Consider the following 165,149-nt stretch of genomic DNA (forward strand, 5'->3'; position numbering starts at 1 on the left):
GCTGTCTCCGGGAGCATTCTCACCGAGGCGCTCGACAGCGGTCGCATCCTCGGCGTGCTCTGCCACGCCCCGGCTGCCCTGCTCGCGGCCAAGCGGGCCGACGACAGCTGGCCCTTCGCCGGCTATCGGATGACCGGCTTCACCGACGCCGAAGAGGTACTCGGTGGCCTGGCCCCGAAGGCTCCGTGGCTCGTGCAGAGCCGACTGGTGGAACTGGGCGCCGACTTCGTGGCCGGAGAATCGTTCGCGCCGCACATGGAGATTGACCGCAACCTGTACACCGGGCAGAACCCGGCCTCCTCGGCCGCTCTCGCCGGAGCGATCATCCAGGCTGTCGCCGACAAGGCATAGTCAGGGCTGATGGCAGGTCGGGCCTGGGCCGCGACGGACCAACGGTCAGTCGCGGCGCAGGGCCGCCAGGGCCAGTGCCACGTCATCCTCGTCATTGAAGAGGTGAAACGCCACCCTGGCCCGCCCGGCTCGGCCGGAAGCCGTGATTCCCGCTGCGGTGAGCCGCGCGAGGTCGCGGCCGCCGGCATCCGGCCAGCTGATGATGGCCTGGTCGTGACGGGGCAGGTCGAGACCGTCGCACAGTGCATCGCCCAGCCCCGCATTGTGGGCGCGCACCTCGGCCAGGTCGAGGCTGCGGAACAGGTCGATGGCTGGTTCGGCTCCGACCCAGGCCGGCCAGGCCGGCGACACGTCGAACCGGCGAGCATCAGCGGCGAGCATCATGGCCGGGCCGTAACAGGATGCCCATAGGTCATCTCCCGCGTACCAGCCGGCATTGATCGGGTTGAGTTGCCCGGCGAATGTGTCGGTGACCGTGAAGAAGGCGACGCCGCGAGGCGCGCCGAGCCACTTGTAGCTGTGGCAGATGGTCGCATCGAAGACCGACGCGTCGACCGGCATCCACCCGGTGGCCTGAGTCGTGTCGCACAGGGTGAAGGTGTGGGTGCTCGCGGCCGCGGCGCGAATAGCGGCGCTGTCGGCGAGACGTCCGGTAGCGGACTGAACGAGAGAGAAAGCCACCAGCCAGGTGTTCTCGGTCAAACTCGCGGCCAGATCGTCCAGCTCCACCTGCCGCACGGTCACCCCGCGGTACGCCTGCGCCAGAAACGGAAACACCATGGAGCTGAAATCGCCGATCGGCAACACGACTTCGGCACCGTCGGGGATGCTGGCGGCCACCATGCCGGCCATCACCGAGGTCTGCGAGCCGATCGCCACCCGATCGGGCGTTACCTGGACCAGGTCGGCGTAACCGGCGCGCACGCGTTCGACCACGGCACCGTAGCGGGAGGCGCAGGCCTCTCCGCGGGCCCAGACCTCGGTGTCGGCGCGCATCGCGGCGATCGTGTCGATCGTGGGCAGCCCGAGCGTGCACGAGGCCAGGTAGCCGCGGCCGGCGGTATAGCGGGTGCGGGCTTCCGCAAGGCTGACGGTGGTCGTGCGTGCCGGTGCGGTGGTCATCCCTCCAGTGTGACCACCGTTCATTCATGCAACAACGGCCAGTACTCGATGCAATACATAAGCCCGGGTTATGATTTCCCCATGATCCCACTGCCAGGACAGGGCCCCGACCTCGACGCGCACGCCCTCGCGGTCGTGCGAGCGGTGCACGAGCACGGCTCGATCACCGCTGCCGCGGCCGCCCTGGGCTATAGCCAGCCGGCCGTGAGCCAGCAGCTCAAGCGACTCGAGCAACGGCTCGGGCTCGCCGTGGTCGAGCGCGTGGGACGTGGCGTGCGTCTCACTGAAGCAGGCCTGGTGCTGGCCCGGCACGCCGTAACCATAGCAACGGCACTCGATGCCGCGGCGGGGGAGATCGCCGAGCTGCAGGGGCTGCGCTCCGGTCTGGTACGTCTCGTGGCGTTCCCGTCGGCATCCGCTACCCTCGTGCCGACTCTGCTCGCGCGCATGAAGGCGCGGCACGCCCAAATCAACATCACCTACCTGGAGGCCGAGCCGCCCGAAGCTGTCGCCGCCGTGCGGGAAAACCGCGCCGACCTGGCCGTCACCTTCAGCTACCCGGGTGACCGGATCGATCCGCACCGGGAGAGCGCCCAGGGGCTGCGGGTGACGACCCTGCGCCGGGAGGAGATGATGCTCGTGCTGCCGGCGGGGCATGGGTTGGCCGGCCGGGAGTCCGACGCGGTCGACCTGGGCGAGCTCGCCGAGGAGAGCTGGGTGGCCGGCTGCCCGCGCTGCCGCGGCCATCTGCTCGACCTCTGTGATCGCCGCGGATTCGCACCGCGCATCTCCTACGAGACCGACAACGTGGCCGCCGTGTTCGGTCTGGTCGAGGCGGGCATCGGGGTGGCGCTGTTGCCGGCGCTCGCGATCGAGTCGGTCGGTCTGCGCGCGGGAGTGGTGATTCGCGCCACCAGCGGCCGGGACCATCGCACTCTGCACGCGGTGACCGCGGCCGGTGCCGAGCGGGTACCGGCGCTCGCCGCCGCTCTGCGTGCTCTGGTTGCGCTCTCGGCGCCGGAATAGATGCGCTTCCGCCGCCCGGGCCCACCTTGTGCAAGCGGGCCAAATTTAGAAGGTGGGCCCGCTTTCCGGGCCCAGGCCCGGAACGCAAACAAGTACGTGGGCGCGCTCAACTAGAATCATGAGTAATGTCTGACACCACTGCACACCCGTTTTCTACCGCCACCGGAACCGACGTTCGCGTGCGGTTCTGCCCCTCGCCGACCGGAACGCCCCACGTGGGCCTCGTTCGCACCGCCATGTTCAACTGGGCCTACGCCCGGCACACCGGCGGCACGATGATCTTCCGCATCGAAGACACCGACGCCGCCCGCGACAGCGAAGAGAGCTTTCTGCAGCTGGTCGAGGCCATGCGGTGGCTGGGCCTGAACTGGGACGAAGGCGTCGACGTGGGCGGCCCGCAGGCGCCGTATCGCCAGTCGGAGCGCTACGACATCTACCGCGGTGTCATCGACAAGCTCAAGGCCAGCGGCCACATCTACGAGAGCTTCGTCACTGGCGAGGAGATCGAGACCCGTAACCGCGACCTGGGCCGCGACCCCAAGATGGGCTACGACAACTTCGAGCGGGATCTCACCGAAGAGCAGAAGGCCGCCTACCGTGCCGAGGGCCGGTCCCCGGCGCTGCGCCTGCGCGTGCCCGACACCGAGCTTTCCTTCGACGACCTCGTGCGTGGCGAGATCACCTTCCCGGCCGGCTCGTTCAGCGACTTCGTGGTGGTGCGCCCGAACGGGCATCCGCTCTACCCCTTCGTCAACCCGGTCGATGATGCGCTCATGGGCGTCACGCACGTGCTGCGCGGCGAAGACCTGCTCTCGTCGACCCCGCGCCAGATCGCGCTCTACCACGCGCTCATCGACATTGGTGTGACCACCTTCATTCCGCGCTTCGGCCACCTGCCCTACGTCATGGGCGACAAAAACAAGAAGCTCTCCAAGCGTGACGCCGAGGCCAACCTGTTTCTGCACCGCGACCGCGGATTCATCCCCGAGGGTTTGCTCAACTACCTCGCCCTGCTCGGATGGTCGCTCTCGCACGACCGCGACGTGTTCTCGATCGACGAGTTCACGGCCGCGTTCGACGTGGTCAACGTCAACCCGAACCCGGCCCGGTTCGACCTGAAGAAGGCCGAGTCGATCAACGGCGACCACATCCGCCAGCTTGAGGCCGCCGACTTCGCTGCACGCCTGGTTCCCTACCTGGTGACCGCCGGCGTGCTGGGCGAGACTCCGAGTGAGTCCGAACTCGCGCTGCTCGCCCAGGGCGCCCCGCTCATCCAGGAGCGCATCGCGGTGCTCGGTGAAGCCCCCGCCATGCTCGGTTTTCTGTTCACCACCGGCGCTGACCTGGTTCTCGAAGCGGATGCCGTTGCCTCGCTCCCGCAGAACGCCGCCGAAATTCTCGGCGCAAGTCGCACCGCGCTGGCGAGAATTCCGGCAGCGGAATGGACCACGGACCGGGTGCACACCCTGCTGGCTGAGACGCTCGTTGAGGGCCTCGGGCTCAAGCCGCGTGTCGCCTTCGGTCCGCTGCGCGTGGCGCTGTCGGGCCGCAAGATCTCGCCGCCGCTGTTTGAGTCCATGGAAATTCTCGGGCAGGCCGAGACGCTGGACCGTCTCGATCGAGCCCTGGCGGTAACGACAGCCGCTTGAGTCGTCAGCTCACTCGGGCGGCAACGCGCCGAGGAATACCTCGGTTTGGCCTCTGTGGCCCGAGTGGGCTAGGCTACTACTCGGCCCGATCTTCGGATTAGGCATTGGGGTATGGTGTAATTGGCAACACGGATGATTCTGGTTCATTTGTTCTTGGTTCGAGTCCAGGTACCCCAGCACTAAAAGGCGCAGGATTCCGCGGCGAAATCGACCATCGCCCACCCTGTGGAACAGGCCCAAAAGGGGCCAAATTACCACAAACCACACCACAAACCCCCTCGGGGATTGTTTGGTCGTTGTTGTGCCCGGCCCCGTACGGGACTGTCCCGACCTGATCGGGCTGCTCACGGCCTCCGTGGTGCACCTGTCGTGTATGGACGCGACGACGCAAATCACACCCACGTTTCTCACCCAGCGCGAACTGGCGGAACTGCTCAGAATGCCCGAGCGCACACTCGAGGACTGGCGCCTGATGCAGACTGGGCCGCCCTATATCAAGCTCGGCCGGCTCGTTCGGTATGACGTGCAGGACGTACTGACCTGGGTACACGAACACCGCCGTGGTTAGGCCGCAGATTGCGGCTGGGGAAGTGGGCTCTGTCGACGTGCAGCAATTGGCGAACGGCAGGTATCGTGCCCGCGGCACTAGCCGTGACGACAGCGGGGCCCGGCATCGCCACGCAGTGACGGCTGATTCCCGCGACGATGCCATCGCCGAAATCCATCGACAAGCGAGGGCGATGGGTACCGGCGGTGCCGGAAACCTCTCACCGTCGAGCACGGTCGCTGACGCGGTGGAGCTCTGGCTGTCACAGGTGCTCACCCGCGCCAAAGCTGGCAGCCTGTCGTACTCGACCTACGAATCGTATGAGACCACCGCCCGCGTCATCATTGTGCCGCGGTGCGGGGGAGTGCGGCTTGAACACCTGACCGTCGGTCGCTGCGATCGCATCCTGCAGCGAATTCTGGAGGAGGAGACGATCTCGAAAGCCAGTCGTGCGCGTGCGGTGCTGAGTCTCGTGTGTGGCTACGCCGTGCGCGACGACGCTCTTATGCAGAACCCCGTGCGCGACGTACAACGCCTGCCAATGTCCTTGCGCAAGGAATCCGCCCTCACGCCCGCGCAGATCACGGCCATTCGTGGGCGCATGCAAGTGTGGCGGCTTACCCGCGACGATGGCCCTCGGCCCAACTACCGTGCCCTCATCGACGGAATGGACATCATGATCGGCACCTCTCTGCGTGTCGGTGAATGCATCGGTTTGCGCCGCTGTGACGTTGACATGACGACCCTGCCGCCGACCCTCATCGTGAGCGGCACGATCGTGAGCACCAAAGCGCAGGGAACGCACCGCAAGAATTCGCCCAAGCGGTCTCGGCAACGGAGGAGTATCGCGCTGCCGTCGATGGCCGCCGCGGCCGTGCGGCGCCGGCTGGCGCTTGCCGAACCCGACCCAGAGGCGTTCCTTTTCCCCACACGAACTGGCCGCTCGCTAAGCGTCAGCAACTACGAGCACCTGCTCCGCGCATTCGTCGAAGATGAGCGCTCTCACCTTGTTGGCCTGGGCGTTGACGTCGATGAATACACGACGCACATGTACCGGCGCACCGCTGCCACGCTGATCGAGCGGGCGGGCGGAATAACGCTGGCCTCGCGACTTCTCGGCCACGCAAACGAGCAGACCACGCGCAACAGCTATGTGGTCACGGCCGACATGGTCGACCCGGTGACAGCGGAGATTCTTGATGAGGTGCTCGGCGGGTGAGCGATCTCAGTGTTCAGAGGATGGGCACGGATTAACCAAGAAGACTTTCTTCGGAAGACCGCACTCATGGAACCCAGGCGCACAGATTAGGACGCTCCGCAATGCCCGGCAGAGACCACGTCTCGAAACCTGTGGGCTGCGAGACATTTTGACGAGACAGAGCTATGATGCGCGGTTGTGCAGCGCGACAGGAGCTGCATCCCTTGCGTGGACTGGGATGAGGTCATAGTTACCTGAAGGCAGCAGACGAGGCAGCGTGTCTCGGTACTTTCGTGGCCCATATAACCCCTAGCTGGACGACGGCCAGAGACTCGAATTCGGGTCCGTAAGACGCATATGAGCGGGATTTCCCTACGGGCAGGGTAAATGCGACAAACTTGCTCAGGCGTGCGGTGGCGCCCAGCCTCGGCGGGGCTATTCCCGTTGACGGTCCGACTTGCGGGCGTTCGGATTGGCAACTCTGTTATAGAGATGTACTAGTAACGTGATACATTTAATGTACTTCGTGAGTAGTACAATTTTCACCGTCGAAAGGGCGCGATGTCTTTTTTGCTCGTCTGGTTCGTTTTCCGTTCGATGATCCTTGGCGTGCTGGCTGGGGCGGTGTGGTGGCTGGTTCAGGGCCGCACAAGCCGACTGCCCTCGGGGCCGGTCGCGTCTCTCACTGCAGTTGGGGTGGGCGTCGCCTTGCTTGCGGATATCCTGGTGCGTTTGATGGTTGGTGGGACGACGGCCTTCCAACTCCCGCGGCCAGACGAACTAGCTCGATGGTTGGTGGATGCGCGCTTCGTGTTGCCTCTCCTGTTGGGGATCGGTGCCGTGAGCATTCTCGCGTTTCCGCTACCCACTCACGCTTCGCGAGGGAGCGCTAGCTTGGCTCGCCGTACACCGTTCAGCTTCGGCCGGGGATGGTGGTTCATCGGCGTCATCATTATCATCGGTGCCGTTCTCGCTCTCACCGTCGCCGCGGGTATGGCTTCCGAGCCGGACGAGCAAGGTTTCTGGCGCATCCTCGTTGTCGACACCGGCGTCGGCGGGGGTTCCACCACCATTTATGGGTGGTACTACTCTCGGCCGGCCTTGGTACTGGTGGCTGCTCTGGCGGCGGTGACCGTCGTCGCGCTGTGGCTGATCGCTCGGCCACCGGTCGGAGTCGACGAGGCTAACGATGTTCAGCTGCGCCGCCTGCGCACCCTGAATATTCTTGCGGTCGCATCCGGTGCCCTCCTGGTGCATCTGGGCGGAATCCTTTCTTCCTTGGCTGGAACGGCGTTTTTCAACGGCGGTGTGCGGACGGGAAACGGCGGATGGATGGTTTTCGGTACCCCCTTCGCGGCTCTTGAGCCGGCACTCTCCCTCGCAGGCATCGCCGTCACGGCTCTCGGATACGCGCTCTGGGTCGGTGTTTTGCTCTCCGCGATACCTGCACGCCGCAGAGTCCGTGCCTTGGTTCGCGCATGATGATTTCCTTGGGGGGATCGGCACCCGCCGCGGAACAGATCCGCGATCAGATCCGCGGACTCATCGCTGCGGGCAGCCTTGGAGCGGACGAACGGCTTCCGTCCGTCCGGCAACTTGCCAAGGACCTCGGCGTCGCCCCCGGAACTGTAGCGAAGGCATACAAAACCCTCGAATCCGAGCGCTACCTCCACACCCGCACCGGAGGCGGAACCCGCGTCAGCGCAACGGCATCGGCCACTCCGCGCACCGTGGTGGATGCCGCCCGAAACCTCGCCGACGCCAGCATTCGCGCCCAGATCGACCTCGAAGAAGCAACCCGACTGCTCCGCGCAATCTGGCCACCCCTCCCAAGCGTGTAGTGATCATTGCCACCGATTCGATCTCGCTTCCCGTCAAGGTTCGGTCTGCGGGACTCTGGCCTTTTCAGGTCAACGGTTCGTGGGCTTCGTCGTGTCAGGCGATAGCCTCGAAGTGAAGTCGGAGTCCGAGGGCGTGGGACACCTTGATGATGGTAGCCAGGCTCGGGTTTCCCTCCGCGGACAGCGCCTTGTAGAGACCTTCTCGGCTCATCCCAGCTTGCCGCGCGATCTGGCTGAAGTTGCGTGACCGTGCGATGGACCCCAGAGCCCGGGCGATAACCGTCGGGTCATCGTCGCCCTCCTCAATGACTGCCTCCAGGTAGGCGGCAACGTCTTCAACGGTGTTGAGGTAATTCGCCGCATCGAAGGGGGAGAAGGTTTCGGCGTCAGTGCTCATTCGTGTGCTCCTTGCGTGCGGTGCCAAGTGTCGGCGATCGTGTGCGCGGCCCTTATGTCCGCATTCTGGGTTGATTTGTCTCAACCGGTCAGTAGTAAAACCAGACGGTCACCTTCGCGTAAGAAGTACACGCGGTATCCAGGGCCGTAGTTGATGCGCAATTCGGAGACGCCACGGGCGACTGGCTTGACGTCTCCGGGGTTGCCAGCGGCTAACCGGTCTATCCGGATGAGCACGCGTGCGACCGCACGACGGTCCTTCAGCTTCTGTAGCCAGGTGTCGAATGTAGCCGACGTGACGACCTCAACCATGTGTCAACTTTAGTTGACAACTAGGCATCGGGGCAAGCGTCCCACAGGGATTCCCGTTGCCGGACCAGCTAGTCCGGCAACGAGAGCCCAGGTGAGAGTTCTTCTTAGCGTCCTGAGTCAGACTGACGTTGGATTGTGCGATAGACGGTCGACCGCGCGACGTTGAAAAGCTCCGCCAATTCCGCGCTGGAATGAAGCCCGGCGTTGTGTACTTCTATCAAGTGTTTCTGCTGCGCCACCGAGAGTTTGGGCTGCTTGCCGCGCAGATGCCCTTTCGCTTTGGCCACCTGCATTTCCTCCCGCGTTCTGGCGCGAATCAGATCCGACTCGAACTCGGCGACCATGGCCAGGACGTTGAAGAGGAGGCGTCCGACGGGGTCGTTTGGATCGTGTACGGCGCCGCCGATGCTGAGCATGACGTCTTTGGCCGTGAGCTCGTCGATGATGTCTTTCGCGTCCCGGAGCGAGCGTGCGAGTCTGTCGAGTTTGGCGACGACGAGGGTGTCTCCGGCACGGCAGGCGGCCAGCGCTTCGCGAAGCCCGGGCCGGGCTCGGTTCGTTCCGGTCAGACCGTGATCGGTGTAGATCAGTGACGATCTAACGCCCAGTCGTTCCAGGGCGTTTTGTTGGGCGGTGAGGTCTTGTTCCTCTGTGGAAACGCGTGCGTATCCAATTAGTAATCCATCCATGCTGAAACCATCCCGCTCGGCTCAAAGTGAGTCAACAATCGTCGTACTCGGTGCCCCTGCCGGGCATCTCAGGTGAACCGTCGACGCGAGTAGTTTCGCTCGTTGCATTGCCCGCTGGGCGTCTTCGTTTAGGGTTCCTAAGCGCCACTTCCCCGAGGCGTCGGATCCTCGGCGGATCGGCAGCGAATCTTCGTCGGTGGACGCCCGTCATACATGCGCCCGACTCGCCCGCAGCCACGCTGGTCTCAGGGTGAAACAATGGCTCCATCCAACCCACCTACGACGCGTTCGAGGGGACGTGGGACGTGCAGCGCGCAGCGCCACCGGAGTCCGCCTGCTGGACCGAGTCCGAGGACTTGAGTGGTACCCCGCACTGGGAGAAAAAGTCAGACGGCTACGAAGTCGCTTTTTTCGCAAAGAACTCCCGGTTCGATATGGACGAGGACTGGGTGACTACCGTTGAACGCTACGCCCGAGTCTGGACGATAACCTTCCCTGCCACCAGCTTCGACCCGGATTACGACTTGTTCACCGATGGGGCCCAAGTCGCTGGACTGGGTGACAGCGACCAATTGCAGGTTGACCACAGCGGATGCTCGAACCGCCGCCCGCATCGCGAGCCTGCGCATCGCGGCCTCGCTCGAATCTCCTGACGTGGTAGACCAATCGGTTCATCGGGCGCTCTCGTAGTCGGTAGCGATGGAAGGACCGAGCAGACATGGCCCCTCCGAAGACCGGTGCTGGACGAGGCGGAAACCACGCCGGCCGACTGATTGAGCTCCTAAGGCGTCTATGCGCTCGGGGCTTGCGAGGACCGACCTCTAATGCGTTGCCCCCCGCGTTCACGGCGATCCCGGCCGTGAACAGATGCGCAATCATGGGTAGGCTCGACGAGGTGCGTTTGCAGAACTTGTCGACGTGCTGCTCGGCGGGCAATGTCTCGTCGCGCTCGGCCTGAACGTGAAGGAAACACCGTGTCTGATCACGCAAGAATCCAAGGGCACACCGTAACCCGCACCGTGCACATCGAAGCCTCCCGCGCGCGCGTTTGGAAGGCACTGACCGACCCCAAGGTCATGGTCACGTGGTTTGGCGACGGTGTGGAGTTCGCCGCGCTTGAGCCCGGTGCTACAGGCCGCATCGACTGGGATGACTACGGCAGCTTCCCGATTGAAATTACCGAGGTGGTGCCCGACGGCTCGTTCGGCTTCCGTTGGTCGGGAATCCCCGCCGAACAGCTCGACGAGTACTCGACGCGCGTGCGCTTCACCATCGCCGATGCCGGTTCCGGGACGGATGTCACGGTGATCGAATCGGGCTTCGACACACTCCCCGGCGGTACCCGCTACCGTCGCGAACGTCTTGAGCAGAACCGAGAGGGCTGGGACGTCGAACTCGACGAGCTCGCGGTCCTCTTCGAGGGTGTCACTGAGTAGTTCACGATTTCGGGGGAGTCGCTCGTCGAGTTGGCCACGTTGCTCGGCCGGTAGCCGATAAGGGCTGCCTTGCCGGTGTCGTGACGAGCCACCATCGGGCGATTCAATGTGACCATAAACGCACCATAAACCCCAAAATCTGACCAGATTCAGGCCGTATCTCGCCGTACGGCGCGTACAGTAAACCCCATGAGAACCGCGGAATTCCGCGGAAGTCTGCCCCATATGCAGGTGCGCACCACCACCCCGACGCCTATCATTTTGCTTTTGTTTCGAGTCAGGTACCCCAGCTGTAACCCCTGAGTTTCCGCGAACACTCAGGGGCTTTTTTGTCCAGACGGATAGTACAGATGATGGATAGCCCTGCCATCTCGCCACGAGCCAGAATCTAGATCTGCGCCTCGGCCTCGAGGTTTTTCAGTGCTGCGCGCAGGCGGGTATCGGCGTCGGTGGCGACCTCTTGAATGGCCGAGGAGTCGCTGAGCTGCACCATTGTCTGCGGATCAATTGTCTGGACCACGGTCGCGGTGGCATCGGGCCCACGCCGAATGACAACATTGCACGGCAGTAGTAGGCCCATGTCCGGTTCGGCGGTGAGGGCCTGTTGGGCGAGCGTGGGATTACAGACGCCGAGAATGACGTAGTCGCCGAGAGCCTGAGCACTTTCGATCCCCAGCTTGGCTTCAAACGTGGACCGAATGTTGATTTCGGAGAGGACGCCGAAGCCCTGTTCAGCCAATAATTCTCGAGTTCGCTGCACCGCTTCTTCGTAGGGCAGGGCGACTGTGACGGTATGTGCGTAAGTCATAGGGTCTCCAATGATTGTTTCGTTGATTGAGCGACAATAACAGCCTGTATGCGACCGGCATCAGTTCGCTTCGATGATGCCGATCACTTTTCGGTATTCATGGTTGACGATGGGGCGGCGATGCACCGTGGTGACGGTGATCCCCGAGGGATGGGTGCATTAGGTTCTTCCGCTGCGGGTGGGCCTGTGGTTCGATAGATCATGGTGACGAAAATGCCGCCCGATGTGGCGGAGAACCTGATCGTTTTCAAGACAGCGTTGGCCGAGGTCGTGCCGTCGAAGGATTCCTCCGATCTTTTGGTCGCGACCTGGAATCTTCGTGCATTCGGAGATCTCACGGCTAAGTGGCACGCGAAACCGGGGGACTCTCCAGTGAGAGACTGGTACTCCGTCGCGTGCATCGCACAGGTCGTCTCACGGTTTGATGTGATCGCAGTTCAGGAAGTGCGGCGCAACACAACGGCCCTGCAGTTTCTGCTCGAGCAACTCGGCGACAACTGGCGGGTGATCGTCTCTGACGTCACCGAAGGTGGTCCGGGCAACGGGGAACGGCTGACGTTTCTATACGACTCGACTCGCGTTCAGCCGTCGGGACTGGTGGGCGAGATCGTGCTGCCGGCAACGGTTGAGGGCCCCGCCGAACAATTTGCCCGAACGCCGTACGCCGCCAGTTTCGTGCGCGGATCCGCGGAGTTCACCTTGACCACGCTGCACGTGATCTGGGGCGCTGACCCGCGTGCGCGACTGCCGGAGATCACGGCGTTCGCTGAGTGGATGCGTGACTGGGCGGACCGGACCGACCGCTGGAACCAGAACCTCCTCGTGCTGGGTGATTTCAACCTCGACCGTATTGGGGATCCGTTGTTCGAGGCGTTCGTGTCGACTGGACTGTGGCCTCCCACCGAACTGAACGCCATACCGCGGACGGTGTTCGACAATGACACGGCGAAGCACTTTTATGATCAGATCGCCTGGTTCTCCGACCCCGACGGGGAATCCCTGTTGACCTCGCTGACCTACACTCGGCGCGCTGGTTCGTTCGATTTTCTGCCGCACCTGCTGGGCGGCCTAACCCGCGCGGAGACATCCTGGCGCATCTCCGACCACTATCCGTTGTGGGTCGAATTCCATCTGGCTCCGTGAAGCACCCAACTCAGCGCCGCCTTCCCCGCTCTGCACCGACCCGAACGCCTCCGGTGGCGACGGGCGGCGACGGGCGGCGACGGGCGGCGACGGGCGGCTCGGTATCTAATCGACTGCTGGTGATCGAACGATGATGTCGCCGGGAGTGCAGTCGAGGGCGGCGCAGATCGCGTTGAGGGTGGTGAAACGAATGGCCTTGGCGTGATTATTTTTCAACAGTGACAGGTTCACCGTTGAAATGCCGGTGCGTCGGGACAGTTCGGTCAGCGTCATCCCCTGGGCGGTGAGCTCGTGTTCGAGGGTGATTACGATCGTTCCGAAAGACATTAGACGATACCGTCGGCATCCGTGGCGAAGCGGCTCAGTCGGGCCAAGGCGAGAGCCGTGAGCAGCACCAGGAATCCGGCTACGACGGGCAGCGGATCCAGGCCAACGAGAAATCCTGGCTCAAGCCAGTACTGTTCGTCGGCATAGACTGCGGACCCCGCGAATACGGCCGCGTCGGCGGCGAGCGCAGCGGTAATTACGGATCCGATCATGATGACCAGGCCCGACGCCCCGACCATGCCGGCGAGGAATGACCAGCGCAGTCGTCCGGTGAGTACCAGGACGCAGGCGACGATGATGGGCAAAACGGTCAGAACGGCCATGATCAGAGCCGCCCATTCCGCTGTGACGAAACTGTTCACCACATCGGTGGGGAGCCCCGTGACGGTGGCGTCAATGAAACTTGTCGAAGCGGGGACTGCGTCTACGGCGGTCCAGCTGGCTACGGCATCCTCCATCGTGGAGGGCTGCATGGGAATTCTCGCCATTACCGTGCCGGTTGCGAGGTTCGCCAATGTGTCCGAATGCCAGAGCACGCCCACGGTTCCAAAGAGCATTCCGCCGAGCCCGACGAGGCTGGCGATGGCAATGGTCAGGGGCGATCGTCGCAGGTTGGGCGACTGATTTGTTTTACGATTATCGTTGTGCATGCCATAACGATAAGCGTAATGATTTGATCGTGCAACTCGTGCTCGCGGAACGGTGCGGGGCCGTGCAGGAGCGGCGAGCACGCAGCGGTCCGAGTGAATCTGGCTGGATTCACTGCCCTAGACTTCGAGCATGCCGCTCGATTCGACCCTCCTCGCCGGTAGTCCGGTACCCATCGGATGAACGATCAGCGCCAGTCCCCGGCCGAGCGCCGCAGAGCCCTCGTCGCCAGCCGGTCGCACACGGTCTCGCCGGCTCGTAGCGAGAGTCGGCCCACCCCCTTTCACTCCGGTCTTCTGAATCTGGTCGGCGGCATCCTCGTATTGTCGGCGATGCTGCTACTGGCCGTACTCATCGCGGTCACCGCGCGGGGCGGCGAACTCAGGGACCTTGTTGGCGGCGCGAGCTGGGCAGACAACTTGGTGGCGGGCCCGATCATGATTCTGATGCTCGCCGCGGCGCCGCTGTTTCTGGCCTACTTTCAGCGCAGCGGGCACTGGTCAAGCCGGGAGCGCGGCTTCTTTCAAGGCGGCTCGAACGTGGTTGAGCTGCGGCCAGCTGCACTGTGGACCCGGTTTCTCTTCATCGGGCTGAGTTTTCTGGTGTGGGCTGCGCTCATCGCCGGGCCGGTTTACCTCGACATCACAGCGGATGCCTTCGCTCAAGCGAACGACAGCCTCTGGGTGGTGCTCGTATTGTATGGGGTGCTCGCGTCCGGCCTGGGCGCGGTGCTCGTCTTCTCACTGCTGAAACGACTCACCTATGACGGGCTCGCAGCTCGGTTCGGCGACCAGATCGTACCCGGCTCGCTGAGCCAGATATTCTGGCGCGCCCTGTCGTATCGATTCAGGTTTGAACTCTGGTTTGCCTTCGGCTTCGGTGCCATCCTCGGCACGATTCCGCTCGTCTATCAATCTGCCGCTGACGCCTGCTACACGGCAACGTGTATCCCGGTTCCCGACCCGGCCTGGCAGGCCTGGATCCTCTGGATCGCCGTGTGCAGCGGGGCGCTCGCGCTGATCGGCAGCCTGAACGCGTGGCGAAGCGGCAAGTCCCTGTATAGCGGCGAGTCGGTCTCGTAGCATCCGACTTCGCCGGCAATCCGGCGTAATATCCGTCACCCCACGGGCGCGGCGTGGGCCGGCGTAGAATCGGTCGATGCATATCGACGCCGACGAGGTCACCGTCTGGTGGATCGATCAACTCGAGACCAGAGTGGACGAGGCTCGATTGGGTGCGCGGGAGAGGGTGCGGGCCGACTCGATGCCGTATTCGCCTGGCAGACGGGAATTCGTTGTTGGCGCGCTCCTGTTGCGGGCGGCCGTTGCTCGATTCAGCGGCCGTGATGCCGCGGACGTCGAGATCGATCGGAGTTGCCCGGACTGCACGCGCTGGCACGGTCGCCCGCGAGTGGTCGGGCGGGTCGACATTGAAGTTTCCGTGACCCACAGTGATGGCCTGATCGGCGTCGCCGTCGGCGGTGTCGGAACTCGCCTCGGACTCGATGTGGAACGCGTGGCGCGGGTGCCGGATCACCCCGATGCGGGCCTCGTCGGGCTCACCCTGGACGATGCTGAGTTGGCGACTTTGGGTGGCAGATCCGTTTCCTCGCGGCAGTTTGCCACCTACTGGGTGCGCAAAGAGGCCGTGCTCAAGGCGACCGGTGAGGGGCTGCGCCGACCGCTGACGTCTCTTCGAGTGACCGCGCCTGATTTGCCTCCCGTCCTGTTGCGGGCTCCCGGAGACCTGACCGCGCGCACCACGCTCGTTGACCTTCTCGGCCACGAGTCCTCGAGTGTGGCCGCTCTGGCGGCCGTGGTACCGGCCGGGGCGCGACCGTCACCGAAAATAGTGCAGGGAGACGGCCGCACACTGCTCGAATGAGCGGGATACCGTCACCGTATTCGAATTCTCGAAACACATTGGAGAAACAATCATGCGCGTACCCAGACTTATCGTGGCGGCAGCGTGCGTCGCTCTTGCGCTCGTCGCCTGTGCCGAGGCGCCCGGTGGAGACAGCGCTCCGACAGCGGTGGCATCCGCGCCGACGGATGTGGCGTTGTTGGCGGATCGGCTGGACTCAGTAGATGCCGCGGTCGCGCAGTGGCGAACGGCGTCGTCGCTGGCGGCCGCCCAAACCGCCGCCGAAACGGCCGCTAATCTGGTGGTCGGCCCCAACGGCCCCGGATATGGCGATCGTGACGGCGACGGCATGATCGGTGGTGAAAGTGCTGCGGGAATTCTGCCGGGGCTCGATGGCATTCCCGCCGGACTCGCCACGCCGCTGGCCAATAATCGGTGTGTCGTTTCCGACGTGTTGGGAGGGGATTGGACCGACCCGGCCAGTGAGTGGAACAAGATGCTGTCCGCCATTGACTCCTGGCGGCCGGCCAACAACACCATGCCATCACTGGCGAGCCATCCCATGCGGATTGTCGGATGGGCGACGTTCACCCTGGCGTCGGATTCTTTGGCCGAGGCGCAGGAGTATGCCGGCCACGCAAAGCTGCATGTCGATGTCGCGGTGCGTGCCCTGACCTGCTGAGAGCACCGACCACAACTGCCCCGGCGCGCGAGGCTCCAATGCCCGTCGGCGGTCCGGTCCGGCATGTCTTTTGTGTGCAATAAGCTGATTTTGCCACGGAGATCTTCGGGAACGCACGGGCCAGTTCACCTGTGCCCGCATACACATTACTTTTGGGGAGACCACGACATTTATGTCGATTGAAAATACGCCGCCGTCCACGCCACCGAATCCCTTTCAGCCCGGATCCATGCCGCCCGCGCCGCCAGTAGCCGCGCCGCCAGTAGCCGGGCCGCCAATGCCGACCCCGGGGCCGCCGTCGGGGCCGGCCGGGCCGAACGTTTTCGGCACGATTGCGTCGCGCGGGTGGTGGGGCGCCGTCGCATCCGCTGGAATCGGTTACGGAACCGCGTTCGTCGTTGCCCTCATCACGGTAGCGCTCACCGGGCTTGTGACGGGCTGGGAGCTGTTCTCGGCCGGTTGGCTCGTTTCTGGTCCGGTGCAGTTGACGGCCTTGTCGACCTTCGGCCAGCTCGGGGTGACGGCAGAAGTGGAGTTCTTCGTCTCCTTCGCCGGCAGCGTCACCGTCGGCGTTCTGCCAATTCTGGTACTCGCAGCCCTCGTGGCCGGCACCTACCTCTCGAGTCGCTTCGTGGGACGCGGGGCCTGGCAAGGCTCGTCGTCCCTCATCCTGTCGGCTGTGTCCGGGCTCACCCTTGCCATCGGTGCCACCATTTTGGCGGCCGTACTGCCGCTGAAATTTCCCGATACGCAACTTGATGGCGTTCTTGACTCCGCTTCCGCAGCATCAGTGGGCTCGTTCCTGGGCGCACTCGTTATCGGATTCGGTGTGTCGTACTTGGCCCGGCTGCAGGCCACAGACGCCTGGTCGCGTGTCGTTGCCCGAGCGACCTGGCTGCCGTGGGGAACCGTGCGTATTGCGGCCCTGCACCTCGGAACCCTAATCGCGGTGACCGCGGTTGCTCTCGCCATTGCGCTGCCGCTGTCTGCGGCTGACGGGATCGCCGGAGCACTGCCGACGTTCCTGCTCACCTTCGCCATCGATGCTGTCGTGATCGGCATGTTGGGGGCGTTCTCGATGGACCTAAGCGACGTGCAACGTGTGTTGCTCAGTCTGGGCGGTGGCTCCGAGCAGCCCGCTTCGCTGAACGTCACAGTTTTCACCGAAGACATCACCGGTTATATCTGGCTCATCGTGCTGCTCGCGGTGATTCTGGCCGTCGTTGCGTCGCTGCTGCTGGCCGTTCGACGCAATCGCGTGCGCCCGTCACCGCTGTCATGGATTGCCACCATCGCCACCTATCTGGCCTTCGGTGTGCTGCTGCAGGTACTCGGCAGCGCTATCGTCACGGCATCGATGACCTCGCCGGAGAACGTGTCGGCTTCGGGATCGTTCGGCCCCGCCGCCTGGACCTTTCTGATGTTCGCCGCTTGGGGCGCTGCCGTTGAGGCGCTTGCTCGCTTCGTTGCACCGTTCATTCTGGCTGCGGCGACGCCGGCAATCATCCGCTTTCTGGTCACGCTGTCTGGCAAGGAACGCGCGCTGCCCGTGGTGCCCACGGCACCGCTCGTTCCTGCTGGCGTCGCCGTCGCCGGCGCGACTTTTGCTCCCGCAGGGATGCCCGCCGCCACCGATGCTGCCTCCGCCGGTCCCGCCGCTACCGGCCAGCCCGGTGCTGCACCGCTCCCGTTCGCCACGGCCACCATGTCGCCGGCAACCGCGAAGCGGGTGAAAATCGGCGCTATCGCCGTCGGTGCTGCGCTGTTGCTGATCATCGCGGCCAGTGTCGCAGGCGGTATTGTGCGGTCCTCGGTATTCGGTCCGCAGAACGCTGCCACCGCCTACCTGAAGGCGCTCGAAGACGGTGACGCCACGACGGCACTGAAGATGCTCGGTTCCTCAGCAGATGCCGGCGACGGCCTGCTCGCCAACAATATCTTCGGGCTGGCGACCGATCGCATCAAGGATGCCGCCATTTCCGACGTCAGCATCACCGGTGACGTCGCCCAAATCGAGGTGCACTTCAAGCAGGGTGGGGTCTCCGATAGCGCTGTCCTGAAGCTGACCCGTACGAGTACCGATTGGCTGATCGCGGATCAGTGGTCCATTCTCAATGCTGAACCCGGCCAGATCGACGTCTACCTGCCGTCCCGGATGGGCAGCGTCGAACTGGAGGCCAACGGTACGCCGGTAGGGACAGCTGACCGCGACGGGCTCACCCTGGCTGCCTTCCCCGGAACCTACGAATTGAGTATTCCGGCCACGGACTATTTTGAAGAGTCGTCGGTGACCTACGTTGTCAGCGGGTTGCTCGGCGGATACGGCGAGACGGAGTCGATCGACGATACCTTCACGGCAACGCCGACGGCAGACTACGAAGCGGCCGCGCTGGAGGCGGTCAATGCGCGCATCGCAACCTGCCTCGCATCGCCCGGTGAGGAGTCAGAGGATTGCCCGTACCTGGGCTACATCTCGTCGTACTACTCAAACGTTGTCTACACCCTGGCCACTGCCCCCGAGCTGTCCGTCGATCTCTCCTACGAAGACGGCGGTTTGACGGTCTCGACCGACAAATATGGCGTAGTGAATGTCGACTACGACGTCGACTACGGCTTTTCGAGCGAGGTCACTCACCAGACCAGTGAGAACTACCTCTCGATCAGCGCCGAAGTGAACGTTGTCGACGGCGAGGTCGTGGTGACTTCGGTCTACTGACCGAGCGTCACCACCACCCGGGGTTCGGGTTCGGCTGCGGCCGAACCCGAACCCGTCTTCTGCCAGTCCCCAGGCAGTCAACGCAGTGATCACCCCCAAGAAGGGGGTGTAAACGTGATTTCGTGATATAGATTCAACTAGGGGGACGTTTCCCCGGTGGACTCGCCGACGTGGATCGAGGTGAGGGACCGGTCGTGTGTCTGCCCGGGTGTGAAGCGTCTCATTCGTTGAACACTCACCGCGCAGGGATAGATCACGGAGGGGGGGGGAAGACTATGACACCCGAGAACCAAAAGTCGAAAGACACGGTGGCCGGAAACCTGTTGGAGCAAACGGTCAGCCTGCAGGATGCCATCTTCAATAGCGCGAATTTTTCGAGCATTGCCACCGATGCGCGGGGCGTCATTCAGATCTTCAACGTGGGGTCGCAGAGAATGCTGGGCTACACCGCCGAGGAGGTCGTGAACAAGCTCACTCCGGTGGAGATGCACGACCCTCAGGAGATCATTGCTCATGCCGCCCAGCTCAGCCTGGAGTTCGGCACCACGATCCAGCCCGGCTTTGAAGCTCTCGTGTTCAAGGCAAGTCGCGGGATTGAAGACATCTACGAGCTCACCAAGGTGCGCAAAGATGGCAGCCGCTTTGCCGCCATCGTTTCGGTCACCGCGCTCCGCGACAGTGATGCGGCCATTATCGGCTACCTGCTGATCAGCACCGACAACACGTCGGGCAAGCAGGTGGAGTTGGCCAAATCGATGCTGGACCAGAAGCTGCGCGACCAGCAGTTCTATACGCGTTCGCTGATCGAATCCAATATCGATGCCCTCATGACGACCGACACCATGGGCATCATCTCTGATGTCAACCAACAGATGGTCGAGCTCACCGGCCGAACCCGGGATGAACTCATCGGAGCTCCCTGCCGTAATTTCTTCACCGACCCGGCTCGGGCAGACACCGCGATCAAACGGGCGCTCACCGAAACCAAGGTCAATGACTATGAGCTCACGGTACGGGCGCGCAACGGTGACGAAACGGACGTCTCGTACAACGCGGCCACTTTTTGCGACCGTGATCGGGTCGTGCAGGGTGTCTTTGCATCCGCCCGGGACGTGACCGAGCGGAAGCGGTTCGAGCGGGCACTCAAAGAAACGAACATCGAGCTGGAACACGCCAGCCGCATGAAGACCGAGTTCCTGGCCACGATGTCACACGAGTTGCGCACACCCTTGAACGCGATTATCGGGTTTTCTGAGGCCCTCAAGGATGGTCTCGTTGGTGACATGAGCGCGGACCAGCGCGAGTACATCGGCGACATCTTCACCAGCGGGCATCATCTGCTCGACCTCATAAATGACATCCTCGACCTGTCCAAGGTCGAGGCGGGAATGATGGATATCGAGCGGGAAGCCGTCGACGTGCGCTCCCTGCTGGAGCGTTGCCTGCTGATCGTGCGTGATAGCGCTGCTGCGGGCAAGATCCAACTTCGGTTCGAGGGTGCCGGAGACCTCGGCGCTCCACAGCTGGACCTGCGCAAGACCAAACAAATCGTCTACAACCTGCTGTCGAACGCCGTGAAATTCACCCCCGAGCACGGTCGGGTGACCCTGATCGCCAAACGTGTTGCGCGAAGTGCGGTCGGAAAGATTGCCGGTTCCCGCCCGGTCCACGATTTTCCGCTACCGCCGAGTGCGGTGCGGGACTTTCTCGAGATCCGTGTCGATGATTCGGGCATGGGAATTTCTTCGGAGAATATGTCGAAACTCTTTCTGGCTTTTAGTCAGATCGACAGCACCCTGGCGAGGCGGTTCGAAGGCACCGGCCTCGGTCTGGCAACGGTCAAGCAAATGGTGGGCATTCAAGGCGGCACAGTGGCCGTGGCCAGCGCCGAGGGGGCGGGGGCGAGTTTTGTCGTGTGGCTTCCCCTGGGACCGGCCGACCAGGTGGCCCCGGATTGGTCGGCACCGCACACGGCGGAGCTGGCCACGGCGGCGCTGGGCGCAGCTGACCGAGCCACGGCCACGCCGGGGCGGCTTGCCCACACCCCGCCGTCGATCGAAAGCCACCCGAAACCGCATCCGTTCCACCTCGCTGCGGCCGTACCGACATCGTCGTCGGCCGCGCAGGCACAGCCGCAGTCGGAGAAACACGTTGCCCTCGTCATTGAAGACGACGCCAAGGGAGCAGAGGTATTGCGGCTGTTGCTGGAAGCCGAAGGCTTTCGCGTGATCGTCGCGACCAGCGGGGAGGAAGGACTCGCCGCCGCCCCACTACAGCGCCTGAGCCTCATCACCCTGGACATTCGATTGCCCGGAATGGACGGCTGGGGCTTTCTGCTTCGGCTGCACGAATTCTCTGACCTGGCCGCGGTACCGATCGTCATCATTGCGGGGGACACCGATGTGAGCCTGGCGCTGACCCACGGTGCGGCCGCCGTGCTGGAAAAGCCGATCAGCCGGGCCGCACTGCAACGGTCGTTGGGCGTTCTCGGTCTCAGCCCCGATGCCCGGCGCACGCGGCGGGTTCTGGTGGCTGACGACGATCCCGAAACCGTCGACGTCATTGCCCGATTCTTGACCCGCCCCGAATACGCGGTGGAACGCGCCTTCACCAAGAATGACGCGATTGACATGGCGCAGCGACTGCGTCCCGACCTCGTGCTGCTCAATCTCATGATGGAAGGATTCAGCGGCTACCAAGTTGTGCTGGCGCTGCAGGGCAACGCCGGCACCGAGCACATTCCCGTGCTGATCGTAACGGGAATGAAGCTCACCCCGCAGGAACGGGCTGCGGTCAACAGCGATCCGGACCAACCCGTGCGGGTGCTCGGTACCCAGGATTTCAACCGAGCGGCCTTTATGGCCGAGGTGAAGCGCGCCCTCGCGTCGGGTGGACCGTCTGGCGATGCGATGGGCGGATGATGGCGTGGCCAGAATTCTAATCGTCGAAGACAATCCCATTAATATGAAGCTCGCCACCCTGCTCGTGCATCTGGCCGGGCATGCAACCTTGGGCGCTGTCGATGCCGAGAGCGGGCTGCTCCTCGCTCGGGTCGAACTGCCCGACCTGATTCTGATGGACGTGCAGCTGCCGGGGATGGACGGTTTCGTTGCCACGGCGGAGTTGAAGAACGACCCGGTCACCGCCGATATTCCCGTGATCGCCCTGACCGCGATGGCGCTCGCTCGTGATCAGGCCCGGGCGCAGGAGGCCGGCTGCGACGCCTATATCACCAAGCCGTTGCGCTATCAGGAGCTGCAGGATGCGATCGATTGGCTCATTGCCCCGGGACACCGCTGAAATCGCCTCGGACGAAGCCGGTGCGCCGCCGGGTGGCAGCGCCTCGGCCATTCGAACGGCCGGTGCGCCGCCGGTCCGTTCTACAATCCCGGAATGGTCAGCGTGTACCGCAGCAACTCGATGGCTCGAGCCCGTGACACGGCCGGGGTGAGCGACGTGGCACCGTCAATCATCCGCTCGGACCGGGGCGTTTCCTCCGGCCCGGAAATTCCTTGCAGGGCCAGAAAATGCACGACTCCGAGCATGGCGTGCGTGATCAGCTCGGCCTGGCCGTGCCGAAAAGCCCGGTCTGCCTCGCTCGCACCGGGCACGGTCGCGGTGGGCCCGGTGTCTGTGCCGGTCGCATCGGTGCGTGGTGTGGAGCTCCGCTCGAGTCGCAAGAAGACCAGCTCGATGATCTCGGCGGTGACTCGGGTCATCCGCTCCATTTGCTCCCGCATCAGCTGGGGATGCAACCCGCAAATGCGCATGCGGTCGGCGAAGAGCTGCTCATCGAGGCCGGCACGGGGGCCGATCGCGCTCATCAGGGCGAGCAGGTCGGGCAGTACATCGTTGCCGGGAGCAGCGATGAAGGCCCGGGCTCGGCCTTCATCGATCGTCGGCGGTTCGACACCGATGATGGCGGCTTGCTTCGTTTTGAAGTAGTTGAAAAAGGTGCGCTGGGAAATTCCGCTCTTGCTGCAGATCATATCCACGGTGACCTGGTCGAAACCGTGCTCCAAAACAAGGCTGACGGCACTTTGTTCAATGCGGAGGCTGGTCGAGTGATGCTTGTCTTCACGCGATTGTGGTCGCCCGGGCGCTCGTGCGGCGGTCGGTGGTGGGGCCGGCGCCGTCGTGCCCGGCAGCGGGGTCTCGGTCATGCCGCGTCCTGAATCATCGCTGGGCTACTCGTACCGCAGCGACTCGATCGGGTTCTGCTTGGCCGCGCGCTGGGCAGGCAGGGTGCCGGAGAGGAACGCGATCAGCATGACCAGACCGATGACGAAGGCCACCGACGCCGGCTCGAACAGGAGAATGTTCAAACCGGGCAGGCCGGAAAGCAGACCCTGCGCCAGCACGGCGCTCAGAGCGGAGCCGAGCCCGATGGCCACAGCGGCCCCGATGGCACTACCGAGGAAACCGATCACGATGGCTTCCAAACTGAACAATGTGTATACCTTGCCGCCGCTCATACCCATCGCCTTCATCAAACCGATCTCGCGGGTACGCTCCTGCACGCTCATCAGCAGCGTGTTAATGATGCCGAAGGCGGCTGCGATCAGGGCGATCACGGCGAAGGCGTTGAGTACGCCGACAATGCCGTTGATCACGGTCTGCACGGCGCCGAGCTGATCTTCGATGGTGCTCGCGGAGTAGCCCTGGGTCGCGAGATCCGCCTTGAGAGCGGTGATGGCATCCGCTGACAGCGCGGTGTCGAAGTGGGCGACGGCCACTCCGTAGCTGGTGACCGCGGTGGTGATCCCGCCGGACTGGGCGTCGGCCAGCTCAGCGATCAGAGCGTCGTTGGCTCCGGCACCGCTGGCCAGCAGGCTCTCCAGCGAGACACCCACGACGGTGGCGTCCACGGTGTGCGCCGCGCCGAGAATATCGGTGATGCCGATCGAAACGGATGCGCCCACAGCGTCGGCCGCCGACGAGAACCCGAGGGGGGTGACATAGGTGTCGGGCAACACGAGCTGCGCCTGCGTCGCGCTGCCATCGAGCTGCGCGCCAGCCGTGAGATCGGCCGTGGTGACCGCCGAGGTGGCATTGATGCTGAACTCGTATGCGGTGCCGGAATCGTATTCGATGTAGTCGGGCAGTACGGAACGGATCGGATCAACCGAGACGATGCCGGCGGTGTCGCCGATCGTCGTCAAATCGGCCTCCGTGAGGGCCTTGGTCGTGGTGCCGGGAGGTCCCTGTTGGCTCGAGACCGATGCTGAACCGTTCGGGTCGTACTTGACCGGACCGTCACCGGCTGCGGTCTCGTCGCTGGCCTGGGTGACGATGAACACGTCGGGGGAGCCGAGCGCGCCCACCTGGGCGTCGACATACTGGCTGACGCCCGCACCGACGGCGTTGGTGAGGGTCAGCGTGAACGCTCCAACGAAAATGGCCAGCACGGTCAGGGTCGTGCGGAGCTTGCTGCGGAACGTGTTGGAGATCGCGGTGGCGACGAGGTCTTTGGTTCTCATGCTGCGCCTCCGGCGGGGATCAGTGCGTGGGCGCCGGTGGCGTGCGTCTGGGTGGTGTTGGACACGACGAGTCCGTCGCGAATATAGATCTGGCGGTCACAGCGCGCGGCCAATTCCTCGTCGTGCGTGACGATGACGAGCGTGATGCCCTGGCTGCGATTGAGCTCGAACAGAATGTCTTCGACGACCGTTCCGGTGGCGGTATCGAGGTTTCCGGTCGGTTCGTCGGCGAAAATCACTCGCGGCGCGTTCACCAGGGCGCGACCGATTACGACGCGCTGCTTCTGGCCACCGGAGAGGGTCGTGGCCTTATTGCCGGCCTTGTCGGCCAGCTCGAGCTGTTCGAGAACTTCCATACCGCGGCGACGGCGCTCCTTGCCGCCCATGCCGGCGATTTTCAACGGCAGAATGACGTTGTCGAGCACACTCACGTTGGGCGTGAGAAAGAACTGCTGAAAGACGAAGCCGAACTCCTTGTTGCGCAATTCATTGACAGCGCGCTTGGACAGCGACTTGGCGTCGCGGCCGGCGACCTGCAGCGTTCCCTGATCGGGCTCGTCGAGCAGGGCGAGCAGATGCATGAGGGTGGATTTACCCGATCCGCTCTTGCCGATGATGGCCACGGTCTCACCCGGAGCAATCTGCACGGACACGCCCTTCAGCGCGTCGAAACGACTCGCACCCGACCCGTAGGATTTCTCCAGGCCTTGCGCATCAATTACCCACTCGGAGTCCATCGTTCTTCCCTCGGCTCTGTGTGACCCCGCGGGCCACAAATGCAGTAACTGCACTATAAGTTGCAGTGGCTGCAAAAGTGCTGAGGGTCGGTCGTTTCCGAGCGGATGCCGGGGCGCGAGTCGGTCTACAAATCGAGGCTCTCGCCGGGTTCGAGCGGGAAGAACTCCCCACCGCCATGTTGTGTCACATCGCGAATTCGGGCGTTGGACAGGTCTTTTCCGGCACGAGAGAGCAGCATCTCGTGGGTCGGAAAGCTTCGTTTCGGCTGCACGGCCAGAACAAAATCCATCGCCTCACTGATTTTCATCCACGGTGCCGCGGCAGGAACGGCGAGCGTGCCCACCTCCACGCCTTCCGGAACGGTGAAAGCGTCGCCCGCGTAGTACAACTCGTCGTTGACGAGCACCCCAACGTTATCGATGACCGGGATCGATTCGTGGATGATCGCGTGCGTGGCGCCGAAGAAGCGCAGGGTGAACGGTGCAACCTCAACGGTGTCCCCGGCCGCCACGGTGGTGACCGCAACGTCACCGAGGTCTGAAGCGGCGATGGCCCGCGCCACGCCGGCCGGGGCGAAAATACGCAGGTCCGGGTTCATCTCGACGATGCGGCCCAGCTGTTCCGGCGTCCAGTGGTCGGGGTGTTCGTGGGTGATGACAACGGCGACGGCACCGGCCGTGCCAGTGAGTGCCGTCGTGAATGATCCCGGGTCGATGTAGAGCTTCTTGCCCGAAATTTCAAGAATCACGGCGGCATGCTCCAGCTTGGTCAATTTCATGCCCTGAGCTAACCCCGAATCGGGTCGTGGCGCAACAGCATCCGCTTTCGAAAATTCGGATTCGGCACAGGCTGGGGCGCAGCACCGGCCGCTGCGACGCGCCGGGTGCGCTCAGTTTGGAAGAGCGCTCGTTGGTGTGGCATACTCGGTAAGTTGCGAAAACGGCCCCATCGTTTAGCGGCCTAGGACATCGCCCTCTCACGGCGGTAACGCGGGTTCGAATCCCGCTGGGGTCACAACTGCCCGGTTCTCTTCTCTTAGGAAGAGTGCCGGGCCTTCTTTGTTAAGCTCGTCGTGCGGTGGCGTGCCGCGTGTATAGGCTCATAGGCATGGCTACTGTCATTCTTGTGCGGCACGGTCGCACCACGGCCAATGCCAACGGCGTGTTGGCCGGACGCACCCTCGGAGTCAGCCTCGATCAGGTCGGGCGGGAGCAGGCTGCACGCACGGGGGAGAGGCTCGCCCCGGTGCCGCTGGTCGGAGTGGTATCGAGCCCCCTGGACCGGTGCCGGGAGACGTCGAGCCTGATTCTCGGGCAGCGACCGGGCGCACTGGTGACAACGGTAGACGAAGGCATCACGGAGTGCGATTACGGCCAGTGGCAGGGGCGATCTCTCAGCGAGCTCGCTCAGGAGGCGCTGTGGTCGGTGGTGCAGACGCAGCCGTCGGCCGCGGTCTTTCCCGACGGCGAGTCGCTGGCGACCATGCAGGCCCGCTCGGTCGCGGCCATTCGCCGCCGCGACGCGCACTTCGAGTCGGAATACGGGCCAGACGCCGTCTGGGTGGCGGTCAGCCACGGCGACATTATCAAGTCCATCCTGGCCGACGCGCTCGGCATGCACCTGGACCTGTTTCAGCGGATCACCGTGGGGCCCGCGTCGGTGTCGATTGTGCGCTATGGACCCAGCCGTCCGAGCGTCATTGCTACCAACACCGACTCCGGTGATCTCTCTTGGCTGCGGGCCGGGGCCGGCGGGGCAGATGCGCCGGTCGGAGGGGGCGCTGGTCCCCAGCCGCACCCACCGGCACAACCCTGGGCTTGAGCCGCGCCTAGTGCTCGAGCGCGGCGAGGCGCCAGAGCGAGGTGACTTCGGCGGCTCTGACGGAGTGCAGCGGATCGCCCGTGTCGTTGGCCCGCGCATGCACCGCGGGAGCCTCGAGGGAACCGATCACCCGCAAACCCGCGGCGTCGATCACGTTCAACAGGTCATCACGGGAGCGCAGGCCGACCAGCTCGGCGAAATCGGAGAGCACGAGCCAGACCTCACCATCGGGCTCGAGATGGTCGAGCACACCGGTCAGAAAGCCCTTGAGCATGCGCGAGCCGGGATCATAGACGGCCGTGTCGAGCAGGGAATGCGCTGTCGCCGGGATCCACGGCGGGTTGCACACGATGAGATCGGCGCGCCCAGCGGGAAACAGATCGGCCAGTTGCACCTCGACCCGATCAGTGAGGTTCAGGCGGGAAACCGTTTCTCGAGCGGATGCCACGGCGCGCGGTTCGATATCCGTCGCGACGACCCGGGGCACACCGCGGGTCGCCAGCACCGCTGCGAGCACCCCGGTGCCGGTGCCGATGTCAAACGCAACCCGGGGCCCAGCCAGCGGTGCGCTCGCTACGAGGTCGACGTATTCACTTCGCACCGGAAAGAACGTGCCGTAGTGCGGGTAGATCGAGGCGTGCAGCGCCGCAACGGGAATACCCTTCGTGCGCCACTGGTGGGCGCCGATCGTGCCGAGCACCTCGTGCAGCGACACAACGGATGCCTCGGTGATGCTGCCATAGGCATCGAACGTCGGGGCCTGCACGTCGGGTGCCCGGGGTAACCCGATGACGTTGCCGACCCGCAGCGGAACGAGGAGCAGACCAAGAATTCGTGCCCGGTGCGATCGGTTCTGCCGGTACCGGTAGAACAGCTCAGCGGTCGTGCGCTCGGTCCGATCCGGTCGCGGCCGCGTGCGGTGCTCCAGCGCGGTGAGAATCTGGCGGGCGTTCTGAAAGTCACCGTGCCAGAGCATCGCGACCCCCTGTGAGGCCAGCCGGTAGGCGGCATCCGCTGAGATGGTGTCATCAACGGTCACGACCCGTTGGGGAGCCGGTGCGCCGTTGGCCGATCGCCAGGTCGCGGAAGCGGGAACACCGTCTTCGGACCACACGATCTGTTCGGGGGAGATGTTGGGAGTAGTCATCGAACCCGGTGCATGGTCATAGCTTTCAACTATAGATTGCCGCGGATCGGGGCGCTCGTCGTCGCATTCTCGGTGCCGGGATCTCCGGCCGGGTGTGCGAGGGACGCAGGCACTGTTAGAATTTTTCAAGCGAAGGGGAGTATCCCTCTGGGCCCAATCGGGCTCTATGTCGCGATCGTCAATACGGGCCGCGCTGTCGGGGCCCCGGTCGCGGTGGCATCGACGGGCGCGGATTTGGCCATCACGGTGCGGGAGAGACTTTCGGGTTCTGTAACACCCGACTCCCGTTATTTGTGAAAGGCCCCCGTGGAACTCGCTCTCCCCCTTTGGTTCGAAGCCGGATCTTTGGTCGTTTTGACCCTCATTCTTGTCGCCGACCTGCTCATCGTTTATAAGCGCCCGCACGTTCCCAGCATGCGCGAAGCCAGCCTCTGGGTGGCCTTCTACGTGGGGCTTGCCCTGATCTTTGCCCTGCTCATGCTCGTGCTCGGCGACGCTGAACACGCCGGCCAGTTTCTCGCTGGTTGGCTCACCGAATACAGCCTGAGCATCGACAACCTGTTCGTCTTCGTGATCATCATGGCCCGGTTCTCCGTGCCCAGAAAATACCAGCAGGAAGTGCTGATGGTGGGAATCATCATCGCCCTCGTGCTGCGCGGAATTTTCATTCTGTTGGGCGCCCAGTTGATCGAAAGCTACAGCTGGATCTTCTACATCTTCGGGGCCTTCCTGTTCTACACCGCCGTCAAGCAGGCCTTCTCGTCGGAGGAAGAAACTGAAGACAAAGAAAACGGTGTTATCCGTTTGCTGCGGCGCCGCATTCGCATCTCGTCGGAATTCGACGGTTCCAAGGTGCGCACCCTGATCTCCGGCAAAAAGGTCTTCACCCCGATGCTGGTCGTGTTCATCGCGATCGGCACCACCGACCTGATCTTCGCCCTGGACTCGATTCCGGCGATCTTCGGAATCACCACGAGCCCGTTCATCGTTTTCACGGCCAACATCTTCGCCCTCATGGGGCTGCGGCAGTTGTACTTTCTGCTCGGTGGCCTGCTGGAACGCCTCGAGTACCTCAAGTACGGGATCGCGCTCATTCTCGCTTTCATCGGTGTGAAGCTCGTGCTGCACGCCCTGCACGAAAACGAAGTCTTCTTCATCAACGGCGGAAACGGTGTCGAGTGGGCGCCGGAGATCGGCACGTGGACCTCGCTCGCCGTGATCGTCGGTAGCATGTTCGTGGCCACCATCGCGAGTCTGATCAAGGCACGCCATGATGCCCGCAAGCGTGGGCACACCCTCGCCGAGGAGATTTCGGCTACCGCCGAGGAATGATTATTGCCGGCCGGACGTCGGCGAACGGGGGAACCTCATGACTCTGAACCAGGAGTGCACGATCGAGCTTTCGACCGCGACGACTCGCCTCCGAGTCAGCGCGCGCACCGATATCGGCAGCGTGCGCAAGATCAATGAGGACAGCATCCTGGCGCAGTCGCCGGTCTTTCTCGTTGCCGACGGCATGGGCGGCCACGCCCAGGGTGATGTCGCCAGCCAGACCGTATTGCGCGTGTTCGATGAGCACATTGCGCGCGACCTGCCGTCAACGCCGGAGCGCATCCTCGACGCCATCCACTCGTCCAACGACGCCGTGCGCGATCTCAGCGCCGAGGACGACTACGGCACCGCCGTGTCGGGCACGACCCTGGCCGGTATCGCCTTCGTCGACGCCGGCGACGATGTCGGCTACCACTGGATGGCCTTCAACGTTGGCGATTCGCGGGTGTACACGTGGACGGACGGCGTTCTGGAACAGCTGTCGGTCGACCATTCCGCCGTGCAGGAGATGGTCGACGCCGGCCTCATCTCGGCCGAAGACGCCGAGAAACACCCCGAGCGCAACGTCATCACCCGGGCGATCGGCGCCGATGAATTTGTCGATGCTGACGTCTGGCTGCTGCCGGCACTGGGCGAACAATCCTTTCTGATCTGCTCCGACGGGCTGACCAAAGAACTCGACGACGCCACGATCGCGCGCGTACTCGCCCGGGATATCAGCCTCGACCCCGCGCGGCGCAGTATCGCTGACATCCTCGTCGATGAAGCCATTGACCATGGCGGACGTGACAATGTGAGCGTTGTTTACGTTGAGTCGGCGTTCGACTGACTCTTCGCCAGTCGGGTGCGGGGCGAGGTGTTACCCTGAACCCATGGTGCCGAGCCGACTTCTTCTGTGCCGCGACGAGTCCCTGTCCTGAGGCCTCCCTCGTCGCGGAGTTCGGCGTGGCTGCCATCGATTCGTGAGGAAGACGCTCAAAATGACCAACGTAATACCCACTTCGCAAGTCAGCTCCGGAACCGGCCTGCGCACGCTCGCTGAGAAGGTCTGGGACAAGCATCTTGTCACCAAGGGTGAGGACGGCACGCCCGACCTCATCTACATCGACCTGCACCTGCTGCACGAGGTAACCAGCCCCCAGGCCTTTGACGGTCTGCGCCTGGCCAACCGACCGCTGCGTCGGCCGGATTTGACGATCGCGACCGAAGACCACAACACGCCGACGCTCGCCATTGACAAGCCCATTGTCGACCTGACCAGCCGCACCCAGATCGAGACCCTGCGTCGCAACTGCGCCGAATACGGTGTGCGGCTGCACTCGCTCGGTGACATCGAACAGGGCATCGTGCACGTCGTCGGCCCGCAGCTGGGCCTGACGCAGCCCGGCATCACCGTGGTGTGCGGCGATTCGCACACCTCCACCCACGGCGCCTTCGGTGCCATGGCGCTCGGTATCGGAACGAGCGAGGTGGAGCACGTCATGGCCACCCAGACGCTGCCGCTGAACCCGTTCAAGACGATGGCGATCACGGTCAACGGCGCGTTGCGAACCGGGGTCACCGCGAAAGACATCATCCTCGCCGTGATCGCCAAAATCGGCACCGGTGGGGGAGCGGGCTACGTACTCGAATACCGTGGTGAGGCCATTCGTGCCCTCTCCATGGAGGGTCGGATGACCATCTGCAACATGTCGATCGAAGCCGGCGCCCGTGCCGGTATGGTTGCCCCCGACCAAACCACGTACGACTACCTCGAAGGTCGTGCGCACGCTCCGCGCGGCGCCGACTGGGACGCTGCCGTCGCCTACTGGGAGACCCTGGCGACCGACGAGGGCGCCAGCTATGACGCCGAGGTGACTATCGACGCCAACGAGCTCGAACCGTTCGTCACCTGGGGCACCAACCCCGGCCAGGGCGTGTCCCTGAGCGGATCCGTTCCCAATCCCGCCGAAATCGTTGACGCCAACGAGCGCTCGGCGGCCGAGCGGGCACTGGAATACATGGACCTGGCAGCCGGCACCCCGATGAAGGAAATTCGGGTCGACACCGTCTTCCTCGGCTCCTGCACCAACAGTCGGGTCGAAGACCTGCGCGCGGCCGCCGAAGTTATCAAGGGAAAAACCAAGGCCGAAGGGCTGCGGATGATGGTGGTTCCGGGCTCGGCCCGGGTGCGGATCGAGGCCGAGGCCGAAGGCCTGGACAAGATTTTCCTCGATTTCGGAGCGGAGTGGCGTTTCGCCGGCTGTTCAATGTGCCTCGGCATGAACCCCGACCAGCTCGAACCGGGCGAACGCTGCGCCTCAACCAGCAACCGCAACTTTGAAGGCCGGCAGGGCAAGGGCGGGCGCACCCACCTCGTGTCGCCGCTCGTCGCGGCCGCCACGGCCATTCGCGGCACTCTCAGCAGCCCGTGGGACCTCGTTCAGGATGGAGACCAGTAGCATGCAGAAATTCACCACCGTCACCGGCATCGCGGTGCCGCTGCGCCGTTCCAACGTCGACACCGACCAGATCATCCCCGCCGTGCACCTCAAGCGCGTCACGCGCACCGGCTTTGAAGACGCCCTGTTCGCGGCCTGGCGCCTCGACCCCGACTTTGTCATCAATAAGAAGGAATACCAGGGCGGCCGCGTGCTCATCGCCGGCGCCGATTTCGGCATCGGCTCATCGCGTGAGCACGCAGTCTGGGCCCTGCGCGACTACGGCTTCGACGTGGTGCTCAGCCCGCGCTTTGGAGACATTTTTCGCGGCAACGCCGGCAAGCAGGGTCTGCTGGCCGGCCAGATCAGCGAAGCGGATGCCGAGACCCTGTGGAATCTGGTCGAGTCCGACCCGGGTCTCGAGCTAACTGTGGACCTGGTGAGTAAAACCGCGCGTGTCGGGGATCTGACCGTGAAATTCGCAATCGACGATTACACTAGATGGCGGCTGCTCGAAGGTCTCGATGACATTGGGCTGACGTTGCGTAATGAAGCGCGAATCAATGAATTCGAAGCGACTCGGGAGTCGTGGCTACCCCGCACCCTTCCCGCGCTGTCTCCGGAGTCACCCCCCACGCGTTAATTTGCACTAATTTGCACCAGGACAGGTATTTTGTGAGCACTCTCAGTGAAGCCCGCCGTGATCAAGAGGCGAAGAATTTGAACGACGCCCGGCAGCACGACGACGCGAACGAACGAGGGAGTGCCCAGAACCACGGGGCAGCTGTCGGCCTCACCGCCGACAAAATCACTATCCGTGGCGGTATCCCCCTGGTCGGCCGGATCGAGGTGAAGGGGGCGAAGAACCTCGTCACCAAGGCCATGGTCGCCGCATTGCTCGGTGAAACCCCCAGTGTGCTCAAGGACGTTCCGAACATCAGCGATGTTCGGATCGTTCGGGGCCTGCTCGAGGTGCACGGCGTCAAGGTGACCGAGGGCGATGAACCCGGCGACCTCATCCTTGACCCGGTCGATGTGGAGAGTGCGCACTTCGCCGCCATCGACGCCCACGCCGGTTCCTCGCGCATCCCGATCCTGTTCTGCGGGCCGTTGTTGCACCGACTGGGCGAGGCGTTCATCCCCGACCTGGGTGGCTGCCGCATCGGCGACCGGCCGATCGACTTTCACCTTGAGGTGCTGCGCAAGTTCGGCGCGGTCGTCGAGAAGCAGCCCAACGGCATCCGCATGTCGGCACCGAACGGCCTCAAGGGCGCCAAGCTGGAACTGCCCTACCCGAGCGTGGGAGCGACCGAGCAGGTGCTGCTGACCGCGGTGCGTGCCGACGGCATCACCGAGCTCAAGGGCGCGGCAATCGAGCCCGAGATCATGGATCTCATTAACATTCTGCAGAAAATGGGCGCCATCATCACGGTCGATACCGACCGGGTGATTCGCATTGAGGGTGTTGAACGCCTTCTGGGCTACAACCACCGCGCCCTGTTCGACCGCAACGAGGCCGCGAGCTGGGCCGCCGCCGCCCTGGCGACCGATGGCGATATTTTCGTCGGTGGGGCCCGTCAAGCCGAAATGATCACCTTTCTCAACGTCTTTCGTAAGGTCGGCGGCGCGTTTGATATCTGTGACGACGGCATCCGCTTCTATCACCCCGGTGGCGACCTCAAGCCTGTCATCATCGAAACGGATGTTCACCCCGGCTTCATGACGGACTGGCAGCAGCCGCTCGTGATCGCTCTGACCAAGGCGCACGGCACGTCCATCGTGCATGAAACCGTTTACGAACAGCGGTTCGGCTTCGTCGATGCGCTCGTCGAGATGGGTGCGACCATTCAGATTCACAAGGAATGCCTTGGCGGACACCCGTGCCGCTTCGGCCAGCGCAACTTCAACCACTCGGCCGTCATCACCGGGCCAACGCAATTGCGCGGGGCCGACATCGTTGTGCCCGACCTGCGCGGCGGCTTCAGCCACCTGATCGCAGCCCTGTCGGCCGACGGCACCTCCACGGTCAGCAACGTGGGAATCATCAGCCGAGGCTACGAGAACTTCATCGGTAAGCTGCGGCTTTTGGGGGCGGACTTCGATCTCGAAGGATAATAGGCGCGTGCCTGCAAATAACGACGTGCCCGTTGCTCCTGAACCATCCGCGCCACCGACCCGAATTCGCTCGGAGAAGAGCCGGCCGTCGATGTTCTGGATTCTCGCCGCGCTGGCCCTGCCGGTGATGAACCTCGCCGCTCGCTACGAGATCATCGACGCGCACAAGTTTCCGCGCAGCGGCGCCTTCGTCTTCGCACCGAACCACTACAGCGAAATCGATCCCGTGGTGATGGGCGTCGTGGCCTGGAAGCTGGGGCGGTTGCCTCGGTTCCTGGCGAAGGCATCCGTTTTCACAATTCCGGTCATCGGTGCAATCCTGCGTCGATCCGGCCAGATTCCGGTGCAGCGGGGCGGTTCGGTGCGCGGCAGCGAACCGGTTAAGGCCGCTCAACGCCTCGTCGAAAACGGTCAAATCGTGGTCGTCTACCCGGAGGGATCGCTCACCCGGGATCCCGAGCTGTGGCCGATGCGCGGCAAGACCGGAGCCGTACGCATCGCGCTGGAACAGGGCATCCCCATCGTTCCGGCCGCCCACTGGGGTACCCAGCATCTGATGGAACGTTATTCCAAGAAGATCCACATCTTTCCGCGCAAAACCATCACCGTGAAGATCGGCGACCCGATCGATCTGGCGCAGTTTCGGGGACGCAGCCTCGACACGGCCACGCTGAATGAGGCAACCGCCGTGGTCATGGTGGCCATCACGGCCTTGCTCGAAGACCTTCGCGGGGAGAAAGCCCCGGCCAAGCGGTGGAACCCGTCGGAGCACAACCAGGAAGAAACCGGTCGTTTTGAAGCCTAGAACCACCCACCAGCCCAAGGTGCAACCAGGCACCCGAGTCGCCGTTCTCGGGGCGGGCAGTTGGGGAACGACGTTCGCCAAGATTCTGGCGGATGGCGGTGCCGACGTTGTTCTGTGGGCCCGCCGCCCCGAACTGGCCCGGGAAATCTCCGAAGCGCGCCGCAACAGTGACTACCTGCCCGGCGTGAACCTGCCGGTCGGGCTGCGCGCCACGAGCCGGCTCGACCTGGCCCTGGCCGGCGCCGAAATGGTGTTCGTCTCGGTGCCCAGCCAGTCGCTGCGGGAAAACCTGAAACAGGTCGAACCGTATCTGGCCGAGAACGCGATCATTATCTCGCTTATGAAGGGCGTTGAACGCTCCACCGGTATGCGCATGAGCACGGTGATCGAAGAAGTGCTGCGCATCGACCCCGACCGCATCGCGGCTATCAGCGGGCCCAACCTCGCCCTCGAAATCGCCAAAGAGCAGCCCACCGGTGCCGTCGTGTCATCGGCGAGCCTGGAAACCGCACAGGCCGTGGCCAAACTGGCCACCAATCGCTATTTCCGTTCCTACATCAACACCGACGTGATCGGAACCGAGTTCGGCGGTGTGCTCAAGAACCTCATAGCGGTCGCCATTGGAATCGTCGACGGTGTTGGTTACGGCGAAAACACGAAGGCGTCCATCATCACCCGTGGTCTGGTCGAAATGACCGATTTCGCCGTCGCCTACGGCGCCCAGGCCGAGACGCTGGCCGGTCTGGCCGGCCTCGGCGACCTCATCGCCACGTGCCAGTCGCCGCTGTCGCGCAACAACACGGCCGGTCGGCTGCTCGGCCAGGGCTACAGCATCAATGATGTCGTCAAGCAGATGCAGCAGACCACCGAAGGCCTCGCTTCGGTGAAGCCCGTGCTCGAACTCGCCCGTGCCAAGGGGGTCGAAATGCCGATCGTTGAACAGGTGCGCCAGGTACTCGATGGCACCCTCGACCCCCGCGACATTGCGCCGCACCTCACAACTGACTCTGGCGAACCGCAGGGCGAAAGGACACTTGACGATGTTGGACAAGCTCACGGTGGTGCTTCTCTTTGGAGGGCGTTCCAGCGAACACTCGATCAGCTGCGCAACGGCGGGCGGGGTGCTGGCAGCACTCGACCCTGAGCGATACACGGTTATTCCGGTCGGGATCACCCGGGACGGCGCGTTCGTACTCGAAGACAATGACCCAGCCAAGTTTGCTCTCAACGCTTCGGCGTTGCCTGTCGTTGCTGATAACGGCACGCGGGTGCGCTGGCCGGAGAGTGCGTCGAGTCGGGAACTGACCGTTGTTGACACTGCGGGCGAACGTTCGCTCGGCCCCGTCGACCTTATATTCCCGATTTTGCATGGACCGTTCGGCGAGGACGGCACGGTGCAGGGAATGCTCGACTTGCTCGGCCTGCCCTACGTCGGGTCGGGAGTTCTCGCATCCGCTTTGGGCATGGACAAGCATTTCGCCAAGACGGTCTTTCAGCAGGCCGGCCTGCCGGTGGCGCCGTGGCGCTCCGTAACAGCGGATGACTGGGCACAGACGCCCGACGGCTCCTACGCGGCTCTCGAACAGCTTGGCCTGCCCGCCTTCGTGAAGCCGGCACGTGCCGGCTCAAGCGTTGGCGTCAGTCGGGTGTCGACGCCGGACCAGCTGGCCGAAGCGATGACGGTGGGGCTCGCCGAAGACACCAAGGTGCTGATCGAATCCGGGCTCATCGGCCGGGAACTTGAGATTGCCGTTCTGCAGGGTCGCCCGGGGGAGCCGACCCGAGCCTCCGTGGCCGGGGAGGTCATTGTGACCGGGCGTGAATTCTACGACTTCGCCGCCAAGTACCTCGATGCACCCGGTGTCGACCTGGTCTGCCCCGCCCCGCTGGCCGCCGACGAACTGGCCGAGGTGCAACGGCTTGCCATTGCCGCCTTCGAAGCGATCGGCGGTGCCGGACTGGCCCGCGTCGATTTCTTTTTCACCGCGGACGGTTGGGTCATCAACGAGATCAACACCATGCCGGGATTCACCAGCATCTCGATGTTTCCGAGCTGCTGGCTGGCGAGCGGTTACACCTACCCCGAGCTGATCGACGAGCTCATCGCGGTGGCCGTCGCGCACGCTCAGCACGGTTCCTGACGCGTCCGGGACGCCCCGGGCGAGCGCAACCTTACGGTGCGGTCGTGGCCCCGTCTGAGGGCAGCTGAACGTCTTCGGCGCCGAGGCAGGCACCGGTCGCCGGCACGTAGCCGACCGCGTTGGCGAGGTCGACGAGCGCGGTGGAACCGCTCACCGCTTCGGAGTCGATGACGACTTCAATCGCCGGGTCGCGGCCGTAGGTTGTGTAGCGGTAGGTCGGGGCCTCCGAGTCGTCCTCGATCCAGTCGATGCCGTTGATGCTCAGACACGGCAGCGTCGTCGGAGCCGGCACGGTAACACCGCAGAGCAGGAGCACCGCAGCCGGGTCGCCCCAGGCGCCGGTCGCCTGAGCATTCGTCTCCCGCGCGTCCTGGTCGGCGACGGTTGCCGGCAGGTGCACCGTGACGTCGGCGCAGGCCACGTTGGTGGCATCGGGAGCAGGGGTCAGCGGCACGGCCGAGGCGCAACCCGCCAGCAGCATCGACGTCGCGAGCACCGAAGCGACGGCGACAAAACGGAGCGGAGCGGAGCGCGTGAGCAGGAATGGGTGAGACATCGTATTCAGGCTACCGTTTCTTACATGACCACTGCTGCGGATGCCCCGCGTTCAGCCCCCCTGTCGCGTCCCGCCCCAGCGTCCGTGCCCGAAATCACCTGCGACGTCCCCCTCGCCGTTGAGACCCTCGCCGACCTCAGCGAGGGAGCCGTGCTCGGGCGAATCTTCCCCCGGCTGCCGGCCGCGGCGGCCGAACTCCTCGGCCCGGGCGACGATGCTGCGGTGATCCAAGCGCCCGACGGCCGATTCGTCGTGACGACCGACATGATGATTCAGGGGCCCGATTTTCGGCTCGCCTGGTCGACACCTCACGACCTCGGCTGGAAGGCCGCAGCGACCAATCTGTCAGACGTCGCCGCGATGGGCGCCCGACCCACCGCACTCGTCGTCGCGATCGCTGCTCCGCCGTCGACGCCGGTGTCGGTGCTGGAAGGTATCGCCGACGGACTGCGCGACTGCTGCGAGGCGCTCGCTCCCGGCTGCGGAGTGGTCGGGGGCGACCTGTCGGCCTCCGACGCGCTGACCCTCGCGGTGACGGCGTTTGGCGACCTGGAGGGACGAGCGCCCGTGCTGCGTTCGGGCGCTCGCCCCGGTGACACCGTGGCGCTGTCCGGGCGGCTGGGTGAGGCTGGAATCGGTCTGGAACTTCTCTTTCGGTTGGGGGTCGACGCCGACGGGGTGCCCGACGCTTCCCGCGCCGCCGCCCTCAAACTCACGCACCCAACCGAGATTGCCGCTCAGCTCACCCCCGTACCGCCGATCGCGAACGGGCCGATCGCCGCCCTGGCCGGCGCCACCGCGATGCTCGACGTGTCCGACGGGCTCGCCATTGACGCCGGACGCATCGCACGGGCCAGCGGCGTCGGAATCGACTTCGACTCCGGTTGCCTGGGCGAGCGCATTGAAGTTGCCCTCGGTGGTGGAGAAGACCACGGTCTGCTCGCCACCTTCCCCGCGGGCAGCGCTGTGCCGACCGGCTTCCGCCGCCTCGGCACGGTCGTGGCGGCATCCGCTTCGGTTCCGGCCGGAACGATCACCCTCGACGGTGCGCCGCATGATCAGGGCGGGTGGGACCCATACCGGGGTTGGGACGGCGCCGCCGGCTAGCTGTATCCGGCCATCAGGTTGGTGACACTCGCTGGAGCGGGGTGGTTCCAATGCCGGTGTGGATACGTTAGGTGTTGTAGGAGTTGAGCCACCGGACAAAGGCTTGGGTGCGTTCGGCGCTGCTGGTGAATACCTGCCGGTAGGCCCACTCGGCCTAGCGTGCGGTTGAAGCATTCGACCTTCCCGTTGGTCCACGGGCAGTGCGGTTTGATGAAGCGCTGCTGCGCACCGAGGGTCATCACGGCGTCTTTGACGGCTTGGGAGTTTCGGTAGGCAAAGGCGTTGTCGGAGAGGACGCGTTCAATCTTCGAGATGCCGCAGCTGGCGAAGAATGCGGCTGCGCGGAGGAGGACGCCGGCTGCGGTCGTCGATGATGGCGTGCACGTAGTCGTAGCCGACCCGAACGTGACCGGCGGTGTGGTTGGTGCGTGTCTGGCCGGGCCGGGCCCGCCAACCACCGCCTCGGGGATGCGACCAAGCTCCTGCACATCGAGGTGCACCATTTCGCAGGGGCGGGCGCGTTCATACCGCGTCGCCGTGGCGCGGGTGGCTCGAATCTTTTCGCCGGTCAGCGGGTCGCCTTCCCAGAGCGCCGGGACGTGATGCCGCGCCAGCACCCGGGAGACCGTGCGTGCGGGAACGCCGGTGTCTGCTGCGATAAGCGCTGGGACGGGAGTGGGCTACGGTGCCGGGTGCTCGGCGGGCGCGGCGTACCAGACAGTCGTGTCGCCGTAGTCTTTGCGGCGCTCGAGCGCGAGGCCGGCGCCCCACTGCGGCTCGGGCGAGCGCGAGCTGCGCTCCAACACCACAAGCGCGTCATCGGCCAGGAGCGGCGCGAGGGCGCTCAAATTGTGTCCGAGTTCAACCTCGCTCAGGTCATAGGGCGGGTCGATGAAGACAACGTCGAAGCCGTCTTTGGTCGCCGCCAGAAACGACTGCACCGCCTGCGACGACACGGCAATCTTCAACTCGGTACCCTTGGGCGCTGACCGCTGCACCGCCTCGCCGTTCTTACGGCACATGGCCGCAGCGCCGTAGCTGTTTTCGACCAGCGTCACCACCCGCGCGCCGCGACTGGCGGCCTCGAGGCCCAACGCACCCGATCCCGCGTAGAGGTCTAAAACGCGCATGCCGTGCAGCGCGTCCCGGGAATCGAGAGCCGAAAAAATAGCCTCCCGCACCCGGTCGCTGGTCGGCCGGGTGCCGGACTTCGGAACGGCCAGGGTCAAGGAGCCGGCAAACCCGGAAATAATTCGCGTCATAACCCTCCCGAGCCTAGCTGCCCTGTCGGAGGCTCCGTTTACGATGGAAACATGACCGGTTCGAGCGCTGCCCAGGGCCCGGAATTCGATGGTGTGGCGCTGCCAGCCCCGCAGCTGGCACCGCTGACGCTTGATACCCAGTTGCGAACGGCTCTGAGCGTGCCTCAGGCCAACGCGCTGCTCAAAGCCTTCGGCATGGTGACCGTGAGCGATCTGCTCAGCCACTACCCGCGGGACTACGCCGACCGCGAGGTGCTCCGACCGCTGAATCAACTCACCCCCGGTGCCAATATCACCGTCATTGCCGACATTATTTCGGTGCACGAAAAGCGCATGGCGTCCCGTCCCGGCACCATCGTCGAGGTGGTCATTTCCGACGGCGGCGGCCAGTTCACCCTCACCTTTTTCGGAAAGAACAGCCAGGAGTGGCGCCTCAAACAATTGCGGCCCGGCCTGCGCGGTAGTTTCTCCGGCAAGGTGCGCATGTACAAAGGGGAGAGTCAATTGGCCAACCCCGCCTACAAAACCTTTGAGAGTGAAGAAGAAGAGGCCCTCCAAGACCCATCGCTGCGGCTGCGGCACAAGCCGCTCATTCCCATTTACGCGGCGACGGCCGCCGAGACCAGCTGGAACCTGCAGACCCTGATCGACCACGTACTCCGACGGGTGGGGCACCTGCCCGACCCCGTTCCCGACGATCTGCGGATGCAGCACGGCCTGCTCAACCACACCCAGGCCATCCACTGGATCCACAGTCCCGACAACCAAACAGAGTGGATGGCGGCCCAGGAAACGCTGCGGTTCACCGAGGCCTGGGTGTTGCAGTGTGCGCTCATGCAGCGGCACAGCCTGGCGCGGGAGCGCCGAACGCGCGCACGGGTACCCACACCCGGCGGGTACCTCGAGCGCTTTGACGCGGCCCTGCCGTTCGTACTCACGGTCGACCAAGAGATCTGTGCGGCAGAAATTGCCAATGACATGGCCCAGTCGGGCCCCATGAACCGCCTGCTGCAGGGTGAGGTGGGGTCGGGTAAGACCGTTGTCGCGCTGCGGGCCATGCTCGCCGTGGCCGACAGTGGCGGCCAGACGGCGCTCCTGGCACCCACCGAGGTGTTGGCCGGCCAACACCTGCGGTCGATTACCACCCTGCTCGGCCCCGATCTCGCGGCCGAGCTCATGCCCACCCTGCTCACCGGCAAACTCCCCGTCGCCCAGAAACGCAAGGCGCTGCTGCGCACCGTATCGGGGCAGTCGCGCATCGTGATCGGCACCCACGCTCTGCTCAGTGACACCGTGACCTTTTTCGATCTCGGTCTGGTCGTCATCGACGAGCAGCACCGGTTCGGTGTCGACCAGCGCGAAACCCTCCGGCTCAAAGGTGCAGAGCCTCCGCACGTACTCGTCATGACGGCCACGCCGATACCGCGCACCATCGCTATGACGGTGTTCGGCGACCTCGACGTGAGTACCATTCGTATGCTGCCGGCCGGGCGGCAGGGAATCACCAGCATCGTCGTGCCGCTGGCCGATCACCCGGACTGGTTTCAACGCATCTGGACCAAACTCGCCGAGGAACTCGCGCTGGGACGTCAGGGTTTCGTGGTGTGCCCGGCCATTTCCCCCGTCGAAATCGAAGAAGGCTTAGAGGCCGAACCGGAGACCGGGCCGGAAGAAAAGAAGATTCCGCTGGCCAATGTAGATACCGTGCACGAGCGGCTGCGCGATTTCGCACCGTTGGCCGGATACCGCATCGAGGTCCTGCACGGCCGAATGGCGAGCGACGAGAAAGACCGCATCATGCGCTCGTTCGCCGCCGGGGAGATCGACGTTCTCGTGGCGACAACGGTCATCGAGGTCGGTGTCGACGTGCCCAACGCCTCCGCCATGGTCGTGCTCGACGCTGATCGTTTCGGCGTGTCCCAACTGCACCAGTTGCGCGGCCGGGTCGGCCGGGGCGGTGTGCCCGGGCTGTGCCTGCTCGTCACCAATGCGCGGCTGGGGTCGCCGGCGCGCCAACGCATCGCCGATGTCGCCGCGACCCTCGATGGGTTTGTGCTCGCCGAACTCGATCTCGCGCTGCGCCGGGAGGGCGACGTGCTCGGTGACCTGCAATCCGGCGACGGCTCGAAATTGCGATTTCTGCGGGTCGCGGTCGACGGCGACATGATCGCCGAAGTGCGCCAGGCCGCGTACCACCTCGTGACGGGCGATCCGGGGATCCGAACCAACCCGGCGCTGCGCGAGGCAATTGCTCGCCGGTTGAACGAAACCGAACGCACCTGGCTGAACAAAGGCTGACGATGACGACTCGAAGCGGATGCACTGGGCAGCGCCGTTCAGGCTGGGGCAGTAGGGTGTGAACATGCGCAGGATCGCCGTTGTCCCTGGATCATTTGACCCCGTTACCCTGGGCCACTTGGACGTGATCGATCGCGCGGCCGGCCTGTTCGACGAACTCCATGTTCTTGTCGTGCACAACCCCGGCAAAACCGCCTTGTTGCCGATCAGTCAGCGTGTATCGCTGCTGGAATTGGCTATAAAAGAGGCTGGGCTCCCGACCAATATTGTGGTGGCTAGCTGGAGTGTGGGCTTGCTCGTTGACTACTGCATGGACGTGGGTGCCAGCGTGCTGGTGAAGGGCATCCGCTCACAGGTTGATGTGGCCTATGAGACGCCGATGGCGATTGTCAATCGCAATCTCGCCGCGGTCGAGACGGTCTTTCTCCTGCCGGATCCGGCGAATGCGCACGTCTCGAGCTCGCTGGTGCGGCAGGTGGCCGGCCTTGGCGGCGACGTCTCGCCCTACGTGCCGCGGGCGGTCGCACAATATCTGGAGCGTTCGCGGGTATGAACCGCAAACCGACTCGCTCTTCTGCGGAACTGCCGTCGGTTTCGCAGGTCGACGGCGAGTCGGCCGGTAATCTCAGTGAATTGCAGGCCGCCGGGCGTGCTATTGTGCGCAATGTCGAAACGGTCATTGACGGCAAGCCTGAAGCCGTGCAGATCGCTCTGACGGTTCTCCTGGCCGAGGGACACCTCCTGATCGAGGATGTTCCCGGTGTGGGCAAGACCATGCTCGCCAAGGCGCTCGCCCGGTCGGTGGACTGCACGGTCGGACGGATCCAGTTCACCCCCGACCTGTTGCCGTCCGACGTGACCGGGGTGTCCGTGTTCAACCAGGCCGAGCGCCGGTTTGAGTTCAAACCGGGACCGGTGTTTGCCAACATCGTCATCGGCGACGAAATCAACCGGGCCAGCCCGAAAACCCAGTCGGCCCTGCTGGAATCGATGGAGGAACGTCAGGTCACCGTTGACGGCGTGACCTATCCGCTGGCGCTGCCCTTCACCGTCATCGCCACCCAGAACCCGATAGAGATGGAGGGCACCTATGCTCTTCCGGAGGCGCAGCGCGACCGATTCATGGCTCGCATCTCCATGGGCTATCCCGATTCGGCAGCCGAGCTCGCGATGCTCGACTCGCGTGATACCGGCAGCCCGCTCGCCCAGATCTCGTCTGTCGTATCGGGAGGTGTCCTGCGCGAGATGATGCTTACGGCGCGGGCCGTTTTCGCCTCCGCCGCGGTCAAGGAATACGCGGTCGCCCTCGTTCGGGCCACCCGCGACGACCGCGAACTGCGCCTCGGGGGCAGCCCCCGGGCGACGCTCCAGCTGATTCGTGCGGCGAAAGCGCAGGCCGCGCTGAACGGTCGGGACTATGTGCTGCCCGATGACATCGATGCGCTGGCGGTGGCCGTTCTCGGCCACCGGTTGGTTCCCACGAGCCGGGCGCTCGGACACCATCACCAAGACAGCGGGCCGGTGATCGATGACATTGTGCGCCGCATCGTGGCCGACACACCCGTTCCGATCGGGGTATCCGCTCTGTCAAAAACGGTGCCGCCCGCATCCGCGCCGCCCATGCGCGCCATGCCGCCCCGTTCCGTTGGTTCCGCCCGAGAGCCCTAGTCATGGCTGCGCGCGGGATGAGAAGCTCGCAGTCGGCCGAAGCCGACTGGTTCGCCAGCGTGGCCGCCCGATTCGCCACGCGACTCACCCTGCGTGGCGGCGTCTTTCTCATCGCCGGAATCGTGTTCTTCGCCAACGGCGTGCTGGTGAACAGTCGCGACGTTCTGTTCGTGGCCAGCCTCCTGATCATGGCGCCACTGGTAGCCGCCGGGTTCGTGTCGCTGCGCCCGGCACGGGTAGAGGTTCTGCGGGGCTTTCGACCACCGATCGTGCCGGCCGGTGGCGAAAGTGTGGTCTCGCTGCAGGTGCGCAACCTTGCGGTGACCCCGCTGGGCGGTGCCTGGTGGGGCGATACCCCCTCGGCCGGTATCGATGCTCCGCCGGCTGCCGTCTTGCCGCTCATCGGCCGCACGGGCACGCCGGGAGACACCGTTTCGTTGCAATACTCCGTCGTACCGCGTGAGCGTGGCGTCTACGCCCTTGGCCCGCTGCGCGTATCGCGGCAAGACCCGTTCGGCTTCGCGCACAGTGAGCGATTCGCCGGGGCACCGCACGACCTGATCGTGACACCGCGGGTGACGCCCCTGCCGGGCAGCGGCCTCGCCCAGGCCAGCAACGACGGCGCAATCCGGGAATTGGTGCGGCAGGCCACCCCGACCTCCGACGAACTCATCGCTCGCGAATATCGGCCGGGCGACGCCCTCCGCCGGGTGAACTGGCCAGCCACCGCCCGGCACGGTGAGATCATGGTGCGGCAGGAGGAACAGCGCAGCAATCCCGAAGCCCGCATCGTGCTCGACACCACGCTGGCGGGCGCCGCCGGGCTGGGCGCCGGTCACGTTCCACCGCACCTCGTGGCCGCATTCGAACTGGAGATCGAGCTGGCAGCCTCCGTCGGTGTGCACCTGCTTGACGCCGGCTACCGCCTCGAGGCCATTGAACTGGGCGCCAGTCAGCTTGTACCGGGTGACCAATCATCGGTGGGCGGCCTGCACGGCGATGTTCCAGCCACCTTTCGCACACCCGGTGGCGACCGCGCGCTGCTGGAGGCCCTCGCGAGCGTGGTTCCGGTGCCGTGGCCGAGTCGCAGCGCGCGGCTGGCCGCAGCTCGTCGGGTGCCGATGCGGGCCGCCCTGCGCGGTGCGCAGGCCTCGGTGCCGACGTTCGCGATGCTCGTGAGTGTGTCTGAACCGGATGTCGACGATCTGGTCGCCCTGGCCCGGCACTGCGAACCGGCCGTCGCGTTCGTGCAACGCACGGTCACCGCCGCCGCCCGCGAGCGGCTGCAGGAGGCCGGCTGGACCTGTTGGGAACTCGCCACGGTCGAGGACCTGGTCTCGGCATGGAACGACCTGGCCGGGGAGCGAGGCGTGAGCCGTGACTAGTCTGGCTACCGAACCGGCCCCTCCCGCCGAAACCGTTCCGGAGCAACGTCGGGCACGCCCTCCGCGCGCGCCGCGCCGTCGGCGTGGGGGACGAGACGCCGCGCTGTGGCCGCTTTTCGTTAGCCAGTTGCTCCTGCTGCTCATCTGCTGCGCCGCACTCGGCCCCCTGCTGCGGGGGAGCGCCTGGTGGTGGGCCTGCGCTGTAGTCGCCACGGCCGTGCTGCTGGGCGCGGCAGTGTTTCGTCGCCTGGGGCTGAGTCGCCCGATTGTTCCGGTCGCCAACATGGCGGTGCTGGTGGGAACGATGACGGTGTTGTTCGGCGGTGGCACCGGACTGTTCTGGGTAATTCCGACACCGCAAACCGTGGGCGCTTTTCGCGGGCTGATCACCGCCGGAGGAGCCTCCGTCGCCCAACAGAGCACGCCGGCCGAGGTGACCGGCGGCATCCTCTTTCTGCTGGCCGGCGGTACCGGACTGATCGCCCTTGTGCTGGACCTGTTCACGGTGACCCTCCGGTGGCCCGCGATTGGTGCGCTGGGCGCAGCGGTGCCGGTGCTGGTGCCCGGCTTCATCATCGATGACGGCGCCGATGTCGCCGCCCTCACGGTGGCGGCCATCGCGTTCCTCGTGTTGCTGCGGGTGGATGTCTACGTGCGGCGCATGCAGCTGGCCACGCGTGCTCCGGCCGGACCCCACGAGCCGCGCACCTACCGGGCGGAACGGCCACGCGGCCCCGGGCCGATCGGGGGCGCGCTCACCGTCGGATCCCTGACGATCGTGGGTGCCCTGATTCTGAGTACGCTCGCGCCGGCGTTCACGGCGGGGGGCCTCGTTGGCGCCCGGCCCAGCGGATTATTGTTCGGCAGCGGGGTGAGCCCCATGATCAATCTGGGCCAGGACCTGCGCCGGCCCAAGGCCGGACCGGCCTTCCACTACACCTCGACCGGCACGGAGCAGCCGTATTTCACTCTGCTGACCCTCGACGAGGTCATCGGCCTGAACTGGACGGCGCGTATCGACGGGGCAGACACGCGCAACTCGATCGACGATATTCAGCGGCCGTTCGGGCTGGACGCCACCGTGGAGACCCTGGAAGCGTCGACGTCGGTGGTCATTGACGGCGTGAACAGCCACTGGCTGCCCGCACCGGCGCGAGCCACGAGCATCGAGGGGCTGCGCGGCCGGTGGTATTGGGACAGCCGCACCCGGGCCATCGCGAGCATCAACGCGAGCACGCTCGGTCAGAAATACACCGTCTCGTCGTTGGAGATCAAGCCGACCGCCGACCAGCTACGCCGATCCAGCGTCGACTATCCGGCGAGTGTCCTGGGCAATCTGCAGCTGCCGGTCGACCCGCCGCTGATCATCGAGGAAACGGCCCGGCAGGTCACGAAAGACGCCGCGACGAGCTATGACGCCGCGGTGGCCATGCAGACCTATTTGCGCAGCAGCGCCTTCACCTACGACACGGATGCGCCCGTCGATGACGGTTATGACGGCGGCGGCGTTGACGTGATCGGAGTGTTCCTCGACGTTAAGCGCGGCTACTGCGTGCACTTCGCTGCGACTATGGCCGCGATGGCGCGCGCCATCGGCATTCCGTCACGGGTGTCGCTCGGGTACCTGCCCGGCGTGAAGTCTCAGGACCTCGCCCAGGGGCGAGGGCGCTACGACGTTGATTCGCACGACCTGCACGCCTGGCCGGAGTTGTACTTCGTCGGTATCGGCTGGGTGAAATTCGAACCGACACCCGGCCGCGGCACCGTGCCCAACTACGAGCAGACAGCGGATGCCGGCACGCCGACGACCCTGCCCGGTGGAGTCGCCGCGCCCGGCGCGCCCGGACTCAGCCCCGACCGGCTCGCCGACGATTCGGCCCTCGAACGCGGTGCGGCGGCGCAGAGCGCGACGAACAGTGGCCTGCTGGGCGTTATCGGCTACAGCGCGCTGGGCCTGCTCGTGCTGTTGCTGCCGGGAACAATCAGACGGATGCTGCGGCGTTCGCGCGTGCGCCGCATCCGCTCTGGAGAGGCCGGCGGTGCCCTGGCCTGGATCGAGCTGCAGCACACCAGCCGAGATCACGGCATAGCGGTGTTGGTCACCGAAACTCCGCGTGCGTTCGCGAAGCGCCTGCTGCACCTCGGCACGCTCGATCCGGTCACCGCGGCGGCGCTCGAACGGGTGCTGCTGGCAGTGGAGCGGTCCCGGTATGACCGCCCGCCCACTCGGCCGTCTGCTCAATCGGTTGCGCGGGAGGACGACCCGGCATGGGCCCTCGCCGACGATCTCATCCGGGTGCTGGGCGCGGTGCACGCGGGGGCACGCGTCGGCATCCGTCTGCGCGCCACGATCGTGCCCACCTCGCTGTTTGCCGGGCTCGGTGCGGTACTGCGCGGGGAACGACGAGCCAGGCCCAGCACCCCCTGAACTGCGCCAACAGGCAGAGCGCGTAGAATATACGACCGTGACTAAGTTCAAGAAGACGCCGTACACGGTCGACGTGCGTGACCTCATCAACCGTCCAGGCACCATGCACGAGATTCATCTCGATATCGTGGTTCCCGATGACCTCGGCGCCGGCCTCGTGGCAGTGAAAGCCGGATCGACCCTGTCGACTGAGCTGCGCCTTGAGGCGATGCACGAGGGAATTCTAGTGAGCATCGAGGTGTACGCACGGGCGTTGGGCGAGTGCGGCCGGTGCCTTAAAGACATCGACCTGCCGGTTCGAGTTCATTTTGCCGAGCTTTTCGGTTATCCTCAGGAGGAAGCCTTCGAGTTTGAGATTTTGGACGACCATGTCGATTTGGAATCTTTGATCCGGGACGCGGTAGTGTTATCACTTCCGTTCCAGCCGGTATGTCGGCGGGATTGCCCTGGTCTTGACAGTGAGACCGGACAGCCGCTTGCCGAACTACCTGAACTCGTTTCCGACGAGAGCTACGATCCCCGGTGGTCAGCGCTGGCTGGGTTTACGGCTTCCACAGACAAAGACATGGATGCGGACATCCATGTTTCAGACAGCAGAGAAGAGAAGTAGTCATGGCAGTTCCGAAGCGCAAGATGTCGCGTTCCAACACTCACTCGCGTCGCGCGCAGTGGAAGGCCACGCCTCCCACCCTCGTGAAGACCATGGAGGGTGGCAAGGTTGTCTACAGCCTGCCGCACCGCGCCAAGGTCGTCACCGACTCCACCGGTACCCCGATGTTCATGGAATACAAGGGCCGCAAAGTCGCCGACGTTTAAGACACTTCTTCTCACTAGGCCGCGCAATCGGTCGATGAAGATGTACAGATGAAAAACGCGAGTACCGAGCGGTCGCCCCTGTTGGCGACCCTCGGCGTGCAGATTGAACCGGTGATTCTGGAGCTTGCTCTGACGCACCGGTCTTTTGCGTACGAAAATGGCGGTATCCCCACCAACGAGCGTCTCGAATTTCTCGGCGACTCGATCCTGGGGCAGGCTGTCACGGTCATGCTGTACCGCACCTACCCGGATCTTGACGAGGGACACCTGGCCAAGCGTCGGGCCAGCCTCGTGTCGACGGCTGCTCTCGCGCAGATCGCCCGCGGCCTCGGGCTGGGGGAATTCATCCGTCTCGGACGCGGTGAAATTCTTACCGGCGGGCGCGATAAAGCGTCGATCCTGGCAGACACCGTCGAAGCGCTGATCGGCGCTACCTTTCTCGACGCCGGTGGCGAAGTCGCCACCGCGTTCGTGCTGCGTCTGATCGAGCCGCTGCTGGCCGAACCAGGCCATTTCGGGGTGTCGATGGACCCGAAAACGAGCCTGCAGGAACTCGCCGCGCGTGTGGGCGCCGGCGTTCCCGTTTACACGCTCGAAGCCAGCGGGCCAGACCACTCGAAGGAATTCGTCGCGACCGTCGTTGTCGGCTCGACCGTGACGGCGCAGGGTGTTGGTCCCAGCAAGAAATTCGCCGAGATGGCCGCTGCCCGCGACGCCATCGACCAACTCACCGCGCTGTAGTCGCGCCTGGCATGCCGGAACTTCCCGAAGTCGAGGTCGTGCGCGCCGGCCTGGAGCCGGCGGTGACCGGCGCTACCGTGGCCGGCATTGAGATCTTCGACGAGCGATCCTTGCGCCGCCATGCGCCGGCCGCCGGATCCTTCACCGACCTGCTGCGCGGGCGGCAAATTCTTGCCGCCGTACGCCGCGGCAAATTTCTGTGGCTACCCCTCGATAGCGGTCGCGCCGTGGTCATCCACCTCGGCATGAGCGGCCAGGTGCTGCTGCGCACACCGGGCGCCGCGGCGGATCGCATGTTGCGTATCCGCTTGGCGCTGGAACACCCGAGCCACGGCGAGCTGTGGGTCAACTTCGTCGATCAGCGCATCTTCGGGAGCATGGCCGTCGACGCCCTGGTACCGACCGCTGACCACAGGCCGGGCGGCTATTCGGGCGCGGTCGAAGCGGATGCCGCCTGGCGGAACCGCCTGCCGTCGCAGGTCGCGCACATTGCTCGCGACCCGATCGACCCGTCATTTTCGGCGCCCGCCTTTTTCGCCGCTCTGGCCCGCAAGAACACCGGCATCAAGCGAGCGTTGCTTGATCAGAACCTGATCAGCGGAATCGGAAATATCTACGCCGATGAAGCGCTGTTCGCCGCGCGCATCCACTATGAGCAGCCGGCTGCGTCGCTGTCGCCCGCGAAGGCCCGGGCGTTGCTCGCGGCCGTGCGCACCATCTTGCACCGCGCTCTCGCCGAGGGCGGTACCAGCTTCGACGCCCAATACGTGAACGTGAACGGGCAGTCCGGCTATTTCGCGCACAGCCTGGAGGCTTACGGCCGGCAGGGCACACCGTGCTCCCGGTGCGGCACGTTGTTGGTGCGCGAGCAGTTCATGAACCGCGGCTCGCACTTCTGCCCGCGCTGCCAGCGACTGCGCTAGGGCGCCGCCCACACCTGGGTTTGCCGGTAGGGCAGCCGCCCACGGCCCGAGGTGGTGCGAGCGCGCGGGAGCTGTGCCCGTGCGCGGGACTTCCGGCACCGAAGCTGTTGAAGCCCGTCACGCTGCGCGGGGGTTGCGCCAGTGCGCGGGAGTTCGAGTCTGGCCAGAGCTCCCGCGCCGCGCAGTGCGCGGGAGCTGCGCCAGTGCGCGGGGTTTGCGCCTCGCGCGCAGCGGCGCAGCTCCCGCGCAGCCTCGCCGGGGGCACCGCCGATCTCAGGGTGGGGCGTGCGCATGCGCACACTCTGAGGCGTGAGCGTGCGCACCTCATGATTCGGCGGGGGAGGGCACAACGCGCTTCCAGGCGCCCTCGTGGCCCATCGGCACGAAGCCGAGCGCCTCATTGACGTCGAGCATGTGCCGGTTCTCTTCGGCGTTGAAGGTTATGACCGACGGATGCCCCGGGCTCTCCTGCGTGAGGTATTCCAGGTTCGCCGTCTTCAGCAGCATGCCGAGGCGGTTGCCACGGTGCTCGCGCAGCACGAGGGTGTCTTCCTGGCCCACAGCACGATCCATTTCCGCCGGCACCGACAGCTGGGTGAACGCGACGAGGTGGCCGCTCGGCTCATGCACTGCGGCCGCGGTGAGAATGCGCCGCGGGCTGAAGCCGCGGGAATGTTCCTCGTCGACGAGGCGCTCGGCGGTCCACACGTCTTCGGGCTCCTCCAAGCCCGCCGTGGGGGCATCGGCGCTCATCCGGGTAAAGAGCACCGCGAGGTCGTCGCGCCAGCGCGGGGGGGTCGCCTCACTCCAGCAGCGCACGGTGTAATCGCGGCCGGCGCGCGCAGCGGCATCCGCTCGGAACCGGCGAATTACGTTCTGGTCAGCGGGCAGGGCGAGGCGGCTGCCGCGCTCCACCTGTTCGAGCCGGTAGCCGCGGGCGAGCAGAAACCGCACCTCGGGGTTGCCGCGCGGAACCGAACCGAAACCGGTCGGTGCGGTCAGGCGTTCGCCCGAAGCATCCGCGGACGCCGTGTAGACGATGAGCTCGTGCCGGTTTTCGGTGGCGGCCAGTTCTTCGATCCGGTCGGCCAGGGCACTGCCGATGCCCCGGCCACGCCACTGCGGCAGCACCTGCACGCCAACCCAGGCGTGGTCGTCGGTCTGGTCCAGCACGGTTTCGTAGGTCGCACGTCCTACGATCGTGCCACCGGCTCGGGCAACGAGCATGCGTTTCGGGTCGTATCGAGTGTTGAGCCAGACCGGAAGCAGCTCGGCAGCCGAAAAATTCAGCTCGTCGGTGCCGAATCCCGCCGTCTCGACGATATTGCGCAGTGCGGCCACTGCCTCAAAGTCGGCCCAGCCGGGCGCAGCCGGCCCTGCCGGAATGACGAGTTCATCGATGGTAAAGCCGCTCATGCTGCGCCAGAGTAGTCGTGCGGCACGGTCCTGTACACAACGGCTGGCCACTTTTAGGACCGACTGCGATCCCGGCCGACAACCGTCGGAATCGCACGGCGCAGTCCCCGGCCGTGCACGCCACACTGCGCGATAAGCGGATGTCCCGGCCAGTGTCGGTGGGGCACGGTACCGTTGAATCAGCCCGGAATACAACCGCGGCCGACCGAGCGAAAGGGTGCGCGTTGTATTTGAAGAGCCTCACCCTCAAGGGGTTCAAATCGTTCGCCCAACCGACGACGTTCGCGTTCGAACCCGGCGTCACCTGCGTGGTCGGCCCAAACGGGTCGGGCAAATCCAACGTCGTCGACGCGCTCGCCTGGGTGATGGGTGAGCAGGGTGTGAAGACCCTGCGTGGCGGCAAGATGGAAGACGTCATTTTCGCCGGCACGTCGACCCGTGGCCCGCTCGGTCGAGCCGAGGTCACCCTCACCATTGACAACGCCGACGGCGCCCTGCCGATCGACTACTCCGAAGTCACCATTTCACGCACGCTGTTTCGCAACGGCGCGAGTGAATACGCCATCAACGGGCGCACCTGCCGGCTGCTCGACGTGCAGGAACTGCTCAGCGACTCCGGCCTCGGCCGAGAGATGCACGTCATTGTCGGGCAGGGACAGCTCGACGCCGTGCTGGGCGCCACCCCCGAAGAACGTCGCGGCTTCATCGAAGAAGCGGCCGGTATCCTTAAACACCGACGCCGCAAAGAGAAAACCCTGCGCAAGCTCGATGCGATGCAGACCAACCTCACGCGGCTGAGTGACCTCGCCGGGGAGATTCGCCGCCAGCTCAAACCACTCGGCCACCAGGCCGAAATTGCCCGCGAGGCGCAGACCATTGCCGCCGTCGTACGCGACGCCAGGGCCCGCCTTTTGGCCGATGACGTGGTCACGCTGCGCACCGCGCTCGATGCTCACAATCGCACCGAGAGCGAACGGCACACCGAACGGGTCGTGCTGCAGGAACAGCTCTCGCAGAAGCAGGTGCGGGTGCAACGACTCGAACTCGCCCAGGTGGGCGATGCCGTCGATCTGGCCCGCCGCACCAGCTATGGGCTCGAATCGGCGCAGGAACGTTTGCGTAGCCTCTACACGCTCGCCAACCAACGACTGGCCTTGCTGGGTGCGCAGGCCGAATCCACCGGCCGGGTCTCGAGTGTCACACCCACCATGCTGACCGAGGCCGCGGCCGAGGTCGAGCAGTTGCGCGCCGGCATCGAGGTGGCCGACATCGCGTGGGGCGGCGCCCGCGAGCAGAGTACGCTCGCGCGTTCGCGGCTCGACGCGGTCGACGAAGACATTGCGGCGCAGGCCGCCCTCATTTCCCGACATGACCTCGAAATTTCACAGCTGACCGGGCAATCCCAGACCGCGGCATCGCGGCTCGCCGCGCTGCGCGGCGAACAGCTGCGCCAGCAGAATGCCCTCGACGCGGCGACGGACCGCAGCCGACAGGCGCAGCAGACGCTTGCGGAGCTGGAGTCGACGATGCCCTCCGATGAACTCGATTCGGCTGAACTCTCACAGGCTGACCTGGCCCGGTCATTTGAGTTGGCCTTCGAACAGGCGCAGGCCGCGGTGCAGAGCGCGGAGGGCGAGGTGGAGCGACTGCGCGACGAATTGCACCAGCTCGAACGGGACCGCGACGCCCAGGCTGCCCGCCACGGGGCGTTTTCGCTCGCACTCGACCAGAAAGACGGCTCGTCCGAGCTGTTGGAAGCGCGGCTGGCCGGTATTCGTGGCCTGGTGGCCGAGCATGTGCGCGTCCAATCCGGGTTCGAGGCGGCGATCGCGGCTGCTCTCGGGTCACTCGCTGACGCCGTACTGGCCGAGAATCGTGACGCCGCCCTCGACGCGATCGTGCGCGCTGAGCTAGACGGCTTCGGGCGGGTGGAACTCATCGTGGCCGATGGCGTGGCCGATGGCGTGGCCGATGGCGTGGCCGACGCCGTTGACCCGGCCGCCGGCACCGATCATCTCGACCTGCCGGCAGGTATCCGCTGGGCGAGCGACGTTGTTGACGCACCGGCCGGGGTGCGCGGCCTGCTCGCGCAGACCATTATCGCCGACGATCTGGCGCTGGCCCGTGACGGCCAACTGCCCGACGGTCTCACCGTCATCACCCGGGCGGGCGAGGTTGTCAGCCGGTGGGTCGTGCGCGGTGGTTCCGGGGCTCGGCAGAGCAAACTCGAACTCGTCGCCGAACGCGACACCGCTGCTGAGAAGCTCGCTACCGTGACCTCCCGGATCGAGCGGGTGAGGTTCGATTTCACCGAACAGCGCACACTGTTACACGCGTACAAGGGGCAGGCCGTGAGCGCGCGCGCGGCCCTGCGGGATTTCGAAACTCAGCTGGCCGCCCGCACCGAACGAAGAGGACGACTCGTCGTGCAGGCCGATGCCGCTGCCGCCGACCGTGACCGAGTCACCGCCGCGCTCGGGCTGGCGACGGGCGCCGTGGTCGAAGCCGAATCCCTCGCTGCAGACGCCGCCGCCGCGCTCGTGACGGCTCAGTCACAGCCGCGCCCCATCCTTGACGCCTCCGTGCGTGAGGCGCTGTACCTCGAACTTGAAGTTGCCCGCGAGACCGAGGTCGAGGCCCGATTGCAGGTTGAAACCGCCCGGGAACGCGTGCGTGCGGGCGAGTTGCAGCTGAAGACTCTCACCCACCAGCTCGAAACCGAGAAAACGGCAGCAGCCGCCGCGGCCCGCCGTGCCGTGATCCGCCGCCGTCAAGTGGATGCCGCCACCCGCGTCGCCGAAGCGCTTCCCGGTGTGCTCGCTGCGGTCGATCGTTCGGTGTCCGAGGCGCGGCTTCGTTTGGCCAGTGCTGAAGCCGAACGGGCCAGCCAAAACACCGAGCTGCAGCAGCTGCGACGGGACGAAAACACCCTGCGCGATCGCCTTGCCTCGATCACCGAGAATGTGCACGGCCTGGAACTCGAAATTTACGAAAAGAAACTGCACCTCTCGGCACTGCTCGAACGGGCCGGCAGCGAACTCGGTTTGACCGAAGACGTGCTGGTCGACGAATACGGTCCCGACCAGCTCAGTCCGTCCGACGGCTCCACGGGGGATGATGCGGGGGGCGGCATCCGCTTCGATCGGGCCGAGCAGCAGAAACGGTTCGCGTCGGCCGAACGCAAGCTCGCACGGCTCGGCCGGGTCAACCCGCTCGCGCTGGAAGAATTTGCCGCGTTGGAGCAGCGGCACCGGTTTCTCACCGAGCAGCTCACCGATCTCACCGAGACCCGGCGCGACCTGCTCACCATCATCGCCGACATCGACGAGAAGATGCAGACCATCTTCTCCGCCGCGTTCGACGATACCCAGACGGCCTTTGCCGAGGTGTTCCCCGTGCTTTTTCCCGGCGGCAGCGGCAGTATCTGGCTCACCGACCCCGACGACCTGCTCACTACCGGTATCGAGGTATCGGTCAAACCGGCCGGCAAAAAGATTGAACGCCTGTCGCTCCTCTCCGGCGGCGAACGGTCGCTGGCCGCCGTGGCACTCCTGATCGCGATCTTCAAGGCTCGTCCCAGCCCGTTCTACATCATGGACGAGGTCGAAGCGGCCCTCGACGATGCCAACCTCGGCCGTCTCCTCACCATTTTCGATGACCTGCGCGAGTCCAGCCAGCTCATCGTGATCACCCACCAGAAACGCACCATGGAAATAGCGGATGCCCTCTACGGCGTCAGCATGCGCCAGGACGGGGTGAGCGCCGTGGTCGGTCAGCGCGTCGGACCGCGCGTCGATCAGCACGCCGACCGGGCTGGCGCACCCCGGGTCGACCAGCGGGAGGCTGCGGCGGCGTCCTGACCGCGCTGTGACTTCAGCCCTGCGGCGGCAGTGCCGAGATGACGGGGTGGTCTTTGGCGAGCACGCCCACTTTGGCCGCGCCGCCCGGGGAGCCGATGTCGTCGAAAAATTCGACGTTGGCCTTGTAGTAGTCGGCCCACTGCTCGGGCAGGTCGTCTTCGTAGTAGATGGCCTCGACCGGGCAAACCGGTTCGCAGGCGCCACAGTCGACGCACTCATCGGGGTGAATGTAGAGCGAGCGTTCGCCCTCATAAATGCAGTCCACCGGGCATTCGTCGATGCAGGCACGATCTTTCACATCAACGCAGGGCAGAGCGATCACATAGGTCACAGTGTCAGCAACGCTTCCGTGCGGGAGATCTCGACCTGTTCGGCGCGGGAAATCACCTTGATGCGCTCCCGGCCGGGATGGGCCAGATCCTGCGAACCGAGCAACTGCTCGTGCGCGTCCAGGGCGCGCCAGCCGGCCCAGGTGGTGAATTCCACTCCGCGTTGCTCAAGCAGCGCCAGAATCGCATCCGGCGCTGAGTCGGGGCTTTCGATCGTGTCGCCGGCGACGAGCGCGGGCAGGTCGGCGACGAGGCGGGTCACGGTCTCTAGGGCATCGCCCTTGGTGTGGCCGATGAGGCCCACCGGGCCGCGCTTGATCCATCCGGTGGCATACAGGCCGGCGATCGGTTCACCGGATGCGTCGAGCACCCGCCCGCCGTCGTTGGGAATGACACCGCGTACCGTGTCGAACGGCACCTCCGTGAGGGCACTGCCGCGATAGCCGACCGCGCGATACACGGCCTGCACCGGGTAGTCGACGATCTGTCCGGTGGCGCGCACGTTGCCGTCTCCGGTGTGTTCGGTGCGTTCAAAGCGGATGCCTTCCACCCGTCCGTCGCCGTACACCTCGAGCGGCGCGTGCATGAAGTGCAGGTGCAGGCGGCGTGAGGCGCCGAGCGGGGCGCGGGTCAGCCATCCGTTGAGCGTACGAGTCATGATTTTGACCTGGTTGTTGCTGGCCACGAGCTGTTCGCTGAACGAATCGGGTGTGAAATCTTCGGCGTAGACGACGAGGTCGACGTCGGGAATATCGGCCAGTTCCCGCAGCTCGATCGGGGTGAATTTCACCTGCGACGGACCGCGCCGGCCGAAGACGTGCACGTCGGTCACGGGGGAGCCGGCCAGCCCGGCGTACACCGAAGCGGGAATGTCGGTGCTGAGCAGGTCGTCGGCGTGCTTGGCGAGAATGCGCGCCACGTCGAGGGCCACGTTGCCGTTGCCGATCACGGCCACGTCGGTGGCGTCGAGCGGCCATTCCAATGGCACGTCGGGATGGCCGTCGTACCACGACACGAAGTCGGCGGCGCCGAACGAGCCGGGCAGATCGATGCCGTCGATGACGAGAGGTGCGTCGTGAATGGCGCCGGTCGCGAAGATGACCGCGTGGTAGTGCTCGCGCAAATCGGCCAGGGTGAGGTCGGTGCCGTAGCTGACGTTGCCGATGAAACGCATGTTGCCTGCGTCGAGCATCTCCTGCAACGATTTGACGATTCCCTTGATGCGCGGGTGGTCGGGGGCTACGCCGTATCGAATCAATCCGTACGGGGCGGGCAGCGCGTCGAACAGGTCGATGGCCACCGTGTGGCCAGCCTCCAGCACGAGCCGGTTCAGAATGTTGCCGGCGTAGATGCCGGCCGGCCCGGCGCCGATGATGGCAACACGCAGGGCGGAGGGAGCGGGGGTCATAACAGGCCTTTCACGATGAAACAGAATCAGTAAGACAGAACAAGAGTGGATGCGAGCCGGCGCAGCCGGGTCAGCGCAGGCCGGCCGCCATCAGTCCGCGGCGGCGCAGCAGGCGACGTTCGACCGGAGCGAAGACGACGAGCTCGACCAGAATGCCCACGAACAGGATGACCAGAATCGTCGCGAGCACGCCGGAGAGGTCGGCGAGCTCCCGGCTCTGCTGCAGCATCGAGCCCAGGCCGAACCCCATCGTGCCGCCCATGGCAATGATCTCAGCTGCCATCAGCGAACGCCAGGCGAAGGCCCAGCCCTGCTTGAGGCCGGAGAAATAACCCGGAAGGGCCGCTGGCAGCACCACGAGGGTGGCCATTTCGAAGCGGGAGGCGCCGAGCACCGTGCCCACGCGCCGCAACTGCGGTGGAATCTGATCGACTCCCGAGACCAGCCCGTTGGCGATCGAGGGCACCGCGCCCATCAAAACGACGAAGTACACGGTGGCATCGGTGAGGCCGAACCAGATAATCGCGGCCGGCACCCAGGCGACCGAGGGGAGCACCTGAAGCCCGGAGAGCAGCGGGCCGAGAGCGCGTCGCACCGGACGGCATTCGGCCAGCAGCAGCCCGATCGGGGTGCCGATGGCCACGGCGATGAGAAATCCGAGGCCGCCGCGCTCGATGCTGGTCAGAACGGCGATCTGCAGGCGGTCGCTCGACCAGGCGCTGGCGAGGGCCTCGAACACGTCGAACGGGCCGGGGATGAGATCCGGGCGGGGCTTGGCCACCACAATGTAGGCCTGCCAGGCCGCGACCAGAATGATGAGCAACAGAACGGGCGGCAGGAGACCATCGAGAGTACGCCGAAAAGCCCCGCGGGGCGTTTCGGGTACGGCCTGCAGCGAGTCCAGGCCCGCTTCGAGGCGCCGTAGCTCGTCGTGGTCGGGATCGTGCCCCGGTGCGGTGTCGGTACGAGACTCAACTGGCATTGCGGCGGATCTCCTCTCGCAGCTGGTCGGTGATTTCGTCGCCCAGACGGGCCACTTCGGGGGACTCGATCCGACGTGAACCGGTATCGGTGATGGTCCACTCATTCACGATGCGGCCGGGGCGGGACGACATCAACAGGATGCGTTCGCCCAGCCGAGCGGCCTCCCGCACGTTGTGGGTGACGAACACGATGGTGCGACCGGTCTGACGCCAGACCCGCTCCAACTCTTCGTGCAGCAGGTCACGGGTGATGGCGTCAAGCGCGGCGAACGGTTCATCCATGAGCAGAACCTTGCGGTCCTGGGCCAGGGAACGGGCCAGCGCGACGCGCTGCCGCATGCCGCCGGAGAGTTCATGCGGGCGTTTATCGGCGGCATCGGCGAGGTTGACCAAGTCGAGCAGTTCCCGTGCGGCCGCACGGCGTTTCGGTCGGGCCAGGCCCGCCAATTTGAGGGCGAGCTCGATATTGCGGCCGGCGGTCAGCCACGGAAACAGGGCTGCGTCTTGAAACATGACGGCCGCCTTCCCGCTCGCCACGGTCACGGTGCCCTCGCTCGGTTTCTCCAAACCGGCAATGATGTTCAGCAACGTGGACTTGCCGCATCCGCTCGCCCCGAGCAGGCAGACGAACTGGCCGGCTTCGATCGACAAATTGATGTTGTCGAGTACGAGCCCTCCAGTGCCGTAGCGCTTGCCGAGGGCGTCGATCGTGATCGCGGCGGGCCCCGCGCTTCGCCCGATGATCGGTGCAGCGGCCGGCGTCGCCTCGACCGCGATGCCGCCCACGACCGTGCTGCCGGGCGAGGTCACGGTGACACTTCCGACCCGGCACCCGAGCCGTCGCCGGCGCGGGTGGGCTCGCCGGGGGCGGTGACGATGCCAGCCGCGAGCGTCGCGCCGTCCTGCGGGTGAATCACCAGAAACGCGCCGGAGCGGCGGTTCTGCGCATAGCGTTCCACCGGCAGATCGCGGGACAAACGGATGCTGGCCTGCCCGATGTCGTTCACGGCCAGTGTCGTGGCCGGTTCAACGCCGAGTGTCGTCAGATCCAGCCGCCCGGTAACGTCGCTGATCAGGGCCTGCATGAGGGTCGTTCCAAACTTCACGAGCACCCGCGCGCCCGGTGCGAGCGGGCGCGGGTCGAGCCAGAACAGGTCCGCCTCCAGGGTGCGGGTGACCGGCGGCAGAGTGTCGACGGCCGCGATCACAGCCCCACGGGCAATGTCGAGGTCGTCGGCCAGGCGCAGGGCGATCGATTGCGGCGCGAAGGCCTCGTCGAGGTCGACCCCGGCGAAGTCGATGCCGGTGACAGTGCTGGTGCCACCGCCGGGCTCAACGCTGACGGTGTCGCCGACCTTGATGCTGCCGCTGGCCACCTGCCCGGCGTAGGCCCGATAGTCACGGTACGAGTCAGCGAGTTCCGGGGCGACGGAGACCGCGCCCTGTGGGCGCAGCACGAGTTGCACGGGCAGGCGGAACGCTTCGGTGGCTCGCCCGGACGCATCCCGATCGTCGATTACGGTGAGCGTTTCGAGCAATTCCAGCAGGCTCGGCCCGTCATACCAGGGGGTACGCTCGGAGCGGTCCACGACGTTGTCGCCGACGAGGGCGGACACCGGGATCACGTGCACGTCGCCGAATCCGAGCGACCCGACACCGAGTTCAGCGGTGACGAGACGCACGGATGCCTCCACCTCCCGGTACGCGGCCTCGTCGTAGTCCAGCAGGTCGATCTTGTTGACCGCAACGATCACGTGCGGCACGCGCAGCAGGGCGACGACGCTGAGGTGCCGGCGGGTCTGCTCGAGCACGCCCTTGCGGGCGTCGATGAGCATGATGACGGCATCCGCTGTGGTGGCGCCGGTGACCATGTTGCGGGTGTACTGCACGTGGCCGGGGCAGTCGGCGAGGATGAAGGAGCGGGCCGGAGTGGCGAAGTAGCGGTAGGCGACGTCGATGGTGATGCCCTGCTCGCGTTCGGCGCGCAGGCCGTCGGTGAGCAGCGCGAAGTCAATGCCGCCACTGTCGCCGCCGAAGCCCCGCTCGTTGGACGTGCGGGTGACCGCTTCGAGCTGATCGGCCAGGATGGCCTTGGAATCGTGCAGCAGCCGGCCCACCAGGGTGGATTTGCCGTCGTCGACCGAGCCGGCCGTTGCGAAGCGAAACAGGGTACCTTCGCCGGTTGCGACGATGTCGTCGGCGGTGTTGGCCTGGGTGTCAATGGTGAGGGTCATCTGGTTATTCCGTTCCCAATCCGCCGGCCGAGACCGGTGCTTCTGTGCGCTTGGCCAGTACGGCGTTGAGCAGTGTCACGTTGAACAGTCCGAACAGGTCCCCGTCCTTGCCGGTGCCGGCCTTGACCGCCTCGGCGAGCGAGACGGGAAAAGTAGCGGCCAACGGGTCGACGTTGAACTGCACTTCGGTCAGCGCCCGGTCCAGAACATCATCGGCCAGCGCCTTGCCGGTGTCGGACGTGAGCTTCTCGTTGATGACCGCCCCGGCCTCGGCCGGATTCTGGGTGAGCCAGTCCACCGCGGTGACGTGCCCGTCGAGCAGGGCGCGAACGGTGTCTGGATGTTCCTCGAGGAAGGCTTTCCGCACGAGCAGCACGGTGGTCGGAAAGTCACCGTTGGGCCACAGCTCGGCTTCATTCACCAGAATGTGGCCGCCGGCCTCGAGCACGAGCCGGGACACCCACGGTTCGGGGAGCCAGGCGCCATCGATGGCGCCGCTCTGAAACAGGGTCAGGGTCTGCGCGTTGTCGGTCGGTGCCACGGTGACATCGCCGCCGCCGGTCGTGTTGGTCTCATACCCCTCGTTGCCGAGCCAGGACCGCAGCGCGATGTCCTGGGTATTGCCCAGTTGCGGCGAAGCGAGGATGCTGCCGGCCAGGTCAGCTGCGCTGTCGATCCCGTCGCGCACGACGAGGGCGGCACCGCCGCTGGCGGCGCCGGCCACGATCACAGCCGATTGGCCGCCGCTCTGCACGAACGTGTTCACCGCCGGGCTCGGGCCGATGTAGGCGGCGTCGATGGCCCCGGCGCTGAGCGCCTCCACGGCGGCCGGGCCGGCGTTGAAGATTTGCGTACTCAGCGTCGTATCACCCAGGGCAGCGGTGAAGAACCCGTTGGTCAGCCCGACGAGTGCCGCGGCGTGGGTGACGTTGTCAAAGTAGCCGAGGCGTAGTTCAGCGGCGGGACCCCGATCCGTGGCGGGCTCGGTGCTGACCGTGGCGGCGCATCCGCTGAGTAAAAAGGTGGTTGCGAGCGCCAGGGCGCCTAACCGCAGCGAACCGGTCATCAGAAATATCCTTCCTTCTTGCGGTCCTCCATGGCTGCTTCGGAGATGCGGTCGTCGGCGCGGGTCGCGCCACGCTCGGTGATGGTGCTCACGCCCACCTCGCGCACGACGTCGGTGACGGATGCCGCGAGCGAGTCGACCGCGCCGGTGCAGCTCATATCGCCCACCGTGCGGTACCGCACGGTGCGCGTTTCGACGGTTTCGTCGGCGCGGGGCGGGCTGACCGGGCTGACCGCGCGCCACATGTTGTCGCGGCGGTACACCTCGCGCTCGTGCGCGTAGTACAGCGGGGGCAGCTCAATCTGCTCGCGCTCGATGTAGCGCCAAACGTTGAGCTCGGTCCAGTTGCTGATCGGAAAGGCGCGCACGTGCTGTCCCACCGTGTGGCGGCCGTTGTAGAGGTTCCACAGTTCGGGGCGTTGGTTGCGCGGATCCCACTGGCCGAATTCGTCGCGGAGAGAGAGGATGCGCTCTTTGGCGCGGGCCTTGTCTTCGTCGCGGCGGGCGCCGCCGAAGACGGCATCGTGGCGCCCGGCGGCGATCGCGTCGAGCAGCGGCAGCGTCTGCAACGGGTTGCGAGTGCCGTCGGCACGTTCGGCGAGACGGCCGTCGCTGATGTAATCCTCGACCTTGGCGACCGTCAGGCGCACACCGTGCGCGGCAACGGTTTTGTCCCGAAACTCGAGCACCTCGGGAAAGTTGTGGCCGGTATCGACGTGCAGCAAATCGATGGGAATCTTGCCCGGCCAGAACGCTTTCGCGGCGAGGTGCAGTACCACGACGGAGTCTTTGCCGCCGCTGAACAGCAGTACCGGTCGTTCGAACTCGGCGACGACCTCACGGATGATGTGGATCGCTTCACTCTCGAGCACGTTGAGTTCGGAGAGGCGGTGTGCAGTCGTGGTGGTCATAGGTGGAGCCCGCATTCTGTTTTCTCGAGGGTGGCCCAACGGCCGGAACGGGGATCAGCGCCCGCCGCAACGGGCTGGGTGCAGGGGGCACAGCCGATGGAGGGATAGCCCTGGTTCAGCAGCACATTCACCGGCACATGATGGTCGATGGCGTACTGCATGAGCTCGTCGTAGCTCCAAGCGGCGACCGGGTTGACCTTGACCAGGCCGTTGCGTTCGTCCCAGGTCACGAGGGGCGTGTCAGCGCGGGTGGGCGCTTCATCGCGGCGTACGCCGGTGAACCACAGCTCGTAGCCGCCGAGCGAGCGCTGCAACGGTTCAACCTTGCGCATCGCGCAGCAGGAGTTGGGGTCGCGGGCGAACAGCTCGGTGCCGTGCAGGGCGTCCTGCTCGGGCACCGTCGACAGCGGCAGCACGTCGACAACCGTTACCGGCAGGGCGGAGGCGACCGCGTCGCGGGTCTCGTAGGTTTCGGCGAAGTGGTAGCCGGTGTCGAGGAACAGCACGTCGACGCCGGGCAGCTGCTGCGACACGATCTCGGGCAGCACCGCGTCGGCCATGGAGCACGCGACGGCAACGGAGCCGGCGCTGAAATTGCGGGCGACCCAGGCCACGACCTCCGCAGCGGTGGCCTCGCGGCCGGTGGCTGCTGCGGCGGCAGCGAGTTCGGCCGAGCCGGCTTCGACGAGGGCCTGCAGCTCGGCGGCCGGCCGGCGCGGCGGCAGCGGGCGGGCGGGGGCAGCGGATGCCGCGGCGTGTTTGTCGGCGTTCAGGTTGGTGGCGCTCATTTGAGGTCCTCCTCGTCGGCGCGGTGCGCCCACTGGGCAAATGTTTCGTCGTCGGTGCGGGCGGCCAGAAAACGCAGCACGAGGCTCTCGACGTAGTCGGCCAGGTTCTCGGCGGTCACCTTGAGACCTCGCACCGTCCGGCCGAGTCCGGCCTCGTCGCGATCCACCGAGGCGAGGCCGCCGCCGAGGTGCACCTGGAAACCGGGGGTGGAGCCGCCGTTGCCGTCCGGCAGCAGCTGGCCCTTCAGCCCGATGTCCGCGGTTTGAATGCGGGCGCAGGAGTTGGGGCATCCGTTCACGTGCAGGCTGATCGGGTGGGGGGCGTCAATCCCGGCGAGCCGTTTCTCGAGCTCGAGGATGGCATCCGTTGCGGTTTGCTTGGTCTCGACGATCGCGAGCTTGCAGAATTCGATGCCGGTGCAGGCGATGGTCGAGCGGCGGAACAGGCTCGGCCGGGCCGACAGGCCGATCTCGTCGAGGGCCGCGATGAGCGGTTCCACGTGTTCTTCGGCCACGTCGAGTACGACCAGCTTCTGGTGCGGGGTGGTGCGCAGCCGGCTGGAGCCGTGGGCTTCGAGCAGGTCGGCGAGCTCGGTGAGGGTCTGGCCGGAGATGCGACCGACGAACGGGGCGAGGCCGAGGTAGAAGCGGCCGTCCTTCTGCTTGTGCACGCCCACGTGGTCGCCCGGCGTTTTCGGGCGGGGTGCTGCCGGGCCATCCGGCAGGGTGAAGCCGAGATATTCGTCCTCAAGAATGCGACGGAATTTGTCGGTGCCCCATTCGGCGAGCAGAAACTTGAGGCGGGCCTTGCCGCGCAGGCGGCGGTAGCCGTAGTCCCGAAAGATGGAGACGACGCCGCGCCAGACCTCGGACACCTGGTCGGGGGCGACGAAGGCTCCGAGGCGTTCGGCCAGACGCGGGGTGGTGCTGAGTGCGCCACCGACCCAGAGGTCGTAGCCGATGCCGAGGTCCGGGTGATCGACGGCCACCAGGCCGATGTCGTTGATCTCGTGCACGACATCCTGGCTGGGGTGGCCGGTGACGGCGGTCTTGAATTTGCGCGGCAGATTGGCGAATTCGTCGGTGCCGAGAAATTTGCGGGCGAGCTCGTTGATGGCCTCGGTGGGGTCGATGAGTTCGTCGGCGGCGATGCCGGCCACGGGGGAGCCGAGGAACACGCGCGGCACGTCGCCGCAGGCCTGGGTGGTCTCGAGGCCGACGGCTTCGAGGCGGCGCCAGATTTCGGGCATGTCCTCGATTTGGATCCAGTGCAGCTGAATGTTCTGGCGGTCAGTGAGGTCGGCGGTGTCACGGCCGAAGTCGCGGGACACCCCTCCAATAACGCGGGCTTGCTCGGTCGTGAGCTGGCCGCCGTCGATGCGCACGCGCAGCATGAAGAAGCGATCTTCGAGCTCTTCCGGTTCCAGAGTGGCGGTCTTGCCGCCGTCGATGCCGGGCTTGCGCTGGGTGTACAGACCCCACCAGCGAAAACGGCCGTGCAGGTCGGTGCCGTCAATCGAGTCGAAACCCTGTTTGGAATAGATCTCTTCGATCCGGCCGCGCACGGCCAGACCGTTGTCGACCTGCTTCCAGACCTCATTGCCGTTGAGCGGTTCGGTACCGTCGATCTTCCACTGGCCGTTCGGGCGCGTCTGCGCCCGGGGGACACGGGTGGGTGTTGCGGCACTCTCGCTCAGCTTCGGCGACACGGTTAGCTCCTTCGATCTCGAACGGCACACGTGACGTGCGCCGGGCGTGGTAGAAACGTATCCACGCCGAGGCCTTCCGCGCTCAAACAGGGGTAACGCCCGGTCACGCGAGGTAGCACGGCGTCACAATGCGACGCGCCCCTTCGTCGGCGCTACTCTGGCGGGCATGCCGCCGGCTTGGCCGCGCCCCCGTAGGCTAGGGGCATGGCTGAACGCACCCCCTGGTCCCTCTCCGGCGCACTGCGCGGAATGTTCGCGAAGAAGACCATCGACGCGGACACGTGGGACGACCTCGAGGACGCCCTACTGCAGGCCGACTTCGGTCCCACCGTCACCGATGCGGTCATCGCCGACCTGCGCACCAAGGTCGCCAAATACAACACGACCGATCCGACCGACCTGCAACGGATGCTTCGCGAAGGCATCGAAGAGCGACTGTCGGTTCTCGATTCCACCCTGACGCTGTCTGAACGCCCCGCCGTCGTGCTGGTCGTCGGGGTCAACGGCGTCGGCAAAACCACGACGATCGGCAAATTCGCCAAGTTTTTACACACCTACGGGCGCAGCGTCGTGATCGGCGCGGCGGACACCTTCCGTGCCGGGGCCGTCGAACAGCTGGCGACCTGGGCTGAACGCGCCGAAGCGCAAATCGTGAAGCCACAGATGACCGGCCAGGATCCGGCATCCGTCGCTTTTCAAACCGTCGAAAAGGCGAAGAACGAGGGCATCGAAATCGTGCTCATCGACACCGCCGGACGGCTGCAAACCAAGGGGGGCCTCATGGACGAGCTCACCAAGATTCGCCGGGTCGTCGAGAAGCAGGGGCCGATCGCCGAGGTGCTGCTCGTGCTCGATGCCACCACCGGTCAGAACGGGCTCGCCCAGGCCGAGGCATTCATCCAACACGCCGGCGTGACCGGTCTCGTGCTGACCAAGCTCGACGGTTCAGCACGTGGCGGCTTCGTGCTGGCCGTGCAGGAGAGGACCGGAATACCGATCAAACTGGTCGGACAGGGTGAGGGCATCAACGACCTCACCGGCTTCACCCCGCACGTGTTCGCACAGAAACTCGTCGGCTGATCGACCATCGAAAAAGTTTAGGGACAGTGAGGGCAGCATGAGCATTGAGCACGATTTCTTCGGCATTCTTGGGGACGACGAGGAGGGTGAGGTCTACTGGTCCGAATCGGCAGAGCTCGGCGACCAGAGCGTCGAAATCGACCTCAGCTCGCCCGACGAGGAATCCGTTACCGTCGAAGCGCTCGACATCGCAGCGGCCATGATCGGTGCAATCGAAGACCTTGACTCTCAGGTGCGCGAATCCCTCGTTGCCGACCTGTCGGCGGAGGTCTCGGTGACGAGCCAGTACATTGCCGAGCAGCTCGAGGAGATGGACCAGGAAGCGATCGAAGATGCCATCATCTGGGATTCCGGCGACCAGCAGATCGACTTTCTGCGCTCACTGCGCCTGCAGCGCATCGGTTTTCACCCGCACCACCGGGGCAGCGAGGAACACTTCGCGGTGCTCGAGTACGCCATCAGCCCCGACGAGACCGACGGCCTGCTCGTCGTCACGATCGACGTGCACGGCGACACCATGCAAATAGCCCTAGACAGCTAGCCCAGCCCGACCCAACCGGGCCCGGGCCCGGAAACCGGGCCCATGATAGATCATGGGCCCGGTTGCATAAGCTGGGCCCGAGCGGCGAGACCGGCAGTTCAGACGGCTGCTACTGAATCGTGCCCTTGACCGGGTCGCCGAGCGGAACATTCACCGTGACGGTCACCTCTGGGGCCAGTGTGAGCGCGTCGCCCATGAGCCGGTTGAGTTCGGCCATTGCCTCGCCGGCGGCGTGGGCGGCGAGATCAGCTGAGGTGCTCCAGCGTTCCACCATGATCAGTTTGGACTGGTCAGTGTGCAGGGCATACAGTTCGCAGCCCGCCTCCTGATGCGCAAGAGGTGCGGCCCCGGCGATTGCTTCGAGGGCGTCCTGAAAGCGACCGGGCTTCGGGATGAGGGTGGCGATGACGACGACGGACATAAGAACTCCTGACTGGGTGCTGATCCCGATTACGGGCTCAATGCTCAGCATGCCACGCTGAATCGGGTGCACTCTCAACCTGCGTAAACTGGACGGACTATGGCTACTTTTGGAAACCTCTCAGATCGCTTGGCCGAGACGTTCAAAAACCTCCGCACCAAGGGCAAGCTCAGTGCAGCGGATGTCGACGGCACCGTTCGTGAGATCCGTCGCGCCCTCCTCGACGCCGACGTCGCCCTCGAGGTCGTTAAGGACTTCACCGGTAAGGTGCGCGAGCGCGCCCTAGGCGACGAAGTCAGTAAGGCGCTGAACCCGGCTCAGCAGGTCGTGCAGATCGTCAACGATGAACTCATCACGATTCTCGGCGGCCAGCAGCGCCGGTTGGAATTCGCCAAGAAGCCGCCGACGATCATCATGCTGGCCGGTTTACAAGGTGCCGGTAAGACCACACTCGCCGGCAAGCTCGCGAAGTGGCTCGCCAAAGACGGTCACACGCCGCTTCTGGTGGCCGCCGACCTGCAGCGCCCCAATGCCGTCACTCAGCTCGAGGTCGTCGCCAAGCAGGCCGGTGTCGCTGTCTACGCGCCCGAGCCCGGCAATGGTGTCGGCGACCCGGTCAAGGTCGCCCGCGACGGCGTGAAGTACGCACTGCAGAAGGTGCACGATGTCGTCATCGTCGACACCGCCGGTCGTCTCGGCGTTGACGCGGAGCTCATGAAGCAGGCTGCCAACATCCGTAAGGCGATCAACCCCGACGAGGTACTTTTCGTCATCGACGCGATGATCGGGCAGGACGCCGTCGCCACGGCCAAGGCCTTCCAGGACGGCGTCGACTTCACCGGTGTCGTGCTCACCAAGCTCGACGGCGATGCCCGTGGTGGCGCGGCACTGTCGGTTGCGAGCCTCACCGGCCGGCCGATCATGTTCGCCTCGACGGGGGAAGGACTCGACGACTTCGAGCCGTTCCACCCCGATCGTATGGCCGGCCGCATCCTCGACCTCGGTGACATCCTCACCCTGATCGAGCAGGCGCAGGGCGCCTTCGATGAGGACGAGGCCCGCAAGGTGGCCGAGAAATTCGCGACGGACACCTTCACCCTCGACGATTTCCTCGGCCAGATGCAGCAGCTGCGCAACATGGGCTCGATCAAGAAGATGATGAGCATGCTCCCCGGTGCGGGTGCCATGAAGCAGCAGCTCGAGAACTTCGATGAGCGTGAAATCATTCGCACCGAAGCGATTATTCAGTCGATGACCAAGCTCGAGCGCACCACCCCCAAGCTGCTCAACGGCTCCCGGCGTCTGCGCATCGCCAACGGTTCCGGATCGAGCGTCACCGAAGTCAACCAACTGGTGCAGCGCTTTGAGCAGGCCGCCAAAATGATGAAGACCGTCGCCAAGGGCGGCATGCCCAACATTCCCGGCATGGGCCCGATCCCCGGAGCTGGCTACGGCGGCAAGCCCAAGCAGGTGGCCAAGAAGAAGGGCTCCAAATCGGGCAACCCGGCCAAGCGCGCCGCGGAAAATGCCGCTATCGCCTCGGGCGTCAAACCCGCCAGCGAGACGGCGGCAGCGGATGCCGGCGGCTCCGGCTTCGGCCTCGGCTCCGGAGCGCAGCCGGGTAAGGGCAAGGCCGGCGGCCCGACCGAAGAAGAAATGGTCGCACTGCAGAAAATGCTCGGCCGGTAGCAGAGGAACAGGCTCGCGCTCCGGGCCCACCCTGCGGTGCGGACCCCGCGCCCGGGGCCCACCGTATGCAAGCGGGCCCCGCGCCCGGGGCCCACCGTATGCAAGCGGGCCCGCGATAGATCATGGGCCCGCTTTCCGGGCCCGGGCCCGGTCGGTTTGGGGGCGGTGGTCTTAGGCTGGATGCATGACCTCAACGACGAACCGTATGGTGCGCCTCGGCGTGCAGATCGCCCCGCAGCATGCCCAGTACACCAAGATTCGTGACACGGTCGCGGCCGTGGAAGGGCTCGGTGCCGACATCGCCTTCAACTGGGACCATTTCTTTCCGCTCAGCGGTGATCCCGACGGCCTGCACTTTGAATCATGGACCATCCTCGCCGCCTGGGCCGAGCAGACCACGACCATCGAGATCGGCGCCCTGGTCAACTGCAACAGCTATCGCAACGCCGACCTGCAGGCCGATATGGCCCGCACGATCGACCACATCAGCGGTGGACGCTTCATTTTCGGCACCGGAGCGGGCTGGTTCGAGCGCGACTACCAGGAGTACGGCTACGAATTCGGCACGCCCGGCACTCGGCTCAACGCCCTCGATGACAGCCTGAACCGCATCGAGGCCCGGTGGGCCAAGCTCAACCCGCCGCCCACGCGCGACATCCCGGTGCTCGTCGGCGGCGGTGGGGAGAAAAAGACCCTGCGCATCGTCGCCCAGCACGCCGATATCTGGCACTCATTCTCGAACCCCGACGTGCTCGAGCACAAGCTCGGTGTGCTGGGGGCGTGGTGCGACGAAGTCGGTCGCGACATGAGTGAGATCGAGATCTCTACCGAGCTGCGTGGGCGCACGGTCGCCGACGCGGACGCGCTCTACGACCTCGGCACCCGCTTGTTCACGGTGGGAATCTCCGGCCCCGATTACGACCTCGGCAAAGCCACCGACTGGCTCGCCTGGCGCGACAGCAAGAACGCCTGACCCCTCCGGCGGCGGCAACTCCGGGCTCGGGCGGCTACTGCCCCAGCCCCTGGGCCAGCTCGTGGCTGAGCGCAGCGACCACGGCCGTCAGGTTGCCGCCCTCGGCAGCGGCGACGGCCAGCTGGCGCTGATAGCTGCCACCTTCGTCGATGATGCGGTGCAGACCGAGCAATTCGGGTAGGCAGCCGAGCCGTTCGGCAACGGGGGAGAGGACCTCGATGAGGTGACGCACATCATCCGTCACGAGGCGCTCAGCGCCGGCGGCATCGAGGATGATCTCGGCATCGAGGCCATACCGGGCCGCCCGCCACTTGTTCTCGCGCACGAACCACGGCTGCATGCGCGGAACGTCTTCTCCCGCGTCGAGGCGGGTCGACATCCACTCGACCAGGCACTGGATGAACGCGGCGATCGCGGCGAGTTCCACGGCGGTCGAGACGCCGTCGCACACCCGCACCTCGATCGTGCCCCAGCGCGGCGACGGTCGAATGTCCCAGCGCACCTCCGTGACGTCGTCGATGATGCCGGTGGCCGTCATGTCATCGACGTAGCGTTCCCATGCCGCCCAGTCGGGCAGATCCCAGGGCAGACCGGCAGTGGGTAGCTGTTGGAACATGAGCGAACGGTTGCTCGCGTAGCCGGTGTCAACGCCGGCCCAGAATGGGCTCGATGCGCTGAGCGCCTGCAGATGGGGAACATAGCTGAGCAGGCCGTTCATGATCGGGATGACCTTGGCCTTGTCTTCGATGCCGACGTGCACGTGGATGCCCCAGATCATCATGTTGCGACCCCACCACTGGGTGCGGTCGATGAGCTTGTGATAGCGCTCCTTGTTGGTGACGGTCTGTTCAAACCACTGCGCGAACGGATGCGATCCGCTGCAGATCACATCCACCTCCCGGCCGTCCAGAACGCGACGCACCTCGCTCAACTGGCCGGCGACGTCCGCTACCGCATGGCCCACCGTGTCGTGCACCCCGGAGACCAACTCGACCGTATTCAGCAGCAGCTCACCGGTAATGGTGGGGTGCGCGGCGCCGTCCGCGCCGCGCAGAGCGTCGAGCACCTCCTCGGCGATCGAGACCAGATCGCCGGTGTGGCGGTCGACGAGGGCAACCTCCCACTCGATGCCCACGGTGGAGCGGGCGGATCGGGCGAATTCGAGTGACACAGGTGCTCCTTGGGCGAAATGGTGACAGTCGGTTTGGTCGATTATCACTATGTGCGCAATCTCTGACACAATGATTAGTCGCGATCCGTTGTGCCCGACCCTCTATCTCGGTGCAACGTGATCCTATAGAGCTTATGCCGAGTGTGCCCCCACGCTCACGGCCCAAGGTTCGCCAAACACCGAATCAACACTGGAGAATTGTGGCTGTCAAAATCCGTCTGAAGCGCATGGGCAAGATCCGTGCACCGTACTACCGCATTGTCGTTGCCGACGCGCGCACCAAGCGCGACGGTCGTGTCATCGAAGAAATCGGCATCTACCACCCCACGGAGGAGCCCTCGGTCATCGAGGTCAAGTCCGAGCGTGCGCAGTACTGGCTCAGCGTCGGCGCTCAGCCGACCGAGCAGGTTGCTGCACTCCTCAAGCTCACGGGCGACTGGGGCATCTTCAAGGGCGACAAGAACGCCAAGAGCACCGTCAAGGTGAAGGAACCGAAGGCTGCTTTCGTCGCTGACGAGAAGAAGAAGCCGGTTCTCAAGCCCAAGGTCGAGAAGCCGGTCGCCAAGGCCCCCGAGGTTGCTGCCGAAGCAACCGAAGAGGCGTAACTGTTGCTTGCTCCCGCGCTCGAACACCTCGTCAAGGGGATCGTTGATCACCCCGACGATGTGCACGTTGCAGAAAAGAACTCGCCGCGAGGCGAGGTGCTCGAGGTTCGGGTGAACCCCGAGGACCTCGGCCGGGTCATTGGTCGTGCGGGTCGCACCGCCAAGGCCCTGCGCACCCTCGTTGCAGCTCTGGCCGATGGTCGACGCGTTCGCGTCGACGTCGTCGACACTGATTTCTAGATCCGTGGACGACAGCGAGAAGGACCGCACCCAGCAATTACGGGTGGGGCGCCTGACCAAGGCTCATGGCCTCAAGGGAGCAATCAAGCTTGAACTGTTCACGGATGACCCGGGACGACGTTTCGTCCCGGGCGCCGTGTTCACCCTGCAGGTTCCGACCGGTTCGGCCTGGCACGGCAAGACGATTGAACTCGTCGAGCTGCGTTGGTACAACCAGCACGCGGTCGGTTTTTTCAAGGATGTTGTCGACCGCAGCGCGGCAGAAACGCTTGCCAAAGCGATCCTTTGGATCGACGCGGACGTCGCCGAGCAGTCAGATGAAGAAGACGCTTGGTATGACCACCAGCTGGTCGGCCTCGCCGTGGTGCGTGACGGTGTGCGTATCGGCACCATCGGTCGCCTCGAGCACATGCCGGCCCAAGACCTGTTGATCGTGAAAACGCCTACCGGCGATGTCATGATCCCCTTCGTGAAGGCCATCGTGCCTAGCGTTGACGTGAAGAACGGCGTGGTCACGATCACGCCGCCGCCCGGCCTGCTCGAAGAGCTGCCCGAGGACCCCGCCGACGTCGAAATGACGCACGCCGAGCCGGAAACGGACTCTGTGCTTGAAACGGATGCTGCCGCATCCGCTGTCGAGACCGACCGCCCCTGACGCTCCATTCACGGCGCGCGGGGCTTGTGCCGCTGCGCGGGAGTTGAAACTCCCGCGCAGCGGCACAGTTCCAGCGCGACGCGTGGCGCGGGAGTTCCGGCCACGCGCAAGCTCCCGCGTACCGGCGCAGCTCCCGCGCAGCGCGAGGTACCAGTCGGAAGCGGCGTCGGAACCTAGACGTTGAGGCGGTAGCCGCGTTTCACCACGGTCGCCACGAGCCCGGGAACGCCGAGCGTCTGCCGCAGCCGGCTCAGCGAAACCTCCATGGCGTGATCGTCGGAGTCGCCGGCCAGCGCCAGGGTGAGATCTTCGCGGGAAACGACTGCGCCGCGTGCCCGCACGAGAGCGCGCAGGATGGCGAGCGCGGTCGGCGGCAGTTGCACGCGTTCCTCGCCGATCTGCACCACCGAGCCGCGCAGCTGTACCAGCCCGTTTTGGGTCTCAACCCGCTCGATCATGTTCTGCTCCAGGTGCTCGCAGACCAGCCGGATCAGGGCCCCCATGCGAAACCGGGTCGGTTGAATCGGGGTGATTCCGGCCGCGATCAGCGGGGCGCTGGTCACCGGGCCGACGGCGGCTGCACACACCTGTGTGTGCAGCGCCGCAATCAGTGCGGGGTAGACCTCCATGCCTTCGGCCGCGGTGAACAGTGCGTGCACGGCCGGCGCGCTCGTGAACGTGACACAGTCCAACTGGCGGGCACAGATGGCCTCGACCAGTTTGTAGACACGCTCGTCGGTGTCGTCGACGGCGATCCACCGGTACGGCGCGACAACGAGAACACGTTGGTGCACGGCGCGCAGCCGGTCGAGCTGCATTTCATCGGTGGCTCCGTGAACCTGGATACCGACGGTGAGGCCGGGCGGGTACTCGGCCAAAACCTTGTCGACGAGCGAAGCGGTTGTTTCTGAATCGCTCATGCCGGCGTCGTTCAGCCCGGTAGCGCGAATGCCTCCGCGTGCTTTCGGTCCGCGAACCAGGATCGTGGTGTCGGCCAGCGCGTCGGTGAGATCGGAGCCGATGCCGTCAGCCTCGGCCACCTCGAACCAGCGCCGCACGCCGTAACCGGTGGTCGCGAGCAGAATATCGGGTCGCGCGGCGATGATGATGCGGGTGTCGTCGAGCAGGGGGCCGTCCTGTTGGGAGTGCGCGATGCGCAGGGTGGGTGCGTGCACCACTCGGGCACCGCGCCGCTCAAAAGCATCGATCAGGTCGCTGGAGCGCCGATCGCTGGTCACTCCGATGCGAAACCCTTCCAGTTGGTTGGGCTGCAGGAACGGGGCGGCGACCTCGATCGGCTCGGTGGCTCCAGGCCGGCGTACATGGGTGGCGCGCAGATCGGGGGTGTCGTTCTCTTCCGGCATCAGCCGCTCGCTGCTTCAGCGACCGCTCGGGCCAGCAGATCTTCGGCGGAGGCGTCACCGCTGAAAGCAAGGCGGACGACCTGACCGATAACGAGTACGGCGGGGCTGCGCACGCCGGCTGCCGTGGCATCGGCTAGGACCGTTGACAGGGTGCTCACCGTCGTGCGCTGGTCGGCGCTGAAACCGCGTTCAATGATGGCGACCGCCAGATCGGCCGGCATGCCGTGCCGCAACAGGCCCTGGGTGAGGGTTGGCAATGTGCCAACGCCCATCAGCACGACGATAGTGCTGCCGAGCAGGGTGAGTCCCGCCAGTTCCTTGTCGGTGAGCGGCGCGTGGCCGCTGATCACGGTGAAGGCGTGGCTGATGCCGCGGTGGGTCAGCGGAATGCCGGCGGCGGCCGGCACGGCGATCGCGCTCGTGACGCCGGAAATGACGGTCACCGCAATGCCGTTGCGATGGCAGGCGAGTACTTCCTCGCTGCCCCGGCCGAACACGTAGGGATCGCCGCCCTTCAGCCGCACCACGCGTTTGCCGGCGAGGGCATGTTCGATCATGAGTTCTTCGATGCCGGTTTGTGAGACCGGGTGGCTGCCAGCGCGTTTGCCAACGTCGATGAGGGTGGCCGCTGGCGCGAGTGCGGCGAGATCGTCGCTGGGTGCGAGGCGGTCAAATAACACGACATCCGCTTGCTTCAGGGCGTGTGCGGCGGCAACGGTCAGTAGGTCGGTGGCGCCGGGGCCACCGCCGACAAGGGTGACGGTGCCGGCCGTGACAGTGCCGGCGGTGACAGTGCCGGCCGTGACGGATGGGGCTGTGACCGGGCCGGCCATCGGGGAACTGGGGGCGGTCATCTGCTTACTCTTTTCGAACGGGGATGCGGCTTCCACTTAGGAGCACAGTACTCGACGAGGCCCGTTCGGCCGGGGTCGCCGGCCGGATTTGGTCACGTTCCGTAACGCGGGCGATGCTCGGGTCCGGTTCGGCCGGCGCGTTCACAAAAGAGCGGAACCGGCGCAGACGCCCGGGGTCGGCCAGCGTCGCGGCCCACTCGTCTTCGTAATTGTCGACGTGGGCGAGCATGGCCTGTTCCAGCTCCTCGGCGAAGCCGAGCGAATCGTCGATGACGACGTCGCGAACGTGCTCGAGGCCGCCCTCGAGATCGTCCATCCAGCGGGCGGTGCGCTGCATGCGATCGGCCGTGCGGATGTAGTACATCAGGTAGCGGTCGATGTAGCGGATCAGGGTGTCTTCGTCGAGGTCGGTCGCGAGCAACTGGCCGTGTGCGGGTTGGAATCCGCCGTTACCGCCGACGTACATGTTCCAGCCGTTGTCGCTCGCGATGATGCCCACGTCCTTGGCGCGCGCTTCGGCACACTCCCGGGCGCAGCCCGACACACCGAACTTGAATTTGTGCGGCGCGCGCAGCCCGCGGTAACGCAACTCGAGTCGGATGGCGAGGCCGACGGCATCCTGAACGCCGAAGCGGCACCAGGTTGACCCTACGCACGACTTCACGTTGCGCAACGCCTTGCCGTACGCCTGCCCCGACTCGAACCCGGCATCAACGAGGATGCGCCAAATATCGGGCAGCTGCTCCAGCCGGGCGCCGAACAGGTCGATGCGCTGCCCGCCGGTGATCTTGGTGTAGAGGTCGAAGTCGAGCGCGACCTGCGCAATCACCGCGAGTTTGATGGGCGTGATCTCGCCGCCCGGAATGCGCGGAACGACCGAATAGGTACCGTCTTTCTGCATATTCGCCATGGCCCGGTCGTTGGTGTCCTGCAGGGTGCCACGGCCGGAATCAAGAATATAGGAGGTGTTCTGGCTGGCCAGGATCGATGCTACAGCGGGTTTGCACACGTCACAGCCGCGGCCGGTGCCGAATCGGGAGAAGATCTCGTCGCTGCCGGTGAGCCCGAGCACCCGCACCGATTCGAAGAGTTCCTGCCGGCTCAATGCGAAGTGCTCGCACAGGGCGTGCGAGACGGTTTGACCGGATGCCGTCAGCTCGGCCTCGAGGATCTTCTTGACCAGCGGCACGCACGAACCACACTGGCTACCAGCCCGTGTGCAGGTCTTCAGCGCGCCCAGTTCGGTGCAGGCATCCGTGTGGTCATCGCCGCGGACGGCGCTGCGCACAGTGCCGGCGGAGACCATGTTGCACGAGCACACCAGGGCGTCGTCGGGTAGTTCATCGCCTCCCGGAGCGTCGGTGCCGGCCGCGGAGAGATAGGCGGCGGGTGCACTGCTGAGTTCGCGACCAACCAGCGGGCGAAGTGCCGAATAGGGGGTGGCGTCGCCGACGAATATGCCGCCGAGCAGGGTCTTGGCGTCGTCGGTCATGACGAGCTTCTGGTACAGCCCGCGGGCCGGGTCTGCGTAAACGATCTCGAGCGATCCGGGGGTGCTGGCGACGGCGTCACCGAAACTGGCGACGTCCACACCGGAGAGTTTGAGTTTGGTGGCGTCGTCGACGGTCGTGAACTCGGCTGTGCCGCCGAGCAGGCGGTCGGCGACGACCTCGGCCATGGCGTTGGCCGGAGCGACGAGGCCAACGCAGCGGTCGTTCCAACTGGCGACCTCGCCGATCGCCCAGATGCTCGGGTCGCTCGTGCGGCAGTCGTTGCCGATGGTGACACCGCCGTGGGTGCCCCGGCTCAGTCCGGCGTCACGCGCCAACTCGTCGCGCGGCGCGATGCCGATCGCGTAGACGACCATGTCGGCGCCGATCTCGCGGCCGTTGCCCAATTGCAGGCCGGTGACGCGGGAACCGCTGTCGTCGGTGAGGATGGTGCGGGCCCGGGTGCCGAGGTGCAACTCGATGCCCTGGGCGATGATCAGACGGCCTAGTGCCTGTCCGCCGCCCTCATCGAGTTGCGCCGACATGAGCCAGCCGCCGGAGTGCACGATCGCCGCCTCCGCACCGAGCGTGTGCAGTCCGCCGGCCGCTTCGAGGCCGAGCAGCCCGCCGCCGGCCACCACCACGCGCGGTGCGCGCCCCAGCGTCTCGGTGAGGGCGGCGAGTTCGTCAACGAGGGCGTCAACGTCGTCGACGGTGCGGTACACCCGAATGTGTTCCTGTCCGGGCATCGTGGGAACGGGGGCGCTCGACCCGGTCGCGAGCACCAGGTCGTCATAGTCGAGTACGGCACCGGTCGACGTCGTGACGGTGTGGTTGATCGGATCGATGGACACCGCGCGTTCGTTGATGCGTAGCGCGATGCTCGCGCTGTCCCACGGGACGGTCGGTCCCAGCGTGAGGTCGACCAGGCCGGCCAGACGCCGGCTCAATGCGACCCGGTCGTAGGGCCGGTGGTTTTCCTCGGCCAGAACAACGATCGAGAGCGTCTTCTCGGTGTCGCGTGAGTGCAGGGCGTCGGTCAGGCGGTGCGCGGCGGGCCCGCCGCCGACCACGACGATACGGCGCGGTGCCGCTGCTGCAGACCGCACTGATGTGACGGCGTGTGTCGCAGCCACAGCGGATGCGGTGGGGTCTGCGGCAGAATACGCGGAAGCGGTTTCACGAGAAGCTGGCATCAGAATCCTTTCAGAGCGGGGCAAGCATGAGCGTAGTTTGGGGCAGTTTCCCCCTCGTGTCGCTCGTGTGTCCCGGGCTGGTCGAAAGCCACACAGCGGTGCACCCCCGCTGTGAGGCAGGTTTCACCATCAAGAAACATGGGGGGCGACTGGCCGAAATGCGGCCCGCTTACCGTGGAACAACGCAACCGCGAATGCCCACCAAACGAACGCCCCGGGAGTGCACCATGACGACGACCATTGCCGGCTCATACACCGCTGACGCCCACACCGCCGGGTTGCTGCGGCGCCCCGCCCTCAGCTGGGAGCGGGCCTGTGCCGTCGCCGACCTCGAGCCGAGCTGGGGCGAAGCGGCCCTCATCCGGATGAAGCAGATCGCCCTCTTTCTACTCTCACCCACCGAGATCTACGCCGTCGATCACCGTGACCCGCACACCGAAGCGAATGTCATGGCTCGTGGCATCGTCGGTTCCAAGGGCGACCGCCCCACCATCGCCTCGCCGTTGCACAAACAGGTCTACGACCTCGGCACCGGAGAATGCTTTACCGACCCGACACTCGTGCTGCGCACCTATGAAACACGCGTCATCGCCGGTTACCTCGAGGTCGCGATCGAAACTGGATTGTTCGAGGCGTCATGACCCTCCTCGAGGAACGACTCAGCGCGAGCCGACCCGGCGTCGATAGCTTCACCGTCGATAGCGACAGCGTGCTTCGGCACACGCCGCTTCCCGCCGCGCTCGTTGCCATCTCGCACGGCACCAATTCGGTCGACGGTCAGGCGGCCATCGCCGCGCTCGTCGACGCCGTCGCGTACGCCCGCCCCGAACTGGCGGTGACCGGTGGTTTTGTGGACGTGCAACAACCGGATGTCGCCGCGAGCCTGGGCGCGGTCCGCCCCGATTCCGCCGCGGTCGTTGTGCCCCTCCTGCTTTCCGCCGGGTATCACGTGCACGTCGACCTTCATCGGGAGACCCGCGCGCACGACCGCGTGACAACGCTCTCCCGGGCCCTCGGCCCCGACGATCGACTCATCGACGTGCTCGAGCATCGGCTGCGCGCGGCCGGTTTCTTCTCCGGTCCCGGTCAGGAGGTGGTGCTCGCCGCCGCGGGCTCCAGCGACGAACGTGCCGTGGACGACTGCCGCACGGTGAGCGCGCTGCTTGAACACCGCCTCGGCGTGCGCGTCACGGTGGGCTTTCTCTCCGCAGCCACGCCCCGACTGGCCTGCGCCGTAGCCGAGGCGCGCCTGCGCAGCGATCACGTGACCGTGAGCACCTATCTCATGGCACCCGGGTTCTTCTTTGACCTCACGCGCACGCAGGGCGCCGGCGCCCTGCTGGTTACCGCACCGCTGCTCGTGCCGGGGGAGACGGCACCCGCCCCGCTGGTCGATTTGGTCATCGACCGCTACCTCGAGGCGAAAGAGCACGCCGGACTCTTCTAGAATTTGACCATGCGCATCGATATTGTCACCATATTTCCCGAATTCTTCGATGTGCTCGATCTGTCGCTGCTGGGCAAGGCGCGCCAGAGCGGATTGATCGAATTGGGCGTGCACAACCTGCGCGATCACACCCATGACCGGCACCACTCGGTCGACGACACTCCGTACGGCGGCGGCGCTGGCATGGTCATGAAGCCCGAACCGTGGGGTGACGCCCTCGACGCCATTCTCGGTGCGAGCGAGTCGACCGCTGCCGATCAGGCCGGGCCCATCATCATCTTTCCGTCACCGGCCGGCGACCAGTTCACGCAGGCCATGGCCCGCGAACTGTCGCTCGAGCAGCACCTCGTGTTTGGGTGCGGCCGCTATGAGGGCATCGACCAGCGTGTCGTCGACCACTACGAGTCGCGCGGTCGGGTGCGCCTGGTCAGCCTCGGCGACTACGTGCTCAACGGGGGAGAAGTGGCCGTCATGGCCATGATTGAGGCGATCGGGCGGCTCATTCCCGGTGTCGTCGGCAACCCGGAAAGCCTCGTCGAGGAATCCCACGAAGACGGACTGCTGGAATACCCCAGCTACACCAAACCGGCCAGCTGGCGCGGCCTCGATGTGCCGCCGGTGTTGCTCAGCGGGAACCACGGCGCCATCAGCACCTGGCGCCACCAGCAGCAGATCGAACGCACCGAGCGGGTGCGCCCCGACCTGCTGGCCGCCGACCCGACCGCTACGCACCTTCTGCCTCCAGCGAACGCCAAGGCAAGTACCAGCCCCCGTCGATAAACTACCCGTGTGATCATCCGCCGCGCCTTCTACCACTGGCAATTCATTGCCGCCGGAGCCCTGCCGCTCTGGCTCCTTGTCGGCTCCTCGATCTTTGGATCGGGAGCCTGGGCCGTGTTGGGCATCTTCTTCGGTGCCGTACTCATCGGCCTCGGGCTGCTCCTGGTGGCACTGGTCATATTTGCGCGCAAAGAGGTACGCGAGATGCGCGCCGTCTCCTTCGCCGACGTGGGCGTTCTCACCCTCTGGCACGCTCTCATCATTGCCATCCCATTCTCAACGGATGCCGCCGGCTGGCTCAGCGTGCTCGTCATAATCGGCGGACTGGCGGTCTTCTGGTTCGCCGTTTGGGAGCTCTTCGACGCCGCCCGACGTCGCGTGCGTGAAATGGTCGACCTGGTCGAGCAGACGGCGCGCGGCCCCGCGGCTCCGACCGCGCCGCAGCATCCGCTGCCGCATCAAAATCGGCCGGATCGGGCTCGCCCGAATCAACGTCGATCGGCGCCGCCGTTTGGCCGTGATGCTCCCGAAGTGATCGTCATCGAAGAAAAACGCGACCGGCCGTAGCGGCACCGCACGCTGACGGCCGGCTCAACTTGGCAGCCGGGCCGAGTTCATGGCAGAATAGGACATTGTGCCGCTGCAGGACTCTGCCACAGGGGAGCCTGCACCAAGCGGCGCACATTCTCATACTGATTGCTTCGAATGAAGCACATAGCGTAGTCGACCTGTGGCGGGTACAGAGAGCGAAACAACATGCATATTCTCGACGCGGTAGACGCCCCATCGCTGAAGCAGAACATTCCTGACTTCCGTGCCGGCGACACCGTCAAGGTTCACGTCAACATCATTGAGGGAACCCGCTCTCGTATCCAGGTCTTCCAGGGAGTCGTCATCGGCCGCTCCGGCGAAGGCGTGCGCGAAACGTTCTGCGTTCGCAAGGTCAGCTTTCAGCGCGGCGTCGAGCGTACCTTCCCGGTGCACTCCCCGGTCATCGACCACATCGAGATCGTGACCCGAGGCGACGTTCGTCGCGCGAAGCTGTACTACCTGCGCGACCTGCGTGGCAAGAAGGCCAAGATCAAGGAAAAGCGCTAACTTTCGCGCCGACCCAAGATCCAAGCGGATTCTTCCCTGAGCTCCCCATCACCTAAACTGATGGGGAGCTCAGGGGGTTTAATGACAGATGAAGCGCTCGCCTCCAGGTCCGAACGTCGGGTTTCAGGGTCGAAGAAAGTCCGCACTAAAAAGACGCCCAGCAAAAAGCGCAGCGTCTTGCTGTTTATTCGTGACCTCCTCATCATTTTTGTGGTCGCGCTCCTGATCTCTTTCCTGATCAAAACCTTCTTGATCCGCTCGTTCTACATCCCCTCCGGGTCGATGGAGAATACCCTGCAGATCAACGACCGCATCATCGTGAACCAGCTCGAACCCGGTCTGATCCCCATCGCGCGCGGCGACGTGCTCGTGTTCAAAGATCCCGGCGGATGGCTGCTGCCCCAGACTGACATTGTGCAAAACCCGATCGTGGCCGGTGCCGATTGGCTCCTCTCCGTCGTGGGTCTGTCCGCGCCTGACAGTAACGACCACCTCATCAAACGCGCCATCGGACTGCCCGGCGACCACGTCGTCTGCTGCAACGCTCTTGGCCAGATGAGCGTGAACGACGTTCCACTCGACGAGTCGGATTACGTGCTGTTGCCGACCGGCGAAACCAAGGTCTCCAAGGATGACTTCGACGTCACCATCCCCGCCGACTCCCTTTGGATGATGGGGGACAACCGGTATAACTCCAAGGATTCTCGTTACAACGGCGACACGGTGGGCAAGGGTTACGTGCCGATCGAGAACGTGGTCGGGCGGGCACTCGTTGTGAGCTGGCCGCTGGCCCACTGGTCCTGGCTCGACGACTACCCCGACGTGTTCCGCGATGTGGAGCAAGCCGACGAGGCTGCCCAATAGTGGCGGTATCCGACCCTACCCTCGAGGTGGAGCTCGACCTGCTCCGCACCGGCGCTCGTTTCATCATCGGATGTGACGAGGTCGGCCGTGGCGCCCTCGCCGGGCCGGTGGCCGTGGGATTTGCCGCGGTGGACGCATCCGTTCAGCCGCTGCCGCCCGGGCTCCGCGATTCGAAGATGCTCAGCGAGCCTCGGCGGGAACTTCTGGCGCCCGTCGCGGTGGCCTGGGCGACTTTCTCGGCTGTCGGACTCGCTTCGGCTGCCGAGGTCGATGAGCTGGGTATCATCGCGTGCCTCGGGCTGGCGGGTAAACGTGCCCTCGCCGAGCTGTACGCCCAGGGCGTGGACGTGGCCGGCAGCATCGTGCTGCTGGACGGCAGCGATGACTGGCTGAATAAGGCGCTCGTCACCCCGTTGAACGTCGTGACCCGCATCAAGGCCGACCGGGACTGTGGGTCGGTGGCGGCGGCATCCGTTATTGCAAAGGTGCATCGCGACCGGCTCATGATTGCCGCGCACGAAGAAACACCCGGCTACGGTTGGGTGTCGAACAAGGGGTACGGCAGCGCCGCGCACATGAGTGCGATCGACCTGCTCGGGCCGAGCCCCTTACACCGCAAATCGTGGCTCAAGATCTCAGCGTAAGATGGGATCACCATGGAAGAAGACGAATTCGAGGACTACGACCGCGAGGTCGAGTTGGCCCTGTACCGGGAATATCGAGACGTAGTCGGTCAATTCCAGTACGTCGTCGAAACCGAACGGCGCTTCTACCTCGCGAACGAGGTTGAATTGGTGCGCCGCGATACGGAACACGACTTCTACTTCGAACTGACCATGAAGGACGTCTGGGTCTGGGACGTCTACCGCTCCGACCGATTCGTGAAATCGGTGCGGGTGCTGACCTTCAAAGACGTCAACGTGGAAGAGCTCGCGTCGAAAGATTTCGAACTTCCCAAGGAACTTGCGCTCGACGAATAAAGAACAAATCCGGGGCCTCGGGTGGCCGGACTGCTGACGAAGGTTTAGGAAGGCAACCCTGTGATCCAGGACGCTGATCGTGCCCGTGCAACATGGAGCAACCGCGAGGCTCTCGCCGAGGCGATGATTCCCCTGATCGGGCGCCTCTACCGGGACCACACCGTTGTGACGAGTGTCTACGGGCGTGGCCTGGTGAACAAGTCGGTCGTCGGACTGCTTAAAGCACATCGTTTCGCCCGTCACATAGCGGATGTCGAGCTTCCGCTCGACGAGACCCTCCCGATTCTGCAGACCCTGAGCAGCCTCAACCTCGGTGCCGCGTCGATTGACCTGGCCCGCCTCGCCCTCGGCTTTCGCGAGCAGAACGACCGCGTCACCCTCGAGGAATACCTGCGCGCCGAACTCGCCGACGTCGTGGACCAGCACGGGCTCGACGATCGCTCGAGCACCGACGTCGTGCTCTACGGTTTCGGCCGGATCGGCCGGCTGCTCGCGCGCATCCTGGTCGAACACGCCGGTGGTGGCCAAGGCCTGCGCCTGCGCGCCATTGTGGTGCGCCGCGGTTCGGAGAACGACCTGGTCAAGCGCGCGAGCCTGTTGCGTCGCGACTCGGTGCACGGCCCGTTCGAGGGAACGATCACCATCGACGAGGAGAACAACACCATCCTCGCCAACGGCACGCTGATTCAGGTGATCTACTCCGGCGACCCGGCCAGCGTCGACTACACGCAATACGGCATCCACGACGCCATCGTCGTCGACAACACCGGAAAGTGGCGCGACGAGGAAGGGCTGTCTCAGCATCTGAAGTGCCCCGGTGTTGCCCGGGTGCTGCTGACCGCGCCGGGCAAGGGCGCGCTGAAGAACATTGTGCACGGCATCAACCACACTGACATCCTCCCGACCGACCGCATCATCACCGCGGCGTCCTGCACGACAAACGCGATCACCCCGGTGCTCAAGGCCGTCAACGACCGGTTCGGAATCATCGACGGCCACGTCGAAACGGTGCACTCGTTCACCAACGACCAAAACCTCATCGACAACTTTCACTCCGGCGACCGGCGCGGCCGCTCGGCAGTGCTCAACATGGTCATCGCCGAGACGGGCGCGGCCAAGGCCGTGGCCAAGGCCCTGCCCGAGCTGTCCGGTAAGCTCACCGGCAACGCGATCCGTGTGCCCACCCCCGATGTGTCGATGGCGATTCTCAACCTCAACCTCGCCAGCTCGACCGACAAGGACGAGCTGAACACGTACCTGCGCACCATGTCGCTGCACTCCTCGTTGCACCGACAGATTGACTTTATCGACTCGCCCGAAGTGGTCTCGAGCGACTTCCTCGGCTCACGTCGCGCCGGAATCGTCGATGGTCTCGCCACCATCGTTACCGACCAGAAGGCCATTCTTTACGTCTGGTACGACAACGAATACGGTTACAGCTGCCAGGTGATTCGGGTGCTCGAGGAGATGTCCGGCGTGCACGCGCCGATCTTCCCGGCCATTCTCGCCGAAACCCTCGAGCCCGTCGCCTAGCGAACCCCGACCGGGCCCGGGCCCGGAAACTGGGCCCATGATCTATCCCGGGCCCGCTTGCCGGGCCCGGGCCCGGGCGATGGGTAGGCGGGGTTAGGGGCGGGGCTCGCAGATGACCACCGGAATCTCTCGCTCTGTCTTGTCCTGGTAGGCACCATACCCGGAGTAGGCGGCGATGATGCGCGGCCACAGCTCGGCTTTCTCAGCGGATGACGCCACCCGAGCCCGAAACGGGCGCGTCACCGTACGAATGGTCAGTTCCACATCGGGCTGAGCCAACAGGTTCAGGTACCAGAACGGGTTGCGGTCGTCGCCGCCCTTGGACGCCACGAGCACGTAGCGGCCGCCCCCATGGACGGGAGCTGTGAGCATCGTTGACCGGCGCAGCCCGCTGCTGCGGCCGATGGTGTGCAGTTCGACGGTCTGCATGGTGCCGATGGTCCAGCCGAGGCGTCCCCCGGTCACGGCCAGCAACATCCGGTGCCCGCCGTTCATGGCGCGCATGCCGATATCGGTCACGAGGTTGCGCAGGGGGCGACGCGCGGTTTTACCGGAGTTCATAGGCCCAGCGTACGTTGCGACTGGCGTTAGGTTGGAGGAATGACTCCAGCAACGATGCTCAGCACGATTCTTCGCGCCGCCGGTTCTACCCGACCCTATGCCGACAGCCTGCCCCTGTCGCTGGAGCAGATTCCGGTGCCGACGCCGCGCGCCGGCGAGGTGCTCGTGCGTATCGAACGCGCCAGCCTGTGCCACTCCGACCTGTCGGTTATCGACGGCTCGCGTGTGCGCCCCCTCCCCATGGCGCTCGGACACGAGGCGGCGGGCACCGTGGGCGCGGTCGGCGACGGTGTCAACGATGTGGCCGTTGGCGACCGGGTCGTGCTGGTCTTCGTACCCAGCTGCGGTGACTGCCGCGCCTGCCGGGCCGGTCGCCCGGCGCTCTGCCACCGCGGCGCCGAGGCCAATGGGGCCGGCGATCTTCTTCACGGTCCGGCCGTATTGACGACCGAGTCGGGGGAGCGGATCAACCACCACCTGGGAGTCTCGGCGTTCTCTCAGTACGCGGTCGTCGCCCGCGAGTCGGTCGTTGTGGTCGACCAGGATGTTCCCTTCGATATCGCTGCCATGTTCGGCTGCGCGGCCCTGACCGGTATTGGTGCCGTGCTCAACACCGGTGCTCTCGCGCCCGGACAGTCGGTGATCGTATTCGGACTCGGTGCGGTGGGCCTGATGGCCGTTATGGCGGCCGCCCAGGTGGCGGGCACGACCGTCATCGCCATCGATCCGCTACCAGAGAAGCGGGCACTCGCCCTGCGCTGCGGCGCCGACCAGGTCGGCTCACCCGACCAAGCCGCCCAACTCGTGCTCGAGCACGCCGGCGACGGCGTCGATCTGGCCGTCGAGGCCGTCGGCAGCGCCCGGGTGATGGAAGCCGGCCTCGCGCTGCTCACCCGGGGCGGTGCCCTGGTCTCGGTCGGGCTGCCGCATCCGGAGCAGACCATCACGACGCAGGCGCTGCAATTTGCCGGACTGGGCCGGCGCCTGCTCGGCTCCTACATGGGCGACTCCGTTCCGAGCCGTGACATTCCGGTCTATCTGCAGCTGTGGCGGGACGGCCGGTTGCCGGTGGAGCTGTTGCACACCGACACCCGCCCGCTCGCCGACCTCAATGAGAGCCTCGATGCTCTCGTGGCCGGCGACGTCGTGCGCCGCCTGTTCGTGATGCACGCCGAGTAACGGCACGGCGGGCAGCGCGGGCCGCCTGCACTGGCGGGCGTCGTGTGCGTCCTCCTCCACACCGGTGTGCGTGCCGGCGTTGTCCACCACTGTGCCGACCGGCCCGGTCAGGGGATGACCCGAAGGACACTCTGGTGTTCGGAGGCACTCGTGGCGCGCAAAGACGAACTCGGCAAGCTCGGCGAAGAGCAAGCCGCGCGCTTTTTGGAGCGCGCCGGTTACACGATCCTGACCCGCAACTGGCGGTGCGCCCACGGGGAGATCGACCTCGTTGCGCAGCGGGGCGCGGCTGTGGTCTTCGTTGAGGTGAAGACGCGCAGCAGCCTGGGTTTCGGGCATCCGTTTGAAGCCATCACGGTGAAAAAGCTGGCACGGATGCGCCGCCTCGCTGCCGCCTGGTGCGTGCAAGCCGAGCGGTGGCCGCGCCAGATCCGGATCGACGTCATCGCGGTGATCGCCCTGACCGGCCGGGAACCGGTTATCGAACACCTTGAGGGCGTGTTCTGATGGGGGTCGCCCGCACGCACGCGGTGGCCTTGCTCGGCCTGACCGGCGCGCTCGTCGAGGTCGAAGCCGATATCTCGGCGCAACTGCCCGGCATGATTCTGATCGGTCTGCCCGACGCGGCACTCGCGCAGGCCACCCAGCGGGTGCGCGCCGCAGCGGCCAACAGCGGATGCCCCCTCACCGTTCACCGCCTCACCATCAACCTGTCGCCGGCCGCACTGCCCAAGCACGGCGCCGGCTTCGACCTCGCGATCGCTCTGGCCTGCCTCGCCGCCGACAGCACCGTCTCTAGCCAATCGGTCGGCAAGGTCGTGCATTTTGGTGAGCTCGCGCTGGACGGCCGACTGCGGCCGACTCCCGGCATTCTGCCGGGAGTGATGACAGCTGCCCGGCTCGGGCACTCAACGGTGATGGTGCCGATCGGCAACGAGGCCGAGGCCAAGCTTGTGCCCGACATTCGAGTGGTCGGTGTCGCCTCGCTGCGCGATGCGGCGATCTGGCACGGTGCACGGCTGTCGCCCGAGCCGGTCGAACCCATCCTGCCCGCCGTTCTACCCAGCAGCCCGACGGCGGAACCCGACCTGGCCGATGTGATCGGCAATGACGACGCCATTCTGGCCCTGCAGATCGCCGCTGCCGGTGGACACCACGTGTTTTTGCTCGGTCCGCCCGGCGCCGGTAAGACGATGCTCGCCGCCCGGCTGCCCGGACTTTTGCCCGATCTTGATCCGGCCAGCTCGCTCGAGGTGAGCTCCCTCCGTTCGCTCAGCGGCCTCGGACTGGGTGGTGCCCTGATCACTCGACCGCCGTGGGAAGCGCCGCACCACACCGCGACCGCCGCGGCCATGGTCGGCGGTGGCGGCGCACAGATCCGGCCGGGAGCAGCGTCCCAGGCGTCGCACGGGGTGCTTTTTCTTGACGAGGCGCCCGAATTTGCCTCGCCTGTGCTCGATGCCCTGCGTCAGCCGCTCGAGTCCGGCTGGATCAGCATCCACCGCGCCAACGCGGTCGCCCATTTTCCGGCCCGGTTCCAGCTCGTGATGGCGGCCAACCCCTGCCCGTGCGGACAGTACGGGGCAAACGATCTGAGCTGCACCTGCCCACCGAACGCGCGCCGACGCTATCTGGCCCGTATCTCGGGTCCGCTGCTGGATCGCATCGACATTCAGCTCAACGTAAAACGCATCACCGCGGCCCAACTGCGGCTCGCCGCCGCTTCTCCCCGGGTCACGAGCGTCAGCGCCCGGCAACGCGTGATCACTGCCCGGGCCGCAGCCGGCGAGCGTCTGCACGGTACGCCCTGGGCTCTGAACTCCCAGGTTCCGGGCCCGTGGCTACGCGGGGCCAAAGTTCGACTGGCCCCGGCCACGACCGCGGGCCTCGATCGCGCGCTGGAACGCGGCGGAATCACCATGCGCGGCTACGACCGGGTGCTGCGCATTGCGTGGACCCTCGCCGACTTCGACGGTCTCACCAGCCCCGGCCCCGACCAGGTCGGTCAAGCGCTCTACCTACGCAAAGGAATGTCATCATGACAGTGTTCGGCCTCGATGAGACCCGGGTGTGCGCGCTCGCTGCGGGGGTGCGCGGCGATCTGTCGGCACCCGACGACACGGCCACCGCCGGAGAGGTTTTCGCTCGTGCCGCCTGGTCGGGTATCGCCGAACCCGGTGACGGCACCGCCGGACTCCTGGTGGCGAGCGTCGGGGCCGGTGTGGCCCTCACCGCCATCCTCGAATCCTGGAGCCCGGTACAGATCGGTGCGCTCGTACGCGAGGCGCTCTGTGGGAACGAGCCGGGCGCACCCGACGTGATCTTCGCGTCCAGTTCGAGCGGCGACACCGCCGACGCGGATGCCGAGACCGGCGGCGAACTGGAGCAGGCCATCGACCTGGGGCTGCAACGGTGGCGGCCGCGGCTGAACTCGGGCGACGTCATCCGTTCGCTGCAACAGGCCGCCCGGATGCAGGCCCGGTTGTTGCTGGCGACGGACGCCCTGTGGCCGAGCGGGCTCGACGACCTCGAGCATCATGCGCCGCTCGCGTTGTGGTGGCGTGGCGTGCCCGCCGCCCTCGCCGCCCTGCCGAACTCGATCGCGCTGGTCGGGGCACGGGCGGCCACCGGGTATGGCGAACATATTGCGATGGAGGCTTCGGCCGGGCTGGTGGACCGTGGCTTCGCGATCGTCTCCGGTGCCGCCTACGGCATCGATGGGATGGCTCATCGGGCCGCGCTCGCCAGCGAGGGAATGACCGTAGCCTTTCTCGCCGGGGGAGTCGACCGGTTCTACCCAAGCGGCCACGACTCCTTGCTCTCCCGCATCGTGGCGTGCGGGGCCGTCGTGTCGGAACTGCCGTGCGGGGCAGCGCCCACAAAATGGCGGTTCCTGCAGAGAAACAGACTCATCGCCGCATCCAGTGCCGCAACGGTTGTGCTCGAGGCCGGCTGGCGGTCGGGCTCGCTCAACACGGCCGGCCACGCGTCGGCACTGGGACGGCCGCTCGGCGCCGTGCCCGGGCCGATCACGAGCCCCACCTCGGCCGGCTGCCACCGCCTCATCCGAGAATTCGCCGCCGTCTGCGTGACCACCCCCACCGAGATGGCGGAGTTGGTCGGCGAGCGGTCGATTCAGGTGCCGTTGGATTTTGCCGACATCGACGCCGGCCCCGGCCCGAGACCGCGCACCAGCGACCAGATTCGCGTGTTCGATGCGCTGAGCGGTCGATCCCCGCGCACGGTGGCCGACCTGTCGCGCCGCGCCGGGTTATCGAGTGCGGCGGTGCGCGGTGCCCTGGGCGGCCTCGATCTCGACGGAGCCGCTCAGGAACGCGAGGCGGGCTGGGTGCGTCGTTTATAGGCGGATTGCCAGCGGCGAAATATGCGGGCTCAGTCCCGTTCGGCGTCGCGGTCCGCCGCCGCGCAGGCCCGCTCGACCGCGGTCAGCGAGAGAGCGACGTCCGCGGCATCCGTTGACCAATTGCTCACCGAGATGCGCAGAATGTCCCGATCCTTCCAGCGTGAACCGCTCATCCAGGCCGAACCATCGGCGATGAGCTGCTGCGTGACCCGCCGAGTGCGAGCATCGCTGCCGAATGTGACACACACCTGCGTGAACACGACTCGGTTGATGATCAACACGCCGGGCATCGACTGCAGGCCGTCGGCCAAGGCGCGCGCGTTCGCCGCGAGACCGTCGACCAAAGCGATCGTGCCCTCGCGGCCGAGCGATCGCAGCGCCGCCCACACGGGAACGCCTCTGGCTCGCCGGGACAGCTCGGGTACCTTCTCGAACGGGTCGCCGGGCCCCAGGTTTTCCGGGGTGCTGTCGGCGGCCATGAGGTAGCTCGTATGCACGCCGAAGACTCCCCGCAGCACTGCGGGCCGGGACACGATGGCAACCCCGCAGTCATAGGGCACATTCAGAGTTTTATGGGCATCCGTGGCCCAGGAATCGGCGCGTTGCACACCGGTCAGTTGGTCGCGAAGGTGCGGGCTGACCGCCGCCCACAGACCGAACGCACCGTCGACGTGTACCCACGCTCCGTGTTGGCGCGCCACGTCGATGGCCGCGGCCATCGGGTCTGATGCCCCGGAATGCAGGTTGCCGGCCTGCAGGCAGACGATAGCCGGACCGTCCCCGGCGGCCATCACAACGGCCAGATCGTCGGGCCGTAACCGTCCTTCGTCATCGACGGCGACGACGATGGGCGCACCCAGTCCGAGGTAGCGCAGGGTGAGATCGATGACCTCGTGCCGCTCGGCCCCCACGAAGACCCGCACCCGGGGCGCGCCGGTTAGTCCCTCCCGGTTGAGATCCCACCCGACCTGCTCCAGCACCCATTGCCGGCCGGCAGCGAGGCCGACGAAATTGGCCATCGTCGCACCGGTCGTGAAGCCCACGTCGGCATCCGACGGCAAACCGAGCACGTCCAGCAGCCAACTGCCGGCGGTGTCTTCCAACACCGCCGTCGAGGGGGTGGCGAAGCGCAGGGCCGCATTCTGGTCCCACGCGCTCACGAGCCAGTCGGCGGCGAGGGCGGCCGGCAGGGTGCCGCCGATCACCCATCCGAAAAATCGGCCGGAGGGCATGGCCATCAATCCAGGCTCCGCGAATGCAGCCAGTTCATCGATAACGTCGGCCGCGGCGGTTGGTGACGGGGGCAGCGGGCCGGCAGACAGTGCGGCCAGGGTATCGGCGTCGACACGGGGGCCGACCGGGCGGGAGGGGAGAGACGCAAGCCAGGTCTGGGCGTGCAACAGTGCACGGTCCAGAGCCTCGGTGTAGGCGTCCGGCTGGGCAGACATGGCGCCATGATAGCCCCGCCGGGTCGGATCCGCCCGGGTCGCCACGACCGGTCGGCACTGCGATGTCGGCATCACGAACTCCGGCGATAAGTGCCTGTCGGTGTTTCGGGTACGTTGGTCGAGGTCGGCGAACGTGTTCGGTGTCGGTGGGTGCCCGTAGTCTGAAGACCCGACGAGAGGTGAACCATGGCAGCTGTGCAGTTGGGCCAGTACGCACCCGCCGAGAAGATTCTGGTGCACCTCAGTGACACCCATTTTTTAGCGGATCGCGCGGCGCTGTACGGCGCCGTCGATACGGACCGCACCGTGCACCGCGCCTTCGAGCAGCTGCACCGTTCGGGTATCCGCCCGGACGCCCTCATTCTCACCGGCGACGTGGCCGATCGTGGCGAACCGGATGCCTATCGCCGTATTCGGGGCATCGTGGAGGCTGCCGCCGCCCAATGGGATGCCACGATTATCTGGGTGATGGGCAACCATGACCGGCGGGAATCATTTCGTTCCGTGCTCCTTGGCGCGGCGCACCCGCGCGATCCGAACCGTGCCGAGGGCGAGCCGCCCGTCGACCAGGCGCCCGTCGACCAGGCGCCCGTCGACCAGGTGCACGACCTTGACGGTCTGCGCATCATCGCCCTCGACACGAGTGTGCCCGGCTATCACCACGGCGAAGTCACCGACGAACAATTGAGTTGGCTCACCGAGGTGCTGGCACAGCCCGCCCGCCACGGATCGATTCTGGCATTGCATCACCCACCGATTCCCACGCCGCTGCCGTTGATGAGCGTGCTCGAGCTGCACGACCAGCCCCGACTGGCCGCCGTGCTGGCCGGCAGCGATGTGCGCGCCATTCTCGGCGGCCACCTGCACTACTCCACCCAGGGACTGTTCGCCGGTATTCCCGTGTCGGTCGCGGCGGCAACTTGCTACACGATGGACCTCAGTGCTCCGGAACGGGCCCTGACCGGAGTGAATGGCGGCCAGACGCTCAACCTCGTGCACGTCTACGCCGATCAAATCACGCACTCGCAGATGCCGATCGGGGAGTTCACGGCCGTCACGCAGTTTTCTACCGCCGTCGTCGATCGACTGGCAACGCTCTCGGCCGAGGAACGCCGTCAAGTCTTTTCGCGTCAGCAGTGACGAGCGAGAGAAACCATGCCCGTGCCCCTGAGCGATGACATCGACGGTTTTCTGCGCTATCTCAGCGCCGAGCGTGGCTATTCCGTGCACACGGTGCGGGCCTACCGCACCGACTTGAACCAACTGGCCGGGTTTGCGGCCGACCGGGGCGCCACGGCCTCCGCTGAACTGACCCTCGAACTGTTACGGGAATGGCTGTGGGTTGCTACCCAAGCGGGCCTGGCCAGGGCCACTCTGGCCCGCCGCTCTGCGTCGGCGCGCAGCTTTACAGCTTGGCTGGCGCTCGGCCACGCCGACGGCACCGACCCGGCGGCCCGCTTGCGCGCGCCGAAACCAGGGCGCACCCTGCCACGCGTCATCACTCACGCGCAGATGACCGATCTGCTCGACCTGCTGGCTGCCCGGTCCACGGGGGGCGAGGCGCTCGCACTGCGCGATCGGGCGATCGTCGAGCTTCTGTACGCTTCGGCGCTGCGGGTCTCGGAACTCGTCGGCCTCAATCTCGCCGACGTAGACCTGGACCGACTCACGGTGCGGGTAACCGGCAAGGGAGCGAAGGAGCGTGTGGTGCCCTTCGGGGTCCCAGCGCAGCGCGCCATCGTTGACTACTTGCGCCGCGCTCGCCGCACGCTCGCCGGCCACGCTGAACTGTCGAATCCTGCTGGGCCTTCGCCGGCAGCGGTCAGTGCTGCCGCACTGTTTCTGGGGCGCCAGGGCCAGCGCCTCGGCGTGCGCGGCGTCTACCGAATTGTTGCAACCCTGCTGGCTGCGATCCCAGGCACCGGTCCGGCCGGGCCGCACGCCCTGCGGCACACCGCGGCCACCCATCTGCTCGACGGCGGGGCTGACCTGCGCGCGGTGCAGGAACTTCTCGGCCACGTCAGTCTGGGTACCACCCAGATCTATACCCACGTGTCAGCGGAACGCCTCAAGATCAGCTACGGGCTCGCCCACCCCCGCGCCTGAACCGGCTGAAAAAGCCCGGCAGCGCTACGACGACGCGACACAGCGGTAGGGAGACACAGCGGCAGGTCGACACGACACGGCACGGCGACACGGCACGGCGACACGGCACGGCGACACCGCGTCACCGCAGTGCCGGAAGCAAAATGGCGCGCGGCACAATACCCACGAAGAGCAATGGCGAGACGTAGAGTCCGTGCGATCGCACCCCAAAGTGCAGGCAGCCTGACGGGCAGTGACCACCGGTCGCCACTGTTCCGATTCTTTGCCCCGCGCGCACCCGGTCTCCCACAGCGACAAGCGCGATCACAGGCTCGACCGTCGTGATCACATCATCAGGATGCATGATCGACAGCACCGGTCGATCGACGACGTTGCCGGCGAACGACACCACACCGTCGCTCGGAGCGAAGACCGCTGCGTCTGTCTTTGTCGCCAGGTCGATTCCGCGATGACCGGCCGCATAGGGTGTTTCCGGCGCGGTGAACGGTCGGATGATGGGGTGTGGTGCCGCGATCGGCCAACGCCAGACATCGGCTGCCGCCGGGGTAGCTGCCGCCGGGATAGCTGCCACCGGGCTAGGTGCCACCGGGGGACCGCTGGAGGCGGTACCGGCACCAAGACCCTCGAGCCCCGTACCGACAAGCCCCGTACCGACAAGCCCCGTACCGACAAGTGCAGCGATGAGAGCGGATGCGGCCCGCGCGCGAAATCTATGCATGCCCACACCCTGCCGCGATGTTTGGGCATTGGGCGGGCAGCTGTCGAAGTCGTGGAGAGCTCGCGAATGCGTTCCCGGTGGAGGAGACGGCCTGACGCAGGACGGCCTGACGCAGGACGGCCTGACGCAGGACGGCCTGACGCAGGACGGCCTGACGCAGGACGGCCCGACGCAGGACGGCCCGACGCAGGACGGCCAAATTCATGGCGGCCGGACCGACGACAGCCAGCACGGATCGGTCGCGCAGCGACCCCCGACGGTGATACGCTATCCCCAGCAGCGCTTTGTGCGCTGACTACGCGTGCCCATTTGGCCGCCACGCCTAATCGGTCCCGTCTCACGAGAAACTTTCGTGGAACAGGGCGGACGTGTGCCGGGCACCAGGAGTGATGATCGACCGATCATCGCACAAACCGATTGGTGGGGCTTTTCGAGCCCGCACCAGAACAGGAGTACGGCACATGGCCGTCGTAACCATTCGCCAGCTGCTTGACAGCGGCGTGCACTTCGGGCACCAGACCCGCCGTTGGAACCCGAAGATGAAGCGCTTCATCTTCACCGAGCGTTCCGGCATCTACATCATCGACCTGCAGCAGTCGCTCGGGTTCGTTGACAAGGCCTATGACTTCGTCAAGGAGACGGTTGCCCACGGCGGCACCATCCTCTTCGTCGGTACGAAGAAGCAGGCCCAGGAATCCATCTCGGAGCAGGCGCAGCGCGTGGGCCAGCCCTACGTCAACCAGCGTTGGCTCGGTGGCCTCCTCACCAACTTCCAGACCGTGTCCAAGCGTCTGGCCCGCATGAAAGAACTCGAAGAGCTCGACTTCGAAGACACCGCCAAGAGCGGTTTCACGAAGAAGGAAATGCTCATCAAGAAGCGCGAGCTCGTCAAGCTGCACAAGAGCCTCGGCGGAATCCGCAACCTCACGAAGACCCCGTCTGCGTTGTGGGTTGTTGACACCAACAAGGAGCACCTCGCCATTGACGAGGCGCGCAAGCTTGGCATCCCCGTCATCGCCATCCTCGACACCAACTGCGACCCCGACGACGTTCAGTACCCGATCCCGGGCAACGACGACGCCATCCGTTCCGTCGGCCTGCTGACCCGCATCATCGCGGACGCCGCAGCCGAGGGCCTCATCCAGCGCCACGCCAAGCCGGAGGCCGAAGTTGAGCCCCTCGCCGCGTGGGAAGCTGAATTGCTTCAGGCGCCCGACGCCGAGACCACCCCCGCGCAGGCTTCGGCTGAGACCGAGAAGGTTGCCGACGCTACTGTCGTTGCCGACGAGGCCGTCGTTGCTGAGCCCGCCGTCACCATCGCCGACGCCGTCTCCGATTCCGACGTTGCCGCCGTTCTGGCTGCCGTGTCCGACGACGCGACCGTTGTTGCCGACGAGACCAAGTAAGGAACCCGGTATGGCAAACTTCACACTCGAAAACGTCAAGGCTCTCCGCGAGAACCTCGGCACCGGAATGGTCGACACCAAGAATGCCCTCGTTGAAGCTGACGGCGACATGGACAAGGCCATCGAGATCCTGCGTCTCAAGGGTGCAAAGGGCAACGCCAAGCGCGCTGACCGCTCCACCTCTGAGGGACTCGTCGCTGCCAAGGAAATCGGCACCACCGCGTACATGATCGAACTCGCTTGCGAGACGGACTTCGTCGCGAAGGGTGACAAGTTCGTCGCCTTGGCCAACAAGGTTCTCGACGCGATCGCCGAAGCCGGCGCGCGCGACGTTGCCGCTGGATTGGCCGCGCCTGCTGGATCGCAGACCGTCGCCGAACTCATCGACGGCGAAGCCGCCATCATCGGCGAGAAGTTCGAACTTCGCCGGATCGCCGCCGTCACCGGCGAGTCGTTCTCGATCTACCTGCACAAGACCAGCAAGGATCTGCCCCCGCAGGTCGGCGTTGTTCTCGGTTTCTCCGGAGCCGACGTGGAGACCGCTCGCAGCGTGGCTCAGCACATTTCGTTCGCGAACCCCGAGTACCTCGCGGCCAGCGATGTTCCTGCTGACCTCGTGGAGACCGAGCGCAAGATCGTCACCGAAATCTCGAAGAACGAGGGCAAGCCGGAAGCGGCACTGCCCAAGATCGTTGAGGGACGCGTCAAGGCGTACCTCAAGCAGGTCGCACTGCTCGAACAGGACTACGCCAAGGACAACAAGGTGTCCGTCGCGAAGGTTCTCGACGACGCAAAACTGACCGTGTCGGGCTTCGCCCGGTTCAAGGTCGGCGCCTAACAAAAAATGACGGAGGTCGGATTGCGAAAGCGATCCGGCCTCCGTTTTTGTGTGTGTCCCGGGCGGCACGCACACTCGCACTTGGTAGTTTGGTAGCACCCCATCTCGGAAGGCCCCGCACGACATGACTGACACGGCCAGCACGCCCATTACCCACACGACCCCGGTGAACCCCGCCGCGGTCGTCAAGAAACGACGGGTGCTGCTCAAACTGTCCGGGGAAGCCTTCGGCGGCGGCGCCGTCGGTGTGAATCCGGATGTTGTCAGCTCGCTGGCTCGAGAGATTGCCGAAGGCGCCAAGCAGGTCGAAGTAGCCATCGTCGTCGGTGGCGGAAACTTTTTTCGCGGCGCCGAGCTCTCTCAGCGAGGCATGGACCGTGGGCGCGCTGACTACATGGGCATGCTCGGAACCGTCATGAACGCCCTGGCCCTGCAGGACTTTCTCGAGCAGGCGGGCGCGGAGACCCGTGTGCAGTCTGCCATCTCCATGACGCAGGTTGCCGAGCAGTACATTCCGCGGCGCGCCGAACGTCACCTCGAGAAGGGACGCGTCGTGATCTTCGGCGCCGGCGCCGGACTGCCCTATTTCTCCACCGACACTGTGGCCGCGCAGCGCGCCCTGGAGATTGACGCCGATGTAGTGCTCGTCGCTAAGAACGGCGTGGACGGCGTGTATTCGGACGACCCCCGTACCAACCCCGACGCCCAAAAGATTCACCACATCACCTATCTGGAAGCCCTGCAGCGAGGCCTCAAGGTCGTTGACTCCACCGCGTTCAGCCTGTGCATGGACAACCACATGCCCATGCAGGTGTTCGGGATGGCCCCCGACGGCAACGTCACCGCCGCTATCCTCGGCACCGATCTGGGTACTCGCGTCTCCAACTAGAATTGTTCCACCACCAATTAAGGAGTCACCGTGATCGCGGATGTTCTTTCCGACGCCACTGCGCGCATGAATCGGGCCCTCGAGGCCGCCAAGGACGACTTTGGAACCGTACGCACCGGGCGTGCCAACCCGCAAATGTTCGCGAAAATCCTGGTGAGCTACTACGGCACGCTGACCCCGCTGGAACAGCTGGCGTCGCTGCAAAACCAAGAAGCGCGCACGATGCTGATCGGACCGTACGACAAGGGAGCGCTGCGCGACATTGAGATCGCCATCCGCGACACCCCGAATCTGGGCGCCAACGTCGGAAACGACGGCACCACCATTCGGGCCACCCTCCCCGAACTCACCACGGATCGCCGCAAGGAATTCGTGAAGATCGTCAAGGCCAAGGCAGAGGATGCGCGCATCTCGGTGCGCAACATTCGTCGCAAGGCCAAGGATGAGCTCGACGCGCTGAAGAGCGAGGTCGGCGACGACGAGGTCGGGCGGGCCGAGAAAGAGCTCGAGCTGATCACCAAGAGCCACGTGGACGGCATCGACGACGCTTTCAAGCGCAAGGAAGCCGAACTCCTCGAGATCTAAGGAGCCGTCAGATGACCGAGAAACCGGGGAACGATCAGCCGCATAAACGCGGTCACGGTGTCAGTCGCGCCGAGTTCCGGGCGCAGGTGAAAACCACGCGCGCCGATTTCGAACGTCAGGTGCAGCACACCAAGGCAGATTTTGAGCGCCAGATGCAGGCCACGCGCGCGCAGCTGGACGCCACGAATGAGCGAATTGAAGCGCGTACCGGGCGCAACCTCATCCTCGCCGTTTTGATCGGGCTCGTGCTCGGCGGGTTGATGCTCTTCAGCCTCATCATCATTAAAGAACTCTTCATGATCTTTGCGGTCGTGATCGTTGGATTCGGTGCGTTCGAGCTGGCCCAGGCGCTGCGGCATACCGGTCGCAACGTACCGCGCATCCCGGTGATCATTTCCGCGGTGGCCATTGTGCCGGCGGCATTCTACGGCGGGGCTACCGGTCAATGGCTCGTCATGCTCGGCGGCATCGTGTTGATCGGCCTGTGGCGCCTGGCGCTGCTCGTCATTCCCTCGCATCGCGCTTCGGCCCGTTCCATCCTTGGCGATGTCGGTGGCGGCATCCTGATTCAGGTTTACGTTGTCTTTCTCGCCAGCTTCGCCGTGCTGCTGGTCAAACAGCCGGAGGGGCAATGGTGGACCCTCGCCTTTCTGATCCTGGTCATCTCTGCCGATACCGGCGCTTACGTCAGCGGTCTCAACTTCGGCAAGCACCCGATGGCACCGTCGATCAGCCCCAAGAAGACGTGGGAAGGCTTCATCGGTGCCGGTCTGATTTGTATGATCGCCGGCGTTCTGCTGGCGATCTTCATGCTCGAACAGGAGTGGTGGTTCGGACTGGTCTTCGGAGCGGTGATCCTGCTCACGGCCACCTTCGGCGATCTGGCCGAATCGCTGATCAAACGTGACCTCGGTATCAAAGACATGAGTTCTTGGCTGCCCGGACACGGCGGATTTCTCGACCGGATCGACTCGATTCTGCCCTCCGCCGCTGCCGCATACGCGCTGTACCTGGTGTTTGCGTGAACCCCATCGATTCTTCCTCCACGAATCCAGTAAGCGACAATGAGGCTATGAGCACCATATTTCCCCGAGTGGGTAAAAAATCGCTCGGCTATAACGTGAGCCAGGTTGAAGCATTCCTGGCAGCAGCGCGCCGGGCGTACGACCAGCCTGACGGCCAGCATGACGAGACGGACGCCGACACCGGTGCCGTAAAACTTGCCGGTTCCACCGGTTCCACCGGATGGATCGGATCCGTCGACGGGGCCGCCGCCGCTGCCGATACCGATATCGCGTCGCGCACGGCGTCGCCATCCGAAGCGCACCCGGCGGCCGCCGACGGGACTGCGGCCGTCCAGGCTGCTGTTGCCGAGGAGGCCGAGGCGACAGCAAGCCGCGCCGCTGCCGCACTGACGGCAAAGGGCATCCGCCATACCGCCTTTGCGATGCACAAGGACGGATACTCTCCCGAACACGTTGATGCCGCCCTGGAACGACTGGAAGACGCCTTCGCGGCCCGGGAACGCGATCAGGCGCTGCGCGCTGGGGGAGAGCAGGCGTGGATGACTGACGCCGAAGGAACGGCCGCAGTGCTCGTTACTCGGCTCAGCCGCCCACCGGGGCACCGGTTCGCGCGCACGAGCCTGCTTGCGGTGGGCTACAAGCGCGTGGACGTTGACCGTCTCGCCAACAAATTAGTCAAGTATTTTCAGGACGGCCGCGAGATCACCGTCGACGAGATTCGAACCGCCGTCTTTCGCCCTGAACGGGGAGGATACCGGGAAGCGCAGGTGGATCTGGTTCTGGACAGTGTCGTTGACGTCATGCTCGCGGTCCGCTGATTTTTTCGACCGTTACTTGGTTGTTATCAAAGTTGTGGGCTAAGGTCGTGTAGTAATGGGTAGGCATCTGCAGGCAATCGACACTCTCACGGCACCGGTCACGCCGACGGTTCGTCGAACCCGGACTCGGGTGAAAGCCACACACTTTCTCTTCGGGTTCACCGCGGCGTTCGCCTTCGTGCTCGTCACCGTGGTCGATCCCTATTCCGGTGCTACGGCGTCCCCGTACTTTCAGATCGCCGGCAGCACGACCGATGCTGGTCCGGTTCAGGCCGTGCTCGTAGCCGGCAGCTACACCAACACCATCAGTCGGGACGGTTATTCCGTTACGGCCAAGCCTGAGCCGGTGCCCGAGCCCGAGCCGATTCCCGTCGTCGCGACCCCGGCCAAGACCCAGAGCTTCACCGCGCCGTCTGCCGCAGTGCCGGATCCGGGTTCTGCGCAGGCATACGCCTATGACGCCGTGGCGTCCCGCGGTTGGGGCGAAGACCAGTACAACTGCCTCGTGTCGCTGTGGCAGAAAGAGTCGGGATGGCGTGTCAACGCTCAGAACGGTTCCAGTGGCGCATACGGAATTCCGCAGGCTCTTCCCGGCTCCAAGATGGCCACCGCGGGTGAGGACTGGGCGACGAACGCCGGAACCCAGATCGAATGGGGTCTGGGCTACATCACCGGCCGGTACGGTACCCCCTGCGGCGCGTGGGCGAAGTCCCAGGCCTCCGGCTGGTACTAAGCCCGTCCCGTCGGGCTGGTTTTGACCCCGAGGCTCGCACTTTAGACTGGATCTATGGCGCGCAGCAATCGACCCCGAGGCCGCAAAGCCCTGCAGCAGGGCGACGACGAAGATAATGCCGACCTGAACCACTTGCTCGACGGGTGGCGGCGCAGCGAGGTTCGGCGCGACGGCCTGTGGCACGTTCAGCCCGTACTGGCCAAGCAGGCCGTTAAAACGTATCTCTGCCCTGGCTGCACTCTCGACATCGCTCCTCGCACCGCTCATATCGTCACTTGGCGCGGGGACGGAGTGCTCGGCGATGCCGCCGACCTGTCCAACCGGCGGCACTGGCATCTGCACTGTTGGAAGATCAAGTGACCAGCTCGCCTCGCCTGAACGTTCCCAGACCCAAGGAGAACCAGTGACCGAACCGGTTGACATCCGCGGTGGCATCGAACTGCCCGCCACCACCGAGCACATCGAACTGCACACCAGCGACGGTCTCACCCTCGTCGGTGAGCTGGCCACACCGATGGACCGCGCGCCGGTCGCGACGCTCGTGACGCTGCATCCGCTGCCCACCGCCGGCGGTTTCATGGACTCGCATATTCTGCGCAAAGCGGCCAACCGGCTGCCCGCCCTGGCCGACCTGGCCGTGCTGCGGTTCAACACCCGCGGAACGTCGTCGCCGCGCGGCACGAGTGACGGCAGTTTTGGCCACGGCCTCACCGAGCGGGCCGATGTCGCCGCCGCCATGGCCTTCGTTGCTGAGCGCCACCTGCCTAACCCGTGGCTGGTCGGCTGGTCGTTCGGCACCGAACTGGCGCTCAAATACGGTCTGGAATATCCGATCCGCGGCGCTATTCTGCTGTCGCCGCCGCTGCACAGCACGACCAGTGACGAGGTGGCAGCGTGGGCCGGCAACGACCGAGCCCTGGTGGCGGTGATCCCCGAGTTCGACGATTACCTCCGACCGGATGCCGCCCGACTGCGGTTTGCGAGCGTGCCCGACGTGCGGCTCATTGCCGTCGAGGGGGGCAAACACCTGTGGATCGGTGAAAAAATGACCCGCCGGGTGCTCACTGAAATCGTCGCGACCGTCAACCCCCAAGCACTGCCGCTGCCGACCGAGTGGACGGCGGCACTCCCCGACGCGTCCTGACCGGCACGCTCGTGCACCGGTCTACGTCAGAGCTCGTTCTGGCGGGGGATCACCACCTGTTTGACGATCATGATGACCGAGGCGGCGACCGGGATAGCGATCAGGGCGCCGAGAATGCCCAACAAGCTGCCGCCGGCCAGAGCGGCAATCACGATGACGGCACCCGGCACGGACACGGCCCGGCTCATAATGTTCGGGCTGAGCACATATGCCTCGACCTGCATATAGATGAGGTAGTAGATGGCTGCAGCGAGAGCGGTCTGCGGTGAACTGCCGATTTCGGGAATCAAACAGGTCAGCACGATGATGACCGATCCTGAGATCGTACCGATCAGCGGAATCAACGACAGCAGAAAAGCGATGAACGCGAGAAGCGCCGGGAAGGGCGCACCGATGATCGACAGAAAAATGAAGCTCAGCACGCCGTTCACGGAGGCCAGGGCAGCCTGGCCCACAATGTACCGACCGACCGCTGTGGTGATCTGTTCACTGATATCGGTGAAGCGTTCCCGCTTGGACGCCGGAACCAGCTGGTAGGTGGCGCGCTTCATGGTGTTCAGCGAAGCCGTGAAATAAAGCGTGAGAATGAGAATGATGAGGCCGCCGAACAGGCCATTGACAAAGGCCAGCCCCGACTGAACGACCGTGGCGGTGATATTGGTCAGGTTACCGCCGAGAAAATCCGTGATCGTTTTGCTGATTTCCCCGATGTCCAGACCGGGGAACTGCTTTTGCAGATCGCTCAGATAGGTGGAGGAATTCACCGCACGCACGAGTTCCGGAATGAGCTTGGACAGCTTGGAGACCTGGTCGACAATGATCGGAGCGATCGCAAAGACGACAGCGGTGAGCACGCCGAGCACGGCCGCGACCACGGTGAGAATAGCGGCCCACCGCGGAAATCTTTTCTTCTCCAACCAGGACACAGCAGGGTCGAGACCGAGCGCGATGAAGAGAGCTGCGCCGACATAGATAATGATCGTCTGCAGGGTGATCACCGAGGTGATGATCAGCAGACCGAGCCCAACGCCCAGGGTCCCGACCAATCCGAACCGGAAGGCATTTTGAATTTTCACGTGTCGACTCCAGGAGTAGGGGATTACTCGGCTGCGACCCGTTCGGCCTGGGTCAAAACGCTGCGCAGGCTTTCGAAATAACCGGCAACGGCATCGCGCTCAATCCTAATCTGCGACAGCCGGTCTTCGGCGTCGGCGACGAGGGCGCGCGAGCGTGTCGTCGCGTCGGTGACCAGCGCGGTGGCTTCGCTCTGAGCGTCGCTGAGAAGGCGCGCGGCGGTATCCTCGGCCAGCTCCTTGGCTGCCTTGGCTTCGTCGCGGGCTCCCGTGTCGAGTTTCTCGTTCAGGGCGCGCAGCTCTGCGGTGCGCGCGGTCGTCTCGGCGAGTTGTCTGGCGGCATCTGTCTGGAATTTCTGCGCCACGGCCACGGCTTCCTGATGGCGGGCCAGGTGTTCCTGCTCGGCCTCGTCACGGCGAGCTTTCAGCTCAACGTCAAAGTCGGCACGGGCCTGGTCGATTTCGCGGGTCAGACGGCTCTCCTCCTGTTCGCCTTTCTTGCGTGTGGCGGTGAGGTGGTTCTCCAGATCGATGCGGGCCTGCTCGGCGGCCGCCTCGGCGTCGATACGAGCCTGCTGAATTTCCCGGGCCAGATCGGCGCCGGCCTGTTCTCCGTCAGCGGTCAGCGCAGCCCGGGCCTGGTCGGTTTCGCGGGCCAGTTCGGCACGTTTGCGGTCGAGCTCGCGAGCGAAATCTGTGCGATCCTGCTCGCGTTCGATTTCGGCCGTCGCACGCGCCTGTTCGATCTCTCGGGCCAGGTCGATGCGTCCCTGCTCGACTTCGGCGGCGAGCAGGGTGCGGGCCTGGTCGGCTTCGTGGGCGGTGGCGAGGCGCGTTTGCTCGGTTTCTCGGGCCAGGTCGACCCGCGCCTGCTCGGTTTCAGCCGTGAGGTCGGCGCGGGCCTGGTCGGTTTCGCGCTGCAGGTCGGCTCGTTGCTGGTCGAGTTCGAGGGCCAGTTCGGTGCGGATGATTTCGGTCTCGCGGTTGAGTCCGGCCGCGGTTTCACGGGCCTCGGTGGCCTCACGCTGGGCTACGACCCGCACTTCGGCGGCTTCGCGATCGGCTTCCGAGCGGATGGCTGCCACCTCGCGCTTCACCGTGGACCGGGCATCGGCGGCTTCGGTGGCGACAGCGCCGCGAATAAGAGCGGCATCACGAACCGCATCCTGGGTGACTTGAGCCTGCTCGTCCTGGGCCCGGGCGCGCAAGTCATCCGCTTCAACGCGCACGTCATCGAGCACCCGACGCGCCTTGACCGCAGCATCGGACAGGGTGCGTTCGGCCTGCTCGATCGCATTCTGCCGGAGCAGCTGCACTTCGTCATCGGTCGCGCTGCGCAACTTCTCGGAGTCGATATCGGCCTGGGCGATGACGCGGGTTGACTGTTCTTCGGCAACGCGGAGGGTGCTCTCCAGTTTGGTGCCGAGGCCGGAGAATGTGGGGCTCCCGACTTCTTCGATCTCGGCGGTGAGATCCTCGACGCGGCCGGTGAGACGCTTGACCTCGCGGCCGGCTTCAGCGTTGAGGGTGTTTGCCTGAATGAGTTCACGACGCAGCGCCTGAACGGCCTTGGTGACCTCGTCCTTGTCATAGCCCCGAAATACCTGGGTGAAATCAGCTTCGTCATCAGACACGTTCTACTCCTTACCGATGAGGCCCCGGCCCTCAATGGATCACGCATGACGGGGAACACCTCGATTTTAGTGTGCTGGCGGAGCGCCGCGCGCACCAGCAATCGGCCGGGCCCGAGGGCACTAGTAGGCACCACTCAGGAGAACGCAGTAACGTAGAAGGTCCGTGTCTGAGCACTTTCAGTCCCGTGATTCAGCCAGAGTGACTGAACAGTAGCAACCAGTGAAAATGCTGAAGGGTGATCCGTGCGTTTTGTTCTTGCCATTGTGGCCTTCGTACTCGCAGCCGTGATGATCGTTCTCGGCATCGCACAGCGAACGATCCTGCTCGAGCCGTCATTCACCTCCCTCACCGCGAGCGTCGACGGTGACACGAAATACACCGTCATCGACCCGAGCGCCCTCGCAGCCTCACCGGGCAGCCAGACGATCAACGTGCGCGGCGACGGTGCGATCTTCCTCGCCTACGGTCGTTCCGAGGATGTTGCCGCGTGGATCGGTGACGACGCGTATGCCACCGTCGGGCTCAGCGAGAAATCGGGTGACCTCACGTCCACCGTTACCGAGGCAGTTCTTCCCGACGATCCCGCAACAGCGGACGCTGCCGCCGCGACGATTGTGAATCCCGCCGGCTCAGACCTCTGGCTGGAGGAATACACCGGCACGGAGTCGATAACCACCACGCTGACGTTGCCGGCCGGCATCTCGGTGATTGTGGCGTCGGACGGCACCGAACCGGCACCCGCCGACATCCGTCTGTCGTGGGCCTCAGACAATTCCACCCCCTGGGCCGGCCCGCTGCTGGCCGGGGGTGCACTGCTGCTGCTGATCGGCCTCGTGTTGTACGTTCTGGCCCTGCTGCACCTGCGTCGTTCGCGCCGGCCGCGTCGTAACCTTCCACGCGGTCCGCGGATGCCGCGCCTGCCCCGCGCCCCGCGGCCCAAGGCCATCAAGGCCAGTCAGATCACCAGCTCACGCCGAGGACTCAACCGCCGAGTGGCCATCGTTCCGATGATCCTGGTTTCCGGCCTTGCGCTGAGCGGATGCTCGGCCGACCTGTGGCCCGATTTCAACGCGGCATCGACGGCGACCGCCACCCCCACGCCAACGCCCCAGTCCACTGATTCCGTCGAGGCTGCCGCCGAGCTGCCGCCGCCGGCGGTGACCGTTTCCCAGCTGGAGACGATCATGCGCGAAATCTCTGTTCTCAGCGCTGACGCGGATGCCAATCTCAATACCGAGACCATTGCCACGCGATTTACCGGGCCGGCTCTCGAACAACGACTGGCCAACTACAAGATTCGCGCGGTCGACCCGGCCGTCGCCGCGCTCGTTGCCCTGCCGGGTGCCCCACTCACCTTCACGCTGCCGCAGCAGACCAATTCCTGGCCGCGAGTGGTCATGACCGTTATTCAGGATGAAAACGACCCCAGTGTTCCGACGATGGCCGTCATTCTCAAGCAGGCCTCACCTCGGGCCAACTATCAGGTGGACTACCTGTTCGCGCTGGAGCAGTCGGCGCACGTACCGAAGGTAGCCCCGGCCGTTGTCGGTGCCCCGGCCATCGCCCCGGACAACAAGCTGCTGCTGCTGCCGCCGGACCAGCTGGCCAGCGCCTACGCCGATATTCTGCTGCAGGGCGAGGCCAGCCCGTCGTACGGCCTGTTTGAGAGTGACGGCGACAATTTCCGCGTCCAGGTCGCTGACCTGAACGCGGCTAAGATCGCCGCGCTGCCCACGACCGCCTCGATCGATTTCGCCGCAACGGCGGGCTCGGATGAGGCGGTAGCCCTGGCGACCAACGACTCCGGCAGCATCGTCGCCGTGAGCATGACGGAAACCGAAACCGTCAAACCGGTCGATGAGGGTGCCACGGTGGGGCCGGCCGAAGACGCCCTGGCCACCAAGGCGCTGTCCGGCATTACCACCACGGCCAAGGGCTTTCAAAATACGTACCGCGACCAACTGCTGTTCTACGTGCCCACGGGCGGTTCAAGCGACAAAATCGTGCTCTTGGGCTTTGCTCAGGGCCTCATCACATCGGCGGAGCTTCCATGACCAATATGCCCCCATCCGGATCAAACCTGCGCGGAGCGGTTGACCTCTCCTCACTCGTGAACCGCGCGTCGGCCGGAACGCCGCCGGTTGCCGTCAACGGGGCACCCGTGACCGGTGCCCCCGTGGGAGGACCGGCAGCGCCCACCGGAGCCGTCTCGGTTCCGAGCCTGATCCTCGACGGCACGGACACCAACTTCGGGGAGCTGCTCGAGCTCTCCTCGCGGGTGCCGGTAATCGTTGCGCTGTGGGCTGCGTGGAGCGAACCCTCCACGCAGCTTCTGGCCGTCATGGAGAAGGTCATCACCGGTTTGGCCGGCAAATTCGTGTTGGCCCGGGTGGAGATCGACGCGAATCCGCAGCTGACCCAGGCCTTCCAGTCCGAGTCGGTGCCCACGGTGGCCGCGGTCATCACCGGTCAGCCGGTGCAGCTTTTCAGCGGCCCGCTGGCCGAAGAGCAGATCTCCGATCTGCTCGGCCGCGTGCTGGAACTCGCCACGCAGCAGGGTGTGACCGGAACAGCCGAGGCCGCCGACGCGGCCGACGCCACAGAGCCGGCACCGGTGGTTGACGAGCCCCTGCCGCCGCACCACCTCGAAGCGTATGAGGCAATCGAGGCCGGTGACTACGCCACCGCCCAGCGCGAATACCGCACGGCTCTGGCCCAGAATCCGAATGACACCATGGCGGTAGCCGGCCTCGCCCAGGTCAGCCTGCTGGCCCGGCTGCAGGGAAAAACCATCGACCAGATTCGCAATGGGGCGGCATCCGCACCCGACGATCTGGAGGCGCAGCTTCTGGTCGCCGATCTCGACCTGTCCGGCGGGCATATCGAGGACGCGTTTGATCGCCTGCTGAGTCTGTTCCCGGCACAGCCCCCAGCCGGCCGCAACACGATCCGCGAGCGTATCCTCGAGTTGTTTGAGGTCATCGGCGCCGACGACCCCCGGGTGCCTCCCACCCGCGCTCGCCTAACCGCCCTGCTCTACTAGCCGACTTTCAGCTCGAGCGAGCGCAAAACAGTGCCCGTGTGACCTGGTCACACGGGCACTGTTGCGTCCTAATGTTCGCAGAACTATCGGCGCAGCCGGAGCCACAGGCCGGCCAGCGGTGGCAAGGTGAGGGTCGCCGAGGCGGGGCGGCCGGCCCAGGGTTCGTTGACGGCCTCGACGGCACCGAAGTTGCCCACGCCGGACCCGCCGAAGTCGCTGGCATCCGTGTTGAGGATCTCATCCCAGTGCCCGGCGAACGGCAGGCCCACCCGGTAGTCGGTGTGCGGCTCTCCGGCAAAATTAAAGAAGCAGGCGACCGGAACGCCGTGATTGTCCCAGCGCAGGAACGACACCACGTTCTGGCTCGCTGCGCCGCCGTCGAGCAGCTCGAAGCCTCCGGGGTCGTTGTCGCGACTCCACAGGCTCGGGTTGTCGCGGTAGACCCGGTTGAGCTGGCCGACGAGGTTGAACAGCCCGCGGTGCGCCGGCTGGTCGAGCATCCACCAGTCCAGTCCGCGCTCTTCGCTCCACTCCGAGCGCTGCCCGAACTCACTGCCCATGAACAACAGCTGCTTGCCCGGGTGCGCCCACATGAAAGCGAGGTAGGCACGCACGTTGGCGAGCTGCTGCCAGGAATCACCGGGCATCTTCGACACCAGAGCACCCTTACCGTGCACGACCTCGTCGTGACTGATCGGCAGCAGGAAATTCTCGCTGAACGCGTAGATGAACGAGAACGTGATGTCGTTGTGGTGGTACGAGCGGTACATCGGGTCCACCTGCATGTACTCGAGCGAGTCGTGCATCCAGCCCATGTTCCACTTGAGCCCGAAGCCGAGACCGCCGCCGCTGGTGGGAGCCGTCACCCCGCCCCAGTTGGTGGATTCCTCAGCGATCATGATGGTTCCGGGATTGCGCTTGTACGCCGTCGCGGTGATCTCCTGCAGCAGGCTGATGGCTTCGAGATTCTCGTTGCCACCATACTGGTTCGGCTCCCACTGGCCGTCTTCGCGGGAATAGTCCAGGTAGAGCATGGACGCAACGGCATCCACACGCAGAGCGTCGATATGAAATTCTTCCAGCCAGTACAACGCGTTGGCCACGAGAAAGTTGCGCACCTGCATCTGACCGAAGTCGAAAATATAGGTTCCCCAGTCCATCTGCTCGCCGCGACGCGGATCGGGGTGCTCGTACAGTGCCTGTCCGTCGAAGCGGGCGAGGGCGAAGTCGTCCTTGGGGAAGTGGCCGGGCACCCAGTCCATGATCACGCCGATGCCGGCCTGGTGCAGCCGGTCGATCAAATAGCGCAGGTCGTCGGGGGAGCCGAACCGGCTGGTCGGTGCGTAGTAGCCGCTCACCTGGTACCCCCAGGAACCGCCGAACGGATGCTCCGCGAGGGGCATGAACTCCACGTGGGTGAAGCTGAGCTCGTGCAGGTACCCGACCAGTTCATCGGCTAGATCGCGGTAGCCGAGCCCGGGGCGCCACGATCCGACGTGCATTTCGTACACGATCATCGCCTGGTTGTGCGGATCGTTGGCCGCACGGTTGGCCAGCCACGCGGCATCCGCCCATTCATAGTGCGATTGCGTGACGACCGAAGCGGTCTGTGGGGGAACTTCAGCGAATCGGGCGAGCGGGTCGGCTTTCTCCACCCATTCACCGGATTGGGCGAGCAGCTGAAACTTGTATTTGGCACCGGCGTCGAGGCCCGGGATGAACAACTCCCAGACGCCGGTACTGCCCATATTGCGCATGGCGTGAGTGACGCCATTCCACCCGTTGAAGTCTCCGATTACGCGGGCGGCGCTGGCGTGCGGCGCCCAGACCGCGAACGAGGTGCCGGCCGATGACGCGGTGACACCCTGGTGCTGACGGTGATGTGCCCCCAGCACGTCCCAGAGTCGCTCGTGACGGCCTTCACCGATTAGGTGCAGGTCCAGCTCGCCGAGCGTCGGGGTAAACCGGTACGGGTCATCGCAGGTCCACGGCTCGGCGTTCTCGTAGCGGGCCTCGATCGTGTAATCGCTGAGGCCGACCGTGCTCTCGCCCTGCCAGATGCCGTAGGCGAGGTGGGCGAGCTCGACGTGCGCGCCGTTGGCAAGAATGGCGAACACCTCGGTGGCGAGCGGGCGAAGCGCGCGGATGATCACGAGCGGGTCGGACACCCCGGGCTGGTGGACGAGGTGCTGACCGAGAATCTCATGCGGACTGTAGTAGCTCCCGGCGGCGACGGCGGCCAGGATGTGATCGGCGATCACGGCCGGCTCGACGGGCGCGAGGTGCTTCTGCGTCTTCGGGGACTTTGTTTGAGGGGACTGCGTCTTCGGGGGCTGCGCCTTCTTACCGTCGATGTTTTTTCCCTGACCCTTCATTTTTGTGGCCTTGCTCGATTTCTTCTTATCGTGCTTGTTCTTATCGTGCTTGTTTTGATGTCTTTCTGCGTCGCCGCTCATGCGCCGCCCTGCCCCGGAACGTGGGGCGTGACGTGCAGAATGTGCACGGGCTCGGTGAAAGCGTCGAGGCGAACGAAATTATCGGCCGACCAGGTCCAGGTAGCGCCGGACACGAGGTCGTGCACGTCGAAGGTGTCGCCGTGGGCGATGCCGAAGCGGGTCACGTCGAGGTGCACCACCGTTTGACGTACGGAGTGCGGGTCGACATTCGCCACGACAATGAGAGCATCGGCGTGGCCGGTGCCGGTGAATGCCGCGTCGAGGTACTTGCTGTAGACGAGGATTGAATCGTCATCGCTGGAGTGGATGTTCAGATTGCGCAGTTGCCCGAGCGCGGGGTGCTCAGCACGAATTCGGTTGAGCAGGGTGAGGTACGGCGCAAGCGATTTACCCAGCTCCTCGGCTTTGCTCCAATCGCGGGGCCGATACTCATACTTTTCGCTGTCGATGCTTTCCTCGGCGCCCGGGCGGGCAACGTTCTCGAACAGGTCGAAGCCAGCATAGACGCCCCAGCTCGGTGCCGCCGTCGCCGCCAGTGCCGCCCGAATCTTGAACGCGGCCGGGCCGCCGAACTGCAGGTACTCGGTGAGGATGTCGGGGGTGTTGACGAACAGATTCGGGCGCAGAAAATCGGGGGTCTCGGTGGCAAGGCCGTCGAAGAACTCCTCGAGCTCGGTTTTCGTATTGCGCCAGGTGAAGTAGGTGTAGGACTGCTGGAAGCCGACCTTGCCGAGGGCCTGCATCAGGGCCGGGCGCGTGAAAGCTTCGGCGAGAAAAACCACGTCGGGGTCGGTCAGATTCACTTCCGCGATGAGCCATTCCCAGAAGTCGAGGGGCTTGGTGTGCGGGTTGTCCACCCGGAAAATACGCACGCCGAGGCTGATCCAGTAGCGCAGCAAACGCAGCGCTTCGGCACGGATGCCGGCGGGATCGTTGTCGAAATTGATCGGGTAGATGTCCTGATATTTTTTCGGCGGGTTCTCGGCGTAGGCGATGGTGCCGTCGGGCAGGGTGGTGAACCACTCCGGGTGTTCCTCGACCCACGGATGGTCGGGGGAAGCCTGCAGGGCGAAATCGAGGGCGATCTCCAGGCCGAGCGAGGCCGCCTTCTTCAGAAAGAACTTGAAATCGACGACAGTGCCGAGGTCGGGGTGGATGGCGTCGTGGCCGCCGTCCTTCGACCCGATTGCCCACGGAGAACCCGGGTCTCCCGGAGCGACGGTGAGCGAATTGTTTGGGCCCTTACGGAAGGCGGTCCCGATCGGGTGGATCGGCGGCAGGTAGAGCACGTTGAAGCCCATGGCGGCTACGGCGGGCAGACGCTTCGCTGCGGTGCGGAAGGTTCCGCTCTTCCAACTTCCGTTGGCGCGCCGAACGGCTCCCTCTGACCGCGGGAAGAACTCGTACCAGGAACCGACTCCCGCCCGGGTGCGCTCGACGATAACGGTGCGTTCGGCCGAGAGCGATGACAGCCCGGCGAGCGGCTGGGCCGCGATGGCCTGGAGAAGCGCAGCATCCGCTGTCGCCAGTAACCGTTCGGCGGTGGGCCGGGCGGTGTCGGCGAGGGTTGTCGCGGCCGTACGAAAGAGACGGCGGGCGGCGAGCGGACGGGCGGTGTCGGCCCCGGCCTGCGTGAAAAGCTCGCTGCCGATGGTGAACATGAGCTCCACGTCGACGCCGGCCGGAATTTTGATCAGCGCGTTGTGCTCCCAGGTGGCGAAGTCGTCGGCGAACGCGCGCACCCGGTACGTCCACTGGCCAGCGACGGCGAGTTGCGCCTGCGTGCCGTACCGATCGGTACCGTCGCCCTGCAACGCCATCGGATGCCGCGTCAGGCTGTCGTCTGGCGCGGTGAGCTGCAGCTCGACACCGATGAGGTCGTGTCCCTCGCGAAAAGCGGTCGCACCGAACGGCACAACCTCGCCAGCAAACGCCCGCGCCGGCCAGAGATTGTCGTTCAGCTGAGGCGAGAGGTCAAGAACGGGAATGCGACCAACGGATGCGGCGGCGCTGCTGGTCGCTGCGTCCTCCGCGGGCACGCGGGCCGGGGCGCTGCTCGATACTGTCGGCAGGGTCGTCTTCTGTGCTGATGTCTTTGCCACAACACGACCGTAGCGTGAAAGAGTGACAAAGGCTCCTGTCTTCTGCTCGGCTCGCCCACCCGACACGAAAATCAGTGTTACATATTGCACGCGGGACACGCCTAAGGTTGACCTCGTGAAGGCCATCCGCAAATTTACCGTCCGTGCCGTTCTCCCCGAGCCCTTGGCGGCTCTCGAGGAGCTTGCCGGCAATCTCCGCTGGTCGTGGCATGAGCCCACCCGGCAACTGTTTGAGCGCATCGCCCCCGAGCTGTGGCGTGAGATCGGCACCGATCCGGTCGCCCTGCTCGGTGCCGTCGACCCGCACCGGCTCCACGAGCTTGCCGAGGACCACGACTATGTGGCCGAGGTCAACGCCACGCGCGACGGCCTGCGGGACTATCTCGAACGGCCGCGTTGGTATCAGGGGCTGGAGGGCGAGAAACCCGCCGCGATCGCCTACTTTTCGCCGGAATTCGGTATCGCCGCCGCGCTGCCGCAGTATTCGGGCGGACTGGGCATTCTGGCCGGTGACCACCTCAAGAGCGCCTCCGATCTCGGCCTGCCGCTCGTGGGGGTCGGGCTGTTCTACCGCGCCGGTTACTTTAGCCAGGCCATCTCGCCCGACGGCTGGCAGATGGAAAGCTACCCGCTGCTAGACCCGGACGGCCTGCCGCTTTCAGTGCTGCGCCGTGCTGACGGTTCGGCCGTGCAGGTGTCGCTCGCGCTGCCCGACGACCGCACCCTGCATGCCCGAGTCTGGGAGGCGAAAGTGGGCCGGGTGCGCCTGCTCCTGCTCGACGCCGACATTCCCGAAAACGCCGATGACCTGCGTCTGGTCACCGACCGGCTGTATGGCGGCGGTGGTGAACACCGGCTGCTGCAGGAACTGCTTCTGGGCATCGGCGGCGCCCGCGCCGTGAAACTGTGGAGTTCCCTGCACGGCCTGCCCGAGCCGGAGGTGTTCCACACCAACGAGGGGCACGCCGGATTCCTCGGCTTCGAACGCATTTCCAGCCTGATCGGCGAGGGTTTGAGTTTTCAGGAAGCCCTGCAGGTGGCCCGCGCCGGCACCGTCTTTACCACCCACACCCCGGTAGCTGCCGGCATCGACCGGTTCGACCGTTCGCTCGTGGCTCGGTACTTCGACACGGAGCTGCTGCCCGGAGTCGACGTGGCAGATCTGCTCGCGCTCGGCGCGGAAAGTTACGCGGGCGGCTCCTCCGAGGTGTTCAACATGGCCGTCATGGGTTTGCGCCTCGGCCAGCACGCCAACGGCGTCTCGACCCTGCACGGCGAGGTCAGCCGACGCATGTTCAATGGGCTGTGGCCGGGTTTTGACTCAGCGGATGTGCCGATCACGTCGATCACGAACGGGGTGCACGCGCAGAGCTGGACCGACCCGGCGCTCAAGAGCCTCGCCTTCACCAAGCTCGGCACGAGCGACACGACGTCGGCCAATTGGGCTTCCGATGATGTTTCCGACCAGGACCTGTGGTCGGTGCGGGGGCAGATGCGCCTGCAATTCGTCGAAGATGCGCGCCGCCGTCTGCTCAATGCCTGGCGTGACCAGAACCCGGGCGGCATCCCGCCGGCCTGGATCGGTCAGGTATTCGACCCGAACGTGCTGACGATCGGGTTCGCCCGCCGGGTTCCCACCTACAAACGGCTGACCCTCATGCTGCACGACCCGGAACGTTTGCGTGCCTTGCTGCTGCACCCGGAGCATCCCATTCAGATCGTCATCGCCGGTAAGTCGCACCCCGCCGATGAGGAGGGAAAACGGCTGATTCAGAAGATCGTGCAGTTTGCCGCCGACCCGGCCCTGCGCACCCGCATCGCGTTTCTGCCCGATTACAACATTGCGATGGCCCAGCTGATGTATCCGGGAACGGATGTCTGGCTCAACAATCCGCTCCGCCCGCTCGAGGCGTGCGGTACGAGCGGCATGAAGGCGGCGCTCAACGGTGCCCTCAACCTGTCGATCCTCGATGGCTGGTGGCCGGAATATTATGACGGCAAGAACGGCTGGGCGATTCCCTCGGCCGATTCAGCCGGCGATTCTGCCGAACGAGACCGGCTCGAAGCCGACGCGCTCTATGACCTGATCGAACACCAGGTGGCGCCCACCTTCTACGAACGCAACGCCGATGGAGTGCCGGAGCGCTGGGTCTCCAACATTCGACACACCCTCAGCACTCTGTCACCGCAACTGTCCGCTGACCGGATGGTGAGTGAGTACGTGCAGCGCCTGTATCGTCCGGCCGGGCACTACGAAGCCCTGATGTCGGCGAACAACTTTCGTGCCGCCCGCGAATTGGCGGCGTGGAAGGGCCGCATCGTCGCGGCCTGGCCGCAGGTTGCGGTGACCCACGTGGAATCGGGCGGGGTGCTGTCGGTGCCCGAAGTCGGCGATGACCTGCACCTGCGCGCGCACGTTCAGCTGGGTGGACTCTCGGCTGACGACGTGACCGTCGAGGTTGTCTACGGAAAGAGTCTTGGTACCGACGAGTTGCGCGACGTGGCCGTTCAGGCGCTCAAGCCGACGCCCGTCACCGATTCCCCAGCCGGTGGGGCGACCCTGTTCACGGGAACTGTGCAGCTCGACCGCGCCGGAGCTTTCGGCTACACGGTGCGGGTCGTTCCCCGCAACGACCTTCTGATCAGCCCGGCCGAAATGGGTCTGGTCGCCGTCGCCAACTAAACGGGTTGGCGCGCGGCGATTGCCGGGCGCCAACCCCGTTGTGGACGGGAGCGCTTCAGTCGCGCGGCGCGGCGCGCGGTACGAACGGGCCGTGCGCGCGCAGGAGCTGCATCGAAGCCCCGGATACAAACAGGGGTGTGCCGGGCGCATGCTCAATGATCGAGTTGCGCAGGTCATCGTGGCTGGAATCCCAGAGCAGCGTGTAAGCATCCACCCCTTCGTGCCTCGGCAGGGTGACCGTCTCGTCCTGTTCACGAGCGTTCACCACGAGCAGGATGCGGTTGAAGGCTTCGTGCTCGGGGGTCGAGGCCGCCATATATTGCAGGGTGCGTTCGGTGGGCGAGTTCCAGGCATCGCCGGTCAGCGCCTCCCCGGCGATGTTGTACCAATCGAGCTGGCTGGCGCTCGGCGTGGTCTCGCCGAACCGGCCGAAGTGCGCCGGGCGCAGCGCCGGGTTTTCCCTCCGCAGCTGCAAGAGACGGCGGGTGACCCGGTGCAGATCCTGCTGCCAGTCATCGAAGTCCCAGTTGAGCCAGGTCAGCTCGCTGTCCTGACAGTAGGCGTTGTTGTTACCGCGCTGGCTGCGACCGAACTCGTCACCGGCGGTGAGCATGGGGATACCGGCCGACAGGAGCAACGTGCCGAGCAGATTACGCATGGCCTTGCGCCGCGTGGCCAGAATGGCCACGTCGCGGGTCGGCCCCTCGACACCGTGGTTGTAGGAGCTGTTGTTGTCGGTGCCGTCGCGGTTCGACTCACCGTTGCCCAGATTGTGTTTCGTGTCGTACGCGGTCAGGTCGGCGAGGGTGAACCCGTCGTGGGCGGTGATGAAGTTGAGGGAGGCCAAAGGACCGCGCTGATCGGAGAAGGTGTTCGAAGAACCGGCGACGCGGGTCGCAAAGCGTCCGATGCCACTGCCGGCCGAGCCGGTCTCGCGCAGGCTCTTCATATCGGACAGCCAGAAGTCCCGCATGCGGTCGCGGTAGCGGTCGTTCCATTCGGTCCAACCGGTGGGAAAATTGCCGGTCTGCCAGCCGCCCTGACCGACATCCCACGGCTCGGCGATAAGCTTCACACCGGCCAATTCCGGGTCATCGCGAATGTCGGTGAGCAGCGGATGCTCCGGGTCGTAGACCACTCCGGCATCCCGACCGAGCGTTGCGGCGAGATCAAACCGGAACCCGTCGATCTGTAGGTCATTGGCCCAATACCGCAGCGAATCGAGCACGAGCCGGCGGGGCACATCGTGGCTGAAGTTCACCGTGTTGCCGCAACCGGTCACGTCGATGTATGCGCCGGATTCGTCCTGGCGGTAGTAGGCCGCATTGTCGATGCCGCGCAGGCTCGTGACCGGACCGTTGCGCCCCTCCTCAGCGGTGTGGTTGTACACCACATCGAGAATGACCTCGAGCCCTGCCTCGTGCAGCAGCTTGACCATTCCCTTAAATTCGCGCAGCACGGCCTCCGGCCCGGCGGACTGGGCAGCTTGGGTGGCGTAGTCGGCGTGCGGCGTGAAAAAGTTGAGGGTGTTGTATCCCCAATAGTTGTTCAATCCCTGTTTGATCAGGCGCTGCTCCGATACGAACGCCTGCACCGGTAGCAGCTCGACCGCGGTCACGCCGAGGTCTTTCAGGTAGGCGATGGTGGATTCGTGCGCGAGCCCGGCATAGGTTCCGCGCAAGGCGGCCGGAACCAGCGGATTCAGCCGGCTGACGCCGCGCGCGTGCGCCTCGTACACAACTGTGTGGTCGAGGGGGGTAGCGGGCTTGGTGGCGCCGTTCCAGTCGAAATAGTCATCGACCACCGAGGACTGCCACAGACCGGACCCCACCCGAACCAGGCCGCGCGAGTACGGTTCGATCAGGGTTTTCTCGGGGTGGAATGAGTTCTTCGGGCTCGTCGGACCCGACACGCGAATGCCGTAGCGGCGACCCGGCGACAGGGTGCGTGACTTGCCGGACCACACGCCGTGCAGATCCTGCGTCATCGGCACACTCTTGATGATCCAATTGGGGTCGGTGTCGTCAAACAAGCACAGTTCCATTGCGTCGGCATGTTCGGCCCAGACGCGCAGTTCACCGCCAGCGCTCGTTAGTCGCACACCGAGATTACGCAGGGGGTCGGTGGAACTCATGGATTCAAGAGTAATCAGTGCGGGGGCAGGGTGACGACCACCGGCATCCGCTGCCCGGCTAAAATGGGTGAATGGTTGTCTATTTGGACCATGCGGCGACCACGCCCATGCTTCCCGCCGCTATCTCCGCCTACGCCGAGGCTATGGGTGTCGTCGGTAACCCCGCATCGGTGCACAGCCAGGGCCAAAATGCCAAGCGGATGCTCGAAGAGTCACGTGAAATCGTGAGCCAGAGCCTCGCCTGCGACCCGATCGAGGTTGTTTTCACCGGCAGCGGAACCGAGGCGATCAACCTCGGAATTAAGGGATTGTATTGGGCCCGCGCCCCGCGCCGGCGCATTCTGGTGCCCGGCGGCGAACATCACGCCACCCTCGACACGGTTGAGTGGCTGGCGCAGCACGATGGCGCCGTGATCGAGTGGATTCCGCTGGATGAGGGGGGGCGCATCGATCTCGCAGCCCTCGAAGCCGCCATCATCCGGGACCCTCTCGATGTTGCGCTCGTCAGCGTGATCATGGCCAACAACGAGGTCGGAACCATTGAACCCGTCGCCGAGATCGCGGCGCTCGCCGCCGCCCACGGCATTCCGGTGCACGTCGACGCCGTCGCGGCGTACGGGTACATTCCGGTCGACTTTCGCACCCTCGCCGCCGCCGGCGTGTCGGCGTTGAGCGTTTCCGCGCACAAGGTCGGCGGTCCCGTCGGTATCGGCGCGCTCGTGCTCGGCCGGGCGACAACCGTCGAGCCCCTCATCCACGGCGGCGGCCAACAACGCAAGGTGCGCAGCGGAACCCAGGATGTCGCCGCGGCGGTCTCGTTCGCGGTGGCGGCATCCGCTGTCACGGCGCAGCTGACCGCACCGGCGGGTGGCGGCGAAACCGCGCGCCTGCGTGCCCTGCGCGATCGCGTGATCGCCGGTGTGGCCCTGGTCGCTCCGACCGCGGTGCTCAATGGAGACCCAGCCAGGCGGCTTCCCGGCAACGCCCACTTCAGCTTTGCCGGCTGCGAGGGCGACTCGCTATTGTTTCTGCTCGATGCCGCCGGGGTCTCGGTGTCGACCGGGTCAGCCTGCCAGGCCGGGGTGCCCGAGCCCTCGCACGTGTTGCGCGCTATGGGGCGCAACGAGCTCGAATCCCGCGGTGCCCTGCGCATCACCCTCGGCCACACCTCCACCGACGCCGACGTGGACGCGCTGCTCGCGGCTTTGCCGGCCGCACACGCCCAGGCGCTCGCCGCGGGCATGGCCGACCGGGTGCCCGGGCACTGACGTTGGCCGGGCACTGACCCGGCCCTCGACCCGACATTGGCTGGATCAGGCACTCCGCGTACACTCGTTGGGTGAAGGTTTTAGCAGCAATGAGTGGCGGTGTTGATTCCGCCGTGGCAGCCGCACGTGCGGTCGAAGCGGGGCACGAGGTGGTCGGCGTGCATTTGGCGCTGAGCCGTATGCCGGGCACGCTCCGCACCGGCAGTCGCGGCTGCTGCACCGTCGAAGATTCGATGGATGCTCAGCGCGCCGCCAACATCATGGGCATTCCCTATTACGTCTGGGACTTCTCGGAACGGTTCAAGCTCGACGTCGTCGACGACTTCATCGCCGAATACGCCGCCGGCCGCACCCCGAACCCGTGCATGCGCTGCAACGAGAAGATCAAGTTCGCCGCACTGCTCGAAAAGGCGATGGCACTCGGCTTCGACGCCGTATGTACCGGTCACTACGCGAGCATTCTCACGGATGCTGACGGTAACAAGGAGCTGCACCGTGCGGCCGCCTGGGCCAAAGACCAGTCCTACGTGCTCGGCGTGCTCACCGCCGATCAGATCAACCACTCCATGTTTCCGCTCGGTGCCACACCGACCAAAGCGGAGGTTCGGGCTGAAGCGGCCGAGCGCGGTTTCTCGGTGGCGAACAAACCCGACTCGTACGACATCTGCTTCATCCCCGACGGCGATACCAAAGGCTGGCTCGGCGAGCGTGTCGCCCCGGTCACCGGCGACATTCTCGACCGAGAGGGCAACACCCTCGGCCAACACGACGGCGCCGTTGCGTTCACCGTCGGGCAGCGCAAGGGCCTGTCGATTGGCACTCCCGCCGCCGACGGCAAGCCGCGCTTCGTGCTCGAGGTGCGGCCGATCACCAACACCGTCGTCGTTGGTCCGAAAGAGGCCCTCGCACTCAAGGAAATCGCCGGCAACTTCTTCACCTGGGCCGGGCTCGCCCCGGAGCATCCCGAGGTGGAATTCGCCTGTCACGTGCAGATTCGCGCCCACGCCGACCCCGTTCCCGCCGTGGCGCAGGTGGTCTCGACCAGCGAGACCGACGACAGTATTGAGCTCAGAATCATTCCGAACGAGCCGCTTGTCGGTGTCGCGCCCGGGCAGACCGCCGTCATCTACGTCGGCACCAGGGTACTGGGCCAGTGCACCATCGACCGCACCGTCAGTGCGGTTCCCGTGACCTCGACCGATGCCCCATCCCCGGTCTCCTCCGCGTCGGCCAGCCCCGCCACGGTCAATGCCTGAATCCGTCGCCGACACCACCCCCGACGCGCTCCGCGCCGCCGCCGCGGAGGCCGCCGACATCACCACCCGCATATTGGCCGCGCGGGACGCCTACTACGAGCGGGACACCGTCGTCATCTCGGATGCCGAGTACGACCTGCTTGTGCAGCGTCTCAGCGAACTCGAGAGGCTGTACCCCGAGCTGCAAAGCCAGGACAGCCCGACCCAGACGGTCGGCGGCCGCGCCGAAACCACCCTGTTCGACCCGGTCACCCACGCCGAACGCATGCTCAGCCTCGACAACGTCTTTTCCATCGAGGAATTTGAGGCCTGGGCGCACAAAGCCGCGGAGAATTCGGGCCGCGCCGTGCACTACCTGTGTGAGCTCAAGATCGACGGCCTCGCCATCAACCTGCGGTACGCCAACGGGGTGCTGGTCTCAGCGGCCACCCGCGGCGACGGGGTGGTCGGCGAGGACGTCACCGAGAACATCGACCTGGTCCCCGGCATCCCGTCCCGGCTGGCCGGTACCGGGCATCCGCCGCTCATGGAGGTGCGTGGTGAGGTGTTCTTTCCCGTCGCCGCCTTTGACGAACTGAACGCGGCACAGTCCGCCGCCGGGGAACGGGTGTTCGCCAACGCCCGCAATGCGGCAGCCGGGTCGCTGCGTCAGAAGGCCGCCGGTAAGAATCCCGCCCAGCTGCGCCTGATGAAGGCCCGGCTGGGCCGGCTGCGCATGCTCGTGCACGGTATCGGTGCCTGGGAGAACCCGCCGGTCACGACCCAGTCTGAGGTGTACGGGCTGCTGCAGAGCTGGGGCCTGCCGACCAGCAGCTATTTTCGGGTAGTCACTTCGGTCGCCGAAGCGGCGGAGTTCATCGAGTACTACGGTGCACACCGCGGCAGCGTCGTGCACGAACTCGACGGCATCGTGATCAAGATCGACGAACTGGCCCTGCACGCCGAACTCGGCGCCACCAACCGGGCACCGCGCTGGGCGATCGCCTATAAATACCCGCCGGAGCAGGTGAACACCAAACTGCTCGACATCGTCGTGAGTGTCGGGCGGACCGGCCGCGCCACCCCGTTCGCGGTCATGCAGAAGGTGCTCGTGGCCGGCAGCGAGGTGCGCCAGGCCACGCTGCACAACCAGGACGTGGTCAAGGCGAAGGGCGTGCTGATCGGCGACACGATCGTGCTGCGCAAGGCCGGCGACGTCATTCCCGAGGTGCTCGGCCCGGTCGTTGAGCTGCGCGATGGCACCGAACGTGAATTCGTCATGCCCGTGAACTGCCCGGAATGCGGCACCCCGCTCGCCCCCGCCAAGGAAGGCGACATCGACCTGCGCTGCCCGAACGCACGCAGCTGCCCCGCCCAGGTGCGTGGGCGGGTCGAACATATCGGCAGCCGTGGCGGCCTCGACATCGAGGTGCTCGGTGAGGTCGCGGCCTCGGCGCTGACCCAGCCGACCATTCCGGTCGACCCTCCACTGCCGACCGAGGCCGGCCTGTTCGACCTGAAACTGGCCGACCTGCTGCCGATCCAGGTCATCGTGCGCGACGCCGAAACCGGTTTGCCGAAGGAAGACGACGACGGCGCGGTTCGCCAGCGGATGCCGTTCCAGCGCAATCCCACCGCCGCCGAGAAGAAGCGCGGGCTGGAAGGCCCCCAGCCTTCCGCGAGCGCGCTCAAACTGCTCGCCGAGATCGACAAGGCCAAGACCAAGCCGCTGTGGCGCATTCTGGTGAGCCTGAACATCCGTCATGTGGGCCCGGTTGCCGCACGGGCGCTGGCGAACCACTTCGGCTCACTCGACGCCATTCGTGCCGCCACCCGCGAAGAACTGGCCGAGGTCGACGGCGTCGGCGGTATCATCGCCGACGCGGTGCTCGACTGGTTTTCGGTGGACTGGCACCTGGCCATCGTCACCCAATGGGCGGAGGCCGGAGTGCAGTTTGCCACGCCGGGGCATCCGGGGCCGGGCGCGGCCGAGGCCGCCGGGGGAGTGCTGGCCGGGCTGACGGTCGTCGCCACCGGCTCGCTCGACGGATTCACTCGGGACGGCGCGCAGGAAGCCATCATCGCCGCCGGGGGCAAGAGCGCATCAAGCGTGTCGAAGAACACCGACTTCGTTGCCGCCGGTCCGGGCGCCGGTTCCAAGCTGGGCAAGGCCGAAACCCTCGGCATCCGCATTCTCGACGCCGCGGAGTTTCGCATTTTGGTGACCGAGGGCCCCGCCGGGCTCCCGAGCGTGCCGTCGGCCGAGCCGGCCAGCTGAAGGCTTGCCGACCGGGAGTTTGAGTGCACCGGCACTGCGTCAGGAAATGGAAGATCGGTGCAGCCCCAATAGAATTGGTCTATCTGCCCTAATGCGTTTGGAGTTTCATGTCTGAAATCACGGCCGAGCAGGTTGCCCATTTGGCATACCTTGCCCGGATCGACCTCAGCCCCCTCGAGATCACCAATCTCACCCACGACCTCGGCCAGATCGTCGACTCGATCGCCAAGGTCTCTGAGGTAGCCACCGCTGATACCCCGGCCACGAGCCACCCGATGCCGCTGACCAATGTCTTCCGTGAGGATGTCGTCGTACCGTCATTGACCGTCGAGCAGGCGCTGTCCGGCGCTCCCGACCGCGCCGGTGACAAATTCCGCGTGCCCGCTATTTTGGACGAGGAGTAACCATGACCGATCTCACCAAGCTCTCTGCCGCCGCCCTGAGCGACCTGTTGGTACGCAAAGAGGTCAGCGCCGTCGAAGCGACCCGCGCCCACCTCGATCACATCACGGCCGTCGACACCGACCTGCACGCTTTTCTGCACGTTGCCGGCGATGCCGCCCTGCACACGGCCGCCCAGATCGACGCCCGCCGCGCTGCCGGCGAACCGCTCAACCCCCTCGCCGGTGTTCCGATCGCGATCAAAGACGTGCTCGCCACCTCGGACATGCCCACCACCGCCGGGTCGAAAATCCTGGAAGGCTGGGTTCCACCGTACGACGCGACCGTCGTTGCCCGGCTGCGCGCGGCCGGACTTGTGCCGCTCGGCAAGACCAACATGGACGAATTCGCCATGGGGTCCTCCACCGAACACTCCGCCTACGGCGTGACCCGCAACCCTTGGGACCGCGACCGCATTCCCGGCGGCTCCGGCGGCGGCTCGGCCGCCGCCGTTGCCGCCTTTGAGGCCCCGCTCGCGCTCGGCAGCGACACCGGCGGATCCATTCGGCAGCCGGCCGCCGTCACCGGATCGGTCGGTGTCAAGCCCACCTACGGCGGAGTCTCCCGCTACGGCGCCATCGCTCTCGCCTCGAGCCTGGACCAGGTCGGCCCGGTGTCCCGCACCGTCTACGACGCCGCCCTGCTGCACGATGTCATCGGCGGGCACGATCCGCTGGACTCCACGTCGTTGACCGACCGCTGGCCGTCGATGGCCGCCGCCGCCCGCGCCGGGCTCGCGGACGGCGCCCTCAAAGGCGTGCGCGTCGGCGTCATCAAGGAACTTTCCGGCGACGGATTCCAGACCGGCGTCACGCAGCGCTTTGAGGAGACGCTCGCTCTGCTCGTGGCCGCCGGAGCCGAGATCACCGAGGTCTCCGCTCCGAACTTCGAGTACGCCGTTGCGGCGTACTACCTGATTCTGCCGGCGGAAGCGTCGAGCAACCTGGCCCGTTTCGACTCGGTGCGCTTCGGCATCCGGGTCAACCCGGACAGCGGCTCGCTCACCAGCGAGCACGTCATGAGCGCCACCCGCGAGGCCGGTTTCGGGCCAGAGGTCAAACGCCGCATCATCCTGGGTACCTACGCGCTGAGCGCCGGGTACTACGACGCGTACTATGGCAGCGCGCAGAAGGTGCGCACGCTCATTCAGCGCGACTTCGCGGCCGCGTTCAACCAGGTCGACGTGCTCGTCTCGCCCAGCGCCCCGACCACCGCCTTCAAATTCGGTGAAAAACTCGCCGATCCGATGGCTATGTACGTGGGCGACGTGACGACCATCCCCGCGAACCTCGCCGGCGTACCCGGTATGAGTATCCCGATCGGTGTGGCGCCCGAAGACGGCCTGCCGGTGGGCCTGCAAATCATGGCCCCCGCCAAAGCGGATGCCCGCCTCTACACCGTCGGTGCTGCCATCGAGCAACTGCTCGAAGCGAGCTGGGGGCACACCATGCTCAGCCAGGCACCAGCCCTGACACCGACCGAAATGTTTGCCAGCGAAGAGGGAGCCGTCTGATGAAGGCCGAACTGATGGACTTCGACAAAGCACTCGAACTCTTCGAGCCGGTGCTCGGCTTCGAGGTGCACGTCGAACTCAACACCAAAACCAAAATGTTCTGCGGCTGTGCCAATGAGTTCGGTTCGGGCGCCAACACGAACACCTGCCCCACCTGCCTCGGCCTGCCCGGCGGTCTGCCCCAGGTGAACAAGAAGGCCATTGAATCCAGCATCCGTCTGGGATTGGCTTTGGGCTGCGACATCGCGGAGCACTCGCGATTCGCCCGCAAGAACTATTTCTACCCCGACACGGCGAAGAACTTTCAAACCAGCCAGTACGACGACCCGATCTGCCACGACGGATCGATCACGATCGAACTCGAAAGCGGCCGTCAGGTCACCGTCGAGATCGAACGCGCTCACATGGAAGACGACGCCGGCAAGCTCACCCACATGGGTGGCTCCACCGGTCGGATCCAGGGCGCCGACTATTCGCTCGTGGATTACAACCGCGGCGGCGTGCCGCTGGTCGAGATCGTGACCCAAATGATCGAGGGTGCCGAGCACGACGCGCCCGAGATCGGCAAGACCTACGTCGCGGCCATCCGTGAGATCGCCAAGGCGCTCGGCGTCTCCAACGCCCGCATGGAAGAGGGCAATGTACGCTGCGATGCCAACGTTTCCCTGCGCCCGCGTGGGTCGAACGTGCTCGGCACTCGCACCGAAACCAAAAATGTCAACTCGCTCCGTTCGGTCGAACGCGCGGTGCGTTATGAGATCCAGCGCCAGGCTGCGGTGCTGGCCGGCGGCGGTACCATCACGCAGGAGACCCGGCACTGGCACGAAGACACCGGTATCACCAGCGCCGGTCGACCCAAGAGCGACGCCGACGACTACCGCTACTTTCCCGAGCCCGACCTGCTGCCGATGGCACCGTCGCGCGAGTGGGTCGAAGAGCTGCGACTGACCCTGCCCGAGCCCCCCGCGGCCCGCCGCAAGCGCCTGCAGGCGGCGTGGGGTTTTGTGAACCTCGAATTCCAGGACGTCGTCAACTCCGACCTGCTCGACGCGGTCGAAGCGACCGTCGCGGCCGGAGCATCCGCTCAAGCCGCGCGCAAGTGGTGGACCGGAGAAATCGCCCGGCTCGCCAACGTGGCGGGCGTTGCTGCCGACTCGCTCGTCACTCCGGTGCAGCTTGCCGCGCTGATCGAACTGGTCGAGGCCGGTACCCTCACCGATCGTCTGGCCCGGCAGGTGCTCGAGGGAGTTATCGCCGGCGAGGGTACCCCGGCCGAGGTCGTGGAGAGCCGCGGCCTGGCCGTCGTCTCGGACGACGGCGCGCTCATCGTGGCCATCGACGCCGCGTTGCTCGGCCAGCCCGACGTGCTCGCCAAGATTCGCGACGGCAAGGTGCAGGCCGCCGGCGCGGTTATCGGCGCGGTCATGAAGGCCATGCGGGGGCAAGCGGATGCCGCGCGCGTACGCGAACTTGTTCTTGAACGTGCCCAGGCGATCGAGTAAGGCATGACGAGCAACGAGACCCTGTTCGGAGTGGGGGTGCAGGTGATCGTGCGTCTGGACCGCAGCCGCTTTCCCGATTCCCTCATCGACGACCCGATCGGTGTGATCGTGGCGGCGGGGGAGTCGGAAGGCTCCGGACTGTATGCGCCGACCGTGGTTCGTGAGCGGTTCTGGATCGTCCGGTTCGAGGAGCCGTTTTTCGGCCTGGACGGCTCCGGACCGCACGACTCGGCACGCATACCGCAGAGTTTTCTGGAAGCGGCACCGGCGGCGTGAACACGATCCATCCGGAACGGTCCGAGCGCGCTCCGTCGGCCCGCGACATCCGTCGCTGGCGGCAATACCTGGCCGACGAGCAAGCGGAGGCCGCGGTATACCGCGACCTGGCGAATCGTCGCGCCGGCGAAGAACGGCAGATTCTGCTCGCCCTCGCCGACGCCGAAGGCCGCCACGAAGAACACTGGCGCCGGCTTCTGGGCAGCCATATCGGTTCCCCGCGGCGCGGCGCGCTGCGTACCCGGTTTCTTGGGTTGCTCGCTCGACGGTTCGGATCGGTGTTCGTGCTCGCCCTCGCCCAACGGGCTGAAGGGCGGTCGCCATACGACGCGGATGCCGACGCGACCAACGCCATGGCCGCCGACGAAACCGTGCACGAAGAGGTAGTGCGCGGACTCGCCGCGCGCGGGCGCAAGCGTCTGTCCGGAACGTTCCGGGCCGCGGTCTTCGGCGTCAACGACGGGCTCGTGAGCAACCTCGCACTCGTGCTCGGTATCGGAGCGACCGGGGTGCCGGCCGCGACGATTCTGTTCACCGGAATCGCCGGCCTGCTTGCGGGGGCACTCTCGATGGGCGCCGGCGAATACGTTTCCGTACGGTCGCAGCGGGAACTGCTGGAGGCATCCGCTCCAGCGGCTCCGGCCCAGAGCGTGCTCTCGCACCTTGACCTCGCCGCCAACGAGCTGACGCTGGTCTATCGGGCCCGCGGAATGTCGGAAGAGGAAGCGGAAGCCTATGCCCGTGGCGTTCTGGCCACCGCCTATGCGGCCACCGGACCGATCGCCGCCAGCACGGGCGCTTCGGAACCCGACGAGCACGAGGCAATCGGAACCGGCACCGGGGCAGCAGTGTCAAGCTTCTGCTTCTTCGCCTCCGGTGCGCTGCTACCGGTACTGCCCTACCTATTCGGCATGAGCGGCCCGGCGGCCATCATCGTCGCCACCATCCTCGTGGGGCTGGCCCTGCTCGCCACCGGGGCCGTCGTCGGCCTGCTCTCCGGCGGCCCGCCGCTGAAGCGCGCCCTGCGGCAGCTCGTGATCGGCCTCGCTGCGGCGGCCGTCACCTACCTGCTCGGACTGGCTTTCGGCACCACCATCGGCTAGCTGGCCGGCTGGACAGTGCCGACAGCCACGGCCGGTCCGGTCTGGCCGCAGCACTGCGCGAACAGGTTATGCGCTCGCTTTTACCCCGGACGTAGTGGCGACGGGCAGGATGGGGTTAGGGTTTTTCGGTGGGTAAACAGGACGGCACCTTTCGGCAGATCTCGGCGGACGACGTCGACGACAGCTCGGCGACCATGCTGCACGTCGACCTCGATGCGTTCTTTGTCTCGGTCGAGCTGCTCTCGCACCCCGAATACGTGCATCAGCCGGTGATCGTCGGCCACCGTGGTGCACGTTCGGTCGTGACGGCGGCCAACTACATTGCGCGGCGCTACGGCGTGAACTCGGCGATGCCGATGGCGCTTGCGCTGCGGCAGTGCCCGAACGCGATCGTGCTCGAACCGCACATGGGGCTCTACCGCGACTTCTCGACCACGGTCATGAGCATCTTCGACGACATCACGCCGCTCGTTGAACGACTCGGCATCGACGAGGCCTTCCTCGACGTGACCGGTGCGACCGGGCTGTTTGGTTCCCCGGCCGTGATCGGCGAGCTCATTCGCGCGCGAGTGTTCGCTGCGACCGGGTTGGTCTGTTCGGTTGGCGCGGCCTCGACCAAATTCGTCGCCAAACTCGCCTCCGGCCTGGCCAAACCCAACGGTCTGCTCGTCGTTCCGGCGGAGTCGACGATTGAGTTTCTGCATCCGCTACCGGTAACCGCCCTGTGGGGTGTCGGCGCGGCCACCGAGCAGGTGCTGACCCGCCTCGGCCTGAAGCTCATCGGCGATATCGCGCACACGCCGCTCGCGGTGTTGCAGAAGACGCTGGGGGAGGCATCCGGTCTGAAACTGTTCGAATTGTCGTGGGGGCGTGACCCGCGTGCGGTGACGCTGGAACGTGAAGAAAAGAGCGTCGGCCACGAGGTGACCTTTGAACACGACGTGACCGATATCGACCGGTTGCACAGCGAGCTGCTGCGGCAGTGCGACCTCGTGGCTGCTCGGCTGCGGCGGAGTGACCTCGTGGCCCGTCGCGTCTCCCTCAAGCTGCGCTACACCGACTTCAGCACGGTCACGCGCTCGCGCACCCTCGCCGAACCCAGCAATGTGGGTCGCCGCATCTATGAGGAAGCGGTCGCCGCGTTCGACCTGCTGGCTGCCTCGGGCATTCGGGTGCGCCTGATCGGGGTGCGGGCCGAGCAACTCGGCACGGCATCGGGATCGGTGGGACTGTGGGATCCCGACGAAGACTGGCGGGGCGCGGAGTTGGCAGTGGATTCCGTCACCGAACGATTCGGGGCGGGAACAGTACGACCGGCCTCGTTCTTCAAGCCCTAGTCGCGCTAACCTGTTGGGATGACCAGCCTCCCGGAAAAACTCGCAGATACTTTTCGTTCCGCCGGTGTGAAATCGGCCTATGGTGACCCGGTGCAAATCGATGGTGTCACCCTGGTGCCGGTGGCGCTCGCGTACTACGGCTTCGGCGGCGGTGACGCCGGGGAAGGCGGCTCCGGCGGCGGAGGCGGCGGCGTGACGCTGCCGATCGGTGCCTACGTGAAGTCGGGTGGCACCGCCCGCTTCGAGCCCAATGTCATTGCGCTGCTCGCCGTCGGCGTTCCGTTCCTGATCGTGGCCGGGCGCGCCCTGGCCCGCGTCATCAAGGCCCTAAAAAAGTAGCCCCCTCCGCCCCCCTGTCCGTCCGGACAGGTGCCCGGGCCCGGGCCCGGAAAGTGGGCCCACGATAGATCATGGGCCCACTTGCATAAGGTGGGCCCAGGCGCGTGCTGTTACGGGTGGTGGGCCCGGGCGTTAGCGGCGGCCGCGGCGCGGCCAGCGTGGGCGGCGCGCGAACCGTCGGCGCAGCCAGCGCGGCGTTCGGGGGCGCAGCCAGACCGGCCAGTGCCACGGGCCGCTCACCGGCAGACCCTGGGCAATTCGCCGCTGCCGCAGAATGAACCGGCGCATAAGCACAAGGTACAGCGCCGCCAACACGAGCAAAATACCGATGCTCATGTTGTGATTCCCATGCCGTCAGTCTAGGCGGGGCACTACAATTGAACACGATCACGGGAGTCCGGTACACCGGGCTGAGAGGAAGCTGACCAAGCTTCGACCGTCGAACCTGATCTGGATCATGCCAGCGCAGGGAGGCTTCTCAATCCCGTGCCCTGTATTCACCTACGGAAAGGGCACGAACAGTGCACGCTACAACGACTTCAGTCCACCAGTCCACTCCAGCGGCGGGTTCGCCGAAGAAGCCGCGCAACTTTCGCTGGCGCGTCGTCGACATCGTCGTGGCGAGCGTTATCGGTGTCGCGAGCGGCGTCATCTTCTGGGCGTGGGGTCTGGCCTGGTCCCCGCTCAGCGCGATCCTCGCGTTCACACCCGGGCTGGAAGGCCTTCTGGCCGGCGGCTGGTTGTTTGCCGGCGTGCTCGGCGGCCTCATCATTCGTAAGCCCGGTGCGGCTCTGTACACGGAGGTTGTTGCGGCCGTCGTTTCGATGCTGATCGGCACCCAGTGGGGGTTCTCCACCCTGATCTGGGGCGTTGTCGAAGGCCTCGGAGCGGAGATCGTGCTCGCACTGTTCCTGTACGCCAACTGGCGGCTGGGCGTGGCGCTGCTCGCGGGCGCCGGAGCCGGCGTGGCCGTGGGACTGCTCGACACGACGTTCACCAGCTATGCGGCACTGGATTTCGGTTACAAGGCCGTCTACTTCGTATCCGCTGTGGTGTCGGGCACCGTGCTGGCCGGATTGCTGTCATGGTTCACCGTGCGCGGGCTGGCCCGCACCGGTGCCCTCGGCCGGTTTGCGTCCGGGCGGGAAGGTTCGCGAGCGTCGTCCCCCGCGCGCAGCTGACGGATGCCTGACACATCGTCGTTCCCGCTCGCTCGCGACCCGCAGATTCGTCCCGTGCAGATCCGTGCGCGAGGCTGGGGCTGGCGTCACGCCGGGCGCCACAGCCCGGCTGTTTCCGGTCTGGACTTGCAGATTGAACCCGGCGAGCGGGTACTGCTGCTCGGCGCCAGCGGTGCCGGTAAAAGCACCCTGGTGCACGCCCTGGCCGGGGTGCTCGGCGACGCCGAAGACGGCGATGAAACGGGCAGTCTGCTGGTTGACGGGCGACGCGCAGCCGAGGCGCGAGGGCGTGTCGGTCTGGTGCTGCAAGATCCCGATTCGCAGGTCGTGCTCGCCCGGGTCGGCGACGACGTGGCATTCGGCTGCGAGAACCTTGCCGTTCCGCGGGTCGAGATCTGGCCGCGCGTGCGGCAAGCCCTGGCCGAGGTCGGTTTGGGCCTGCCTCTCGACCATCCAACCTCGAGCCTGAGCGGGGGCCAGAAACAGCGACTGGCCCTGGCTGGCGTTCTCGCCATGCAACCGGGGCTGCTGTTGCTCGACGAACCGACTGCGAACCTCGATCCGGGCGGTGTCATCGACGTGCGTGACGCCGTCGTACGTTCTCTCGACCATTCCGGGGCAACCTTTGTGGTCATCGAGCACCGCGTCGACGTCTGGCAGGACGTCGTGGACCGTGTCATCGTGCTCGATCCAAGCGGCGGGGTGCTGGCTGACGGGGCGACCCGCGAAATTCTGTCCAGCCAGGGCGCGCGTCTGGCGCAGGCCGGCGTCTGGGTACCGGCCCTGCCTCCCCGGTTTCCGATCCGGCATCCGATCAGTCGCCCGCAGGCGTTGCTCCGCGCCGAGGGACTCGCGGTCGGTCGCGTACCGTTCGGCCGACGCACCGCATCCGTTGTCGCCGACGCCATCACCCTTGACGTGCGCGCGGGCACGGCCACCGTCGTGACCGGACCAAACGGCTCCGGTAAATCCACGCTCGCTCTGACCCTGGCCGGTTTGCTCGCCCCCGCTGGCGGGACCCTGCGAGCGAGCGAGCGCTTCGCGGCGGGCATTTCGCCGCAGCCGCATCGATGGCGTTCCAAGCAGCTTCTGACCCGCATTGGAACCGTTTTTCAAGACCCGGAACACCAGTTCCTGGCAGCTACCGTGCGCGATGATCTGCTGATCGGTCCGCGCGCGCTCGGACTCAGCCACGCTGAGCAGACCAGTCGTGTCGATGATCTGATGCACCGGCTGAGGCTCGATCATCTTGCCGACGCCAACCCGTTCACCCTGTCCGGTGGCGAGAAGCGACGGATGTCCGTGGCCACCGTGCTCGCAACCCGTCCCGGCCTGCTCGTGCTCGATGAGCCGACCTTCGGACAGGATTCCCGCACCTGGCAAGAGCTCGTGACCCTGCTGGCCGAGCTGCTCGACGAGGGAACCGCCCTCGTTGCGGTCACCCACGACGCCCAATTCGTTGCTGCCCTGGCTGACGAGGAATACCGCCTCGGCCTGCCAGACCCGATCCGGCTTGCGGCGGGAGCACAATGAGTCTGCTCACCCCGACGATCCGCCCGAGCGTCGTTGCCCGACTCAACCCGGTGAGCAAGCTTGCCGTTGCCCTTATCGTGAGTTGCGCGCTGCTGCTCTCCATCGACTGGGTGTCGGCGGGCGTCGCGCTGTTGCTCGAGGCCGTGTTGCTGACCTGGAGCGGTTTGAGCGCGCGAGCGTTCTGGCTGCGCACCGCACCGCTCTGGATCGCAGCGCCGATGGCATCGGTGACAACGATTCTGTACGGCGAAGACTCCGGCGCATTGCTGTGGCATTTCGGATTTATCACGGTTACCGAAGGCTCAGCCCAACTGGGCTTGGCCATCGGGCTACGGGTGCTCGCGATCGGTCTGCCCGGGATCGTGTTGCTCGCCACGACCGATCCCACCGACCTCGCCGACGGTCTGGCCCAGGTGCTGCGCCTGCCGAGCAGGTTCGTGCTGGGTGGCCTGGCCGGACTGCGGCTGGTGGGCATGTTCATTGAAGACTGGCATTCCCTCAACCTCGCGCGCCGGGCCCGCGGGGTCGGTGATGGCGGTGGCATGCGCGGTGCTGCTCAGCGGTTCTTCGGCCCGGCGTTCGCCCTGCTCGTGATCTCGGTGCGTCGCGGCAGCAAACTCGCCACGGCGATGGAAGCGCGCGGTTTTGGCAGCGACGAACCGCGTACCTGGGCTCGGCCTTCTCAGGTTCGTGCGGCCGATGTCGTGCTCGTCGCGATCGGATTCTCGATTGCCGGTATCGCCATCGGCGTTGCCGTGTGGGCCGGGACCTGGAGTTTCATTCTTGCCTGACACCAGTCTTTCGCGGCCAGCCGCACGGGGCTTCACGACCTTGCTGGCCCCCGTACTGCGGGCCGTTGCCGCTGCCGAGCCGAACGCGGTGGTGCTCATCGACGGACCGAGCGGAGCGGGCAAGAGCACCCTGGCAGACGCGGTCGTGGCTGCCTGGCCGGGCACGCACCGCCCGACTCTGGTGCGCCTCGACGACATCTATCCGGGCTGGCAGGGGTTGGATGCTGCCATCGAGCAGGTCTACACCCGCCTGTTGGCACCGCGCCGGGCCGGCCTGCCCGGGCAGTGGCAGCGTTTCGACTGGGTGCGCGGTGAGCCGGCGGAATGGAACCGGGTCGACCCGCAGCATCCGCTCGTGCTGGAAGGCTGCGGTGCGCTGGCGTCTGCCCACGAGGCCGTGAGCGATGTGCGGGTGTGGATCGATGCCGATGACACGTTGCGCAAACGCCGCGCTCTGGATCGGGACGGCGAGCTGTATCGACCGTATTGGGACCGCTGGCAGGCGCAGTGGGAGTCCTATGTTGTGCGGGAGACCCCCAGCCGGTGGGCGACCGTTCGTCTGGGGGTGGATCCGAGACCGACCTGACCACCAGCGTGCCGGTCCGGCTCGGTGCGCGGGCGTCACTATGCCGCAACCGATGTGTTCCGCATGGGGCGTGAAAAGACGCGGGGAGTGGACTAGGTTAGGTCGCATGACCAGTGCAGATCAGACCCGGGCCGACTCATCACAAGAGACCTATGTTGCCGAGTTCATTGACGGTCCCCTGGAGGGACAGTTCGATTCCCGGGCGCTCGTACGCGGAAAGCACGCGCCCCGCATCAGCATGGTCGCCGCCGTCGGCGGTCTGGAATCGGTGTTCTGGTACGACGAGGTCGACGAACGTGACATGAACGGGCAGCGTCGTGTGCGCTACGCCTTCGATCAGGGTGAGAGCGACCCGATCGACACCGAGGTTGAGCCGCTGTAACGAGCCGCCAGAACGGGCCTACTGGTTGAGCAGGGCCGTAATCATCAGGACTGGATGCAACAGCCGCCAACCCACCCCAGGGTCGGCGATGCTCTGGTCGAGCTTGAGTGCGGCTGAAAGATCCTCGCCGGCCACGGTGAGCTGCACCTGGCCCACGTTTGCGCCTTTACGGGCCGTGGCGAAGTCCTTGAGCGTCACGGTTGCAGCCTTCGGCGTGGCAGCCTGCCAGGTATAACGGGTGCGGGACACTCCGACGACGGCCGATGCTGTGTCGCCCCACGCCGATTCAAACGTGCCATAGGCGGCATCGGCGGCCAGAACGGGCAGCTGGCCGACACCGGCCCGCGCACTCACCATAAGGCCGGTCAGGTCGGCGGTGAGCGCGTCGTAGGTCGGTTCGCCGAGATAGGCACCAGAGAACGTGAAGCTCGAATCGCCGTCGCTCACCTTCGCGGTGAATAGAAAACAGACCCCGGCGGCATCCGTGTAGCTGCGGGAAATGCCGGTGATGCCTTCATTCGGAAGAAATGAGGTGGTGTTTTCGACACCACGACGATTCGCCAAAGCGGATGAGGGACTGCCCAGCATCGTAGCCACGATCGGGTTGGTCGCGGCAAGGCCCGCGAGCTGGGCCAGGTCGGTGGCGGTGCCGGCGCTCGCATCGTGCAGTCCCGTGGCGTCAACGACGGCGGTATCTTTGAGCCCGTGGTCGTTCAGCCAGGCGTTGGCAGCGAGAACATAGGCGTCGACGGAGCCGAACGCCCATCGGGCCACGCTATCGGCGTGGTTATTGCTCGAACCCAGCAGCAGAGCCTGCAGGAGCTCAAGTTCGGTCCACTGTTCCTCGGGAAAGACCGAAACCGTGCGGGCGCCAGCTTTGTCATAGTCGAGGTAGGTCTGGAAATCAGCAGCGGTAAGGGTCACAGTGGGGCCGGTCTCGCCCGCCACGATGGGCTTCGCGTCGAGGACAACGAGGGCGGTGACAACCTTGGCAATGGATGCCATCGGCAGCGCCTCGGGAGTTCCGGCTGCCGCGATGGGGTCGGACACCGGGGCCGATGGCGTTGCGCCGGACGCATCGCTCGTGGTGGCGGTGAGAACGGCCATGGCGCTCGCGCCATTGGCCGACAATGCCGGGGGAGTGGGCGCGGTACTGCTCGCAGCGGGAGCGACCACAGCGGCGGTGACAGCGGGAAGAGGCCCCAATAGCGTTGCGGGGCCGTACACGCCCAGGCCGAGAATCAGCACGGTTCCGACCAGGATGCCGACGAGACGGCCGGGACGGAAGGAGCTCATGCCCCAAGGCTAGACCGCTTGAGGTCAGCCCCAGCCGAGTGCGTGCAGCCTGTCGTCATCAATGCCGTAGAAATGGGCGATTTCATGCACCAGAGTGACATGAATTTCGTCGTGCAGTTCCTTGAGGCTGGCGCAGATCGCCAACAAGGGTTCGCGGTAGAGCACAATCCGATCGGGCATCTCACCGAAACCGTATTGACCGCGCTCGGTGAGGGCGACCCCGTCATAGAGCCCCAGGATGTCCAGGGTTCCGTCTTCGGGACGGTCTTCGACCACGAAGATCACATTATCGAGTCCGTCAACCATATCGTCGGGGAGCAGATCAAGCTCATCAACAACGAGCCGTTCAAATTCGGACGCGTTAAGGTCTAACATCGCCACCCACTGTCGACGACATGCGCTCAATACTCACTGTTCTCAACAACAACGTGGCCACGCAGGGCCGCCTTGTTGTGATGTACCGCGATGTTTCATTGGGGTGAGTAACGGGGATTGAACCCGCGACCTCCTGGACCACAACCAGGCGCTCTGCCAACTGAGCTATACCCACCATGCGTCCCCACGTCTTACAACGCGGGGCAACTCAGCAATCCTATTACACCTCGGAGGAGAATAAGTGCACGACTTGCGCGGCGGACGATTTGGCTTCGTCGCTGGTGGGCCCCGGGTCCGCTACAAACACCGTCTGGCGGTAGTACGCGAGCTCGCGAATCGACTCGAGAATGTCGGCCAGGGCGCGGTGCCCGCCGTCTTTGGCCGGGGCATTGAAGTACACCCGCGGGTACCAGCGACGAGCGAGTTCTTTGATCGACGACACGTCAACGTTGCGGTAGTGCAGCTGGTTGTCCAGGCGCGGCATGTACCGGGTGAGGAAACCGCGGTCGGTGCCGATGGAGTTGCCGGCGAGCGGGGCCTTCTGCTCGGCGGGGATGAACTTCAATACGTATTCGAGAACCTGATACTCGGCCTCGGCGGCGCTGACACCGTGGGGAATTTCGGTGATGAGGCCCGAGGAGGTGTGCATATTGCGCACGAAGTCGCCCATGTTCTCCAGCGCCGAATCGTTGGGCTTAATGATGATGTCGAGGCCGGGGTCAAGCACATTGAGGTCGTAGTCGGTGATGACGACGGCGATCTCGACGAGCTCGTCGCGGTCCAGGTCGAGCCCGGTCATTTCACAGTCGATCCACACCAGACGGTCGGGACTTTTCGACGTCGGTGCGGACGTGGGGGTGGGCGTCGGTGCGGTATCTGTCGTGCTGTTGGTCATGGATGAAGTCTACCGCCGGCCTCCGACACGGCCTGTAAACTTGGGGACTACCGTTTTCAACGCTCGACCTGCGAGGACCTGATGGAATTCACACTGTATTCGTCGTCATTCTGCGAACCGTGCATGCAGACACGGGCCATTCTTGCTGAGGCGAAACGTCTCGTTCCCGGTGCGACCGTGCGGGAAATCGATGTTGCGGGTGCCCCCGAGCAGGCAGAGGCGCTGCAGATTCGAAATACCCCAACGGTGATCATTTCCGACGGCGCCGGAACCGAGGTTTTTCGTGCAGCCGGCGTTCCCACTTTGGCGCAGGTGCTCGTCGCTGCCGCCAAAGCGCTCTGAACCGCGCCTACGACGGCGCCTCGTCATCCGAGAGGCTCAGGGCCGCCCGGTTCTCCGCCGACATGATCTCGCCGTAGTACTCGATGACGAAGGAGCGGGCCAACCGTCCGGCGGTCGCACCGTCGCCCGCCGTGATCGCGGCCAGAATTTCGCGATCGTGCGCCAGGGACAATTCCATCTTGGCGCGAGAATCGGGCGCGCGGTCCAGTCCGTCCGTGACCATATCGATGAGCGCCCCTCGAGTCGCCTCGCCGCAGATCTGCATGAGCTGGTTGTGGCTGGCGGCCCACACGCTCACGTGAAAGGCGACATCCGCTCGGCCGAAGGCGATCGGCCCGTTCGCCACCTCGGCCTGCATGGCGTCCACGGCAGCACGCATCGACTGCAACTGTTCCGCGGTGCGGTGCTGGGCGGCCAGGGTGCAGGAGGTGCCCTCGAGCATGATGCGAAATTCGACGAGTTCCGATAGGGCGATGGTGTCCAGGCGCACCAGACGGTTGACGGTTTTGGTAAGGATGGCGGGGGAGGCCTGCAGAACCTCGGGTCCGCGCGGGTCGCCGGGGCGGGAGCGCACCAACCCGATGCTCTCGAGTACCCGCAATGCCTCGCGAATCGTCGACCGGCTCACCTCGAAGGTCAGCATGAGCTCGCGCTCGCTGGGCAGACGATCGCCCGGCCGGAGTTCTCGTTTGCTGATGGCGCTCTCGATCTGCTCGACGACGCGTTCGTAGGCCTTCACGGTCTTGACGGGGGTGAATGCGGCTGGGTGGGTCATCTGCACGTCCTCGCGGTTGCGATCAGGGGTCAATATCGGGACCGATCTTGACGATCTGAGATCTACATGTAAAGCTGACTTTGGTACAGAGTGTACTGGTCTGACCATGTGTTTCACCGGTATAGACGATACATTTCCGCAGTATTTCTCACGCAGTATTTCTCACGCACTATCTCGCAGCAGTGCTGGCCGATTCTCGTCGGGCAGCGGACCCAGAGGGGCACAACCGTATGAGGGTACACACCCGGCGAAACCTGATCGCCAGCGTCGCCACTGTCATGATTGCATCCATGGCCCTGGTGGGGTGTTCCAACGGGGCAACGACCGCCGACGGCGAACCCGACACCACGTTGACCGTAGGACTGCTGGCCACTCCCGGCAACCTGGACTACACCACGACGGCGGGTGCGGCGATTCCGCAGGCGCTGCTCTACAACGTCTACGAGGGACTGGTGAAACTCGACAACGACGGAACGATCATTCCCCTGCTCGCGAAATCGTGGACGGTCAGCGATGACGGCCTCGTGTATGACTTTGCACTCGAAGAAGGCGTCACCTTCTCCGACGGCTCGCCATTCACCGCCGAGACGGTCAAATTCAGCCTGGAACGCGTCAAAGACAACTGGACCGCCAATGGGCCCGGGTACCTCGACCCGATTGCCAGCATCGAGGCGGTCAGCGACACCGAGGCTCGCATCACCCTGACCAAGCCGAGCAACAGCTGGCTGTTCAACATGAGCGGTCCGGTCGGCACCATGTTCACCGAATCAGGAATCGCCGACCTGGCCACCGCGCCGGTGGGCACCGGTCCGTACACCGTCAGTTCCTTCAAGACCGGCGACAGCCTCGTTCTCGCGGCCAACGCCGACTACTGGGGCGATGCGCCGTATATGACCGACGTGACGCTGCGCTACTTTACCGATGCGACCGCGCAGACCAACGCTCTGCTCAGCGGAGACGTCAACCTGGTCGCGGGTATCTCGCAGTTCCAGCTGGTCGGCCAGTTCAAGTCGAACTCCGACTTTCAGGTTCTGGAAGGCGCCAGTACCGGTGAGGTCACGCTCTCGATGAACAACGCCAGTGATGCATTCAGCGACGTTCGGGTGCGGCAGGCCGTCATGTACGGAATCGATCGTCAGGTTGTCATGGACACGGCGAACAGCGGCTACGGTCTGCTGATCGGCTCCATGGTGCCGCCGACCGACCCCTGGTACGACGCTGATCTGGCCGAACTGTACCCGTACGACCCGGACAAAGCCATCGAGCTTCTCGCCGAGGCCGGCGCCAGCGACCTGACCATTGCTTTCAAGATCCCCAACCTTCCCTACGCTGTTGCCGGCGCTCAGGTAGTCAAGGATCAGCTCGCCAAGGTGGGCATCACCGCCAACGTGACGGCCCTTGAATTTCCGGCGGTCTGGCTTGACGAGGTCTTCTCCAACCACGACTACGACATGTCGCTGATCATGCACAGCGAACCGCGCGACGTGACCGCTTTCGCCGCACCCACCTACTACGCGGGCTACAACTCGCCCGAGGTGATGGCGAAGTTTGCTGAAGCGGATGCCGCGGACGCGGACGCCTACGTCGAACTGATGAAGGAAGCCACGACCACAATGGCCGAGGATGCCGCCGCGGATTGGCTCTACCTGCAGCCGGCAATCTCCCTCGCCGACGCGGATCTGGTTGGTGTTCCCAAGAACACGCCGAGTCTCGCGCTGGACCTGTCGACCATCGCCCGATAGGCGCATCGAAGCCAGCGCGCGTACGGTTGTCGTTCGAGCGGTTGGCACGGCAGTATCCAGTGTCGTGCCAACCGTAAATCAGTCAGAGGAAAGTCCCGTTATGGTTCTTGTGGTTCTGCGTCGGATCGGCGTGTTCGCGACCACGGTCGTTGTGGCCTCGATCGTGACTTTCCTGATGCTGTCGATCCTGCCCGGCAACGCCGCGCGCATCGCTCTGGGCGTGCAGGCGACCGAAGCGGATGTCGCCGCGCAGACCACCGCTATGGGCCTCGACCGCCCCGCGGTGGTGCGCTATCTGGATTGGTTCGGGCACGTACTCATCGGCGACTTCGGCACCTCCACCGTGTCCCGTCAGCCGATTGGCCCCGAAATAACAGATGCCCTCGGCATCACCGTGATCCTCGTACTGACCAGCGTCGTGCTCGCCCTGCTCTTTGCGATTCCGTTCGGAGTCTTGACGGCGGTGCGGCAACGCAAGCCCGACGGCGCGATTTTGTCGGGCATCAGCCAGATCGGCGTGGCCGTGCCCGGCTTTCTGGCGGGAATGCTGCTCGTTACAGTGTTCGCCGTCACGCTGCGCTGGCTTCCGGCGGGGGGCTGGGTTGACCCGGGAGACGACTTCGCGGGATTCCTCGAGCACCTCATTCTGCCCGCGATCGCCCTCGGCAGCGTGCAGGGGGCCGTCCTCAGCCGATATGTGCGTTCGTCGGTCCTGGAAGTCATGCGCGAAGACTTCATTCGCACCGCCCGGGCCAAGGGCCTGGGGGCGGGACGGGCGCTGTTCCGGCACGGACTGCGCAACGCGGCCGTTCCCGTGATGACCGTACTGGGCCTGCAGATCGCCACCCTCCTGGTCGGCGCCGTCGTCATCGAACGCGTCTTCAGCATTCCCGGTCTCGGGAGCCTGCTGCTCGACAAAGTAGCCCTGCGCGACCTGCCCGCCGTTCAGGGCATCGTCCTGGTGCTCGTCGTGTTCGTTCTGGCGTTGAATTTTCTCGTCGACCTCGCCTTCACCCTGATCGATCCCCGACTTCGGAGCGCCTCATGACGGCCAGCGATCCCCGCGTCACTACCGACACCCCGCGACGACCTCGATCCGCCGCCACTGGGCGAAATGGCGCAGCAACGCTCTGGACCGGCCTCGTGCTCATCGGCCTCGTCGTGTTGGCCGCGCTCGTCTCGATGTGGTGGACGCCGTTCGACCCGGAAGGGGTCTTCTCAGATTCCATTCTGCTCCCGCCTGGCTCGGAGCACCTGCTGGGCACCGATAGCTTCGGACGGGACGTCTTCAGTTCCATCCTGCGCGGCGCTCAGATCTCACTCTTGGTGGGAACCGTGGCGGTCTCCATTGCGGCCGTACTGGGCGTGCCGTTTGGCATTGTCGCCGGCATGAACCCGGGCCGACTGGACCAGTTCATGATGCGCGGCAACGATATCTCGCTCGCCTTTCCCGCCTTGCTGCTCGCGATCATCTTCGGCGCCATTTTCGGAGCCGGCACGGTGACCGCGATGGTGGCCCTCGGAATCGGAACCGCACCGGCGTTCGCGCTCATCGCCCGCAGCGGCACTATGCAGATCATGAGTCGAGAGTACGTGCAGGCGGCCCGCGCTTCGGGCAAGAGCGGCGTGTTCATCGGGGTGCGTCACATCCTGCCCAATATCAGCGGCATGCTCATCGTGCAGGCTTCGGTGTCGTTCGGCATCGCGGTTCTGGCCGAGGCCGCCCTGTCGTACCTCGGACTCGGCACGCCGCCGCCCACGCCGTCCTGGGGGCGCATGCTGCAGGACGCCCAGGGGTACTTGTTCATCGAACCGCTGCTCATCGTGTGGCCGGGAATCGCCATCGCTGTTGCGGTGCTCGGCTTCAACCTGCTCGGTGACGGCCTCCGCGATCGCTTCGACCCCAAGATGCAGGTGAAACGATGACTTCGATCACGCCAACGGCAACGCCGGCACCGACTCTCAGCGTGCGCGACCTGCGGGTCGGCTCGCCCTTCAACGAGCTGCTCCACAGCATCAGCTTCGATATCGCCGCCGGCGAACGTGTTGGCCTGATCGGGGAATCCGGGTCGGGTAAGTCGCTCACCGCAACCTCCGTCATGGGTTTGCTGCCGGAAACTCTCACGGCGACCGGCTCGGTGCGTCTGAACGGTGTCGACGCCGATCTGCTCACGGCGCCCGACCGCAACCTAAATCAGCTGCGGGGCAACACCATGGCGATGGTCTTTCAGGAGCCGATGACCGCCCTGAATCCGCTCATGCGGGTCGGCGCCCAGGTGGCCGAAATTATGACGGTGCACCACACCGTCAAGGGCCGGCGTCAGGCCAGGGAACGCGCCGTCGAACTGCTGACGCAGGTCAAATTACCCAACCCCCGTGAGGCGGCCCTCGCGTTTCCGCACCAGCTCTCCGGCGGGCAGCGCCAGCGCGTCATGTTGGCCATGGCCATGGCCAACGACCCGCAGCTGCTGTTGTGTGACGAACCGACGACGGCGCTCGACGTCACCGTGCAAGCCGAGGTGCTGGGGCTGATCGGAAAACTCGTGACCGACCGCGGCACGTCCCTGCTCCTGATCACGCACGACATCGCGGTAGTCGCCGAGGTGTGCCAGCGCGTGCTCGTCATGTATCAGGGCAACATCGTCGAGGACGGACCGGTGGGGCGCGTGTTGACCGCGCCGCAGCATCCCTACACCCAAAAGCTCATCGCGGCGTCCGATTTGTCTTCGGTCGACGACCGCGGTCGGCTGCACACCATGTCCATGCCTGTCGTCGCCACCCCGGTCGTCTCCACCGCAGAAACCTCTCCGCGCCGCATGCCAACGGATGCCGCGGCGCTGCCGCTATCGCCGGCGCACAGGGCCGCCCACCAGAGGATCGAGGCGGACGACGCACCGGTGATCTTCAACGAAGTGACCGGGACGCCCGCCATTCGGGTGCGTGACCTCAGCCGGCAGTACCGACGACGCGGCGGCAGCGTGTTCACCACGGCCCCGATCGTGCACGGCCTGCGCGAGGTGTCCTTCGACGTGGCCGAAGGACAACGGTTTGGCATCGTGGGTGAATCGGGGTCCGGTAAATCCACGCTCATGCGCATCCTCTGTGCGCTCGACCAGCCGACCTCAGGATTGGTCGACGTGCTCGGTCAGCCGATCAAGGGGGCTTCCGAGCGGCAATTGCGGAACTTTCGCAGTCAGGTGCAGATCGTGTTCCAGGACCCGATGGGGTCCTTGGATCCGCGCATGAAGGTACGGGACATTGTCGCCGAACCCCTGCGCCACGTCGATCGGGCTGAGGCCAGAGCCCGGGTGGAAGCACAGCTGGCCGCGGTCGGGCTCGACGCCGACGTGATGGACCGGCATCCACATCAGTTCTCCGGCGGTCAACGTCAGCGCATTTCCATCGCACGCGCGCTCATCACACGGCCCCGAGTTCTGGTGGCCGACGAAGCGGTCAGCGCCCTGGATGTCTCGGTGCGCGCCCAGGTCTTGAACCTGCTCGCCGACCTGGTCGACGAATACCAGCTCACCCTCGTGTTCGTCTCCCATGATCTCGGCGTCATCCGTCACCTCTGCGACACCGTGGCCGTCATCTCCGATGGACGCATCGTGGAATGCGGACCCACCGGCGACGTCTACGACCGACCTCTGCACCCGTACACGCGGCAATTGGTCAGCGCGACACCGTCGATGGACGAGCTGGCCCGACGCGTGACCGCCTGAACAGCAACCGCTCCACCCCACCCCACCCGACCCATTGGAAAAGCGACCATGACCGAGACCGTGCCCATCGAATGTCTGCCGGCCACTGAACTCGTGCAGCGCTACAGCAGCGGAGATCTTTCCCCGGTCGAGGTGACGGCCGCGGTGCTCGATCGGGCCGAGCGGCTGCAGCCCGACTTGAATTGTTTTTGGGGCATTGACCGGGCGGGGGCGCTCGATGCCGCAGCCGCTAGCGAAAAACGCTGGGCCGCGGGCAAACCGCTCGGAACGATCGACGGTGTGCCGACCAGCATCAAGGAGAACGTGGCCGTGCGCGGGTTCAGCCAGCCCTCCGGTACGGCCGCCAAATTCGACGCGCCGATCGCCACCACCGACGGACCGAGCGCGGCGCGCATTCGGGAGTCCGGCGGCGTACTCTTCGGCGTCACGGTTATGCCGGACTACGGCATGCTGTCTTCCGGAGTGTCGAGCCTGCACGGAATCACCCGCAGCCCGTGGAACCCGAAGTGGACGGTCGGCGGGTCCAGCGCCGGCGCGGGCGCCGCGGCCGCCGCCGGAATCGGGCCGCTGCACCTCGGATCCGACATCGGCGGTTCCCTGCGCCTGCCGGCGACCTGGCTCGGGCTCGTCACGCTCAAACCGAGTTTCGGCCGAATCCCGGTCGACCCGCCATATATGGGTCGGGTGGCCGGACCGCTGACCAGAACAGTGGATGATGCGGCCCTGCTCATGGGAGTGCTCGCCCGGCCAGACCTGCGCGACTACAGCAGCCTCGGCGAGCAAAACGTGGATTGGACCGACGTGCGCGACGCCGGAGGCGGTGTGGCCGGACTGCGGGTGGGGTTTCACCTGGCCGGCGGTGCCGGAATGGCGACCGACCCGGAGGTGGCGGCATCCGTTTTGCAGGCGGTGCAGCTCTTTGCGGCGGCCGGTGCGATCGTCGAGGAGATCGCTCCGGTGATGACCGAAAAGTACCTCGCCGACCTCGACCTGTTTCTGCGGGTGCGTTCGCTCGCTGACTATGAGGTGCTGGAACCGGCCCGGCAGGCTATGGTGCTCGACTTCATTCGGGAATGGGTATTGGGCGGTGCCGGAACGACGGGGACCGAGGTGGTGCGGTGCTATCAGAGCATCCAGGACCTGCGGGGGGCGACCGTTGCAGCCACAGCGCCCTATGACCTGGTGCTTTCACCGGTCGCCGCGGTCGCCGCATTCCCGGCGGAATGGCCGATGCCGACCAACGATGCGGCAACCTCCCTCGATCACATCGCATTCACCGCGCCATACAACTTTTCGGAGCAGCCGGCCAGCTCGGTGAACTGCGGGTTCACCGCCGACGGACGCCCGATCGGGCTGCACATCGCCGGGCGTCGCTTCGAGGATCTCGCTGTCCTCCGGGCTACTCGCTGGTACGAGACCGCGCGGCCCGCCGCGAGCGTACCGGTCTGGCCCGTTCAGACCTGAGCCGGCCGGTCGGCTCACGTCACAGCTCGCGGGCTCCAGCGCTAGGCGTTCGGCGGGTCGAAGCGGCCGTCGACGGCCGTCCAGCCGCCATCGACGGTGAGTACCGAACCGGTCACGAACCGCGACGCATCCGAGGCGAGGTAGACCACGGCGCCGGCCAATTCGCTCGGTGTCGACCAGCGGCCCAGCGCGCTCTTGGCGGCATAGGCGTTGTACCACTCGGGATTGCTCTTGATCTGGGCCGTCAGCGGGGTTTCCACGACGCCGGGGGAGATCGCGTTCACGCGCACGCCGGCCTGACCGTATTCGGCGGCGGCCGTGCGTAACAACTGCACCAACCCGGCCTTGGTCGCGGCGTAGACCCCTTGGCCGGGCTCGACCGTGACCGCTCGAATCGAAGCGAAGCCGATGATGCTGCCGCCACCGTGGGCCGCCATGGTCGGTGCAAAGGCCTGGATGAGCACGAATGCCGCGCGCAGGTTGAGATTCACGACGCGATCGAACTCGTCGAGCGTGTAGTCCGCGATGCGCTTGCGTACATTGGTTGCGGCGGTGAAGACGAGGGCGGCCAGGTCGTTGAGGTCGCGCGCGACGGCCTGCACGGCCTGCTGGTCGAGCACGTCCAGCTGCAGCGAACTGGCACCGGCGCCGAGCTGGGCGGCGGTGGACGCAGCGCTGTTCGCATCACGGTCGGCGCAGATCACCGTGGCACCGTGGGCGTGGAGGGCCAAGGCGCTCTCGCGGCCGATGCCGCTGCCGGCCCCGATCACGAGCACGCGGCGACCGGAAAATTGGAACAGCTGGGTGTAGTCCACGATGTCTCTTTCTTGGTGATTTACGGGCGGATCATGGCCATGCGGGTCACGGTGAACTCTTCGATAGCGAACCGCGGCCCTTCGCGGCCCGTGCCGGAGTCCTTGACGCCGCCGTAGGGCATGATGTCGGAGCGAAAGCCGGGAATTTCGTTGACCACGACACCACCGACGTCGAGCTCGTTAATGGCGCGAAAGGCTCGTTGCAGGGAACTTGTGTAGATCGCGGCCTGCAGGCCGTAGCGGGACCGGTTGACCAGCTCGACCGCCGAATCCATGTCGGAGACGCGTTGCAGCACAACGACCGGTCCAAAGATTTCCTCGCACCAGGCGAGGGCGTCGTGCGAAACGTCCGTCAGCACGGTTGGGGCGATGCTGCGGCCGACCAGGTGCCCACCGGCCAGAACCCGGGCCCCGCTTGCGCGGGCGGCGGTGATCCAGGCCAGGATACGTCCCGTTGATGCCTCGTTAATGACTGGCGCCACCCGGGTGCTCTCACAGCGAGGATCCCCCACCACCACGTCGGGGAGGCGGGCGAGCAGCATCCGTTCGAATTCGTCGGCGATCGAATCGTGCACCAGAATGCGCTGCACCGAGATGCAGGCCTGGCCATTGGCATAGAAACCACCACGGATCACGGCGTCGACGGCAGCCTCGAGGTTGGCATCGCTCTCGACAATCAGCGCGGTATTGGAGCCCAGTTCGAGCACGACTTTGCGGGGAGCGGCATCTCGGGCGATCTGGTGCCCGACCGCGGCGGAACCGGTGAACGACACCACGGCAACGCGTGGATCGCGCACGAGGGCTTCGCCCACCGCGATGCCGCCCGTGACGAGCTGAACGGCGGCGCTGGAGACTCCGTGTTCGCGCAGCACGCCGCGGATCAGGTCGACCGCCCATAGCGTTGCCAGGGGTGTGTTCGGGGCTGGCTTGATAATGATCGGGCACCCGGCGGCGAGGGCCGGGGCGAGCTTATGGCTGGCCAGCAGAAAGGGATAGTTGAAACCGGTGACGCCCACGACGATGCCAGCCGGTCGCCGCGTCCAATAGCCGATCATTCCCACGCCGCTGGGTTGCAGGTCGAGCGGAACGGTTTCGCCGTGCTGGTGGGCGACTTCCTCGGCACTTGCCGACCAGGTGGTGAGGGCACGGGCGACCTCCGTGCGGCAGTCCACGAGCGGCTTGCCGGTCTCCAGCACCAGAAGCTGCTCGATCTCGGCGGTGTGCTCGGCGAGGGCATCGTGGATGCCGATCAGCAGCTGACGGCGGGCGCCCGTGCTCAGGCCGGCCAGTTCCGCGCGTGCCGAGGCGGCCGCATCCACGGCCAGCTCGGCATGCTGCACCGTGCCGACCGGGGCCGACGCCACGGGGGAGCCGTCGAAGGGGAACACGATCTCCTGCTGCTCCGAGCAATCCAGCCAGCGCTCGCCGATGGGGAGCCCGGCCGGGTAGGGAATCGGGAACGGAACCACGGTGACCGCCTTCTGTTGTACGTACCGGAGGAAATGCTGGCTTTTCTACTGGTCTGACCAGTAACCTATCTAGGGTATCGAGTGGCGAACGTCCGGTCAATGACCTGCCGTGGCCCGCACCAGATCACCCCGCATTCGACCCACAGGAGCGCGCAATGACCAGCATCGACAGAATCCACCGGCTGGCCGTAATTCGCGGCGACGGAATCGGGCCCGAGGTGATCGATGCCGCACTCGCGGTGCTCGCTGCGGCGGAGTCCGCGTTCGGTTTTCGAACCGAAATCACCGAGATTGCGGCCGGTGCTCAGCATTATCTCGCCACCGGAGAACTGTGGACCCCCGCCTTGCAGGAGCAACTCCGCAGCCATGACGCCATTTTGTTCGGCGCGATGGGCGACCCCGCCGTCGCGCCCGGCATTCTGGAACGCGGCTTCATCCTCGAAATGCGACGCAGCTTTCAGCAGGCCGTGAACCTGCGACCGGTCAAGCTGTATCCCGGCGTGGTGACGCCCATCGCCGGCCTCACCCCGGAACGCTGCGACCTCGTGATTGTGCGGGAGAACACCGAGGGCGCCTACGTGGGCCGGGGATCGACGGTGCATGCCGGCACCCCGAACGCCGTCGCCGTGCAGGAATCGGTCAACACCCGAATGGGTGTGGAACGCGTCGTTGAGTTCGCTTTTCGCCTGGCCGAGCGTCGGGGTGGCACGCTGACCCTGTGCCACAAGAAGAACATCCTGGTTGAAGCCGGCACCCTCTGGCAATCGACCGTCGACGAGGTCAGTGCGCGGTTTCCCACGGTTCCCGTGGACTACGTGCACGTCGACGCCCTGTGCTTTTACCTGCCGACCACCCCGGAGCGCTTCAACGTGGTCGTGACCGACAACCTATTCGGTGACATCATCACCGACCTGGGCGCGGCCATCCAGGGTGGTCTCGGCGTCGCCGCGAGCGCGAACGTGAACCTTGACGGCTCCGGCCCGAGCATGTTCGAAGCCATCCACGGCTCGGCGCCCGACATCGCCGGTCGAGGCTGGGCCAACCCCGTCGGAGCCATCCTCTCCACGGCCATGTGCCTCGCTCACCTGGGCGAGGGCGATGCTGCTCGGGCGATCGAGGCTGCCGCCGTGCACGTTCTGGCGCAACTGCCGGCGACCGCCGGGCCGGCCATGGGCTTCTCCACCGCGCAACTGGGCCAGAAAATCGCGGAGCTGGTGCGAAGCGGCGCGTCGGTCGCCGCCATCCCGGGGTACTCCGTCATGGATGACCTCGCAGCGCTGCGCTGAACTTATGCGCTGAAGCGGTGCCCTGGATCCATACAGTGACCGGAGCACCGCTCGCGGCCTGTAACCTTGAACAATCCCGCCCCCGTAGCTCAGTGGATAGAGCACCGGCCTTCTAATCCGATTGTCGTAGGTTCGATTCCTACCGGGGGCACCGTACTGCCCATTGTCAGAGTGGCTCCATTGAGGCTGAAACCGAGGCGATGCTGATCGCCGTCAGGGCGAGATGGAAGCTGCCGACAACCGTGATGAGGTGTTCTGCCCGGAGGTCCCTCAGGCTAATCCTGTGCAGGCCGAAACGCTCGGTACCGGTACCGGTACCGGTACCGGTACCGGCAGCGCGCAGTCGTCAGGATTGCTAGATTCAAGTATGCGAGAACAACAGGCGCGAATCATCGCGGAACTCAACGTCTCACCCACCATCGTCCCGGCCGCCGAAGTGCGTCGCCGGGTCAAATTTCTTAAGGACTACCTCAAGCGCACCGGCGCCCAGGGCCTGGTGCTCGGTATCAGCGGCGGCCAAGACTCCACCCTCGCTGGCCGGCTCTGCGCGCTGGCCGTCGACGAACTGGCCGAGGAAGGGCATGCTGCAACGTTTGTGGCCGTACGCCTGCCTTACGCGGTGCAGCGCGACGAAGCGGATGCCCAACTCGCGTTGGAATTCATTCGTCCGCAATCCCAGGCCACCTTCAACATAGAACTCGCCGTTGACGGATTCGAGAGTGAGTTTCTGGCCAGCCTCGACGTGGCGATGACGGACTTCACCAAGGGCAACGTCAAGGCGCGCTCTCGCATGATCGCGCAATATGCGCTGGCCGGCCAGCTCGGCCTACTCGTGGTCGGCACCGACCATGCCGCCGAAGCCGTTACCGGCTTCTTCACCAAGTATGGTGACGGCGGCACCGATATTCTGCCGCTGACCGGGTTGACCAAGCGTCAGGGCCGCGCCCTGCTCATAGAACTCGGTTCGCCGGAACAACTCTATTTGAAGGCCCCCACCGCTGACCTGCTTGACCACACGCCCGGCCAGACCGATGAAGCCAATCTCGGTTTGCAGTACGAGCACATCGATGACTTTCTTGAGGGTTTGACCGTTGAGGACGAAGTGGCGGAGGCGATCGAGGCTCGCTATCGAGCCACGGAACACAAGCGGCGGGTGCCGGCATCATTGTTCGACGAGTGGTGGCAGTAGCAGCTGAGAACTGCAATCACAAAAAGGAGCCGGTCAGCGCTGTATAAGCGCCGACCGGCTCGGTAAATCTGGTGGAGGACCGGCTACAGGGTGGGGGTCGACGACGAACGCGTGAGCGGATCCGTGCTGCGAACCTCAAGCTTGTTCACGTCGTCCAGCAGACGCTGCGTCTCAGTTGACGGCGAGGTGCTTGCCGGCGCTGTCGTCGAAGCGGATGCCCCGGAGCGGCCACCGACCGCGGGCGTGAGCGGTGCGGTGCGCAAGGGTGCCGATGCTGAATCGGGCGCGGTGTACTGATCGTGGTGCTGCTGCGCCACCCACGCTTCCTGCTCGGCGAGCAGGCTTTTCTCGGTGGAGGTGTTCTGTGACTTCCAGCGGTCCAGATCGCCCTGAAAGATCTTGCGTGCGCGAGCTGGTTTGTTCTGCCAATCAACCAGACGGTCGCGAAATTCGACCAGGGCCGGTTCCAACTGGTAGCCGAACGTGGCCGAGGTGCGCTTGAGCTCGTAGAGCTCGTGGGCGGCCCAGTTCGCCGCGATTCCCGATCCACGGATCGGCAGCAGGCGTACCTGAATGTCGGCCTGGCCGACTGCCCGGTCGCTCATGACCTGTTCCTGCGGAGTCAGCGAATTCCAGACGGATGCCTCGGTAGCGGCATCGATGAGGGTCGCGATCGCCGCGACCTTGACTTCGCGATCTCGCTGCGAAATGAGCCGTTTGATGGCCCCACGCGAGATCAACGCGGCCAGCACGCTGGCAATGACGATTGCGCCGATGAACACGACCGCGGTGAAAACCATCGGTCGCGTGTCGACATCGGTAAACCAGGCTACGAAGCTATTCCACCATTCCATGTGCTGGATTTTATCCGCGCCGCACCCCGTTCTCCGGGACCATTCCCGGCGTGCCCTCAGGCAATTGCCGCAATGGCGGCCCTAACGAAAGCAATCGACCGCATCGTTGATACGACAGAACATGCCGAGGGCTACGGTGCGCGTGGCGAAGACGACTCGCCGTGCGCTGAATCGGTCACCGTCGACGCCGGCCTGGCGCTCGATGTACCCGATGACAGCGCCGGTTGGATCCACGATGCGCCACAGCCCGTCGCGCACCGGAATGAAACGGCGGCCGCGAATTTCGGGAAGTGCCACGTGAGGAATCGGTGCGATGAGAGTGGTCATGCGTGCTCCTTCGTTGTAGGGAATCAGCAGTCACCCAGCCGACCGTGGGCGTTTCCTTTACCGTATGGGTGACCACCGACATCCACTCGTGTCGAACAACCGGGCGCTGATGCAGCGCCGCTTCTCCACAACCCACCGGCCACTGGATTCTCCACCGATTCCAGGAACTCGATTTTTCACGTCGTTCCGGGCGACACACTCAGAGTGTGCGAACCGGGAACGACGAAGACTGGCACGAGGCGTCGTTCCCGGTTCGTATGCGCTGGCAATGGGTTCGGCGCTTGCTGAGCGTGTTCGCACGCTGACTGTGCCGGGAGAAACTATGAACGACTACATCACGGTTTCCGGAATCATCGGCACCGTACCCCGTCGAAGCGTCGCCAAGAACGGCGCCCCAATCACCTCTTTTCGGTTGGCCTCTCACCGCCGCCATTTCGACCGTGCCAAGAATGGTTGGGTTGACGACGACAGCAGCTGGTATTCCGTCACGACCTACCGCCAGTTGGCCGCTAATGCGGGTCAATCACTCAACCCGGGTGAACACGTCATCGTGACGGGGCGGTTGGTCGTTCGCAAATGGACCAACGGAGAACGCTCCGGAATCGACGTCGAGATTATTGCTGACGCCGTCGGTCACGATCTGACCTGGTACACCACGACTCCGGTGCGCAGCGGTGCTCCAGCTCGGGCGGGTGCCGAGCAGTTCGATCCGGAACCGGTCGAGTCCGCCGAATCCGCCGAGTCGGCCACCGCCTATCGGGAAGAGAGCGAACAGAGCATCCAATCCGAAGACGGTTTCGTTCCGTCCGAGACCGACGCGGATCGTGATTCGTTTGCGCGTTTAGACTCGTAACAGCGTCCACGCGTGTGGGCAGGGGGAGGCAGCACATGAGCGTGGCAGCACCAGCACAACAGGATGGGACTGCGAGCCTGCAGCGACGGCGCGTTCGCCGACTGCGACTGACCGTGGGTGCGGTGCTGCTCCTCGGCGCCGGCCTGACCGCGTGCAGCGGTGGCACGGTGGAACCCAGCTCCAGTGCACCGGAGCCGTCCACGTCTGTGACACCGGAACCGTCGGCGACACCGGCGCCCGACCCCACGCTGGTGCCCGCCGGGACGGCCGGTGAGAATCTCGCCTACTTCAACTTTCTCGCCGCCGCCGTCACCAAGTCCGACCCGTCCGCCGGGGGAAGCGCTTACATCGATGCGCTCGTGGCCGGTGGGTTCGATCGAACCGCCATGGAAGTGACCTTCGATCGCACTCAGGCTGACCTCGCTGCGGACGCGGTGCAGTTCTCGGTGCGTTTCGCCGACGAATGCCTGATCGGCCAGATCGGGCCGGCCAGCGATGGCTTCCACAGCGTGGTCGCGCCCCTGCTTTCGACCGGACTATGTCTGCTCGGTTCGACCCGGCCAATCGACTGGTAGCTCCGAGGGGGGGAGCTCCCAATCACGGCGCCTGAGCCGGCGCCCCGGTGCGGGCCGGGAGCTGGGTGAACGACAGGTGAACAACGGCGCCGCTAATTGACAACTTTCGATTCAGCCGGATACCTTAAATCGACGGCGATCAATGCCTGTCGTGGTCAACGTTCACCGAGGGAATCCGCTCATGCATAAAAAAGCCACCGTTCTTTTCGTCTGCATCCACAACGCGGGCCGCTACCAGATGGCTGCCGGCTACATGGCCGCCCTGCGCGCCGACCTTCTTCCCGCGCAGGCCTGACGATGGTCGACGTTACCGGCCGCAGTGCGATGCCTGGCCTGACTTATCCCGAGGCGTACTTGAAGCGACTCGCCGTCGAGCTATCGCACAAATACGCCGGAATCTTCGGTGTCGAAACTGTGGAGCGCTACGTGCTCGAGTCCTACACCGCGTTGCTTCGCACGTCGACCGTACAGGCACACCTGGCAGCGAATACCGTCCGGTTTGTCACGGACCGGCTCACCGCTCTCGGACAGGCGAAAGGGGCGATCGACAGCGTGAACCCGGAAGTACTCTTCGTCTGCGAGCAAAATGCCGGTCGTTCCCAAATGGCGGCGGTGCTCACCAACGCGCTCTCCGGTGGTGCCGTGCATGTGAGGTCAGCGGGCTCGGCCCCGGCCAGCACTATGAACCCTGCCGTGGTCACCGCCATCGCGGAACTGGGCCTGGACCTCTCGCAAGCCTTCCCGAAGCCGCTCACCGACGATGTCGTGCAGGCTGCCGACCTCGTGATCACGATGGGCTGCGGCGATGCCTGCCCCGTTTATCCGGGAAAGCGCTACCAGGACTGGGAGCTCATCGACCCGGCGGGTCTGCCCCTTGAGGAAGTGCGAGACGTTCGCGACCAGATCATCACCAACGTTAAGGTCATGCTCATTCAGCTCGGCGTCGATGTGAAAGAGCTGAGGGCCTGAGCGGATGTGAGGCCATCAGCTTCAGCGGGTGCGGGTGCGGGTGCGTCGTGGGTGCGGGCGGGGTAGCGACCCGTCGCTCTCACAGGAGCGGGCTCGACGGGTCGGTCAGTCGCGCCTCGTCGACGGTGAGCGCGGAGCGGATGAGCTGCTGCACCTGGTCGTTTACGTCCCACACATTCACGTTCATGCCGGCGACCACAACACCGTCGAGAACCCAGAATGCGATGAACTCGCGTGCGGCCAGGTCGCCTCGGTAGACGATGTGCGCGTCGCGCGCGAGCGGCGGGTATCCGGAATACTCCATTCCGAGGTCGTACTGGTCGGTGTAGAAGTAAGGGATGTCATCGAGCGACGCCGTCTCGCCGAGCATCGATCGGGCCGCCACTTTGCCGCCCGCGATCGCGTTAGCCCAGTGCTCGTTTCGCATCCGCTGTTTCACAACCGGGTGGTAGGCATTGGCGACGTCTCCCGCGGCAAAAACGTCAGCAGTGCTGGATAGCAGGTGTTCGTCGACGATCACGCCGTTGTCGATGTCGACGCCGCCGGACTCGGCCAGCGCGGTGTTCGGTATTGCACCGATACCCACCACGACGACGTCTGCGGGGACGGAACCGGAATCGGTGATGACTCCGGATACGCGTCCGTCTGTCTGCTCGAACCCCAACACCTGTGTGCTCAGCCGAAATGCGACGCCGTTCGCTTCGTGCAGGTCGCGGAACATGCTGCCGAGCTCCGGGCCCAGCGGGCCGGCGAGCGGTATCTTCTCCGGCCCCACGACGGTGACGGTGTTGCCGTAGGCGCGAGCGGCCGCGGCCAATTCCAGTCCGATCCACCCGGACCCGACGAAAACAACGTTGCGATCGCCGTTCTGGAGCGCTTCTCGCAGGCTTTCGCTGTCGTCGACGGTGCGCAGATAATGGATGCCGTTGGCCTCCGCGCCCGGAAGATTGAGTCGTCGGGCGGTCGAACCGGTCGCCACCAGCAGTCGATCGAACGACACAACTTGACCGGACTCCAGTGTGACCGTGTGGTCACCGAGCTTCGCGACAGCTTCCGCGGTGGTGACCGCGATGTTGTGGTCGGCGTACCAACCAGCGGGATGGACGAAAATGCTGTCCCGACCCGCGCTGGCGGTGAAGTATTCCTTGGAGAGGGGCGGACGGATATAGGGCAGGTGGGGCTCGGCGGCGAAGAGGCTGATCTGCCCATCGAAACCGCTCTCACGGAGTTGTTCGGCGGCGCTGGCGCCAGCGAGGCCGCCTCCCACGATTACGAACTGCTGCTTGTGCATGGCTTGCACTCCTTACGTGTTCTGAATTTCACGTTAGGCTCGTCGATTGTTTCTGTCAAGATCCACATTTTTAGAACTAGACTCGAGAAATGGACCAGGAAGTAGCAATTGGCGCGGCGGCCGCGCTCCACGACCCGATCCGTCGACGTCTGCTCCAGTTGGTCAGCGCCAGCATCCACCCGGTGACCCGAGATGCGGCGGGTGCGTCCCTCGGAGTTTCGCGGAGCACCGTGGCCTTCCACCTGGACCGACTCGTCGATGCCGGCCTGCTGACCGTTGGCTACCAGCAGGTCAACGGCCGGGTGGGTCCTGGCTCCGGCCGGCCCGCCAAGACCTATGTTCGAACGCCCGGCGAATTGAGCGTTTCCCTACCGGAGCGGCACTACGACCTGATGGGGGATCTGCTCGCTACCGCGATCGAGACCGCTCCCAACGCTTCGTCGCCGCTGACTGCGCTGCGCACCGCTGCGGCAACAGCCGGGCGAGAAGCTGGTCACACCGCGGGGACTTTGGCCCGATTGCTCGCGGAGGCCGGATATGAGCCGGTGCAGGGCGCACACGGTATATCACTCGCCAACTGTCCCTTTCATCGTCTGGCCCGCAGGCACACCGAGGTGGTGTGTGCGGCCAATCATTCGTTCCTGTGCGCGGCCGCCGAAGCAACCGGAAACGATCCGGACCGGGTGCTGCTCGAACCCAGCGCTGCGGGATGTTGCGTATGGATCGAATCCTGACGCGAAGGAGCACTCGGACTATCCGTTATCCTCGTAGGTAGCCACTATTCGTCACGCCCTGCGCTCGACGAGAGCGCAGAGGTCGACGTTTTACTCGGCGATAGACGTAGAGACGGCACTCTCTCTGGAGAGTCGCACGCATATGGCTGCCCTCTGTTTTGATTCCATACCCACGATTTTAGGAGTACGAGTGGCTGAATTTATTTACTCAATGGTCCGCGCTCGCAAGGCGATCGGCGAAAAGCTGATCCTTGACGACGTCACCATGTCCTTCTTTCCCGGCGCCAAGATCGGTGTCGTTGGCCCCAACGGTGCCGGAAAGTCCACGATTCTCAAGATCATGGCTGGCCTGGACACCCCGAGCAATGGCGAGGCGAGACTGTCCCCGGGCTACTCCGTCGGCATCCTCATGCAGGAACCCCAGCTCGACGAGAGCAAGACCGTGCTGGAAAACGTGCAGGAGGGGGTTGGGCCGATCAAGGCCAAGGTCGACCGTTTCAACGAAATCAGCCTCGCCCTCGGTGAACCCGATGCCGATTTCGACACACTGCTTGCCGAAATGGGCGTGCTGCAAGAAGCCATCGATGCAGCGGATGCCTGGGACCTCGATTCCCAGCTGGAACAGGCCATGGACGCCCTGCGTACCCCGCCGGGGGATTACAGCGTCGCGAACCTCTCCGGTGGTGAGAAGCGTCGAGTGGCGCTGACCAAGTTGCTGCTGCAGAAGCCCGACCTGCTGCTCCTCGACGAGCCCACTAACCACCTCGACGCCGAGAGCGTGCTCTGGCTTGAGCAGCACCTCGCCAAGTACCCGGGCGCCGTACTCGCTGTCACTCACGACCGGTACTTTCTGGACCACGTGGCCGAGTGGATCGCCGAGATCGACCGGGGACACCTATACCCGTACGAGGGTAACTACTCGACCTACCTGGAGAAGAAGCAGGAACGTCTGCTGGTGCAGGGCAAGAAGGACGCGAAGCTCTCGCGTCGTCTCGCCGACGAACTCGAGTGGGTGCGCTCCAACGCCAAGGGCCGCCAGGTGAAGTCGAAGGCTCGACTGGCGCGCTACGAAGAGATGGTCACCGCCGCCGAAAGCACTCGCAAGCTTGACTTCGAAGAAATCGTCATCCCGGTCGGCCCGCGCCTCGGCGCCCAAGTCATCGACGCCACCAAGCTGGAGAAGGGCTTCGACGGGCGCATGCTCATCGACAACCTCAGCTTCACCCTGCCCCGCAACGGCATCGTCGGAATCATCGGCCCGAACGGTGTGGGAAAGACCACGCTCTTCAAGACCATCGTCGGCAAAGAACCGCTCGATGGCGGTGAACTCAAGATCGGTGAAACTGTCGATATCTCTTACGTTGACCAGGACCGTGGCGGCATCGACCCGGAGAAGACGCTGTGGGAGGTCGTCTCCGACGGGCAGGACTACATCCAGGTCGGCAAGACCGAGATTCCGTCGCGCGCCTACGTGTCGACCTTCGGGTTCAAGGGCCCCGACCAGCAGAAGAAAGCCGGTGTGCTCTCCGGTGGTGAGCGCAACCGTCTGAACCTGGCGCTCACCCTCAAACAGGGCGGCAACCTGCTGCTCCTCGACGAGCCCACAAACGACCTCGACGTCGAAACCCTCGGTTCTCTCGAGAACGCGCTGCTCGAGTTTCCCGGTTGTGCTGTGGTGATCACTCACGACCGGTGGTTCCTCGACCGGGTGGCCACGCACATCCTCTCTTATGAAGGAACGGACGACAACCCGGCCAATTGGTACTGGTTTGAGGGCAACTTCGAGTCTTACGAGCAGAACAAGATCGAGCGGCTCGGACCCGACGCGGCGAAGCCGCACCGCTCCGCTTATCGCAAGCTCACCCGCGACTAAACCGCCCGACGACTCCAGGAGACTTTGTGAAGCTGCACGTACCGATTCGCCTGCGTTGGTCCGACCTCGACGCCTACGGTCATGTCAATAATTCCGAGATGCTGCGCCTGCTCGAGGAGGCGCGCATCGTGGCCTTTTGGGTGAACGAAGACGACGGTGCAATCGGCGCGAGCACGGCCGTGCTCGACGGTCGCCCGGGGGCAGCGACCCTCACGCTCATTGCTCGGCAGGAGATTGAATACCTGGCGCCGGTACCCTACCTGCGTCAGCCGCTGGACGTGCGACTGTGGCTGGGCAAACTCGGCGGGGCCAGCCTCGACGTCTGCTACGAGGTATACAGCCCCGAAGGTGTCACACCCGAGGTGTTGTACGCCCGTGCGAACACCACGATTGTGCTCGTTGACGCTGCGAGCACACGGCCGCGCCGCATCAACGACACCGAGCGTGCGGCCTGGACGCCGTACCTCGACGCCCCGATCGAGTTCTCCCGGCGCTGACCCGCGCCGGGTGTCGGGCAGCGCGCGCTAATGGAGCGCGCGCTGCCCGGTGCGAACGACTACGGTCCGAACTATTCCAGCACGATAGGAACGCGCAGCATGCCTTCCTGCGCGACGGTGGCCAGGAGCACGCCCTCACGGCTGAAGATGCTGCCCGTGGCCAGGCCGCGGCCGCCCTGCGCGCTCGGAGAATCCTGCACGTAGAGCAGCCATTCGTCGACCCGACCGAAGCGGTGCCACCACATGGCATGGTCCAGGCTGGCAACCTTCAGGCCGGGAGATGACCAGGCCACACCGTGCCGACGCATGATGGGTTCCATGATCGAGTAGTCGCTGGCGTAGGCAAGCGCTGCACGGTGCAGGTCCGGATCGTCGGGCAGCGGCAAGAACGTCTTCATCCACACGGCTTGGCGGGAGGTGTGCTCACCGTTGACCTTGAGATAAATCGGTGAGGGAATGTGGCGCATATCGAAAGGGCGTTCGCTGGCCCAGTATCGCGCCACCGAATGGTCGATGTGCGCGAGTGCATCGGATGCCGTCGGCAGACTCTCCGGATCAGGAATATCCGTCGGCATCTCCAGATGGTGCTCGAGTCCTTCGTCCGCGTCTTGGAATGAGGCGATCATCGACAGGATCGGTACGCCGTCCTGGTAACACTGCGTGCGCCGGGTGGAGAAAGAGCGACCGTCGTGAATGCGTTCGACCGAGAAGGTGATCGGCTGGTTGACGTCGCCGGGGCGCAGAAAATAACCGTGCATGGAGTGCACGTGGCGTTCGTCGGGCACGGTGCGCATCGCGGCGACGAGCGACTGGGCCAGCACCTGCCCGCCGAACACGCGGCCGAGTGGCATCCACTGCGACGGGCCGGTAAAAATATCCTCGTTGGTGCGGGCACCGGTATCGGTGAGATCGAGAACGGCCAGAAGGCCTTCCATGGGCTTATGCATGCTGTCTCCTCGGGCAAGTTCGCGGCCGCGGCATGCGGATGTTTCGTATCTTGGTAGTTTAGGAGATGATGAGCCAGTCATTCACTCTTACCGATTCCCAGTCCCTCAGCGACCTGATCGTGTTTCTGTCCCGCTCCGGGCGGGTACTCGATGGTTCCGCGCGCCTGATTGCCTCCAAGGGCGTTCTGGCGGTGTACACCGCCATCTTCTATCCGCGCGGTTTGCTCGACGCCAGCCCGACCGTGCTGGGCCTGCGTACCTTTGCCCTGCAGGAGTCGGTCGACCTCGATAAAGTTGTGCCGGTGCGGTCCCTGCTGGAACGCCTCAAACGCCTTGAATCCACCACGCGTGACCTGACCCTGCCGGTCATCGTCACCGTGCCCCTCGAGGTGAACACCGTGACCTGGGCAGGCATCTCGCCGCCGAAGGGTGGCTGGGAGCCGCACGGTCAGACGCCGGCAGCACACCTCGAAGCGGCCGCTCGATCGGGCATCGACGAGGTCGCCGCCGCGGTGCCGGAAGGTGCCGGCGAGCTGATCGTTGAGCGAGTGCGCTCTGAGGTATGGAGCCGTCAGGTGGACGGGCTGGAATTCGTGCCGACCGGCGCCGGTTTCGCGGCTTTCAGCCTCGGGTTTCTCGCCGAGGGGGAGCCGGTGCAGCTCTACGAATCCGGGCTGTGGACACGCCTCAGCACGAGTCGCGGCCACGTTCTGGTGCGGCGCAAACCGTGGACCATCACGGCCTGATCATCGGTTCGGCCACGGTACTGTCGGTGGCGAGCAGGGCTGCCCAGAGATCCGCGCGCGCCGGGAACGCGTTCAGATCGCGCGAGAGCAGCTGTTCTGCCAGCTGAATGCGGGTGCGCACCGTGTGTCGGTGCACTCCGAGCTGGGTTGCGGCCGCGCCGAAGTGCCCGTTGCAGAGCAGCCAGGCTCGCAGGGTGGTCAGTAGCTCGGTGGAGTGCGTGCGATCGTGGGTCAGAACCGGTGCGAGGGTGGCCAGGCCCACCTCGCGGGCATCCGTTCTCGCCAGCAGGGCCAGCACGCCCTGCTGGGCGACGACGCCGAACTCGGTCACGCCCGGTGCACTCTCCCGGGCTCGGGCAAGCGCCTGATGGCCCTGATCGAGGGCCCGCGGCAGCTCGCGATAGGTAGTCGGGTCTGACAGGCCGGCGTGCAGGTCAAACAGTGTGCACAAATCTGAGAGGATGCCGCGGGCCGAGCGGGCAAGACACACGACCATGACGTCGTCCTGGCGGGCGAAGAACAACTGCCCGGGGGAGTCTTCAACGCGCACTTCCAGATACTCGGTGATGGCGTCGCGCCGCGGAGCCGGCGCATCGACGACGGCAACCAGAACCGGTGCCGCCGGGAGCTCTCCCCACATCTGGCGGGAGATTTGTTCGACCAATTTCTGTTCGCCACCGAGCAGGGTGTGCATCAGGCCGGAGCGGAGCAGTCCCTGGGCGCGATCGAGCGCGTTGTTCTGTTCCAAAGCCAGACCGGCCAGGGCGATCACGCTCGTGACGACCTCGGTGCTGGCTTGATCGAGGGCACGTGGTCCGCCGAGGGCGAGCACACCGCGCAGGTGATCGTGACCGCCGAGAGTCTGCAGGGTGAGCGTCTCACCGCCGGCATTGACGGCACTGCTGGAGCGCTGCCCGCGGGCCAGTAGTCGTCGAGCCTCGTGCTGCACGGTGGCGAGGGCGTCGGGGGCGGCGGTGAAGGTGCCGCGGGGAAACACCCGGTCGAGGGTGCCGCTCGCGTCGAACAGCGCGACCCAGTGGCCGAGTTGCGTTGAAAGCTCGGCCAGCGTCGCACTCAAGCCGTCGGGGCGGAGCGCGGCGAGGGCAATGGCGCGTTGTGCCCGCAGCGCCCAGGTGGCGCGAGCGTAACGATCCTCGGCCACGAGGTCCCCGGCAGCGCGGGCCACGGCGATGAACGGGGTGCGATAGGGCACCTCGAAGAGCGGCAGGCCGAGGGAGAGACACGCCGCGAGGAGGCCATCCGGCGTGCCGTCTCGAATGACCTCGGTGCCGAAACCGAGCGCGGTGATGCCGTGCTCACGCAGACGCTGCACATAGGGCTGGTAATCCCCAGCCGATGCCAGATCGCTCCCGAACTGGGTGCCCGTCGTCAGCAGCACCTGATTCTCGGATAAAAACGGGGTCGGGTCGGCCAGGTCAGAGCTGTGCACCCACTCGACGGACCGATCGAGCATCGCCTCGAGTGCGGCCGGAGGGGTGTCGCCGAGCAGGGTGAGACCGAGATTCGGGTCAGCGAGAAGGCGGCGCAGTGTGGGGAGCATGAGTCCTATACAGTCGGGCGAAAGATTCTGCATCGACTATACATCTGGGAGGTGTCGTGCGGGGTCCTCTGCTGCTTAGCATTGCCGCAATGGCATCGTGGCCGCGATACCGCCCACCTTTTGCGAAGGGAACCCCTATGACACTCGTAGACACTGCTCGCCCCACCAGCACCCCGCTCGGTGGCCCCACTCTGGCACAGGAACGCAAGCTCGTCACGAGCATCCCCGGACCCAAATCGCGCGCGCTGAGCGAGCGCAAAGCACGGGCCGTTTCGGCCGGCGTTGGCATCACGCTGCCCGTATATGTTGTGGCCGCCGGCGGAGGCGTTCTCGTAGACGTCGATGGCAACTCGCTGATCGACCTCGGATCGGGCATTGCCGTCACCGGTGTCGGCAACAGCGCCCCGAAGGTCGTTGACGCCGTCGCCGCCCAGCTGGCCCAGTTCACCCACACCTGCTTCACCGTCGCACCGTACGACTCCTACATCGAGGTGGCCGAAGCGCTGAACCGCCTCACGCCCGGTGATCACGATAAGCGCAGCGTGCTGTTCAACTCCGGCGCCGAATCGGTGGAGAACGCCGTGAAGATTGCCCGCCACTTCACCGGCAAGCAGGCCGTTGTCGCCTTCGACCACGCATACCACGGCCGCACCAACCTCACCATGGGCCTGACCGCCAAGAACCAGCCCTACAAGAACGGCTTCGGCCCGTTCGCCCCCGAAGTGTACCGGGCGCCCATGTCGTACCCCCTGCGCGACGGTGGTCTCGATGGTGTCGTGGCCGCAAACCGTGCCATCTCGCAGATCGAGAAGCAGATCGGCGCGAGCAACCTCGCCGCCGTCATTATCGAACCCATCCAGGGCGAGGGCGGATTCATCGTTCCTGCACCGGGATTTCTGGCCACCCTGCTCGCCTGGTGCCGTGCCAATGAGGTCGTCTTCATCGCCGACGAAATTCAGACCGGCTTTGCCCGCACGGGGCACATGTTTGCCTGCGAGCACGAGGGCATCGTGCCCGACATGATCTGCACCGCCAAGGGAATCGCCGGCGGCCTGCCGCTGTCGGCCGTCACCGGGCGCGCCGACATCATGGACTCGCCGCAGGCCGGCGGCCTCGGCGGCACCTATGGCGGCAATCCGCTGGCCTGCGCCGCCGCGCTGGCCACCATCGATACCTATGAATCTGAGCACCTGGTCGATCGAGCTGCCAGCATGGGAAAAATCATGGCTGAGCGCCTGGGGGCGCTCGCCGCAGCGGACCCTCGCATCGGCGAGGTGCGCGGCCGTGGCGCCATGATGGCCATCGAACTCGTCGATGCCGCCACCGGGGAGCCGGATGCCGCGCTGACCGGTCGGGTCATTACGGCCGCCCACGCACAGGGAGTCATTCTTCTGGGCTGCGGTACCTATGGCAACGTCATCCGTTTTCTGCCGCCGCTGAGCATCCCTGACCACCTGCTGCTCGAGGGCCTTCAGGTTCTCGGCGACGCCCTGGCCGCAGCATGAGCGCCCTGCTCGAGGGCGTCGTTCACTCGTCGACCGAGGAACGAAGTGCCGCGTTGCTCGCCCGCGTGCCCGACCAACTGTTCATCAATGGGGAGTGGCAAAACGGCACCGGCGACCCCATCGTCGTGACGGACCCGGCGACCGGGCAGGTTCTCAAGCGGATTCAGAACGCCTCCGTGGCTGATGGTGCCCGCGCGCTCGATGCCGCCGCCGAAGCAGCGGCCTCATGGGCGGCCACCCCGGCGCGGGTGCGCGCCGAGATTCTGCGCCGCGCGTTCGACCTGCTGCAGGAGCGTCGCGACGATTTCGCCATGCTCATGACGCTGGAGATGGGCAAGCCGATCGCCGAAGCCAACGGCGAGGTCACCTACGGTGGGGAATTCCTCCGCTGGTTCAGCGAGGAGGCCGTGCGTGTCAGTGGTCGTTACGGCGCCAACCCGGAGGGTACCGGCACGATGGTCGTTACCCAGCGGCCGGTAGGCCCGTGCTACCTGATCACGCCGTGGAATTTTCCGCTCGCCATGGCCACTCGTAAGATCGCCCCGGCACTGGCTGCGGGCTGCACGGTCGTCGTCAAGCCGGCCGAGCTCACCCCGCTGACCACCCTGCTCTTTGTGCAGCTGTTGGCGGATGCCGGCGTGCCTGCCGGCGTCGTAAACGTCATCACGACGACCCAGTCACAGGCCGTGTCGGCCCCGATTATCGCTGACCCCCGACTGCGCAAGCTCAGCTTCACGGGGTCAACGGTGGTCGGGCGTGCGCTCATCGCCCAAGCAGCCCAGAACGTGCTGCGCACCTCGATGGAACTCGGCGGTAATGCTCCGTTCCTCGTTTTCGCTGATGCCGATATCGAGAAGGCCGTCACTGGCGCCATGCTCGCCAAGTTTCGCAACACCGGCCAGGCGTGCACGGCAGCCAACCGGTTCATCGTGCACGCGTCGATCGCCGACGAGTTCGGGCGCCGCCTCACCGACCGGGTGAATGCCCTCGTGCAGGGACCCGGTATCGACCCCTCGGTGACCTTCGGGCCGCTCGTGACCGACTCGGCCGTCGATAACATCGATGCTCTCGTGCAGGACGCCATCTCGCATGGCGCCACGCTGCTCACCGGCGGAACTCGCCCCGACGGTCCCGGTTCGTTCTACGCCCCGACCGTGCTCACCGGAGTGACCGCTGACAGCCGCATGGTGCGGGAAGAGATCTTCGGCCCGGTCGTGGGGATCTCAACCTTCGAAACAGACGAAGACGCCATAAAAATGGCAAATGACACCGAATATGGTCTGATTGGTTACGTTTTCACTAACGATATCGCCCGTGGGCACCGTATGATCGAGAGTATTGATACTGGGATGATGGGCCTGAACACCGGCCTCGTCTCGAATGCCGCAGCACCATTCGGCGGCGTCAAACAGTCCGGGCTTGGTCGTGAAGGTGGCCTCGAAGGCATCCACGAATACCTCTCAACCAAGTACACCCTCATACCCGGGACCTAATCCGGCACACACCACAGGAGCAACCATGACCACGATTGATCGTGACGTCGTTATCATCGGCGCAGGGGCATCCGGTCTCACCGCCGCGACCGCACTGCAGAAAGCCGGCCTCAGCGTTGCCGTACTTGAAGCTCGCGACCGTGTCGGTGGGCGCCTGTGGACGGACCAGATCGAGGGCGCCATGCTCGAGATCGGTGGTCAGTGGGTCTCGCCCGACCAGCATGCTCTCAAGGACACGCTGGTCGAGCTTGGCCTGAAAACCTATCCGCGCTATCGGGCCGGTCAGAACGTCTACATCAACGGGGCGGGTGTGCTCAGCCGGTTTGACGGCGACATCTTTCCGGTTCCGGCCGCTACCGAAGCGCAGATCGTGGGCCTGATCGAAAAGCTTGATGTTCTCGTGGCCGAGATCAACCCGGATCGCCCGTGGGAGCATCCGCTCGCCAAAGAACTCGACGAGGTGTCGTTCAGCAGCTGGCTGGAGACCCAGACCGATGACCAGGAAGCCCGCGACAACATCGGTATGTTCATTGCCGGGGCCATGCTCACCAAACCGGCCCACGCCTTCTCGGCCCTGCAGGCCTTGCTGATGGCGGCCAGCGCCGGGTCGTTCAGCAACCTCGTCGACGCCGACTTCATTCTCGACGAACGCGTGATCGGGGGACTGCAGCAGGTACCACTGTTGCTGGCCGAGAAACTCGGCAGTGACGTCTACCTCGGGCAGCCGGTGCGCAGCCTGACCTGGAGCGATGATGGCGTCACGGTCGTCGCCGACGGCATGACGGTGACCGCCCGGCACGCCATCGTGGCCGTTCCGCCGCCCCTGATCAGTCGCATCAGCTTCGTGCCGGCCCTGCCGCGCCGGCAGCAGCAGCTGCACCAGCACCTCTCCATGGGCTTTGTGATCAAGGTGCACGCCGTCTACGAGACACCGTTCTGGCGTGCCGACGACCTCTCCGGAACCGCGTTCAGCCCCTACGAACTCGTGCACGAGGCGTATGACAACACTAATTTTGAAGACCCGCGCGGCACACTGGTGGGTTTCGTCTCCGATGAAGTGGCGGATGCCGTCTTCGCGCTGAACGCGGACGAGCGCAAGGCACGCATTCTCGAGTCGCTGTCGCACTACTACGGCGAGCAGGCGCTGCACCCCGTGGTGTACTACGAAAGCGACTGGGGCACGGAGGAATGGACCCGCGGGGCCTACGCGGCCAGCTTCGACATGGGCGGACTGGCCCGGTACGGCGCCGAGCTGCGCAGCCCCGTTGGCCCGATCTCCTTCTCGTGCAGCGATATGGCCGGCAAGGGCTACCAGCACGTCGACGGAGCCATTCGGGTCGGACAGGAGACCGCTGCGGCGATCCTCGCCGCACGCCAGCTCGCGTGAGGTTTTTGGTCGGCTACACCGCAACCCCAGCGGGTGCGGATGCCCTCGCCCTGGGCGTACGTCTCGCCCGCTCGCCCGGCTCCGAGCTTGACATCGTGCTCGTGCTCAACGGCGGGGAGCGCGCCACGCTCACCCCCACCGATCCCGGTTATGACACTTTTCTGCTCGAGGCGGCTGCGGGCTGGTTGGCTGAAGCGCTCACCCTCGTGCCCGCCGGCATTTCCGTGCACACCCACCTGGAGCACGCCGACTCGTTTACCCAGGGGCTGCTCGCCGCGGCCTCGCGGCTGCAGGCGAACCTGATCGTGGTCGGAGCGGCCACCCACGGTTTGCTCGGCCGTTTTGCGATCGGAAGCGTCGCCGGTGGTCTGTTGCACTCATCCCCGGTTCCCGTGGCCCTGGCCCCGGAAGGCACCCGACTGATGGGCACGCACGAACCGATCGGCCGAGTCACCTGCGCGGTGGGAACAAAACCGGGAGCGAATGGACTGCTGACGGCCGGCATCCGTTTGGCCCGCACTGTGGATGCCCCGCTTCGGCTGGTCTCCCTCGTTGCGATCGATCGTCCCGGAACCGACGCGCAGGCGATTCAACTTGCCGCCGACCACGCACAGTCGGTGCTCGACTATGCCACCGAACACCTGATGGACGGGCTCGACGTCACAGCCAGCGTCGCCTCCGGCAGCAGCGTGGAGCATGCCGTGCGCGGCCTGCACTGGGATCCGAGCGAGGTATGCCTTGTCGGTTCCAGCCGGTTGGCGCAACCACATCGACTTTTTCTTGGCTCGATCGCGGCAAAGATGCTGCGCGAATTGCCGGTGCCACTGATTGTGGTGCCGCGAGATTTCACCGCGACGGTGGGGGAGTAAGAGAACATGACACTAGAAATCGACGCCAGTGAAGCCGTTGAAAAGTCGACGGGAGGCATTTCCAAGAAGGGCCTGAGCGCCGGCTCCGTCGGGTTGGTCGGGGCCGTGATCATCGGCATATCCTGCATCGCTCCGGCTTACACGCTCACCGGCGCCCTCGGCCCGACGGTCGCCGAAGTAGGCCTGCAATTGCCGGCGATCTTCATCGCCGGGTTCATTCCCATGCTGCTCGTGGCCCTGGGCTATCGAGAACTGAACAAGGCGATGCCCGACAGCGGTACCAGCTTCACCTGGGCGACCCGGGCCTTCGGGCCGTGGGTCGGCTGGATGGCGGGCTGGGGGCTGATCGCCGCGACCGTCGTGGTGCTCAGCAACCTCGCCGGGATCGCGGTCGACTTCTTCTACCTGATGCTCTCGCAGATCTTCGGCAACAGTGCCGAGATCGCGGGCCTCGCGGGCAATCCGTTTATCAATGTCGGCACCTGTTTGGTGTTCATTTTTGCTGCTACCTGGATCAGCTATCGGGATATGCAGACCACCCAAAAGCTGCAGTACTGGCTGGTCGGGTTTCAGCTGGTGGTGTTGGTGGGATTTGGCATCATGGCTTTCGTGCACATTGCCAACGGTTCGGCCTTCGATCCGACGCCGGTTTCGCTGTCGTGGTTCAATCCCTTTGCCGTCAGCTCCTTCTCCGCGTTTGCTGCCGGACTGAGCCTGTCGATCTTCATCTTCTGGGGCTGGGACGTCACTCTGACCATGTCGGAGGAAACCAAGGGCTCCCGCTCGACTCCCGGCCGTGCTGCCACCCTCACTGTGATCATCGTTATGGTGCTTTACCTGTTCGTTGCCATCGCGGCCATCTCCTTTGCCGGCGTCGGCGGTGTGGGCGTTGGCCTCGGAAACCCGGAGATTCAGGGCAACGTGTTCTTCGCGTTAGCCGGCCCGGCGCTTGGCCCGTTCGCCGTGCTGATGTCCATTGCCGTACTGTCCAGCTCCGCTGCCTCGCTGCAGTCCACCTTCGTTTCACCGGCGCGGACTCTGCTCGCGATGGGCCACTACGGCGCCCTGCCGCCGGCCTACGCGAAGGTCAGCCCGCGCTTCTTCACGCCCGGGTACGCCACCATCGCCTCAGCAGTAGTCGCCGCTGGTTTTTACACCATCATGAGGTTTATCAGCGAAGACGTGCTCTGGGACACCATCACGACCCTTGGCATGATGATCTGTTTTTACTACGGCCTGACCGCATTCGCCGCGGTCTGGTACTTTCGGCGCCAGTGGTTCGCCACCGTGCGCAACGCATTCTTCACCTTTGTGTTTCCGCTTCTCGGCGGCATCATCCTGACAGTGCTGTTCTGCACCACCCTGGTGGACAGCATGGACCCGAACTACGGCAGTGGTTCCGAGGTCTTCGGCCTGGGCCTGGTCTTCGTTCTGGGAATGGCCATCCTGCTGATCGGCGTCGTGATCATGGTCGTGCAGTCCAAGGTGCGCCCCGCCTTCTTCCGTGGTGAGACCCTCAGCCTGGCCGCGCCGCGCTACGGCGAGCAGGACGAGTAGCCGGTCCGCGCGAGGGGCGGCATCCGCTTACTGAGAGTGGATGCCGCCCCCGGGTCGCGCAGGCGACGCTGCGATGCCGAGCCGTGAGTCGGGTCGCGCAGGCGACGCTGCGATGCCGAGCCGTGAGTCGTGTCGCGCAGGCGACGCTGCGATGCCGAGCCGTGAGTCGTGACGCGGTGCCACCTGGCAGTTCAGTTGCGGTAGTCGTCGTGGGGTCGACTCGGTCTCGGACCGTCACCATCTCGCTGGTCGAGACCGTCGAGACCCTCGAGACCCTCGAAACCCTCCAGCCCGTCGGGACCCCTCAGAACGGCGAGGCCCTCGAGACCCTCGTTGCCCACCGACCTGCAGTCTGCGGTTGCAGCCGTGCGCGGGTCCGCTGCCGGATGGTCGAGCAGCGGCCGCTGGAGGAGT

The 165,149-nt window shown here is 65.3% G+C and carries 155 protein-coding genes, 4 tRNA genes, 1 pseudogene and 1 riboswitch (1 of these 161 cut by a window edge); of the genes and pseudogenes, 107 read left to right on the plus strand and 53 right to left on the minus strand.

The window, feature by feature from the left end; genetic code table 11:
* Positions 1 to 351 carry the 3' end of a type 1 glutamine amidotransferase domain-containing protein gene (locus QMK22_RS07315; RefSeq protein WP_283496958.1) on the plus strand. 357 nt of this gene lie to the left of the window's left edge, so 351 of the gene's 708 nt are visible here — the last part of the coding sequence; its start codon lies off the left edge, out of view; its stop codon occupies positions 349 to 351.
* 45 nt (positions 352 to 396) lie between these two features.
* On the opposite strand, the gene QMK22_RS07320 is transcribed toward QMK22_RS07315, so the two are convergent.
* Entirely contained in the window at positions 397 to 1,473 is a 1,077-nt protein-coding gene (locus QMK22_RS07320; protein WP_283496959.1) for an aminotransferase class V-fold PLP-dependent enzyme, read from the minus strand.
* An 81-nt stretch (positions 1,474 to 1,554) separates the two neighbouring features.
* Between QMK22_RS07320 and QMK22_RS07325 the strand changes: the two genes are divergently transcribed.
* The 7 genes from QMK22_RS07325 to QMK22_RS07355 all read left to right on the plus strand — a co-directional run bounded on the left by QMK22_RS07325 (position 1,555) and on the right by QMK22_RS07355 (position 7,734).
* Entirely contained in the window at positions 1,555 to 2,499 is a 945-nt protein-coding gene (locus QMK22_RS07325; RefSeq protein ID WP_283496960.1) for a LysR family transcriptional regulator, read from the plus strand.
* 125 nt (positions 2,500 to 2,624) lie between these two features.
* On the plus strand, positions 2,625 to 4,148 hold the full coding sequence (gene gltX / locus QMK22_RS07330; RefSeq protein ID WP_283496961.1) for a glutamate--tRNA ligase: 1,524 nt from the start codon (positions 2,625 to 2,627) through the stop codon (positions 4,146 to 4,148).
* Positions 4,149 to 4,253: 105 nt separating this feature from the next.
* Positions 4,254 to 4,325 (plus strand) — tRNA-Gln (locus tag QMK22_RS07335).
* A gap of 124 nt (positions 4,326 to 4,449) precedes the next feature.
* Positions 4,450 to 4,716 carry a helix-turn-helix transcriptional regulator gene (locus QMK22_RS07340; RefSeq protein WP_283496962.1) on the plus strand — a complete coding sequence of 89 codons (267 nt, stop codon included), beginning with the start codon at positions 4,450 to 4,452 and terminating at the stop codon, positions 4,714 to 4,716.
* Between the two features lie 115 nt (positions 4,717 to 4,831).
* Positions 4,832 to 5,914, plus strand: coding sequence for a tyrosine-type recombinase/integrase (locus QMK22_RS07345; protein ID WP_283496963.1), 1,083 nt, complete (start codon positions 4,832 to 4,834; stop codon positions 5,912 to 5,914).
* Positions 5,915 to 6,787: 873 nt separating this feature from the next.
* Positions 6,788 to 7,375 carry a hypothetical protein gene (locus QMK22_RS07350; RefSeq protein ID WP_283496964.1) on the plus strand — a complete coding sequence of 196 codons (588 nt, stop codon included), beginning with the start codon at positions 6,788 to 6,790 and terminating at the stop codon, positions 7,373 to 7,375.
* Positions 7,372 to 7,734, plus strand: coding sequence for a GntR family transcriptional regulator (locus tag QMK22_RS07355; RefSeq protein WP_283496965.1), 363 nt, complete (start codon positions 7,372 to 7,374; stop codon positions 7,732 to 7,734). The genes QMK22_RS07350 and QMK22_RS07355 overlap by 4 nt, the downstream gene beginning before the upstream one ends.
* Before the next feature lie 94 nt (positions 7,735 to 7,828).
* Here the strand turns inward: QMK22_RS07355 and QMK22_RS07360 are convergent, their stop codons facing one another.
* From QMK22_RS07360 to QMK22_RS07370, 3 genes are all read right to left on the minus strand, one after another.
* Positions 7,829 to 8,131: an addiction module antidote protein gene (locus QMK22_RS07360; protein WP_283496966.1), complete on the minus strand. Its 303-nt coding sequence runs from the start codon at positions 8,129 to 8,131 to the stop codon at positions 7,829 to 7,831.
* 80 nt (positions 8,132 to 8,211) lie between these two features.
* Positions 8,212 to 8,442, minus strand: coding sequence for a type II toxin-antitoxin system RelE/ParE family toxin (locus QMK22_RS07365; protein ID WP_283496967.1), 231 nt, complete (start codon positions 8,440 to 8,442; stop codon positions 8,212 to 8,214).
* 104 nt (positions 8,443 to 8,546) lie between these two features.
* Positions 8,547 to 9,131, minus strand: coding sequence for a recombinase family protein (locus QMK22_RS07370; protein ID WP_283496968.1), 585 nt, complete (start codon positions 9,129 to 9,131; stop codon positions 8,547 to 8,549).
* Between the two features lie 974 nt (positions 9,132 to 10,105).
* Here QMK22_RS07370 and QMK22_RS07375 point away from each other — a divergent pair.
* Positions 10,106 to 10,567 carry an SRPBCC domain-containing protein gene (locus QMK22_RS07375; protein WP_283496969.1) on the plus strand — a complete coding sequence of 154 codons (462 nt, stop codon included), beginning with the start codon at positions 10,106 to 10,108 and terminating at the stop codon, positions 10,565 to 10,567.
* A 388-nt stretch (positions 10,568 to 10,955) separates the two neighbouring features.
* On the opposite strand, the gene QMK22_RS07380 is transcribed toward QMK22_RS07375, so the two are convergent.
* Positions 10,956 to 11,375, minus strand: coding sequence for a DUF302 domain-containing protein (locus QMK22_RS07380; RefSeq protein ID WP_283496970.1), 420 nt, complete (start codon positions 11,373 to 11,375; stop codon positions 10,956 to 10,958).
* A 213-nt stretch (positions 11,376 to 11,588) separates the two neighbouring features.
* Between QMK22_RS07380 and QMK22_RS07385 the strand changes: the two genes are divergently transcribed.
* Complete coding sequence (locus tag QMK22_RS07385; protein ID WP_283496971.1) at positions 11,589 to 12,518, plus strand: endonuclease/exonuclease/phosphatase family protein; 930 nt, start codon at positions 11,589 to 11,591, stop codon at positions 12,516 to 12,518.
* A gap of 105 nt (positions 12,519 to 12,623) precedes the next feature.
* Here QMK22_RS07385 and QMK22_RS07390 read toward each other — a convergent pair whose 3' ends face one another.
* The gene (locus QMK22_RS07390; protein WP_283496972.1) at positions 12,624 to 12,845 is read right to left on the minus strand and encodes a helix-turn-helix domain-containing protein; all 222 of its coding nucleotides are present in this window, start codon (positions 12,843 to 12,845) and stop codon (positions 12,624 to 12,626) included.
* Positions 12,845 to 13,495, minus strand: a complete 651-nt coding sequence (locus QMK22_RS07395; RefSeq protein WP_283496973.1) for a hypothetical protein — start codon at positions 13,493 to 13,495, stop codon at positions 12,845 to 12,847. Before QMK22_RS07395 ends, QMK22_RS07390 begins: the two co-directional genes overlap by 1 nt.
* A 177-nt stretch (positions 13,496 to 13,672) precedes the next feature.
* Between QMK22_RS07395 and QMK22_RS07400 the strand changes: the two genes are divergently transcribed.
* The 6 genes from QMK22_RS07400 (at position 13,673) to QMK22_RS07425 (ending at position 22,054) form a co-directional block, all read left to right on the plus strand.
* Complete coding sequence (locus QMK22_RS07400) at positions 13,673 to 14,575, plus strand: hypothetical protein (RefSeq protein ID WP_283496974.1); 903 nt, start codon at positions 13,673 to 13,675, stop codon at positions 14,573 to 14,575.
* Positions 14,576 to 14,651: 76 nt separating this feature from the next.
* Positions 14,652 to 15,377, plus strand: coding sequence for a 4'-phosphopantetheinyl transferase family protein (locus QMK22_RS07405; RefSeq protein WP_283496975.1), 726 nt, complete (start codon positions 14,652 to 14,654; stop codon positions 15,375 to 15,377).
* Positions 15,378 to 15,429: 52 nt separating this feature from the next.
* Positions 15,430 to 16,038, plus strand: coding sequence for a hypothetical protein (locus tag QMK22_RS07410; RefSeq protein ID WP_283496976.1), 609 nt, complete (start codon positions 15,430 to 15,432; stop codon positions 16,036 to 16,038).
* A gap of 277 nt (positions 16,039 to 16,315) precedes the next feature.
* Positions 16,316 to 18,754 carry a hypothetical protein gene (locus QMK22_RS07415; protein ID WP_283496977.1) on the plus strand — a complete coding sequence of 813 codons (2,439 nt, stop codon included), beginning with the start codon at positions 16,316 to 16,318 and terminating at the stop codon, positions 18,752 to 18,754.
* Between the two features lie 275 nt (positions 18,755 to 19,029).
* A complete protein-coding gene (locus QMK22_RS07420; RefSeq protein WP_283496978.1) occupies positions 19,030 to 21,675 on the plus strand; it encodes a response regulator in 2,646 nt (881 codons plus the stop codon).
* Between the two features lie 4 nt (positions 21,676 to 21,679).
* The gene (locus QMK22_RS07425) at positions 21,680 to 22,054 is read left to right on the plus strand and encodes a response regulator (protein ID WP_283496979.1); all 375 of its coding nucleotides are present in this window, start codon (positions 21,680 to 21,682) and stop codon (positions 22,052 to 22,054) included.
* 80 nt (positions 22,055 to 22,134) lie between these two features.
* Here QMK22_RS07425 and QMK22_RS07430 read toward each other — a convergent pair whose 3' ends face one another.
* From QMK22_RS07430 to QMK22_RS07445, 4 genes are all read right to left on the minus strand, one after another.
* Positions 22,135 to 22,917, minus strand: coding sequence for a TetR/AcrR family transcriptional regulator (locus tag QMK22_RS07430; RefSeq protein ID WP_283496980.1), 783 nt, complete (start codon positions 22,915 to 22,917; stop codon positions 22,135 to 22,137).
* 24 nt (positions 22,918 to 22,941) lie between these two features.
* Positions 22,942 to 24,234: an ABC transporter permease gene (locus tag QMK22_RS07435; protein ID WP_283496981.1), complete on the minus strand. Its 1,293-nt coding sequence runs from the start codon at positions 24,232 to 24,234 to the stop codon at positions 22,942 to 22,944.
* Entirely contained in the window at positions 24,231 to 24,971 is a 741-nt protein-coding gene (locus tag QMK22_RS07440; protein ID WP_283496982.1) for an ABC transporter ATP-binding protein, read from the minus strand. The genes QMK22_RS07435 and QMK22_RS07440 overlap by 4 nt, the downstream gene beginning before the upstream one ends.
* A 125-nt stretch (positions 24,972 to 25,096) precedes the next feature.
* Entirely contained in the window at positions 25,097 to 25,750 is a 654-nt protein-coding gene (locus tag QMK22_RS07445) for an MBL fold metallo-hydrolase (RefSeq protein WP_283496983.1), read from the minus strand.
* Positions 25,751 to 25,913: 163 nt separating this feature from the next.
* On the opposite strand from QMK22_RS07445, the gene QMK22_RS07450 reads away from it, so the two are divergent.
* Together QMK22_RS07450 and QMK22_RS07455 are read left to right on the plus strand one after the other, a co-directional pair.
* Positions 25,914 to 25,986 (plus strand) — tRNA-Glu (locus QMK22_RS07450).
* Positions 25,987 to 26,079: 93 nt separating this feature from the next.
* Positions 26,080 to 26,793, plus strand: coding sequence for a histidine phosphatase family protein (locus tag QMK22_RS07455; protein WP_283496984.1), 714 nt, complete (start codon positions 26,080 to 26,082; stop codon positions 26,791 to 26,793).
* A gap of 7 nt (positions 26,794 to 26,800) precedes the next feature.
* On the opposite strand, the gene QMK22_RS07460 is transcribed toward QMK22_RS07455, so the two are convergent.
* Positions 26,801 to 27,940, minus strand: coding sequence for a methyltransferase (locus QMK22_RS07460; protein WP_283496985.1), 1,140 nt, complete (start codon positions 27,938 to 27,940; stop codon positions 26,801 to 26,803).
* A gap of 306 nt (positions 27,941 to 28,246) precedes the next feature.
* Here QMK22_RS07460 and QMK22_RS07465 point away from each other — a divergent pair, with 306 nt between their 5' ends.
* The 8 genes from QMK22_RS07465 to QMK22_RS07500 all read left to right on the plus strand — a co-directional run bounded on the left by QMK22_RS07465 (position 28,247) and on the right by QMK22_RS07500 (position 36,753).
* Entirely contained in the window at positions 28,247 to 29,272 is a 1,026-nt protein-coding gene (locus tag QMK22_RS07465) for a TerC/Alx family metal homeostasis membrane protein (protein WP_283496986.1), read from the plus strand.
* Positions 29,273 to 29,309: 37 nt separating this feature from the next.
* Positions 29,310 to 30,101, plus strand: coding sequence for a PP2C family protein-serine/threonine phosphatase (locus QMK22_RS07470; RefSeq protein WP_283496987.1), 792 nt, complete (start codon positions 29,310 to 29,312; stop codon positions 30,099 to 30,101).
* 151 nt (positions 30,102 to 30,252) lie between these two features.
* Positions 30,253 to 31,713, plus strand: coding sequence for a 3-isopropylmalate dehydratase large subunit (gene leuC, locus QMK22_RS07475; protein ID WP_283496988.1), 1,461 nt, complete (start codon positions 30,253 to 30,255; stop codon positions 31,711 to 31,713).
* A 1-nt stretch (position 31,714) separates the two neighbouring features.
* A complete protein-coding gene (gene leuD, locus QMK22_RS07480; RefSeq protein ID WP_283496989.1) occupies positions 31,715 to 32,335 on the plus strand; it encodes a 3-isopropylmalate dehydratase small subunit in 621 nt (206 codons plus the stop codon).
* Between the two features lie 164 nt (positions 32,336 to 32,499).
* On the plus strand, positions 32,500 to 33,807 hold the full coding sequence (murA, locus tag QMK22_RS07485) for a UDP-N-acetylglucosamine 1-carboxyvinyltransferase (protein WP_283497119.1): 1,308 nt from the start codon (positions 32,500 to 32,502) through the stop codon (positions 33,805 to 33,807).
* Between the two features lie 91 nt (positions 33,808 to 33,898).
* Positions 33,899 to 34,612 (plus strand): lysophospholipid acyltransferase family protein, encoded by a 714-nt coding sequence (locus tag QMK22_RS07490; RefSeq protein WP_283497120.1) that lies wholly within the window; start codon positions 33,899 to 33,901, stop codon positions 34,610 to 34,612.
* Positions 34,602 to 35,756 (plus strand): NAD(P)H-dependent glycerol-3-phosphate dehydrogenase, encoded by a 1,155-nt coding sequence (locus tag QMK22_RS07495; RefSeq protein WP_283496990.1) that lies wholly within the window; start codon positions 34,602 to 34,604, stop codon positions 35,754 to 35,756. Before QMK22_RS07490 ends, QMK22_RS07495 begins: the two co-directional genes overlap by 11 nt.
* Entirely contained in the window at positions 35,653 to 36,753 is a 1,101-nt protein-coding gene (locus tag QMK22_RS07500; protein WP_283496991.1) for a D-alanine--D-alanine ligase family protein, read from the plus strand. The genes QMK22_RS07495 and QMK22_RS07500 overlap by 104 nt, the downstream gene beginning before the upstream one ends.
* 31 nt (positions 36,754 to 36,784) lie before the next feature.
* Here QMK22_RS07500 and QMK22_RS07505 read toward each other — a convergent pair whose 3' ends face one another.
* A complete protein-coding gene (locus QMK22_RS07505; RefSeq protein ID WP_283496992.1) occupies positions 36,785 to 37,309 on the minus strand; it encodes a DUF3515 family protein in 525 nt (174 codons plus the stop codon).
* A 24-nt stretch (positions 37,310 to 37,333) separates the two neighbouring features.
* Here QMK22_RS07505 and thiL point away from each other — a divergent pair, with 24 nt between their 5' ends.
* Positions 37,334 to 38,416, plus strand: a complete 1,083-nt coding sequence (gene thiL, locus QMK22_RS07510) for a thiamine-phosphate kinase (RefSeq protein ID WP_283496993.1) — start codon at positions 37,334 to 37,336, stop codon at positions 38,414 to 38,416.
* A gap of 67 nt (positions 38,417 to 38,483) precedes the next feature.
* On the opposite strand, the pseudogene QMK22_RS07515 reads toward thiL, so the two are convergent.
* Positions 38,484 to 39,084, minus strand: a pseudogene (locus QMK22_RS07515) (integrase core domain-containing protein); the annotation flags it as partial.
* A gap of 12 nt (positions 39,085 to 39,096) precedes the next feature.
* Positions 39,097 to 39,678: a 16S rRNA (guanine(966)-N(2))-methyltransferase RsmD gene (rsmD, locus tag QMK22_RS07520; RefSeq protein ID WP_283496994.1), complete on the minus strand. Its 582-nt coding sequence runs from the start codon at positions 39,676 to 39,678 to the stop codon at positions 39,097 to 39,099.
* Positions 39,679 to 39,729: 51 nt separating this feature from the next.
* Here rsmD and QMK22_RS07525 point away from each other — a divergent pair, with 51 nt between their 5' ends.
* The 9 genes from QMK22_RS07525 to mutM all read left to right on the plus strand — a co-directional run bounded on the left by QMK22_RS07525 (position 39,730) and on the right by mutM (position 49,937).
* Positions 39,730 to 41,976, plus strand: coding sequence for an ATP-dependent DNA helicase RecG (locus tag QMK22_RS07525; protein ID WP_283496995.1), 2,247 nt, complete (start codon positions 39,730 to 39,732; stop codon positions 41,974 to 41,976).
* A gap of 64 nt (positions 41,977 to 42,040) precedes the next feature.
* Positions 42,041 to 42,529 carry a pantetheine-phosphate adenylyltransferase gene (gene coaD, locus QMK22_RS07530; RefSeq protein WP_283496996.1) on the plus strand — a complete coding sequence of 163 codons (489 nt, stop codon included), beginning with the start codon at positions 42,041 to 42,043 and terminating at the stop codon, positions 42,527 to 42,529.
* Positions 42,526 to 43,644 (plus strand): AAA family ATPase, encoded by a 1,119-nt coding sequence (locus QMK22_RS07535; RefSeq protein WP_283496997.1) that lies wholly within the window; start codon positions 42,526 to 42,528, stop codon positions 43,642 to 43,644. The genes coaD and QMK22_RS07535 overlap by 4 nt, the downstream gene beginning before the upstream one ends.
* A 17-nt stretch (positions 43,645 to 43,661) precedes the next feature.
* Entirely contained in the window at positions 43,662 to 45,029 is a 1,368-nt protein-coding gene (locus QMK22_RS07540) for a DUF58 domain-containing protein (RefSeq protein ID WP_283496998.1), read from the plus strand.
* A complete protein-coding gene (locus QMK22_RS07545) occupies positions 45,022 to 47,457 on the plus strand; it encodes a transglutaminase TgpA family protein (RefSeq protein ID WP_283496999.1) in 2,436 nt (811 codons plus the stop codon). The genes QMK22_RS07540 and QMK22_RS07545 overlap by 8 nt, the downstream gene beginning before the upstream one ends.
* Before the next feature lie 37 nt (positions 47,458 to 47,494).
* A complete protein-coding gene (locus QMK22_RS07550; protein ID WP_283497000.1) occupies positions 47,495 to 48,067 on the plus strand; it encodes a YceD family protein in 573 nt (190 codons plus the stop codon).
* Positions 48,068 to 48,069: 2 nt separating this feature from the next.
* Entirely contained in the window at positions 48,070 to 48,273 is a 204-nt protein-coding gene (gene rpmF, locus QMK22_RS07555; RefSeq protein WP_283497001.1) for a 50S ribosomal protein L32, read from the plus strand.
* A 48-nt stretch (positions 48,274 to 48,321) separates the two neighbouring features.
* Positions 48,322 to 49,014, plus strand: coding sequence for a ribonuclease III (rnc, locus tag QMK22_RS07560; RefSeq protein WP_283497002.1), 693 nt, complete (start codon positions 48,322 to 48,324; stop codon positions 49,012 to 49,014).
* A gap of 11 nt (positions 49,015 to 49,025) precedes the next feature.
* The gene (gene mutM / locus QMK22_RS07565) at positions 49,026 to 49,937 is read left to right on the plus strand and encodes a bifunctional DNA-formamidopyrimidine glycosylase/DNA-(apurinic or apyrimidinic site) lyase (protein WP_283497003.1); all 912 of its coding nucleotides are present in this window, start codon (positions 49,026 to 49,028) and stop codon (positions 49,935 to 49,937) included.
* Between the two features lie 324 nt (positions 49,938 to 50,261).
* Here mutM and QMK22_RS07570 read toward each other — a convergent pair whose 3' ends face one another.
* On the minus strand, positions 50,262 to 51,353 hold the full coding sequence (locus QMK22_RS07570; RefSeq protein WP_283497004.1) for a GNAT family N-acetyltransferase: 1,092 nt from the start codon (positions 51,351 to 51,353) through the stop codon (positions 50,262 to 50,264).
* Between the two features lie 224 nt (positions 51,354 to 51,577).
* Here QMK22_RS07570 and smc point away from each other — a divergent pair, with 224 nt between their 5' ends.
* Positions 51,578 to 55,213 carry a chromosome segregation protein SMC gene (smc, locus tag QMK22_RS07575; protein WP_283497005.1) on the plus strand — a complete coding sequence of 1,212 codons (3,636 nt, stop codon included), beginning with the start codon at positions 51,578 to 51,580 and terminating at the stop codon, positions 55,211 to 55,213.
* A 13-nt stretch (positions 55,214 to 55,226) separates the two neighbouring features.
* Here smc and fdxA read toward each other — a convergent pair whose 3' ends face one another.
* The 9 genes from fdxA to QMK22_RS07620 form a co-directional block, all read right to left on the minus strand.
* On the minus strand, positions 55,227 to 55,544 hold the full coding sequence (gene fdxA / locus QMK22_RS07580; protein WP_283497006.1) for a ferredoxin: 318 nt from the start codon (positions 55,542 to 55,544) through the stop codon (positions 55,227 to 55,229).
* Positions 55,541 to 56,950 carry an FAD-dependent oxidoreductase gene (locus QMK22_RS07585; protein ID WP_283497007.1) on the minus strand — a complete coding sequence of 470 codons (1,410 nt, stop codon included), beginning with the start codon at positions 56,948 to 56,950 and terminating at the stop codon, positions 55,541 to 55,543. The genes fdxA and QMK22_RS07585 overlap by 4 nt, the downstream gene beginning before the upstream one ends.
* A 70-nt stretch (positions 56,951 to 57,020) precedes the next feature.
* Positions 57,021 to 57,932, minus strand: coding sequence for an ABC transporter permease (locus tag QMK22_RS07590; RefSeq protein WP_283497008.1), 912 nt, complete (start codon positions 57,930 to 57,932; stop codon positions 57,021 to 57,023).
* Positions 57,922 to 58,647: an ABC transporter ATP-binding protein gene (locus QMK22_RS07595; protein ID WP_283497121.1), complete on the minus strand. Its 726-nt coding sequence runs from the start codon at positions 58,645 to 58,647 to the stop codon at positions 57,922 to 57,924. The genes QMK22_RS07590 and QMK22_RS07595 overlap by 11 nt, the downstream gene beginning before the upstream one ends.
* Before the next feature lie 92 nt (positions 58,648 to 58,739).
* Positions 58,740 to 60,167: a sulfate adenylyltransferase subunit 1 gene (locus QMK22_RS07600; protein WP_283497009.1), complete on the minus strand. Its 1,428-nt coding sequence runs from the start codon at positions 60,165 to 60,167 to the stop codon at positions 58,740 to 58,742.
* 4 nt (positions 60,168 to 60,171) lie between these two features.
* Positions 60,172 to 61,233 (minus strand): ABC transporter substrate-binding protein, encoded by a 1,062-nt coding sequence (locus QMK22_RS07605; RefSeq protein ID WP_283497010.1) that lies wholly within the window; start codon positions 61,231 to 61,233, stop codon positions 60,172 to 60,174.
* Positions 61,233 to 62,144: a sulfate adenylyltransferase subunit CysD gene (gene cysD, locus QMK22_RS07610; RefSeq protein ID WP_283497011.1), complete on the minus strand. Its 912-nt coding sequence runs from the start codon at positions 62,142 to 62,144 to the stop codon at positions 61,233 to 61,235. Before cysD ends, QMK22_RS07605 begins: the two co-directional genes overlap by 1 nt.
* A complete protein-coding gene (locus QMK22_RS07615; protein ID WP_283497012.1) occupies positions 62,141 to 62,932 on the minus strand; it encodes a phosphoadenylyl-sulfate reductase in 792 nt (263 codons plus the stop codon). Before QMK22_RS07615 ends, cysD begins: the two co-directional genes overlap by 4 nt.
* The gene (locus QMK22_RS07620) at positions 62,929 to 64,641 is read right to left on the minus strand and encodes a nitrite/sulfite reductase (protein WP_283497013.1); all 1,713 of its coding nucleotides are present in this window, start codon (positions 64,639 to 64,641) and stop codon (positions 62,929 to 62,931) included. Before QMK22_RS07620 ends, QMK22_RS07615 begins: the two co-directional genes overlap by 4 nt.
* Positions 64,642 to 64,845: 204 nt before the next feature.
* Between QMK22_RS07620 and ftsY the strand changes: the two genes are divergently transcribed.
* Both ftsY and QMK22_RS07630 read left to right on the plus strand, forming a co-directional pair.
* Positions 64,846 to 65,721, plus strand: coding sequence for a signal recognition particle-docking protein FtsY (gene ftsY / locus QMK22_RS07625; RefSeq protein ID WP_283497014.1), 876 nt, complete (start codon positions 64,846 to 64,848; stop codon positions 65,719 to 65,721).
* Positions 65,722 to 65,758: 37 nt separating this feature from the next.
* Entirely contained in the window at positions 65,759 to 66,262 is a 504-nt protein-coding gene (locus tag QMK22_RS07630; protein ID WP_283497015.1) for a DUF2004 domain-containing protein, read from the plus strand.
* A gap of 109 nt (positions 66,263 to 66,371) precedes the next feature.
* Here the strand turns inward: QMK22_RS07630 and QMK22_RS07635 are convergent, their stop codons facing one another.
* Entirely contained in the window at positions 66,372 to 66,683 is a 312-nt protein-coding gene (locus QMK22_RS07635; protein ID WP_283497016.1) for a putative quinol monooxygenase, read from the minus strand.
* 99 nt (positions 66,684 to 66,782) lie between these two features.
* Between QMK22_RS07635 and ffh the strand changes: the two genes are divergently transcribed.
* Positions 66,783 to 68,372, plus strand: a complete 1,590-nt coding sequence (gene ffh, locus QMK22_RS07640; RefSeq protein WP_283497017.1) for a signal recognition particle protein — start codon at positions 66,783 to 66,785, stop codon at positions 68,370 to 68,372.
* 184 nt (positions 68,373 to 68,556) lie between these two features.
* A complete protein-coding gene (locus QMK22_RS07645) occupies positions 68,557 to 69,345 on the plus strand; it encodes an LLM class F420-dependent oxidoreductase (RefSeq protein WP_283497018.1) in 789 nt (262 codons plus the stop codon).
* A 34-nt stretch (positions 69,346 to 69,379) separates the two neighbouring features.
* Here the strand turns inward: QMK22_RS07645 and QMK22_RS07650 are convergent, their stop codons facing one another.
* Positions 69,380 to 70,516 (minus strand): glutamate--cysteine ligase, encoded by a 1,137-nt coding sequence (locus QMK22_RS07650; RefSeq protein ID WP_283497019.1) that lies wholly within the window; start codon positions 70,514 to 70,516, stop codon positions 69,380 to 69,382.
* 200 nt (positions 70,517 to 70,716) lie between these two features.
* On the opposite strand from QMK22_RS07650, the gene rpsP reads away from it, so the two are divergent.
* Genes rpsP through rimM form a run of 3 tightly spaced genes read left to right on the plus strand, consistent with a single transcriptional unit; the run spans position 70,717 to position 72,016 of the window.
* A complete protein-coding gene (gene rpsP, locus QMK22_RS07655) occupies positions 70,717 to 71,121 on the plus strand; it encodes a 30S ribosomal protein S16 (protein ID WP_283497020.1) in 405 nt (134 codons plus the stop codon).
* A gap of 3 nt (positions 71,122 to 71,124) precedes the next feature.
* Positions 71,125 to 71,361 carry an RNA-binding protein gene (locus QMK22_RS07660; protein ID WP_035879344.1) on the plus strand — a complete coding sequence of 79 codons (237 nt, stop codon included), beginning with the start codon at positions 71,125 to 71,127 and terminating at the stop codon, positions 71,359 to 71,361.
* Positions 71,318 to 72,016, plus strand: a complete 699-nt coding sequence (rimM, locus tag QMK22_RS07665; protein WP_502857271.1) for a ribosome maturation factor RimM — start codon at positions 71,318 to 71,320, stop codon at positions 72,014 to 72,016. The genes QMK22_RS07660 and rimM overlap by 44 nt, the downstream gene beginning before the upstream one ends.
* Before the next feature lie 173 nt (positions 72,017 to 72,189).
* On the opposite strand, the gene QMK22_RS07670 is transcribed toward rimM, so the two are convergent.
* The 3 genes from QMK22_RS07670 to nirB are packed head-to-tail and all read right to left on the minus strand — an operon-like array spanning position 72,190 to position 76,920.
* Entirely contained in the window at positions 72,190 to 73,380 is a 1,191-nt protein-coding gene (locus QMK22_RS07670; RefSeq protein ID WP_283497022.1) for a uroporphyrinogen-III synthase, read from the minus strand.
* On the minus strand, positions 73,380 to 74,234 hold the full coding sequence (cobA, locus tag QMK22_RS07675) for a uroporphyrinogen-III C-methyltransferase (RefSeq protein WP_283497023.1): 855 nt from the start codon (positions 74,232 to 74,234) through the stop codon (positions 73,380 to 73,382). Before cobA ends, QMK22_RS07670 begins: the two co-directional genes overlap by 1 nt.
* 4 nt (positions 74,235 to 74,238) lie before the next feature.
* Positions 74,239 to 76,920, minus strand: coding sequence for a nitrite reductase large subunit NirB (gene nirB, locus QMK22_RS07680; protein WP_283497024.1), 2,682 nt, complete (start codon positions 76,918 to 76,920; stop codon positions 74,239 to 74,241).
* 227 nt (positions 76,921 to 77,147) lie between these two features.
* On the opposite strand from nirB, the gene nirD reads away from it, so the two are divergent.
* From nirD to QMK22_RS07725, 9 genes are all read left to right on the plus strand, one after another.
* Entirely contained in the window at positions 77,148 to 77,561 is a 414-nt protein-coding gene (nirD, locus tag QMK22_RS07685; RefSeq protein WP_283497025.1) for a nitrite reductase small subunit NirD, read from the plus strand.
* On the plus strand, positions 77,558 to 78,367 hold the full coding sequence (locus tag QMK22_RS07690; RefSeq protein WP_283497026.1) for a sirohydrochlorin chelatase: 810 nt from the start codon (positions 77,558 to 77,560) through the stop codon (positions 78,365 to 78,367). The genes nirD and QMK22_RS07690 overlap by 4 nt, the downstream gene beginning before the upstream one ends.
* 9 nt (positions 78,368 to 78,376) lie before the next feature.
* The gene (gene trmD, locus QMK22_RS07695; protein ID WP_283497027.1) at positions 78,377 to 79,147 is read left to right on the plus strand and encodes a tRNA (guanosine(37)-N1)-methyltransferase TrmD; all 771 of its coding nucleotides are present in this window, start codon (positions 78,377 to 78,379) and stop codon (positions 79,145 to 79,147) included.
* 9 nt (positions 79,148 to 79,156) lie between these two features.
* Complete coding sequence (locus QMK22_RS07700) at positions 79,157 to 79,714, plus strand: MFS transporter (RefSeq protein ID WP_283497028.1); 558 nt, start codon at positions 79,157 to 79,159, stop codon at positions 79,712 to 79,714.
* 189 nt (positions 79,715 to 79,903) lie between these two features.
* Positions 79,904 to 80,245, plus strand: coding sequence for a 50S ribosomal protein L19 (gene rplS, locus QMK22_RS07705; RefSeq protein WP_283497029.1), 342 nt, complete (start codon positions 79,904 to 79,906; stop codon positions 80,243 to 80,245).
* 81 nt (positions 80,246 to 80,326) lie between these two features.
* Entirely contained in the window at positions 80,327 to 81,109 is a 783-nt protein-coding gene (gene lepB / locus QMK22_RS07710) for a signal peptidase I (RefSeq protein WP_283497030.1), read from the plus strand.
* Complete coding sequence (gene rnhB, locus QMK22_RS07715) at positions 81,109 to 81,753, plus strand: ribonuclease HII (protein WP_283497031.1); 645 nt, start codon at positions 81,109 to 81,111, stop codon at positions 81,751 to 81,753. The genes lepB and rnhB overlap by 1 nt, the downstream gene beginning before the upstream one ends.
* A gap of 12 nt (positions 81,754 to 81,765) precedes the next feature.
* Positions 81,766 to 82,089, plus strand: a complete 324-nt coding sequence (locus QMK22_RS07720) for a DUF2469 family protein (protein WP_022886464.1) — start codon at positions 81,766 to 81,768, stop codon at positions 82,087 to 82,089.
* A gap of 60 nt (positions 82,090 to 82,149) precedes the next feature.
* Positions 82,150 to 83,622: a glyceraldehyde-3-phosphate dehydrogenase gene (locus tag QMK22_RS07725; RefSeq protein WP_283497032.1), complete on the plus strand. Its 1,473-nt coding sequence runs from the start codon at positions 82,150 to 82,152 to the stop codon at positions 83,620 to 83,622.
* A 93-nt stretch (positions 83,623 to 83,715) separates the two neighbouring features.
* On the opposite strand, the gene QMK22_RS07730 is transcribed toward QMK22_RS07725, so the two are convergent.
* Positions 83,716 to 84,183 (minus strand): nitroreductase/quinone reductase family protein, encoded by a 468-nt coding sequence (locus QMK22_RS07730; protein ID WP_283497033.1) that lies wholly within the window; start codon positions 84,181 to 84,183, stop codon positions 83,716 to 83,718.
* A gap of 39 nt (positions 84,184 to 84,222) precedes the next feature.
* Between QMK22_RS07730 and QMK22_RS07735 the strand changes: the two genes are divergently transcribed.
* The 4 genes from QMK22_RS07735 (at position 84,223) to dprA (ending at position 88,726) form a co-directional block, all read left to right on the plus strand.
* A complete protein-coding gene (locus QMK22_RS07735; RefSeq protein WP_283497034.1) occupies positions 84,223 to 85,362 on the plus strand; it encodes an alcohol dehydrogenase catalytic domain-containing protein in 1,140 nt (379 codons plus the stop codon).
* A gap of 114 nt (positions 85,363 to 85,476) precedes the next feature.
* Positions 85,477 to 85,869, plus strand: coding sequence for a YraN family protein (locus QMK22_RS07740; protein WP_502857276.1), 393 nt, complete (start codon positions 85,477 to 85,479; stop codon positions 85,867 to 85,869).
* Positions 85,869 to 87,404, plus strand: a complete 1,536-nt coding sequence (locus QMK22_RS07745; RefSeq protein WP_283497035.1) for a YifB family Mg chelatase-like AAA ATPase — start codon at positions 85,869 to 85,871, stop codon at positions 87,402 to 87,404. The genes QMK22_RS07740 and QMK22_RS07745 overlap by 1 nt, the downstream gene beginning before the upstream one ends.
* The gene (dprA, locus tag QMK22_RS07750) at positions 87,401 to 88,726 is read left to right on the plus strand and encodes a DNA-processing protein DprA (protein ID WP_283497036.1); all 1,326 of its coding nucleotides are present in this window, start codon (positions 87,401 to 87,403) and stop codon (positions 88,724 to 88,726) included. The genes QMK22_RS07745 and dprA overlap by 4 nt, the downstream gene beginning before the upstream one ends.
* 29 nt (positions 88,727 to 88,755) lie before the next feature.
* On the opposite strand, the gene QMK22_RS07755 is transcribed toward dprA, so the two are convergent.
* Positions 88,756 to 90,174 (minus strand): pyridoxal phosphate-dependent decarboxylase family protein, encoded by a 1,419-nt coding sequence (locus tag QMK22_RS07755; protein ID WP_283497037.1) that lies wholly within the window; start codon positions 90,172 to 90,174, stop codon positions 88,756 to 88,758.
* 186 nt (positions 90,175 to 90,360) lie between these two features.
* On the opposite strand from QMK22_RS07755, the gene QMK22_RS07760 reads away from it, so the two are divergent.
* The gene (locus QMK22_RS07760) at positions 90,361 to 91,314 is read left to right on the plus strand and encodes a phosphodiesterase (RefSeq protein WP_283497038.1); all 954 of its coding nucleotides are present in this window, start codon (positions 90,361 to 90,363) and stop codon (positions 91,312 to 91,314) included.
* 15 nt (positions 91,315 to 91,329) lie between these two features.
* Positions 91,330 to 92,280 (plus strand): tyrosine-type recombinase/integrase, encoded by a 951-nt coding sequence (locus tag QMK22_RS07765; RefSeq protein ID WP_283497039.1) that lies wholly within the window; start codon positions 91,330 to 91,332, stop codon positions 92,278 to 92,280.
* 121 nt (positions 92,281 to 92,401) lie between these two features.
* Here QMK22_RS07765 and QMK22_RS07770 read toward each other — a convergent pair whose 3' ends face one another.
* On the minus strand, positions 92,402 to 92,998 hold the full coding sequence (locus QMK22_RS07770; RefSeq protein WP_283497040.1) for a murein hydrolase activator EnvC family protein: 597 nt from the start codon (positions 92,996 to 92,998) through the stop codon (positions 92,402 to 92,404).
* A complete protein-coding gene (locus tag QMK22_RS17545; protein WP_502857279.1) occupies positions 92,991 to 93,203 on the minus strand; it encodes a pentapeptide repeat-containing protein in 213 nt (70 codons plus the stop codon). Before QMK22_RS17545 ends, QMK22_RS07770 begins: the two co-directional genes overlap by 8 nt.
* Positions 93,204 to 93,459: 256 nt before the next feature.
* Here QMK22_RS17545 and rpsB point away from each other — a divergent pair, with 256 nt between their 5' ends.
* The 9 genes from rpsB (at position 93,460) to QMK22_RS07820 (ending at position 100,436) form a co-directional block, all read left to right on the plus strand.
* Complete coding sequence (gene rpsB / locus QMK22_RS07780; protein ID WP_283497042.1) at positions 93,460 to 94,404, plus strand: 30S ribosomal protein S2; 945 nt, start codon at positions 93,460 to 93,462, stop codon at positions 94,402 to 94,404.
* Between the two features lie 10 nt (positions 94,405 to 94,414).
* Positions 94,415 to 95,242, plus strand: coding sequence for a translation elongation factor Ts (tsf, locus tag QMK22_RS07785; protein WP_283497043.1), 828 nt, complete (start codon positions 94,415 to 94,417; stop codon positions 95,240 to 95,242).
* A 124-nt stretch (positions 95,243 to 95,366) separates the two neighbouring features.
* Complete coding sequence (gene pyrH / locus QMK22_RS07790; protein ID WP_283497044.1) at positions 95,367 to 96,131, plus strand: UMP kinase; 765 nt, start codon at positions 95,367 to 95,369, stop codon at positions 96,129 to 96,131.
* A 30-nt stretch (positions 96,132 to 96,161) separates the two neighbouring features.
* Positions 96,162 to 96,716, plus strand: coding sequence for a ribosome recycling factor (frr, locus tag QMK22_RS07795; RefSeq protein ID WP_283497045.1), 555 nt, complete (start codon positions 96,162 to 96,164; stop codon positions 96,714 to 96,716).
* Positions 96,717 to 96,727: 11 nt separating this feature from the next.
* Positions 96,728 to 97,741, plus strand: a complete 1,014-nt coding sequence (locus tag QMK22_RS07800; protein ID WP_283497046.1) for a phosphatidate cytidylyltransferase — start codon at positions 96,728 to 96,730, stop codon at positions 97,739 to 97,741.
* Between the two features lie 47 nt (positions 97,742 to 97,788).
* On the plus strand, positions 97,789 to 98,559 hold the full coding sequence (locus QMK22_RS07805) for a DivIVA domain-containing protein (protein ID WP_283497047.1): 771 nt from the start codon (positions 97,789 to 97,791) through the stop codon (positions 98,557 to 98,559).
* 55 nt (positions 98,560 to 98,614) lie between these two features.
* Positions 98,615 to 99,292 carry an aggregation-promoting factor C-terminal-like domain-containing protein gene (locus QMK22_RS07810; RefSeq protein ID WP_283497048.1) on the plus strand — a complete coding sequence of 226 codons (678 nt, stop codon included), beginning with the start codon at positions 98,615 to 98,617 and terminating at the stop codon, positions 99,290 to 99,292.
* 54 nt (positions 99,293 to 99,346) lie between these two features.
* A complete protein-coding gene (locus tag QMK22_RS07815) occupies positions 99,347 to 99,652 on the plus strand; it encodes an Rv1322 family protein (protein ID WP_283497049.1) in 306 nt (101 codons plus the stop codon).
* A gap of 43 nt (positions 99,653 to 99,695) precedes the next feature.
* Positions 99,696 to 100,436: an alpha/beta hydrolase gene (locus QMK22_RS07820; protein ID WP_283497050.1), complete on the plus strand. Its 741-nt coding sequence runs from the start codon at positions 99,696 to 99,698 to the stop codon at positions 100,434 to 100,436.
* Positions 100,437 to 100,462: 26 nt separating this feature from the next.
* Here QMK22_RS07820 and QMK22_RS07825 read toward each other — a convergent pair whose 3' ends face one another.
* Positions 100,463 to 101,512, minus strand: coding sequence for an AI-2E family transporter (locus QMK22_RS07825; protein WP_283497051.1), 1,050 nt, complete (start codon positions 101,510 to 101,512; stop codon positions 100,463 to 100,465).
* Positions 101,513 to 101,535: 23 nt separating this feature from the next.
* Entirely contained in the window at positions 101,536 to 103,143 is a 1,608-nt protein-coding gene (locus QMK22_RS07830; RefSeq protein ID WP_283497052.1) for a hypothetical protein, read from the minus strand.
* A 243-nt stretch (positions 103,144 to 103,386) separates the two neighbouring features.
* Here QMK22_RS07830 and QMK22_RS07835 point away from each other — a divergent pair, with 243 nt between their 5' ends.
* Both QMK22_RS07835 and QMK22_RS07840 read left to right on the plus strand, forming a co-directional pair.
* Positions 103,387 to 105,198 carry a DUF8094 domain-containing protein gene (locus QMK22_RS07835; RefSeq protein WP_283497053.1) on the plus strand — a complete coding sequence of 604 codons (1,812 nt, stop codon included), beginning with the start codon at positions 103,387 to 103,389 and terminating at the stop codon, positions 105,196 to 105,198.
* Positions 105,195 to 106,187 (plus strand): tetratricopeptide repeat protein, encoded by a 993-nt coding sequence (locus QMK22_RS07840; RefSeq protein WP_283497054.1) that lies wholly within the window; start codon positions 105,195 to 105,197, stop codon positions 106,185 to 106,187. Before QMK22_RS07835 ends, QMK22_RS07840 begins: the two co-directional genes overlap by 4 nt.
* A gap of 83 nt (positions 106,188 to 106,270) precedes the next feature.
* Here the strand turns inward: QMK22_RS07840 and glgB are convergent, their stop codons facing one another.
* Positions 106,271 to 108,643: a 1,4-alpha-glucan branching protein GlgB gene (gene glgB / locus QMK22_RS07845; RefSeq protein WP_283497055.1), complete on the minus strand. Its 2,373-nt coding sequence runs from the start codon at positions 108,641 to 108,643 to the stop codon at positions 106,271 to 106,273.
* Complete coding sequence (locus QMK22_RS07850; protein ID WP_502857286.1) at positions 108,640 to 110,745, minus strand: alpha-1,4-glucan--maltose-1-phosphate maltosyltransferase; 2,106 nt, start codon at positions 110,743 to 110,745, stop codon at positions 108,640 to 108,642. Before QMK22_RS07850 ends, glgB begins: the two co-directional genes overlap by 4 nt.
* 115 nt (positions 110,746 to 110,860) lie before the next feature.
* Here QMK22_RS07850 and glgP point away from each other — a divergent pair, with 115 nt between their 5' ends.
* Positions 110,861 to 113,428: an alpha-glucan family phosphorylase gene (gene glgP, locus QMK22_RS07855; protein ID WP_283497056.1), complete on the plus strand. Its 2,568-nt coding sequence runs from the start codon at positions 110,861 to 110,863 to the stop codon at positions 113,426 to 113,428.
* A 55-nt stretch (positions 113,429 to 113,483) separates the two neighbouring features.
* On the opposite strand, the gene glgX is transcribed toward glgP, so the two are convergent.
* Positions 113,484 to 115,562, minus strand: coding sequence for a glycogen debranching protein GlgX (gene glgX, locus QMK22_RS07860; protein WP_283497057.1), 2,079 nt, complete (start codon positions 115,560 to 115,562; stop codon positions 113,484 to 113,486).
* A 71-nt stretch (positions 115,563 to 115,633) separates the two neighbouring features.
* Between glgX and QMK22_RS07865 the strand changes: the two genes are divergently transcribed.
* From QMK22_RS07865 to QMK22_RS07910, 10 genes are all read left to right on the plus strand, one after another.
* A complete protein-coding gene (locus tag QMK22_RS07865; protein ID WP_283497058.1) occupies positions 115,634 to 116,830 on the plus strand; it encodes a cysteine desulfurase family protein in 1,197 nt (398 codons plus the stop codon).
* Positions 116,831 to 116,901: 71 nt separating this feature from the next.
* Positions 116,902 to 118,086, plus strand: coding sequence for a tRNA 2-thiouridine(34) synthase MnmA (gene mnmA, locus QMK22_RS07870; protein ID WP_283497059.1), 1,185 nt, complete (start codon positions 116,902 to 116,904; stop codon positions 118,084 to 118,086).
* Positions 118,079 to 120,343: an NAD-dependent DNA ligase LigA gene (ligA, locus tag QMK22_RS07875; protein ID WP_283497060.1), complete on the plus strand. Its 2,265-nt coding sequence runs from the start codon at positions 118,079 to 118,081 to the stop codon at positions 120,341 to 120,343. Before mnmA ends, ligA begins: the two co-directional genes overlap by 8 nt.
* Positions 120,344 to 120,450: 107 nt before the next feature.
* Positions 120,451 to 120,747, plus strand: coding sequence for an Asp-tRNA(Asn)/Glu-tRNA(Gln) amidotransferase subunit GatC (gene gatC, locus QMK22_RS07880; protein WP_196842707.1), 297 nt, complete (start codon positions 120,451 to 120,453; stop codon positions 120,745 to 120,747).
* A 2-nt stretch (positions 120,748 to 120,749) separates the two neighbouring features.
* On the plus strand, positions 120,750 to 122,297 hold the full coding sequence (gatA, locus tag QMK22_RS07885; RefSeq protein WP_283497061.1) for an Asp-tRNA(Asn)/Glu-tRNA(Gln) amidotransferase subunit GatA: 1,548 nt from the start codon (positions 120,750 to 120,752) through the stop codon (positions 122,295 to 122,297).
* Complete coding sequence (gene gatB, locus QMK22_RS07890) at positions 122,294 to 123,799, plus strand: Asp-tRNA(Asn)/Glu-tRNA(Gln) amidotransferase subunit GatB (protein WP_283497124.1); 1,506 nt, start codon at positions 122,294 to 122,296, stop codon at positions 123,797 to 123,799. Before gatA ends, gatB begins: the two co-directional genes overlap by 4 nt.
* Before the next feature lie 3 nt (positions 123,800 to 123,802).
* Entirely contained in the window at positions 123,803 to 124,075 is a 273-nt protein-coding gene (locus QMK22_RS07895; protein WP_283497062.1) for a hypothetical protein, read from the plus strand.
* A complete protein-coding gene (locus tag QMK22_RS07900; protein WP_283497063.1) occupies positions 124,072 to 125,178 on the plus strand; it encodes a VIT1/CCC1 transporter family protein in 1,107 nt (368 codons plus the stop codon). Before QMK22_RS07895 ends, QMK22_RS07900 begins: the two co-directional genes overlap by 4 nt.
* 128 nt (positions 125,179 to 125,306) lie before the next feature.
* Positions 125,307 to 126,515: a DNA polymerase IV gene (dinB, locus tag QMK22_RS07905; RefSeq protein ID WP_283497064.1), complete on the plus strand. Its 1,209-nt coding sequence runs from the start codon at positions 125,307 to 125,309 to the stop codon at positions 126,513 to 126,515.
* A gap of 18 nt (positions 126,516 to 126,533) precedes the next feature.
* Positions 126,534 to 126,854 carry a hypothetical protein gene (locus QMK22_RS07910; protein ID WP_283497065.1) on the plus strand — a complete coding sequence of 107 codons (321 nt, stop codon included), beginning with the start codon at positions 126,534 to 126,536 and terminating at the stop codon, positions 126,852 to 126,854.
* A 132-nt stretch (positions 126,855 to 126,986) separates the two neighbouring features.
* Here the strand turns inward: QMK22_RS07910 and QMK22_RS07915 are convergent, their stop codons facing one another.
* Positions 126,987 to 127,190: a hypothetical protein gene (locus tag QMK22_RS07915; protein WP_283497066.1), complete on the minus strand. Its 204-nt coding sequence runs from the start codon at positions 127,188 to 127,190 to the stop codon at positions 126,987 to 126,989.
* A 43-nt stretch (positions 127,191 to 127,233) separates the two neighbouring features.
* Positions 127,234 to 127,343, plus strand: a riboswitch (TPP riboswitch).
* A 32-nt stretch (positions 127,344 to 127,375) separates the two neighbouring features.
* Here QMK22_RS07915 and QMK22_RS07920 point away from each other — a divergent pair.
* From QMK22_RS07920 to QMK22_RS07940, 5 genes are all read left to right on the plus strand, one after another.
* Complete coding sequence (locus tag QMK22_RS07920; protein ID WP_283497067.1) at positions 127,376 to 128,035, plus strand: ECF transporter S component; 660 nt, start codon at positions 127,376 to 127,378, stop codon at positions 128,033 to 128,035.
* Between the two features lie 3 nt (positions 128,036 to 128,038).
* The gene (locus QMK22_RS07925) at positions 128,039 to 129,568 is read left to right on the plus strand and encodes an ABC transporter ATP-binding protein (RefSeq protein ID WP_283497068.1); all 1,530 of its coding nucleotides are present in this window, start codon (positions 128,039 to 128,041) and stop codon (positions 129,566 to 129,568) included.
* Positions 129,565 to 130,359: an energy-coupling factor transporter transmembrane component T family protein gene (locus QMK22_RS07930; protein ID WP_283497069.1), complete on the plus strand. Its 795-nt coding sequence runs from the start codon at positions 129,565 to 129,567 to the stop codon at positions 130,357 to 130,359. Before QMK22_RS07925 ends, QMK22_RS07930 begins: the two co-directional genes overlap by 4 nt.
* A complete protein-coding gene (locus QMK22_RS07935) occupies positions 130,352 to 130,945 on the plus strand; it encodes a nucleoside/nucleotide kinase family protein (RefSeq protein WP_283497070.1) in 594 nt (197 codons plus the stop codon). Before QMK22_RS07930 ends, QMK22_RS07935 begins: the two co-directional genes overlap by 8 nt.
* A 106-nt stretch (positions 130,946 to 131,051) precedes the next feature.
* Positions 131,052 to 131,327 carry a hypothetical protein gene (locus QMK22_RS07940; protein ID WP_283497071.1) on the plus strand — a complete coding sequence of 92 codons (276 nt, stop codon included), beginning with the start codon at positions 131,052 to 131,054 and terminating at the stop codon, positions 131,325 to 131,327.
* Between the two features lie 18 nt (positions 131,328 to 131,345).
* Here QMK22_RS07940 and QMK22_RS07945 read toward each other — a convergent pair whose 3' ends face one another.
* The 4 genes from QMK22_RS07945 to orn all read right to left on the minus strand — a co-directional run bounded on the left by QMK22_RS07945 (position 131,346) and on the right by orn (position 133,893).
* Positions 131,346 to 132,623, minus strand: coding sequence for a D-alanyl-D-alanine carboxypeptidase family protein (locus tag QMK22_RS07945; RefSeq protein ID WP_283497072.1), 1,278 nt, complete (start codon positions 132,621 to 132,623; stop codon positions 131,346 to 131,348).
* Between the two features lie 24 nt (positions 132,624 to 132,647).
* The gene (locus tag QMK22_RS07950) at positions 132,648 to 132,998 is read right to left on the minus strand and encodes a metallopeptidase family protein (protein ID WP_283497073.1); all 351 of its coding nucleotides are present in this window, start codon (positions 132,996 to 132,998) and stop codon (positions 132,648 to 132,650) included.
* Positions 132,999 to 133,097: 99 nt separating this feature from the next.
* A tRNA-His gene (locus QMK22_RS07955) sits at positions 133,098 to 133,173 on the minus strand.
* 45 nt (positions 133,174 to 133,218) lie between these two features.
* Entirely contained in the window at positions 133,219 to 133,893 is a 675-nt protein-coding gene (gene orn / locus QMK22_RS07960; protein WP_283497074.1) for an oligoribonuclease, read from the minus strand.
* A gap of 81 nt (positions 133,894 to 133,974) precedes the next feature.
* Between orn and QMK22_RS07965 the strand changes: the two genes are divergently transcribed.
* Positions 133,975 to 134,235: a glutaredoxin domain-containing protein gene (locus QMK22_RS07965; protein WP_283497075.1), complete on the plus strand. Its 261-nt coding sequence runs from the start codon at positions 133,975 to 133,977 to the stop codon at positions 134,233 to 134,235.
* A 7-nt stretch (positions 134,236 to 134,242) separates the two neighbouring features.
* Here the strand turns inward: QMK22_RS07965 and QMK22_RS07970 are convergent, their stop codons facing one another.
* Positions 134,243 to 135,010, minus strand: a complete 768-nt coding sequence (locus tag QMK22_RS07970; protein WP_283497076.1) for a FadR/GntR family transcriptional regulator — start codon at positions 135,008 to 135,010, stop codon at positions 134,243 to 134,245.
* A gap of 230 nt (positions 135,011 to 135,240) precedes the next feature.
* On the opposite strand from QMK22_RS07970, the gene QMK22_RS07975 reads away from it, so the two are divergent.
* From QMK22_RS07975 to QMK22_RS07995, 5 genes are all read left to right on the plus strand, one after another.
* Positions 135,241 to 136,752 carry an ABC transporter substrate-binding protein gene (locus QMK22_RS07975; RefSeq protein WP_283497077.1) on the plus strand — a complete coding sequence of 504 codons (1,512 nt, stop codon included), beginning with the start codon at positions 135,241 to 135,243 and terminating at the stop codon, positions 136,750 to 136,752.
* A gap of 100 nt (positions 136,753 to 136,852) precedes the next feature.
* On the plus strand, positions 136,853 to 137,800 hold the full coding sequence (locus tag QMK22_RS07980) for an ABC transporter permease (protein ID WP_283497078.1): 948 nt from the start codon (positions 136,853 to 136,855) through the stop codon (positions 137,798 to 137,800).
* Entirely contained in the window at positions 137,797 to 138,678 is an 882-nt protein-coding gene (locus QMK22_RS07985; RefSeq protein ID WP_283497079.1) for an ABC transporter permease, read from the plus strand. Before QMK22_RS07980 ends, QMK22_RS07985 begins: the two co-directional genes overlap by 4 nt.
* The gene (locus QMK22_RS07990; protein WP_283497080.1) at positions 138,675 to 140,474 is read left to right on the plus strand and encodes a dipeptide ABC transporter ATP-binding protein; all 1,800 of its coding nucleotides are present in this window, start codon (positions 138,675 to 138,677) and stop codon (positions 140,472 to 140,474) included. The genes QMK22_RS07985 and QMK22_RS07990 overlap by 4 nt, the downstream gene beginning before the upstream one ends.
* Before the next feature lie 48 nt (positions 140,475 to 140,522).
* The gene (locus QMK22_RS07995) at positions 140,523 to 141,938 is read left to right on the plus strand and encodes an amidase (protein WP_283497081.1); all 1,416 of its coding nucleotides are present in this window, start codon (positions 140,523 to 140,525) and stop codon (positions 141,936 to 141,938) included.
* A gap of 41 nt (positions 141,939 to 141,979) precedes the next feature.
* On the opposite strand, the gene QMK22_RS08000 is transcribed toward QMK22_RS07995, so the two are convergent.
* Together QMK22_RS08000 and QMK22_RS08005 are read right to left on the minus strand one after the other, a co-directional pair.
* A complete protein-coding gene (locus QMK22_RS08000) occupies positions 141,980 to 142,753 on the minus strand; it encodes an SDR family NAD(P)-dependent oxidoreductase (protein WP_283497082.1) in 774 nt (257 codons plus the stop codon).
* Between the two features lie 20 nt (positions 142,754 to 142,773).
* On the minus strand, positions 142,774 to 144,222 hold the full coding sequence (locus QMK22_RS08005; RefSeq protein ID WP_283497083.1) for an aldehyde dehydrogenase family protein: 1,449 nt from the start codon (positions 144,220 to 144,222) through the stop codon (positions 142,774 to 142,776).
* Between the two features lie 155 nt (positions 144,223 to 144,377).
* Here QMK22_RS08005 and QMK22_RS08010 point away from each other — a divergent pair, with 155 nt between their 5' ends.
* The 3 genes from QMK22_RS08010 (at position 144,378) to nadE (ending at position 146,697) form a co-directional block, all read left to right on the plus strand.
* Positions 144,378 to 145,508 carry a 3-isopropylmalate dehydrogenase gene (locus QMK22_RS08010; RefSeq protein WP_283497084.1) on the plus strand — a complete coding sequence of 377 codons (1,131 nt, stop codon included), beginning with the start codon at positions 144,378 to 144,380 and terminating at the stop codon, positions 145,506 to 145,508.
* Positions 145,509 to 145,586: 78 nt separating this feature from the next.
* A tRNA-Arg gene (locus QMK22_RS08015) sits at positions 145,587 to 145,659 on the plus strand.
* A 216-nt stretch (positions 145,660 to 145,875) separates the two neighbouring features.
* Positions 145,876 to 146,697, plus strand: coding sequence for an NAD(+) synthase (nadE, locus tag QMK22_RS08020; protein WP_283497085.1), 822 nt, complete (start codon positions 145,876 to 145,878; stop codon positions 146,695 to 146,697).
* Between the two features lie 83 nt (positions 146,698 to 146,780).
* Here nadE and QMK22_RS08025 read toward each other — a convergent pair whose 3' ends face one another.
* Together QMK22_RS08025 and QMK22_RS08030 are read right to left on the minus strand one after the other, a co-directional pair.
* Positions 146,781 to 147,551: a hypothetical protein gene (locus QMK22_RS08025; RefSeq protein WP_283497086.1), complete on the minus strand. Its 771-nt coding sequence runs from the start codon at positions 147,549 to 147,551 to the stop codon at positions 146,781 to 146,783.
* A gap of 81 nt (positions 147,552 to 147,632) precedes the next feature.
* Positions 147,633 to 147,878, minus strand: a complete 246-nt coding sequence (locus QMK22_RS08030; protein ID WP_283497087.1) for a hypothetical protein — start codon at positions 147,876 to 147,878, stop codon at positions 147,633 to 147,635.
* Positions 147,879 to 148,200: 322 nt separating this feature from the next.
* On the opposite strand from QMK22_RS08030, the gene QMK22_RS08035 reads away from it, so the two are divergent.
* From QMK22_RS08035 to QMK22_RS08045, 3 genes are all read left to right on the plus strand, one after another.
* The gene (locus QMK22_RS08035) at positions 148,201 to 148,731 is read left to right on the plus strand and encodes a single-stranded DNA-binding protein (RefSeq protein ID WP_283497088.1); all 531 of its coding nucleotides are present in this window, start codon (positions 148,201 to 148,203) and stop codon (positions 148,729 to 148,731) included.
* A 35-nt stretch (positions 148,732 to 148,766) separates the two neighbouring features.
* The gene (locus QMK22_RS08040) at positions 148,767 to 149,306 is read left to right on the plus strand and encodes a DUF6993 domain-containing protein (RefSeq protein ID WP_283497089.1); all 540 of its coding nucleotides are present in this window, start codon (positions 148,767 to 148,769) and stop codon (positions 149,304 to 149,306) included.
* 297 nt (positions 149,307 to 149,603) lie between these two features.
* A complete protein-coding gene (locus tag QMK22_RS08045; RefSeq protein WP_283497090.1) occupies positions 149,604 to 150,275 on the plus strand; it encodes an arsenate reductase ArsC in 672 nt (223 codons plus the stop codon).
* A 79-nt stretch (positions 150,276 to 150,354) separates the two neighbouring features.
* Here the strand turns inward: QMK22_RS08045 and QMK22_RS08050 are convergent, their stop codons facing one another.
* On the minus strand, positions 150,355 to 151,566 hold the full coding sequence (locus QMK22_RS08050; RefSeq protein WP_283497091.1) for an NAD(P)/FAD-dependent oxidoreductase: 1,212 nt from the start codon (positions 151,564 to 151,566) through the stop codon (positions 150,355 to 150,357).
* An 89-nt stretch (positions 151,567 to 151,655) separates the two neighbouring features.
* On the opposite strand from QMK22_RS08050, the gene QMK22_RS08055 reads away from it, so the two are divergent.
* From QMK22_RS08055 to QMK22_RS08065, 3 genes are all read left to right on the plus strand, one after another.
* A complete protein-coding gene (locus tag QMK22_RS08055) occupies positions 151,656 to 152,300 on the plus strand; it encodes a helix-turn-helix transcriptional regulator (RefSeq protein WP_283497092.1) in 645 nt (214 codons plus the stop codon).
* A 190-nt stretch (positions 152,301 to 152,490) separates the two neighbouring features.
* Positions 152,491 to 154,173, plus strand: a complete 1,683-nt coding sequence (ettA, locus tag QMK22_RS08060; RefSeq protein ID WP_283497093.1) for an energy-dependent translational throttle protein EttA — start codon at positions 152,491 to 152,493, stop codon at positions 154,171 to 154,173.
* 26 nt (positions 154,174 to 154,199) lie between these two features.
* Entirely contained in the window at positions 154,200 to 154,670 is a 471-nt protein-coding gene (locus QMK22_RS08065; protein ID WP_283497094.1) for an acyl-CoA thioesterase, read from the plus strand.
* 71 nt (positions 154,671 to 154,741) lie between these two features.
* On the opposite strand, the gene QMK22_RS08070 is transcribed toward QMK22_RS08065, so the two are convergent.
* Positions 154,742 to 155,617: an acyl-CoA thioesterase gene (locus QMK22_RS08070; protein ID WP_283497095.1), complete on the minus strand. Its 876-nt coding sequence runs from the start codon at positions 155,615 to 155,617 to the stop codon at positions 154,742 to 154,744.
* Between the two features lie 68 nt (positions 155,618 to 155,685).
* On the opposite strand from QMK22_RS08070, the gene QMK22_RS08075 reads away from it, so the two are divergent.
* Positions 155,686 to 156,363, plus strand: a complete 678-nt coding sequence (locus QMK22_RS08075; RefSeq protein ID WP_283497096.1) for a DUF8185 domain-containing protein — start codon at positions 155,686 to 155,688, stop codon at positions 156,361 to 156,363.
* On the opposite strand, the gene QMK22_RS08080 is transcribed toward QMK22_RS08075, so the two are convergent.
* A complete protein-coding gene (locus QMK22_RS08080; RefSeq protein ID WP_283497097.1) occupies positions 156,353 to 157,924 on the minus strand; it encodes a PucR family transcriptional regulator in 1,572 nt (523 codons plus the stop codon). The genes QMK22_RS08075 and QMK22_RS08080 overlap by 11 nt on opposite strands.
* Positions 157,925 to 158,061: 137 nt before the next feature.
* Here QMK22_RS08080 and gabT point away from each other — a divergent pair, with 137 nt between their 5' ends.
* Genes gabT through QMK22_RS08105 form a run of 5 tightly spaced genes read left to right on the plus strand, consistent with a single transcriptional unit; the run spans position 158,062 to position 164,735 of the window.
* Positions 158,062 to 159,429 carry a 4-aminobutyrate--2-oxoglutarate transaminase gene (gene gabT, locus QMK22_RS08085; protein ID WP_283497098.1) on the plus strand — a complete coding sequence of 456 codons (1,368 nt, stop codon included), beginning with the start codon at positions 158,062 to 158,064 and terminating at the stop codon, positions 159,427 to 159,429.
* The gene (locus QMK22_RS08090; protein ID WP_283497099.1) at positions 159,426 to 160,922 is read left to right on the plus strand and encodes an NAD-dependent succinate-semialdehyde dehydrogenase; all 1,497 of its coding nucleotides are present in this window, start codon (positions 159,426 to 159,428) and stop codon (positions 160,920 to 160,922) included. The genes gabT and QMK22_RS08090 overlap by 4 nt, the downstream gene beginning before the upstream one ends.
* 25 nt (positions 160,923 to 160,947) lie before the next feature.
* A complete protein-coding gene (locus tag QMK22_RS08095; RefSeq protein WP_283497100.1) occupies positions 160,948 to 162,309 on the plus strand; it encodes a flavin monoamine oxidase family protein in 1,362 nt (453 codons plus the stop codon).
* Positions 162,306 to 163,178, plus strand: coding sequence for a universal stress protein (locus QMK22_RS08100; protein ID WP_283497101.1), 873 nt, complete (start codon positions 162,306 to 162,308; stop codon positions 163,176 to 163,178). The genes QMK22_RS08095 and QMK22_RS08100 overlap by 4 nt, the downstream gene beginning before the upstream one ends.
* Positions 163,179 to 163,184: 6 nt before the next feature.
* The gene (locus QMK22_RS08105; RefSeq protein WP_283497102.1) at positions 163,185 to 164,735 is read left to right on the plus strand and encodes an APC family permease; all 1,551 of its coding nucleotides are present in this window, start codon (positions 163,185 to 163,187) and stop codon (positions 164,733 to 164,735) included.
* A 191-nt stretch (positions 164,736 to 164,926) separates the two neighbouring features.
* On the opposite strand, the gene QMK22_RS08110 is transcribed toward QMK22_RS08105, so the two are convergent.
* On the minus strand, positions 164,927 to 165,149 hold a 223-nt coding region (locus QMK22_RS08110), incomplete at its 5' end, for a hypothetical protein (RefSeq protein ID WP_283497103.1).

The sequence above is a fragment of the Cryobacterium sp. PH29-G1 genome, assembly GCF_030063365.1.
Lineage (GTDB): Bacteria > Actinomycetota > Actinomycetes > Actinomycetales > Microbacteriaceae > Cryobacterium.

Excerpts from the sequence above, each read along its gene's own strand:
- QMK22_RS07320 (WP_283496959.1), bottom strand. The coding sequence starts at position 1,473 with ATGACCACCGCACCGGCACGCACGACCACCGTCAGCCTTGCGGAAGCC.
- QMK22_RS07325 (WP_283496960.1), top strand. The coding sequence starts at position 1,555 with ATGATCCCACTGCCAGGACAGGGCCCCGACCTCGACGCGCACGCCCTC.
- gltX (WP_283496961.1), top strand. The coding sequence starts at position 2,625 with ATGTCTGACACCACTGCACACCCGTTTTCTACCGCCACCGGAACCGAC.
- QMK22_RS07355 (WP_283496965.1), top strand. The coding sequence starts at position 7,372 with ATGATGATTTCCTTGGGGGGATCGGCACCCGCCGCGGAACAGATCCGC.
- QMK22_RS07360 (WP_283496966.1), bottom strand. The coding sequence starts at position 8,131 with ATGAGCACTGACGCCGAAACCTTCTCCCCCTTCGATGCGGCGAATTAC.
- QMK22_RS07365 (WP_283496967.1), bottom strand. The coding sequence starts at position 8,442 with ATGGTTGAGGTCGTCACGTCGGCTACATTCGACACCTGGCTACAGAAG.
- QMK22_RS07370 (WP_283496968.1), bottom strand. The coding sequence starts at position 9,131 with ATGGATGGATTACTAATTGGATACGCACGCGTTTCCACAGAGGAACAA.
- QMK22_RS07380 (WP_283496970.1), bottom strand. The coding sequence starts at position 11,375 with ATGACTTACGCACATACCGTCACAGTCGCCCTGCCCTACGAAGAAGCG.
- QMK22_RS07385 (WP_283496971.1), top strand. The coding sequence starts at position 11,589 with ATGCCGCCCGATGTGGCGGAGAACCTGATCGTTTTCAAGACAGCGTTG.
- QMK22_RS07390 (WP_283496972.1), bottom strand. The coding sequence starts at position 12,845 with ATGTCTTTCGGAACGATCGTAATCACCCTCGAACACGAGCTCACCGCC.
- QMK22_RS07395 (WP_283496973.1), bottom strand. The coding sequence starts at position 13,495 with ATGCACAACGATAATCGTAAAACAAATCAGTCGCCCAACCTGCGACGA.
- QMK22_RS07400 (WP_283496974.1), top strand. The coding sequence starts at position 13,673 with ATGAACGATCAGCGCCAGTCCCCGGCCGAGCGCCGCAGAGCCCTCGTC.
- QMK22_RS07405 (WP_283496975.1), top strand. The coding sequence starts at position 14,652 with ATGCATATCGACGCCGACGAGGTCACCGTCTGGTGGATCGATCAACTC.
- QMK22_RS07410 (WP_283496976.1), top strand. The coding sequence starts at position 15,430 with ATGCGCGTACCCAGACTTATCGTGGCGGCAGCGTGCGTCGCTCTTGCG.
- QMK22_RS07415 (WP_283496977.1), top strand. The coding sequence starts at position 16,316 with ATGCCGACCCCGGGGCCGCCGTCGGGGCCGGCCGGGCCGAACGTTTTC.
- QMK22_RS07420 (WP_283496978.1), top strand. The coding sequence starts at position 19,030 with ATGACACCCGAGAACCAAAAGTCGAAAGACACGGTGGCCGGAAACCTG.
- QMK22_RS07430 (WP_283496980.1), bottom strand. The coding sequence starts at position 22,917 with ATGACCGAGACCCCGCTGCCGGGCACGACGGCGCCGGCCCCACCACCG.
- QMK22_RS07435 (WP_283496981.1), bottom strand. The coding sequence starts at position 24,234 with ATGAGAACCAAAGACCTCGTCGCCACCGCGATCTCCAACACGTTCCGC.
- QMK22_RS07440 (WP_283496982.1), bottom strand. The coding sequence starts at position 24,971 with ATGGACTCCGAGTGGGTAATTGATGCGCAAGGCCTGGAGAAATCCTAC.
- QMK22_RS07445 (WP_283496983.1), bottom strand. The coding sequence starts at position 25,750 with ATGAAATTGACCAAGCTGGAGCATGCCGCCGTGATTCTTGAAATTTCG.
- QMK22_RS07455 (WP_283496984.1), top strand. The coding sequence starts at position 26,080 with ATGGCTACTGTCATTCTTGTGCGGCACGGTCGCACCACGGCCAATGCC.
- QMK22_RS07460 (WP_283496985.1), bottom strand. The coding sequence starts at position 27,940 with ATGACTACTCCCAACATCTCCCCCGAACAGATCGTGTGGTCCGAAGAC.
- QMK22_RS07470 (WP_283496987.1), top strand. The coding sequence starts at position 29,310 with ATGACTCTGAACCAGGAGTGCACGATCGAGCTTTCGACCGCGACGACT.
- leuC (WP_283496988.1), top strand. The coding sequence starts at position 30,253 with ATGACCAACGTAATACCCACTTCGCAAGTCAGCTCCGGAACCGGCCTG.
- leuD (WP_283496989.1), top strand. The coding sequence starts at position 31,715 with ATGCAGAAATTCACCACCGTCACCGGCATCGCGGTGCCGCTGCGCCGT.
- QMK22_RS07490 (WP_283497120.1), top strand. The coding sequence starts at position 33,899 with ATGTTCTGGATTCTCGCCGCGCTGGCCCTGCCGGTGATGAACCTCGCC.
- QMK22_RS07500 (WP_283496991.1), top strand. The coding sequence starts at position 35,653 with ATGTTGGACAAGCTCACGGTGGTGCTTCTCTTTGGAGGGCGTTCCAGC.
- QMK22_RS07505 (WP_283496992.1), bottom strand. The coding sequence starts at position 37,309 with ATGTCTCACCCATTCCTGCTCACGCGCTCCGCTCCGCTCCGTTTTGTC.
- thiL (WP_283496993.1), top strand. The coding sequence starts at position 37,334 with ATGACCACTGCTGCGGATGCCCCGCGTTCAGCCCCCCTGTCGCGTCCC.
- rsmD (WP_283496994.1), bottom strand. The coding sequence starts at position 39,678 with ATGACGCGAATTATTTCCGGGTTTGCCGGCTCCTTGACCCTGGCCGTT.
- QMK22_RS07525 (WP_283496995.1), top strand. The coding sequence starts at position 39,730 with ATGACCGGTTCGAGCGCTGCCCAGGGCCCGGAATTCGATGGTGTGGCG.
- coaD (WP_283496996.1), top strand. The coding sequence starts at position 42,041 with ATGCGCAGGATCGCCGTTGTCCCTGGATCATTTGACCCCGTTACCCTG.
- QMK22_RS07535 (WP_283496997.1), top strand. The coding sequence starts at position 42,526 with ATGAACCGCAAACCGACTCGCTCTTCTGCGGAACTGCCGTCGGTTTCG.
- QMK22_RS07540 (WP_283496998.1), top strand. The coding sequence starts at position 43,662 with ATGAGAAGCTCGCAGTCGGCCGAAGCCGACTGGTTCGCCAGCGTGGCC.
- rpmF (WP_283497001.1), top strand. The coding sequence starts at position 48,070 with ATGGCAGTTCCGAAGCGCAAGATGTCGCGTTCCAACACTCACTCGCGT.
- rnc (WP_283497002.1), top strand. The coding sequence starts at position 48,322 with ATGAAAAACGCGAGTACCGAGCGGTCGCCCCTGTTGGCGACCCTCGGC.
- mutM (WP_283497003.1), top strand. The coding sequence starts at position 49,026 with ATGCCGGAACTTCCCGAAGTCGAGGTCGTGCGCGCCGGCCTGGAGCCG.
- QMK22_RS07570 (WP_283497004.1), bottom strand. The coding sequence starts at position 51,353 with ATGAGCGGCTTTACCATCGATGAACTCGTCATTCCGGCAGGGCCGGCT.
- QMK22_RS07585 (WP_283497007.1), bottom strand. The coding sequence starts at position 56,950 with ATGACCCCCGCTCCCTCCGCCCTGCGTGTTGCCATCATCGGCGCCGGG.
- QMK22_RS07590 (WP_283497008.1), bottom strand. The coding sequence starts at position 57,932 with ATGCCAGTTGAGTCTCGTACCGACACCGCACCGGGGCACGATCCCGAC.
- QMK22_RS07600 (WP_283497009.1), bottom strand. The coding sequence starts at position 60,167 with ATGACCCTCACCATTGACACCCAGGCCAACACCGCCGACGACATCGTC.
- QMK22_RS07605 (WP_283497010.1), bottom strand. The coding sequence starts at position 61,233 with ATGACCGGTTCGCTGCGGTTAGGCGCCCTGGCGCTCGCAACCACCTTT.
- cysD (WP_283497011.1), bottom strand. The coding sequence starts at position 62,144 with ATGACCACCACGACTGCACACCGCCTCTCCGAACTCAACGTGCTCGAG.
- QMK22_RS07615 (WP_283497012.1), bottom strand. The coding sequence starts at position 62,932 with ATGAGCGCCACCAACCTGAACGCCGACAAACACGCCGCGGCATCCGCT.
- ftsY (WP_283497014.1), top strand. The coding sequence starts at position 64,846 with ATGGCTGAACGCACCCCCTGGTCCCTCTCCGGCGCACTGCGCGGAATG.
- QMK22_RS07630 (WP_283497015.1), top strand. The coding sequence starts at position 65,759 with ATGAGCATTGAGCACGATTTCTTCGGCATTCTTGGGGACGACGAGGAG.
- QMK22_RS07635 (WP_283497016.1), bottom strand. The coding sequence starts at position 66,683 with ATGTCCGTCGTCGTCATCGCCACCCTCATCCCGAAGCCCGGTCGCTTT.
- ffh (WP_283497017.1), top strand. The coding sequence starts at position 66,783 with ATGGCTACTTTTGGAAACCTCTCAGATCGCTTGGCCGAGACGTTCAAA.
- QMK22_RS07645 (WP_283497018.1), top strand. The coding sequence starts at position 68,557 with ATGACCTCAACGACGAACCGTATGGTGCGCCTCGGCGTGCAGATCGCC.
- rimM (WP_502857271.1), top strand. The coding sequence starts at position 71,318 with ATGGTCGACGCGTTCGCGTCGACGTCGTCGACACTGATTTCTAGATCC.
- QMK22_RS07670 (WP_283497022.1), bottom strand. The coding sequence starts at position 73,380 with ATGCCGGAAGAGAACGACACCCCCGATCTGCGCGCCACCCATGTACGC.
- cobA (WP_283497023.1), bottom strand. The coding sequence starts at position 74,234 with ATGACCGCCCCCAGTTCCCCGATGGCCGGCCCGGTCACAGCCCCATCC.
- nirB (WP_283497024.1), bottom strand. The coding sequence starts at position 76,920 with ATGCCAGCTTCTCGTGAAACCGCTTCCGCGTATTCTGCCGCAGACCCC.
- nirD (WP_283497025.1), top strand. The coding sequence starts at position 77,148 with ATGACGACGACCATTGCCGGCTCATACACCGCTGACGCCCACACCGCC.
- QMK22_RS07690 (WP_283497026.1), top strand. The coding sequence starts at position 77,558 with ATGACCCTCCTCGAGGAACGACTCAGCGCGAGCCGACCCGGCGTCGAT.
- trmD (WP_283497027.1), top strand. The coding sequence starts at position 78,377 with ATGCGCATCGATATTGTCACCATATTTCCCGAATTCTTCGATGTGCTC.
- rplS (WP_283497029.1), top strand. The coding sequence starts at position 79,904 with ATGCATATTCTCGACGCGGTAGACGCCCCATCGCTGAAGCAGAACATT.
- lepB (WP_283497030.1), top strand. The coding sequence starts at position 80,327 with ATGACAGATGAAGCGCTCGCCTCCAGGTCCGAACGTCGGGTTTCAGGG.
- QMK22_RS07720 (WP_022886464.1), top strand. The coding sequence starts at position 81,766 with ATGGAAGAAGACGAATTCGAGGACTACGACCGCGAGGTCGAGTTGGCC.
- QMK22_RS07730 (WP_283497033.1), bottom strand. The coding sequence starts at position 84,183 with ATGAACTCCGGTAAAACCGCGCGTCGCCCCCTGCGCAACCTCGTGACC.
- QMK22_RS07735 (WP_283497034.1), top strand. The coding sequence starts at position 84,223 with ATGACTCCAGCAACGATGCTCAGCACGATTCTTCGCGCCGCCGGTTCT.
- QMK22_RS07740 (WP_502857276.1), top strand. The coding sequence starts at position 85,477 with ATGACCCGAAGGACACTCTGGTGTTCGGAGGCACTCGTGGCGCGCAAA.
- QMK22_RS07745 (WP_283497035.1), top strand. The coding sequence starts at position 85,869 with ATGGGGGTCGCCCGCACGCACGCGGTGGCCTTGCTCGGCCTGACCGGC.
- dprA (WP_283497036.1), top strand. The coding sequence starts at position 87,401 with ATGACAGTGTTCGGCCTCGATGAGACCCGGGTGTGCGCGCTCGCTGCG.
- QMK22_RS07755 (WP_283497037.1), bottom strand. The coding sequence starts at position 90,174 with ATGTCTGCCCAGCCGGACGCCTACACCGAGGCTCTGGACCGTGCACTG.
- QMK22_RS07760 (WP_283497038.1), top strand. The coding sequence starts at position 90,361 with ATGGCAGCTGTGCAGTTGGGCCAGTACGCACCCGCCGAGAAGATTCTG.
- QMK22_RS07765 (WP_283497039.1), top strand. The coding sequence starts at position 91,330 with ATGCCCGTGCCCCTGAGCGATGACATCGACGGTTTTCTGCGCTATCTC.
- QMK22_RS07770 (WP_283497040.1), bottom strand. The coding sequence starts at position 92,998 with ATGCATAGATTTCGCGCGCGGGCCGCATCCGCTCTCATCGCTGCACTT.
- QMK22_RS17545 (WP_502857279.1), bottom strand. The coding sequence starts at position 93,203 with ATGAATTTGGCCGTCCTGCGTCGGGCCGTCCTGCGTCGGGCCGTCCTG.
- rpsB (WP_283497042.1), top strand. The coding sequence starts at position 93,460 with ATGGCCGTCGTAACCATTCGCCAGCTGCTTGACAGCGGCGTGCACTTC.
- tsf (WP_283497043.1), top strand. The coding sequence starts at position 94,415 with ATGGCAAACTTCACACTCGAAAACGTCAAGGCTCTCCGCGAGAACCTC.
- pyrH (WP_283497044.1), top strand. The coding sequence starts at position 95,367 with ATGACTGACACGGCCAGCACGCCCATTACCCACACGACCCCGGTGAAC.
- QMK22_RS07800 (WP_283497046.1), top strand. The coding sequence starts at position 96,728 with ATGACCGAGAAACCGGGGAACGATCAGCCGCATAAACGCGGTCACGGT.
- QMK22_RS07805 (WP_283497047.1), top strand. The coding sequence starts at position 97,789 with ATGAGCACCATATTTCCCCGAGTGGGTAAAAAATCGCTCGGCTATAAC.
- QMK22_RS07810 (WP_283497048.1), top strand. The coding sequence starts at position 98,615 with ATGGGTAGGCATCTGCAGGCAATCGACACTCTCACGGCACCGGTCACG.
- QMK22_RS07815 (WP_283497049.1), top strand. The coding sequence starts at position 99,347 with ATGGCGCGCAGCAATCGACCCCGAGGCCGCAAAGCCCTGCAGCAGGGC.
- QMK22_RS07840 (WP_283497054.1), top strand. The coding sequence starts at position 105,195 with ATGACCAATATGCCCCCATCCGGATCAAACCTGCGCGGAGCGGTTGAC.
- glgB (WP_283497055.1), bottom strand. The coding sequence starts at position 108,643 with ATGAGCGGCGACGCAGAAAGACATCAAAACAAGCACGATAAGAACAAG.
- glgX (WP_283497057.1), bottom strand. The coding sequence starts at position 115,562 with ATGAGTTCCACCGACCCCCTGCGTAATCTCGGTGTGCGACTAACGAGC.
- QMK22_RS07865 (WP_283497058.1), top strand. The coding sequence starts at position 115,634 with ATGGTTGTCTATTTGGACCATGCGGCGACCACGCCCATGCTTCCCGCC.
- ligA (WP_283497060.1), top strand. The coding sequence starts at position 118,079 with ATGCCTGAATCCGTCGCCGACACCACCCCCGACGCGCTCCGCGCCGCC.
- gatC (WP_196842707.1), top strand. The coding sequence starts at position 120,451 with ATGTCTGAAATCACGGCCGAGCAGGTTGCCCATTTGGCATACCTTGCC.
- gatA (WP_283497061.1), top strand. The coding sequence starts at position 120,750 with ATGACCGATCTCACCAAGCTCTCTGCCGCCGCCCTGAGCGACCTGTTG.
- QMK22_RS07895 (WP_283497062.1), top strand. The coding sequence starts at position 123,803 with ATGACGAGCAACGAGACCCTGTTCGGAGTGGGGGTGCAGGTGATCGTG.
- QMK22_RS07910 (WP_283497065.1), top strand. The coding sequence starts at position 126,534 with ATGACCAGCCTCCCGGAAAAACTCGCAGATACTTTTCGTTCCGCCGGT.
- QMK22_RS07915 (WP_283497066.1), bottom strand. The coding sequence starts at position 127,190 with ATGAGCATCGGTATTTTGCTCGTGTTGGCGGCGCTGTACCTTGTGCTT.
- QMK22_RS07925 (WP_283497068.1), top strand. The coding sequence starts at position 128,039 with ATGCCTGACACATCGTCGTTCCCGCTCGCTCGCGACCCGCAGATTCGT.
- QMK22_RS07930 (WP_283497069.1), top strand. The coding sequence starts at position 129,565 with ATGAGTCTGCTCACCCCGACGATCCGCCCGAGCGTCGTTGCCCGACTC.
- QMK22_RS07940 (WP_283497071.1), top strand. The coding sequence starts at position 131,052 with ATGACCAGTGCAGATCAGACCCGGGCCGACTCATCACAAGAGACCTAT.
- QMK22_RS07945 (WP_283497072.1), bottom strand. The coding sequence starts at position 132,623 with ATGAGCTCCTTCCGTCCCGGCCGTCTCGTCGGCATCCTGGTCGGAACC.
- QMK22_RS07950 (WP_283497073.1), bottom strand. The coding sequence starts at position 132,998 with ATGTTAGACCTTAACGCGTCCGAATTTGAACGGCTCGTTGTTGATGAG.
- orn (WP_283497074.1), bottom strand. The coding sequence starts at position 133,893 with ATGACCAACAGCACGACAGATACCGCACCGACGCCCACCCCCACGTCC.
- QMK22_RS07965 (WP_283497075.1), top strand. The coding sequence starts at position 133,975 with ATGGAATTCACACTGTATTCGTCGTCATTCTGCGAACCGTGCATGCAG.
- QMK22_RS07970 (WP_283497076.1), bottom strand. The coding sequence starts at position 135,010 with ATGACCCACCCAGCCGCATTCACCCCCGTCAAGACCGTGAAGGCCTAC.
- QMK22_RS07975 (WP_283497077.1), top strand. The coding sequence starts at position 135,241 with ATGAGGGTACACACCCGGCGAAACCTGATCGCCAGCGTCGCCACTGTC.
- QMK22_RS07980 (WP_283497078.1), top strand. The coding sequence starts at position 136,853 with ATGGTTCTTGTGGTTCTGCGTCGGATCGGCGTGTTCGCGACCACGGTC.
- QMK22_RS07985 (WP_283497079.1), top strand. The coding sequence starts at position 137,797 with ATGACGGCCAGCGATCCCCGCGTCACTACCGACACCCCGCGACGACCT.
- QMK22_RS07990 (WP_283497080.1), top strand. The coding sequence starts at position 138,675 with ATGACTTCGATCACGCCAACGGCAACGCCGGCACCGACTCTCAGCGTG.
- QMK22_RS07995 (WP_283497081.1), top strand. The coding sequence starts at position 140,523 with ATGACCGAGACCGTGCCCATCGAATGTCTGCCGGCCACTGAACTCGTG.
- QMK22_RS08010 (WP_283497084.1), top strand. The coding sequence starts at position 144,378 with ATGACCAGCATCGACAGAATCCACCGGCTGGCCGTAATTCGCGGCGAC.
- nadE (WP_283497085.1), top strand. The coding sequence starts at position 145,876 with ATGCGAGAACAACAGGCGCGAATCATCGCGGAACTCAACGTCTCACCC.
- QMK22_RS08025 (WP_283497086.1), bottom strand. The coding sequence starts at position 147,551 with ATGGAATGGTGGAATAGCTTCGTAGCCTGGTTTACCGATGTCGACACG.
- QMK22_RS08030 (WP_283497087.1), bottom strand. The coding sequence starts at position 147,878 with ATGACCACTCTCATCGCACCGATTCCTCACGTGGCACTTCCCGAAATT.
- QMK22_RS08035 (WP_283497088.1), top strand. The coding sequence starts at position 148,201 with ATGAACGACTACATCACGGTTTCCGGAATCATCGGCACCGTACCCCGT.
- QMK22_RS08040 (WP_283497089.1), top strand. The coding sequence starts at position 148,767 with ATGAGCGTGGCAGCACCAGCACAACAGGATGGGACTGCGAGCCTGCAG.
- QMK22_RS08045 (WP_283497090.1), top strand. The coding sequence starts at position 149,604 with ATGGTCGACGTTACCGGCCGCAGTGCGATGCCTGGCCTGACTTATCCC.
- QMK22_RS08050 (WP_283497091.1), bottom strand. The coding sequence starts at position 151,566 with ATGCACAAGCAGCAGTTCGTAATCGTGGGAGGCGGCCTCGCTGGCGCC.
- QMK22_RS08055 (WP_283497092.1), top strand. The coding sequence starts at position 151,656 with ATGGACCAGGAAGTAGCAATTGGCGCGGCGGCCGCGCTCCACGACCCG.
- QMK22_RS08070 (WP_283497095.1), bottom strand. The coding sequence starts at position 155,617 with ATGCATAAGCCCATGGAAGGCCTTCTGGCCGTTCTCGATCTCACCGAT.
- QMK22_RS08075 (WP_283497096.1), top strand. The coding sequence starts at position 155,686 with ATGAGCCAGTCATTCACTCTTACCGATTCCCAGTCCCTCAGCGACCTG.
- QMK22_RS08080 (WP_283497097.1), bottom strand. The coding sequence starts at position 157,924 with ATGCTCCCCACACTGCGCCGCCTTCTCGCTGACCCGAATCTCGGTCTC.
- gabT (WP_283497098.1), top strand. The coding sequence starts at position 158,062 with ATGACACTCGTAGACACTGCTCGCCCCACCAGCACCCCGCTCGGTGGC.
- QMK22_RS08090 (WP_283497099.1), top strand. The coding sequence starts at position 159,426 with ATGAGCGCCCTGCTCGAGGGCGTCGTTCACTCGTCGACCGAGGAACGA.
- QMK22_RS08095 (WP_283497100.1), top strand. The coding sequence starts at position 160,948 with ATGACCACGATTGATCGTGACGTCGTTATCATCGGCGCAGGGGCATCC.
- QMK22_RS08105 (WP_283497102.1), top strand. The coding sequence starts at position 163,185 with ATGACACTAGAAATCGACGCCAGTGAAGCCGTTGAAAAGTCGACGGGA.